Source organism: Treponema pectinovorum, assembly GCF_900497595.1.
Taxonomy (GTDB): Bacteria; Spirochaetota; Spirochaetia; order Treponematales; family Treponemataceae; genus Treponema_D; species Treponema_D pectinovorum.
Genome location: NZ_UFQO01000002.1, coordinates 346029 through 512612, shown reverse-complemented (window position 1 = coordinate 512612; position 166584 = coordinate 346029). Strand labels below are relative to the sequence as shown.

Genomic DNA, 166584 nt, shown 5'->3' with positions numbered 1-166584 from the left:
GCGTTAATGGAGAGTAGTGAGTGATATTAGTCGGTGTGAAATCAGATGTGAAAAGGCTATTATACATAGCTGAGGTGTTAGGTGTGAGAGTACTTTCAAGTGTTTTTTTTGTCAAGCCGAAGAAAGCATACGAGATCTATTACGGTCGCGGGTGCGCGGAGATGTGGATAAGAGAAAGTTGTAATTTTATGCGTCATACTCCACCAAATGTCACCATTTTCGTTATAAAACACAAAAATCACATAAAATAGAACGCCTAAATAGCATCAACAAAACTCAAAAATCGCACAAAATCGCATACTTTAAAATAAGCCCACGCAAAAGCCAACCTATTACACAAAAATGCAAATGATTGACTATCTCTAAACTTCCTTAATATAAAACAACCTCATCGTTACAGGCAGTTTTCGAAAAATAAACGTAATGCGGGTGTTTCTCTGAAATTTTGTCAAAAAAATCTTTTAAAACATCCACATCGCAGGCAATCTGTTCTGGAAGTGCAAAGCCGATAACCGATTTGCAATCTTTAATCCGCCTGCTTGCATGCTTTATCGCATTGTTGTATTGACCAGGAATCGCTTTTTTGTCGTACGCACATTCAACAAAAACAAATTCGCCTTTTTCTTCGAGCGTTTTAAGTTCATCGCGCAACTTTGCCAAAAATTCTTCGTTGTAAACTTCTTCCGCGCCTTCAATTTCACTCCATTTTATTCGCTTAACCATTTTTTCCGTAATGGGAACCTGAGTGCCATCCATTTTAAAAAGCAAATGATTTTTAGAAGTAAAAAGTTTTTCAAATTTCATATAATCTCCAAAAAAATTGGCAAAAAAATCAAATAATGCAATTTACTTTGGGCGTTCCCCGCCATAAATGGCGGGTCGAGCCATCCGTGGTTCCGCTATCGCTCCATTGCTTCGCAACTTGCGCCACTACTGTCTCTAACGCATTCAAATAAAAAAAGCCTCCGACCAACAGGCCAAGAGGCTATTACATACATCGTTGATATTCTATTCTGTAAGAATCTTTATAACTTCAGCCTTGTCCTGAGTGTTAAGAATTTGCTGTCTTTTTTCTGCACTTTTGAACAACAAACTCACCTCAGCCAAAAATTGAAGGTGCGGTCCTGTCTTGTTAACTGGAGAAAGTGTCATAATAAAAATACGACAAGGTTCCTGATCAAGAGAATCAAAATCAACAGGATTGTCAGAAATTCCAATGCAAGCTACCAAATCAGAAACAGTGTCTGTTTTTCCATGCGGAATCGCAATTCCGTGCTTCATTCCAGTAGACATCTTGCGTTCACGATCAAGCACGCACTCTCTCGCAGCAGCTTTATCGGTTACTTTTCCAGCCTTGATTAAAATTTCTAGCATCTCATCTATGATGTCTTCTTTAGTTTTTCCCTGTAGATGAAGCTCTACAGTTTCGGGTGTTAATACAGTTCTTAAGTCCATATTCTCAATATACCTTTCATTATAAGCAAAGTCAAGAAAATTTATTACATTTTAAGCTTTTAGAGATACAAAAGCCTGCAAAATTAAAGATATTTTAATTTGTTATAAAATAAAGATTTAATATTTTTTTTATTGTAAAAAGTCGTTAAAAAATTACCTGTATTTTTACAAAACTGTCGACATCAATTGTAGGTACACATCCGTGTGCGACAAGCGGCAGGGATTGGCATTTCAAGAAAACTTCCGTGTTTTCTTGAAACAGACAGTTTTTTACAAAACTATCAAGATTTATTGTAGGTACACATCCGTGTGTACAGCCGTCGACCGCAGGAGCATAGCGACGAGGACGATGTAGCGTTAGCGAAACCCCGAAAAGCCTGTTTTTTGACTGCCGATAGGCTGGCAAAAAGCCGCCCAAATTTATAAAACACAAAATCTTACATTTTGAACTTATTGCTGTTTTTACTTTACTTGCGATTTTCAATTTTAATTGAAGATTTATCACGGTTTTTCTATAATGGGCTTATGTCAGACGTATCAAAATTTTTATCGGATATTCAGAGAATAAAAAAACATGTTCGCGCAGACAATGCAAATCGCTACGACGGCAAAAAAGTCTGCGAGCAAATTGCTTCACTTTTTGTTACAAATAATCGCAATGTAGAAGATTTAGCGCGTTCAATCAGCGACTACTGGTTCAACACTTATATTTTATCTTCTGAAGATTTAGAAAATGAGCCTTCACAGAATAATTTAGACCGTATTATCGCGTTTCAAAATTTTATCGACGGCAGCGAAGACGAAGATTATGAAATTCTCTGTGCAGACGACTGGGAAACTCTAAAAGATTTTGTGAACGACGAAGCGGCTTCCATGGATTTGGACCTTTTGCAGTCGATGATGAGCGTTCTTCTAAAAAGCAATTCAATCTAAATCTGCAATTTATTTTTTATGAACGATTTTCCATCTCTCGATTCACTTTACTCAAATTGCACTCAGTGTCCGCGAAACTGTAGCGTTGACAGAACCAAGGGACGTGCAGGTTTTTGTCTGGAAGATTCTTCGCTTAGAATTTCTGTTGCTTGTCTTCATTTTGGAGAAGAGCCGCTTGTCGTTGCTTTTGGCGGCAGCGGAACGATTTTTTTTACAGGTTGCAATCTGCGCTGTGCTTTTTGCCAGAATTATCAGATAAGCCAGCAGGGAATGGGCAAAGTCGTTTCAAAAGAAGAATTTGCTGAGATTTGCTTGAGATTGCAGGACAACGGTGCAGAAAACATAAATCTTGTAACACCGAGCCATCATATTCCAAAAATTGCAGAAGGACTTGAAGAAGCTTTAAAGCGCGGCTTAAAAATTCCTGTCTGCTGGAACAGTTCCGGATACGAAAGCCCAGAAATGTTAGAGCGGCTTGACGGGCTTGTAAAAATCTGGCTTCCAGATTTTAAAACTTTAAATTCTTCCCTTGCAAAAAAACTTTTTGCCGCAGAAGATTATCCGCAAGTCGCAAAACAGGCGCTTTTATGGATGATAGAACACAATCCTCTAAAAATAAAAACTGTAAAAAAAGGCGAAGAAGAAAAAGGTAAAATATTGCAGGGAGTGATAATACGCCACCTGTTTTTGCCTGGAAAATTTGAAGAAACGGCAGAAGTTTTGCTCTGGTTAAAAGAAAATGCGGATAGAAAAGCGATTATCTCGTTGATGAGCCAATATACTCCTGTTCCTTTTAAGTGCGAAGAAAAAGATTTGGAAAAACGAAAACTCGCACTCTCTTCTATAGAAAACAGGCTTGTAAGCAAAACCGAAGATCAGGATTTAAGAGATTTAATAGACGCTTACGATTTTGACTACCTTTTTTATCAAGATTTATCTTCTGACACGGACTGGCTGCCAGATTTTAACAGAAAGCAACCCTTTTCAAATGCGCTTGCAAAACCAATCTGGCAGTGGAAATACGGCTGGTGCTAAAAGCTCTCTTTTGGGCAACTGTGTTTGGGGAAAATCAAAAGTCAATTTTTATTAAAAAGATTAGCCTTTCGTGGTATAATAAAGAAATTTTATAACAGAGGCACAAAATGGACTTTTCCTACAACGAATTTCACATATCAAAAAAAATCCGAGATATATGCGGTTTTTCAGAAACCATTTTTTCATCCTCTGGCAACGTAATTTTTTCGAATATCGCACAGGCAAGAATTTTCCAGGCACAATTCAACAAAAATTACAAAGATTCAACAAAACAGTTGAGTGCTGCTGAATTAAACGCGATGGGTCTCTTAGACGAGATTTTTCATCTTGCTTGCTATGCATACAGAAGAAAAAAATATCCAAATGCCTTTAAAGAGCTTTTAGATGAACTCGATAAAAATTTTGGAAGGAAAAAAGTCGATTCTCTTTTAACAGATTTTTGCACGGAATTTCCGCCTGTTGCCGTTTACAAAGGCGAATGTTCAATTCAAGATTTTTTGGCGACTCAAATGGTTGAGCGTAAGACAAAACGAATTCGCTCCAACCGCGAGCAAGTTTTGGAAGAACTTATGATTTTAAGGCTGGACAGGGAAAATCCTGCGTTCAAAAATTTTTATGTTCTTTTTGATGACTCCAGTTTAAAACAAAACCCGATTTACGATTCTTTCTATTCACTTTTAAAAGCGTTTTTCAAAAAACTTCCATACTGGGGCAATTATGGTCACGATTTAATGACATTTTTAAAAGAGCCAATAAATTTTGCTCCAAATGACCTACGCGAACAGTTAAACTATGTGCGACTACATTGGGCAGATCTTTTTCTTGCTGGCGACGGAGATGAAGAAGACTTTTTTATACAAAAACTTTTGAGCGCAACGGATTTTTTATCAGAAGAATGGAAAGCAAAATGGCAACCAACAAATGCCGGTTCAGCAGATTATTCTCCACCAAATTACGACTATCTTTTGCGAGAATACGAAGGTTTTAGCACAGATAAAGAATGGATGCCTCGCGTGGTTTTAATGGCAAAGACTGTTTTGGTTTGGCTTTTTCAGCTTTCAAAAAAATATAACAGGCAGATTACGCGTTTGGATCAAATTCCAGATGAAGAACTCGATTTATTAAGGGAGCGCGGATTTACAGGTTTGTGGCTCATAGGTCTTTGGGAGCGCTCAAATGCAAGCCGCACCATAAAGCAACTTTGCGGAAACCCAGAAGCTGCTGCGAGTGCATATTCACTTTACGACTACGAAATTGCAGGGGAATTAGGCGGATGGTCTGCACTTGAAAACCTTAGACACAGGCTTTCAAAACGCGGAATAAGGCTTGCAAGCGACATGGTTCCAAACCACACAGGAATCGACGCAAAATGGGTTGTAGAACGCCCTTCTCTTTTTATTCAGCGAAACGACAATCCATTTCCACAATATACATTCAATGGTCCAAATTTAAGCAGAGATGGCAGGGTCGCAGTTTATCTTGAAGATCACTATTATTCAAAAACCGACTGCGCGGTCTGCTTTAAGCGAGTCGATTGTTCAACAGGCAGAGAAACCTACATCTACCACGGAAACGACGGAACAGGAATGCCTTGGAACGACACCGCTCAATTAGATTTTTTAAATCCAGAAACCAGGCAGGCTGTAATTCAAGAGATAGTAAAAGTTGCGAAAAATTTTCCTATAATAAGGTTTGACGCTGCAATGGTTCTGGCAAAAAAGCACATAAAACGGCTTTGGTATCCAGAAACTGGAAAAGGTGGAGATATTGCAACACGAAGCGAATTTGCCCTTTCGGCAAAGGAATTTGATGAGCGCATTCCAGAAGAATTTTGGCGAGAAGTTGTAAACACAATAGCAAAAGAAGTGCCAGATACTTTGCTTTTAGCAGAAGCATTTTGGATGATGGAAGGCTATTTTACAAGAACGCTTGGGATGCACAGAGTTTACAACAGCGCATTCATGAATATGCTCAAAAAAGAAGAAAACTACAAATACAGACAAACTGTAAAAAATACGATTTCGTTCGATCCGCAAATCCTAAAACGCTACGTAAATTTTATGAATAATCCGGACGAAGAAACAGCAGTAGCTCAATTTGGAAAAGGCGACAAATACTTTGGGGTTTGCACTTTGATGTCTACAATGCCAGGCTTACCGATGTTTGGACACGGGCAAATTGAAGGATTTGAAGAAAAATACGGAATGGAATACACGCGCTCGTACAGAGATGAAAATCCAGATGAATATCTGATTGAGCGTCACAAAAGAGAAATTTTCCCACTTTTAAAAAACAGAAGGCTTTTTGCAGGTGTGGAAGACTTCCTTTTTTACGATTTAAGAAATGAGCAAGGCGTAAACGAAAATGTGTTTGCATATTCAAATCGCTTGCAAGGGGAAGCTTCCCTCGTCTTTTACAACAATCGCTACGAAAGGGCTAGCGGTTGGATAAAAGTTTCCTGTCCTTATTCGATAAAAACAGGAAGCGGCGAGCAAGACAAAAAACTTGTAACAAAAACGCTTGGAGAATCGTTTTGCTTATCTTACGAAGACGATTTTTACCTTATAATGCAGGAGCAGCGTTCTAACTTTTGGTATATAAGAAAGTCCTGCGAGATTTTAAATGACGGACTTTTCGTCTTTCTCGATGGATTTCAAAGTCAAGTGTTTTTAAACATAAGTCAAAAAAAAGATGAAGATGGTCATTTAAAAGAAGTGTATGAATTTTTAAACGGCAGTGGAACTCCAGACCTGGAAATAACATGGCAGGAAATTCACTATAAAGCCGCTTATGACGAATTCAACAAATTTCTAGACTTGTACTTTGCACTTTTTGAAAATTTAAAGACTGGCGGAAAAATTTCTTCAAAAGAAAAAACAGAAATTCAAACAACATTAGAAAATTTCTACAAAGAAGCGAACAAATTTGCACAGGAAATCGAAGGAAAAAAGTTAAGCGAAAAAACAAAAAATCGCTCGTCAAAATCCGCAGATAAAAAAAAGGCAAAACCTCGTCTTGCAATAAAAATGATAGCGACACCAAAATTCAACCTCGGAACGCAAAAAAAGTTCTTAGATTCAAAAATGTACGAAACCCTTTTTGTGCAAAAATTGTACAAACTGCTTGAGCCTCTGGCAAAAAAAGATTTTGCACAAAAACTTGGCTTAGAACGTAAAATCGCAGAAAAAATAGAAAAATCGGGCTTTGCAAAAGATTTTACAGAATATTCTGCACAAAAAATATCGGAGTTCATAAAAAAGGCTTTTATATTTGCACAAGTTCGTTGCGATTCCTTAAAACTTGCAGAACTTTTGATGGATTCTCCAGAAAGTTCTTATCTGGCAGGAACAAACTTTTTTGACGGAATAAAGTGGTTCAATAAAGAGTGCACAGAAGATTCAATAAAAATGGCACAAGAAATTTTTATGCTTTCTTCAACAAAAAAATCTGAACCAAAGATAAAGTCTGTTTTCAAAAAACTCGACAACGCTCAAAAAAACTCCAATTACAAATGCCAGGAATTTTTAAAGCTTGCTGGAAAGAAAACGACAAAAAGTGAAAAGTAGCATTCGAAAAAAAATTGCAGATAACGCTCGCCGCACATGCAAGTTGCTATGCTGCGTTATCATTTCCATTATCATTGTCGTTATCTCCACCGTTTCCGAGTTGTATTATCCAAAAAAGTCTTCGCACCGCTTGAGGAAGAACTTCGCGTAACAGAGCGGTTCGTTTATTTTCAACAGAAATATTTACGCCTTGTTCCATTAAATCACTCATCGCTGGTGGCAAAGTTCCAAATATTTTTTCAATTTCATCTTGAGAATATTGCCTGTGTTCAAGAGTAGGATTGTGTTCTTTCAGTTTTTCGCTCGGATAAAATTTGCATGGTCGCCAGACAAGGCTCCCATCTTTTGCCCTGCTCCCAGACGCACCAAAAATTCTACAGATAAACGCTCTGCCTTTGTAAACCGAACAATGATACGGATTTTCAAAATTATGAAACGGACAAGTTTTTCCGTTATCGAAAGGGAAAATCCCCTGACAAAGTTTTAAAGCAACATCTCGCTGATTTTCGATAAGCCATGCCGCCATGTAAAGTGCTTCGGCTTCAAGAACATCGGGTTCAAACCCATGACAGCAAGTTCCACAACCTTCCGGGCAGGTAAAATTCGACTTTTTGTACCAAGCGTTCTGCTTTTCACCTATTTTTTCGTAGCAGGATTCAACTTGCATAAGAATTTCTGCTTCTCTGGTGTCTTTAAGTTTGTTTAAAATCCAAGAAATTTCTGACATTTTTTCTTTTTAAAAAGGGAAAAAGCAACCTTTACAAAAGGTTTCTCTTTCCCTTTCAAACCCTTTCTCTTCCAAAATAAAATCTAATACGCAAAACTCCTTTTATAATTTTTGCGTATTTTTTGCAGAAAAAGTTTTACAGAAATTTTTGCATAAGTTCAATAACTTCCTGCGGATTTTTTATAAAAGCATGTTTTAGCTCTGTCTTTTTAAGAGCATTCGCAACATTTTCTTTTACTTCTGGACAAATGCCTGTAGCGTGGCGAACATATTCAAGGCTCAACGCCGGGTCATCCCTTTCAATTAAAACCGCCTGCGATTCATCTTCACAAAGCATTTCGTTGCGTTTTTTTATCGCCGCATACGCGCTGGAAGTACTCTTATCCGCAAATATTGAATATTTCATATAGAGTTCCCGACAAGCGTCTTCCGCTTCGACTTCGCTTACATTTGCAGGAAAAATAAAATTCTTTAACATCAACGAATTTCTGTTAAATATGTATTCAAGGCGCTCAAGGTTGGATGGACTTGCAGGATCTGCTGCGTAGCGTTTTTCAAACGGAACAATATCGTCTGGGATTGTACAAATATCCATTGGATCTACACCAAGGCTCGCAGTTGCAGGACAGATAAAACCACTAACAGGAAGGCTCAACTTCCAAGTGTAAAGTCCCGCCACAAGATTGCTGTAATTTCCACACGGCATTGCATAATATATATCCGAATGAACTTCCTTTTTTAAACGCGTAAATGCATAAGGATAAAAAAACATCTGCGGCATCAACCTGCCAATATTTGCAGTATTTGCAACTGTTAATCTGTATTTTTCGACAAGATTTCTGTCATCAAAAATTTTACGCACAATCGCATGGCAATCCGCTTCTGTTCCATCCACTTCTATCGGAAGAATATTGCCGCCGTTCCAGATGCAGTCCTGCTCTTCAATTCCACGCACAAATCCTTTCGGATACACGAGAACCGCTTTTACGTATTTTTTGCCAACCAAACTTCTTGCAAGGCTAACTCCCAATTCACCAATGCTCGCATCCAAAAAAGTAGAAAATCCGCCTTCCAGCGAATGTATGGTTTCTATGCAGTTTACAAGATACGAAATTCCAAAATCTTTGTGGCTTCCTGTTGGCGTATTGTAAAGTTTTAAAGAATAAAGCCTTTCATCAATTTTTTTTAGTTCAGGCACAAAAGTAAAGGCCTTAGACGCTATTGTTTCGCAGATAATCGGAGAAAATTCATCATTTATACAGGCAGAAGTCAGTGTTCCTGCAATATTTGCAAAAGATGTGTTGCTGTCGCAATACAAAATCCATCTTCTTAAATCCGCCTCTACAAAAGGCACATAAAGTCCACCGTCTGACGGAAGACAGTCCAAAATCGCTTTTTTAAAATCAACAGGTTGTTTTTGACCTCTAGTGCTTACAAATTTCATACAAAATAACTCCCCTCGATAGCTTTTATTTGTAATCGAATGTCTTACGAAAAACTATTTTAACTCAAACTTACAAAAAAATCTTCCCGTGTTTACAAGCTGCTTTACATCGTCAATTTTTTTATAGGAGGTAACCTTGCCGTAAAGTTCATCTTTTAAACCGATTCTTACAGTTTTAGAAAGCGGAATTTGAACAGAAGCCGTCAAAAGCCCTATAAATTCAAACCCTGTGTCCGCACCGTCCTGCAACTGATCATAAAAATCGTACATTGCGTATCCACGAAAATCCAAGCCTGCATCAAAACCATTTTCTTTTTTATAATGGAATTTTAAAATCGTTTCGCCCCCAATCGTATTGTTGTAATTGCAACTAACATCAAAGACAGGCGTTAATTTTCTGTGAAAATAATAATAGTCTGTATTTCCCAATAAAATTCCTGCAAGCATCGCTTGCCATTCCAATTTAGCATCAGGAAGATTAACTCTCTGTTTAAATGCAAAACCAGGTGCCAAAGATGAAAGCATATAATACGAATGCCATTCAAAATCATAAATCATTACGGCACCCAAAGAGCTTTCTGTATTTTCCGAAAGATTTAAATTGCGAGCAAAAAGCATTCCGTCAGAAAAAATTCTTATATCGTAAAAAAGTTTTTCATCAATATTTTCATAAGCACAATAGCCAGCTTTTCCGGACCCCTTCCCAATTCCGCCATGAACGTAAAGGTCAAATTGGCTGTACGGAGAATTTGAATCGTGCGTAAAAGGATCGTTATAGACAACATTAAATTCAAACATAGAAAAAACAGGATAAATTTCTCTTTCAGGATAGAGCGAAGAATCCATATTGTTTACTTTTGTGTTTGCAACGATATTTCCAATATCAAAACCTAAAGAAAGCGAATGAATGTTGTTTCCGCCTCTCTTTTGTTTTATTTTCCAAACGGACTGCGTCCAAATACGCTGCGGATTTATCGCATACGAAAGAAATTTGCTTATTTCATCCGCTTCTGCGCTAAGCCTGAAAAACATTTCTCCAACGCAAAAAGAACCTATCGTTGTAAAAACCATGTCATTTTTTGACGGTGCATTTGATTCGCAAAGATATTCCCAAGTATACGAACCCAAAAAAGTTACCGCTAAAGATTCAAGTTTATTTAGATTTGAACCGCGGGCTGCCATATAATATAGCGAACCTTGATAAGGATGTAAAAAAAAGTTAGTCCAGTACCAGTCTCTGTCCCAGGTTAATTTTCTCTCCCAAAAATGATTCCACTCGTCCCAGCCCACTTTTGCCCAGTCGGAACCAATCATATAACGATTCCAGGTTGAAATTAAAACATTAACCCCCAAAGCGCCTGAAAGTGCAACAAAAGGATGTTTTTTTTCGCTCCAAGAATCTGCTTTTTCAAAAGGAAGATTTTGATTTTCTGTTGCAGCTAAAGATGAAAAATTGAATTTTATTTCCTGAGAAAAATTTTCAGCAAAAATATATTGAGCCGATAAAAAGATGGACAAAAAAAACAAGTAAGAAATTTTTTTATTGAATTTCATAAAATCTCCCATAAAAAAGGCGTCCTTTAATCTGGACGCCATTCATTTTCTAAAAAAAATTGCCCGATAAATCGGGCAATTTTGGGCCATCCAAGACTTGAACTTGGGTAAGACCCGGCTTATAAGGCCGGCGCTACAACCAGCTTAGCTAATGGCCCTGGTTGTAGAGGCTTATGACCTGATACGTTTAGGAGTATAACAAAATCGATTGTTAGGGTCAATCGGACAAAGAAGTTTTGTAAGCAGTTTTTTAAAGTAATATAAATAATAAATTCATTTACAAAATTTTGATTAAGATTAAGAAAAAAGTCATGCCGCCCTATTTCCACATCAATTTTTCATCATCAATTTCTCTGTCGCAGTAGATTCCCCTTAAACAAATTTTTTCGCTGAGAATTTTGAAGTCTGAAAATTTATCTTTGTTTTTTAGAACATCGCTTACAAAAAGTTTACATATTGCGTATGCGCCGTCCGAACGAAGATGGCTGTCATCATTTTTGCCTTCTGGATAGTTTTGATACAAACCTGCGTCAAAGTTCATAAACAAATTGCGAGATTTTGTTTTTCCAAGAGATTCAAAAAAAGCCATGGACAAACCTGTAAGGTCAACGAACGGTAAATTCAATTCGTTTGCAGTTTCGATTATCGCAGTTTGATACGAAGAATGAGTATTTTCAATCGTATGCTCATCCAAAAAAGAGCGACGAGTTACAGGTGTCAAAAAAATCGGAATACAACCTTTTTTCTGCAATTCTTCTGCAAAGAAAATCAGATTTTTTCGGAATTCACCTCCACGCTCGGCAGATGTATACCTTGTTGAATCTTTTATTTTTTCGTCGTTATGCGCAAACTGAATGAGGGCAAAATCGCCTTTTACAGCCACTTTTAGAACTTCATCAAATCGACCTTCGGCTATAAAACTTTTTGAACTTCGTCCATTTCGCGCAAAATTTAAGATTTTTACATCACGCTCAAAAAATCTATCGAGAAGCTGCACCCATCCAGTTTGAGGATAAGATGTCCAGTCGTTGTATTGCATTATGCTGTCGCCAAGGCATAAAATATTCATAAATATCTCATTCAACGGTAACGCTTTTTGCGAGATTGCGTGGCTTGTCTGGATCCAGACCTTTTTGAATAGCACAGTAATATGCAAAAAGTTGCGCAGGAATTATAGAAAGCATAGACGCAAGTCCCTCGTCAACTTCAGGGATTTTTATAATCGTATCTGCACAATCTCTAAAGGCATTTGTGTTGTCCTGTGTTATTACCATAGTTGCAGCACCTCTAGCTTTTACTTCCAATATATTAGAAGCGAGCTTTTCGTAGAGTTTTGGAGAAGTTGCAATCGCTATAACTAAGGTATCGCTGTCGACAAGAGCAATAGGGCCATGTTTTAATTCTCCAGCGGCAAACGCTTCACAATGCATATAACTTACTTCCTTTAGTTTTAAAGCACTTTCTAGGGAAGTTGCACTGTCAAAAAGGCGTCCTATATAGAAGATTTTTGTTTTATTAAATTGAAGCGCAGAGAATTTCTGAATTTCAGTTTGATTTTTTAATATCACGCTAACTTTTTCAGGAATTTCTAATAATTGCTTTAAAATAGAATGATAAGATTTTTTGTCGATATTGCCTCTAAGCTCAGCCATTTTTATTGCAAGCAAATACAAGCACATAAGTTGGGTTGTATACGCTTTTGTTGAAGCAACGGCAATTTCGTTTCCTGCCCAAGTATAAATTACGCAGTCCGCTTCTCTGCTAACGGAAGAACCTACAGTATTTGTTATAGCGATAACTTTTGCTCCAGCTTCTTTTGCAAGTCTCAACGCTGCAAGTGTATCCGCAGTTTCGCCTGACTGGCTTATGACTATGAATATATCGTCTTTTTTAAGAATCGGATTTCTGTATCTAAACTCAGACGCAACATCCACTGTAACGGGAACACGAGCGTATTTTTCAAAGGCGTATTTTCCAACAATGCCTGCATGGTACGCAGTTCCACAAGCAGTTATCACGATATTTTGTGCATTTTTCCATACATCTCCAAATTCAACTTCGTCAAATTTTATATCCACAGGAATTTTATCTTTCATCACGAGGCGAGGTCTCAAAGTATCTGTAAGAGCTTTTGCCTGCTCGTGAATTTCTTTCAACATAAAGTGTGCATAACCATCTTTTTCTGCGGATGACAAATCCCAGTCAACATAAGAAGGTTCTCGTATAATCTTTTCGCCAGAATCGTTGAATAAATCCACATGGTCGCAATACAAAACTGCAAGTTCCCGCTGATTTAAAAAATGAACTTTACGCGTGTATTCAAGGACCGCAGGAACATCGCTTGCAATAAAATTTTCGCCTTCGCCAACTCCTACTATAAGAGGGCTGTCCTTTCTTGCTGCAATAACTCTATCTGGAAAATCTTTACAGATAACACCCAAGGCATAACTTCCTTCCAATTTTTCCAAAGAACGCAAAACTGAATCGAATATATCACCAGAATTTTCGTAAAAATAGTTGATAAGGTGAGCGACAACTTCCGTATCCGTCTGACTGGTAAAAACAACGCCTTGACTCTGCAACCAGGCTTTGAGTTTTAAATAATTTTCGATTATTCCATTATGAACAACAGCGATTGTTCCGCTTACATTTGTGTGAGGATGTGCGTTTATGTCGCTAGGTTCGCCGTGAGTTGCCCAACGAGTATGACCAATTCCGATATTACCCTTTATCGTTTCGTCTGCAATCTTTTTTTCTAGAAATTTTAAAGCACCTTTTGCCTTGCGAACGATTATTTCATCACCGCCCAAAACCGCAATTCCCGCAGAATCATAACCTCTATATTCAAGCTTTTTTAATGCGTTTATAAGAACAGGTGTAGCATCTTTTACACCAATATAGCCAACAATTCCACACATATATAAATCCTGCCAAATAAAAGATTTTAGATATTAAAAATGAACCAATATCCAGAAACGTATTTTATAGAAATTTTATTCCTTTAACAACGACAAAAAGTTTTGCAAAATCGAAAATTAAACGATTGAATCCAAAGCCTCAACAACAGCCCTATCGTATTTGTCAGATTGTCCTAGGAGTTCTTGGATTGCAGATTCTTTATCGCGAATTTGCTTGTAATTTCTACGGCTTATCAAAGAATTGTAACTTTCCGCAACGTGAATAATCTTTGCAATCTGAGGAATAATATCGCCCTTTATTCCATTTGGATATCCAGAACCGTCTTCGTTTTCGTGATGATATCGAGCGGCATCGTCAAAAATCTTTCTATACAATTCCGGAACAAAGTCAAAATAATCTTCGCTTTTTGTAACATGGTCTTTTATCAATTTTTTTTGCTCTTCGTTCAAATTCTCGCAGTCTAAAACATCTTCTGGAATCGCTAAAAAACCTGCGTCATAAACCATTGCCGCACAAAAATAAGCCATCGCCGTATTTTGATTGCAACCCAATTTTATAGCAAGCTTATACACCAATTCGCTTATATTTTTTGAATTATTTTTCCGCTTAGAAACAGCGTCTATCTTAACTCCCAAATCTTCACATTTGATGGCTAATTGCTTTAATTCTTCTTTTTCTTTTTCATTCATCTCTGGAGCAGGAAGTGCATCAACTCCCCATCTACTGCTTCCAGCCGAACGCAATCCAACTCCGTTCAAGGCTTTTAAATCTGTAATGTTTCCAAGTAAAAGTTTGCTGTTGGATTGTTGCATTCCGTGAACAAGTTTAAGAGTTGCTTCAAATTGAGCAGCTTGCCGTGAACTTGCTTTTGCAGCCACTCTTATCGCAAGCACAACGATTATAAATACGAAAATCAAAATAACACAGATTACCAGAACGGCAACTAAAACCATGTGATTTGATTTTGCACTTTCTTCTGCCGCACCAGCCATCTTGTCACCCAAATCTACTATTGAAGACATAACATTTTCTTGGCTTGCCTGCATTGCTTGTATAAACGAAGCCTGATTTTTTTGTTGCTCTTCTAACTGCTGTTGGTATATCAAGCGCTGTTCTTCTAGTTCCGCCCTTTGAGCTTCATCTTTTTTTGCCTGAAGTTCCGTCTCCTGCTGAGCATAGATGTCTTTTACAAGACGTTGAATATTTGAGTCCGCGATAACTGTGTATTTTTCAAGGTTTGAAGTGATTTCACCGAATTTTGAATAATCTCTTGTCGTCTTTATCTTTTGAAGCAATTTTGTATAAACTTGAGTTGCAAACAAAGTTACATTTGCAGGAATTCCAGAAGATTCATTCAAACGCAAAACCACATTCATAGCTTTGTACGATTCTTCTATATTGCCACTTTCATATTCAGAATTCGCTCTTTCAAGATAGCGTTTTGTCAAATCCAAAGTTCCAAAAGATTGTGCTATAGCAAAAACGCTAGCAACAAAAAAAATTATGGGGAAAATTATACTTTTTTTAGTCTTTAACATTGCCTACTCCAATCGCAAAAATTGCTTTACAACGATTATCAATTCCTTGTTCTTTTACAAAAAGCAAATCATCAATTCCAAGTTTTAATCCGATTGTTGCATTTCCAGTTTGATTAAATGGAATTAAAACCGAACAACCAAATCCCATTGCAGATTTTAAGTCGCCATAGAAAAAATGACCCAAATAATAGTCGTAATGAAGGCTTCCAACTGCTTTTCCTATAAAAAAGTTTTCAAATCCAATTCCCACAGCAGGCGTTATAAAATTCCCAACAGAATCTGTTTTTTCTGTTTTTTCAGAACTCAAGGCCGAAACCGCAATTCCTCCACGGAAAAACATTTTTTTGCTTAAAGACCGAAGAGCTATCATCGGCATAAATCTGAGACTACTCATAGTTTCTGGTTCACCTTGTCCAAGAGTAAGCATATGAAAATCCGCAAAAGACTCCGCGCCAATTACGTACTGGTCGGTTTTATAAAATAGATTCATTCCAACGGCAAGTCCATATTTTAAACTCGTATATGCTTGGGGAGCGGTAATATTTTGAAACATAACATCGGCAATCCCAAGCTGAACATCCCAATTTACAGTAGAAAAAGATTGCTGGTCTTGATTCATATAAACTTGAGAACCAGATGCGGTACTCACACTGGAATATGAATTTGATTTTTCAATTTTGCTTTTTGCCCTTGCAGTCATGGCAGAAAGACGCTCTTCTTCCAATTTAAGCCTGTTTTCTTCTGCCTTTCGAGCCATCTCTTCGCCCAAAATTGCCCTGTCAATGTAAGAATAAAGGTCAACAGCATCAAAATTTTCCAAATTATTGTCTATAACAACGAGCGAAACTTGCCTTGCAAATGCTAAATCGTTTTCGATTATCAACTGGCGGGTTTTCTTTAACGTATAGGATTCATAAAGATTATAATCGCTTGATTTATTGTACTTTCCTAAAACTTTAGAAAGGTTTTCTGAGGAGTGTTCAGAAAAAACTTTGTCAATTTCCGCATAAACCTGTTCCAAAGATTCCTGCGTAAAAGCAAAATCCGCACCAAATGCTAAAAAAATCAAGGTTAAAAAGGCTTTTAAAAATCTGCCACTGTAATTACGCATTTATGACCCCTTTTAATATTCTGCAATTTTAACATCGCCTTTGCAGAATCGTCAAACTGACTTATTATAACGATTTTTCAATCAAAATCTATTTTTTTGCCTAAAAATCCGAAATATGCACAGCCTAAAAATAAAGATTTCTATTTTAGATTTCGCTTTGGGCGACTTTTTGCGATAAATCGCAAAAAACAGGCTATACGCACTTCGCGGACTAGCCGCCGCTCATCCCTCGCTACGCTCGGGACTTCGGTACTCCTATCCTTGTCGCACACGGAAGTGCGACTTACAACAATTGCTGACAGTTTTGCAAAAACTGTCCGTTTAAGAAAAACAAGGAGGTTTTTCTTAAACAACTATCCTTGTCGCACACGGAGGTGCGACTTACAACAGATGCAATCAATTTACTTGCCAACACAGAAATGGCTAAAAATTGAACCCAAAACATCGTCTGGCGTAACTTCTCCAGTAACTTCGCCAAGGTTTTCTAAAGCATCTTCCAAATCCTGCACAACCGCATCCAACGCATAAGAACCTTCATCAGCAATTTTTAAAGCATGAGTAACGCTTTCGTAAGCATTTAGAACGCAATCGCGTTGTCGTGTTGAACCAAGTCCTGCCGAGTCACTTTTTTGCGTTGAATCTCCTAAGAGGACATTTTTTACAAGTTCTGTAAGTTCGAAAATTCCATTGCCTTTTTTTGCAGAAACTCGAACAAAATATGTTTTTTCGCCACTGTTTTCTGCTTTTAACTTATTTTTTATACTTTCAATATTGCAACGCTTTTCATCTTGTGCTAAATCTGCCTTGTTAAAAACAACAATCAACGGAATTCCGTAATTTTCTTTTATAAAAATCCAATCTTCATCAAGCAAGCCTTTTGTAGAGTCAACCAGATACAAAATAAGATCCGCATCCTTAACCAAATCCTTTGTAAGTTCAACACCTTTTGCTTCTATTAAATCATCTGTTTTTCTAAGACCCGCAGTATCAAAAAGCCTTGCAGGAATTCCATCAAAACTTACCCAGCTTTCAATCCAGTCTCGAGTTGTGCCTTCAATATCGCTAACGATTGAGCGGTCTTCTTTTAACAAAACATTAAATAGCGAAGATTTTCCTGCGTTTGTCTTTCCTGCAAGAACAACTTTTGCGCCGTCTTGGTAAAGTTTTTCGCTCTTCCACGAAGATGCCAATTCAAAAAGATTGGATTTTGCTTTTTCTAAGTCTGCTTTATCAAAACTGTCTGCAATCGTTTCTTCATCTTCTGGATATTCAATATCAACTTCTATTGCGGCAAGAGTATCCGTTAAAAGTGTTTTTACAAAATCAATTTCTTTAAAAAGCGAACCTGTAAGTCTTCCTGCCGCATGGCTTCTGCTAGCATTTGTCTTTGAATCTATAATTTCCCTTACCGCTTCTGCTTTTGTTAGATCGGATTTTCCGTTTATGTATGCGCGAAAAGTGAACTCTCCACTCTCAGCAGGTCTAAATCCGTTTTTTAGCAAGGTTTCGTATACAGCTTTTACAACAGCAACTCCGCCGTGACAGTTTATTTCGCACATTTCTTCGCCAGTAAAACTTTTGGGCGCACGGAACACGCTTATCAAAACTTCATCAATTTTTTCATTCCCATCGCAAATCCAACCGTAAACAATAGTATTGCCTTCTGCTTTTAATAATTGATTTGGTCTCGAAAATATTGCGGAAATCAATTTTACACAATCTTTACCACTCACCCTTACAATACCAAGCGCACTTGGTGCAAGAGCTGTCGCAATAGCCACAATAGGCTCATCTGGATTATATTTCGTGTTTGTCACTTTCGTATGCCTGCCATAGTTTTCTTATATCAGAAATTGAAGGAAAAATAGAATTCGATGAATCCTTTTTTTCATCTTTACGCACCGAATCTAAAAGCGTCATATCAGAAAGATTTTCACTCAAAGCATTCTCATTTTGAACTTTTTTTGGATACATAAGATTTGAACTACCCAATGCAGGTTTTCTGTATTCCTTTAATGCCTCGTAAGCGCTTCCTGTATACTGGGTTGTTCCTACATCTGGAGAAATATCATCGTAGCGACCAATATTGTTCCAGTACATATAGCCCTTGTCTACGCTGTCGCGCACTCCGTAAACCTGCTGCTTAACATATTCTTTTCCGTACCATTGCCTGTCGTAACGAACATTTAGATAAAAAGATTGAACCCACGGTCTTACGATAATTCTGTTTCGTCCTATAACAGTGTTGCGATACGACCCGTAATAGTAAATTCTGTATGGGCGTTCGGAAACCGGCGCATAGTTCAAAAAATCCTGCTCAAAATGGCTCGGATAAAACATTGGACAAATCACATCTACATATTCAGAAAGCTGTTCAACATCTTGTCCTGTCCTTGCCCCAGAGCGATACCAACCATTCGCCCCGTAAATGTCTATTCCAATAGGAGCATCTATATTTTTGCGTGCATAAGAAAGAAACGAAAGAAGTGCGCTTTCCTTATCCATGCCTGTATCCTTCCATCTAAAAACTGCATTTGCCATATTTTTGCCGTCGGTAGGAAAGCGAATATAATCAAACTGAATTTCATCAAAACCGCCTGCTATGAGTTCTTTTGCAACGCGAACATTGTATTCCCAAACTTCAGGCGAATACGGATCTACCCAATTTTCGTCGTAGTATGCCATCTTCTGCGAAGTTACGACTCCGTTTTCGTCGGTAACATCTTCCATACCTTTGGTTCCAATCCACGCTCGGTTTAAAGTTTTATCCCAAACCGCGTATTTGCCGCCAGCATACTGACTTAAATTTTTATCTTTAAATACGACAATTCTTGCAATCAGATATATTCCATCTTTTTTCATTTCAGAAACAAAATGATTCAGATTTATGTGATATTTTGAAACATACCCCTTTTCTACAACCAGCGGGTCTTTTGCATCGTATCGTAAAAGTCCATAATCATCTTTCATATCGATAACGAGGCTATTGAGTTTGTTTTCCAATATGATTTTTTTGTATCTATCTATTCCAGATTGAGTTGTTACGTGATTTGCTGGGCAATATATGCTTTTTTTGTTCAAAACTTTTTCGGAATAAGCATTTGTGCAAAGTTCAGGTTTTAATAGCCAAAGCTCAGATAGAGAAAGGCCAGATGTCAGATTCCTATCTTCTGGAATCCAAGCACAATAAAGGGTGTCAGAAGTTGAAAGGGCAGAAAAGGAATCCTTCCAAGCGTAATAACTTTGCGAAACCGTGCCCAAATTCTGCGATTGAACATCCAACGACGCAATTTCGCCAGGTCGAGTGTACAAAAGATTTTTGCCGTTCCAAAAAAGTCCATCAATCGTGTCTGCAGGTTCTTTGCCGCTGTACAAAAGAACGCCTCTTTTTAAAGCCCAGTCAAAACGGTAAAGGCGTGGAAGAAAAGTCTGGCTCACATAAATTTCTGTCGTGGAAGAACCGTCTTCTCTTTTAAAAACAACAGGGCAAATATCAGAAATTTCATCTGGGTAAGTCTGACCCTTCATATTTTCAAAACCGCCGTTGCAATCTTTCCAAACAGGCTTATCGGCAAGTGGCATTATATACGAAAAACCAAAAATTGGATGCGCCATAAAGACAACCAGAGAATTTTCAATATTGCAGACAGCAACTGCTTTTATACCAGAAGTTCCAGCACTCATGGAACCGAGATTTTTCCAATTCAGGCCACCATCATACGTTATAAAAACATTATCTTTTGTCGCAGTAACCAAAATATCAGGATTTTCTGGATGAATTTCTAAATCTTTTAATTGCGCAGGTTTTTGGGAAAAAGAAACGGAATCGCCTTCAAAACTTTTCATTTTTAAAAACGGAAGTCCAGAATTTCTGTATTCAAATGATTTAAGGTCAGTAGAAGTTAAAATTCCATTGCCAGTTAAAAAATACCATCTTCCGTCTGTAGAAGAAGTTTTTATTATTTTTAAAACTTTAGATTCTGTCCAAAGTGGAATAGCGGTTTTTGTAGAAGTAAGCCTGTAGAGTCCGCTTGAAGCACCAGCAACAACTCCTCCCGTAGAAACCGAAGGAGAATCGGGAACAGCCGTTTCTGGCAATACATATATAGGATTTGGCGAGTGAGCAGAAGCCACACACGAAGAAAAAAACATCAATGAGCCGATTAGTAAAGAATAAATGCGCATATCTGAATTATCGGCAAAAAATGCCGTTTTTTTAAGTCAAACTCTCTTTAAAACAAAGCCTTAACGCAAAAACTCGTCTTTAATGCGCGAGGCAATTTTTATATAACATCTTCTGTATGCTTGCTCCAAAGAAATGTGTCCCTCTCTTCCTGTTATGCTGAAAGGTTTAACAACGGTGGAATTTTCCATTGTCAACGGTGCAAAAAAAGAATAGCGAGCGTAAAAATTTTTTGAATCCAAAGAATCCTGCTCTTCCAATTTTACAACAGCGTTTATTTCATATTGTGCATTTGAATTTACAACAGAAACGCCTTTTTCCTTTAATTTTTCAACCAACGCAGAATAAATAAGACCTTCGCTATCGTCTTCGACATTTACACTAACACTTATTCCAGCTGCTTTTTCGCGATATAAGAGATTAAGTTTTTGTACAGAACCATAAGACATTCTCGTCATAGCATGCTTAGTGCGATTTAACACAAGCAAAAGGTCTAAATTGTATTGATTATCCTGAGCTTTCAAAAGAGCATCGCTTAAAAGCGATAAGGAATCAAACGAAGGATATATTTCTTCCGCACGCAAAACCAAAGAAGAAATTTCACTGTTTTTTTGCATCGCAAGTTTTGAATAATAATCGGCGGCTTCTTTTTTATCCAAAACGGCAAGAGCAATCCAGTCGCCATTGCCTTTATCTGTTCGCCAAGTTTCTTTTATTACGATACCGGTTATGTGTTCAAAAAGAACCGCTTCGTCAACAGAAGTGCTTAAAGAACTTTCTTCCTTTCCTTTGGAATCAGAAAACGAAGTTGTTTTTTGCTCACCACGGAGGCTCTCGCCCAAAGTCTGACATACAGAAAGTTTTGCAGAACTGGCAGCATTTTCTAGCGACGCACCCTGACCAAGCGCCCAAATATAAGACGATGACGGATATTTTTTTTCAATTTTTTCAAACGAAAAATCATCGCCTTTTCCGCTAGCAAAAAGCGCAAAATTAAAAAAAACAAAACAGAATGAAAGAAAAATTTTCTTCATCGCAGGCAACCGCTCAAAACTAATATCTATAACTGTTATTAGTTATCAATTTTTTGATAGAACTGTCTTCTCCAGCCCAAAGTTTTCTGTTTGTTTCTATATCTATAAGTTCCGCAGTTACATAATAAGTTCTAGTTCTCTGTTTGGTAGAAGAATCTACGATTGTCTTTACAGAACCAATCAACATAAAGTCTGCACCAGTTTCGTTTGCAAGGCTTTTTGCAGTCGCCTCAGAAGCAAAAGTCTGCTGCTCATTGCGTTCGTTTCTAACTTCGCCTCGTTCAGAAGAAGAAGCGACAAAATCAACCTTGCCGCTGTTTATAAGTGCAATTTCAAATTTTTTAGAAAGAATAGAAGTGTCGATATGCTCATCGCTTTGATTTTTAAAAGTTCCAAGAATTACAACAGGCTCACGATTTTTGCCATAAGAAAAAGCCGCAATCGCTCTGGCGTTCACGCACTGATTTATAAGGTTTTCGGCAACAATGCGCACGTCGGTGTCGTTCCAATAACCGCTCAGATCCGTCTGCGTAGAAGAAGAAATTCTTTCCACATTACTAGAAGTCGAAGCGCAACCAAAAAAAGCAAAAACAAGGGCAAAAGCCGCAAAAAAAGATTTTTTCATCAAACACTCCTTAAAATTGCAAAACCTGTCAGGCTCAAAATCTGCAATCAGCATTTATAATCAAAAAGCAAATAACAAGTCGGCAATACACCCATTCTATCGTTAAAAAAAAGATTTGTCAGCGAAAAAACTATAAGGAGCACATCGCCCACATCACCAGCTTTCCGCGGTTCCGCTACCGCTGCATTGCTTCGTTCGCACAGGAGTGCTCACTATGCAACTTGCCTTAGGCAAGCCGCTACAATCTGGGCTAAGAATACAGCAAAGTGCCAGAGCCAAATTCTTAAACAAAGATTTACACAAAAAAGGCGTGCTTGCGCACGCCCTTGTAAGTTTTAAGCTCCCATACCGCCATCAACGCCAATAACTTGAGCCGTAACATAAGAACTCAAATCGCTGGCAAGATACAAAGCAGCATTAGCAACATCTTTTGGAACGCCTGGCCTTTTTAAAGGGATTCTTTCAACCATAGCATTTTTTAATTCTTCTTTTAAAACATTTGTCATATCGGTTTCTATGAAACCTGGAGCAATGCAGTTTACTCTAACACCGCGGCTGCCAACTTCGCTTGCCAAAGATTTTGAAAAAGCGATTAAGCCACCTTTAGAAGCCGCATAATTTACTTGTCCGCCGTTACCGTGAATTCCTACAATGCTTGTCATATTGATTATTGAACCTGCACGTTTTCTTATCATATCGTTAGAAACAATCTGGCAGATTAAAAAAGCAGCGGTCAAATTTACCCGTAAAACATCGTCCCAATCTTCTTTTTTCATTCTAAAAGAAAGTCCGTCGCGAGTTATACCTGCGTTGTTTACAAGCACATCAAATCCACCAGAAGATGCGAGCGCTTCTTTTACAACAGCTGTAACTTTTTCATAGTCGCCAACATCAGCATAAATCTCATGAAAAACAACGCCATTTTCTTTTGCAAGAGTTTCAAGTTCAGATTTTCCAGCGCTTTCTTTTGAGCACAAGCCCCAAACTTCACAGCCATTTTTTATAAATTCTTCAACAATAGAGCGGCCAATTCCGCGTGAAGAGCCAGTTACAAGTGCTTTTTTATTTTGTAACAACATACAATTCTCCGTTTATATTTAGGATCATAAAATTACAAAGAGGCAAGAGCTTCTTCTGTATTAACAGGAATTGCCACATTTGCTTCGCCAAATTCAGTCTGTCCCCAAAGACCAGAAAGAACTTTTCCAGGGCCAACTTCCAAAATAACCCATTCGCCGCCATCTTCTTTTATAAGGTCAGCAAGAACTTTTTCTTCGTCAGTCCAGCGAACAGGATGAGTTAAGTGGTCAACAGCGCTGAGTTTTGCACTCGCTCCTTCTGTAACTTTTTTACCAGTAACATTAGAAAACAAAGCGATTTTTGGATTTCCAAATGAATAAGGCTCTAGTGCTACTTTAAAATCGTCAGCTGCACGCTGCATCAAAGGGCTGTGGAATGGACCTGCAACTGCGAGCCTGATTGTCCTTTTTGCACCGAGTTCTTTTGCCTTTTCTTCTGCCTTAGCAAGACCTTCGGCAGTTCCTGCAATTACAGTCTGTTTAACAGAATTCAAGTTTGCAGCATAAGCGCCTTCTATTCCAGAAGCAAGTTCTTCAACCTTTTCTGGTGGAAGTCCCAAAATTGCACTCATTCCAGGTGCATTGCCTTCGTTTTCTGCAGCAATTTTTTCGCAAACGCCCTGCATTATAGCACCACGCTTGCTAACAACATTTATAACATCTTCAAAAGATAAAATTCCTGCAGCGTACAAAGCAGGAAATTCACCAAGCGAAAATCCCATTGCAGCGGAAGGTTCAATCCCTTTTGTCTTTAATGCTGCCATTATTGCAAGACTTGCAGTTGTAATAGCAAGCTGGCTGTTGTCTGAGCGGCTCAATTCTTCCTGAGGAGTGTCCCAAAGAAGTTTTTTCATATCCTTTCCTGTAATTTTAGAAACTTCTTCAACAACTTTAAGCGCTTCTGGATGATTTTCACAGATGTCTTTTATCATTCCTGGAGCCTGAGCACCCTGTCCTGGAAATAAAAATGCGTATTTTTTAGCCATAGATTTTCTCCTATAAAAAGTTTGCAAAGCAAACCATAAAATTGACTTTGACAAAAATTAGAAAAATGTCATTTTAGTTTATAAGAATGTCATCGCTTATGCAAGGGAAAAATTATCGCTTTAAAATGTCAACAGTATGGCTCGAAGCACCCAAAAGCTCTGCTCGTTCTGCGGTTGCCAGCTGATAGTCAATAAAAATTTTAAAAGTTTCTTCATCCATCGCATTTAATTCGCGACGCATATAATCGCTTGGACCATCCGCAGCAATTATTTTTACCCGCTTTAAATTTGCCACCTCGTTCAATTCGTTTATATCTTCCAAACGCAGATAACTGTAAAGGTCTTTTTCTGAACTTACTGTATGAAAATCTTTTGTTACGCGTTTTTCTTTTAACAGCGAAGCGATTTGTGCCTTTTTAAAACAATATTCGATTATACTGTACTCATTCATCACATAGGCAACAAGTATAAAGCCATCTTTTTTTGTAACCCGTTTTACCTGTTCAAAAACTTTAAGGCGTTCTTCTTTAGAATGAAGATGATACATAGGTCCAAAAACCAAAGCGATGTCAAAAGATTCTTCATCCAAAAAACTTAAATCCAGCGCATTGCCTGGCCAAATGTGAACTCCACTTTGATGTTTCGCTTCGATTCGTTTTCGATTTTTTTCTACAAGTTCAACGGCTGTAACTGTATGCCCTTCCTGCGCCAAAGAAACGGAATATCTGCCAGTTCCTGCTCCCAAATCTAAAATAGAAAGCGACTTTCGCTCTCCAATGCATTCGTGTATGTATTTTAGTGTAACTGTAAATTCTACAATTCCATGTCGGGTAGAAAGTCTGTGCTCTTCATCAAATCTATTGTAGTAATCTTCTAAAATGCTCATAAAACCATTGTAGCGAAAATGGATTTATATAGCGACCGTAAATTCTGGAACAGACTCGGCTTTCATCGGTTTGCTGAAAAAGTATCCTTGAATATAGTCGCAGTTCATCCTGTTTAATTTTTCAAACTGCCATTTATTTTCAACCCCTTCCACAGTCAACTTCATTCCAAGTCCGTGTACAAGTTGAACTATGTTTTTTATAAACTGTTCTTTGCCGTCAATTAAATAATTATCCACCATCGATTTATCGATTTTAACTTTTTTTGCAGGAACAAAAGTGAGATAGCTCAACGAGGAATAACCTGTTCCAAAATCGTCCAGTGCAAGACTTACACCAATTTCCGCCAAATCAAGAAAGAGTTGATTCGAGCGTTCTCTTTTACCGATAAACAAACTTTCTGTAATTTCGATTTCGATCATCTCTGGTGGAATTTCGTATTTTTCGAGCAATTTTTTCAAAAACGGCACGTATTCATAATCCACAAGCTGCCCATTTGAATAATTGATGGCGATTTTTTTAAGATTCATTCCCTTTTTACGCCATTCATGCATTTGTGCAAGAACTTTCTCCGTCACTATTCTGCCAATCTGAATTATAAAACCGCTATCTTCTGCAACAGGAATAAAATCATCTGGTCCTACAGCATAATCTTGAAGGCGAACGAGTGCCTCAAATCCGTAGATTTCACCAGTTTTTGCGATAACTTGTGGTTGATAGCGAATGTCAAATCCTCCTCTAGCACATTCATCTTTTAAAATCTCTACAATTCTGTTGCGCTTTAAAGTGTATTCCCTCATCTCTGGAACAAAGGCGATTGTTGTTCCCTTGCCCGCTTTTTTTGCTTCATACATCGCTATATCTGCATTTGCAATCAGAACATCGTAAGGTAATTCTGAAGAGGAATCCGTAAAACCCATCGTCACAGTTATATCCAATACGATTCCGTTATAGATAAGCGGTTCTTTTAAAATTTTATGCAATTTTTCAATTTCTTTGCCTGTTTTTTCGATGTGCCCATATTTGTGAACAATTATAAATTCATCGCCACCATAACGAGTTACAAAGTATTCATTGTTCAGAGCGAGTTTTGCAAGCCGTTTGCCAAATTCTTTTAAAATAAAATCTCCACAATCATGCGTATAAGAATCGTTAAAATTTTTTAATTCATCTATATCCATCAAAAAAAGAGAAAAAGGAATTCCAGACTTTAAAATCTTTTTTATTTCTTCTTCACCATGAGTGCGATTTGGAAGTTCTGTAAGAGGGTCGTTATTTGCAGCATAACTAAGCTTGCTTTTTGAATAAATCAATTCTATGTTCGTCTGACGCATACGCTTATTCATCAACATCATAATTCCGTTGATTTTTTTTGAGCGCGCATAACTTGCAATAGAAAATAAAAGAGAAATTATCAGCGATATGAATATTATTGAAAAAGGCAGAAGTTCTTTGCCGTAAAGTTCTAAAAAAGATTTTGGTTTATTTATAAAAACTGTATCTTTTGGAAGTGTATTCATAGCAAGCTTTTTCTTTTTTAAAACAGCATAATCAAATATGTAAGAAGAAGTATTGTCTATTTTTACTTGTTGAGGCATAGAAATATCGCCTGCTAAAATTCCTTTTAAAAGGTAGCAAGCCATAAAAGCTGCATTGTAGTAATTGTAAATTCTTCCACCAACAAACCCAGCTCCCATTCCTGTGGGATTCGTTCTGTAGATTGGTATGGAACGGACGCTTTTTGCCATCAATTCTGAAAATTTATGAACAGGAATTCCGTTTTCGCGTGCATACGCTTGCAACGACGAGAGGCAAATTATCGCAGAATCTTGAGGAATTTTTGAAAGGATTTCTAAAAATTCCTCAACTCGAAAATTATCTATCGAAATGATTTTATGATTTAGATTTGGATATTGATCTAAGGCTGAAAAAAGTTGAAAAGTATCGCCTCGTCCAGTTAGTGAATTATCGATGATAAAAACAACTTCGCTTATGTGCGGGTTTTGTTCAATCATTATTTCTTGAGTTCCAGAAAAAGAGATTTCTTCTGCAAAACCTGTTATAAGCGGATTTTTGCCAGCATTGATTGCACGCTCAATATCGTTTACTCCAAAAAAAATTATTGGAAGCCCTAAAAAAAATTCATCTTGATATTTTTGTGCAAAGTCCAAAGCTGCATCGTCGCTTACAAGAATTGCGTCGAATTTTGCAGAAATTGAAAGTTTGTGTTTTACAGATTGGCAAAAAAGTTCGTAGCGTTCTGTGCTATAAGAATCGAGAATATCCATGTACATAACTTCGTAGAGGATATTTTCTTTGGTCAGAATTTCATCAACTCCGTGCAACTGTATTTTTGTTACAATATAACTCGGATCGTACGAGTTGATGTAAAGAACTCTACCGATTGGCGATTGTGTAAAAAAAGGATTTTTTTCTACTTTTGGCGCTCTAAAAATAAATTGAAAAAGGAGCATCAAAATTCCAGCGAGTATGCCAAAACCTGCAAAAATTATAAGACCAATATTAAAAACAGAACTCTTGCCTCTTTCCATAAAATAAACTCTCTTGCATTCTGATTGTAACACAAAAAATTAGTAAATTTTATTAAAAAGCAAATTTATTTTATTCGTTTATAAACCATAAAAAAAAAGAGACTGCAAAAACTCTAAAAATCCGCATGCAAACGATGAACATAAAACTTTTCTTGATTTTATTTTGTCATACGAAAATCATTGCATTCTATAATAAACGCCTATTTTTTAATTTTAATTCTGACTTGCTCATTCGTTTTTATTAAGGCATAATTTTTGCAAGATGAATATCCTTGTAAGCGCCTGCCTATTAGGTTTTGACGTAAGGTACGATGGAACCAACAATGCACATCTAATACCAAAAGAAAAAATAGAACGGCTCAAAAAAATGGTGGGAATAATTCCAATCTGCCCAGAATGCTTTGGAGGACTTGAATGCCCAAGGATTCCTTGCGAGATAAAAGACAAAAAAGTGGTGGACCAGGAGGGAAACGACAAAACAGATTTTTTTGTGCGAGGTGCAATGCAAGCGTTAAAAGCCGCAAAGATGTTTAATTGCCCTTATGCGCTTTTTAAAGAAAAAAGTCCATCCTGCGGATTTGGGAAAATATACGATGGAAGTTTTAGCCACAGTTTAAAAGATGGTTCTGGAATTACGGCAGCACTTCTTGCAGAAAATGGATTGAAAATTTTTGGAGAAAGTCAAATCGACTTTTTGATTGAAAAAATCCGTCTTGCAAAATCGCCAAATCAGTTGAGTTTTGATTTTTAAATCAGTTCACTCGGCGAAGCGATTATGTAGTCCGCTCCATTTTGCTCAAATTCCTGTTTAGAACCGTAGCCCCAAAGAACAGCGCAGGTTTTTATTCCGTTTTCCCTTGCACCAATTATGTCGTGTTTTCTGTCGCCAATCATGAGGATTTTCCCTTCGTCGCGAATCGCATCAAGATTTTCGTGCTGCAAAAGATGATTTATCACTTTGGTTTTATCGTTTCGAGTTTCTTCTAAATCCGAACCACAAGCAAAATCAAAATATTTTTCAAGGTCAAAATTCTTTATGATTTTAAACATATAAATTTCTGGCTTAGAAGTCGCTATGTAAAGTTTTTTGCCTTTCGTTTTTAACGCTTCAAGAGTTTGAGCGACACCTTCATAAACAGAATTCTCAAGAATTCCGCTTTGTGCATAGCGTTCACGGTATTTTTTTATTGCCAATTTTGTCTTTTCATCATCAAAACCGTAGAAAGTTTTAAAAGAATAGACCAGAGGAGGACCAATAAACCGTTTGATATTTTCATCGTTTGGCTCTTTTATACCCAAACTTTCAAGCGCATAGCGCACGCAGTTTATTATTCCAGGTCCAGATTCGGTTAAAGTTCCGTCTAAATCCCAAAATAAATGTGTAAAATCAGAAAAATCGTTAATTTTTTGCATTTAGTGATGGAAGAGCCTTATGCCGTTAAAGCACATGACCATGTTGTATTTGTCGGCAGTTTGTATAACCTGATCGTCGCGAACAGAACCACCCGGCTCGGCAATAACTGTTACTCCAGATTTTCGTGCTCGCTCAATATTGTCTCCAAATGGAAAGAATGCATCCGAGCCCAGTGCAACACCAGAATTTTTTGCAAGCCAAGCCTTTTTTTCTTCGCGTGTAAAGACAGCAGGTTTTACTTTAAAAAGATTTTGCCATACGCCATCTGCAAGCACATCTTCGTATTCTTCTCCAATATAAACATCGATTGCATTGTCGCGATCTGCACGTTTTATGCCGTCAACAAACTGCAAATTCAAAACTCTCGGAGAGTGACGCAGCCACCAGTTATCCGCTTTTTGCCCTGCCAGACGAGTACAGTGAACTCTACTCTGCTGACCGGCTCCAATCCCTATAGCTTGCCCATCTTTTACATAGCAAACAGAATTTGACTGAGTATATTTTAAAGTTATAAGGGCAATTATAAGATTCTGTTTATCGTCTTCACTAAGATTTTTATTTTTTGTAACTATGTTAGAAAGACAGGTTTCGTCAATCTTTAAAAAATTGTGTCCTTGTTCAAATTTTACTCCAAAAACCTGTTTTACTTCTGTAGCAAGCGGAACATAAGCCGAATCAATTTGGATAACGCAGTAAGAACCGTTCTTTTTTTCCTTTAGAATTTCCAGAGCTTTTGGAGAATATGACGGAGCGATTACTCCATCCGAAACTTCTTTTTTTATTAAAAGTGCGGTTGCTTCATCGCATTCGTCGCTCAACGAAATAAAATCGCCAAAAGATGACATTCTATCAGCACCTCTGGCACGCGCATAAGCACAGGCAAGAGCAGAAAGTTCAACAGAATCTGTAAAATAAATCTGTTTTAAAGTGTCGCTCAAAGGTTTTCCGACAGCTGCTCCTGCAGGAGAAACATGTTTGAAAGAAGTTGCAGCAGGAAGTCCGGTTGCTTCTTTTAACTCTTTTACAAGTTGCCAGCCGTTTAAAGCATCCAGCAAATTTATATAACCAGGTCTACCGTTCAAAACAGTGATTGGAAGATCGCCTTCATCAACAAAAACCCTTGCTGGCTTTTGATTTGGATTGCATCCGTATTTTAATTCAAGTTCTTTCATAACAAAAAAAAGAATACCGAATTTGCTCATAAATCTCAACACGGCGAGTGTGAGCGTTGCAATCTGTTTGTGTTTAAGGCTACAAAAAAATACTCGTCTAATTTTCCATGTGCAAGGTAATAAGAAGTTTGCATCGCAGATTAAAAAATATGCATACAAGACTTGCTGCTGGCTTGATTATCCACTTGCTTTCCGTAATTAAAAAAAATCTCCGTCATTGTAAAAAAACATTCAGATTACTATAATTTGTTCTTCTTTTATAAGAAAAACTTTTAAAGAATGGGAGTTAAGCTATGGGCGGAATTTTTGGGGTTGCATCAAAAGATGATTGTTCTATGGATTTATTCTTTGGCACGGATTATCACTCGCACTTGGGAACACGCCGCGGAGGACTTGCAGTTTATTTAAACGACAACAAGTTTAAAAGAGCAATCCACAATATCCAAAACTCCCCTTTTAGAACAAAATTTGAAACCGACATAGAAGAGATGAAAGGCAAAATTGGAATAGGTTGCATTTCCGACTATGAGCCACAGCCACTTTTGGCACGCTCGCACCTTGGGCTTTTTGCCTTGACCACAGTTGGAGTTGTAAACAACAAAGACGAACTCGTAAAAGAACTTTTAGATGGCGGGAACGCTTTTCTTGAGATGTCTGGTGGCGAAATAAATCAGACAGAATTGATACTTTCGCTCATCAACACACAAAAATCGATTCTAAAAGGAATTCAATACGTACAATCAAAAATAAAAGGTTCAATAACGCTCTTAATTGCAACTCCAGAAGGAATTTACGGAGCAAGGGACAAATGGGGAAGAACTCCTTTGCAAATCGGCATAAAAAAAGATGCAAAAGGTTCTATACTTTCGCATTGCCTTTCATTTGAAAATTTTGCTTATATGAATTTGGGCTACACCGATGAACACGAATTAGGACCTGCCGAAATAGTATTTGTAACTTCTGACAGATACGAAATTCTTCAAAATCCGCAAAAAGATATGAAAATCTGTACGTTCTTGTGGATTTATTACGGATATCCAACTGCGTGCTACGAAGGCGTAAACGTGGAAGCGATGAGATACAACTGCGGACGGTATCTTGCAAAGCGCGATAAAGCGGACAATATTCATCCAGATTGTGCCGCAGGTGTTCCAGATTCAGGAACCGCACACGCTGTAGGATATGCAAACGAAGCAGGAATTCCGTTCACTCGTCCATTCATAAAATATACGCCGACCTGGCCACGCTCTTTTATGCCTACAAGTCAGGAACAGCGGAATCTGATTGCACACATGAAGTTAATTCCAGTTCCTCAGCTCATAAAAGATAAAAGCATTTTGCTAATTGACGATTCCATAGTGCGCGGAACACAACTGCGCGAAACTACGGATTTTTTATATCAAAGTGGAGCTAAAGAAGTTCACGTCAGGCCAGCCTGCCCGCCAATAATGTTTGGCTGCAAATACCTGAATTTTAGTCGTTCAAAGACCGAGATGGATTTGATAGCAAGGCGAGTTGTAAAGCAGTTTGAAGGTGAGAATGTGAGCAACAAAATCCTCGCAAAATACTGCAATCCAGACACAGAAGAATACAAAAAAATGCAGGAAGAAATCCGTAAGCAGCTGCACTTTACAAGCCTTAGATTCCACAGATTAGACGATATGCTCGACTCAACCGGAATTCCTCACGAAAGATTGTGCACATACTGCTGGAACGGCGTAGAGTAAAATTGAATAAAATGAACATATACATAATTCGACACGGCGAAACCTCGTGGAACAAAGAATTCAGAGTTCAGGGCAGGTCGGATATCCCTCTCACAAAAACGGGCATAGAACAGGCACAAAAAACTGCAGAGGCTTTCAAAAATCAAGGGATTTTTTTTGACCATGTGTACACGAGTCCTTTGAGTCGCGCAAAACAGACAGCAAAAATTATAAGCGGATTAAGCGAAAGCAATATAACAAGCGATGAAAGGCTGATAGAATTTGCTTTTGGAGAGATAGAAGGTGCAACTCAACAAGAACGTGAAACAAATCCAAAATTTGCAGGATTTAAGAATTTTTTTATTTCGCCAAAAGATTATAGGCCTTTAACTGGTGGCGAAACTTTTGTAGAAGTGCTAGAAAGAACAAAGAATTTTTGGGAAAACGAGATAAAGCCTCTTGGAACAAGTGAGTATGCAGATAACAAGGCTGAAAAAAATATTTTGATTACAACTCACGGTGGAACATTGCAATCGCTTTTGATGTATGTGGATAAACGTCCGCTTGAGCGCTATTGGGAAATAAGTTTTCCAAATTGTGCTGTGAACCTTGTAACTCAAATAAACGGAAAACTCAATTTGGAATGGACGAGCAAAATTTTCTATTAAAAATAGCTTTGCAAAATCACACCAGCCGTTACAAAACAAAAAAAGTGTTAAAATCGTCTGCAAAAATTGCTGAACAAAACTCTAGCGATTTATCAAATCGAAAAGCCGGTCAAAATCGTCTTTGCTGAAATATGAAATTTCGATTGAACCTTTTTCGTAATCGCCTTTTATCTGAACCTTTGTGCCGAGTTTTTCAATCAATTTTGTTTCCACATCGATTAAATCAGGATCGCGCTTTTGTGCAGCTGGATTTTTTGCTTTTTGTTCTTTTACAGGCGGATTATTTATTTCGCCAGCCATAACTTCCGCCTGATGAACTGAAAGAGATTGCCCTACGATTTTTCCAAACAGGATTTGCATGTTCATCTTGTCTTTTACCATGAGCAAAGCCCTTGCATGCCCTGCTGTAATTTGAGAAGTTACCAATGCGTTTTGAATATCCTCTGGAAGTTTTAAAAGCCTGATTGCGTTTGCAACGGTAGCCCGATTTTTGCCAACTTTTTGAGCAACTTCTTCCTGCTTTAAACCACCCAATTCCATCAATTTATAATATGCTTTTGCTTCTTCAATTGGATTTAAATCTGCACGCTGAATATTTTCAATCAACGCAACTTCGAGTTTTTTTTGTTCACTAAATGCAGAAAGTTGGACTGGAACTTTTTTAAGGCCTGCAATTTTAGAAGCACGGGTACGCCTCTCGCCTGCAATTATATAGAAGAATCCATCCTTTGCATCTTCAACAGTTATAGGCTGAATTATGCCATTTTCTTTAATCGACTCCGCAAGTTCTTTTAGTTTATCTTCGTCAAACTCCTGTCTAGGCTGATGAGGGTTCGGCTTTAAAAGTTCAGTTTCAACCCAGAGCCTTCCGAATTCATCTTGTTCTATACCTACAGGAAGATTTGATTTTTTTTGAGAAAAAGAATTTTCATTTTGAGCAACATCAGTTTTTAAATCCGCTCCATCGCTTTTAGAAGAGCCCAAAAGAGAATCAAGCCCATTTCCCAATCCAAATTTTTTAGCCACGGCGAATTACCTCTTGAGAAAGTTTTTCATAACTCTTTGCACCAACGCATTCTGGATCATAAAGGCAAATTGGCTCTCCATGAGAAGGCGCTTCTGAAAGGCGGACATTGCGAGGAATTATCGTATTGAATACGACATCTTTAAAATACGCTTGAACTTGGCGAACAACATCTTGTGCAAGGCGAGTTCTGCTGTCATACATCGTAAAGAAAATCCCACCTATAACTAAATCGGGATTTATAGATTTTTGAACCTTTTTAACGGTTTGCAAAAGCAAAGTGATTCCTTCAAGAGCAAAATATTCGCACTGCATAGGAACCATAACAGAATCCGCAGCCGCAAGCCCGTTCAATGTTAAAATTCCAAGTGAAGGCGGGCAGTCAATTAAGATGTAATCATATTTTTCTTTAAGAGGAGTTAATGCATTTTTTAAAAAGAACTCTCGGTTTTCCTGATCGACAAGCTCAATCGCAGCACCAGAAAGGTCAATCGATGCGCTTATTGCATCGAGATTTTGCACAGCGGTGTGTTTTATCGCTTCATCGGCAGTGCACTGTTCTGCCAAAAGTTCATAAATAGTAGGTTTATCTTTTGAAACTCCAACTCCACTGGACATATTTCCCTGCGAGTCAAAATCGACCAAAAGCACTTTTTTACCAGTAAGAGCGATGTACGCCCCAATGTTTATAGCGGAAGTTGTTTTGCCAACGCCACCCTTCTGATTAACAAAAACAATTATTTTTCCCATACATCTAATATAGCGGAATTTGCGGATAAAAATATAGTAGTTTGAGAAACATTTTTGTTTCACGCATTTTGCACCAGCCACTTTAAATGTATACAAAAGCAAGTACTGCAAAAAATCATTTATAAAACATCTAATCGATTGTCGTAGTGGAGACTATCAAAAAAGCACGTACAATTCGCCATGCGCGACGCTGCCTCTACCAGTGCATCTGATATTTCTGTAAAATGAATTATGCTTTTATCCGCAACGCTTTCAAAGCCTATAAAAAATATAAAACAAATACTCGGCCAGGATTTCCTTAGAGTAAAGATAAAAATCGCAACTTCGGCAAATGCTGATACAAAAACTTACATTGCGGAGTTCTACACAAAAACTCAGGTGTTTCACAAAAAAATGACGGAGCAGGAAGTTGAAATCTTTTTACAAGAGAACATCTCCGTAACTTTTAAAAATTGTGTTGAATATACGGAAACTGAAGAAATAACTTTTTTAACAAACAAAAAAGGAGAATTGAAAAAACTCGTAAAAAAAATCGATGCAAAATCCAAAGATGAAAATTCATCTTTGCCAATGCAAAACCTTTTAAACGGAAATTTTGTGAATAACAAAAAAAATTACCTCCTGCCAGAAGGAATTCCAGTTCCTTTTTTGGTAAGGCTTGGAATAATGACTGCGGAAGGAAAAATCATTTCTTCAAAATACGACAAATTCCGCCAGATAAACAGATTTTTAGAAATTTTGAACGATATTCTTCCGCAAGTTCAAAAAGCACATCAAAAAGAAAAACCGCTTAGCATTGTGGACTTTGGTTCTGGAAAAAGTTACCTGACCTTTGCTGTTCAGCATTATCTTACAAATATATTAAATGTCGATTGCCAAATTTTTGGACTGGATTTAAAAAAAGACGTCATAGATTACTGCTCAAAACTTGCAAATGAACTTTCGCTTAAAAATTTAAATTTTGCGGTAGGCGATATAGAATCTTTTGAACAAGACAAACACCCGGACATAATAATAACCTTGCATGCCTGCGATACTGCTACAGACTTTGCTTTGGCGTACGCTGTAAAAAGAGGAGCAACAGCGATATTGAGCGTCCCCTGTTGCCAGCACGAAATAAACCTGCAATTAAAAAAAACAAATTTAAAAGAAGATTTCTCGCTTCAACCGCTTTTAAAATACGGTTTGATAAAAGAAAGATTTTCTGCGCTCGTAACGGATGCTGTCCGTGCAGAATTCTTAGAAAAATCTGGATATAACGTGCAGATATTGGAATTTATAGACGAAAGTTCGACGCCAAAAAATCTTATGATAAGAGCGATAAAAAATTTTGCAGACAACAGTTCTAACTCACTTGCGAACTGCAAGAATCTGCAAAGCCAAAATCTGCTGAACACTTTAGGTGTAAAGCAGACTCTGTGGCAAATGGACGATTAAAACTATTTTTTAATAGAACTTAAAACTCCAGTTTCAAAAATCATATTTGCAGCAGAAAGATATTTTTGTGGAATCGTAATTCCGCAGTTTTTTGCAGCGTCTAAATCAAAAAGAAGATCAGAATCGCTTGGTTCTGTCATAAATCTAACTGGAATTTCTGAAGGTTTTGCACCATTCAAGATTTTCAATACTATTTCTCCAGTTGCTCTTCCTGCTTTGTAATAGTTAAAACCAAAGGCAATCAAACAACCACCTTCCTTTGCTCCTGTAACATCAGCGGAAAAAATAGGCTTTTTTGCTCCTTCAAAAACCTGCACAAGACTGGAAAGTGCACTAAAAACGGTGTTGTCAGTGGTGAGATAAATTCCATCTACGCGAGAAACAATGGTTTCGGCAGCCTGTTTTACTTCGCTAGAATTGGTAATAGATTGAGTTACGAGGTTTAGGCCAAGTTTGTCGCAGGCAGATTTTACAAGTTTAAGTGAAGAAACGGAATTCGCTTCGCTTGAAGTGTAGATATAACCCAAAGTTTTTATTCCTGCAATTTCTTTAAACATTGCAAGGTGCTGTTCAACAGGAATTGCGTCGCTCATGCCAGTAACGTTTCCTTCGCCATGCTCAAGAGTTGTAACAAGACCTGCCCCAAGAGGATCCGTTATAGTTCCAAAAACAACTGGAATGTCTTTGATTGTATTTGCAAGCGCTAAAGCAACTGGAGTTGCAATGCCAACAGCAACATCTACACCTTCGTCTTTGTACTTTAAAGCGATTTGAGAAGCAGTGTTTGCGTCTCCATTAGCATTTTGCAAATCGTATTGAGCATTAACGCCATTTTCGTTCAGGTAGTCAATTATTCCCTGTTCTATGGAATCCAAAGCGACATGCTGCACGATTTTTGCGATTCCAATCTTTACTTTTTTTTCTGAAGCGTTCTTTTTAGAACAAGAAACAAAACCAAAAAGTGCAATCAAAGCCGCACCTGTAATAAAAATTTTAGATAATTTCATATTAAGTCCTCCGAGCAAAAATTGCTGACGGTTGTATGTCACTATTTATAGTAACATATCGTCAATAGTTTTTTAAAATTTTAAATAAAAAAATAAATTATAAATCTGCTTGATTAAAATTGAATGATGATGCGCATTAAAAAAGTCGGCATTGTTTGCAGGTCGCACATTCTTGGCAACAGACATCAGTTTGCGGCAGGGTCTACTTGTAGCCCCGCATCTTACCTGCGAGCTTCCAACGGCAAGGGATTGGCGTTTCAAGAAAACTTCCGTGTTTTCTTGAAACAGACAGTTTTCTTGCAAAAACTGTCGACATTTATTGTAGGTACACATCCGTGTGTACAATCCGTCGACCGCAGGAGCAAAGCGACGAGGACGATGAGCGTTAGCGAACCACGCAAAGCCCGATTTTTGCGAAATGCAATGGAGCAAAAAGCCGCCCAAATCTTATAAAAAAGGAAATCTCAATTATTGCAAAATTAAATTGTCGTTTGAAATGCGAATCTGCTTAAACTTTTCGATTAGAGAATCCATCGTCAAGTTTTTCTTTTCGTCTCCGCTTATATCAAAAATAATATTTCCCTTGTGCATCATTATCAGGCGATTTCCATAATCCATAGCGTGCTGCATGTTGTGAGTTACCATCATGGTTGTAAGAGCCAATTCCTGAGTAAACTTTCGGGTCAACTGCATTACGATTTCGGCATTTGCAGGGTCAAGCGCTGCGGTGTGTTCGTCGAGCAAAAGGATGTCTGGGTGGCTCATAACTGCCATCAACAAAGTTAAAGCCTGCCTTTGCCCACCAGAAAACTGGTCAACATTGTCGTTCAAGCGGTTTTCCAGCCCCATATTCAATTCTTTTAACTGAGTTTTGAATATCTGCCGTAGATTATTGTTTAGCGAAATTTGAAGTTTTTTTGAACCTTTTTTGCTGCAAATTACCATATTATCTTCGAGTTTCATTTTGCCAGCAGTTCCCAAAAGCGGATTTTGAAAAATTCGCCCGATATAGCGAGCGCGTTTAAATTCAGGTTCAAAAGTTATGTCTTTAAAAGAAGAATCTTCTTGCCCTTGTAAAAGAATTTTACCCGAAGTTGGCTTTAGAGTTCCTGCGATTATATTATAAAGGGTTGATTTTCCCGCCCCGTTAGAGCCAATAACAGTTATAAAATCACCCTTGTTAATTTTTAAGTTTATGTCCGACAAAGCTTTATTTTCGTCAGGCGAGTGAGCATTAAAAGTTATACCGATATTTTTTAGTTCAAGCATTTTTCCTATGATAAAAACTTTTTTAGGAAGTTTCAACTTTGTTTTTTATGTATTGGAAAGGAGAAATAAGAAAATCTAGATGGCGTTACGGCACTCGCTGCGCTCGCACCGTCGCTATGTCCGCCCTTCGCTTACGCTCATTGTGGCTTCGCCACAACTTCGGGGCTACCAGCGCTAACGCGAAAAACTCAATACAAACGAAAATCTATTTTTTAAATATATCGCTGTGAGTTCCTGTGTTGACTAAAGTTAAAACTAAAACCTCACTATCTTTTAAATACAAAAGCAACCAGTCTGGCTGTATGTGGCATTCCCAAATTCCTTTAAATGTTCCTTTTAGTTCATGGTTATGGTATTTTTCTTCAAGAGGCTGGTCTGTTCTTAATTTTTCTACAACCTCTTCCAAAAGCAAAATATCAAGCCCTCGTTTTTTAGCCAATTTGAGACTTGCCTTAAACTGCGAAGTTTTCTTTAACGCGTAAACCATTTTCAGCAATCTTCAAGGAGTTCTTTTGCACTTGAATAAGCTTTTATATTTGGGTCGCGACTGATTTTTCTCGCTTCTTCTATTGCCGAAAGAGTTTCATCTGTAAAATTTGACTGAGGCGGAACTATTTCAAATGGGATTTTCTGCTGATTTATTGACTGTTTTAAAAACAATCTTATTGCAGTAGTAACATCGAGTCCAAGCGAATTAAAAAGCTTTTCCGCTTCCTGCTTCATTTTTGAATCCACCCTTGTTTGTAATACTGCTGTAGCCATATAGCACCTCTTTTTACCTTTTTACGATTAAAATATATTACATTTAAGATGCAAACGCAATGTTTTAAACAGTATTAACCAGCAGGCGTTAAGGCGCTAACGCGTTAGTGATTGGAGGTGTGAGCGCTAGCGAAAACAAACGCATTTGCGTTTGGTCGCAGGCTTTAAGCCGGAGCACCGCAAAGCACGGCGACACAACACAAGTTGTGCCGCAACGCCCTTATAATGAAGTTTGAACTTTTAAATCTCGCATAAAAACTTCTGTGAATATCTTTGGCGAGTCCTTATTTTGATAGTAAATTCCAGCCTTAAAATAGTTTTTTTGAGTGGCACTTACGCCGGCCGCAAAGATGTGTTCAACTTTTTTTTCGTTGTCGCGGTAAATTTGCAAAGTTTTTCCGTCTAGGTCGATTTTTATTTGGATTTCTTCGCCCTGCTCGATTTTGCCCAAATCGTATTTCCAAGTTTTGCTGTCTGCTTTCGTTTTTCCGTCGCTCAAATAATTTACGACTACAGCTTTTAATTCTCCGCAATCTGCTTCTATCCTGCAAAGTGGAGAATCTTTTTGTGTGCATTGTTGCAAAAATTGCCCGACTGTAAATCTTGCTGTTTTGAGGTTTGTGCTCTTTACAAAAAATTTGTATTGAAGACTTGCTTTGCCAACTAATTTCCATTCGCGCATATTTCTAAGTTCTGCACGCACGGAAGAGCCGTTTTTTGATTTTCCTTTGTCGCTTGCGTCGAGAGAAAAACGCATATATTCAATCGTGTTTCCTTGTGCATCTTTTGGGCTTGTAAATAGTGAAAGATATTTCGATTTATAATTATGCTCTTTGGCTAAGTGAGCAGAAAGCATTCCTCTGTTTTCCGTTCCACTTGGATATTGAAAAAACCACTCGTCTGCATTTTCTAAAAGTTTAACCGCACTTTGCCTTGCAGCAAGTTCTTCTTTTGAACAATAAGCGGTTTCTACATTTTGTCCACTTTTTCCAGCGGCAGAATTTTCCGTTGAATTCGTTGCGCAGGAAAATAGCAATGTTCCAAAAACAAGTGCAAATATAAAAATCGCTTTTTTCATCGCTGTGTCGTAAGATGCTCTTTTAACCATGCAACCACATTTTTTTTGGAAATTATCAAACACAATATTATCAATAAACCTGTTATAAGTTTTAAATCGTTTGGACCAAGTCCAATCGCACTTCCGTATCGCCTTGCAAAATACATCAGCGCTCTGTACAAAATTGAACCCAAAATTACACGGAATGTCTGCCATCCTATTTTATTTGAACGGATTAGAAACTCGCCAAGCATCAAAGACGCCAATCCAGAAACTACAACTCCAGTTCCACTGCTAACATCCGCAAATCCCTGATACATAGCAAACATCGCTCCGCTCAAAGCTGCAAGACCATCTCCAAAACAGATTCCAACTGCGCGCACGCTGCGAGGGTCTACACCTTGGCTTATTACCATCTGCGGATTTGAACCCAAAGCTCCCATCGTAAGACCAAAATCCGTTATAAAAAAAAGATTTAAAAGAACGGTGATTATTGCGGTGAATATCGCCATAAAAATTACTGCCGACCATTCACCGGCAAACGGAAATAAAGTTGCAAGGCTTTTAAAAATTGTCGAAGAACGCAGGAGCGAAATATTTGCGTGATTAGACATTATGCGAAGATTTATTGAATAGAGCATTGTCATAACAAGAATTCCTGCAAGCAAATCTGGCACTTTTAATTTTGTATAGACCAAAGTTGTAACCGCTCCAGCACAAATCCCGCCAAAAAAAGCCAATACCAGTGCTACAGCAGGATGAATGCTGCTTGTTACACAGGCTGCCAAAATACAAGCGCCCATTGGAAAAGAGCCATCCACCGTCATATCGCAGAAATTTAAAATTCTGAATGTCATAAAAACACCCAAAACCATTATTCCGTATATAAGGCCTTCTATTAAAATTCCTGATACCATATTTCCCACTACCTCAAAACAGAACCGCGGATTCGCTTAACGTTTCGTGCTTGTCCTAACGAAAATGATTTTTCTTCGTGTTCTGGCTCGACAATCATTTTTACGGTGCTATCTATTTGATTTTTATCTACGCTGAGCGGAGTTCCAACTATTACCGTTACGCCACCCTTTGCAGTTTTTTCTTCGTATTCAATTTCCAGCATCATATTTTGAGTTATTGCACTTTCTGCAACATGAACCTTGCCCTGATAGTCCATGCCATTCGCTTCTATCTGTTCAAGTTTTACGCTGTCCGCATTTAATTGTTGCGCAGTCAATATTATCTTGCGGTTTATGCGTAGCAAAAGTCCCTCGCGCTGCTCTGGAGTTATAGCCATCTTCTCTAAAAGTCCGCGAAGCATGTCAAAATGTTGTTTTCGCTGTTCATCCGTTGTAGGAATTCCATAGGATTCTTCGCCATCAGTTTCCAAGGCAGAACTTGAAAGTTGCGCTGTGCCGCCGCCCAAAAGCGCGCTTCCAACCGACTTACTAACTTCAAAACTTGGAAAAACAGAACCAGTAACTTGTTTTTTTGCTGTCTGAATGCTGCCTATAAAATCCAGTCCGCTTTCTTTTATAAGAGAATCTGCTTCTTCATCAGTTTGAATATCTAAGAGAAAAGTTCCCGGAGAAATCGTTTTAAAAATTCGCGGCGCAATCGTTGGATTATTCTGCACAATTACGGAAGCTTTTTCATCAACTTGTAAAATATATCCTTTGTACAAATTTGCTGAAGAATATGAATTGCTCCAATCTTCGAGGCTTATCTTTAAATTTTCGGGAATAGAATACGCACAATATTTTTGCAACAGCGAATAAATTTCTTCGACCTTTGTGCCTAAGTCAAACGCCCTCATCACCGATTTTCTTGTTATTTCAAAAACGGCTGCAGTATCAAACTGTTTTAAATCCATAAAATTCATCAATGGAACGAGTTCTTCAAAACAAAGCCCCGGAAAAACCGTTACGTTAAAACCAGCGTCTATATTCAGAACTTTTTGTGCTTCGTTTGATTTTTGCTTTTTATATAAGAGTGCTGAACCTTTTACATAGACTTTTTCGCCATTTTCGTCCGTTCCATATTCTTCCAAAAGTCCAAATTCAACCGCACAGTTAAGCAGGCTTTCCATAATGGCACAGGGATTTTCTTCCTTTGAAGAATTTTGAGAATCTATTTCTTGCGTGTTTTCGAAAGTATTTTTTGCAAAAGACAAATCTTGCGAACGAGCAAGTATTGCAGAAAATCTTCCACCAGAAATTGAAGGATAAGAATCGCTTAGTGTTGAATTTTGATACAAGAGAAACGCTGTTCTTAAAACGCTCATTTTTGTAAAGCCTGTCGCAGGAATCGATGCAATGGTTTCCAACAAAAGTTTTGCTCTAGCTACAAGAAGTGAGCGACTCAATATACCAACTGAAGATACGCAAAGATACGCGTATTGAATGTCGCTTTCTAGGGTCGAAAATCCTAAAAGTCTCAAAAAGTCTACTTTTAATGAATTTGAATTTTCTTTTACAAGCGAAAGATTTATAAACGAACGCAAAAGAGTTTGAAAGAACGTTACAGCATTTGTACCAAAAATTTCTTCAATTTTTTCCGCATCTTTCTTTTTTAAATTTCCATCCGACTTGCTCAAAGTGGGATTTATTGCGACAAAATTTACAAAGGCTGCAAGTTTTTCTGGCGTAAGAGAAAAAGATTTAATCTCATTTCTGCTTTCTAATACTGGAAGCGGAAGCAAAATCTTCTTGCTCAAAAGTGGCAAAACTTCATCTTCCAGCATTGGATTTAAACTGATTATTGTTTTTCGCATATTTTTGTCGCCGTGGCGATAAATTAAGAGGCGCTCTTCGAGATTTAAAAGCCTTTCGTAAAGTTTTGCAAAGTTTATTGTTCCAGAAAAAAACTGAGCGAGTTTTTCTGCATTTGCTTCTTTAATATAATGAACAGCCGCCAAAATAAGTATGTCGCTTTCGCTTAAAAGATTTACAATCGTTTTTCGATTTTCTTCTTTTCGCAAAAACGCTCCGAGTTGTTCAACCAATTTTTGTTTATTAAAAGGAGAATGAATTTCTCCAAGATACATTCTTATAAGCTCAAAAAAATGATTATCTGGCAAAGTTATAAAACTTTCGCGCCAATCGATTATCCTTTGAACTTTAGGATCTACATTTATCATAACAATCTCCAATATAAATTCGTTTCATGCTGAGTTTGCAACGCAAACTTTTACATTTCATCGTTTAGTTTAATGCAAGTTCATTTGAATCGCTGTTTCTAACAACTCTATACGCATAACCCTGTTCTGCCAAAAATTTTTGACGATTAGAGCCAAAATCTTCTTCGACGGTGTTGCGCGTTATCAGTGTAAAAAATCTGCTTTTTCTTTCTTTTGGACGCAAAATCCTACCCAATCGCTGAGCTTCTTCCTGCCTGCTTCCAAAAGTGCCACTCACCTGAATCGCCATGCTCGCATCTGGCAAATCGATTGCAAAATTTGCAACCTTTGAAACAACCAAAATCCTTATCGTTCCATTTCTAAAATCAGAATATATCTTATCGCGTTCTTCTGTTGGCGTTTTTCCTGTAATTATAGGACAAGCTAGCATCTTCGAAATTTCGTTGAGCTGCTCAAGGTATTGCCCGATTATCAGGATTTTATCTTCCGGATTTTCTTTCACCAGAGTTTCGACAATTTTTAATTTTTTAGGATTTTCGCTTGCAATTCGGTGCTTTTTTCTAGGCTCGCAAACCGCATATTCAAGTTCTTTTTCTTCGCTCAAATCAAGGCGAATTTCTATGCATTCGGCACTTGCAATCCAGCCAGAAGATTCTAAATCCTTCCACGGAACATCATAGCGTTTAGGTCCCACCAAACTGAATACGCTGCCTTCCAAACCGTCTTCTCTAACCAAAGTTGCAGTAAGTCCAACACGGCGTATTGCCTGAATTTCCGCAGTTACTCTGAATACGGGCGCTGGAAGCATGTGGACTTCGTCATAAATTATGAGTCCCCAATTTCTTTCTCTAAAAATAGAAAAATGAGGATAAGGACCTTCTTTGTATGGTCGCCAAGTGAGTATTTGATAAGTTGCCACAGTTACAGGTTTTATAGTTTTGTTTTCGCCAGAGTATTCGGCAATTAAATCTTGAGTTAAATCCGTCTTATCCAAAAGTTCGCTAATCCACTGGTGAACCGCAGATATATTTGTCGTGATGATGAGCGTACTCGTCTTAAGCAAATCCATAACGCACATACCAACAATCGTTTTTCCAGCTCCACAAGGCAGAACAATCGTTCCAAAACCTGTGCCAGCTCCTTTATCGCCAACCAAAGCCTGCGCAGCTTCTTTTTGATATGTGCGGACATTGAAAGGTTTGCCAGATTTTGTATTCTCTCTCAAATTTACTTGTAAAAATTCGCCTTCCCTAAGCGGAATATCATCTTTTACAGGCCAGCCCAAACGCAAAAGTTCCTGCTTTACAGTTCCTCTGTCGGTAAGATTTAGCATAAAACAGTTTTTCTTTTCTGCTTCGCTCACTTTTACGCAATTTTCAGCAAGGTTTTGCGCGCTTTCGTCATAAATGCACGGAGTTAAGAATTTTTTGCCAACGTAACTCGCTCCTATTTCGCGATAGACGAGAGAGTTTTCTGTAACAAGATATAAGTATTCTTCGTAAAGATTTTTTTCATCGTTCGTTTTTTTTGATTTTAATTCTTCGCTTTCGATTTTACATTTTCCATCAGATTTTTCATCAGCATCCTCGGCTACATTCAATTCAGACTGAATTTTAACTTTTGGCCCTTGAACAAGACGCAACTTTCCAAACTTGCCTGCCGTTTCTTTAATCCAAACTTCAACCGATTGAGGAACATCGTAGCGTGCAAATTCCTTCAAAATGCTAATCGCTTTTTCAGGAGTAAAACCTGCGCCAGAAGCATTCCAAAGAGAAAGAGCCGTCAATCTATATGTGTGCAAATGTTCAGGCGAACGCTCAAGTTCTGCAAATGGAATTAGCGCATTGCGACATTCCTGGGCACGCGGAGCATGCACATCAAGCAAAAGAGTGCGGTCGCTTTGAACAATTAACGGGTTATCAAATTGCATAACGGAATATTTTAGCCGATTAAACTAAAATGCTCAATTATGCACATGGGGAAATTGCACATTGCGGAATTGAAGAATGAGCTCATTAGGAAATTGAAAGATGTGCTCATTGAGAAATTGCAGTGTGTAAATTTTATAAGGATGAGAAATTCGATGAAACAAGATTTTAATCAGTGATTTTAAATTCACTCAATTCGGCAACGCTATTAAGCGAACAAAGAAAATCTGTATAATCGCTCATTTCTGGAGCTTTTACGGAATAGTGAACAACAGTCAAATTCTGCTCTTTTATCTGGTTCATATTCACATCTGTAACTAAAAATCCCTTATCTTGAATCAGTTTTTTAAGGCTCGTCATATCCAGAGAGTCGGTTTTAAAAGTTAAGTGCAAGGATTTAGTCCGCCTTGCAGGAAACCATCGCTCTTCTATTTTTTCAAGGCTTATCAAAGAAATTATCGAAACAACTAAAACTGCAAACGAAGGCAAATAAAGCCCTTCCCCAATGCACAAACCTATTGTCGCATCTGTCCAAATTATTGCAGCCGAAGTGAGCCCTTTGATATTAAGGCCGGTCTTCATTATCACGCCAGCACCTAAAAAACCGATTCCGCTTATGACGCCTGCCGCAATTCTGGCAGTATCGGCACTTCCCATTTGAATCGAAATCCAGTCCGAAAGGATAGAAAGCAAAGTTGTAGATTCGCATATCAATATTAGGGTTCTCATTCCGACGGCTTGCTGTCGAAATTTTCTTTCAACGCCAAGAACAAAGCCAACTATAAATGCAAAAAATATTTTTATAAGACAGGAAATGTAAAAATCTCTCATAATTCACCCGCTTTGCTTTATCTAAAAATTGAAAATCCACCAGGAGATTTTGTACCTGCTTTTATCCAAGAAACTTTTTGCTTAGATGTCAAACCTTTTTTTAGAACGTCAATCTGGCTCGCATATTCAAAAAGCCAGGACATAAGTGCTCCATCTTTTTTTGCAAATTCATCATTTTCTGAGCATTCTATCAAAATGGGAATAATCTCCTCTGTCTGAGCTAAAGAAGCCGCGGTATTTTCTGCAAAGGTTTTAAAAAATGCAGCACAAGAGGCAACCAGCGATTTAGAAAGACCGCTTTGCCTTATTGAAGGATTTTTTATTGCATCGCATTCGCTTGGATTTTTTTTATAGATAAAGATGATTTTGCTTTTAGTTTTTTCTGTATTTGAATCGTCGCTGGAAAATTTCTTTTGAGAAAATCTGGAAATTATCTCGCTTGTCAAAAATTGATGCGACAGCATAAGTTCATCATTTGCACGGCTACTCTCGCTCGGAGAAAGATTTGCAAATTTTGGTGCATAATGAGGTTCATCAAATATGAGCATTGCCGTATCAAAAAGTCCAGTTTGATTTACTGCGGAAAGGACAAAAGAGCGAGCAGAAAGCGCAGAACCTCTATTCCATTCAAAAAGAACAGTGCCGTCTTGCGATTTTTGTTCATTGTTTGGAGCACAGGAGATGACAACATTTTCTCCATGTAGAATTGCAGCAGAAGATAAATCTCTGCCATCGGGAAAGTCCTTACCAGCAATCAAAATTGTTTTTTCCATAAGGGCGATTATATCATCCACCATTATATATGGCAAAGGGAAGCCAATTGAGATATACTTAGTTCGTTATGAAACTTTGGATAAAATACGTTCTTGGAATATTCTTAGGAATACTCAGCGCTTTTGTGTTACCTGTAAATAATCCCACTGTATCTTCGATAATTGCAGTTCTAAGTGAATTTTCAATCAGATTTGGACGTTATACGCTTTTGCCTTTACTTTTTTTTAGCGTAACTTGTGCAATCTTTAAACTTCGTAGTTCAAAACTTTTAAAAAAGACTGCAATTTGGACTGGCGGAATAATAATAGCAGGGACTTTGGGACTTGCATTTTTAGGTTTAATTTCAATTCTTTTGGTAAGGCTCCCAAGGATTCCAATCACTGGCGAAAAAATTACAGAACTGCCTTCAATAGGGTTACGCGCATTTTTAATGCAGATTTTTCCATATTCTAGCTTTGAAGCCCTCAAAAACGGCGCATTTTTACTGCCAGCTTTTGTTTTTGCAGGATTTGCTGGAGCAGGAGCGGCAAGCGACCAGACTTCTTCAAAACCAGTTATAACTTTTTTTGAATCCGCAGCAAAACTCTGCTACACCGTGATGTCGTTTTTTATAGAATGGTTATGCGTTGGAATGATTGCAATTTCATCTTATTGGATGATAACAGCAAGAGCGATATTTAGTGCAGGAATTTACACCCCACTTTTTATAATGCTGTTTGTAGATTTTATTTTAGTCTTTGTTGTGATTTATCCACTTACCGTAAGATTTTTGTGCAACGATTTACATCCAATGCATCTGGTATACGCAAGCATAACACCGATTTTAACTGCATTTTTTTCTGCCGACTCAAACCTTGCACTGCTTGTAAATTTAAGGCATTCAAGAGAAAGTCTTGGAATTCATTCACAATCGGCAGACACGACTATTCCGCTTTTTTCAATTTTTGCACGCGGAGGAACCGCTCTCGTTACTTCAATCTGTTTTGTAATGATTTTGCGTTCTTACTCAAGTTTAGGATTTACAGCGTTTGACGTGCTTTGGATATTCTTTATGACTTTTTCGTTGAGCTTTGTTCTGGGTGCTCTTCCTACAGGAGGCACTTTTATAGCGCTCACAGTATTGTGCACGATGTACAGCCGTGGTTTTGAAGCAGGGTACCTTTTATTAAGACCAGCAGCTCCTGTTTTTGCAAGTTTTGCAGCCGCCTTTGACGCAATTTCTGCAATATTTGGAAGTTACGTTGTTGCAGTAAAGACAAAGCAAATTGAGCATGTTGATTTAAAACACTATATCTAAAATTCAGATAGATTTACAAAAACCAAAAATATCAAAGGCTATAAGAATCTTTTTTGGAATCTTCTCTAAGGTGATGTTCCCTGAACACAACTGGATTGCAAGGTCTACCAAAGAAGTAGCCTTGGAATTTATCTGGTTCAAAGCCGTTAAGTTTTTCAAGATCTTCTTCGGATTCAACACCTTCCATGCAGACTTTCATATTGAGTTCGTGTGCCATGTGGGTTATGTGCTTTATTACAGTTTTATCGCCTTTATCTCCACCTGTAGCTTTATGAACAAAAGAATAGTCAAGCTTTAAAGTGTTTGCATTTAAATACTGCAAATAACGAAGATTTGAATATCCTGTTCCAAAATCGTCTATATCAATGTTTAAGCCCAATGCTCTAAAACTTTCTACCAAATTTTGCAATTCGGCTGCACTGTCCATGTAACCGCTTTCTGTAAGTTCAAGGGTTATATTTTGAGGTTTTACTCCAGAAGCATCTAAGGCCATTTGAACATCGGAAAGGATGTCGCTCTTTTTTACCTGCACATAAGAAAGATTTATGCTTAAATGGAAATCTTTTTGAACTTTATTCCATTCTTTGCATTGTTTAAAGCCAGTCATCAAAATCCATCTACCAACAGGAATTATCAAACCGCTATTTTCCAAAACAGGAATAAACTCGTCTGGAGTAATCATTCCAAATTCTGGGCAACTAAAACGCAACAAGGCTTCTGCCCCAATGACATTTGTAACAGAGTTTGCAGAATCCAAATACATATTTTTGGCATCAACGACAGGCTGATAAAAAAGTTGGAAACCTTCAAAATTGTTTTTTATAGAATTACGGAATTTTTCTTGAAAATTTAAATCCCTCAAATGCTTTGAATATTCGCCAGCATTAAACATTGTAAGGTTGTTGCGTCCCTTATGTTTTGCCTCTTTTACAGTGTGATTTACTTTTTTTAAAAGCTCATCTAGTGGAGAAGGGTCATTAAAAAATGTAACCGCACCAGCGCTTACTGTAAAAACAACCTCATAGTCGATTTTTTGTTCTGTTGCTGCGATTCCCATTTTTAAATTTTGATATATTTTTTGTGCATCCAAAGCCGAATAGTGAGAAAGATTAACACACAAAAATTCATCGCCATTTAATTTATAAACATCTGCAATGCCTCTTGCAGCACGTTTTACACAGTCTGCAATTAAGGTGACAACAAAATCTCCTGCAAGCATGCCGTATTGCTCGTTTAGAGAGCCCATATTGTCAATATCAATTTTTAATAAGAATCCACTTGTTTTTTGGGCACGATTCCATTGCTCCTCGAAATTTTTTCTAAAATTAGTTTCGGTCGGGAGATTTGTAAGAGGGTCGTTTTCTTCTGGACATTCAACGAGATTTGTAACCCCAACAAGAAATTTTCTTGCTTCTTTTGTACAAAATATTACAGAACCTTTAATATTTAACCAAACTGGATAACTTGTTCTGTTAAGTGCACGGAAGCGCACATTGATTGCAGTTCTTTTTCCAGAAAAAATATCGTTTAATGAAGTAGCAAACATATTAAAGTCATCGCGATAAACAAAATGACTTAAAATTTCCTTTGCATTTGAAAATTTATTTGAAGGAAAATCGAAAATCTTAAGGGCAGCGTCGCTTACGAAAAGAGAATCAGCGTCTAAATCTAACGCATAACTAAAAGAATCTGAACTTTCATTAAAAACCCCAATCAACGCTTCTAGTTGTTCAACGGTAATAGTTTTTAAAATTTCGTTCACAACAGACCTCCTCGATTAAGATTGCAAATTAAAATCACAAAAAAATTCGTAGAGACTGCTTTTTAGTTTAAAAACGTAATAAAAAAAGTACAAACATTTTTAAATAAAGCACTGCTACACTTGATGTTTATATCATATAACATTTGTTAAGTTTATTTTTAGAATTTTAATAAAAATAACTTTAAGTTATTTACTTTTTAATTTGTGTACATATAATTGGTTATCTAGGTTAATTATAAATCGCTTGCGATTGGTACGATAAGGCCTATTTGTAGCCTCGCTACCCGCCTGCGAGCTTCCAGCGGCAGGGATAAGGTTCAAGAAAATCGTCCGTGATTTTCTTGAACAGACAGTTTTTTACAAAACTGTCGGCAATGATTGTGTCCGCACATCCGTGTGCGGCAGGGTCTACTTGTAGCCCCGCATCTCGCCTGCGAGCCCACAGCGGCAGGGATAGTAGGGGCGCAAAGCGTTGGCGTCGCCAATGGAGCGTTAGCGGAACCCCGAATAGCCCGATTTTTGCGGAACAAAGTGGAGCAAAAAGCCGCCCAGTATAAAAATAAATCAATTTATTTACACTTTTACTCATGGAAAATATATTTTTCTAACTTCGTCAGTATATTCTACTCTGGAATTTTTTTTCTCGTAGACTACGAGCGGCGGAAGTTGAGTTTTCGTGATCTTATAAATTTTTTTGTCGATAAAAGTTGCACATACCAAAACCATAGTTGGCTTGTGTTCTTTAAATGGACAAACGAATTGATATTGCACATCATCAAATCCATTTTTTTTGAGCGAATCAAAAATTTCCTGCAAACGCTGTGGCCGATGAATCATAAAAAATTTGCCGTTTTCTTTTAAAAGATGCGCCGCACCCAAAATAACATCGTCCAGCGTGCAAAAAATTTCTTGGCGTGCAATCATTTTTTCTGTATTGGAACTTTGTCTAGCACAAGAAGATTTTACGTACGGCGGATTTGAAACAACTATATCTGCAAGGCTTTTTTTTAATAGATTTGGAATATTTTTTATATCGCCATGGACGATTTGTATGCATGTTTCTGGCGAAAAATTATTTAATTGAACAGAGCGGTTTGCCATATCCCAAATTTTTTTTTGATACTCAAGACCTGTAATTTTTAGAGGCGCAATACTTTGCGCAGCAATCAAAATTGGAATTATTGCGTTGCCTGTTCCTAAATCAAAAATTTTTGTGGTTGAAAAATTGGATTCCCCCTCGTCAGTACGTTGGAGATTCTCATTGGGCGAAGAAAGATTGAACGACGTATTTTTTAAAACAAAATTGCTGAGCAAAACGGCATCTATTCCGTAGCAAAAAGTTTTATCGTCTTGAATTATCCTGTAATCTGGAAGATGAAGGCTATCTATCCGCTCTGCCATTTTTTAAATCTTCTTGAATCAAAAGCCTTAGCGCTTCTACCGCAACCGCGATTGAAAGTTCTGTGTCGTGAACTTGAGGATTTGGCAAATCTTTTTTTGCCCTTTCCTGATTTGCAACTACCAAAAAACAGGAGCCAACTCTAACTTTTAAAAAACTGCCTGCAATAAAAAGAGCCGCACTTTCCATTTCTGAAGCGAGGCAACCCATTCTAAGCCAAGCCTGCCATTTATTTTGGAGTTCGTAGCTGACTGGCATAACTTCTGGTTCATGCTGACCAAAAAACGAATCCTTGCACTGAACTACGCCAACATGATGTGCAATTTTTTTTGATTGTGCCGCTTTTACAAGTGCATTCACGCAGTCCAGCGAAGGAACAGCAGGATATTCGATGGGTGCGTATTCGCGGCTTGTGCCTTCCATGCGAACTGCGCCTGTTGCAATCACAATATCGCCACTCAAAACATTTTCCTGCATTCCACCACAGGTTCCTGTCCGTATAAAAGTGTGCGCCCCGGATTTTGCAAGTTCTTCAATCGCAATGGCAGCAGAAGGACCTCCAATACCTGTCGAAGTTACGCTCACTTTTACACCTTCCAAAGTGCCTGTGTAGGTTGTGTATTCGCGCACGTCACTAACGAGTTTTGCTTCATCAAAATATTCGGCAATTTTTTTGCACCGTTTTGGGTCGCCAGGCAAAATAACATATTTTCCAATCTCGCTGGGAGAAACACCTGTGTGGTATTGTTTTCCACTTCCTTCTGCATAATCAATCATCGCTATCCTCGTAAAAAAAATGTAAGACAGATTATAGCACAGATTAAAGGCAAGGATTTAAATTTGTATAACAAGCATTTTTTCTGTATGATTTTAGAATGAACAGCATTTACACACTTACAGCAACCTGTCCTGACAAAAGCGGACTCATATCTTCAATAACTTCTTGCATCGCTCGCAACGGAGGAAACATCTTAAATTTGGCACAGCACACCTCGGTCGATTTGGGAGCATTTTTTTGTAGAATTCAATTTGAAGCACCAAATACATCTGAGCAAGGCAATATTTTTAGTCCTGCTTCTTTTACGGCAGACTTTGCAGAAGTTGCAGGGCAATTCGATATAAAATGGAATATTTACGATAAAAGCGTAAAACAGAGAATGGCAATTATGGTCAGCAAGACAAGCCATTGCCTTTACGAAATTCTTTTAAAGCATGAAGATGGCCAGCTCGACTGCGAAATTCCAGTTATAATCTCAAACCATCCAGACCTCTGCGCCGTTGCAACGGAGTTTCATATTCCTTACTTTCAGATTGACACAAAAAAAGGAAAAGAAGAATGCGAAAAAGATTTGCAGTCGATTCTTGAAGATTACAAGATTGATGTTGTATGCATGGCTCGCTATATGCAGATTTTGACTGCCGAATTTACAAAAAAATGGGAAAACAAAGTGATAAACATCCATCACGGATTTTTGCCAGCGTTTAAAGGTGCACGCCCTTATGAGCAGGCGTGGAAAAAAGGCGTAAAATTGATAGGAGCAACCGCTCACTTTGCAAACGAAGATTTGGATCAAGGTCCAATAATTTTTCAGGATGTTGTGCGAGTAAAAGACACAAACTCCATAAAAGAATTTGTTGAAATAGGAAAAGATGTTGAACGCAAGGTTTTGGTAGAAGGTTTAAAGCACTATTTTAATCACAATGTATTTATCGTAGAAGGAAGAACTTTCGTAATTGAATAGAGCTTGAATTCTCTCCTGCCACACACTCAAAAAAAATCTTTCATCCTAAAAATACAACGCAAAAATGATTGAACATTTTTTTACATCGTTCAATTTTTGTGTCGCTCAAGGATGAAAGAAATTTCTGCAAACAGCATAAATCGCATCAAAAATAAAAATGCAATTCATGCTCAAAATCAAATTTAGTTTTTATTCTTCAACATCGTAACAGTTTATGTGCAAGTCTTTTAACTGCTGCTCGTCGACTGCACTCGGGCTGTCGTCCATTGGAGAAGCAGCCATATTGTTCTTTGGAAAGGCTATAACTTCGTGGATAGACTCTTCATGGCACATGAGCATTATAAGACGGTCGAGTCCTGGAGCAATGCCGCCGTGTGGTGGCGCTCCAAATTTAAACGCCTGAACCAAAAATCCAAACGCTTTTTGCGCCCTTTCTTCAGAATAGCCTACGATTTTGAAAATCCTCTGTTGCAAAGCCGGATCGTTGATACGCATCGAACCAGAAGCCAATTCATAACCGTTTAAAACCAGGTCGTACAAATCGCCTTTTACGCTACCAGGGTCGCTTTCGAGTGTATCCCAGTATTTTTTTTGCGGAAGAGTAAACATGTGGTGCTCTGTTTCCCATTTGTTTTCTTCTTCGTTCCACGCAAAATACGGAAAGTCGATTATCCAGGCAAAGTGGAATTCATCTTTAGGATTATAGAGATTTAAATCTTTTCCAAGCTGTTTTCTAACCGCACCCAGAGCAACGCACGCGGTCTGCCATTTTTCATCGCTCACAAAAAGCAACAAATCATTTTTTTGCGCAGAAAGTTTTAAACAGATTTCTTCTTCCTTTCCTGCAAAAAATTTAGAAATCCCGCCTTCAAATTTACCGTCTTGAGTGATTTTCATCCAGGCAAGACCCTTTGCGTGGTTAATTTTTGCGATTGCTTCCAGCTGTTCAATGTGCTTTCTGCTGTATTTGTCTGCAACATCTTTTACAACAAGAGCTTTTAAACCGCTCCTCTTGTGCCTTTCGATATTTTTATCAGAAGCAGCGGCTCCAGCTTTAAAAGCGTTAAAATCGGAAAGTTCTGCCATAAAAGCAGCATCCTGCAACTTCATATCAAAACGCAAATCTGGCTTATCAGAACCGTAAAAATCAAAAGCATCATCCCACGAAATTCTGTCAAACTTTGTCGGCAAATCGTAATTCAAAGTCTTTTTAAAGATATAACCCATCATTCCTTCTGTCGTTGAAAGAACTTCGTCGCGGTTCGTAAAACTCATTTCCATATCAATTTGAGTAAACTCTGGCTGGCGGTCTCCACGAGCATCTTCATCGCGATAGCAGCGAGCAATTTGAAAATACTTATCAAAACCAGAAACCATCAAAATCTGCTTATACAACTGCGGACTCTGTGGCAAAGAATAAAATTTTCCAGGATGAACGCGGCTAGGAACCAAATAATCGCGCGCACCCTCTGGAGTTGATTTTATAAAGGTTGGCGTTTCAATTTCTAGAAAACCTTTTGAAGTTAAATATTCACGGGTTGCAAACGAAACTTTGCTTCTTAAAATTATATTGTGCTGCATAGGTTCACGGCGCAAATCAAGATAGCGGTATTTTAAACGCAAATCCTCGTTGGCAACGACCAGAGTTCCATCCTTTTGGCGCACTTCTTCAATTGAAAACGGCAATTCCTGACTCGCAGTAAAAATTTCAATATCGTTCGCTTCAACTTCAATCTCGCCAGTTGGCATATCGGAATTTATATCTTTTTCAGCGCGAGGAGAAACAATCCCTTCAACCGCAATACAAAATTCACTTTTTAGCGAAGAAGCAATCTTTTTAACTTGTTCGCTTGCCTTATCGCCAACCGTAACCTGCGTAATTCCATAGCGGTCTCTAAGCCTTATAAAAACAAGAGCACCCAAATCTCTCGTACGGCTAACCCAACCGTTCAATACAACTTTTCTACCTACATCGGCTTTGGTAAGCTCACCACAAGTTACAGTTCTTTTTGAATTTTCCATTTTAATACCTTTAAAAAAGCGACCCCGAAGCCGCAAAATTTTCAAACATAATAATAATGAGATTGAGCCTTTTATACAATTAAAGATTTAGGAGGGAGAAGTCTCTCCCTGCGCTCCCAAGTCCTCAGCTTGCGCTTGCGGTCTTGTCCGCTACCCACTCTAGCGGGGACACCCCGCAGCGCCCCGTAATCACAAGCAAAGTGCAGTCCGTAAGACAAAATGCTACATAAATTAAGGGACTATCAAAATGCATCTCCCAAAATATCACATTTTAAACAAAATAAAATTTTTCAATTTTCTGCTTTTCATAAAACAAAACTCCACGCTATCCCACAAATAAAAAATATCTGTTAAAGTTAAGAAAAAATTCTGGAGGAAAAAAAATGCGTATTGCATTGATAAACGAAAATTCGCAGGCTGCAAAGAACAGCCTTATTCTAAACGCTTTAAAAAAAGTTGTAGAACCTAAAGGTTTTACTGTCGTAAACTACGGAATGTACGCTCAAGAAGATAAAGTTCAGTTGACCTATGTTCAAAACGGAATTCTTGCGGCAACTCTTTTAAATTCAAAAGCAGCAGATTATGTAATAACAGGCTGTGGAACTGGCGAAGGCGCAATGCTCGCTTTAAACAGTTTTCCTGGCGTAATTTGCGGACATGTTGCAAATCCACTGGACGCTTACACTTTTGCACAGATAAACGACGGAAACGCGATTTCAATTCCTTTTGCACTCGGTTTTGGTTGGGGCGGAGATTTAAACCTCGAATACATCTTTGAAAAACTTTTTTCAGAACCAAGCGGAGGCGGTTATCCAAAAGAGCGAGCCATTCCAGAGCAGCGCAACAAAAAGATTTTAGATTCTGTGCGCGAAGTTGCGTTTAAGTCTTTTACAGAAATTCTTAAAAATTTAGACAGAGATTTGGTAAAAGGCTCTTTTGCAGGCGAACACTTTACAGAATACTTTTTCCGCGACTGCAAGGATGAAAAAATTGCAGAAGCCGTAAAAGAAATTTTAAAATAAATCCAAAGAATTTTTGGCGAAAGAAAAACCAACTTTAAAAAACGACAAAATTCTTTCGTCAAAAGTTAAATTGCAAATTTTCTATCTTGGTAAAGCATGCCAATAATCTTTGCGGCAGTTATGTATATGTCCATTTCGCCATGCTGCCATATCCTTTCTGAAGTTGATTCAACTCTCAAGACAAAAACCTCTCCATCATCATCTTCAAAAATCTTACAGCAAAAAGCCGCCTTTATGTTTTGTACAACATATTGCGAACAAAGTTCCATTTGATTTGAAGAAATTAAAGATTCAAGATGATTTACATAAAAGAATTCTGTAGAAGCACTCAAATTGTCTTCAACTAATCTTAAATTCAAAGGCAAAAATTGATTGCTTAACGCAAGATAGTGAATTTTCTGGCAAATTATCTTATCTCCTTTTTGCAAGCAAAGATGGTCAATCGCATAATAAAAACTTAAAAAATTAAAAAGTGATAAAATTCCATCATAAATATCAGAACTTTTTGTTAAAAATCTAAAAACCATCGCATGCAAATACATCGAACTTAAAGTTTTATCCTTTTTGCTACGTAATTGAATACCTGCATGTTTTTCTAAACGATAGATTATAAAACAATTACGTCCTTTGTTTTTACCAAAATACAATGCTTTATCCGCAATTTCTAAAAGTCCTTCGTAATTTTTATCATCTTCTGGAAATCGGCTCACACCAACGGTTACTGTTATAAACAATCCTTGAAATTCTCTTATTTCAAAATTGTTCATTACCGCCATTATATTTCTGTATTTTTTCCAAATATCCTCGTACGAACTTATTTCAGGATAAACGATAAGAAATTCATCCCCACCAAAACGCCCAACAGTTCCGCTATCGCCAACAATTTCCTTTAATCTGGAAGAAACTTCAATTAGGATTTTATCGCCAGAAGGATGACCATAAGTGTCATTTACATATTTAAAATTATCGATATCCACAATCGCAAGCGAAAAAGGCACATCGTTTGCCACAAGAAAATTAATATATTCAACTAAAACAGTCCTGTTATAAACACCTGTTAGACTATCTATAGAGTTTTTATCTTCAAACAAAAAATTTGAAATCATAATTTGAAATTATACAGCAATTTTTACATGAACATCAAAAATCAAGCCAATATCAGCACGAAAAAATTACAGCGATTGCCTGTATCTTTCGTATAAGAGAACCCCAGTTGCCACAGAAACATTTAAACTGTCGATTTTGCCACAAGTTGGAATGCTCAAAATTGAATCGCACTCTTCTTTTAGGAGACGAGAAATTCCACTGCCTTCGCTGCCCATTACGATTGCAGTTTTTTGCGGAAATTTGAGCTTTTGAACGCTCTCTCCTCCAGCATCCGCCCCATAAACCCAAAAATCTGCATCCTTTAAACTTTTTACAGTACGCACCAAATTTTTTACGATGGCAATAGGAACATAGACATTTGCGCCCGCCGATGAACGTGCAATTATTTCGTTTTCAGAAAAATTATTTGAACTGTGCCGCTCTGGCATTACAACAAGGCTTACACCAAACTGATCGCACGACCGAATTATTGCACCTACATTGTGAGGGTCTGTTATGCTGTCTAAGATTAAAACAGTTTGTAGCGAATCTTCTTTTTTTGACTGCAAAATCCACTGGTCAAAATCTATTGCATTTTCCGCTTTTGTATTTGCCTCATTTGTAAGCAAAACGATTCCGCGATGTTCCCTTGCAACTTCTGGCAAAACCTTTACAAGTGAATCGAGAGTTTTTGAGTCCGTATTTTCAATTGGAATTTCTGCTTTTTTTGCAACTTCCAATATTTTTTTTATTCTAGGGCCTGTCTTTGAAAGTTTGATAGAAAAGCCTTCGTTTGTGCCATTTTCCAGCGCATAATTTAGTTTTTCTTCTATCGCATGAAATCCTGTTATTATCTGAGCCATTCTATCGTCCTAAAATCCATCGCGAATCTAAATTTTAATATTCAGAAAAAATTGTAAACTTAATCAGTTTTTTTTGAGTACAACAAAGATGAAGTCTTATTTACCGCAGCATTTTTTATATTTTTTTCCACTGCCACAAGGACAAGGGTCGTTGCGTCCAACTTTTTTGCCTTCGCGCACAACTGTCATAGGTTTTACATCGCCAACTTCGTACATCCAGTTTCCATCAATCTTTTTAAAGTAAGCATTTTCGTGATGAATTTCTTTTAATTTATTTTTATCTGTATAAGAGGCTTCAAATTCGACAAAACCTTCATCATCATTTTCGCCACCTTTATTTACATTCAAAATTTTTAATCCGTGCCAAGTAGACTGTTTGGACCATTCTTCAGTTGCCTTTCGATCTATTTCTGCAATCTTTTCGCCTTCCTCGCAGGAAGAGATGATAAAGTCAATTTCGTGTTTTACATAAGCGGTATAGCGGGCGCGCATAAGACTTTCGGCAGTTAGCGCTTTTGATTTGCCTTTTATTATGAGTTCGCAGCACTCTTCGTATTTTTTACCAGATCCACAAGGACACAAATCTTTTTCTGACATTTTTTTACGCTCCATAAAAAATTTGTTCAAAGTATATCAAAAAGCAAATCCACTCGCAAATGACAAATTGCAACGCTAAAAATCATAGTGTTTGACACTGTCAAAACTGGAAGTTAAACTGTGCTTGTATGAATGTTTTTTTAGGCACATCGGCTTCTTCTGGAATAGGCATAGGAAAAGCCTTTGTTGTTCCAAAACAAGAAAAGCGAATAATTCCCCGCAGAAAAATATTAGAAAACGAAAGACAAATTCAATGGGAAAATTTTGAAAAATCGCTCGCAAATGTTGTGGTAGATATTTCTCAAAAACTTGCAGCATCAAAAAACGACAAGATTCAAAGTCAACTTTACGAAACCTATTTTTTGATGCTCAATGACCCAGAATTCTTAAAAGAACTAAAAAATGCATTTTACAGCCACAGTTTGAATATTGAATTTGTATTGGACCGCCAGACAGAAAAATATGCAAATAAATTGCGTTCAAGCGGAAACGAATACCTTGCAGAACGTGCGCAGGACATCTGCGACATTTTTGGCAAAGTTTTAGACGATCTGCTGGATTTTCATCCGTTCAATATGGATTCAATTCCAGACAGTTGCGTAATAGTTGCAACTCAAATAAATCCAAGCGACACTCTAATCCTTTCCAAAAGAAAAATTGCAGGGCTTGCGCTTACAGAAGGCGGAGTTTCAAGCCACGTTGGAATTCTTGCGCGAAATTACGGAATTCCAGCGGTTTTTGCATTGGAAGAAATCACTTCGCAGATAAAAACTGGCGAAACAGTTGTTGTTGACGGCGACTCTGGAGAAGTTATCTCAAATCCGAATGACGAGGCTCTTGCTCAATTCAATAAAAAAATTGAAGAAGAAAAAATAAATCGACTCCTGCTAGAAAAATTCCGCAACGTAAAAGCGGCAACCAAAGACGGCGAAAACTTTAATATCTTTGCAAATATTGGAACTGTAGAAGAAGCGCAACAAGCATTACAAGAAGGTGCAGACGGAATCGGACTATTTAGAACAGAATTTCTTTTTATGAGCGAGTCCAATGCTGGCCGTTCAAACCTTTTTGATGAAGAATCGCAGTTTATGGCATATAAAAAGGTTTTAGAGACTATGGGCAAAAAGCCTGTAACGATAAGAACTTTGGATGCAGGTGGCGACAAATTTATAAATTCTTCAGAAATACAATTTAAAGAAGAAAAAAATCCACTTATGGGTTTAAGGGCAATTCGTTTAAGCCTTGCAAATCCGCTCCAGCTAAAAATTCAATTTAGGGCGCTTTACCGAGCGAGCGTTTTTGGAAATTTAAAAATAATGCTGCCTCTAATAACAAATGTTACACAAGTTGAACAGACTTTAGAGATTGCAAAAACTGCAAGGGAAGAATTAAAAACCGAAGGAATAGAATTTAAAAACGATGTTCCAATCGGCATCATGATAGAAACTGCGGCGGCGGCTTTAACAGCGGATTGTCTTGCAAAAGTGAGCGATTTTTTTTCTATCGGAACGAACGATCTTACTCAATACACGATTGGAGTTGATAGAGAAAATGCGTCTGTTGCTCCGCTGTATGATGAATTTCATCTTGCGGTTTTAAGAATGATAGAAAACACGATAAGCGAAGGCGAAAAAGCAAAAATCGATGTTTCTGTCTGTGGCGAAATGGCAAGCCGAAAATCCAGCGTCTTAGTTCTCGCAGGAATGGGCGTTAGAAATTTTAGCATGAGTCCAAAGATGATTTGCCCTATAAAAGAACTGCTTTCTCGCTACTCTGTTAAAGAACTTCAAAACATCTCGTCAAAACAACTTAATTCGTTGTAAAATACAACGATATGAAAAAACAAAAACCAAATTTCTCGTTACCAAAGCCTCAAAAAAATCAGGCCGCAAAGGAAATTTTACAAGAAGAAATCCCAGAACTTTATGATATACAAAATGGCGATGAATACGGCGAAGAAGATTTTTCTAGCACAGAGCCTTTAAAGTTTTTTCCAGAAAAAAGTTATAAGAATCTTCCCACAGTTGCAATCGCAGGCCGTCCAAATGTCGGAAAATCAACCTTGTTCAATCGATTTATGCACAAAAGGCTTGCAATAGTAGATCCAACTCCTGGCGTTACAAGAGACCCTGTTGAATCAACTGCCTTTATAGACGGTAAACCAGTGCGCCTTATAGACACGGGCGGATTTAAATTGGACAGAATAGAAGGTAGCCGCGAAGCCGAAATGGACGCTTTGGTTGTAGAAAAATCGCTTTCAATCATAAAAAATGCCGATGCTATAATTTTACTTTTGGAAGCAGGAAAAATCACTGGCGAAGACGAAGAATTCATCCATATTTTGCGTCCATATTGGGATAAAGTTACAGTTGCAATAAACAAATGCGAAGGTGGCAATGGCGAAAGCGTAAGCTGGAATTATTTAAAATATGGTTTTTCGGACATTCTTTTTATTTCTGCCGATCACGGAGACCGCATTAGCGAATTGGCAAAACAGGTAACTTCAAAACTCGACTTTTCTAAAGTGGAAGAAGGCGAAGAAGAAAAAGTCATAAAAATTTCTATAGTAGGAAAACCAAATACAGGAAAGTCGACTCTCTCAAATAGGCTTACAGGAACAACAAAATCGATAGTTTCAGACTACGCAGGAACTACGAGAGATGTTGTTGAAGGTAAATTTTCGTTTGGAAAATACAATTTTCAAGTTTTGGACACGGCAGGCATAAGGCGCAAAGCAAAGGTCAAAGAAAATGTCGAATACTATTCTGTAAACAGAGCGATAAAAACCTTAGACGAATGCGACATTGTATTTTTAATGATTGATGCTGAACAGGGACTTGCAGAGCAGGATAAAAAAATATGCTCGCTCGCTTACGAAAAAGGCAGAGGAATAATTTTTGTATTAAACAAGTGGGATTTAAAAGAGCAGACAAAAAAAGTCTACAAAGAAACTGTAGATTACATTCAATTTATGTTTGGACAGATGAAATTTGCTCCGATTCTTCGCCTTAGCGCGTTAAACGGAGATGGCGTAAAAGAACTTATGGAAGCAACCGTAAAAATGTACAAGCAGCTTACGACAAAAATAGAAACTTCCGCCTTGAACAAGGCTCTCGACGACTGGCTTTTTCGCTATCCGCCACCTGCATCCAAGGCAATTCATTTTAAAATTCGCTATATGACGCAGACGAGCGTAAATCCAATCGCCTTTAGAATTTTTGCGACAAGCCCCGACAATGTTCCAGAAAGCTATGTAACATATTTAAAAAATCGCATAAGGGAAGATTTGGGATTCGACTTTATTCCTATAATGCTGGAGATGAAAAAAAGCCGCAAAAAATGGGAAAATCGATTTGACGAGCGATAAATTTCAACTTAAAAAATTAAATTTCAAGGGGAATTTGTGACTTATTCGATTGGAGAAGCAGAAGAAATTACAGGAATAAAATCTCACATATTGCGATACTGGGAAGAAGTTATTCCAGGTTTTGCGCCTCGTAAAGATTTGGGCGGAAGGCGAATATACTCTGAGCGCGATATAGATTTGATTCTCCGCTTAAAATATCTAATCAACGAAAAAAAATTTACGATAGAAGGTGCCAGGGACGAAATTTTAAGGGAAACAGCAAATTACGATTCAAAGGCAGAACTTTTTGACTCAATCAGGCAAATAAGAAGCGAACTTTCAAACCTCTATATGATAATTCGCAAATACAGAAAATAACAATCCAGTTAAGGTACACAAAATATGGAACAAAACACAACAAAATGGTACGAAAAAGCTTCTGGCAAAAAAAGTCAAAATCCCAAAAATAAAAAATTAAAACTCGAAAAGACGAAATCCGAAAAATCAAAAGCGAGTATTTTTGAAAAAAACGCTGACAAAAAATCGCAAAAAAATAAATCTGAGAAAAGCACGAATTTAAAATCGAAAAGGGATGATTTTTCAAAAGATATAAAACCGTCCACAAAAACACTTTCCAATGCAATTTCGATGTTCGACGAAAAAAATATTCCGCAAGACGCACTGCAAATATTGAACGACTTTTCTTCCATCGTTAATTCGACGATAAGACTTTCTAAAAAACAGCAAATTTTGTTGGAGTCCAAAATAAAAGATTTGAGCCATCAACTTACAGACGAACGGAACTCTCGCAGGCTTGGATATATGAACGATTCTGCTCACATAGCCGCATACATAAATTATTTTATGTGGTGGAATCTGGTGCGGCTGACTCGACTTTTTGCAAACTTGCCAAAAAATTCGTTCAACCTAAATGATGGAGATGTTTGCCTTGATATTGGAAGCGGTCCTTTAACGGTTCCTGTTGCATTGTGGCTTTCTTGCCCAGAGTTGCGAGCAAAAAAATTGACTTTTTACGTTTTAGACCTTTCGCAAAATGCGCTTGCTTTAGGAGAAGAAATCTACCTTGCGATCGCTGCAAAAACTTTGAAACAAAACGAAGAGCCTTGGAAAATTGTGCGTGTAAAAGGTACGATTGGAACTAGCATAAAAGAAAAACCAAATCTTATAACCTGTGCAAACGTCTTTAACGAAATTGCGCAAAATAGCGAAATGCCAAGCGATTTTCTTGCAAAAAAATATACGAAAGAAATTGAATCTTATTTTGAAAAAGATTGTGAAAAAGAACAGACCGTTTTTGTTGTAGAGCCTGGTGTTCCGTATGCAGCAAGGCTTGTAAGTTTGATGCGTGATTCTTTTATAAGGCTGAATTTTATGCCTGTAAGTCCGTGTCCACATATCCACTCGTGCCCAATGGAAGGAAGAACGACTGCAAACCCATCTGGAAAATGGTGCAATTTTGCCTTTAACACAGAAACTGCTCCAGAAGAGCTTTTAAAATTTTCTAAAAAAGCGAATTTGCCTAAAGAACGAGCAGTTTTAAGCTATGTGCTTTCTAAAAGAAGTAAGCAAGAATATAAAACTCCGAATGATAAAAACCTTGTGCTTAGAGTTGCCTCTGATTTTATACGCTTGCCTGAATTAAAAAAGAATGGATATTACTGTTGCAGCGAAATTGGACTTGTTATGGCAGTTGATATTTCTAACTCAAGACCAGAAAATGGCGACCTTTTAAAAGTTAAGATGCCAAAAAACATAGAAAATCTGGGGCGAGACAAAAAATCTGGTGCACTTTTTGTAAATATTTAGCCCAGATTGTAGCCCCGAAGTTGTGGCAAAGCCACAATGAGCGTTAGCGAAGGGCGGAAAGCTGGTCGAGACTAAAAATTGTGCTCTGTCTTAATTTTTATGTTCAAGAGATTCGGCCCATTTTTGCATTAAAATTCCGTAGGCAACGCCGACGTTGAGACTTGCCTTTAGGCCTTTCATTGGAATTGTTACGCAGCCATAAGTCGCTTTTTCTAGCGATTGTGGACTTACGCCCAATTCTTCTGAGCCGATTATGCAGATTCCTTTTTGTGGAAATTCAAACTTGTCGATTGGTGTTCCGCCTGTTTCCAAAACGAAAATCGGGATTTCTTTTTGTTTTGCAAATTCGCCCAATTCTTGCAAATTCATTTTTTGGTAACCCAAAGTTTCTATGCAACCCATTGCACTGCGTTCTGCTTTTGGATGATTTGGAGGCACGCAAAGCGGACTTATTAAAACCTGTTCAACGCCCAACGCTTCTGCGCTGCGAAAAATTGAGCCCAAATTAAACGGCGAACGTATATCTTCTGCATAGACGTAAACCTCGGGGAAAAAATCTCGCACCTTTACAAGTCCTTTTTCATCTTTGAGCAAAGGATGCGGAGCGATTATTAAATCCCACTCCGCAGGAAAAGTTCCTATGATTGCAAACATTGCATTGCGCGCAAGATTACAAGCCCGTTTTTCGTCGAAAGGCTCTTCATTTAAAACATTTTTTAACAATACGGAAGCGTCCGCCGATAAAAGCGGGTCCTTTAAGGTTATTTCTATGAGCTTTTTTATATATTGAGCGCGAGAAATATTTTTGTAATTGTATTCGTTACCTTTTTCGGAAATTCCTAAAATATCGCGTTCCAGTGCGCCAAATGTAAGAGCTATTTTTCGTCTTTTTTGACCACCTTCGAGTTGGCTCAATTTTCCAGGGTCTATCATAAGTTAAAAAGCCGCTTTTACGAGCTCAAAAAGATCGTCACCAGTCATTGAGCGCGGGAGAGAGTTTGCATATTCCAGACTCGAAGCGTCTTGTGCTGCAAGAGCAAGTTGATCCATCGTGATAGACAAATCCTTTAAACGTGTTGGAAGATTTGCCATTGCAATCCTCTGGCGGATATTTTCTGCAAGAGATTTTGCAAGGATTTCTGATTCTGTCGCTCCTGTAGATGTAAGGGATGGTTTTATAGCCAAAAGTTTTGCAAAAGCAGCGACTTTTTCTGTTTTAAATTTTGCACAGTCTTCAATTACATACGGAAATAAAATTGAACTTACAAGCGAGCGGCTTATTTTAAAACGACCGTTTATGACAATAGCAAAAATTCCTGCCGGTCCAAACGATGAAATACTTGCGGCAAGGCTTGCCATGCAACCACCTTGAACCAACAATTCTTCTTTTGGAGTTGTGATAGAAAGAGAGTCCGCACCGTCCATAGCATAATGCAAAAGAATTGCGGATTTTTCTGCAAGCATCTCACTAAAAAAATTCGATTTTTGCGAAAAATAACTTTCTGCACAAAGGCAAAGGCTTTCTAGCGAAAGTGAATTTATTTGATGTTCGGTGAGAGTTACAGTCATATTTGGATCAAAAATTGCAGCCTTGCAAAGTCCATAAGAAACTTTTAAGAGTTTAACTTGATGTGTTCTTGAATCTGTAATAGGAATCTTGTCTGTAAATAAAGTTGGTGCTCTACAAGTTGTCGGAAGAGCAATCAGCGGAATTGGTGCTTTTTTAGGGAAAGAAGGTTGGTCAATAAAATCATACAAATCTTCGCTTTCATAGCAAAAAGCTGCAACTGCTCTAGCAATTCCCAAGGCTTTTGCACCACCAGCGGCTATTACGCCTTGTACATGCGAATTTTTAGCAAGATTTATAGCAAGCCTAGCGGTCTTTGAATCTGCAACTTGGGCAAGTTCATCAAAGATAAAATAATCAACATTGCTGTCTTTTAAAGATTGGGTTATTTTATCAGCAATACCTACCGCTTTTAAAATTGGATCCAAAATCAAAATGAATCTTTTTCCGTATTCCAAGGCAAACTCGCCAAGCCTGCTCGCAGAATATGATGAAATTATGATATTCGGGGAAACTCTAAATATAAAATCTGACATGCCAATTCTCCAAGGACAAAAAAAGCAGAACACCCTCGTTCTGCTTCCTCTTTTATTCTATAAACAAGTAATTTATAAACCCCAAGAGTCCAAAATCTTATCGGCAGTAGAACCAAGCACTGCTGAATTTATGTAATTTGGATCTTTGATTTTTTCTTTTACAGCCATAACGAGTTCTGAGCGCACATCTGGAGTTTCTTCGGCAACCTGACTCAAAAAATATGCCTTTGCAGCTTCTTTTGCTTCATCAGAAACGCTAATTGAATCAGGAGCAGATAAAGATGAGGTTTTGCCCGTGTCATTTGAACGACGAGTGTTCTGTACGCTGTTAAGAGGATTTATTCCGTTAATATTCTGTACCATCATTTATAACCTGCCTTACCGTCTAATTATCGGCATTTTCTTGGGAAAGTTGAGAATTTTTATTCCCAGAAATAAAAACTGCGAATTCTCCAAGAACTTTCTGTCTTGAAGAAAACTCATCTCTCACTTCCGCTGCCGTGCCTTCAATTATTTCTTCGTGTAACTTGGTCAGTTCCCTGCCAACAACAACACGACGAACACTATCTATATCGGCAATGTCCGTCAAAAGTTTAACAATTCTAAATGGAGATTCGTACAAAACTACAGCATCTCCAGTAGAAAGCAATTCCACAAGTCTTGAATGCCTCCGCCCTGGTTTAGGAGAAAGGAAGCCTTCAAATATAAGAGTTTTTCCACCAGCACCAGCCACGCTTACAAGGGTTGCAAATGCGCTAGGACCTGGAACAGGAACTACAGTATGACCTGCCTTTCTGGCAATGCCTGCAAGAATCGCCCCTGGATCGCTTATTCCCGGAGTTCCTGCATCGCTTGCATAGGCAACCGACTGACCTTCGTCCAACAAGTTTACTATCTTTTGACTTGCAAATTCTTCATTCTGCGAGCGGCAAGAAATCAGAGGTTTTCGAATTCCAAAATGCGTCAAAAGGTGCAAGGTATGCCTAGTATCTTCGGCAGCAATCACATCGACAGTTTTTAAGATTTCTACCGCTCGAAACGTGATGTCGCCCAAATTACCGATTGGCGTACCAACTATATAAAGAGTGGACACACATTAATAATAATGTTTATGAGAGTAAAAAGCAATTACAAAAACTAACACGCTCCCCAACAGCACTACAAAAGACAACAGAATTCTTCTATAAGATTATCCGTCTTTTTTAAATCTGGCTCTAAAGGAAGTGAATTAAATAACTCTCCTTCCCCAGAACGAGGGTTTGACCTTATATCATCTTTTTTTTCTACGATGTATTCGTCTAAAATACTGTAAAGGATAGAAACAAAAAGTTCTGCATGCAAAGCAATTTTTTCTTCATCCTTAAATTTTATCTTGTCTGCATTTGCAAGACTCGTTAAAGCGATTTTTGCCTGCTCCACGAGTTTTCGTTTTGAATCGCCTGCAATTTTTAAAACCACCGATGAAAAATATTTTTCGCTTTCTAAAAAAGAATAAATTTGAATCAACGGTTCTTTTTCGTTCACCTTAAACCAACGATGAACAATTCCCTTTAAAACTTCGCCTGCTGTGTATTTTTGTGCCGTATAATCCATTTCTAGCGGAATTAGCGGAATTTTTTTTATATATTCATTGCAATAATTTATTGTGTCTTCAATCATCGCTTCCCGAGAGTCATAATGATTGTAAAGGCTCGCTTTTTTTATGCCGAGTTTGCCTGCAATGTCTGCAAGCGAAGTTCCACCGACGCTCTTTACAAAAGCACAGTCCAAAACCGCATTGATTATTTTTTCTCTCGTAATTTTTTCCGCAGGCATTTTTTAGAACTCCGATTTAAGAAAAACTAACAAGTGTTAGTTTATTGAGAGTAAGCTTATTTGTCAACGAATTAAAAAGGGAGTAGAATATTTGCGTGCAAAGTTGTAAACTTTGTAAACGACATTTTAACATATTTTGTCATTTTGTAAAAAACAGGAGACATGCTCTGTATGAAAAAGACACTGCCTAAAATATTTATAGAGGTAGCAAAAACCTATCCTGAAGTAGCATTCCAAATGTCAAAAATCGCAGAAGACGTTTGGGAAAGCGTATCCTACAAAGAAGCGCTTGAAATAACAAAAACTCTTGCAGGGGGCTTGCTTTCGATAGGTGTAAAACGGGGAGAGCATATTGGTCTTATTTCTGATAACAGAAAAGAATGGCTACAACTTGACCTTGCTCTTTTGAGTTTGGGGGCAATCGATATACCTCGTGGTTGCGATGCTACAATCGGCGACCTTGAATACATACTTTCGTTTGCAGAAGCACAGTTTGTTATTGCAGAAAATAAAGCACAAATAGAAAAACTTCTTGGAATTCGCGAAAAATTGCCGCTCGTAAAAACTTTTATCGTTTTGGAAGAGCAGGAAGATAAGATTTTTGAACTTTGCAAAAAATCTGATATAACACTTTTGACCTTTAATCAGCTTTTAAAAAAGGGCGAACAGTTCAATAAAGAAAATCCAGATAAAGTTGATGAAGAAATAGAAAAAGGTAAGAGCGATGAACTTGCATCTATAATCTTTACCTCTGGGACAACTGGCCAGCCAAAAGGTGTAATGCTCACTCATGGAAATTTTCTTGCTCAACTTGAAGACATCGATGAAAGGATTTGGTTAAATCCTGGCGACCGAGGACTTTTGGTTTTGCCAGTATGGCACGCTTTTGAGCGCTCTGTTGAATATGTTGTTTTCTCGCAGGGAGCAACGCTTTGCTATTCTAAACCGCTAGGTTCAGTTCTTTTGGCAGATTTAAAATATCTTAATCCACAAGTTTTGCCTGCAGTTCCTAGAGTTTTTGAAGCCGTTTATGAAGGCATAAACAAAAAAATGCGAAAAACTGGTGGTGCGGTTTTAAAACTATTCAACTTTTTCCTTGCAATCGCTTTGTTCCATTCAAAATTGGATAGAGTTCTTTTTGATAAGACAACTCGTTACGGAATGGACAAAAGATGGTTGCAATGGCCAGCCTTTGTTATTCCTTGGCTCGTTTGCTACCCTATAAAACTTTTGGGCGGAGCGATGATTTTTAGAAAAATTCGTGCAATGCTTGGAAATAACTTTAGAGGAGCTGTTGCTGGCGGTGGAGCTCTTCCTCCTGCAATCGACAAATTCTTTTGGGCAATCGGCGTAAATCTTGTAGAAGGTTACGGACTCACAGAAACCGCACCAATAATTTCTGTAAGACCTTTTAACCGACCAGTTTTGGGCAATGTTGGAAAACCGATACGCGAACTTGCAGCAAAAGTTGTAGACCCTGTTACAGGCAAAGAAGTTAAACGCGGAAAAAAAGGCGCTCTTCTTATAAAAGGTCCTACAGTAATGCAAGGTTATTACAAAAGGCCAGAACTTACAGAAAAAGTTATCGATGAAAACGGCTGGTTCAACACAGGAGACCTTGCACGGCTTACTGCAAACGGCGAGATTGTGCTGTGTGGCCGCATAAAAGATACTATTGTTCAGCTTGGCGGCGAAAACGTTGAACCTGCACCTATCGAAATGAAAATTCAAGAATCGCGTTATATAAAAACCGCCGTAGTTGTAGGACAAGACCAAAGATACTTGGCCGCTCTCGTAGTTCCAGAAAAATCCGAAATAGAACAGTTTGCTCAAGATGCAAAACTTTCATACAAAAAATACGAAGACCTTGCACGCAGTCCAGAAATAAAAAGACTCTTGGAAGGAGAAATTGCACACAGAATAAACTCAAAAAACGGATTTAAGATGTTTGAACGCATAAATAAGATTGCAGTTCTTCCAAAAGAATTTGAAGTAGGAGCGGAGCTTTCTGCAAAGCAAGAAATAAGCCGCTACAAGATAAACGATATTTACGCTTCCGAAATAAAAAAACTTTTTAAAGATTAAAACAAAAACGGAGAAACGTTCAAAATATTTTATAAGGAGAGTTGCCTAAAAAGGCGCGCCCAAAATCAGATTAAAAATTTTGGGTATACTAGATTTTTTTTACAAGTTAAGCCAACTTTATTTTATAAAAAGTTTCACGGCTGATAAAAGATTGATTCCAAAATCATAATGGAATCAGTCTTTTTTTATTTTATATAAAAGATTATATGCTTTCTGTAACAAACGCTTTTTCTAAACGGTCAAGGATTTTCTGTAATTGCTGTTCGCTTGTTATGTTGAACATCGCTAAAACTTCTGGTTCAAATTGATAGTAGTCAACTTCTTTTGAGTGATAATGAACGAGCATATCAGAAAGGTATACCAAACTTGTAAGCTTTTTTGTATTCTCTGGAGCAAGATCTGGAGAATGATGATACCTTATTACAGAAACTATCACCTCTGGGAAATTCCATTTTTCTGCAATCAAAGCGCCAACTTCGCCGTGGTTTACGCCTGCAAGCAATTTTTCAAATATATCTGCAGGAATTCCTTTTTTTGCACAAATTCCTTTAATTTTATCTATAAAATCTGGATGCGCATTTTCAAAAACGAGTTTTCCCATATCGTGCAGCAAACCGCATACATAGGAATCTTCTACAACATTCCGCTCTGAAGAACAAAAATTTCGTGCAAGGTTGTAAGCGTAGAACGCAACTTTGTATGAGTGAGTCCACAATTCTTTTTTTTCGCCGCTCAATTCTTTTAAACTGTTGAGAGAACCAACAGAAATGAGCATATTTTTTATTCCACGAAGCCCAACAAGCTTTACAGCATCCGCAATGCTCCTGCATGGAGACGCCAAAGCGAAGGTTGCCGAGTTTACGAGTTTTAGCAAATCCGTAGTCAAAGAAACATCGCTGGAAATAAGCATGGCGATTTCGCTCATCTTTGAATCCGGATCATTTAAAAGCGCATTTACCCTTACGATTGTATCTGGGAATTGAGGGAGTTCGTCGATTATTTTTACAAATTCCTGACTTACAACGCTCAAATCTTTTTGAGTTTTTTCATTTAAAGGAAGAATTATCCTAGTTATAGTTTCTCCATTTTCGCAAAGGATTTGGAAATTTTCTTCTGTAAGCCCAATTTTTTCGAGCATCAAAATCATTATTATAAGACCAAGACCTGCACCTTCTGTTTCATCAAGAATTTGAGCAAGCACCTGGTCTACAGAAGTATACTGCTGTGCACGACTTAATTTATCATGCATTCGTTTATATTCTTCTACTGTAAGTTCTGAATTATTTCTGACTTCGATTTTTATTTTATTATTGCGGGTTTGAAGAATTAACTTTACATAAAGTCCAGCAGTTTTTTGAAGTTTTAAATAGTATTTTATATTGTTTAAGGTTTCTGCTTTAAAACTTTTCATTCCTTCTTCGTATTCAACTGGATTAGAAATATCTAAATGCTTTTCTTTAAAATATATGCGTTTTGTATTAGCCTTTTTGCTATTTGTAACCAATTCATTAAGGCAATAAGTCAAATATTCAACCATTTGATTTTGATTTAATTCGTCCAAAAAAGCTTTTAAAACAGAACCCATGTACACTTCCATTTCGTGAGGAAGCGTATAAGTAGTAATTGACAGAGGGATTCCTGCACGGATAGCCATTTTTACTTTTGACAAATCAAGTTTAACTTTAGTTTGTGCCGCCATACTAGTATGGATTGTAACACAATATTCCGCTATTATACAGATATGTTTGACTGTTTTGTTGCAGAACTGCTCGTAATGGCTTTGCTTTTTATTTGCTGTGCAAGAATTTTTTTTATGAAAAAATCAAAGATTGATTCTTTCGTGATTTTTTCACCAATAGCACTGCTTCTTTCAATCATAAATATCTTTCTCTGGAATCTTTCGCCTTTAACTTTTTTCCCGACGCTCTTGGCTTTTTTCGTTTTTTTTACAAATATTCGCTCACTTTTAAGATTCTGTTCGGCTCTTTATATAGACAGATATTCAAATCCTTTTGTGATAGTCTGCATTATCGAACTTTTTGCGATAGTGCTGTGCGCATTTTTTTTGATAAATTTTCGACCTATAAAAATCGACGCAAAGGATTTTGAATCTTCAAAAAATGTTCAAATTATGTCTGGCAATTTTTCCAGAGGATTTTATCCTGCAAAAAAGTCCGAGATTTTTAGAATTTCGAACAGTTTTCTGTATACTTACGAGCCTTTACAAAAAAGCGAAAGCGAACTTCCACTCATAATATTCTGCACAGGAAATTTGAGCTCTGTAAGCGATTATGAGCCTTACCTGCTTTTTCTTTCTAAAAAAGGATTTACAGTTTTTGCAGCAGATTTTTTTGCTGATGATTTGACTTATTTTGACGGAATTTTTAACACTCGTTTTTTTAGAAAATTTTATTCAAGATATTTATTCTTAAATGATAAAAAAATTGATTCTAAAAAAAGCAATTTTAACCAGGAACTTTCGTATTTGGCTTTGATAAAAATCGCGAAACAAAAATATGGTGAAAAAAAGATTTTTTTTGTAAGCGATTCCTTAGATTATCAAACTGCAATAAAATTGACACAAACAGTAAACACAGGGGCTTTTGAATTTTACGACATTGCAGAAATTGCAGAATACCGTTCAAAAATGCTCGGTTTTGTTGAACAGACCGATATTTTTATCGCAAAAAGATTGAAATTAGAACGCGACAAGACGCTTTTTATTCCTCGTTATGTTGCAGGCAAAACTGTTGCAAAAATAAAGGACTTTAATTTTCTTGAATACCCAAAAATTGAATAAATTTTCGGAAAATTTACAATCTTTTTATAAGTTTCGTATTACTAGACTATAATTTTTTAATAATCTATAATTTTTTTTCTATGGACACAGAAAATATCACGGTTGAATTTAAAAGCAAACCTACTGCCTCAAAAAAATTACTGCCTTTAATTTTAATGGCTGTTGTTATAATTTTAGATCAAGTTACAAAGCAATTAGTTGTAAAAAATATTCCTTTAACGTATCCAGTTACGATTGGCGCACAATTTTTTGGTGATTTTTTAAGGATAATCCATGTTTGTAACCCTGGAATTGCGTTTAGCATTGGCGAAAGCTGGTCATTAGTTGCAAGAGCAATTCTTTTTCGATTTGTTCCTATTTTTGTAATCATAATGGTTTTAATCGTTTACTTTAGAAATGAAGATTTTAACCAATTACAACGCTGGGCAATAATGGGAATCGCTGGGGGCGGAACCGGAAACCTGATTGACCGCTTTTTTAGAAAAGAAGGCGTTGTCGATTTTATAGATGTGAAGTTTTACAACATATTGGGAATGGAACGATGGCCAACATTCAATGTTGCAGATGCGACGGTTGTTGTTTGTGGAATAATTTTAGTGATTTCGTTCCTTTTTACAGTAAAAAATTCCAGTCAAAAAAAAGGTATAAAATGACTTGTAGCGAACGAACTACGATTTTTAACATTGCAGTTGGACTTTACAACATAATTCTTGGGCTTTTGATTGAATTTTTGCTCGTGGGAACTTCTTTTTTGCTGCTTTCCAGTTTTCCTGCGATGGCGAACAGTATTCCGGTTAATGTTGCTCTGCCTTTTATACTTTTTGCAGGCATAATAATTGCGATGATTCTTAGCATGAAGACGATAACCTGGGCAATAAAAAAATTTAACCTAAAAGATAAAGTTGATTACAAAGCGATAAAAAGATATTTAAAAGACGAGATTTAGTATTTTTACAAAAAAACTTAGCCCGTCGTGTAAGGGCGGCAAAGCCGTCCGTGGCTTGCCACGGATGGAGCGAAGAGCAACCCTGAAAGGACGGTTTGACAAGTGATGCGCTCCATAAAAGAAAAAGGCACGATACTTTTCGTGCCTCATTTTTTTTGATTTTTTAAATTTTTTGCTTATGCCTGCAAAGCGGTTACTGCAACTGTGTCGACAATCTCTTCAACATTGCAGCCACGGCTTAAATCGTTAAGAGGTTTTGCAAAGCCCTGACAAACAGGTCCGATTGCCTTCCAGCCACCCATGCGAGCGGCAATTTTGTAGCCGATGTTTCCTGCATTTATATTTGGGAAGATAAAAGTATTTGCGTGTCCTGCAACTTGAGAACCAGGGGCTTTTAATTCGCCAACTTCTGGAGCGATTGCAGCATCAAATTGGAATTCGCCGTCCAAAGCGAGTTCTGGAGCTTTTGATTTTGCAAGATTTGTCGCTTCCACAACTTTGCCAACAGTGTTGAGTCCTTTTGAGTCGTTTCCAGAGCCTTTTGTTGAAAATGAAAGCATTGCAATTTTTGGATTGATACCTGCAATTTTTTTTGCTGTTTCTGCAGTTGCAATCGCTATATCAGAAAGTTCTTCTGCACTTGGGTCTATGTTGATTGCACAGTCTCCAAAAACACAGATTCCGTCTGGGATATATTTGTTTGAGCCTTCTGGAGCTACCATTATAAAGCAAGAAGAAACAGTTTTTACTCCAGCAGAAGTTTTTATAACTTGAAGTCCTGGACGAAGTGTATTTGCTGTTGAGTGGCAAGCACCAGAAACGAAGCCGTCTGCATCGCCCGCTTTTAAAATAAGCGCACCGTACATTGTGTAATCTTTGAGCGCTGCTTTTTTTGCAGCAGGAATGTCTGCATATTCTGGTTCGCCTGTTTTTTTATTGATTTTTCCTTCTCGTGCTTTGTAAAGAATTTCTGCGTATTTGTCTGCATTTGAATCTGTTGTAGGATCAACAATCTGTACACCAGACATATCAAATCCAAATTTTAAAATTTCGTCTTTATTTCCAAGAAGGATGATTTTTGCGATTCCTTCTTTTACCGCAACGCTAGCCGCTTCAACAACTCTCTTGTCTTCGCCTTCGCAAAGAACAATTGTTTTACCTGCTTTTTTGGCTTTTTCACGCAAAGATTTTACAAAGTCCATAGATTTCCTCGTTTTAAATATTGATTTAAATTGGTTCAAAAAAATGAATCAATTAACTTTACCACTTTGTAAAAAAATTGCAAACCCAAGAGTTTAAAGCAAAGGGGCGCACTTGTCTTTTCCTCGTCTGAAGAGAAAAAAATCTATTTATAAAAAATCAATAACCGTCGCTCATGCTGCGGTTTATATCGCGCTGATACAATTCCTGATAAACAAGCGAGCGTTTCTTTAATTCATCTTTGCGTTCCTGGCTAAACGGTATAAATCGCCAGAAAATTGCACGCAAATCTTTTTCCATTCGCTGCACGCCTTCAACTTCTTTTGTCATCCAAAGAACGTAATCGCTTATAAAGTATGATTTTAAATCGCCTTTTAATTTTTGACTTTCAATCCACTGGTAGTACTGACCTGTTAGACCTTCTTCCATCCAATAGTAACTGGCTTTTTCTTTTGCAACCTGCCAGCGCAAATCTGCGACTGCCATCAAAATGCTTATTTTTAAATCACGTGGATACATTGGAACAACGATTCGTCCCCGGCTTGTGATTCTGTTGTAGCGATCAAAAGGTTCCCAGCAAAAACCAAAATCGCCATAAGTTGGAACTAAAAGAACATACGGAACAATGCGATGAGGCGTATTTTTGTGAATTCGGCAAAATGCTCCAGGATCCATCTCTTCTATCCAAGACATTATGCTGATTACGTTTTCCCTAAATCCGGTTCCTTTTGGAATACAGTGATAAAATTCCCTCGTAAAAACAGGAAATTGATTTCCCTGTCGTCCAATCGTCATTTTTGCCATCTGGCGAACTGTGTTATATTCTGTGTCTATATCGCCTTTGCTTACTTCCACCGCTTCTGGCGAAGATTGCATTTTTGCTTGCAAAGATTCGCTTATCGATTTTGCTTCTTCCAATTCTTTTAAATAAGACGAAAGTTCTTTATCGTTTTTTTGAAGTGAACGCAATCGCTCCTGAATTTCCACGAAAAGTTTTTTTTGCATTTCTGAATATGGCATTCGATGTGGCGCCATACCAATCATCGCTGGATGTTCGCAGAGTGCCTGAACTCGATTCAACAATTCCGTTTCCATCATCTGTCGTTCGCTTTCTTTTGCATTTACAAAACTTTCTGAACTTTGAATCTTTCCATCATTTTTGCTCTTTAATTGCATCAAATGTTGCTGCTCGGCTGCCCCGCCTGCATTAGATTTTTTTACTCGAACTTCATCGGTTGCAGAAAGAGAAAGCCTGCCACTTGCAATCTCTTTAAACCACTCGTCCATGTAATAAACGGGTTCACCGGTATTATTTTCCAAAATCGCCTTTGAAAAAGTTTCCTTTTGCTCTGGCGTAAAAAGCGATGGCAACAGAACGCCGTAGCGCATCATCATCCGTTTTGATTTTGGAATGGAAAAATCTGCCATTTTTGGAGCCATCGTATGCACTAATTCCCAGTAAGCCATTACCAGTTGCTGACGGTAAACAGTGCGGTCCTTTGGATCGGTACAAGTTAAATATTTTGAAAGAACTTGATGAACTCGCTGTGCCGGAGCGGCTTCGCCTGTGAGGCAGGATTTATAATACGAGGCATCGTCAAAATATTTATGTCCTTCATCTTCAAAAAATTTTGTAATCGGTTTGAATTTCGTAACGCTTAAATCGACTTTATTTGGTTCAGGCTCGTCCTCAGTATCTTCTTCTTTTTTTCGAAAACTGGAATCTGTAAAATCCGTTACAGGAACATCGCCAAAAAAATCTGTGGAATTTTCATTATCTTCAGATGCATTGTTAGCAGTTTCTGCGAGTAACGCTGCGATTGTAGGGTCTAAATCCTGATCACTCATCTATAATCATGCTCCGTATCTAAAAATCTGTGTCCGATTATAACACAGGAAAAGCGATTTTAGTAATAAGCAGCAAATTAAAATTCTATTTTTATTATTTTGCAAATGAAGAGCTTTTTAACGATACTTCTCCAGAAAAAAGTTTTTTTATGCTTTTATCTTCGCATTCGACTATCAATTCTGCTTCTTCGCTTATATCCAGAACTTTTGCAACATAACTTTCTGCTTGCCCACCTGCAATCGGATTTACCGTAACGGTTAGCCCTTTTAAAAGCGAACGAGAGCGATATTCATCGATTACATTTTTAAAAAAGATTTTTTCGCCATTGTAATAAGAATCGTAAATCTTTAAGAGATTAAAAATGATTTTTGCACAGAGCAGATTTCGCGGAACTTTTGGGATTTTTTTCCCTTCGCTTTGCATAATATCTTCTATGCTGCCGGCAATCTTTGAAAGTTCTCCTGTAAAATTTGAATTGCGAACATTTATGCCGATTCCTACTATCGCAAAATCTATAGTTGCTGTTTCAAAATTTGCGATTCCTTCGGTTAAAATGCCACAGATTTTTTTACCATTCAGAAAAACATCGTTGACCCATTTTATTTTGCATTCTTCGCCATAAAGCTCTTTGACTGCCCTACAAACCGAAACCGCAGCTCCTGCCGTCAACAATGCTGGATTTTTAACTCCGCCTAAAGGTCTGTAGACCAAAGAAAAATACAATCCAGAATCCGCTGGAGAATAAAAAACTCTGCCGAGCCTGCCATGCCCCGCAGTTTGCTTTCCAGACACAAAGGCAACTCTATTCAAAACTTTGTCTAAAGTCTGCCGCTTTGCTTCAAAATTTGTGGAGTCCACGGTTTTAAATGATTGCACAGCACAATTAATTCCGTATTCTTCTATAAGAGATTCAATTTTTTTGCCGTCGATTTCATCGGGTTCATCTTTAAATTTATAGCCTTTACGAGTTTGTGCCTCAATTAAAAAACCGTCTCTTCTAAGAGATTTTATCGCTTTATTAACCGCTGCTCTGCTTATGCTTAAATTTAATGCCAGTTCTTCGCCAGAAATAAAACCTTCGTTTTTTTCTTCCAATGCAAAGTCTTTTAAAATTAAGAGTATTTTTTCTTTATTTGATAAATCTTTATGAATATGAACAGGCATGATTTTCCTATTTTTATATGGCGTTTTTATAAATTTTTACAATTTGTTTAAACAGCAACAGAATAATTTTTTCAAAACTCATTCTTCCATAAAAATAAAAGCGTTTAATTATTAAAAAGTCTCGCAGTTTTTTAATTTTTTCCAAGAAGAGAAAAATCCTCTACCGTTGCAGAGTATGCGATTCCCATCCCCGGGTTCTTAAGACAATTTACTTCTTTTATTGCCTGCATAACTGCATCTTTTTTTTCTGAAGGTACAATCATCAAAAGCATTTCTTTTTCTGGAACTATATGCATACCAAAAAATCTTTCATCGTTTTCTCTTGCAGTTCCGTGAGCATTTACAACAGTTCCGCCGCCAGCACCAGCTCTTCTTGCAGCAACCATTATGTCTTCTGCATAACCTTTATTGACTATAACAGTTATCAATTCATTTTCTGAATGCATTGTCTTTTCCTCCAAAAAAACTTTATCTTCAAAAGAGGTTGCGTTTCCGGCTTTTAAAAGAAAATTCACATCTGTCGCAAAAAAAATCCCAAAATTCTTTTTTTCATGAAGACAAGAATTTATTATCGCATCCCTTACAGGGTTTGCAACATCACTTTCAACAAGCATTAGGATTAAATCTACAGATGTTTCACCAAGTCCTAAGATTGCCTGAAAATTTGATTTTGCAAGAGAGCGACCAAAAACAACAGTTCCGCCACCACAACCGCTTTCCACAGCCGCTCTGGTCAATTTTTCGCCTTTTCCATGAGGCACTACGCTAAAAAAAAGTTTGTACGGACTCATCGCACTGCCTCCTCAATTAAATTTTCAGTTTTATTTTTTGATGCCGATTTTTCTGTCTTTATCTTAAAGACTATTCCCAAAATTTGAATCGCAATCAATGGCGTCATTGCAACCAAGGCTATAACTCCAAAAGCATCTACAGCAGGATTTCCGCCACAGGCTTTACTTGCTCCCAATGTAAACGAAAGGATAAAAGTGCTTGTCATAGGTCCACTTGCAACGCCACCAGAGTCAAAAGCAATTCCTGTAAAAAGCGGTGGGCAAAAAAACGTAAGCAAAAGCGAAACCGCATAGCCGGGAATCAATATTGCCCACAAACTAAAGCCGAATAAAACTCTAGCCATAGAAAGTCCTATAGAAATTGCAACACCACTACTCAGGGCAACAAGCATTACATGGCGGCTTATCGCTCCACCAGAAACTTCTTCAACCTGATCTGTTAAAACCCATACAGCAGGTTCTGCACAAACAACAACTGCTCCAAAAACGCAACCTACAAGGATAAGGATTATGACTTCTGTTAAGCCTGGAATGCGCATAATTTTTTCGACAGTGCCTAAAGCGTCATACAAAACGAGTTGTTTGTCGCCAGAAATCGCAAGGGCTCCCAGCGATTCGCCTAATTTTTGCCCAACTGGCATAAATCCGCCATGCGCTCCGCTCAAAAAAATAACCAGCCCTACAAAACTCAAGAGAAAACCCCGAATCATTCTGATTACTTGCATAGGAGGCATTTTTAAAAGAGTGATTTGAAAAATTATCGCCATAGCAACAAGAGGAAGCAAAGCGAGCAAAACCTCTTTTGTAACTTCTGGAACTTTTTGAAACAAGGTAGGAATTTCAACCAAAGCCTGTTCTGCACCGCTCGCCGCAACTGTAGAATCCAAATTCGAAGATGAAGCTCCATTCAATTTTGCAGAGATTATCGCGTACACAACAACCGCAAGAATTGGACCAATCGAAGCGATTCCTGTAAGACCAAAACTATCGTCGTTCGATGAAGAAAGTTTCGCTTTTTCTGAAGTTTTTGCACGAACAGCAGCAACACCAACGCCTAACGCCATTATAAACGGAACCGTCATAGGTCCAGTTGTCGCTCCTCCAGAATCAAAGGCAACGCCCTGGAATTCTTCTGGCGCAAAAAAAGCAAACAAAAACACCAAAACATAAGAAATTATCAAAATAAGGCGAAGAGGTATAGAAAGTATCGTGCGGAAAATTCCGATTGCGACAAAAAGACCAACACCAACTGCAATCGCAATTATGAGTCCCCATTTTGAAACACTAGAATCAATGCCTCTAACCTGGTCTGCCAAAACCTGAACATCTGGTTCTGCAAATGTAACTATAAAACCAATAAAAAATGCAGTAAAAATCAAAAGGGAAAGATTTTTTTTCGAAGTGAGCGCAGCACCGCTCCGCTCTCCAATTGGCAATATACCAATATCAACCCCAATCAAAAAAATTGTAAGACCAATTATGACAAGACATCCGCTAAAGAAAAATTGAATTAAAAGATTCTTTCCAAGCGGAGCAATCGTAAAGCCCAACAAAAATACCAAAATCATTATTGGGGCAACGGAAGAAATTGTTTCTTTTAGTTTTAAGTAAAAATTCATCGATTGTTATTTGTATTAAAATATATAAATTCTATCAAAAAGGTTTCCAGCCTTTTTTTGAAATTCCTTCAATCCACTGTCGAGCAAATTTTCTTGCACCATCCAAATCCATGTCGCGATAGTTTCCACATTGGATTTCGTTTGCAGCAGGAATTTCTGACTGCCAGTTGGCAACTTTTTCAAAAACTTTTAACAAAGGAGCAACAATATCTTCTTCTTTTACATCGCCCCAAACTGTAAGATAAAATCCTGTTCTGCAACCCATCGGGCTAAAATCTATAACAGTTTCAATTTCATCTCTCAGATATTCTGCAATTATGTGCTCCATGGCATGAATTGCACCAGTCCCCATAAATTCTTTGTTTGGCTGGCATACTCTAACATCAAATTTCGTAACCCAATCGCCTTTTGCACCCTGCTTTTTTGCAGCAATGCGAATATAAGGTGCTTTTACAAGCCTGTGGTCAAGATTAAAACTGTCTACATTGTATTTTTTTAGTTCCGGCAAGATAAATTTCTCCAAAGATTTAAGAGATTTTATATTTCTTTGATAACTTTTTCAACAAGACGCGAACTCAAGTCTGCGGCAATGCTCTCGTTAAATTCGTAACCATTTGAACTCAAATCATCTGCCATATCGCTCATGCAGCGTATTATGACAAACGGAATTTTATTCAAAAAACAAGCATGCGCTATAGCACAGCCTTCCATTTCAACGCAAGCAGGTTCAACATCACGCACAATTTTTTCTTTTTTCTGCTTATCTGATATAAATTGATCGCCTGTTGCAATACGACCTTCTATAAGATGATGATTAGCAAATTCGTCCATTCCATCAAAGGATTTTTTTACAGTTTGAATCATTTTTTCATCTGCCAAAAATGAATAAACATCCATCTGCGGAATTTGACCAATTTTGTATCCAAAACCAGTTGCGTCCATATCGTGATAAACTGCATCGCTTGAAACTACAAAATCCAAAATTCCAAGCCCACTTTTTATTGCACCAGCAATTCCTGTATTTATTATGTGAGTACAACCAAATCCCAAAATCAATCTTTGTGCGCACAAAGCTGCATTTACTTTTCCAACTCCACATCTAACTACGACGCATTCATTTTTTCCTATATGCCCAGAATAAAACTCGAGTCCGCCTTCAACTGTTTTTTTTGCCTCGCCACCAGAAAGCATCAAATCTTTTAAATGATTTATTTCTATCTGCATTGCCCCGATTATTCCAATTTTTTTCATATCAAACCTCACATCTATACAATAACAAATTTTATGCAAATAACCGCAGAATATTCAATCGTTTTCATAAAAAAATATGTTATCGCAAATATTTTCGCAATTTTTCGCACAATTTTTATTGATAAAAAAACTGCAATAGTATATCTTATTGCCAAGTTAAACAAAGTAATAAAGTTTTACAAAAGGGTCACTTTTTCTCCTCCTTCAAGTGATCCTTTTTCTTTTTTAAACAATCTGTATAATCTTAATATGTTGCATGAAAAAATAGAATTCTCGTCGCTTTCAAAGGCAGATTTAGTTCCATTCATACTTGAAAAAAAATCAACAGAAAAAAATCCATTCATATTGGTAGTTCCCGGCGGTGGCTATAATCATTACGGGAAAAAAGAGCAGGACATAATTGCAGAGCACTGGAATAGTTTGGGTTTTTCATCTGCGGTTTTGCATTATACTTTGGAAGATTTTTCATTTATAAAAGCGTTAACGGATCTGGCATTGGCGGTCGCTTTTATACGGAAGAATGCTCAAAAATGGAACATTGCAGACGATAAAATATTTTTGTGCGGTTTTAGCGCCGGAGGTCATCTTTGTGCCTCGCTTGGTGCATATTGGAAAACTCCACTTTTTAAAAACCTCTTTTTAAACGGCGAGACAATTGAACAAAACGATATTTATCCAAATGCGCTCTGCCTTTGCTATCCAGTTATTTCCACAAATTCTCGAATTTGCCACAAGGGTTCTGTTCTTAAACTTACAGAAAATCTTAGCGAAGCTGAAGCAGAAAAAATCCTGAATCTCATAGAAAAAACAAAATCGCAAAAGCAGAAAATCAACGACGAGCCTTATTTAAAAAGGATAAAATCAGCATTCTCGTTAGAAAAAAATGTAAATTCAAATTTTCCAAAAACTTTTATGTGGCACACACTTCAGGACAAATCTGTTCCTGCGGAAAATACGCTGCGTTTTGCAAATGCACTTGCAAAAGCAAAAATCACTTTTGAATATCATCTTTTTACGCAAGGTGAACACGGACTTTCGCTTGCACAAGGAACACCAGCAGAATGTTGGAGTCAAATGTTCGTCAACTGGATTCAATCAATAGAAAAACAAAATTCAAATAACGCAAACTAGGAGAAATAAATGTCAATTTTACAGTCAATTTTTTTAGGAATTCTTCAAGGAATAGCGGAATTTCTTCCAATAAGTTCAAGCGGACATTTAAAACTTGCACAAACGCTTTTTAATTTGCAGGATGTTCCGCTTTTGTACGATATAATCCTTCACCTTGCAACTTTGCTCGCAGTTATTCTCTATTTTAGAGTAAAAATTGCAAAACTTTTTGTGTGCCTGTTCCGCTGGATTTTAAAAAGGAATGAAAATCGCATAACCGACGGAACCGACCTGCTTTCCGGCTCAGATTATTTAGGCAGAAAATCAATCGTAGCGATAATATGCACAACTTTTGTAACAGGAATAATCGGCATTTTTACAAGCAAATTGATTCCAGATATGCCAATTTCTTATTCCTGCATAGGATTCTTAATAACCGCATTGCTTTTAATTTTTAGCGGAATAAAACAGAAAAAATCTTCATCAAACGAAATCTCAAAAAATGGAATTTCAATTCCGCAATCGCTTTTTATAGGTCTAATGCAGGGAATCGGAACTTTGCCAGGAATAAGCCGCTCTGGTTCAACGATTGCAGGCGCACAATTTGCAGGAGTAGACAGGGCGACCGCAGGCGAATTTTCATTTATCGTGAGCATTCCGGCAATTTTAGGCGCCTTTGTCTTAGAAGCAAAAGATTTAGGGCAAGTAGGCAGTTCGATTGGTATATTGCCAGTCGCAGCGGGATTTGTTTCGGCCTTTGTTTTTGGATATTTTTCGCTTTCTGTTTTGATGAAATTGATAAAACGCGGAAAGCTTGAATGGTTTGCCGCATATTTGATTCCGCTCGGAATTTTAGGACTAATTTTTTTCTAAAAAATTTCAGAATTTAAAATTAAAAAATTCGTTTTTAATAGGCTCTAAATTTTTCATTTTTAGATTCGATAATTGGGCGACTTTTGCTGCACTTGCGTTTCGCAAAAACACGCTTTGCAGGGCTACGCCTTACGGCTTCGAACAAACGCACGGCAAAAAATAAAAAGCCGTGCCTTTGTTTTCGCTTGCGCTCACCCTTCCAATCGTTGTCGCACACGGAGGTGCTACATACAATAAAATGCCGACAGTTTTGCAAAAAACTGTCCGTTTAATAAAAACACGGACGTTTTTATTAAACTCCAATAGTTGTCGCACACACACGGATGTTCACTAGTAAATCGCTATATCAAAAATCCTGTTTTTACCCGTTTTTTTATGCTAAAATTAAACTGTTATGAATGAACTGAATTCTCCAAGATGGAATCTCGATTCTATTTTTCCTTCAATCGAAAGCCCAGAATACAAGCAAGCACTCAACGATTACACAACTGGAATGGAACGCTTAGAAAATCTTTTGCATACCTCGCACGGTTTTAACTTTAGTTTCTGGTTAAAAGGCTATCTTGAACAAGAAGAAAAAGTTTTGATTCTCGCAAAAACTTTACATGCTTATTCTTACATAATTTATTCTGTAGATACTACAAATACCGCATTTTTAAACAACATCGCTTTTATTGACGAACTATCTTTGCGTTTAAAAAAAATCGATTTTGAATTTAAATCTCGCCTCGTAAAAAATTCAAAAAAGTTGGAAGATTTTTTTACGCGATTTCCTCAATTTAAAGAACACAAATTCATTCTGGAAGAAAAAATTGCAGAAACAAAACACAGAATGTCCTTAAAAGAAGAAGAACTTGCCTCAAAACTACAGCGAACTGGCGGAGATGCCTGGGACCGCCTGCATGAACAGTTAATTTCAAACTTAAAAGATGAAAGCGGCAAAACTTTTAACACTTTAAGAAACGATGCCTATTCATCAGACCCGATTTTAAGAAAATCATCATACGAAAAAGAACTTGCGCTTTTAAAACAACACAAAATCGCATTCGCTGCCTGTTTAAACAATTTAAAAGGCGAAACAATAGCTTTAAATTCAAAAAGAAAATGGAAAACAGCCCTCAATCGCTCCCTTTTTGCAAGTCGGCTAGATAAAAAAACTTTGACCGCACTTATAAAATCGATAGAAAAAAGTCTGCCACTTTGGCGCAAATATTTTTTGACAAAGGCAACTTTTCTAAAAAAGAATGCGCTCACGGCAAGCACTGCAACAGATTCAAATGGCAAAACCGCAAAGGGATTGGCATTTTACGACTTGTTTGCACCGCTAGACTTTTCTGCAAATAAATCAAACAAATCGCAATTAATAGATGAAAAAATCAATGCGGCAGAAATCCAAGAAAATAATCTAAATCAATCAACCAGCGAGGAAGAAACTAAAAACGCATCTCCTCTTTCAAAAACATGGACTTTTAAAGAGGCTCGCACTTATATCATTTCTCGTTACGAAAGTTTTAGTCAGGAAATGGGAAATTTTGCACGGCGAGTTTTTGCTGAAAACTGGATAGATGCCGAAGTTCGACAGGGTAAAGTCGGCGGAGCATACGACGAAGATTTTGCACTCGGTCATCAAAGCAGAATAATGACAAACTTTACTGGCGCATTTAGCGATGTTATAACTCTCGCTCATGAAATTGGGCATGCGTTTCATTTTTATTGCCTTCGCGGAAAACCAGCAAGTTTCTTCAATTATCCAATGACGCTCGCAGAAACTGCTTCGACCTTTGCAGAAACAATCGTAAAGCAGAGCATGCTAAAAGAATGTTCCCAAATCGAAAAATTGCAACTTTTAGACATGGACTTGCAGGATGCAGGACAGGTTTTGGTGGATATTTTATGCAGATTTTATTTTGAAAAGAGCGTTTTTGAACAGCGTACAAAAGGCGAATTAAGTGCAGAAGATTTTTGCACTTTAATGAAAGATGCACAACAAAAATCCTACGGCAAAGGTTTAAATTCTGAACGCCACGAATACATGTGGGCTGTAAAAAGCCATTATTATTCAACCGATTTGGATTTTTATAATTTTCCTTACGCTTTTGGTCAACTTTTTGCAGCAGGACTCTATCAAAAATATTTAAAAGAGGGCGAATCTTTTGCCAAGACTTACAAAAACCTTTTGAGCAATACTGGAAGCATGAAAAGCGAAGCACTGTGTGCTTTGGCAGGCTTTGATATTTCTACAACAGATTTTTGGAATTTGGGAATAGAAATGTATCAGAAAGAAATTGAAGAATTTTGTGATTTAGTAAAAAAGGCGACAGACTAAATATTTGCAAGTCCATCGCCTCTTATCACTTATGTGAAATTTTTCCGCTCATAACAAAAGAGCGGATTTTCATTTTTTTAATCCTTTATTTCGTTGTGCTGTTTTTCAAGATATTCCATAACGTGATCAATCATAGCCTGCTTTGGATCCGGGCAGTCGGCAGGGAGAGTTTCTAAAAATTCCTTTCGATAAGGCTTACATTCAATAACAGGACTCGCTTTGTATATGCACACCGCAGGAGCACATTCATCTGCAAGCATGTCGCTCATATTGTCTGGATTAAATTTTAAAATCATTCCGTTTATCGAAACCAAAATCATAACATCGAACATTCTAAGATAACTGTCTATCTCTTTTAAGCCACGCTTTGTTTCTGGTTTTCCTGGTCTATAGCGAGTTCCTGACGGAAAAACCAAAATCGCTTCGCCGTTGCGCTTACATTTATCCATTGCATGCATCGCCGCAAGATTTATAGCGCGTGCTTTTTTTGTTTCGGCTTCTATATCTTCCTTAGATTTTGCTTTTTCGGAAGCGGAATCCAACGAGCGTGTCGGGTAAATTACAACACGAGTAAAGCTTTCTGCAAAGGCGCGCACCATTGGATCAGCTTCGTTCAACTTCATTCCGGCAATCGCAACAACTCTTTTGCCAAGTTCGCGACAATCTTCATCATCAGAATTTTCCAAAAGCCAAATAAGCCCAGGCAAATCTGTATTTGCATAATGCTCCATTAGTATGAGCCCGCTTTTGCCAGACTTTATTGCAGCTAAAAATTGCTTGTAATTTTCAATTCCTTCAAGACGGCTCCCTTCTGCCATATTTTCTGAAATAAGGGTATCCATTATTTTTTTTGTCTGTGGATTTGCTTTTTGATAAACATTTGTTGCATCAATTTTTGCAGCAGCATGCGACATTGTTGCCATCTGCTTAAAATACTCTCCGTAGCGTTCACGAATTGAAGCCATTTTTTCCTCTCAAAAACAACGGGCAGGTATAAACCTCATCCCTGATGATTATCTTTTTTTAAGTTTAATTTTTACATAAGGATTTTGCAAGCACACAAAGCCAAAGCAAAATTTTTAAGGATTTAAAAGTTCCAAAGATTCTATCGAATACGAAAGTGGCGAAATTCCAAGCATTGCATTGTTGACGAGTTCGCCATAAGAATAAAAAAGTTTTACAGGAAGATTTTCTTCGCCAAAGCTTATCGCATTTTTTCCAGAATCATCTAGCGTATAGCCCAGACGAAATTTCCGCCCTCTGTATAAAAATTCCATCTCTTTTTTTAATTCAACATTTTTTCTAAAAACAAGTTCTTGCATTCTGTTATGATTATAACGCAATGAAAAAATTATTGATATTGTGCGCATGTTTTTTAGTTATTAAACCAATCTTTTGTCAAAATTTAGAAAAGATTAATGATGATGAATTGAATATCGAAAAAGAATTTTATACGAGTGAGATAAGCGATTCTCTGTTTTTTAAAATGCTCGGAAAATCCTACAAAAAAGATTGTACCCTACCGCGCAAAGAATTGGTGCACGTGCACATTCTGCACAAAAATTTTAGTGGCGAAACGCAACGCGGAGAATTGGTTGCCAACAAAAAAATTGCAGATAAACTTTTGAACATTTTTAAGGAACTGTATCTTGCTTCCTATCAAATAGAAAAAGTTCACTTGATTGACGAATACGGCGCAGATGATGAAAAAAGTATGCAGGACAACAATAGTTCCTGCTTTAACTTTAGGTTTATATCTTTTACAAAAATAATTTCTTCACACGGCAAAGGGCTCGCTATCGATATAAATCCTCTTTACAATCCATACGTAAAAAAACTGAACGGTCGAGTAAATGTCGAGCCAAAAACCGCTCAAGAATACACAGACCGTTCAAAAGATTTTCCTCACAAAATTACTCGCAAGGATTTAGCCTATAAAATTTTTACAAAGTATGGTTTTGTTTGGGGCGGCGACTGGCAGGGCGTAAAAGACTACCAGCATTTTGAATTCGAAGAGAATTTAAAATAGCAAGAAAGCAAACTCCAACATCGCCAAACACTGCAAACCAAAGATTTGTAATGCCAAATGCTCCAAGCCCCATTATCAAACCCTTTATCAAAAGGCTAAAGACAATATTTTCTTTTACTATAAGCATCGCTTTTTTGCTCAACTTTATGGCAAGAGGCAGCCGGCTTGGCTTGTCGTCCATTATTACAACGTCGGCCGCTTCTATTGCAGCATCGCTTCCTAAAGCACCCATTGCAACGCCAACATCTGCTGTAGCAAGAACAGGGCTGTCATTTATTCCATCGCCAACAAAGATTACACTTCCAAAAGATTTTTTTGCCTTACCCTCGTCGATGATACCTTTTACGATATGTGCTTTGTCTTCTGGCAAGAGTGATGAAAAAACTTTTTTTATTCCAAGATTTGAAGCAATCGCATTTGCCGCTTTAGCTCCATCTCCAGTTAGCATGACAATTTCTTTTACGCCGATTTTTTTAAGACCCAAAATTGCATCTTTTGAATCGTCTTTTATTTCATCGCTTATTACAATGCTTCCCAAATATTTTTTATCTTGGGCAATGTGTACAATAGTTCCAAGAATTTCGTTCTTTAACCTTTCTGTTACATCTTTAGGAATTTCTACACCTTCGTTCAAAAATAATTTTTCGTTTCCGACCATAACCGCCTTTCCGTCGAGGTTAATCTTTATTCCCTGTCCGCTTTTTTCAAAAGGATCTTCTTTTACGCAATTCTCGCAGCAAGAGTTGTCCAGACCCAATGCGGAATTTCGCAAAAAGTGAGAATTCTTTAGGGATTTAGAAATTGGATGCGTAGAAAAATATTCTGAATGTGCAGCCAGAGCGAGAAGTTCATCTTCGCTAACACCTGCCTGAGTAAAAATTTTTGTAACGCAGAAAGTTCCCTTTGTTAGAGTTCCAGTTTTATCAAAAACCGCAGTTCGTGCTTTTGAAAGTGCTTCGATAAAAGTGCTTCCTTTTACCAAAATTCCGCCTGCACTTGCACAGCCTATCGCAGAAAAAAATGAAAGTGGCACAGAAATTACGAGCGCACATGGGCAGCTCACAACCAAAAACATCAAAGCGCGATATATCCAGCCATTCCAGCCAATTTCAAAAAAGTATTCTGAAGAAATCATTTTTAGTGCAAACGGAATTATAAGCCCAACAAAAACTGCTCCAATGCAGACGATTGGTGTGTATACTTTTGCAAACTTAGTAATGAATTTTTCGCTCTTGGCTTTTACTTCTGTCGCCTTTTGCGTTAATTCCAAAATTCTGCTTATTGCACTTTGCGAATAAGGTTTTGTAACCTTTAGCCTTACAACGCCTTCCTGATTTACAAAGCCTGCCAAAACTTCACACTGTGCTTCCGCCATTCTCGGAACGCTCTCGCCTGTCAAAGCAGATGTATCCATAAATGAAGAACCTTCCACAACTACGCAATCCAAACTGACTCTTTCGCCGGGCTTTACTTCGATTATTTCACCAACTTTTACATCTTCCGCCCTTACCTCAACAAGTTTTCCCGCTCTAAAAACAAATGCTTTATCGGGTCTTATATCCAAAAGTGCAGAAATTGAATCGCGACTTTTATCCACCGCATAATCTTGAAAAAACTCTCCAATGTTGTAGAAAAGCATTATTCCAACCGCTTCGCCAAGTTGCCCGATAAAAATTGCACCAATCGACGCCAGAGCCATCAAAAACTTTTCATCAAAAATTTCGCCTTTAAAAATATTTTTTATGGCAGATTTTATGACTTCCTTTCCAGAAATTATAAAAGCTACAAAATACAAAGCAAGATAAATCGCCTTGTGCAAATCAAAAGAAGTCAAAATTGGCGTAGCAGTGAGCATCCCCTTTATAAAGGCAACATGCTCAACTAGTAGCCCCAAAACAAAAAGAAAAAGAGAAATTAAAATCTTTTTTAGAGTGATTTCTTCACCTTCTTCGTCTTCTTCCACTTCTAAAAAAATTCCTTCATCACTCATAATTACCTCCGATAACAGATTGAATAAACGTTCGCTCCAAAAATGTTTTTTTTGCGAACTTCCAACTATCAAAAAACTTAGTTTTCAGAAATGTGTTCTATTCCCTGGCTCAAAATAGAAAGGACATGGGAATCGTCCAAAGCGTAATAAATCTGTTTGCCCTCGCGTCTACCACGCACAAGTTTATTATCTTTTAAAATTTTTAATTGATGACTTATTGCACTGTCCGTCATTCCAAGATTTAAAGCCAATTCGCCAACTGCTTTTTCGCCATTATAAAGGGCAAACAAAATCCTTATCCGCGTAGAATCACCAAAGATTTTAAATAGTTCTCCTAAATCGATAAGGGTATTTTCGTCTATATCCTCTATCATCTCTTGTGAAACCTCCTTTTAACATCTGCGTTCCATTGACTACAAAATAAACTTCCAATTTTAGAGATTTTACACTTGAACATTTGAACAATCATTCAAATATATTTTATCTTACCGCCCCTTTTTTGCCATGTCAACAAAAATCATAGAATTTGCTACACTAAAATTCGTAACTCGCAAAACGCATAAAGGAAAACCAATGAACATCTTGTCAATAAACAATCTTGCAAAAATGGGAAGAGAAAGCCCGCTTTTTTCCGGAATAAGTTTTGGAATGGAAGAAGGCGACAAGGCGGCAATAATCGGTCGCAACGGCAGCGGCAAATCAACCCTACTTGCTACAATCGCAGGAATTTTGCAGGCGGACGAAGGAAATGTAGTTATAAATAAAGATTGTGGCGTGAGTTTTTTAAGTCAAAATCCAGTTTTTAAAAACGAAGACACAATTCAAGAACACATATTTCAATCGCAAAGCCCAAAATTAAAAAAAATCCGCGAATACGAAGAACTTTGCGTCGCAATGGAAAACGGCTTTACAAAATCGCATCAGGAAAATTTTGAAAAATTAACGCTCGAAATGGAAAAAAGCGATCTTTGGAATTACGAAGCTCAAGTACGTTCTGTTTTAAGCACGCTCGGAATAAAAGATATGAGTCGAAAGATGAAAACTCTTTCTGGCGGAATGCTAAAAAAAGTAGCACTTGCACAGGTTTTGGTAGAAGACACAAAACTTCTTTTACTAGACGAGCCCACAAACCATTTAGACATACAGACAATAACATATCTGCAAAAATATTTGCACGAAACAAAGCGTGCAGTTTTAATGGTAACCCACGACCGCTATTTTTTGGACGCGGTATGCAAAAACATCTACGAATTAAACAGAAAAACTCTAAAACTTTATGAAGGAAATTATTCCTCATTTTTGCAAAAAAAAGAGTTAGAAGCGCAGATAGAAGAAAACACAGAGCGCCGCATTGAATCCGTTTTGCGAGTAGAACGCGAATGGCTTATGCGAGGTCCACAAGCACGGGGAACAAAAGCAAAAGCACGCATACAAAGAGACAACGCACTTATAAACCGCGAAAAATTTAGTCAAGATAAAGGCTTTACTTTTGAAGTAGAAGGCAGAAGGCTTGGTGGCAAAATCCTAGAACTGCATTCAATTTCCAAAAATTATCCAAAAGGCTACACTGGCGAAAAAGAAATTGGAGCGAAAAATTTTACCCCGGTCCTAAAAAATTTTTCATATAAATTTAAAAAAGGCGAAAAAATCGGAATAATCGGAAACAATGGCTCTGGCAAAACAACTTTCCTAAACATAATAACAGGCAAACTTGCAAGCGACAGTGGCAGCGTAGAAAAAGGCGAAAACACCTTCATAGGTTACTACGAGCAAAATCCAACCTTTAGCGATTTAAGCCTTACGGTCCTCGACTATATAAAAGAAGTTGCGGAAGTCGTACACCGCAACAACGGCAAAGATTTAAGCGCATCTCAATTTTTAAAGGAATTTGGCTTTGAAGGAAAAATTCAGCACTCAATGCTTTCTACACTTTCTGGTGGCGAGCGAAAACGGGTATTTTTGGTCAGGCTTTTAATTTCAAATCCAAATTTTTTGGTTTTAGACGAACCCACAAACGACTTCGACATCTTTACAATGAACATCTTAGAGCAATTTTTGCTCGAATATTCTGGTTGCCTCCTAATCGTAAGCCACGACCGCTATTTTATGGACAAAATTGCAGACACGCTTTTTATAATGGAAGACGACGGCAGCGTTTCCGGCTTTGTAGGCAAATGCTCCGAATATTTGGAATTAAAAAAGAAGGAGGGGGAAGCGTTGCAGGCGCAAAAGAAAGAGGTCTCCCCCTGCGCGCCCACTTCGTTGGTCGCTACCCCCTCTGCGGAGGACACCCCCGCAACGCCCCCGTTACAAACAAAACCACGCAAACGCACTTTTAAAGAGCAAAAAGAATTTGAACTTTTAGAAGAGCAAATATTAAACGACGAAGAAAAAAAGAAAGAATTGGAAAATCTAATGGCAAGCCAGAATTATGAAGTATCGCGCAAAGCAGGCGAAGAATACACCACAATAGAAAAAAGACTTCAAACTTCTTATGAGCGCTGGAGTGAACTTGCAGAACTTTCGTAATTCAAAGTTTGCATATAGAACGCGGTTTGTGCTACAATTTTTTTCGCTATGAAAGTAATTACAAATTTAAAGGTTCGCCCATACGAGTGCGATTCCTACAATCATGTGAACAATGCGGTTTATTTAAACTATTTAGAAACAGCAAGAATGGATTTTTTAGAAAAAATCGGCTTCAAATACGATGAACTTTTTAATGCAGGCTACTATCTTTTTGTAACACATGTGGATATTCACTACAAAGTTTCTGCAAAAATGCACGAAGAATTAGAAATTCAAACAAAGCCAGTAAAAATGGGTGCAGTTTCTGGAACAATGCATCAGATAATAAAAAAGCCAGATGGACAGATAAGTGCAGAAGCAGACGTTACCTGGGCTTGCGTAAATAAAGAAGCTAAACCTTCAAAAATACCACAAGAGTTTATGGTCGAGGGGCTCAAACCTGAAAAATGAATAGAACTTGGCTAAAACCGCATTTTAAACCGCAGAATTTTTTAGGTCATATTCCAACTTATAAGCTACAACCATTATTGCCCTCATATTTAATAACAGAAAGATTGAAAAACTTTTAATCGGTAAAGGTTAATCTATTTTTAGTCTTTTAAAATATAAACAACTGTAGTTACAACACGAACATTTTTGCGTTCTTCAAGTCCTTCTGCTGCATTTTCAATCGTGAAAAGCCCTTGAGTTGCAGATTTTATTTTGCCAACTTTGCTGCCAGAATCTTTTGCAAACTGCTCTGCTCCTGCCCTTGCACTTTGGGTTGCAGATGCAATCATTTCTGGTTTTATTTCATTTAAGCGAGTAAATTCATAGGTAACGTGATTATCATAATCTGAAGAAACAGAAATTCCTTTGCCTATGAGTTTTAAAGTATCGCTGGAAGCTTCTTTTACTTCTTTTATCTTTTGAGTTCTTATTAAAAGAGATTGCTTTGCGATGTAGTTGTAAGTTCTTCTCGAAGGGTCTGTATAAAGGCTCATCGAAGCATCGTTTATTTCTGGCGCAAGAACAGAAAAATCGGCATCTTCAAGCCCATGATTTTTTAAATATCCAGTTACAATTTTTGTTTTTTCTGAAATTTCTTTTTCTAGCGAGATTAAATCGTTTGCACCAACGGAAAAAGCGATTTTCCAAACGGCAAAATCTGCATCAACTTCTTTTTCCGAAAAACCACGAACAGAAACAGTGCGTTCTTCGCGAGCGATGTTGCTAAAACCTACGCTCAGAATAAAACACCCAAGCAAAAAAGTGATGCAGGATATAAAAATGACAAATTTTTTATTCATATAATCTCTCCTTTTATTAACAAATTTTACAAGGCTCACAAATCTGTTAACAATTCCATTTTCTGTATAAAGAATAAAACCCTCCAAATTAAGGAAGGTTTCTTGAAACTAGTAATCTTTCTTTTCAGATTTAATCTTTTTGTTAAGAAGTTTACGCTCCAATGTTGTTTTCTTCTGGTGATTTGTGGCAGAAGGCTTTACATAATATTCACGAAGTTTATACTCGCGGATAATTCCTTCTTTTTCAACCATTCTCTTAAAACGTTTTATTGCTTTTTCAAGGTTTTCTGAATCGTCTACTACTATAGTTGCCATTATAAATTCACCTCCTTTCTTCGGCTGTTCCGATAAGTTTTTTAAGGATATAGAATTTTCTAAATGAAATCAAGAGAAAGGAAAATCCGGTACAATTTGTGCGACAACGATTGGAAGGGTGAGCGTAGCGAAAACAAAGGCACGGCTTTTTAATTTTACTTGCCGTGCCTTTGGTCGAAGCCGGAAGGCGTAGCCCTGTAAAGCGTGTTTTTGCAAAACGAAGTGCAGCAAAAGTCGCCCAAATAACAAAAATCAAAAATGTTCTAGAATAAAAACTGGTATTTCAAAATTGCCTGCAAATTATTTGTACAATTCATCTTGATAATTTTCTGGATAGGACGAATCGACGGTTTCGCAAAGGTATGGTGTTATGACAGTTAGCCCGAAGCCGAAAACAGATTTTAAGCAAAAGACGCTGTAGATTCAACCATTTGAAATAAAAACGAATACCTTAAATAAAATTCGTGGAGAAATATCAAAATATCGATTTTTGAAAATTCACCTATAGAGGTTTGGAAATGAAAAACTTAAAAAAAATGCCTGTAACATAAAGGAAACCCCTCATATTACAGACATTTATAGCCTATTTGGTTAATAGGAAATATAAAAACTCTCTCAAACTTTTTTAAATTTCTAGTTTAAAAGCTTTTTAACTTCTTCCAAAGATTCATCGCTTGGAGCAAGCTGAGCCATTACAACTCCTTTTACAGTTGCACCAGCGGCTGTAACTCTGTCAGACCAGTCTCTGAACATCTGTCCGTCGCCCCAGTCGTATGAACCAAAAAGTCCTACAGTTTTACCGCTCAAACTTCCTTCGATTGAAGAAAAGAATGATTCCATGGAATCTTCCAACTGCTCTGCTCCCATAACAGGACTTCCAAGCAGAATTAAATCTGCTGCCAAAACTTCATTTGCATCAGCGCTATCTGCTGTGCTGAAATATGAATCTGGTGCGGACGCTTTTAAAGCATTTGCAAGTTGTTCCGTATTACCAGTTGTTGTTGCATAAACAATCGCTACTTTCATAATTTTCTCCTGATAAAAATATGGTGACAGACGCCTTAAGAGAAACAGTCAGAACTTTCAGCATCTGTCACCAAGAGGTACACTGCGTTAGCACTCGCTAACTTCGGTGTTAGCATAATCTAACTTATCTCTTATGTCAATCACTTTATTAATTTATTTATTTTTATTTATTATTTTTTCTTCAAATTTGCCAGTTTCTATATCTATAAATCTTACAAAAAGGCTTACTTTGTTTTCTTCGTTAAGGCTTTTCCAAATCATATTTGAAAAATCATCTATATCGCCGTTAATTTCAATCAAAACTGGCTCTCCTTCAAAAGAAGGCAGTGGCTCTCCATTCGACATATAAGTGTGAATAAATCTTCCTTCGCCCCTTACAGGATTGTCGTAAGTGTAAGTAAAGCGGAGTGTATTTTCTGGATTGCCGTTATCGCTCTTTAAAATTGAAATTGCGTAATCAAATTTTTTATCTTCGATTTTTAATAGAGAAGAAATCCTTGGCGTAAAGTTAGGTGAGTCGTGTTCGTATTTTCTTGAACGCAAGGATTCTTCAAAGCTTTTTCCGTTTTTTAAGCCTTCATAAATAGTGTCTGTCTGGTCGCCATTTGTTACAATCGTATAATTTTTAAACTGCCGCATCGCAGCATAGATTATGAGGCTTGGGTCTCCAGCAATCAAAGATGGGTCGAAAGCTTTTGTCCTGACAACTTCTTGTCCGTCTTCGTTTTCTACAACAAATATTCTATTGCGACTTCCTTTGCTTCTGCCCATTGTCCAATATGCGCTTACGGCGTGCTTTCCGTCTTTGCTAAGTCCTGCCACTATTCCACGGCCAGGGTAGTCATTTGCTTTTAAAATTTCGTCTAAACGAATAACTTCCATATGAACTCCTTGTTTTTGCAAGTCAAAATGCTTTATCTTCAAATTGTAAAATCATTATCCCTACAACATAAAATTTTTTCAATACAACAAAATTTTTAGTTATCTTATGCTAGCCTTCTTTATACATCTGCGTTTTTAAACGACAATGTTGAAAGTGGAGAGTCCACAAACACTCTGGAGAATTACATGTCATTAAAAGGAAGTAAAGAGAATACCAGTCAGTTAAAACAAAATGAGAAAAGTTTAGAATTTGAAAATTTATTGCCAACAAAAGACAATGCGCCAAACGACGACATAAAAATCGATTCCAAAACGAGCGAGCAAAATCGCTCCTTTAATGCAAATGAATTAAAACGACAGCAAAGCCTTACGAAAATCAATTTAAAAAACCGAAAGAACAAAATGGCATTTAAATTTGCAGTGGTTCTTTTAGTTCTGCTCATTTTTTCATTTTCTGCGCTTTCTTTTATACTCACCCATTCAATTTCAAAAGATAACATAGAAACTTACGCACAATTTACAACTTCGCTAGTTGAACAAACAGCAGACGGCATTACATATTGGCTTGAAGGATTTTTTAAAGATTTTGGAATTTTTACAAATTCGCAAGAATTTAAAAGCGGAGACTTTTATTCTGCCACAGATTATCTTCAAAAAAATAAACAGCTGATTGACCCCAATTTTGAATTTATGGGATTTGCAGATGTAAACGGCTTTATGATTGATTCCAACGGCAACAAGAGCGACATTTCTTCGCAAAAATTTTTTACAGCAATCCAGACTTCCGGAAAATCAAAATACATATCGGATCCGATGCCAGCCTTAGACGGAATAGGATACATATTTTACATAGCCATTCCAGTAACCAATGCAAACAATGCTTTTTGTGGCGTTATGGTAGGAGCACTTCCTTTAAGCAAGATTAACTATCAGGTAACGCAAAATTTTCTTACAAAAACAGGGATTACTTATGCAATCGATTCTAAGGGGAACATAATCGCTCATACAGAAGAATCAAAAATAATGAAAAACTTTTATTCTATGAGCGAAGAAGAATCTGGCTTTATAGGATATAAATCTTTAACCGAAAAAATGCTGCTAAGTCAAACTGGAAGTGCAATCGTAAAAAATACTAATAACGATACGCAAAACTATGTCTTTTATTGTCCGATAAATCACACAGAATGGTCTCTTGCAATTTCTATAACCGAAGAAGAAATAAATGCCACAGCAAAAAAAAGCGGTTTTGAAATTATCACTTTTTGTATAATCATTGCCGTTTTGCTGATGATTTTTACTTCTGTTTATATGACATTTTTAGTTCATCCGCTTACAGATTTAAAAAAATCGATAACAGAGATCGCTTCTAGAGATGCAGACCTTACAAAAAAAATTAAAGTCAGAACAAAGGACGAAGTTGGTGACGTTGTAACAGGATTTAACACTTTTACAGAAAACCTACGAGGGATAATAAGCCAAATAAAAGATTCAAAAGATGAGCTTTCGATGATTGACTCCAAAATGGTTGCCACAGCAAAAAGAACTCGCTCTTCTATAAACGACATAATTTCGAACATTCAAAATGTAAGCGAAAAAATTAAGATGCAGAGTTTGTCTGTAGAAGAAACCGCAGAAAAAGTCGATAAAATCACCTCAACAATAGAAGATCTAAATTTACTTATAGAAAATCAATCTTCTGGAGTTACACAGGCAAGTGCCGCAGTTGAACAGATGCTTGTAAATATCCTTGCAGTAACTCGCAATACCGAAAATATGGTTTCTTCCTTCCGCGAACTTGAGCAAAATACGATAACAGGAATTGAAAAACAAAACATTGTCGATGAGCAGATTCAAAAAATAAAAGACCAGAGCAAAATGCTGATGGAAGCAAACAAAGTCATTTCAAAAATCGCGAACGAAACTAATCTCCTTGCAATGAATGCTTCAATAGAGGCAGCACATGCTGGTTCTGTCGGTAGCGGCTTTTCTGTTGTTGCAGATGAAATTCATAACCTTTCAGAAAATTCCAGCAAACAGTCACGGCGCATACGCGATGAACTTAAAATGATTCAAGAATCTATTGAAAGCGTTGTAGCAACTTCTTCACAAGCAAAAGAATCTTTCCATGCGGTAACTACAAAAATTCAACAGACAGACCAGATTGTTCTGCAAATAAAAAGCGCAATGGAAGAAAGCGAAATTGGAAGTCGCCAAATAACTGAAGCCCTAAAGATGATGAATATTTCGACTTTTGATGTACGAAATGCATCCAGCGATATGTCCGACGAAAATGCAGGAATCTTAAATCAAGTAAAACAGTTGCAAGAGGCGACAGAACATATAAAAGCGAGTGTAAACAGCATGACCGATTCTGCAAACCAGATAAATGACAATGGGCAAACACTGTCTGCTATTTCAGAAAAAATGGAGAAATCAATTTATCAAATAGCCTCGCAGATTGATTTATTTAACGTTTAAACTATAATTGGCTGCATGACTTGTGAAATTTCAATCACCCTCACTCCAGATGAAGAAAATGATGACGCAAAAATAAATGCGGAAATAAAAAAAGCGCTGGTTCAGCAAAAAGTTGAAACCTCTGGGCAAAAAATTACGCCTGTATTCATAAAAAAATCGATTGATGCTCGCCGCTCGCAAATAAAACTTTTAATGCGATACAAAGTTTACATTGGAGAAGAACCCGAAGACGATTTCTCTCCATCTTTAAATTGGAAACACGCAGAAAGCAAACACAAAGTTATAATCGTAGGATCTGGGCCTGCGGGACTTTACGCGGCTTTTCGTCTTTTTGAAGAAGGAATTAAACCTATAATCATTGAGCGCGGAAATCCTACAAAACTTCGAGCAAAAAATATCAAAGAACTTGAAACAGAAGGTTTTTTAGACGAAGATTCAAATTTTTGTTTTGGGTCAGGTGGAGCAGGAACTTTTTCCGATGGAAAATTGTATACGCGCTCAAACAAACGTGGCGACATCTATAAAATCTACAAAATCTTTGTTGAATTTGGCGCACCCCCAAATATTTTAACAGATGCTCATCCTCACATCGGAACGGATAAATTGCCAGAAATCATCGACGCAATGGAAAAAAAGATTGTAGAACTAGGTGGCGAAATCCATTTTAATACTCTGTGCACAGATCTAATTACAGAAAAAAAATATTCTTTAAAAGCGGTAGGTGTAAAAACAAAAAATTTGGAAACGGGCAAAGAAGGAGAGATTTTTGCAGATGCAATAATCCTTGCAACCGGACACTCTGCTGAAGACATATATAAAATGCTTGCAAAAATAGAACCTTCGGCTTTAGAAGCAAAAACTTTTGCCGTAGGAGTAAGAGTTGAGCATCCGCGTAACATAATAGACGACATTCAATTTCATGGACAACAAATGCCACAGGCCGCAGAATACAGGCTTACCGCACAAATTGAAGGCCGCGGAGTTTACAGTTTTTGTATGTGCCCAGGAGGATATGTCGTTCCCTGCGCAACAAAAAAAGATCAGATTGTGGTAAACGGAATGAGTTCTTCTGGCAGAAATAGCAAGTGGTCAAATGCTGCAATAGTTACAGAACGCAGACCAGAAGACATACCGCAAAGTTTTGTTGACGAAGCAACAGCCAACGGCTGCCCTGCACTTGCCGGTTTGTACTGGAGAACTTGGCTTGAAAATTTGACCTTTAAAAACGGAAACGGACAATTTGCACCCGCACAGCGCTTAACGGATTTTTTAAACGAGACAGATTCTAAAACTTTGCCAGAAACAAGTTATAGACCAGGAGTTGTATCTAGCCGTTTGGATAAATGGCTACCAAAGGACATAAAAAATCGATTGCAAGAAGCGTTTAGGGAATTTAATCAAAGTATGAAGGGCTTTATCTGCGACGAAGCGCTTTTAATTGCAAGCGAAACCAGAACAAGCACTCCTGTAAGAATTTTACGAGACAAGCAAACTTTAGAATGCACAAAAATAAAATCCCTGTATCCGTGCGGAGAAGGCAGCGGATATTCAGGTGGAATAGGAAGTTCTGCGATGGACGGCGAAAAAGTTGCAAGTGCTGTAATCAATTCTCTAAAAAAATAATTGACATTCATCTTTTTTCTGCAATACTTAATCCATAAAAATCTGCGACAAAATTTTATTTTTGAAGAGAGGAAAAGATGAAGCACTGCATTCTTGTAAAATTCATTCCAGAAATATCTAAAAAACTCGAAAATTCATTTATAGAACAGATTCAAGACATATTTAACGGAACTACTGATATAGACGGCGTTCACTATGTAAAGATTTTTAAGCGATGTATAAACCGCGACAACCGTGCAGATATTATGATAGAAATCGATATGGATAAAAATTCTTTAGAAGAATTTGACCAAAGCGACGCTCACCTTATATGGAAGCGCGAATACAGCAGATTCATTGTAGAAAAGACAATTTTTGATTTTGAAGAAGGCAAACCTTTCCCTAAGTTTTAGAAAAAGCAAATATTTTGCCTGCAAAACACAAGGCTTATAGCACAGATTTTAAAAACTGTCGAAGGCGTTCAGATTTTGGATTGTTAAAAATTTCTTCTGGAGTTCCAACCTCCGCAACTTTTCCGTCTTCCATAAAAACAACCCTGTCTGCAACTTCACGAGCAAACCCCATTTCATGCGTTACAACAATCATAGTCATTCCATCTTCTGCAAGTTTTTTCATTACAGAAAGGACTTCGCCTACAAGTTCGGGATCCAACGCACTAGTTGGTTCATCAAAAAGCATCATTTTAGGTTCCATAGCAAGAGCTCTGGCAATGGCAACTCTCTGTTGTTGACCACCAGAAAGTCTACTAGGGTATTCCTCCGCTTTAGACTCAAGCCCAACCATTGCAAGAAGTTTTAAGGCTTTTTGTCTTGCTGCCTCTTTATCGGTTTTTGCAACGTGAATAGGCGCAAGCATCACATTTTCCAAAACGGTCTTATGCGGAAAAAGATTAAACCTCTGAAAAACCATTCCCATTTCGAGCAAAACCTTACTTCGTTCTTTTTTGTGCATTTTGAACTTACAAACGCCGTTTTCAAATTCATCTAAAAGCTGGTCGCCAACAAAAAGTTTGCCGTTATCAATGTGTTCAAGATGATTTAGAGTGCGAAGATATGTAGATTTTCCGGCACCAGATGGGCCTATGATGCAAACAACTTCTTTTGGAGCAATTTCAAGACTTACGTTTTTTAGAACTTCTAAACTTCCAAAATTTGTGCATATATTTTCAGTTTTTATCATGCTCATTTTTATGTCCTTTTATCAAAAAGTTTATTCAATTCTTATTATTCGTAAGTGCTGAATTTTTTCTCAGTTTTGTTGAAGACTACAGAGAAAACTGCGGTTATTATGAGATACAAAATCATAGCAGGAAGATAAACAAGCTCGTTTCCAGAACTTGAAGCGATACTTCGCGTTATCTTTGTTATATCTTCCAAAGCAATCAAAGAAACCAAAGATGCGTCTTTTAAAACCATTATAAATTCGTTCCCAATAGAAGGAATAAGCCGCCTTATTGATTGAGGGACTATGACAAGTGCCATTGTCTGAAAATAATTAAATCCCAAAACTTTGCTCGCTTCGTATTGACCTTTGTCAATTGACTGGATTGCAGCGCGAATGTATTCTGCCATGTAGGCTGCACTGTTTAAAGCAAAAGCGATAAAAGCCGCAAGGAATTTATTCCTTAAGGTAAGGGCTGGAAAAAGTTTTGGAAGTCCAAAATATAAAAAATAAAGTTGCATTAAAAGCGGAGTTCCACGAAAGAAAAAAATGTAAGCACTGCAAAACTTATTCAAAATTTTCTTTTTGGAAATTTTTCCCAAAGCCAAGAGCAAGCCACAAACTGTTCCAGCAGAAACCGCTGCCAAAGTTAGCAAAATAGTAATTTTAGCACCGTTCAAAAGTGCAGGAATCCAACCTATAATTTTAGTAAAGGCAGCGTCCATCAAAAAATCTCCAATTATATCTAAAACAATTTTAAAAACACAAAAATGATTTTAAAAGTGCCTTTTCTATTCTAATCCACCACAAAATATGGCAGATTAGAAATATAAGTTAAAAAAGTTACCAAAAACCAAAAACGCAAATCTTTATAATCGAAATTGATTTATTTTACTGCGATAAGATCCGCTCCAAAAATTTTCTTAGAAAGTTCAGAAAGAGTACCGTCAGCTGCAAGTTCTTTTAAAGCCTGATTTACTTTATCAACAAGAACTTTATTTCCTTTTTTTACTGCAACTCCAAAAAAGTCGTCAGCTTCCCCAACCCAAACACATTTAAATTTTGAATCTGGACCAAGATATGCAGCACTTACAAGGGCGTCAGAAATAACAACATCGCATCTGCCAAAAGCCAACTCATCGTATGCATTTAAAACTTTATCAAATTCGCAAGGTTCAAATTTTAAGCCTTTTGCTGCGAGTTTTTCCATAAAAAAGTCAGAAGTTGTTTCTGCCTGATAAGCAACTTTTAAGCCAGTTAAATCTTCTGGTTTTGAAACCGCCAATTTAGAATCTTTCTTTAAAATCAATGCTTGACCGTTTCCAACATAGGGCACAGAAAAATCCATAGAATTCTTGCGCTCGTCTGTTATAGTTGCCCCTGCGATTACAGCATCGTATTTATTGGTCTCTAGCCCCGCAAAAATTCCATCCCAAGCAGTGTCTATAACTTCCGCTTCTAAGCCCATTTTCTTAGCTAAAAGTTTTGAAAGTTCAACATCAAAGCCCATCGGAGTTTTTCCGTCTACATCGTAATATTCAAGAGGCGGGTAACCAATTTCCATACCAACCTTAAATAAACCCTTTTCAATCGTAAATTCGCCTTTTTCTGCCTTTTTAGAACAGCCAATAGTGCAAAGTGCAATCAAAGCCGCTCCTGCAAAAACTAAAACTTTTTTCATAATCCAATCCTCCTATGGAAAAACGAAAAAGGGAGCCGAAAAAAAATACCAGCATCCCCCCGTGAGAGTCAATTTTAATTTATATGCATAAAATGGTCAATAAAATTGCATATTTATACATTTTTTATTTTATTATGGAGCGCAAGGCTGTTCTCGACCTGCTCTTGCTCGCAGGAGCTCGCAACGATCAGGGCTAGGTTTTATTTTTATAACCTAAATTTTATTCTCGAAAGCAAATTTGCATTGGCTTAGGGATTGTAGCGGCGGCAAAGCCGTTGGCGCTTTGCGCCAATGGAGCGTTAGCGCAACCGCGAAAAGCCCGACCCGCTTTAGCGGGTAAGCCCCATTTCTATTTTAATATCGTTTCCCCGCACAAAAATTTTAGAGTCCGCACCAATCACCAGCGGAAAAACCGGATCTATATGTCCAAAGTCCGCATCTAAAACCAAAGGAACTTTTAAATCGCAAAGTGCGCCAGTTACCGCGTTATATTGATTTAAGCCAAAGATTTCCGCGTCAAAAGCCGCATACGGACGCCCAAAGATAAATCCCGCCGCATTTTTAAACCAACCGCTTTCTTTTAAATGCCACAACGCTCTTCTTATATCCATTGGATTTAAATCGCAACTTTCAAGCGCCCATATTATTTTTTTATGCTTTGTAACGAAGTTTTTTACACCGTCAAATCGAGTTCCGCTCAAGCCAACGATGCAGTCGAGGCAGCCGCCCAAAATTGTTCCGCTCATGAGCAAATCTCTATCGTTTTGGAGTGCTTGTAAAATTTTTGACTCGGCATCGCTTGGAACAAAAGTTTTGAGCGTTTTTTGCTCTGTTAAAATGTATGGCGAAAGTGGGTCTTGTATTTGGGCATTGGGATTTTGAAATTTCTCAAAACCAAAAACCGTATTTTTTTTGCCTTCTAAAATTTCAAAAGTGTCTTGCTCGCTTTTTTCCCAAGGTTTTCCAAATCCTGTTGCATTTTGTGCGTATATTGCACAAGTTTCGCAAAGGGTTACCAAAGGAAAAATAAAATTTGTATTGTCGCTATAGCCTACGAACCATTTGGGCTCGGCTTGTTTTAATGCGTAAAAATCTATGAGGCTCACAGTTTCGCACATCAATTCGCCGCCACCGCAACTGATTATCGCTTTTATTTTTGGGTCAAGATAGAAATCTGTTAATTCCTGTGCGGCTGTTTTTGGATTTGTAGAAATTCCAACACCATCAGAAAGGTAGCAGGTTTTCCCGACAATAACTTCATAACCACGCTCTTTGAAAATTTTTATAGCCTCGTTAAAACGTGTTATATAGGGTTCGATTGTTGCACCAAAACTTGGAGCAGTTATTGCGATTGTATCGCCTGGCTTTATGAATTTTGGAATTTTCATCTTATTCTTTTTTCAAAATTTTATTTACTTAGATTGACTATAAGTTTTACACAGTCATCAATTGAAATTTTAGATGTATTAAGACAAACATCATAATAACGACTGTCGCCAAATTCTGTATTTGTATAATAGGAACAATATTTGTGACGCATTTTATCTACCTTTTCTAATTCCTGCATTATTTTTGATTCTGCAACATCTTGCATTTTTTCTGCTTTAAGGCGATTTACCCTCCAATATACATCTGCATGAACAAAAATATGAAGAGCAGAGTCAAATTGGCTTAAAATTCTGTTAGCATTGCGTCCGACTATTACGCATTTTCCATGTTCTGCAATCTTTCGGATAACAGACTTTTGCGCTTCGAAAATCTGTTCGTTTACTGGAGTACTGTAAAAATCAAAAAGAGTTTGCGTAAAAGTGGAAAGAAAAGGTGCTTTTTCATCATTTTTAAGAACCTTTGCTATATCCATATTTATTTCGCTCGCAGCTTTTAGGATTATCCCTTTATCGTAGTATTCAAACCCGAGAATTTGAGCAACTCTTTTGCCGATTTCGCCACCGCCAGCGCCAAATTCGCGACTTATAGTTATTATCTTGTTCATAAGATTCTCCTGTACAAAAATTGCAACACAACTTTTTATGGAAAAGAGCAAAGCAATTTTGTGTTCTTCTTCATACTTTTATAAAAAGCGACACGAGTGACTTTTATAAAACTTTTTCCAAAAAACTCTTTGTACGTTCTTCTTTTGGATTTTTTAAAACCTGCTCTGCCGTTCCCTGCTCTACTATGTAACCACCGTCCATAAATAAAACCCTGTCGGCAACCTCGCGGGCGAACCCCATTTCATGAGTTACGACAATCATTGTCATTCCTCCATTTGCCAATTCTTTCATTACAGCAAGAACTTCCCCAACCATCTCTGGATCAAGAGCACTGGTCGGTTCATCAAAAAGCAAAACAGAAGGATTCATAGCAAGAGAACGTGCGATTGCAACTCTTTGTTTTTGTCCGCCAGAAAGTTGTTGAGGATGTGCATCTGCTTTTGTCTCAAGTCCAACTCTCTGTAAAAGTTTCATTCCATTGATTTTGGCTTCTTGCTTTGTCATTTTTTTTAATTCAACAGGAGCAAGCATAAGATTCTGGATTACAGTCTTGTTTGCAAAAAGATTGAAATGCTGAAAAACCATTCCAATATTTTCTCGAACTTTATTTAGGTTTATCTTTTTATCTGTTATGTCTTTGCCATCTACAATTATCTTTCCAGAAGTTGGTACTTCCAAATGATTTAAGCAACGCAAAAAAGTTGATTTTCCTGAACCACTGGGACCTATTATGCATACAACCTCGCCTTCGGTTATATCCAAAGAAATATCTTTTAAAACTTCTAGGTTCCCAAAAGTTTTACGCAAATTTTCAACATGAATTTTAATCTTATCGCTCGGCATTTCTTTTTAATCTCCTCTCTAAAGCTTTTGCAACTTTGCTCAAGGTTATTATGACAATCATATACATAACGCCAACAATTGCCCAAGTTTCCAAAGATTTAAAAGTGTTGCCGCTTATCGTTTTACCCATATTGGTAAGTTCGGGATATCCAATTACAGAAAGAATTGATGTATCTTTTAAGGTTATTATAAATTGATTTATTATTGAAGGAATCATCACTTTAAATGCCTGCGGTAATATGATTTTTCGCATCGTGCTAGAGTAAGAAAGCCCCAGACTTCGCCCTGCTTCCATTTGGCCAACATCAATTGATTCAATTCCTGCCCTAAAAATTTCTGCCATGTAAGCGCCGCAATTCATCGCCAAAGCGATTGTTCCGGCCTGCAAAGCTGGAAGTCTAAAATTATTTATACCTGCAAACCTAAACGCCTGTGGAACTCCAAAATAAATAAAATAAGCTAAAACTATTAAAGGAACTCCTCTAACAGCATCCACATAGACGGTACCCAAAGCATTAAGAAAACGATTATTGCTAACATTGCAAAGAGCAAAAATAAGCCCGATAACCATAGCAAAAACGAGCGCCCACAAACACAAGATAAGGGTGTATCCGAGTGAACGTAAAAGCATAAATGAATATACCTGAATAATAGACAGCATTCACCACTCCAAAAAAAAAATTCCAATAGGATTATAAACAAGAATTTTTCATTCCTCAATGTGCTTTTTAGAAAAACGATTGATATAAAAGTAGATTATATTGTGATTTCGCCTTACATTTTTGTGATTTTATCATGGCAAAAAAAATCCCACGGCGCATAAACCGTGGGAAACAAGTTAGTTAGAATACAAGGATAATTTTATTTTAAATATTTATCTAAAATTTCTTGATATTTGCCGTTTGCCTTTATGTTTTTAAGACCTGCGTTAAAAAGGTCAATCAATTCTTTGTTTACAGGATTCATAATTGCAAATCCGTAAGGAGCGCCTGCACTTTCCATTCCTGCTGGAATCTTTAATGCGAGATTTCCAGTTTTTATGTTGTCTGCCATTATAGGAGTGTCTTCGACGCAAGCAACGCTGTTGCCCAAAAGTACATCCTGATACATTGTTGGTGAATCCTCAAAAACGCTAACTTTAAATCCGTATTTGTCTTTTATGGAATTTGCAAAATCTGCTCCAGCAGTTCCATTTTTTACAGCAACATTTTTTCCTGCAAGGTCTTCAAATTTTGAAATTGAGCTGTCTTTTGCAACTACAAAAGTTTGGGTTGCATCATAATATCCGTCAGAAAAAATCCAACCGCTATCAATTCGCTCCTGTTTTATTGTAGCACCAGCAATTAAAGCATCTGCTTGACCAACCTGCACCGCTGCAACGCCAGCGTCCCATCCCAAAGAGTGAAGTTCATAAGAAAAACCTTGATCTTCAGAAATCGCTTTTAAAAGGTCAACATCGATTCCCACAAATTCATTTTTTGCATTTGTGTATTCAAATGGTCTAAAAACGGTGTCTGTAGCGACAATCCAAACTTTCCCACCTTCCACCTTTTTCGATTCTTTTTTGTTGCAACCCACAAAAAGTCCTGCCGCAACAAATGCAAAGAGTGCAACTGTAAAAATTTTCTTCATAAATTTTTCCTCCATTTTTAGAAAAACTGTATCGCACACGAGTATAGATTATAATATTTCGTTTTTCAATCTATTAACGCGATATACAAATACAAATGAATTGAGCATTTACAAATTAACTAGCAAAAAACTTTCCTTTGTAAGCTCACAGAGTTTTGTAAAATCTGTAACCGCGGTTAAGAGGATTGTAAGCCAATATTTTTTGTTCATGTGGTAGGCTGGAAAAATCGATTTATTATCTACTAAACTTGCAATTTTTTCTGGCTGAGCTTTTATGTTTACGACCCAAGCGCGCTCATCGCTTTTTATTCCAAGACTCGAAAATTTTATGTTCATTACGAGGGCAAACCACTTTTTATTTTGACAGCGATAAACCGAATAGTCTGGAGTATCTGTCCAAGGAAAATCTGGCTCTGTGCGAAAAAAAAATTTTAAGAATTCCTCATATTTTTGTTTTATGTCCACAGTTAAAAAACATTTTTCTTTTATTTCGTTTATCAAATCTAAAATTTCTGTTCGAATTTTATTTACAAAACTTCCATTTGCACTTACAACGTCAAAAAGTGCATATCGTTCATCTGTTGAACTTTCATACACTTCTGCGGATAAATTTTCTTTTGTAAGCGTGATAAGCGAATAGAACTCGCCATCGGCAATTAGCTTTTTAAAAGTGAAAGTTTCGTCAGCTTGAACAAAACCGTATTCCAAAAGTTTTTGATTTTGTGGAATTGCGGTTTTTAACACATAACTGTAATCCATAATTTACAATTTTATTATATCGATATTTGAAAAATTTGGATAATTGAAAGTAAAAAATGAATTATAATCTTTAGAAAAAGGAAGGAAAGAAAATGAAAGCAGCGGTTATCTATTATTCAAAATCTGGAAAAACAAAAAAAATTGCAGAAAAAATCGCGCAGGGAAAAGGTGCAGATTTATTTTTTATTGAACCTGAAAATCCATACGGAACTTACATCTCGTCTGTCATACGTGCAGGAAAGGAACTAAAATCAAAACAAGCGGTAGGAACGAAGACCAAAATATTTGATTTTTCCAAATACGAAGTTATTTTTATCGGTTTTCCGATTTGGCATGGAACACTGCCATTTTTCTTTCAAGAATACATAAAAAAATGTGCAATAGACGGCAAGCGCATAATTCCTTTTGCAACAGCAACAGCCAGCGGAAAAGAGTCTGCTCTTTTGACTTTACAAAATATTCTTCCAAACTCAAAAATTACCGAATACTTTTATACGAGCGCCATAAAAAAAGCTGATGTGGATAAATGGCTGTCTGAATTAAATTTGTAGAATGATAGAGATGAATTGAAGATAAAACGAGTTCTATATCTGATTCCAAAATTTGCGGTTCTAAAATCGATAGATTGCTTCCGTGATATAACTTCATTTCTCCCCTTATTCTTCTATCTGAGGAACTTCAACTTTGTGTATGTGCCAAATATCGCGAACATAATCTTCTATCGTTCTGTCGGAAGAAAATTTTCCTGAATGCGCAATGTTGTGCAAGGTCTTTTTAGCCCAATTTTTTTTGTCCAGATACGCTTTTGCAACTTTTTCCTGAGCCTTTACATACAGTTCAAAATCTGCAAGCACATAATAAGGGTCTGGTCGCTGACCTTCTACGCCGTAAATCAAAGAGTCGTGTATTTCTTTAAAAAGCTGATGGGTTGGGTCGTAAGTTCCGTCTATAAGCTGATTTACAACTTTTGCAAGCGCTGGATTTCGCTCGAGATATGTTTGTGGATTGTATGAATGCTCGCTTTCCATCTTAAAGATATCTTCGGAAGTAAGTCCAAATGGGAATCCGTTTTCTTTGCCTGCTTCTTCAAATATTTCGATATTTGCGCCATCCATTGTTCCAAGGGTTAACGCTCCGTTTACCATGAACTTCATATTTGAAGTTCCAGACGCTTCTTTTCCTGCGGTAGAAATTTGCTCTGAAACATCTGCTGCCGGGAAAATCTTTTCTGCAACGCTAACCCTGTAATTTTCCACAAAGACAACGCGCAATTTTCCGCCTACGCGCCTGTCGTTGTTTACTCGCTCCGCAACTGTGTTTATCAACTTGATTATGATTTTAGCACGCCTGTAACCAGAAGCAGATTTTGCACCAAAGATGAATGTTCTGTTTGGAATGTCAAAAGTTGGATTTTGCGTTATACGATTGTACAGATACATTATATGGAAAATATTCAAAAGCTGTCTTTTATATTCGTGCAAGCGTTTAACCTGAACGTCAAAAATGCTGTCCGGGTCAAGAAAATCGTTTTGAGTATGCTTTAAATAATCGACTAAAACTTCCTTATTGTGCTGTTTTATCTCAATCAATTCGCGCAAACTTTCATCGTCATCGCAAAATTTTTCAAGCTCAATCAGTTTTGTCAAATCTTTTTCCCAACCGTGCCCAATCCTCTTCGTTATGAATTTTGAAAGTTCAGGGTTTGAATCGCAAAGCCATCTTCGCTGAGTTATTCCGTTGGTTTTGTTGTTGAACTTTTGAGGATACAGCTCGTACCAATCTTTTAATTCTTTTTCTTTTAAAAGTTGAGTGTGAAGACTTGCAACTCCGTTTACGCTAAAACAAGAATGAATTGCAAGCCATGCCATGTAAATTTTTCCATCGTGGATTATGGACATGTGATTTTGCTTTTTGTAATCTTCTGGATATCTTGAGCGCAATTCAATCAAAAAGCGGCGATTTATTTCTTCTACAATCTGATAAATTCTTGGCAGCAAATTTTGGAATATGCTTATATCCCACTTTTCAAGAGCTTCTGCAAGAATCGTGTGATTTGTGTAAGCAAAGGTTTTTGAAACTATGTTCCAAGCTTCGTCCCAACCAATGCTGTATTCATCCATTAAGATTCGCATGAGTTCTGGGATTGCAACAACCGGATGAGTATCGTTTAGTTGAATTGCATGCAAATCTGGAAACTTAGAAAAGTCGGTGCCGTAATTTATAACATAGTGATGAACTAAATCCTGTAAAGATGCCGAACAGAAAAAGTATTGCTGTTTAAGGCGAAGTGTCTTTCCCTGAGGTCCGTTGTCATTTGGATAGAGAACACGAGTTATGTTTTCTGCATTATTCTGATTAAAAACCGCTTCGTTGTAGCGCATCTCATTAAAAAGCTGAAGGTCAAAACCGTTGGGACTTGAAGCCTGCCAAAGTCTGAGCGTGTTGACTGTGTTTGTCTGGAAGCCAACTACTGGCATATCGTAAGGAGTTGCTATAACTTCTTCTGCATTTTCTATATAGAATCTGTCCTGCCCATCTGGAGTTTTGCCGTATTTTATTTCTCCACCAAATTTTACACGAACTTCCAAATCTGATCTTTTTACTTCCCATGGGTCGCGATGTTTTAACCAGTTATCTGGATATTCTACCTGATAGCCCTTTTCTATGCGCTGCTCAAACATTCCATATTCGTAGCGAATTCCATAACCGTGTCCTGGATAGTCGAGGGTTGCAAGAGAATCCAAAAAACACGCTGCAAGTCGCCCCAAACCACCGTTACCCAGCCCTGCATCGGGTTCTTCGTCTTCAATTACGTCATAATTTATGTCCATATCTTTTAAGACTTTTTTTACTTCGTCTTTTATGCCCAAATTCAAAAGGTTGTTGCTCAATGCTCTTCCCATCAAAAATTCAGCAGAAAGATAATAAACCTGCTTTACTGGCTTTTTTTCGTATTGACGGCGAGTTGCCATCCATGCAGGAATTATGAGTTCTTGAACAGACGCGCTCACCGCATCAAAAAGGTTGTGATTTGTCGCCTGAGAAATATCTTTTCCGTATTGACGGCGAAGGCGGGCTGCCAAGTTTTTTCTGAATAATTCTGCATCAAATCTCATAAATTTCTCCAATAATAATTTTTAAGTACGTTTATAAAAATTCCCTTTGATTTTATCACGCAAATTTTATTTACTTACCAATACAACAACACTGTTGGATAGAATAACATATTTTTCCTGATTTAGAATTTCTTCCTCGCTACCTGCACTCACTATGCAACCTTTTCCTTCGATTGAAGTGTCCAAAACTCTAAACCATTTTCGGCCAACAGTTGCCAGAGGAAGCCTTACAGTTATATCGTGAATATTCGTGTTAAAAGCAACATAAAAATCACAATCCTCTTCCAGTTTACCGTTACCTGCTCCTCCGCCCAGCCTAAACGCCAAAAACTTATTCATTTTTGACCAATCTGGAGTAAGCCCGTCGTAATTAAACCAAGTTATATCGGCAGGGCTTATGTCGCTTGCAGACTTTTGACCTTCAAAAAAATCTGTTCGAGTAAAAACTCTATGTCTCATTCTAAGGCTTATAAGCGCTTTTACAAAAGAAAAAAGTTCTGCATTTTTTATCCTGTTATTCCAGTTAAAATAAGCGCTTTCGCTGTCGTGGCAGTAAAGGTTGTTGTTTCCGCCTTGACTTCTGCGCACTTCATCGCCCATTAAAAACATTGGAACGCCTTGACTTAAAAGCAGAGCGACAAAAAAGTTTTTTATCTGAATAAGCCTTGTGCTTTCTATTTTTGGATTAGAAGTTTCGCCTTCAAAACCGTTGTTAAAACTAAAATTTGAATTTGTTCCGTCGCGGTTTTCTTCTCCGTTTTGCTCGTTGTGTTTATAGTTGAACGAAACAAGGTCGTTCATCGTAAAACCGTCGTGACTGCAAACGTAATTTATTGAATGAATCGGCTTTCTGTGGCTCGGCTGGTACAAATCGCTGGAACCAGAAATTCTAGTTGCTGCCTGTGTCGAAAAATTTTCATCACCTCGTATAAACTGTCTTATCGAATCCCTGAATTTATCGTTCCATTCGCACCATCTGCCACCAGGAAACGAACCCACTTGATACGCTCCAGCGGCATCCCACGATTCTGCAATAATTTTTATATCGCGCAACACGGGGTCTTCGCTGATCCTGCGCGGCAAAGGGGCTTCTGAAGTTAAAAAACCTTTTTCGTCGCGGCTCATAACACTTGCAAGGTCAAATCTAAAGCCATCAATATGCATTTCTCGCACCCAATAGCGCAAGCAGTCGATTATATAATCTTGAACAACAGGATGATTACAATTTAAACTATTTCCGCAACCAGAAAAATTCAAGTAATAATTTTTGTGATTTGCAACAAGTTGATAATAAATTGAATTATCAAAACCTCGAAAATTTAGCGAAACTCCATTTTCGTTGCCTTCCGCAGTGTGATTAAAAACCACATCCAAAATCACTTCGATTCCTGCTTTGTGAAACGCTTTTACCATATCTTTAAATTCGTTTACGCACTGCCCATTTTTTTTATTTGATGAATACGAAGCCTTTGGTGCAAAAAAACAAACTGTGCTGTATCCCCAATAGTTGACAAGTCGTTTACCATTTTGAGGATTTACATTTGTGTTTTCGTATTCATCAAATTCTTGAATTGGCATAAGTTCTACTGCGGTTATTCCCAACTCTTTTAGATAAGGAATTTTTTCGATTACTCCGCGGTAAGTTCCAGGATGGCGAGTATTTGAAGTTTTAGACGCTGTAAAGCCTTTTAAATGAAGTTCATAAATTATAGTTTGGTTTAAAGGATGCGATAGAGGTTTGTCGCCGTTCCATTCATAAGAAGAGTGGTCTACAACCACACATTTTGGCATTTTTTCTAGGGGGCAAGGTGAACAAGGAGTTTCGTTTTTAAAAAGCGAACCTTCTGTTAAAGCATAAGCCTTTGGGTCGTATAGATAACGTTTTGAATCAAATCGATGCCCTTGACTTGGTTCAAATGGACCAAAAACTCTGTATAGATAAAGTGCGCCAGGTTTTAAGCCTGCAACAAAAACGTGCCACAAATCTCCAGTTCTGTTTATTTTTGAATCCAGTAGTATGGTTTTATAGGGTTTTGAATCGTCACTCTTCTTAAAAAGATTTAATTCTATAGCAGTAGCATTGCGACTAAATACACAAAAATTAACTCCTCCGTCGGCATAAACTGCACCCTTATTCCATGGATGTCCTGGAAGAATTCTAATCTGTTCCATAATTGGCACATTTTACCACAAGAAATTATTTTTTGGCGAGTAAAAACAGAGCACAAAATTCAACGCCTTGCATAAATCTTACGCTGGGCAGTAGCAGCGCGCAAGCGTCCACCGCAGGCAGCACGCTTGAGTGGTGCCGAGGAGGATGAGCGCCTAGCGAACTGCGAATGACCAGACGAGAACACAAGTTGTCGTCTAAAATAAAAAAAATCACTATAATAAAATTCATGGAAGATTCTATTTCTAACAAAAATCAAAGCGATGTTGGCGAAAAAACCGCCCTCGTAACGATAATCGGCCGACCGTCTGCCGGCAAATCCACTTTTTTAAACACTGCCTCTGGCGAAATGATTAGCATTGTAAGTGCAATTCCGCAGACAACTCGCAACGCAATCAAAGGAATTGTAAATACTTCGCTCGGTCAACTCGTTTTTGTTGATACACCAGGCTACCACCAGTCAGACAAAAAAATGAACTTAAAAATGCGAAACATCGTTGCAGATGGACTTTCTAATGCGGATGCAATTTTATACATGATTGATTCGACGCGTGCCTGTGGCGAAGAAGAAAAATTGATAACTTCTTTATTAAAAGGGCACGAAAACAAGATTGTCGTTGCTATAAATAAGATAGATGAAAAAAATTCTTTGCCAAAAAAGTCAGCAGATTTTGTTAAAGCGGAACTTCCAGATTTGCTAGAACAAAATATCTTTGAAACTTCTGCAAAAGAAGACAAAGGCATTAACGAAGTTTTAAAAGCTTTATATGCACTTGCACCTGTTGCTCCACACCTTTACCCAGAAGAATATTATACAGACCAGGAAGTTGACTTTAGGATTGCAGAAGTTATTAGACAAGAAGCTATAAACAGACTTGAGCAGGAAATTCCACATTGCCTGTATGTGCAGATTGCAGATATGGAAATGCGCTCACCTAACAAAATGTGGTGCCGCGCTTTTTTGTGCGTAGAAAAAGAAAGCCAAAAAGGAATTGTAATTGGTAAAGGCGCAAACATGATTAAGGCAATACGTTTGGAGTCTATTAAGCAGTTGAATAAACTTTTTGACTACAGGATTGACCTTGATTTACAGGTTAAAGTTGTAAAGAATTGGCGTCAAAATGATATTGTTTTAAATAAGCTGCTTAAATAAATCAAACTGGGCTTCGCCCTGATAGCGCAACATGCTCAAGCCGTTGCACACTTTACAGCCAAAGGATGCTGCCCTTGCCATAACAGGCGTAATTTCTGGCGAATAAACTATATCGTAGACGAATTCTTTGCCACTAAAATCGTAGAACCAGATTGCATCGTTTTCTATGTTAGAAGGCTCTGTGGAAGCCATTCCCTTAGATGTTGTCTGCACTATTATCTGCGAATATTTTTTTAGTTTTTCAAGGTTTTCCGGTCCTAAAGTTGCAAATTCAAATCCGTATTTTTCTGCTACAATCCTCGCCTTTGAAAGTGTTCTGTTAAAAACGCAAGCTTTTGCACCACACTCTTTTACGACATAGGCAATCGCACGGCTTGCACCGCCAGCACCGATTATTGCAACGCGCTTACCTTTAAGATTTTTTAAGCCTGTAAATTCGAGCAAAGCTTTTTTAAATCCCAAAGCATCTGTATTGTAGCCTTTCCAAAAATCTCCATCGCGCACAACTGTATTGCAAGCACCAATATCCTGTGCTTTTTTATCTGTGGACTTTAAAAAAGGAATTACGGTTTCTTTATGAGGAATCGTTACAGAAAATCCTTTTATATCCAAAACTTCTGCAAAGTTCATCGCATTTTCTATGCTTTCTGATTTAAAGGGGATATAAACCGCATCCAAATTATTTTTCTTAAACAAAGCGTTGTGCATTTCTGGACTTGAAGTTACCGTAAGCGGATAACCTGTTATGCCAAAGAGTTTTGTATTTTTGTTTATATTTCTAAATCTATAAACGTTATTCAAAGTAATGGGATCTATATGTCCAATTGCAAGAAGGTTTCCAAGCAATTCTGAAGGACTTGTATATGTTAGATATGAATGCAGTTTTTCAGAAAGTATTCTGGTGGGAAGTCCCAAATGACCCATAGCACAAAAAATCTGTTCGCTACCGCTCCAACTTTCTGCAACTTCAAAAACCTTTGTAATATCTTTTAGAGTGTGTGGCATAAAGGCGATTTTTGGAATTTCGTAATTGTTCTGTCTTAAAGTTTCAAATTTTTTTACGATGTCTTCGACAGGTGAACTCATATTGTGGTAGGAGCGGATTATTTTTATTCCAAATGCTTGGGCTGCATCTTCCAAACTGGGAACATGGTAGTCTTCTTCAAAATCCACATAAGCGAAATTCTTTTTTGGATTTTCGTCTGCAAACGCAAGAGCGCGTGCAAAAAGCATAGTCCTGCTTGACTCGCCTTCCTCATAAAGACCACCGTCAATTTTTTGCCTTATCGTTAAAATCGCAGGAACGTCAATCATCGAAGGAAAATCCCTTATCTGCAAGCGTTCATCAGTTTCAAGAAAATCCACTCTGAGTTCTACTAAGTCTATAAAATCCTTGTAGCTTTCCACAATTTTTACGTTTTCTGCCAAAGTTTTTGCAGTCAAACAAAGACAAACCAAAGGTCGTGCCATATTATTCCCTCAAAATTATTTCTATATTTTATTTAGAAACGCTGATTCTCTTGACTTCCCTTCCTGCAATGCGAAGAATCAATTCGCTGTCTTCAGCTACCGCATAAGGAATCGTAAAATCGCCCCCAGTATGCTGTAAAGTTACAAGCGGGAATCTTTGCCCTGTTTTTTCCACACATTCAACAGTCATAGAAACAGGATATGGAAATTTTGCAACTTTCGCCTCAAAAATTCCGTAGATTTTACCATCATCGCTATTTTCGGGAAATGCCATTTCTACAGAAACTCTGCTGAAATTCGGCACATATTCGCTTTCAAATTTTTGTTGATCAATTACAGAATTTTCTTTTTCGCCAGCGAGCGCCCTGTGTCCCGTAAAATCTATTACGAGTTTTGAATCTGGTAACAAGGCAAGCATATCTTGAACAGATTTTCCAATGTAAGAAGGAACGCGCGTATTTTCAAAATTTGGACCGCGGCTTACTATCAGATGAACAGTTACTGGTTCAGAGATTTTTGTTCCCTGTGCTGGAACCTGTTCCAATATAGTTCCTGCTTCTGAAACATCTGCCTTATAACTAGGCTCTGCAAGAACGATGAGAGGTCTTGTTGCTCCTGTAAACATAGCGCTCAAATCAATTTTGACTTCGTCGTATTTTAATCCAACGTAATTTCCAACTTCAGAAACAACAGCGCCTCTGCTTACCGTTAAAGTTACTCGAGTTCCAGCTTTTACTATTGCACCAGATGATGGAGATTGATTTAATACAGTTCCAAAAGGTTTTTCATCATAGCGCAACTGGATTTTAGGATAGAGTTCTTTTACCTGCATTTCTAAAAGTGCTTGAGTTAATTCTTTATTTTTTACTTCTGGAACAAGAACTTTTTCTGGGCCTTTAACAGCGATAAAAAATACAGCGAGGCAAGTTACAAGCATTAAAACTACGGCAAGGATAATCGCAATAAAAAGCGAACGTCCATTAGCTTCAAGATTTTTCATTCCATCGTTAAAACTTACACGACAATCCTGAATGTTAAAATTTTTAATCTTGTTGATTATTTTTTTTGATATTTCTTTAAAATTTATCTTCATAAAAGATTTCCTCTATAATCATTTAATGCATTTTAAAATCGGTATTCTCGCTTAAAGTTTTGTACACGATTTTTACTGCTTGCAGTCTTTGTTGCGTTGGACGAAAAATCGTCATATTTTATCAACTAGAACACAGTCTATAAAGTCCCTTGCCCCATTCATAAAGGATTTATAGTCCATCGCTTTTTTGCCCTGCCACTGCAATTCTTTTACAAGCAAAACAGTTTTATCGCCACAAGCAATTTTTATTCCGCTTTCTTTTTTGTAGCCAAGCACAGTTCCTGCCCCAACATCGCTTTCCAAAGCACAATCCAAAGGAACGGCTTTTAAAATAAGGAGTTTTTGTCCCTTGCAAAAAGTATAGCAAAGTGGCCACGGAGTATAGGCTCTGATTTTTCTTTCGATTGAATGAGCATTCATATTCCAGTCGATTAAACCATCCTCTTTTTTTATAAAAGGCGTATAAGAGCTTTCTCCTTGCTGAGCGATGCCATCCAATTTTTTTTGAATGCAAGCATTTTTTATAACATCTATTAAAAGTTCTGCACCTTTCAAAGTTACAGGGCTTTCGATTCCGTTTCCGTCCATAAGGCTCAAAGTTGTTTCCGTTCCGTCGAGTTCTACAAAATCCTGAGCTAGAATGTCGCCTTCGTCCGTCTTGAGCGCAATTTTTTGAACTGTTATTCCCAAGCGATTGTCGCCATTTAGTATTGCAGCAGGGACAGGAGTGCAACCTCTGTAAAGCGGAAGAGCCGAAGGATGAAGATTTATTCCACCCATTGCAAAAAGAGAAAGAAACTTTGGTCCAAAAATTCTTCCGTAATCAAAACTCACGAGAAGATCTGCTCCCAAAGGTTCAATCGCAAGCCTGGAATCCGCAAACAGATGCTCAAATTCAAAAAGCGGAATCTTAAATTCTTTTGCAACGCGCGAAACTTCTGTGGGAATCAACTCTTTGTGTCTGCCACGTGCAGCAGGCGGATTTGTAAGCACTCCTGCAATTTTAAAATCTAAAGAGCGAGCCTCATCGGAGTTAGAAAATTCGATAAGTTTTTTTAAGACAAGTGCAGAAGCGAGCGGAGAACCAGCGTATAAAATTTTCATAGAACCGTCTTTGCCTTTTTATGAATTTTTGTTCGCATTTTTAGCAGCAATTTTTGCCGCAATCGAAGCCGCTTTTTTTGCTTTTTCTGCTTCTTTTTTTGCAGAGCGTTCAAGGCGCTTTTTCATTTGAGCGGTAACCTTAGCCGCAAATTCAGGATCGCCTCGGTCTATATACATAATTCCGTCTAAGTGGTCATTTTCATGTTGAATGCAGCGAGCCAAAAGCCCATCCGCTTCCAAAGTAAAAGCCTTACCATTTTCGTCCAGAGCAGAAACCGTAACTTTTGCCGGCCGAGTGATTTTTTCATCAAACCCTGGCAAAGAAAGGCAACCTTCATCGTAATCGCAAAGCTCATTGCTCGTGTAGATTATCTGAGGATTTATAAAAACACGGCGAACATCATCGTCGGCAGTTATAACAAAAAATCGTTTGGAAACGCCAACCTGAGGTGCTGCAAGCCCAACGCCTTCGGCTTCGTCCATAGTATCAAACATTTCGTTTATAAATTTACGTAAATCATCGTTAATTTCGGCCTGCTCAACAGGAACAGCTTTTTTACGGAGGACATCTTCTCCCAATTTATAAATTTTCATAGCGATAACCTACCATAAAAATCGACTTGTTTCCATATTATGCCAAGAACTGTGGAAATTTGGGCGCCTTTTTGCTCCACTTTGTTCCGCAAAAACCGGGCTATGCGGGGCTGCGCCTTTCGGCTACGACCACGCCGCTGGCGTGTTTTCGCTGCGCTCACCCCTACTATCCCTGTCGCACACGGATGTGCGGACACAAGCATTGTCGACAGTTTTGCAAAAAACTGTCTGTTCAAGAAAATCACGGACGATTTTCTTGAAACTTATCCCTGGCGCTGTGGGCTCGCAGGCGAGATGCGGGGCTACAAGTAGCCCCTGCCGCTATTGCCACGAGTGAATAATTTATTCATAAAAAAATAAATCTTAGCCCAGATGGGAGCGGCGCAAAGCGTTGGCGGAACGCCAATGGAGCGAAAGCGTAACCGCGGACAGCTGGTCGAGTAAAGATTTGTGCTTCTTATTCTTAATTGTAAATACAGCAGAAATTTTATAAAATGCGTGCCGTTCATTGCAATGCAAATTTTTACAGGGGAAGCAAAATGATTAAAATTAAAAATTATTCGGATTTGGACGAAAGTTTTTTTGAAGGCAGAGATTTTGGAACTTCGCTAGACGTGGTAAAAGATGTTCTCTTGGATGTAAAATCTCGCGGAGATGCCGCTCTTTTTGAATACGGTGCAAAATTTGATTTGAGCGCGCCTAAAACTTTGCAGATTCCTGTTGAGGAACTTAAAAACGCTGCTGAAAAATTAAAATCAGAAAATCCAAACCTGTACGATTCGCTTTGCTACAGCCGCGACCTTGTGCTTAAATTTGCAAAAAAACAAAAAGAATGTTTTAACGATTTTGAAGTTGAACTTGAAAAAGGAATTTTCACTGGGCAAAAAAATATTCCTGTAGAAAAAGTTGGAGTTTACATTCCTGCCGGAAGATTTCCACTTATAAGCACTGTTGTTATGACTGTAACGCCTGCCCTAGCCGCTGGGGTTGACGATATAATTCTATGCACTCCGCCAAGGATTCATCCACAAGAAAGGGCGCTCGCAGAAAAACAGGGCTTGGGAATTTCTGGCAAACCGTTTATCGACGGGAAACCTTACGCAGACGAAAATATTATGGCGGCTGCTTATATATGCGGAGTTCGAAAAGCATTTGCCTGCGGTGGTGCTCAGGCGATAGGAGCGATGGCATTTGGAACGCAGTCAATCCCAAAAGTTGATGTAATAGTTGGACCTGGAAACAAATTTGTTGCAGAAGCAAAAAAAATGGTCTACGGCAATGTGGGAATAGATATGATTGCAGGCCCGACAGAAGTTTTTATAATTGCGGACGAAAGTGCAAATCCACAATGGGTTGCAGCAGACCTTTTGGCTCAAGCGGAACACGATATTGTTGCTCAGCCAGTTTTGGCGACAAATTCAAAAAAGCTTGCTCAAAGTGTTGCACAAGAAATAGAAAAACAGCTTGAAGAACTTCCAACAAAGGCAACTGCAGAACAGTCAATAGAAAACTGTGGTCTTATAATCTTGTGCGAAACTCTTGAACAGGCTGTGGAAGTTGCAAATAAAAAAGCCCCAGAACATCTTGAACTTGCGATGGAAGCTGGCAACGAGCGAGATAAAATAGACTCGCTTTGCAGAAACTACGGCTCACTTTTTATTGGACACGAAAGTGCGGAAGTTTTTGGCGACTATGCAGCAGGCCTTAATCATACCTTGCCAACTTCTGGTAGTGCGCGTTTTACTGGCGGGCTTAGCGTAAGGGTTTTCTTAAAAACTGTTACGACTTTGCGTACTGTTTCTGGAACAAAAGGCTTTGTAAAATCTGCAACGGCGGCAGGATATTTAGGAGATGCAGAAGGTCTTGCAGCACATGCAAAAGCCGCAAGGTTAAGGATAGAAAAATAAAAAAAACGCACGACTAAAAATTGAAGTTTTGCAATTTGCTCAAACTTTGCCGTGCGTTTTAAATATCTTATTTTGTTAAATCTGTTCCAAAATATTTTTCTGAAATTTGTTTTAACTCTCCGCTGGAGTTTAATTCTTCTATCGCTTTATTTAAAGCTTCTTTTAGAGTTGCTGTTTCGCTGCCTTTTCGTAAAGGAATTGCGACATGGCTTGGATTTTTTGTTTCGGCTACAACTTTAAAAGGATTTTTTTGCTGAACTTTTTGGTAATAATAAAAAGTTGCATTATCGTTCAAAGTTGCATCGGCACGGTCGTGTTCAACAAGCTGCAAGGTTTCTTCAAATGAATCTATCGTTACAACTTTTGCACCTAATCGTTCTGCCACTTCCGAATATGTGCTTCCAATAGAATTTGCGGTTGTTTTTCCTTTTAAATCGGCAAAATCAGTAATGGTTTTATTATCATTTCTTACGATTAAGGCGGTTCGAGTATAAGCATAAGGTTCTGTAAAATCGTATTTTAAAGAACGCTCATCTGTAACTTCAACTCCATTGCAACTTATGTCGTAACGCTTTGCATCGATTCCTGCAAAAATTCCGTCCCAGTCAACTTCGACAAACTCCGCTTTTACTCCAAGCTTTTCCGCAAGTTTTTTGCCAATCTCTACATCGTAACCTACAAGGGCATTGGTTTCGTCGTGGTAAGTCCATGGAGCCCAGGAACCTTCTGTTGCAATAGTGATTTTTCCTTTTGAGTGTATCGTAGAAAGTAAGTCGCCTTCGTCTTTTTTTGAACAGGAGAAAATTGTAAAAATCATGAGGGCTGAAATTGCCCCAAATATAAGTTTTTTCATATAAACCTCGTATTTTAAAATTTATAAAGCAAATTATTATTTTTCTGCAAGATTTGTCGCCAAGCTTCCCAAAAATTCTTTTGTTCTTTTTTCTTTTGGAGAATTAAAAAATTCCTTAGATTGTGCTTCTTCAACAATATGACCGCCTTCCATAAAGATAACGCGGTTGCTCACATTTTTTGCAAAATTCATCTCGTGCGTTACAACGACCATCGTCATTCCTTCTTCTGCGAGTTTTTTCATTACGAGCAAAACTTCGCCAATCAACTCTGGATCCAAGGCGCTCGTCGGTTCATCAAAATATATTATCTTTGGATTTGCTGCCAGTGCTCTTGCTATTGCAACCCGCTGCTGCTGCCCTCCAGAAAGTTGATGAGGATATGCGTTTGCTTTGTCTGCCATTCCAACCTTTGCAAGCATCTGCATTCCAATCTGCTCTGCATCCTTTTTTTTGAGCTTGCCAACGACTATAAGACCTTCTGTAACATTTTCCAGTGCAGTCTTGTTGCGAAAAAGATTGTAATTTTGAAAGACAAATCCTGTCTGACTTCGGATTTTATTCATATCTTTCTTTTTTATCGTTTTTAAATCGAATTTTTGACCGTCAAAATCTAATTCACCTTCATCCGCCCTTTCCAAAAAGTTGAGGCATCGCAACAAAGTCGTTTTACCAGAACCGCTTGGCCCAATAACCGCGATTACATCACCTTTGTCTATAGAAAGGCTGATTCCATTTAATACTTTCAGGAGTCCAAACGCTTTTTTTAGATTTTTTACTTCTATCATCGTTCGCCTCCTGATTTTTCTGTAAAAAAGTTGATTTTTCTCTCTGCAATCCTCTGAACTTTTGTTAAGACAGTCGAGAAAACCAGATAAATCAACGCGACTTCAATGTAAAGTGCGAGTGGCTCGTAGGTGCGTGCAACGATTCGCTGCGTTGCCATGAACATTTCTGTAACAGTTATGTTTGCCGCAAGCGAGGTTTCTTTTACCATAGCGATGAGCGAATTTGAAAGCGGAGGAAATGCCGTTTTTAGCGCCTGAGGAAGAAGTATTCTCCAGAAAATTTGAAGATAATTCATTCCAACACAATATCCTGCTTCTATTTGCCCCACCGGCACGGATTCAAAAGCAGACCGCATTATTTCCGCTGTGTAAGCTCCTTCGTTTATAGAAAAAACAAGAACCGCAGCCGTAAACGGTGCAATCATAACACCAACTTTTGGAAGTCCGTAAAATACAACATAAAGCTGAACCAGAATTGGTGTCCCGCGTATTACCCATATATAAAAACGAGCGACATGCTTTAAAATTTTTACATTTGCAAATTGAACCAAAGCGGTAAGGCTTCCAAGAACCAATGCCAAACAAAACGAAATTGCCGTCAACGGAATTGTCGTTACAAGCCCCGGAATCAATATCTTAAAAAAAGAAGTTGTAAGTATCTGCCATAGATGGTCGTTCAAATTAAATTTTCTCCACTTTTACAACGCAAAATTCATATTAGATGAACCAAAGCGAGTCTGAATAAATCTAATAAAACTTGTTAGTGCAGGCAAATATTTTCTGTAATATAACAGAATGCTTTTCTATTTTTCTTTGTGTCGTTTATCCAATTCGTCGTAGATGTCCTGCCAAGTAACGCCTTCTTTGTACATCAAAACGCTCATAAAATAGATTAAATCTGTAACTTCCCAAATTATGTCGTTTTTAGATTCCGCTTCATCGGTCAATTCCTCGGCTTCTTCCATAATTTTTTCGCGCACTCGTTTTGCGTCTAAAGTTGCCGTATAACTTCCGGGACGAGGATTTGCAAATCGCTCTGCAACAGTTGCGTAAAGGCGTTCAAGATTTGACTTTGCATCAACTTCCGAGCCAAAACATGTGTACGAACCTGTATGGCAAACTCCGCCGTTTGGAAAAACTGTCGCAAGAACTGTATCTCTATCGCAGTCGGCACGCATTTTTATAAGATCTAAATAGTGCTGACTTTCTTCGCCCTTTGTCCAAAGCCTATTTTTTGCACGGCTAAAAAAGGTCAATCTTCTAGTTTCAAATGATTTTGCAAACGCTTCTTTGTTTGCATATCCCATCATTAAAACTTCGCCAGCAGGGCTCTGTGCTATAACAGGAATAAGTCCGCCAGTCTTTTCGTAATTCAAACAGTTTATGAAGGCATCTTTTAAGTTTACAACCCCAGTGTATAAGGCCATTCCAAGTTGAACATCGCAACCTAATTTTTCTAACTGAACAATCTGTTCTATGCTGTTAACGCCACCTGCAACAACAACTCTGCATTTTACAGCCTTGCGCAATTCTTCTACAAGTTGCATATCTGTGCCTTCCATGCAGCCTTCTTTTTCTACGCAGGTAAACAAAAGCTCAGAGCAATATTTTTCTGCCTGTTTTGCACCTTCCACCAAGGAAACATCAACAGTTTGAGTCCAGCCTTTTACGGCGATTTTTCCGTGAATTGCATCTACAGAAATGATTACGCGCTCTTTTCCGATTGCATCATTTAATTCTTGCAAGAAATTTTCGTTCAAAACTGATTCGCCATCTTTTATTGATGAATTCCATGCTGCCGAACCGATTATGACCTTTTCTGCTCCAAGACTTATCAATTCTCTGGCTTTTTTTACAGTGTTGATTCCCCCACCAACTCGAACATTTCCTTTTCTAAGCAGATGTTGAAAAAGCTGGGTATTTTTGGTTTCGCCTTTTTCGTCTGTGTTTCTAAAAGCCTGATCCAAATCGATTATTGCAACTTCGCCGTATCTGTTAAATTCAGAAATCAAATTTTCCGCATCGTCGCGTTGCAACACCAAATCGCGTCCGTTTTTTAATTGAACGACGTGTCCATCTTTCATATCTATAGAAGCAATTACCATGATGATTTATTTTACTAAAAATATATGCTCTTTACAATTAAGATAGAATGATGGCTTCATCCTTAAAATTTTCTTAAAATAAAAATGTCTTTGCAATCGTAAAATAAACAATCAGCGAAACAGCATCGACTATCGTAGTTATAAAAGGGCTTGCCATAACCGCAGGATCTAAAGTCAATTTTTTTGCAAGAAGCGGAAGCGTACATCCTATCAGTTTTGCAATAACAACGGTGAATGCAACCGTAAGGCAAACAACAAGATTTATTGAATAAGTTACATCTTCGTTTCCCAGCAGCAAATAATCAATCAGGAAGATTTTTAAAAAACAAGCGGCAAAAAGGCACAATGCACACAAAAACGCAGTGCAAAATTCTTTTAGAAGGACTTTTGGCAAATCTCTAAATTCAATTTCGCCAAGAGAAAGCGCTCGGATTATCGTAACAGAAGATTGAGAGCCTGTATTTCCGCCAGTGTCCATGAGCATTGGAATAAAAGCGGTAAGAATAACTTGAGCTGCAAGTGCGTGTTCAAAATTTGTTATTATCATTCCTGTAAAAGTTGCAGAAACCATAAGCAGCAAAAGCCAAACAATTCTATGCTTGAATAAATCAAATGGAGAAGAGCGCAAATAAGTTTTTTGAGAAGGAGTCATCGCAGCCATAATTTCAATATCTTCTGTTGCCTCGTCTTCCATTACCTCCAAAGCATCATCAAAAGAAATGATTCCAACCATACGATTTTCGCCATCTACAACAGGAATCGCATAAAAATTGTATTTTGAAAGCAGTTTTGCAACCTCTTCTTTATCTTCGTTCGTCTTTACGCTTATAACATTGGTTTTTATGATTTCATCAATTTTAATTGAATCGTCTTTTGCGAGAACTAAATCTTTTAAAGAAATTCGCCCTATCAATTTTTTGTTTTTGGTAACATAACAACTGTAAAACGACTTTTGATTTAGACCATATTCGCGAATTTTGCTTATCGCCTCGCCCACCGTAGTTCCTAATCTTAGAGCGATATATTCGGTTGTCATTATTGAGCCAGCAGAATTCTCTGGATATTGAAGAAGTTGATTTACATCATTTCTCATAGAAGGATCTATTTGATTTAAGATTCGCTTTACAACATTTGCAGGCATTTCTTCAACCAAATCCGCGGTGTCGTTTGCATATAATTCGTCAAGAATCGCTTTTAATTCATTATCTGAAAAGTTTTTTATCAAAAGTTCCTGAAAATCGCTATCCATTTCTATAAAAACTTCTGCGGCTAAATCTTTTGGCAAAAGTCTGAAAATCACAGGAACCTGCTTTTCATCAATTCGTTCAAAAAGCGCAATAATTTCTGCACTTGGCATTGAAGAAACGATTTCCTTTATTGAGGAAAAGTTTTTTTCGTCAAGAAGTTCACAAACTCGCTCATCAGTAGAAATAAGTTCTGTCATTTTTCCTCCTAAATAAAAAAGAACTAAGATTTAAAATCATTTTGAATAAATCTTCAAAATATCGCTTTGTTTTATAAATTTTTAAGACTTTTATATTAGCCGACATCGTTTTTTTGTAAATACTCTCCTTAAATTTTTTATAATTTTTATCTATAATGCAAGCGATGAGTTAAATTCAATTTAATTGAAATCTCGTATCTAAAAACTAACTAGAATGTTCTAAAAGTGAACTGAAAAACCTTAGGAGGCTTTTAAAATGAAAAAATCAGTTATCTTATTGCTTTCCTGCATGATGATGCTTGGAACTTTTGCTTTTGCAGAAGGCTATTTTAGCGCAGAAGACATGGAAAAGGGAACAATCACCGAAGAGACAAAGTGCGAAGACGGATTTGTTCTCCATGCGAATGCAGAAAAGTATATGAATATCTCAAAAAAACCTATGCACAAAGCAAAAAATGGTGATGAATTCAATATGGCTCTTCAACTTCAAGGTGCTGGAAAACCTGACTATCGCTGTGTTTCTTTCCCTGCAAAAGCTGGAGAAACAATAACTGTTTGGGGAAATTCAACTTCTAAAACAGAGATGAGACAGTTAGTTGTTGTAGGTCCAGATGGAAAAATAATAAAAGAACTTCCAATGGATGTTGATGCAGAAGCTGGAACTATTGCATCTGAAAGCTCTGTAAAAGCACCAGCAGACGGAACTTACATCTTGTATTCAAAAAAATCTGGAATAAATATCTATAAAATAAGCGTAAGCAAATAAAAAACATAAGTAGTAGATGAAACGCAGGCTTTCTTTGTGGAGGTCTGCGTTTTTTAGTTTAGGTTTGCATTGCAAATTTTGTATTTTAGGAGAAATGAATGAAAAAACTATTTTCATTTGGGCTGTGCATTTTTGTTGCTTCAACACTTTTTGCACAATCTGCACGCCCAGACTGGAGTTCTGTTGCAGAACCAGAAATAAAATCCGTAAGCCTTACAGAAGGAAATCCAAACGAAATTTCCGTAACCTTTACGGCAGCAACAGATAACAAAACGGCAGACAAAGGCTATGTAGAAATGCAAGGACCTTACGGAAAACCTGTAAAAAACACATTTGGAAAAACACGCCGTGCAGAAAAACACGCAGAATTTTCCCCTGAATTTTCGGGCAGGTATTCTTTTACTGTATACACACAGCGCAACGGAGAATCTAAAGAAAAATCTTCAAAAACCGTAAGCTTTGATTTTACACTTCCACTAATAAAGCCAACAGTTTCAACATTAAATATTGGCGGTGGCGATGTTGAAGTAAAATGGGATGCAATAACAGAGGCCGATGGATACATCGTTTCATACACGGACTCTACGGGAAAAACCTTAGAGCTTGCTAAAACAACTTCGCTTAATGCAACAATCAAGGCATTAAAACCGCAGACATATTCCGACATTACAGTTTTTGCAGTTCGTGGGAATGAACGCGTTGGTTCAAATCCAATTCATAAATTGATTAGAGCAGAAAAAGAGCGTGTCTGGACATTTACAGAATTTGGAACTTCCACAAATGCAGAACGAAATCGCTATGAATTGTTAGATCCAAATGACCTAAAAGTAACTTTGTATTCTTGCACGTTTAATCCCGAAAATGGAAACATAATGGAAAAAGGCGGAAAATTTGAAAGTTATTTTGATGGAATCTCTTTTTACTACACTGTAATTGATCCTAAAAAAGAAAATTTTGAATTAACTGCAACCGTAAATGTAGATTATCACAACTCAATGGCAGACGGACAAGAAGGATTTGGTCTTTTGGCACTCGACAAGCTGGGGGTTGAAGGTCAACCATTGATGATTGCATACAATAATTCCGCTGGAGTAATAACACGCAAATTTACAACACATGTAAACGGCGTTAAAAAAGAAATAAAAAATGGAATAGGTGCTCGTTTTGTAAGTGGGCTTACAGACGAAGTTATCGCGCTCGGCGACGAAGGAATTAAGGCTCGTGCAACAAGCAAATCGTTTGCATTCTCTTACGACCAGGGCTCCGATGCAATAAAAACAGGCGACACTTATAGAGTAACACTCAAAAAAGACAATACTGGCTATCACGCAATCTACAAACGTGCAATTCCTTCAGAAGACACAAAAGAAGAATTCATAATGTACGACAACGAAAATGTAAAACTTCTTCAGCTGGATAAAGAACACATCTATGTTGGTTTTGCAGTAGCAAGAGGTTGTAACGCAACTTTCTCTGACGTTGTATTAAAAATAACAGACCCAAAAAATGATCCTCCTGCACAGGAAGAACCGCCAGAGCTTGTTCCACTTGCAACAACAATCGACTGTCCTACAACTTGGTACAATCAAAAATATCCATTTGCATTTACAGCAAATGCAAACGGAACTTTGCGCGTAGAAACAACAGATGGCAAAGTTTTAATTAAGGATGAAAAAATCACCGTTCCAGCAGGAAAGAAATTTGTAGATTTTAAAAAGACAATCAAAATCAACAAAGATTTAACAGACCTTTTGGTAACTTTTGATCCAGAAGATAACTGGAAGCCAGAGCCAGGAGCGGTAATTGCACAGTTTAACAGAGAAATCAACGATTACGAAAAAAACTACAAATCGGTAACCTATTCTCATTCAATCATCTCTAAAACTTACAAAGGGGCAAGTCTCTATGTTTCTCCTAACGCAAACGCATTTGGAAAAGGAACAAAAGACGAACCTTTGGACTTGCTTTCTGCGGTTGCATATTGCCAGCCGGGGCAGACTATCATAATGCTCGGTGGAACTTACTATCCAGGAAAAAGCATAGAAATTGAACGCGGAAACGACGGTACTGCAAAAGCTGGAAAATCGCTGATTGCAGAAGCTGGAACTCGCCCTGTACTTGATTTTTCAAAATCAAAAGCAAAGGTAACAGCATTAAATCTCTACGGAAATTACTGGACGCTCAGAGGCTTTGACATAACAGGAACTCCAGGCGATGTAAAGGCTCTTCAAGTTGCAGGAAGCTACAACAAGATAATCGAAGTAGACACCTACCTTAACGGCGATACAGGAATTCAGATTTCTGGACGTTCTTCTGAAAGTTACGAAAAATGGCCACACGACAACCTTATTTTAGGCTGCGAATCTTTTGGAAACAGCGACCCTGCACAAAACAATGCAGACGGATTTGCTTCAAAACTTACATCTGGCGACAACAACGTTTTCCGTAACTGCGTAGCACACCACAATGTTGACGACGGATGGGATCTCTATTCAAAAGTAGAAACTGGCGCAATCGGTGCTGTCCTTATTGAAAACTGTATCGCTTATGGCAACGGAACAAAACTCGACGGAACAGGTAAAGGCGACGGTAACGGATTTAAACTCGGCGGTGATGGAATCGGAATAAAACATATCTTGCGCAACTCAGTTGCTTGGGGTAATGGACTAAACGGAGTAACATCTAACTCAAATCCTGCATTGATTTTAGACCGCGTAACTTCTTTTGGCAGCGTAAACTACAACATATCTCTCTACGGCAAAGGAAAAGCAGCAGCAAGCCCTAGAACATTCCAGGCGACAGGTGTGCTTTCTGTAAACGGTGGCTCTGGAGATAATTTTGATTCTTCGAACGATCCAGACCTTGCATCCAAACTTGCAGCAGAAAATAACTACTTCTTTAACGGAGCAAAGTCATTAAATTCCGCTGGGCAAGAAGTTACCAAAGAAGAAATTTTTGTAGACAGCAATATTGCAAAATATGCTAACGGTTACAATGCGGACGGTTCTTTTAACAGAATTCCTCGCAACGCAGCAGGGCAGTTTGAATTGGGAGATTTATTCAAGCTAACGGATAAAACTCCAAAAAATACAGGGGCTGACTACAACTATATCTATTCAAATTCAAACGCAAAATAATTAACTAAAATTTAATTCAGTTTTGCTTGCCGGGAAAATCTCCCGGCATTTTTTTCGTTTTTTTCGCCGTTCAATTTTTATTATTCGATTCCAAGCGAACGTTTTTTTCTCTATAATTGCTTTCATCATGCGAGAAATCTGTTACAAATGCTTTCGCCCAAAAGAAAATTGTTTTTGCAAATATCTAAAGCCTTTTGACTCTGAAATAAAATTCGTTTTTTTAATGCACCCAAAAGAAGCAAAACGGCAGAGAACTGGAACAGGAAGGCTTGCCCACGCTGGACTTTTAGACTCCGAAATAATAATGGGAATCGACTTTACAAAAAACGAAAGGCTTTGCAATCTGCTTTCAGACGAAAGATACTTTCCAGTTTTGCTATATCCTGATAAAGACGCATGGTCATCACAAAAAGAAGGATTTAAAGAAGAGTTAAATGGAAAAAAACTTTTGGCGATAATAATCGATTCAACCTGGTTTTGCTCAAAAAAGATGATAAAACTTTCAACAAATATAATGAAATTGCCAAAATTGAGTTTTTCGCAAACTTATTCTTCAATCTTCACATTTAAAAAAGAGCCGCATCCGCATTGCGTTTCTACAATAGAAACCTGCTATTATCTCATAAAAGAAATGCAGCAAGCAAACATCATAAAAAAAAATGATTCTTGCGAATGCCTTATGACTTCTTTTAAAGAGATGATAAAATTTCAACTGCAAAAAGAAAACGACAGAATAAACGGACTTCTGCCAAACATCCATCCAAAAGACAGCAAATTTACAAAGATAAAAGCGATTCCAAAATTTTAAATTTACAGAGGGAGTTTTCCAGTTGGCTCAAATTCGCCATTCAAAGCGGCAAATAAAGCTTTAAAAGTATAAGGCGAATAACTGTAACCAAGAAGAATAGAATCTGCCCAGTTAAATCCCAAAACTCCAACTGGCGAAAGAACAGACATGATAATCACCTTTTTGCCCGTTCGCTCAAGGCTCGAGGCAATCATTGCGCTTCTTTCGTTTGCAACACAGATTATGATGATGTCAAAGTTTCTTGCCGTGGATTCAATATTTTTTTTCATCCATTCCGCTTGATTTGGTCCCATCTCATAATCATATTTAAATTCTGCACAATTCGGATAGCGTTTTTTTGCCTGTTCAAAAAATTCTGGAAATTGGTTTTGCCCTGCCAAAAGGATTTTTTCCCCTTGGCTTGCTTTTAATGGAAAATTTTCACCTTTTTTTTGTAAAGTTATTGAACGACATGCTTGATTCAAAAAAAATTTTTGACCTTCCCTATCAGGAACTCGCTCTTTTACTTTTTTGGGGTCTGGATAAAGCGGAGCGGCATTTTTGCTTTTAAAGTAATTCAACTTATAAAGCAAAACTCTCCTAGCTGCTTTTTTAACAGTGTTTCTAAATTCCGTATTGTGATTCATCAGTTCAAGATTAGAAGTCCAAAGGTTTTCCTGCCAGAGTGCAGTAGTAGAAGAAATTACAATGTCATTGCCAGCTTCAATAGCAAGTCTAAAAGCACGACTCAAACTGCCAGCATACATAGTCGCTCCGTTCATCATCATATCGTCGGTAATTATAAGTCCTTCGTAACCTAACCTATTTCGCAAAATATCCGTCAAGAAAATTTTAGAAAGGCTTGCGGGAACTCCATTGGGAACAATCTTTGGAAAACTCAAATGTCCGCTCATTATTGCAGGAATTTTTTCGGCAATAAGATATTTAAAAGGAATCAATTCTCGATTTTCAAGAGTTTGATAGTCTATGTTGATTTCTGGCAAATTTCCATGACTGTCTAAACTCGTGTCTCCATGCCCCGGAAAATGTTTAGCGGTGGGAATAACACCAGCATCGATAGAGCCTGCAACAAAACTAGCACCCAACTGCCCCACATGTTCAGGATTTGAAGAAAACGAACGCGGCCCAATCACCGTGGATTTTAAGTTGGTATAATTGTCCACAGTTGGAGCAAAGTTCATATTTATGCCCAAGGCGTTTATCTCGCGACTTATATAAAAAGCAGAATAATAAGAATCCATAGGATATGAAGAAGCGCCAATCGCCATGTTTCCAGGAGTGTCAGAAGTGTCGCCTTTTACGTGGCGAATCCAGCCACCTTCCTGGTCTGTTGCAACAAAAAGCGGTATCTTTAAAGGCCGCAGCTGCGATTTTTCCTGCAATTTTGAAACCGAACGAGCAACAAGTTCTGTGTTGTCTGTATTCCAGCCAAAAACTTTTACGCTACCAAGCCCCCGTTCATGCACCCAACGAATCAAAAGTTCACTTGGTTCTGCTCCTGCCCAACCAAACATCAATATCTGGCTCAAAAGCTCTTCATCGCTCATCTTTAAAATCAAAAAATCAGCAAGCTCTTCAGAAGGGTAATCGCTCCAAAAATCAGCATCATCTTTTATATTCGATTGTGCCGATAAAAAATTTGCAGACAAAAAAGCAAAACACAAAAAAGCGAATATTTTATTTTTTAAAGCAGTATTCATATAAGGAATGCCCAAGGCGAATGTTTTTACGAAAATTTTATCGACTTGCTTAAAACAATTTACAAAGACTTAGACTTTATAGTAGAAACGTATTCGCTAGCCATGTGAGCAGCAATCGCGCCATCGCTCGCAGCCGTTACCAACTGTCTAAAAGGTTTTGCCCTAACATCTCCAGCCACATAAAGACCTGGAATCTCTGTTTCCATCTTATAATTGGTTATCAAATATCCAACTTCATCCTTTTTAAGCGTATCAACAAGCGAAGTTAAGGGCTTCATTCCAACAGAAACAAACACGCCATCGCATTCAATTTTTTGCGTAGAAGAATCCAAGCGATTTTTTAATACAACAGACGAAACTTTTTCTTCGCCTTCAATCGATTCAATTTCGGAATTAAACTTAACAGTTATTTTTTTATTTTTAAAAACCTTGTCCTGAATCGCTTTTTGTGCTCTAAACTCATCGCGTCTATGCACCAAAGTAACATCATCAGAAAAAGAAGTAAGATGTATTGCCTCTTCCAAAGCGCTGTCGCCACCGCCAACAACAACAATCTTTTTTCTCTTAAAAAACGGACCGTCACAGGTAGCACAATAACTAACGCCCTTGCCAAAAAATTTTTCTTCGCCAGGAACGCCAAGTTTTCTGTGCTCAGCCCCCGTTGCAATTAAAACCGCATAAGCAAAAATTTTACCAGCATCGCTTTCAATCACAAAGCGATTTTCACTCTTGTCGATCGAATTCACTTTGCCTTGTAAAATCTTAGCACCAAAATTTTCCGCCTGCAAACGCATATTTTCAATAAAATCTCCACCGTTAATCGACGGAAAAAATCCCGGAAAATTTTCCAAATTAAAAATATTCAAGGCCTGCCCACCCGGATACCAGGTGTCCAGTAAAAGCGTATCAAGCCCACCACGCGCACCATATTGAGCAGCCGTTAAACCAGCAACCCCAGCGCCAATAACCACAAAGTCATAAATTTTTTCTTTAATATCTTCCATATATTTATTATAGTAATTTTTTTTTTGATAGACTACAAAAAAATAAGGAGCGCAATTATTTGTCACGACCAGCTGTTCGCGGTTGCGCTATCGCTCCATTGGCGTTCCGCCAACGCGTTGCGCCGCTGCCATCTGGGCTAAGTCTTTTCTACAAAAATCAACTTTCCGTCAGCAGAACAAAAAACGCACTTTAGAATCGAAATAAAAAATGGCTATCTTTTTGCAAAATAAAAATCTCGCTAAAGATAGCCACATATATATTTACGGGTACCGGCTTTGCCAAGACATACCCAAAAAAACAAAAAACGATGCTAAAAAGCATCGTCCTTTGATACAGGCGTCTAGCAGAATCGAACTGCTCAATCACGGTTTTGCAGACCGTTCCCTTACCACTTGGGTAAGACGCCGTGTTCGTCTAATATATAAAAAAAAAATCCTTATGTCTAGTCTAACAAGCAGATTGGAACAAATAGAAAAGTACTTACAATCCTCGTATTCAATGCAAAATAATCCTAACATTGTGCAAGACTTGGGCATTCTTTTAGAATAGCGTCCAAAGCCTTGTTTCTAGTTTCTTCATTAGGAAAGACCAGCGTTATCTTTGAACCTTTTTTGGGTAAAATTTCTAAAAGTCTAAAATCAACTTGAGAAGTGTCTTCGTCTTTTTCGTAAGCAAGCGTAGGCAAACAAAGAATCTGCTCGTATTTTATTGCTGTCGTATCGCTTATTATCATATTTTCAAAAATTCCGTTCATCTTAGAATTAGCCACCTGCCTAGACGCTAAAGCAGTTGCAATAAGCGCTGTACAAATAAAAACAACCGAAATATACAAAGCAAAATTTCTAAACGGAATAATGCCGATTAACGCTGCGCATACAGCAAAAATCGCATAAGAGCGAATTGGAAAATCGGATTTCAATTCCATTTTGATTTTTCCACATTCTTTTTTTAATCTTTTAATTTCAAAAGGAATTCTTAAAATCAAAAAAGCAAAAATGCAATACGCCACTACAGTGATAAAAATTTTAAGATTCTCCATTTTTTGTTCTCCCTAAAAAAAATTTTAAAGTTCTTTTTGCACTTTCAAATGCAAGCGGAATTTCGTCTATGCTTTTTTCATCTTTTACACTAAACCATTCCAGCCCTGCAACTTCTGTTTCCTGCAAGTTGAATTTTACTCCATCTGGAAGTTGTGCCGTAAAAAACAAATCGCAGGTTTTATAATCAAATTTTTTATATTCATAATCATTTGGAAAACTGCAAAGATATTTTAGGTCAAAAGGGGTTACTCCCAATTCTTCCTGACATTCTCTAACACATGCCTGTTCTGCACTTTCGTCAAAATCGACAAAGCCCCCAGGAAAAGCATAAAAATTTTTTCGAGGCTCTTTCGCGCGTTTTTCTAATAAGAGTTTTCCGTCTTTATTAAAAATTAAAAGTCCAACCGCAGTTGCAACATTGTTGTAAAGTTCAAACCCACAGTTTGAACATTCCCATCGCCTGTTTTTTATGTTTGCGATAGTTTTTTTAGCACAAATTGGGCAAACAAAAAAATCATTCATCGCTTAAATTCCTTATTAAAATAGATTATACAAAAGTTGCAGATTTTTCTAAAACCGCATTCGTCGTAAACTTTTAAAGCTGGCAAATTATTCACTTTTGCAAATAAAATACACTTTTTTTGTTGCGTATGGAATTTTTGGCATACGCAATCGACCAGAGTTTTTGCAAGCCCATGATTTCTGTATTTTTCTAGAGTGTAAATTCCTGCCAAGAGCGCATAATTTTTTCCGACTGCGTTTACAGTCAATTTGCAAAGTGGAACATTTTTTATTTTTCCTGCGTAAACCGCACCTGCATCCAAAAAAAGCTCAAAACGTTCACGGCAAGCATCTTCGTCAAATTTAAAACCGTCAATCACGACTTCTTCTTTTTCAAACGCAACTTGCATTTCAAAAATTTTATCAAAATCGTTTTCAGCGCATTTTTCAACAACAAGTTGACGATTTGCTTTTTGAAGCGATTTTTTTGAATCAAATCTGCCTTCTTCCATTAAAAAATAGTTGATTTGCGATTTTACACTTTTAAAAAAATTTTTAGTGATGAATTCTTTTAAAAATTTTGTTCCAGTTTCTTCTCCTACAATGCTAAAAAGAAACTTTGGCGTATGCTCATTAAAAAAAAGTAAAAACGCATTTTGAATTTCAATAATATTTTTGCCATAAATATTTGGCAGACAGTGATGTATCGTTATTCCTTGTATAAAACTAAAAACTCCGTGAATTTCGTTAAAATGACCGCGCAAAACAAAAATCGATTTTGCATCGTGAAGAATTTCGGCATAGAGTGTCAGTGAAAATTTTTCGTAAGGAAGCATATATTCAAGAATTTTTTGCTTTTCATCTTCCTTCATCATTTCTATACGCATAAGCTGCCTTAAAGACTAAAGTGCTGCCATAGGGGCTGGGCGACCAAGGAGATTTCCTTGAATAATATCGCAATTATTTTTTGTAAGATAATCCAACTGAATTTGGTTTTCAATTCCCTCTGCAATAACTTTTAATTGAAGTTTATGAGCCATTTCGATTATGCATTGAATTATATTTTTCTCGCTTGGAACGATTCCAATTATGTCGATAAAAGATTTATCGATTTTTACAACATCCAAAGGAAGCAAACGCAGATAACTCAACGATGAATATCCAGTACCAAAATCGTCCAGTGCAATCGTTATTCCAAGCTCTTTTAACTGCGTAATTACAAATTTTGCAACTTCAAACGAACGAATCAAAACGCTTTCTGTTATTTCAAATTCCAAATAAGCCGGATTTATACCAGTCTCGTTTATTATTTTTCTTACAGTCGAAATAAAATCTGGATCTCTAAATTGAGCAACCGATATATTTATTGCAAGCATTGGTTTTTCTTCATAATCGTTTATCAATTTCATAAAGCAAACGCAGGCTTCTTTCATAACCCACTTGCCAATTTCTACTATTAATCCATTTTCTTCTGCAACAGGAATAAAATCTTGTGGCAAAATATGCCCCATTGCAGGCGATGCCCACCTTGTTAACGCTTCAAACCCCCGCAATTTTTGTTCAGGAATATTGTATTGCGGTTGAAATTCCATATATAGTTCGTTGTTTATTATTGCAGCAGAAAGCCTTTGTTCTATATCAACTTTATTCTCAAGAGTAATCTGCATATTTGGCTCAAAAAATTCAATTTGGTTTTTGCCATGAGATTTTGCTTTAAAAAGAGCGATGTCCACCTGTTGTAAAAGCGTTGCAGGATTTTCTGTGTCTTTTGGATAACTTGCAATTCCAAAACTCGCAGTCATCCTATAATCTTTGTCTTTGTAATGAAACGGTTTGCTCACAATTTTGTTTAATTCGTTTGCATAGGATTTTATTTCCGCCTCTGCAAATGAACCTGGCAAAATTATCAAAAACTCATCGCCGTCAATTCTTCCAATCGATGCAGGATATTTTATGAATTTTTGCAAATTCTTTACAATTTTTTGAATCAGAACATCGCCAATCTGATGTCCCAAAGTTTCATTTAAAAATTTAAAATTATCAAAATCCATCATCAAAAGCGAAAAAGCAGGAATTTTTGAATAGCCGGTCATAAAATCTGTTATAGTAGCAATCCGCTCTTTTCTGTTTGGAAGTCCAGTCAATTCATCAATATAAGAAAATCGCTGAATGTATGAAACGCTCCTTTTTATCTTACAATACTGACTAAAAATCACAGTGCAGAGAATTATGGAAACAATGGAAAACGGCACACCTAAAAATGCGGGAATTTCTTTTTTTATTATAAAAGCGTGCAAAACAAAAACTATGTTAAAAAAATTTACGATGAGGGCAAGCCAATACCCAATTTTTCCTCCAATTATTACAAATTGAGTTGAAAGGAGCAATTCGATAAGTCCAATCAAAACTCCAAAAAAAACAACTTCCTGCATTTGAATATAAAACGACTGCATTTCTGGCGGAAGAATTGAATATTTTGCAAAAGAATGTAGCGATGCCTGAAAAAACATCAATGCGACGTAGACAAAAAAAAGCAAAACAAGAAAAAACTTTTCCAACTTGTGTTTTAAAGCAAAACCACGTATTTCTTTCATTATAAGATAAACTCCTTGGAAACAACTTTAGCTTTGACTAATGTGTAACCCTATGTAGCCATTTTCCGCTTTTAAGACGCCAAGCACCTGCTAAAACTTTAAACACTTGTTCAGTTTCTAAAAATAACATTATTGCAAACGGTGGCAAATTCCACCAAAACGCTGCAACAAAGGCGAGTGGAATAGAAATAAACCACATAAAACCGTTATCTATAATCATGCTAAAAATTGTATCGCCCCCAGCCCTGCATACGCCAACTATCAAAAGCATATTAAAGGCTCTCAAAGGATAAACACACATCAAAACATAAATCATGGACTGTGCGAGCAAGATTATATATGGGTCAACTTTAAATATAAATTTTAACGAAAAACTTAGTGGAATCAAAAGCAAGCCTATAATAGCACCCATCAGCGGCATAAACCATGACGAACGCTGAACATAGGCTTTTGCGCCTTCTATATCTTCTGCCCCAATTTTTTTACCTAAAATAACAGCAGAGGCATTTCCCATTCCTATAAAAAATACCCAAGTCAACTGGTTTATAGTGTTTGTAATATTAAAAGCCGCAATTGCAAAAGTCCCAGCCCTTGCAAATATTGCATTTTGAGTTGTTATTCCAAGCCCCCAAACTGTTTCGCTTACTAAAACAGGAAAAGCAATTTTAAAAACTTTTTTTATAAACGAAAAATCAAAATCAAAAAATTCTGCGATTTTTCCGCAAACTTCATAATGCCTTGAATATGAATAAATTATGACTATAAAAAATTCTATAATGCGGCAAATCATGGTGGCAAGAGCCGCTCCACTTACTCCCATCGGTTGAATTGAAAATTCCTGCCCAAATAAGAAAAAATTTGTTCCAAATATAAAGATATAATTAAAAATACCATTTAAAACTAAACTTATTGAGGTACAAACCATTGGAAGATAAACGCGCTCTGTGTTTCTAAATGCCATTTGAAAAGCAAAACTTATTGCAGTAAAAGGATAGCTAAAAGCAACAATTTTTAGATACGAAACTCCCTGTGCAATAACTTTTAAATCTTTTGTGTATAAAGAAAAAAGTTTATCTGGTAAAAAAAATCCAGCGATAAAAAACAAAATAGAGAAAAAAGTGCAAACAAAAAGCATTATTCCTACAGTGCGCCTGATTCCTTTTATGTTCTGTTGCCCCCAATATTGACTTACAAAAACCCCACAACCAGAACTTACTCCAAAAAGTATGATGCTGAGCATAAAATAAATTTGATTTCCAAGCCCGACTGCAGCAATTTCTACAGCACCAAGTCTTCCGACCATAATTGTATCGAGCATGTTTACAAAGGTCTGCATAAGATTTTGTAAAATTATGGGAATTGCAAGGGAAAAAAGCGTCTTATAAAAACCTTTAAGCAAATTTTTGCGTTCTAAAATCTCTAGCATAAACTAGTTATATCACAATAAACTATAAATGTCGTGCGACCATAGAAAATAGCCCCGGGCGTTGCGGTAACACCACAGGCAAAGCCGAGGAGTTTGAGCAAGCACGGGATTTTCATGAGGCAGTAGCACCTTTTAACTTTTGTATTTTGATAAATATTTATGCTACAAAAATTATAGATTTTTTTATTGTTAAGTTTTTTGCTTGTTTATATACTTGCCAGAAGTTTGATTGGGGAATTTCTATGAAGTATTTTGATGAAGATTTACCAAAGTCTGGAGACACTGTTGTAGTGGGAATGTCTGGAGGTGTGGATTCCACTTTGACCGCTTTGCTTTTACAAAAGGCAGGGTGCAATGTTATAGGAGTTACAATGTCCATTTGGGACGGCAGAATTCCAGAAATTAAGAGCGAAAAATCGATAAGAGAAGCTTGCTATGGACCCAACGAAGAAAAAAATATTGCAGATTGCAAAAAATTCTGTAACGAAAATCAAATTGAATATCACGTAATTGACGTTAAAGAAAGTTACCGTAAATTTGTACTTGAATATTTTAAAAGCGAATATCGCTCTGGAAGAACGCCAAACCCGTGCATAAGATGCAACAGATTTATAAAATTTGATGCGCTTTTAGAAGGAATTCGCTCGCTAGACATTCAATTTGACTATTTTTGCACAGGTCATTATGCGAGAATCGTGCGACCAGAAACACCCCTTTTTGACAGCCATAAAAGACCATGTATGATTGCAAATGCAAATGATGTTACAAAAGACCAGACATATTTTCTGTATCGAATTCCGTCGAGCGTGCTTGAAAAAGTGAGATTTCCACTTGCTAACAAGACCAAAAAAGAAGTTTTTGAACTTGCAAAATCTTTTAACCTTGAAGCTGCAAACAGAGAAGAGAGCCAGGATTTTATTGGCCCTGAATATTTTGACATGATTTTTAACGACAAGCCGAGCGTGCCTGGCGATATAATAGATTTAGATGGGCACGTTTTGGGCAAGCACCGCGGAATTGAACACTACACTATAGGGCAGCGAAAGGGGCTTGGCGTTGCATTGAATTATCCTGCATACGTCCAGCATATAGACGCAAAACAAAATATTGTTGTTCTTGCGCCCAACGACGCTTTAAATTCAGATGCTCTTATTGCCGATGATTTTGTTTGGCCTGAAAATGTTGAACCAAACAAAAAATTTGAAGCGATGGTTAAAATCCGCCTTGCAAGCAAACCCTCGCCAGCAATTATAGAAAAATATATTCCAAATGATGAAGATAAAAACGAATATTGCGGAACTCCTTGGAAGATAACATTTAAAGAAAGTCAAAGAGCGGTTGCGCCTGGACAATCTGCGGTTTTATATGTAGATGGAGTTATACGCGGTGGCGGAATAATAAAACAGACTGTTTAGTCAAAAAAATGCACCTTAAAAAGTAGCGGTTTTGCCAAAATTTAAGGTGCTTTCATCGATAGATATGCGCGCGTTTATATATGTGTGCGCACTTATAAAATTTTATATTTTATTTTGCATTGGCAGTTGAACTTGGAGCACTTGCATATACATAGACGAATTCATTTATTGCAACAAGCTCGTTTACAGTCCCACCAAATTTTTCAGAAACGGCATAGGTTGTTGTTCTTGTAACATTACCCTTGTCGTCGTATTTGTAAATTACCCGGCGAATCAATTTATTTTCGTTGTTATAAGACTGCTCTTCTGTAATGGCGTATTTTTCGTCAAAGCGATAGACAACTTTCTGTACAATAATTCCAGATGAATTTGTATATACGGTTTCTGAAAGTTTGCCTGCGTCGTTATATGCAAAGTTGCGTTTTACTTCTAGAGTGCCGTCGGCATTGTAAGCACAATTTTCGATTTCTCTGCCTTGGTCATCAAATTTTATTATAGTTTTTCCGAGCAAAACTCCGTCTGCATTGTAATATGCTTCTTCGCTCTGCTTTGCTGTAAATTTCCAGATTGACTTATTTATGAGCATATCGCTTGCATTGTATTCTGACTCTTCGACTTTGTTGCCTTTTTCGTCATAGGAAGTTGCTATTCGCCAGCTCACTTTGCCGTCAGAATCGTAAGCAGTTGTAGAAGTCAACCTGCCGTCTACATCATACGCATAGTTAAGTCTGTCTACCAATGCATCTTTTGCAGTAAGCTCTGTTGACTGAGTTCTGCGTCCTTGAGAATCGAACGAGTGAACATACTTTGATTTTTGCGAGCGATAGTAGTCGCCAAATTTTTCTGTGATTGTATAGTCGATTTTTGTGTATTCTTTTACATCTCCAACAGGCTTTATAGTCGCTGCTGGGTCAAAAGCGTAAAGATTAAAAGCAACTGCTGCTGAAGTCAAAACAACTAAAATCTTTTTCATCTATTCCTCCGAATATATTTAAAACTATTTCTCGAATTATATCCCAATGTATAAATTTTCTCAAATATTTCCTAAAATGCCTTTATGGATTTTTTTGAATTGGAAGCTTTTTTAACTCTTTCTAAAACTCTGCACTTTGCAAAAACTGCGCAGCGGGTAAATCTAAGCCCTTCCGCCTTGAGCCGACTCATAAGCCGCCTTGAAGATGAAACCGAGCAAACTCTGCTTGAGCGCAATAATCGGGAAGTAAAATTGACTTTTGAAGGCGAAATATTTGCCCAATTTGCAAAAAAATGCATGGAAGAAAAAGAAGATGTTTTTTCAAGGTTCAAATCAAAATCAAATGCGATTGCAGGAATTTTACGCGTATACGCTTCTGTAACTGCCTGCTACTCTATAATGCCACCATTTTTAAGCCGACTTGCAGAACAATATCCAGATATTCAATTAAATGTAGAAACTGGAGACCCTGCTGGTGCAATTTTAGCCATAAAAGAAGGACGAGCCGATATTGCAGTTGCAGCGATTCCAGATTCACCCCTGGCAGAAATAGACTGCATTCCCGTTCGAAGAACTCCATTGGTTTTTGCTGCGAGCACAGGAGGTCCTTTTGAAAAAGTCAGCGGAAGTCCACAGGATATTGTTTCTTCAGTTCCGCTTATCCTGCCAAAAGCAGGAATCGCAAGAGAACGATTTGATATTTGGACAGAATCGAGAAATGTAAAACCAATAATAGCCGCAGAAACAGAAGGCAACGAAGCGATAATGGCAATGGTACAACTTGGACTTGGCATTGGACTTGTGCCTCATATCGTTTTAACAAATGGACCGTACGAAACTGGTTTTACCTGTCATTCAGCAGGAAATTCACTCGGATATTACGAAGTTGGATTTATTCAAAAAAGAATTTTTTCGGGAAGCGAATCCTATAAAAAAATGCGGCAGGCTGTAGATAAAATTCTACATTCACCAGACCGCAGTTCTAATCATAAAAATTAAAGATGCACGCAATCATAAAATAATCATCGCGTGCATTTTGTCGTTAAATTTTTAAGGTGAGTTTACTTTCCAAATTGAGCATCGAGCCAATCGAATGCTGACTTTTGCTTATCAACAGGGAAAGAATGGTCATGTCCTGCGAAAATTTCAGTCTTTAACTTATCTTGAGCATTGTTTGCAGCCCAAATTTTTTGAATCTTCTCGTAACCTTCTTTTATGCCAGCTACAGGATTTACAGGGTCAACATCGCCATTTATAAAATACATTGGTTTAGGAGCGGCAAGACCTGCAACATCCGGATAATCCAAGAATTTTGCGATTGTTGGATGAAGCATTGAATATGCAGAGTTGCCTTTGAGCTGTCCGTCTTTTTCTACGATGTGCCCCTTCATAGTTCCAAACCAGCAAACGCTTATTCCAGCAGTTATGTCGTCGCTGATTGCAGCAAGTTGCCAAGATCGGAATCCACCCATGCTAAAGCCTAAAGCTGCAACACGTTTTTTATCTACTTGAGGAAGGCTTGCAAGGAATTTTGCAGCACGGCAATCTTCTTGTGCAATTATTCCTGCAAAACTTGTTCCCATGTTAAATAAGTTGCTTGCCAAAGATTGCTGACTGTCTGTTGCAAAGCCTTTTACTGAGCGGTCGCCCCAACCAAGTGCGTCAAAACTCAAAACAACATAACCTCTTTTTGCAAGTTCATCGCCAGGATATAATTTTGAAAAATATGAATAACTCCACGCATCAGAATTCTTTAATTTTTCTTTATCCTCTTCTGTATTGCCAAAAGGTTTTACCATTTTTTCCTTACCAATTACAAATTTTGAACCGTGGTCGTGCAACATCAACGCAGCAGGATAAGTCTGATTTTTCTTCCCATTAGGAACTAAAAGATATGCGAGAACGCGGCTGTCTTTAGAAATATTGAATACAACTTTTTGAGCGGTGTAACCATCTCGTTTTTCACTAGCGATAACAACCATATCAAAAGGAGTATTATCTTCTTCTTGAATAATAAGTTCACGAGCCTTAGCAAGTCCGTCTTTTTTCCACTGGGCAACATCTACCCCATCTTTATATCCCATCTTAAATGTCCAACGACTTTTTATGTTTTCATAAAATGTTGGAAGACAGCGACTGCTTGCATTGATTTCCTGAGTAACATATTCCTTACTTCCCTCTGCAAACGATGAAAAAGCAAAAAAAACAGCAAATACGGCAAAAGCCGCTCTTTTTAATAATTTCTTCATATTTTCCTCCAAAAAATTTTACCAGAGAAGTTTAATCTGGCAAAGTAAAGATTATCTTATGTTACGTCTATTTTTTAGAGAAAAATATATAAAATATGCTAAAAAAATATACAAAAAAGAAGGAATTCGCTAAAATAACAAAAAAAATCAGATTTTATAGTTTTTTCCCAATCCTAGAACCGTATAAAACTCTATATTCTTTTCCATCTAAAGTCGAATTTTTTATTTTTTCGTCCAAAACGATTTTATCTTTTTCAAAAAGGAGAACTATTGTAGAGCCGTGCAAATCAAAATACCCTTTTTCTTCGCCTTTTTTAAAACAATAATCTTCGTGATGATTCACTATTCCGCCAACGCTGAATGCACCGACTTCTATTTGCGCAACATCTCCAAAATTTTGTGTTTTTAAGATAGTCCAAGAGCGCCTGTTTTTTGTGTAAACCTTAAACGTTCGGCAGCACACTGGTTGAACAGAATACAAAGTCCCTTTTATAAAGTGATTTTTTTCAAGAGAACCGCAATCTATATAACAATAGCGATGATAATCGTTTGCACAAAGCCTAAAAACAAGACAGTCGCCTCCAGAATACTTTGAAGAAAATTCATCTGTTCCAAAAAAGTCTTTTAGAGAATAATCAAATCCTTTTATACAAAAAGTTGAATTATCTTCTATCTTATAAACGCTTAAAAAACTGTCACTCGGAGAAATTAACAAATCTTCTTCTCCTTCAACTTTTCTTGAAAAATCCTTGCGAGTAAAAAAATCATTAAAAGATTTAAATTTTCGCCCAGCAAATGCAGACATATCTATGTTATTCTTTTTTACAAAACCGCCTATCAAAGTTTTGCTAAACGGAGTACGCAGATAAAATCCCATAAGCTTTGGAATCTGCAAAAAAAGCGTCAAATTATATAAAAATCTTCCAAAAGGAGTCCTACACAAAAAAAGAACAGACTTGTCGTTACCTGGCTCATTGCCATAAGCGTTGATGATATTCATATTTTGATTTTATCAAACAAATTCTCTCTAATCAAAGGCCGTTTGCAACAATTTTGCGATTGACTATAATTTTTTACATGAACAATTCGCTTATCTTTTTAAATGATGTTCGCATCCAAGACCTTTCAAAAATAAAAATCGCTTCGCTAAGTTGGCAAATGAAAAAACAACAAGCATGGCTTATTATAGGAGCAAACGGAAGCGGAAAATCTGATTTTTTCGACGCACTTTCTGGAGCAAAAAATTTTGTGCAGAATGCAGATGGAAAAATTATTCATTCCCCATTTGAAACTTCCACAGAAGTTGTCTCTTTAGAAAGGGCGGCAAATTTAATAGAAGAAGAGCGAAAATTAGACGAAAGTGAATACTTGGACGGAATCGACATAGGAAGAACTGGGCGACGTTTTATTGCAGAAATTTTAGGTGGACCTGATGCAAAACACCGCAACCTTCCATTGCCACCGATTGCACAACGCCTGGAAACTTTGCCAGAAGTTAAACTCTGCGGAATCGAAAAAATACTGGACCGCGGACTTAAATTTATGTCGACAGGCGAAATAAGGCGCACTTTGCTATGCAGAGCGTTGCTTTCGCAAAAAAAACTCTTAATATTAAGCGACCCATTCGCAGGACTAGACGCACAAAGCCGAACAATCCTAATGGAATTTTTTGAAACAATGGTTTTGCGACAAAAAAAATCAAAATCCGCATTTGCCCAAACATCAATAATAATCGCAATGGACAGATATACGGAAATTCCAAGCGCAATCACAAATGTTTTAGAATTTACAGATAAAGCGGTAAGTTTTTGTGGCACAAAGGAAGAATACGAAAAATTGATTTTGCAAAGAGCGCGAAAAAATTCATTCGAAAAAGAAGAACAAAAAAAAGCTTTTGCAAAAGAATTTACATCGATTCAAAACGAAACTCAAAAAATCGCGGAAGAAAAATATGGCGAAGAAAATTCATCAGAAAAAATTCCTCTAGTCCAAATGCAAAATGTAAACGTTGGCTGGGATGGAAGACTTGTTCTAAAAGATTTTAACTGGAACGTCTATAAAGGCGAACATTGGCTTGTGCGCGGTCCAAACGGTTCTGGAAAAACAACGCTTTTAGAGCTCATAACAGGCGACAACAAACAAGTTTACAGCAACGACATTCACCTTTTTGGCAAAAAACGCGGCACGGGCGAAAGCATTTGGGATATAAAAGCAAAACTCGGTATCGTAAGTTACAGAATGCATGTTGAATACAGAATGATAGGCAGCACAGATTTAGAAAGCGTAATAATTTCTGGATTTCACGATTCCATAGGTCTTTACACAAAAAAAACAGATTTAGAAATTCAAGCGGCAAGAAAATGGCTAAAACTTGCAGGTTTTGAAAGCAGAGAATCAGAAAATTTTAGCGATTTAAGTTACGGCGAGCAAAGGGCAATCCTCATAATAAGAGCAACCGTAAAAAATCCAGAAATTTTGATTTTGGACGAACCCTGCCACGCCCTAGACGAAAACTACAGGCAAAAAATATTACACCTTTTACAGATGATTGCACAAACAGGAAGTACGACACTCCTGCATGTAACCCACGACCCAACAGAAGTTCTAAAAGCAGAAAAACATATTCTCGAACTCCTGCCAGATAAAACGCCTATGTACAAAATCCACACACAAGATTAGGCAAATGCAAAATCTCGTGTGCAAAAATCAAACACTCGCGTGCAAAAAAACGGAAAGCAAATTCTTTTAAAGCCTTATTCTGCAAGCGGATACAATTCCTTTTCTTCGCGTGCAATTCGAGTATTTAAAGCGGCTTCCACAGCCTTAAACGATTCAACAAATTTTTGCGAATTTTCTTCAATTTTAGACGGAGTTCTGAATTCTTCTGCAAAATTTCCGTACGCTTTATAAAGGTCGCCCATCTCGTCCATATATTGCTTGGTAATTTTCTTTACATTTTCACTTTTACTTGCAAGCAGTTCTGGATACAAAAGCTTATCTTCAGAAGCAAGATGCATTTTTATTATTCCAGTCATCTTATTTATATTAAGAGCAATCTCTGTGGCATTTTCCTTAACGCCTTGTTTTGCAAGTTTATCTATGGTCTGCAAATATTCTTGCACAATTCTATGTTTAGAAATATATAAATCGGTATTCATAAAAACCTCCAATATCGCACGAATTATACCACAACAAAACAAAAAAAATGACATCCAAAAAGGATGCCACTTCCATCAAAATTATTTAATTTTATAAGCCAACGCTCTAATTAAAACTAGAAAATTGCCTCAAAAAGAGTTCCAATCGGGTCAAAATCCAAAAGGAGAATATCAAAAGCAAAAAATACTAAAAAACCAACAGCCGTTATTGCAACAAACGAAGCAAGCCCTATAAGAGCCTGAATTGGTGCGGGAAGTTTATCAAATTTTGAATTGTTTTCAACTGTAGACATATTTTCTCCTGTCAACTAAAAAGTTTTGCAAAGCAAAGCGGTAATCAATTTTCATAATAATAAACTTTGCACAACCTATAAGTCAATAGAACAAGACGTTTAAATTCAATAAAAGAATAATTTAGGAGCATATTGCTCGCTCGCGACCCGCTTTTGCTCGAACTCCTCGCTGCGCTGTGGTGTACTCGCGGCAATCGGGGCTAAGAGTCTTGTATACAACTAGTTTTATCGTTCGCGTCCCTAATCAAATTGAACGAACTTTTCAAAATCAGTAAAATAAAAAAAAATATAAGTCGCTTTGGAGGAAATATGCTCTACACGCCAAAAGAAATAGAAGAAACAGTAAATATGTTTATGCGACAAAAACTGGATGTTCGCTGCATAACAATGGGCATAAGCCTCTTAGACTGCGCAGATTCCGACGCAAAAAAAGCAAATTCAAAAATCTACGACAAAATAATGAACAAAGCAGGCAACCTCGTAAAAGTTGGTCAGGAAATAGAAAAAGAATTAGGTGTTCCAATAATAAACAAAAGGGTTTCTGTAACGCCAATATCGCTTGTTGCTGCAGCAAGCAAAGCAGACTCTTATGTAGAATATTGCAAAACTTTAGACAGGTGTGCAAAAGAATTAGGAATAAACTTTATCGGTGGATTTTCGGCCTTGGTTCAAAAAGGAATAACGCCAAGCGATTTAATTCTCATAAAATCGATTCCAGAAGCGCTTGCTTGCACGGACTTTGTCTGCTCGTCTGTAAATGTGGGTTCAACAAAATCCGGAATCAACATGGATGCTGTAAAACTGATGGGTGAAACTATAAAAGAAACTGCAATAAAGAGCAAAGACTGTGCAGTAAACGGATGTTCAAAGTTGGTAGTTTTTTGCAACGCTCCAGAAGATAATCCTTTCATGGCAGGAGCATTCCACGGGCCTGGCGAAGCAGATGCAGTTATAAATGTTGGAGTTTCAGGCCCTGGAGTAATTTTGGCGGCTGCAAAGGAATACAAGGGGCAACCTATAAACGTCCTTGCAGAAGGCATAAAAAAGATGGCCTTCAAAATCACTAGACTTGGGCAACTCGTTGGAACAGAAGCAGCGTCGCGGCTCGGCGTAAATTTTGGTATCTTAGACCTTTCGCTTGCACCAACGCCAGAAGTTGGAGATTCTGTTGCAAGAATTTTAGAAGAAATTGGGCTTGAAGGAGCCGGCGCACCAGGAACAACAGCAGCGCTCGCCATGCTAACAGACATGGTAAAAAAAGGCGGTGTAATGGCAAGCACAAATGTCGGCGGTTTAAGCGGTGCCTTTATTCCAGTTTCAGAAGACGAAGGAATGATAAACGCCGTAAAACAAGGCTCAATCAATTTGGAAAAACTAGAAGCCATGACAACCGTTTGCTCTGTCGGGCTCGATATGATTGCAATTCCAGGCGATACAAGCGCAACAACGATAAGCGGAATAATGGCAGATGAATTTGCGATTGGAATGGTAAACAATAAAACCACGGCAGTTCGTTTGATTCCTGCCCCAGACAAAAAAGCTGGCGACTGGGTTGAATTTGGCGGACTTTTGGGTGGCTGCCCAGTTATGAACGTAAGCAAATTTGGCTGTGCAGATTTTATAAATCGTGGCGGGAGAATTCCAGCTCCTATTCACTCATTCAGAAATTAGCAGATAAAACCGTGTATCCTTTTTTAGCCATAGCAATATTTTTCAATGTTTACTACATAGTTTTGCAGATTTTTTATTACAATTCATTTTTGGATTTTTTAATAGGATTAAAATCTTTTTCAAGCATCTGGATTCTGCTGGCGATTCTTTTTTATTTTCTATTTTTTTTATGCAAACGAGGAAAATTAAAACGGTTCGGCAAAAAAACTAAAATTGTACTTTTTTCCCTTTTATCTTCCTTCTCAATTCTGTTTTTTGTGTTATTCATAAAAATCGCAATCCCCAATACGACAAATCAAATTCCTACTGTAAAATATGTAATCCTTTTTGGAGGCGGCGTAAACAGAGATGGGAGTCTTAATCCTTCCGTAAAAAAACGTGTAGAAAAGTGCGCATTCGTCATGCAAGAAAACAAAGATTTATTGTGCATAACGAGCGGTGGCAAATCATTATGGAATGTTTATCCAGAAGGATATGCACTAAAAAAAGAACTCTGTAAGCTTGGAATAAAAGAAAGCAGAATAATAGAAGAAAATTATGCAAAAGACACGATACAAAATTTAAAATTGAGTGCAAATATCATAGCAAAAAAAGAAGGAAAAACTTTAACACAGGTTTTAGACTATCCTATTGTTCTCGTTTCTAGCGGTTACCATCTTGCGCGCATTGAGCGAATTGCAAAAAAGCTCGGCTTTACAAAAATTTATTGTATAAGTGCAAAAACTCCCAAGATCTGCATTTTAGATTCTTATCTTAGAGAAGCCTTTGCTCATATAAAATTGCAGCTCAGAATAATCCTTACAAGGCAACCTTCAAAACTAACCTAATCTTATCTGGTTTATGCGAATTATCCAAAGATATTGGATATTTTGTTGAATAAGCTTTTTTCCATAGTTATAATCAAGACGATTTTAATTTTACGGAGCGTGTTTATGTGGCTCGTTGCGTTGTTTGCAGTTGGAATATTTCTTACTTCAGTTTTTCTGGTAAAACAAATAATAAAATTCTGTAACAGATTTGCACTTTATGATTCTGTTAATGCCAGAAAAATTCACTCTGGAAACATTCCGCGCTTAGGCGGAATTGCAATTTTTCTCGCTTTTATACTCGGATGCATCGCTTTTTTTGGAATAACCGAACCACATAAGATTATTCAAAAACTTCCATTTTTCATAAGCTGTTTAATTATTTTTGCAGTCGGAATTTTAGATGATTTAGTCGAATTGAGAGCGCGCACAAAACTTCTTGCGCAACTTGTAGCAACAGGAATTGCTGTATTTTTTGGTTACAGATTCCAATCAATCTTAGGAATACCTTTAAACACAACTGTGTTTGGAAGAATTTTTTCCTGCATTTTTACATACTGCTGGGTTATTGGCATAATAAACTCATACAATTTAATAGATGGATTAGATGCTTTATGTGGCTCTTTAGCACTTTTTGTTTTAGTATCCGTTGCAGTTATATATGCCGAAATAAATGCGGAAAAAGCGATTACCTGCATTTTTCTTGCCAGTGCAATTTTGGGTTTTCTTGTTTTTAATCGTCCTCCAGCAAAAATTTTTATGGGAGACAACGGAAGCCAATTTCTTGGATTTATGGTTGCAATTCTTCCGCTTTATGTAAGCCAAAATGCAAATTCAACTTTTGAATTTAACAAAATCCTCTTCGTTATAGTTTTTGCCGCAATTCCAATGACAGATACGATTGCTGCAATATGGCGAAGGCTTAGAGAAAGACGGCCTATTATGAGTCCAGATAAAAGACATCTTCACCATAAGCTTTTAAATTTGGGTTTTTCAAAAACACAGGTTTTGATTTTGTTAGATTTAATTCAAGTTTCTATATGCGCAATCGCCATTTTAAATGCAAAGCTAGACAAATCCATTGCAACAATCGTTTTAAGTTTTACATACGCATTAGTTCTCGTGTTTTTCTCTGTTATTCACTTTAAAAATTTAAAAATCGACTTTATAGACAAGACAAGACAAGACAAGACAAGACAAGACAAGACAAGACAAGACAAGACAAGACAAGGATTTTTCAAAAATTTCCTTGTATTGCAACAACTCCATTGCAAACAATAACCCATTAACGAATAAAAACTCGCTATAAAAAAAACGGATGCCCTCTTTAAAAAGGCATCCAGTTTATCGCATTGTTTTAATATTTATTCAATGCAAATCAACTATAAATCTGCATATGATCCAAAATCACAATTTATAGCTCAAAACAAAAGTTACGATTTCTTAAAAGCATCAAATTCAGCAAGCATCTGTTCATCTTTATTTTTATCCAAAAGAGAAACAACAATGGAACACAAAAGACAGGTCAAAAATCCAGGAACAATCTCGTAAATGTCAAATATTCCGCCAGAAAGCTGATGCCAACCTACAACAACAACTCCGCCACCAATTATACCTGCAATCGCACCTTTTGCCGTCATTCCTCGCCAATAAAGCGCAAGCAAAACCAAAGGACCAAAAGTCGCGCCAAAACCTGCCCAAGCATAAGAAACCAAACTAAAGATTGAAGAATTTGGATTTAACGAAATGAACAGAGCAATCAAAGCGATTAAAAACACTGTAAAGCGTCCAACATTCAAAACCGTTTTTTCATCCGCATTTTTATTTATTATGCCCTTATACAAATCCTGTCCCACCGCAGAAGAAGCTGCCAAAAGTTGAGAGTCCGCAGTAGACATAGAAGCCGCCAAAATTGCACATAAAAAAATACCAGCAATAAACGATGGATACATATTTTGCATCGTCACAGAAAAAACCGTTTCCGCATCGCCAAATTTTGAAATTCCTTCGATAACCGCGCCCGGCTCCGCACCTAAAATTGTGCCATTGTTAAAAAGATATGCAGTTCCAAGTGTTCCAATCAAAAAAGTACCAACATAAGAAATGACCATCCAAACAGTTCCAATTCGGCGAGCCTTAGTAACAGATTCCGCAGAATCAATTCCCATAAAGCGCACGATTATATGCGGCATTCCAAAATATCCAAGTCCCCACGCCAACGCAGAAATTATTCTCATTCCTGTAAAGCTGGAATTGTTTGCAAATGCATTTTTTATCGTTTCGCCAAATTTCCCAGCAACAGCAGCTGCATCAAAATTTTGAACAGCATTAAATGCTTGCGCAGGTCCGCCCAAAGAGAAAACAAGAATTAAACTAGAAACAACAAAGGCAACAAAAATCAAAGCCCCTTGGACAAAATCCGTAGTACAAACAGCGGTATATCCACCAATTATCGTATAACACAAAATAACAACAAGACCAATCGCAAGACCAGCATGATACGGAAGTCCAAATACAGAATTAAAAAGTTTTGCACAAGCGACAAAACCAGACGCCGTGTAAATGGTAAAAAAGAATACAATAAAAATTACAGATAAAACAGAAATCAAGTGGCTCTTATCTTTAAACCTATTAGTAAAAAATTCAGGAATCGTAATTGCATCACCAAAAGCAACAGAGCACTTTCTAAGCGGTTTAGCAACAAAAAACCAATTAAGATACGTCCCCAAAATAAGCCCAAGTGCAGTCCAAAAAGTTTCCTTCACGCCACCCAAATAGCAAAGACCAGGAAGCCCCATCAAAAGCCACGCAGAAGAGTCCGAAGCCTCTGCCGAAAGCGCTGTAACCCAAGGCCCCACTTTTCTTCCACCCAAAAAAAAGTCAGAAGAACTGTTGTTTTTGTTCGCAGTTAAAAGACCAATATAAATCATCAATCCAAGATAAATAACGAACGCCACAATTTTTGCAATCATCGAAATGTCCATAATCCCTCTATAAAATTAAAAAATGCAAAAGTAAAATATAATATCAGTAATTTATAGGATATAAGATGAATTTTCAATCTTTAGCCTAATCCAAAAAAAAACTGAATAAAAATAAGGAGCATATCGATTTACCGCGACCCGCTTTTACTGCAAGTCCTCGCGGGCATTGCTCGCTGCGGTCTTTCCGTGGCAATCGGGGCTAAGAATATACAAAAATAAAATGAGACTGTGGCCGCGCTATAAAATTTTAGAAGCCTTGTTAAAATCAATATTCTCATTCATCAACTAAACACAAGATTCGCACTATATAAAAAAAATATTTTTTTTTGTAAAATCGCCTCATGGATTTTTTAGAATTTAACGATGTTACATTTACATATCCAATAATCGAAGGCGATTTAGACTCTCAAGAAAATCAAATAATTCCAAAACCTGTGTTTGAACATTTTTCTGGAAAATTACCAGGTGGCAGTTTTGTAAGTTTAGTCGGGCAAAATGGTTGCGGCAAAACAACTTTTTTAATGCTTGCTTCTGGGCGATTGATTCCAAACAGTGGCGAAGTAAAACTCTTGGGGCAGACCCCTGCAAAACTAGACCAAGAAAGTAAAAACCTTTTGGCAAGTGTCATATATCAAAATATGGAATTCGAAAGCGAACAAAAAGTAGGAGAACTTCTGGCAACTGTTTATTCAAGGGGCTCATTAAAAGGCAATGCAAAAGCGTTGCAATCCAACACAGATTTTCTTTCGGAACTCATAGATGTTTTTGAACTTTCTAAACTTTTAGAACGTCCTCTAACGCATTTGAGCAAAGGAGAAATTCAGCGCCTAATACTTTCGTTCAGTTTATTATATGGCAGCGCAAGTATTTTTATGGACGAACCAATGTTTGCAATGGAAGAGCGTCAAAAAGAAAAATCGCTTTCTTATTTAAAAGAATTTACAAAAAAAACAGGCACAACAATCTATTGTTCAATGCACGAGTTGGAACTTTCAAAAAAATATGCCGACAACGTACTTCTGTTTTATCCAAACAGAGATATGTCGTTCGGCACACCAAAAGAAATTCTCACTCCCACAGAACTAGAAAAAGCTTACCAAATTCCTGCTCAGATGCTCAAAAATAAAGAATCATTAACGCGTGAACAATTAAGAGCAATATCTGAGCAGTATAAAAGGCAATAACTTTCTACTAAAGTTCTTCTGGTTCTTCGGTTTCAGATTTTTCTGTTTTAAATTTGCTAACTTCAATTACAAGGCCTTCGATGCTCTCGTGATTTTTGGTTGCAATTTCCAGAGATTTTCTTGTTGCAGAATTGATTCCTTCAACCTGTATTTCTATATCGTCCATCGCTTTGCGCAAAGTTTTAGTAATTCCATCGAGATGCGAAGCAGAACTAGAAATTTGGTCTCCACTAGAAAGCATTTCTCCAGAATTCAACCTTACTTCTTCTGTCATTCGGTTTACGTTCTTAATCGTATCCCAAATTTTTCCGCTTGTAGCTTCTTGCTCTGCAGTCGCTCGAACAACAGTTTGAACAGAGTTACCAACTTCTTCTGAATAATTTTCTATATGGTTAAACTTTTCTACAGCACTAGCAGCAGATTGAGCAAGCACGCTAATTTCAGAAGAAATTTTCTTTAAAGCTGCTGTAATTTTTTTGTTTTGAATGCTAGAACCTTCAGCAAGTTTTCTAATTTCTGTTGCAACAACTGCAAATCCTTCGCCTGCTTCACCAGCATGAGCGGCTTCAATAGCAGCGTTCATTGCTAGCAAATTTGTCTGTTGAGCAATGTTTTGAATAACAGCACTCGCCTCGAGCAAACTTCCAGAAGCATCTGCAATGCTTTGAGAAATGTCATTTGCAGTTACAAGCGACTGTCTTCCTGCAATAGTTGCAGAAGAAAGTTTGACTATAGATTCTTGTGTTTCCTTTACAAAAACAGAAACGCTCGAAATATTCTTACTCATATTGTCAAATGAAGAATAAGACTCTTGCACGGCAGAAACCTGTTGCATGATATTTTCGTTTAAATCTCGAATTGTATTTCTTATCTGTTCTGCAGCTACCGCAGTAGAAGAAACACTTTGCTCCTGCTCGTTAAATTTGGCCCTAAGTTCATTTATTTTTTCGGTTATGCTGACAACATCATCTGTTACAGAAGTCATATTGGTTTCAAGTTGAGAGCCAATGCTTTGCATGCTAGAAGAGTCGGTAGCTATTTTCTTTATCGAATTGCGAATTTTAAAAATTGTCTTATTAAAGAATGATGAAAGTTGTCCAATTTCATCTTCGCTTCTTATAGGCAATTCAATAGTAAGATCGCCTTCACCTTGGGAAATATCTTCCAATACATTTATCATTAGATTCATAGGTTTAACAATTCTCTTTGTTACAAAGAATCCAATCATAATTGCTATTAAAAGTTGAATAAATCCTAATGCAGCAAAGGTACTTACAAAAGAATTCATATTGTCCGAAACAAATTCTCTCGCAGGTGCGGTAATTAAAAGATTCCAATTTGTATATCGCATAGGAGCCATCGCATAAATAAGAGATTCACCTTTTACCTTTGAATAATTAACTTTTAATTTGCGAGATTTTGAAGCGCTGTATATATAATTTTCAAAATCTTTATCACAATCTTTAAAAACTGTAGAAAAAATATTTTGATATAAGAGTTCAGGTTGACGATTTCCCAAAACAATGCCATCTGGACTCAATATATATGCGGTTCCAGTTTCACCGACAAGACAGTCGCTTATAAGGTTAGAAAGAGAATCTCCTAAAAGAGAGGCCGCAAAAACACCTGTGATTTTACCTTGCAGATTATGAATTGGAATTGCTGCAATAAACACATAGGTTCTTTCGGTATTGCTCATAGCAGGATCGGTAAGGGTTGACTTGCCAGAAAGCGTTCTTTTAAACCAGTCTTTAGAAGAAACATTTTCTACAGTTCCGTCTGTTTTATAAATTAGCCCATCTGCTCCAGAAATTCCAAAATTTATCCAACCACGCTGTTTTTGCATTTGAATTTCATTTGAAAATATATTTATTTTTTCTCTATAGCTTACAGTTTCATCCTGAACTTTAGGGATATTGGCAAACGCTTCCAGTTTTTCAAAAATTGAACGCGAACGTTCATCTAAAATTTTAGAAGTATTAGTCGCCATTTCTCCTATAAAGTACCTTGTATTCGCTAACAACGCTTTAAATGCAAGATACATTGAAAAAACACCCAAGATGCAGAGAAAAGAAAGAGAAAAAACAGCAAATATCGCTGCCATCTTATTTTTTATCGAAAAAAGTTTACCGTTCATCATAAGATGCTCCTTTTACTTTTTCAAAGAATTGTTGGAATCACGAACAAAAACATCCAGCACACTCTGAATATCTTTTCCACTGGCAGCATTTTTTAAAGCAGTATTCCAATATCCTCGCATATCGCCAAAACCATTTATGTTATTATAATACTGACCGTAAAATCTCTGCAAAACTGAATTATATAAAATCTCCGGGTCCTTAGTTTCAACAGAAACTTTAGAACTTGCAGGAAAGCCTCCAGTTGCATTTATAACTTTTTGAGCCCAAACTTCATCTGTTGCCATAAAATGAAGGAATTTTTTAGCGGCTTTTGTGCGATTCTTGTTAGATGTTTTAAAAATACACGCTCCTCCAGCAAGAAATTCGAGGACAGGTGCCGAAGAACTGTTAGGGAAAGGCATATAAATAGGTGTAAAATCCTTTCCTTTGTAGTTGCGTTTTCCATCGTACATTTTATTTAACTGAGGTGAATACAAAATTGTATGTGCCGCATTCGATTCAACAAACATCTGAATGGCATCGTTAGAAGTCATATCCTTTCCATCAAACAAAAGACCAGTTTTCATAGCCTTTACAGTCCAGTCAAGATTTTTTACAGCGTTGGGAGTGTTAAATACATACTGCGAGTAATCTCCATTTAAAAGCCTTGCGTTTCCATAGAGATTCACCAAAAAAGCACGCGTTCCCTGATCTCCACCTTGAGTTTTATAAAAGAAAACACCAGGAGTTTTTTCGCTTGGAAGTTTTGACCGCAAAGCAGAAAGAAGCTTTTCGTATTCGCCAAGCGTCCATTGTCTATCCCTCCTAGTATATGGAAGAAGATCTATAAGCCCTAAATCTTCAAGCATTTCTTTGTTAAATGCCATAGAGAATGGACCACAGTGAATTGGATACATATAAGAGCGTCTGTCTTTGCCCGCAGAAACCGCTAAAAGTCCTACTGTTATATAAGGTTTTTCTGTTGCAAGAACGTCGTCCAAAGGTTCAAGCAAACCGCTATTTGCCCACAACAAAATTCGCCCAGGAGCATCATAAATTATATCAGGTGGATTTCCCTTATCGATTGCATCTTGAATTTCTTTACCACCATCAGCAAAAGATAAGAGTTTAAAATTGATTTTAATAGATGGATTTTCTTTTCTAAACGCGTCAATAAGGCTTTGTTCAAAATCGCCAGCTTTTCCAGACTCTGAAGTAAAATTAGGAAAAGTCCAAAAATCGATTGTAGCAGAAACAGACTTTTCATCTTTTGTCATACAACTGGTAATAAAAAAAACACTAAATATGATTAGTATCATATAACGAAGATTATTTTTCATTATCCCTCCAAATTAAAAATAAAAATCACCTCAATAAATTTGGTGATTTAAATTTTCCAAAACTTAGCAATGTTCTTTGATGTGTTATAAACTCTCTACAATTATATTATATCTTAAAAAATAAACTTATAAAAAACAATAAATTTAAAGAGAGTTTTTAGTTCAAGTATGAGTCAAAAATGTATTAAAAAAATTAAAACGGCGCTTCATCAGGATTTCGCGCTAATTGGGTTTCCAATCCTGAAAGATTTGCGATTTTTTGTATATCTTCTTGTTCAAGTTCAAAATCAAAAATCTGCGAATTTTCAATTAGTCTTTCTTCTTTTGTGCTTTTTGGAATAGGAAGATTGCCACACTGCAAATTCCACCTCAGGCAAACCTGAGCAACAGTGCGCGAATATTTTTTTGCAAGCAGAGCCATCTCGTCGTTTTTAAAAATTTCGCCTCTACCAAGCGGACTGTAACTTTCAATCAACATACCAAGATTCCTGCTGTAATTAGAAAGCTCTTGTTGAATTTGACCTGGACAAACCTTTATCTGATTCACCATCGGTTTTATGGAAGCCATTTTTAGAAGCGGTTTGATATGGCGTTCGCAGAAATTGCTAAGCCCAATCGCACGGATTTTTCCTTCTTTGTAAAGTTCTTCCATAGCCTGCCAACTTTCAGCATTTTTTTCTGCCCAGCAGTCGCGAAATTTTAAAGGATTAGGCCAGTGGATAAGATATAAATCGATGTAATCCGTTTTTAGTTTTTTTAGAGAAAGTTCCAATGCGGATTTTGTAGTTTGATAGCCGTGGTCATCGTTCCAAAGTTTTGTAGTTATAAAGATATCCTGACGAGGAGTGCCTGTATTTTTTATAAAATCGCAAACTGCATTACCAATGCTTTCTTCATTTCCATAGGCAGTGGCAGTATCTATATGACGATACCCGTTTTTTAAAGCAGCATAAACAGAATCGTAAGATTCTTTACCGTTTGCACTTTGCCAAGTTCCAAGCCCTAAACACGGAATTTTTACGCCATTAGAAAGTTCGTAGCAATCCGTAAGTTTTTTAAAATTCATCAAATACCTCTATACCGATTGATAAAAATCATCCAACGATAATTTTCTTTAGAATAGCATTGTTTTTAAAGCCGAGATAGTTTGACTCTTATTATCTGCATTAAAAGTTTTGTTAGAAATCAATCTATTGGTAAGTCGATTCCGAAATATGAGGGATTTTCGTGGAGAACTGGGATTTTTTCGAACGGATTGTTTGGGAAAGTAAAAAGTTTACTGTAATATTGCGCGTGTATTTTTATATCGTCAATTTCTTCTCTGCGTTTTTTCGAGATTTCTAGGAAGTTTTCTTTTCTATCCAATCCTAAAAATCTACGATTCAAAAGGTTTGCGGCAATTCCTGTCGTGCTTGAACCTGTAAACGGATCTAAAATCCAGTCATTTTCTTTAGTTGATGCAAGAATTATTCGGGCGAGCAACGGCAGTGGTTTTTGAGTCGGATGCTTGCCGCAGGATTTTTCCCATTTTGCGATTGCAGGTAAACTCCATAAATCTCGCATCTGAGTTCCGCCGTTTATTTTTTTCATCAATTCATAGTTGTAATAATGAGTTATATCTTTATTTTTTCTTGCCCATAAAATAAACTCCGTTGAATGCGTAAAAAATTTGCAGGAAAGATTTGGCGGCGGATTTGTCTTTGCCCATGTTATGCAATTTAGAATACGAAAATCAAGTTCATTGAGCATTTGTGCAACCGAAAATATATTGTGATAAGTTCCGCTAATCCAAATTGTCCCATTGTCTTTTAATTTTTCTCGACATAAACTGAGCCACTGGCGGTTAAACTCATTGTCTTTTTCAAAACCGTTTGACTTATCCCATTCTCCTTTATTGACGCTGACTTGTTTTCCCGACTGGACGGAAATACCGCCGTTAGAAAGAAAATAAGGTGGGTCGGCAAAAATCATATCGAATTGAAAATCAAATTGCGGCAAGATTTTTGTGCAGTCGCCTTGGACAAGAGTAAAGTCGTGATTGTGAGATTTGTAATAAGAATGGAGCATTGTTTATTATTGTGTGACATTTGAACATATGCTTACCCTGCATTGCCGTAAAGGCAATGTCAGGTTGAAGCGGGTGTTAGGTGATTTTCATATCACTAATTTCTCGTAATTTACTTACATCATTTGAGGTAAGTATCTCGAGATTTGTCGTTATTTTTTCTATTGGCCAATCCCACCATTTTATACTTTCTAAAAGATCAATAATTTCATTATCAAATCTTTTTCGTATTAATTTTGCAGGATTTCCTCCAACGATTGAATATGGTTCTACATCTTTTATTACAACAGAATTTGATGCAATTATTGAACCATTACCTATCTTTATTCCGGGCATTATTAAAGAATTATAACCAATCCACACATCATTCTGAATTACCGTATCACCTTTAATTGGTAACTCTTCCATTTCCGGTGTTACTTTTTCCCATCCATTTCTAAATATTGAAAATGGATATGTTGTGAAACAATTCATTTTATGATTTGCACCATTCATTATAAACTTAACATCTCGGGCAATGGCACAAAACTTTCCAATAATTAATTTATCTCCAATGAATGGATAATGATACAGAACATTATTTTCAAAGTTTTCTGAATTTACCGGATCATCGTAATACGAATAATCACCAGCGATTATATTTGGATTAGTAATTATATTCTTAATAAAACATACTTGATCAAACCCCTTCATGGGGTGTATTTCATTGGGTTGAGGACCGTACATATAAAACTCCTATAATTATTATGGTGAAGATAATTTATATAAATCTTATATGTTCATTTCCGGCCTTTTCTCCTCTCGATTATTACAGATATATATTTACCACATTTATCTTTAATGTGTAAATAATCTTCTTTCTTGTCCGCCGAGAGCGTGCTCCTAACATGTTTTATTATACAATAATTCTGAAAGATATTTAGTACGCGTATTTACGTCTTCTTCAGTCCAATCCTTTTTATCACTATATTGCATATAATCAGTACAAAATTTTTTTACAGTATTTAAGTTTGAGTCTTTATTTTATTTTTTCTTTTAGGGGTTTACTTCCTATACCTGAATTCCAGGTTGCATCTAAGGGTAACAGATTCCCTATTTTCCCAGAAAATTTCTTATTATTCCACCTGAGGATTAATATGTTCAATAGAAACAATACGAATATCCAATTCATTATTCTTCAATAAAAATCTTTCTATTTTTTAAATATATGGAATATCCATTAAGTTCCATTCGGAATGAGTTTTGTTCTTGATTTTTTATGCTCAGCGGAACCAGTTTTACATTATAATTGAATAGATTCTTTGCCATATTTATGCCTTTTTATATTTCCGATTTTACTTTCAAAATAAACTCATCAATATCTGCAAGATTGTAAATGCTTGGAATCAAAGAATACGCTTCGCCCAATTTATTTTTTGCAGAAAGCCAGCCTTGACCGTCTGTAATCCAGACAAATTCAAACTTTTCATAGCGGTTGATTTTTGGAGCAATGTCGGTATAAGCACGCGCAACTTCGTTTAACTTTGAGCCGCCGCCGTTATAAAAATTAGTTTCAATAAGATAAGTTTTCTTTTTTGTTTGAACCACAAAATCAAAGCGTTTCAAATCTTGACCGAGCGATTTTATTTCTTCAAATTCCGTACTGTTCACTTCCTTTCTGAATGGAATATTTGCCCTTTTGAATTTCAATGCGACCGCCTTTGCCATATTATCACCGCCCCGATTTTTACGTGCATTCGTATCAAGTCCGACTTCCACTCCAAACACATAATCTACAAGATTTGTGATATTTTTATTTTTAAAAACTTCTGCAAGTCCTGTCTGCTCAACATAATCGATTACGCCTTGCAACGATGAAAAATAAGTCTCAAGCGGAACAAATTCTCCGTTTGCATTGAGAGTTTTTTTCTTATCCTTTGTTCTTACGGCAATCAGAATATCAAGTACTTCAAAAACTTTCGGATTTTCATCATAGAGTTCTTTGATTGCTTTTCGTAAATCATTTTTTCCAATCAAATAATTCAACTGATTGAGTTTTATCGCAATCTTGTTTGTATTGAGGATTACTTTTTCAAAATCCGTAAAATAATCTAAAGTCGCATTTGTTTCGCTAAGTTGAGATATAAATAAATCAAAGTCTTTTTTCATTGTTTTAGTCTTCGTTCGGAATAACATTCCAAGTCATATTTCTGCCAGAATAATTCCAGTATCTAATATCTTGCTCAATAAACAGCCATTTTATAACTTTTACAATATGATCAACAGGAAAACCTCTAGAGAAGGAAATATTTTTTATCTCTTCATCTGAAACATCGTGACACTCAAAAACTTTCTTCAACAGAGAATATAATTTAGAATATTCTTCTTTATTTTCTTTTTTCTTACACTGCAAGTCTTCGCCTATGTCTTCATGCTTTGGGTAGTTCCGTCGGCGTTCTCCTTTTTTAGCATAATTAATATTCTCAACACATACTAAAAAATCAAATCCATTATGAAGATTCGCTGGACGTTGAAGATAAACTCTATTGCCGTCTTTTAAGTTTTCCACATAATAAATATATCTTGCAGCCTCCTCTCCAGTTCCTTTACCAGCATCTTCCTTCGAAAAAAAATTCACAACACGCATTCTAACATCATTCCGAGAACCTTCATTCGAGAAAAAATTAGTTATTTCTTTTTTTGACATAATACCTCCACTAAAATACGTTCGCAGCATTGCTAATCAAAATCTCGTTTATTTCTCCGCGTTTTTTTGCGTTTGAATTTATCATTCGCGAAGCAGAGACCCGCTCTATTTCAAAATGTGAATATAAATTGTCGAAGAAATTGTCATTTTTATCTGTATTTTTAGGATCAGAATTGCTCGCCAAAACTTCTGCACCTTTATTTGAGATTTCAGTTAAAAAATTTCCTAACTCAACCTGATCTTTATCCGAAAATCCGTTTTCTGAATATGATGTAAATGCCGATGTTTTTGTAATTGGACGATACGGCGGGTCGATATAGACAAAAGTTTTATCGTCGATAAAGTTTTTACATTCCTTATAATCGCCGGCTGTCATTTCTACATTTTGCAAAAGTTTTGAACAGGCAAACAAATTTTCTTCATCACATAAAAGCGGATTTTTTGCATTATTGAAAGGGACATTAAAAGCACCTTTTGAGTTCACGCGGTAAAGTCCGTTAAAGCAAGTTTTATTCAAAAATATAAACAAAACCGCTTTTTCAAGATTCTCGGCTTTGTTTCCGTTTATTTTTATTTCGTTATATCGACTGCGCTTTTCATAAAAAAAATCTTTATTTTCTTCTAAACTCTGATTTTTATAACGATTTTGTATTTCAAAAAGTTGCGATATTAAACACTCACAATTATTCTTGATTTGAAAATAAGTGTTTATGAGTTCTTTATTTATATCGTTGATCAATACGTCTTGCGGCTGAAATTTATTTAAAATGTCAAAAAGTACCGCTCCGCCGCCGACAAAAGGTTCGCAATACTTTTCGATTTTTGAAGGATATTTTTCGCTGATTTTATCGAGTAATTGGCTTTTCCCACCAACCCATTTTATAAACGGCTTTGCAGAAGTCATTTTATGAATATATCTTATTTCCTTTAAAAAATCTAATTTCAGTTTCAACAATGCTTTTTCTCTACGCGTTAGGCTATGGAGCACCTGCGTAGCAGTCCACCGCAGGCGGCACTTTTGTGACGCCGAGGAGGATGAGCGGAAGCGAAGTGCGTAACAGCCGACGGCGCGAGCGAAAGCGAGCGACGGAACGCCCTGCTTCGTTGTAAAATTCACAAAAAAAAAATAGAATTAGGCGATTTACTTCCTTAAAATAAAAATCGAGTGAAGAATGAATATCTGCCTTTTTACTAAAGAAGAAATTTTAAAGCCTCTGTGCAAAAACGATGAACGCGCTTTGCATATTATAAAAGTTTTGCACAAAAAAACTGGCGACTCTTTTGAAGCTGGCCTTATTGGCAGCTCAGCTGGAACTGCAACAATAACAAATATTTCTGATAAAGGCGAAATTTATTTTTCGTTTGCGCCAAAATCCGCAGGAAAACCACTCTATCCTTTAACGCTCATAATTGGATTTCCGCGCCCGATTCAGCTTAGAAGGCTTTTGCGGGATGTTGCAGGTCTTGGCTGCAAAAAAATCATCTTAACTGGCACTGAACTTACCGAAAAATCCTATCTGTCTTCTTCCGTAGTGAGCGACGGCTCTGCTTATAAAATGCTTTTGGAAGGAACTGCACAAGCGGCAAGCACTCATATTCCTGAACTTTTGTTTGTAGATTCACTTTCAAAAGCGGTAGCAAAGATAAACGAAAATCAAAATACTCTGTCTTCGCTGATTGCGTTGGACAACAGAAGAGCAAAAACAAGTCTGCACGATTTTTTGCAATCTGAAAAATCTTTTGAAGTCGTTGCTGCCATTGGCAGCGAACGCGGCTGGACGGAAGACGAGAGAAATTTTCTTGAACAATCTGGTTTTTGTCTTTGCTCAATGGGAAACCGGGTTCTACGAACGGAAACTGCGGCAACGGTTGCGGCAAGTATAATTTTGGATTCGATGGGATTTTTAAACTAAATTCAAAATACGCAGAAACTTGCCTTTATCAATATTATTTCTTTTACCTTTTCTAATTAAAACTGATTGTGTGCCTTGAAATAAATCCCATTTCTTCTAAAGATTTTACTGTGCGGTAAATGGTTGCTCTTCCAATCCTTCTGTCAAAAATATTTGCAAGATAAAAATCTTTTAGCAGGTGCAATTTGGATTGTTGAGAATAAGCCTTATGATATTTTTTCTATGCTCAATAATTCTTTTTCCGCGGATTTTAAATGCGTGAATTATCGAATCAAATTTTTCTTCAAGACGGTCGCGGGTTTCTTCAATTTGATTTTCTTTTGTTATCATAGTCTAACAAAAATTCCTCACCACATTTTACAAAAAACTAAAATCTACAAAAAAATCCAAACCTTTTCAAAAGCTCTAAATAATTTTTCTAAAATGCCGTTGTAAATCCTAAATATTTTTAATTATAATTAACAAATGTTAATTAAGACTAACAAAAAAAATAACAAATTTATTTACTAACTTTTTTAAAGGAATTTTTCTATATGATGATTGATAAACGCCTTTTAAAAGCTGTTCCAGAAAGCCTAAAATATGTGCTTTCGACAGTTCTTTTTAGATGGCTTTCGCTTATTTCTAACGCCGTTCTTGTCTTTTGTGTTGCTCACCTTATACGCACAAAAGGCGAGAATTTTTTAATTCCAACAATTCTCATAGCAGCGAGCATTGTTGTAACGTTTTTATGTTCTTTTTTTAGTTCCATTACAAGTTTTAAATCTTCGTGCAATGTTAAAAAAAATCTTCGTTCCATGATTTACAAAAAACTTCTCCAACTGGGGCCTGAATATCAAGAAAAAACAGAAACAGCAAAAATCGTTCAATTAGCGGTTGAAGGAGTTGAACAACTTGAAGTTTGGTTTGGCTCGTATTTGCCGCAGTTTTTTTATTCAATGATTGCAGCCGTAACTCTATTTTTAATTCTTGCATTTTTAAATCTAAAAATGGCTCTAATTTTATTGATTTGCGTCCCTCTAATACCACTTTCGATTGTGCTCGTACAAAAAATTGCAAAGCGAATTCTTGCAAAATATTGGGGGCAATACGCAAACCTTGCCGACAATTTTTTGGAAAATCTTCAGGGGCTTACAACTTTGCAGATTTACCGTGCAGACGAATATAAACAACAAAAAATGGCGCAAGAAGCAGAACATTTTAGAAAAGTAACGATGAAAGTCCTTTCAATGCAGTTAAATTCCATAATAGTGATGGATATTGTAGCGTACGCTGGAGCAGGACTTGCAATTACAGCAGCACTTGGAGCGTATTTTGCAGGCAGCCTTACTCTAGAAAATTGTTTTATCTGCATACTTTTAAGTGCAGATTTTTTTATACCGCTTCGTAGGCTTGGAAGTTATTTTCATACGGCAATGAATGGAACTACTGCAGCAAACAAAATTTTTGATTTATTGGGCGTTACTCCACATTCTGTGGAGCCGGGCTCTTGCTCAAACTCCTCGCCACTTTCGCAAAACTCAAGTGGCTGTGGTGTTACCGCGACGATCCCTAACGCAGTCTACAAACTAAAAGATGTAAATTACAAATTTAATCAAAGACAAGTTCTTTCAAACATAAATCTTTCTATAAATAAAGGCGAATACATAGCATTTGTCGGAAAATCTGGCTCTGGAAAATCCACAACTGCAAAAATCTTGTGCGGAATAAACCGCGACTATCAGGGGCAGGTTCTTCTCTATGGAAAAGAATTAAATTCGTATGAACGAGAAACTCTCTATTCAAAATGCATGTATATAAGCCACAGAGATTGGATTTTTAAAGGAAGCATTCAAGATTGCCTTTTGGAAGGAAATCCAAACGCAACTAAAGAACAAATGTGGCAGGCTTTAGAAAAAGTACAGCTTGCAGACTTTGTAAAGGAAGAAGGCGGTCTTGAAATGCAAATCAAAGAAAACGCTTCAAACCTTTCTGGTGGGCAAAAACAGAGGCTTTCAATCGCAAGGGCTCTCATACACGACAGCGAAATTTTAATCTTTGACGAAGCAACTTCAAATATAGATGTGGAAAGCGAATTGGCAATTTTAAATCTGTTGCATAAATTAAAGTCAGAAAAAACTATAATCATGATTTCGCACCGTAAAGAAAATGCAGTTGGGGCAGATAGAGTTTATTCTTTTGAAGACGGAAAAATCACTTCAATTTTAGAGAATAAAGACGGAGGCTCAAAATGAAAACCTTGCTTAGACTTTCAAAACTAGTTGCTCCACTTTTTCCCATTATGATTCTTGCAATAATTTTTGGAACGCTCGGATTCTTCTGTGCGATTGGAATTCCTGTTTTTGGTACAATGGCACTTGTGCAGTCTTTTCCTGTTAAAGCACTTGTGTTTTTAGGCATAGCGCGTGGCGTTCTGCACTACATTGAGCAATATTGCAACCATTTTATTGCATTCACTTTACTCGCAAGGATAAGAAATATCGTTTTTTCTAAACTGCGCTCACTTGGGCCTTCAAAATTGGAAGGCAAAGAAAAAGGAAATCTCATTGCACTTTTAACTTCCGACATTGAACTTCTAGAAGTTTTTTATGCGCACACAATTTCTCCAGTTTGTATTGCTTTTTTGGTCTGTGGCGCAATGGTTTGTTTTATTGGTCATTACAGCGTTATTCTGGGAATTTTGGCACTACTGTTTTATTGCATTGTTGGAATTTTGGTTCCAGCTTTGGTAAGCAAACCTGCTGTAAAGCACGGAACTGTGCACAGAAAGCAATTTGCAGATATGAATTCTTTTCTTTTGGACTGCTTGCGCGGGCTTTCTATGAGCATAATGTATGCAACTGGTGCAAAAAAACTTTTTGAAATAGAAACAAAAAGTGATAACCTTGCAAAAAGCCAGAACAAAATGGCAAAGATTGAAGGTTTAACGGCAGCGCTTTCTGGTTTGTTTGTAACGCTCGGTTCAATTTGCATGCTTTTTGTCTCTCTGGCTGTTTATAAAAAAGGTTTGATTGGTTTTGATGCGGTTATAATCTGTACAACTGCAATGTTTTCCTCATTTGGACCTGTAATTGCAGTGGCAAATCTTGGAAGCGGCTTGAGCCAGACAATCGCAAGTGGAGAGCGTGTGCTTGCACTTTTAGATGAAAAGCCAATCGTTAAAGAAGTAAAAGAAGGAAAGAAAATTGTTTTTGAAGGCGCAAATGCTCAAAATGTGAGTTTTAAATATCCATCTAAGCAAAATGCGTTAGGGATTGTCGCGGAAAGAC

General features: G+C 37.2%; 146 protein-coding genes and 2 tRNA genes (1 of these 148 cut by a window edge). 43 read left to right on the top strand and 105 right to left on the bottom strand.

Translation table 11 applies throughout. The annotated features are described in order from the left end of the window. Positions 1 to 372 precede the first annotated feature (372 nt). Together FXX65_RS04660 and FXX65_RS04655 are read right to left on the bottom strand one after the other, a co-directional pair. Positions 373 to 804 carry a hypothetical protein gene (locus FXX65_RS04660; protein ID WP_147613643.1) on the bottom strand — a complete coding sequence of 144 codons (432 nt, stop codon included), beginning with the start codon at positions 802 to 804 and terminating at the stop codon, positions 373 to 375. Positions 805 to 1008: 204 nt separating this feature from the next. After that, complete coding sequence (locus FXX65_RS04655; protein ID WP_078930530.1) at positions 1009 to 1455, bottom strand: PTS sugar transporter subunit IIA; 447 nt, start codon at positions 1453 to 1455, stop codon at positions 1009 to 1011. 525 nt (positions 1456 to 1980) lie between these two features. On the opposite strand from FXX65_RS04655, the gene FXX65_RS04650 reads away from it, so the two are divergent. The 3 genes from FXX65_RS04650 to FXX65_RS04640 all read left to right on the top strand — a co-directional run bounded on the left by FXX65_RS04650 (position 1981) and on the right by FXX65_RS04640 (position 6989). Next, positions 1981 to 2388 carry a hypothetical protein gene (locus FXX65_RS04650; protein WP_147613642.1) on the top strand — a complete coding sequence of 136 codons (408 nt, stop codon included), beginning with the start codon at positions 1981 to 1983 and terminating at the stop codon, positions 2386 to 2388. An 18-nt stretch (positions 2389 to 2406) separates the two neighbouring features. Continuing rightward, positions 2407 to 3423, top strand: coding sequence for a radical SAM protein (locus tag FXX65_RS04645; protein WP_147615298.1), 1017 nt, complete (start codon positions 2407 to 2409; stop codon positions 3421 to 3423). 107 nt (positions 3424 to 3530) lie between these two features. After that, the gene (locus tag FXX65_RS04640; RefSeq protein WP_147615297.1) at positions 3531 to 6989 is read left to right on the top strand and encodes an alpha-amylase family glycosyl hydrolase; all 3459 of its coding nucleotides are present in this window, start codon (positions 3531 to 3533) and stop codon (positions 6987 to 6989) included. A gap of 46 nt (positions 6990 to 7035) precedes the next feature. Here FXX65_RS04640 and FXX65_RS04635 read toward each other — a convergent pair whose 3' ends face one another. The 16 genes from FXX65_RS04635 to FXX65_RS04560 form a co-directional block, all read right to left on the bottom strand. Then, complete coding sequence (locus tag FXX65_RS04635; RefSeq protein WP_147613639.1) at positions 7036 to 7716, bottom strand: YkgJ family cysteine cluster protein; 681 nt, start codon at positions 7714 to 7716, stop codon at positions 7036 to 7038. A gap of 136 nt (positions 7717 to 7852) precedes the next feature. Beyond that, positions 7853 to 9160 (bottom strand): pyridoxal-phosphate dependent enzyme, encoded by a 1308-nt coding sequence (locus FXX65_RS04630; RefSeq protein WP_147615296.1) that lies wholly within the window; start codon positions 9158 to 9160, stop codon positions 7853 to 7855. A gap of 54 nt (positions 9161 to 9214) precedes the next feature. Then, a complete protein-coding gene (locus FXX65_RS04625) occupies positions 9215 to 10714 on the bottom strand; it encodes a DUF3943 domain-containing protein (RefSeq protein WP_187116216.1) in 1500 nt (499 codons plus the stop codon). A gap of 82 nt (positions 10715 to 10796) precedes the next feature. After that, positions 10797 to 10872, bottom strand: a tRNA-Ile gene (locus tag FXX65_RS04620). A gap of 161 nt (positions 10873 to 11033) precedes the next feature. After that, the gene (locus FXX65_RS04615; protein ID WP_147615294.1) at positions 11034 to 11783 is read right to left on the bottom strand and encodes a rhamnogalacturonan acetylesterase; all 750 of its coding nucleotides are present in this window, start codon (positions 11781 to 11783) and stop codon (positions 11034 to 11036) included. Between the two features lie 7 nt (positions 11784 to 11790). Then, positions 11791 to 13632, bottom strand: a complete 1842-nt coding sequence (gene glmS, locus FXX65_RS04610) for a glutamine--fructose-6-phosphate transaminase (isomerizing) (RefSeq protein ID WP_147615293.1) — start codon at positions 13630 to 13632, stop codon at positions 11791 to 11793. Between the two features lie 117 nt (positions 13633 to 13749). After that, the gene (locus tag FXX65_RS04605) at positions 13750 to 15171 is read right to left on the bottom strand and encodes an HD-GYP domain-containing protein (protein ID WP_147615292.1); all 1422 of its coding nucleotides are present in this window, start codon (positions 15169 to 15171) and stop codon (positions 13750 to 13752) included. After that, a complete protein-coding gene (locus tag FXX65_RS04600; RefSeq protein ID WP_147615291.1) occupies positions 15158 to 16282 on the bottom strand; it encodes a hypothetical protein in 1125 nt (374 codons plus the stop codon). The genes FXX65_RS04605 and FXX65_RS04600 overlap by 14 nt, the downstream gene beginning before the upstream one ends. A gap of 401 nt (positions 16283 to 16683) precedes the next feature. Beyond that, positions 16684 to 18099, bottom strand: a complete 1416-nt coding sequence (gene mnmE, locus FXX65_RS04595; RefSeq protein ID WP_147615290.1) for a tRNA uridine-5-carboxymethylaminomethyl(34) synthesis GTPase MnmE — start codon at positions 18097 to 18099, stop codon at positions 16684 to 16686. Then, positions 18080 to 20467, bottom strand: coding sequence for a putative glycoside hydrolase (locus FXX65_RS04590; RefSeq protein ID WP_246104342.1), 2388 nt, complete (start codon positions 20465 to 20467; stop codon positions 18080 to 18082). The genes mnmE and FXX65_RS04590 overlap by 20 nt, the downstream gene beginning before the upstream one ends. A gap of 60 nt (positions 20468 to 20527) precedes the next feature. Next, on the bottom strand, positions 20528 to 21499 hold the full coding sequence (locus tag FXX65_RS04585; protein ID WP_147615289.1) for a hypothetical protein: 972 nt from the start codon (positions 21497 to 21499) through the stop codon (positions 20528 to 20530). Positions 21500 to 21518: 19 nt separating this feature from the next. Next, positions 21519 to 22124 carry a penicillin-binding protein activator LpoB gene (locus FXX65_RS04580; protein ID WP_147615288.1) on the bottom strand — a complete coding sequence of 202 codons (606 nt, stop codon included), beginning with the start codon at positions 22122 to 22124 and terminating at the stop codon, positions 21519 to 21521. Positions 22125 to 22459: 335 nt separating this feature from the next. Next, positions 22460 to 23203 carry a 3-oxoacyl-[acyl-carrier-protein] reductase gene (gene fabG, locus FXX65_RS04575; RefSeq protein WP_147615287.1) on the bottom strand — a complete coding sequence of 248 codons (744 nt, stop codon included), beginning with the start codon at positions 23201 to 23203 and terminating at the stop codon, positions 22460 to 22462. 32 nt (positions 23204 to 23235) lie between these two features. Beyond that, complete coding sequence (locus FXX65_RS04570; protein WP_147615286.1) at positions 23236 to 24189, bottom strand: ACP S-malonyltransferase; 954 nt, start codon at positions 24187 to 24189, stop codon at positions 23236 to 23238. A 112-nt stretch (positions 24190 to 24301) separates the two neighbouring features. Beyond that, entirely contained in the window at positions 24302 to 25075 is a 774-nt protein-coding gene (locus tag FXX65_RS04565; protein ID WP_147615285.1) for a class I SAM-dependent methyltransferase, read from the bottom strand. A 24-nt stretch (positions 25076 to 25099) separates the two neighbouring features. Then, positions 25100 to 27625: a bifunctional diguanylate cyclase/phosphodiesterase gene (locus tag FXX65_RS04560; protein WP_147615284.1), complete on the bottom strand. Its 2526-nt coding sequence runs from the start codon at positions 27623 to 27625 to the stop codon at positions 25100 to 25102. Positions 27626 to 27887: 262 nt separating this feature from the next. Here FXX65_RS04560 and FXX65_RS04555 point away from each other — a divergent pair, with 262 nt between their 5' ends. Continuing rightward, on the top strand, positions 27888 to 28376 hold the full coding sequence (locus tag FXX65_RS04555; protein WP_147613625.1) for a DUF523 domain-containing protein: 489 nt from the start codon (positions 27888 to 27890) through the stop codon (positions 28374 to 28376). Here FXX65_RS04555 and FXX65_RS04550 read toward each other — a convergent pair. Then, positions 28373 to 29038, bottom strand: coding sequence for an HAD hydrolase-like protein (locus FXX65_RS04550; RefSeq protein WP_147613624.1), 666 nt, complete (start codon positions 29036 to 29038; stop codon positions 28373 to 28375). The two genes, FXX65_RS04555 and FXX65_RS04550, sit on opposite strands and share 4 nt — an antisense overlap. Next, positions 29039 to 30211, bottom strand: coding sequence for a phosphoribosylaminoimidazolecarboxamide formyltransferase (locus FXX65_RS04545; RefSeq protein ID WP_147615283.1), 1173 nt, complete (start codon positions 30209 to 30211; stop codon positions 29039 to 29041). It abuts the gene before it with no gap. Between the two features lie 293 nt (positions 30212 to 30504). Here FXX65_RS04545 and FXX65_RS04540 point away from each other — a divergent pair, with 293 nt between their 5' ends. Together FXX65_RS04540 and FXX65_RS04535 are read left to right on the top strand one after the other, a co-directional pair. After that, on the top strand, positions 30505 to 31938 hold the full coding sequence (locus FXX65_RS04540; protein ID WP_147615282.1) for a phosphoribosyltransferase family protein: 1434 nt from the start codon (positions 30505 to 30507) through the stop codon (positions 31936 to 31938). Between the two features lie 11 nt (positions 31939 to 31949). Continuing rightward, on the top strand, positions 31950 to 32585 hold the full coding sequence (locus FXX65_RS04535; protein WP_147615281.1) for a histidine phosphatase family protein: 636 nt from the start codon (positions 31950 to 31952) through the stop codon (positions 32583 to 32585). A gap of 81 nt (positions 32586 to 32666) precedes the next feature. Here the strand turns inward: FXX65_RS04535 and FXX65_RS04530 are convergent, their stop codons facing one another. Together FXX65_RS04530 and FXX65_RS04525 are read right to left on the bottom strand one after the other, a co-directional pair. Then, positions 32667 to 33611 (bottom strand): ParB/RepB/Spo0J family partition protein, encoded by a 945-nt coding sequence (locus FXX65_RS04530; protein WP_147613621.1) that lies wholly within the window; start codon positions 33609 to 33611, stop codon positions 32667 to 32669. Continuing rightward, positions 33604 to 34359, bottom strand: a complete 756-nt coding sequence (locus tag FXX65_RS04525; protein WP_147613620.1) for a ParA family protein — start codon at positions 34357 to 34359, stop codon at positions 33604 to 33606. Before FXX65_RS04525 ends, FXX65_RS04530 begins: the two co-directional genes overlap by 8 nt. A gap of 231 nt (positions 34360 to 34590) precedes the next feature. On the opposite strand from FXX65_RS04525, the gene FXX65_RS04520 reads away from it, so the two are divergent. Beyond that, complete coding sequence (locus FXX65_RS04520; RefSeq protein WP_147615280.1) at positions 34591 to 35796, top strand: class I SAM-dependent methyltransferase; 1206 nt, start codon at positions 34591 to 34593, stop codon at positions 35794 to 35796. A gap of 2 nt (positions 35797 to 35798) precedes the next feature. Here FXX65_RS04520 and FXX65_RS04515 read toward each other — a convergent pair whose 3' ends face one another. The 10 genes from FXX65_RS04515 to FXX65_RS04470 form a co-directional block, all read right to left on the bottom strand. Further along, positions 35799 to 36803: an ABC transporter substrate-binding protein gene (locus FXX65_RS04515; protein WP_147615279.1), complete on the bottom strand. Its 1005-nt coding sequence runs from the start codon at positions 36801 to 36803 to the stop codon at positions 35799 to 35801. A 468-nt stretch (positions 36804 to 37271) separates the two neighbouring features. Continuing rightward, complete coding sequence (locus tag FXX65_RS04510) at positions 37272 to 38072, bottom strand: ABC transporter ATP-binding protein (RefSeq protein WP_147615311.1); 801 nt, start codon at positions 38070 to 38072, stop codon at positions 37272 to 37274. 205 nt (positions 38073 to 38277) lie between these two features. Continuing rightward, positions 38278 to 38559, bottom strand: coding sequence for a type II toxin-antitoxin system YafQ family toxin (locus FXX65_RS04505; RefSeq protein ID WP_147615278.1), 282 nt, complete (start codon positions 38557 to 38559; stop codon positions 38278 to 38280). A gap of 2 nt (positions 38560 to 38561) precedes the next feature. Beyond that, positions 38562 to 38834 carry a type II toxin-antitoxin system RelB/DinJ family antitoxin gene (locus FXX65_RS04500; RefSeq protein WP_147613616.1) on the bottom strand — a complete coding sequence of 91 codons (273 nt, stop codon included), beginning with the start codon at positions 38832 to 38834 and terminating at the stop codon, positions 38562 to 38564. A 220-nt stretch (positions 38835 to 39054) separates the two neighbouring features. Then, complete coding sequence (locus FXX65_RS04495) at positions 39055 to 39942, bottom strand: polysaccharide lyase family 7 protein (RefSeq protein WP_147615277.1); 888 nt, start codon at positions 39940 to 39942, stop codon at positions 39055 to 39057. Continuing rightward, the gene (locus tag FXX65_RS04490; RefSeq protein ID WP_147615276.1) at positions 39909 to 40808 is read right to left on the bottom strand and encodes an ABC transporter permease; all 900 of its coding nucleotides are present in this window, start codon (positions 40806 to 40808) and stop codon (positions 39909 to 39911) included. Before FXX65_RS04490 ends, FXX65_RS04495 begins: the two co-directional genes overlap by 34 nt. A gap of 8 nt (positions 40809 to 40816) precedes the next feature. After that, positions 40817 to 43027 carry a helicase-associated domain-containing protein gene (locus FXX65_RS04485; RefSeq protein WP_147615275.1) on the bottom strand — a complete coding sequence of 737 codons (2211 nt, stop codon included), beginning with the start codon at positions 43025 to 43027 and terminating at the stop codon, positions 40817 to 40819. A 64-nt stretch (positions 43028 to 43091) separates the two neighbouring features. Further along, a complete protein-coding gene (locus tag FXX65_RS04480; protein ID WP_147615274.1) occupies positions 43092 to 44957 on the bottom strand; it encodes a DNA repair helicase XPB in 1866 nt (621 codons plus the stop codon). A gap of 166 nt (positions 44958 to 45123) precedes the next feature. Then, the gene (locus FXX65_RS04475) at positions 45124 to 45786 is read right to left on the bottom strand and encodes an MgtC/SapB family protein (RefSeq protein ID WP_147615273.1); all 663 of its coding nucleotides are present in this window, start codon (positions 45784 to 45786) and stop codon (positions 45124 to 45126) included. A 17-nt stretch (positions 45787 to 45803) separates the two neighbouring features. Beyond that, positions 45804 to 46559: a hypothetical protein gene (locus FXX65_RS04470; protein WP_147615272.1), complete on the bottom strand. Its 756-nt coding sequence runs from the start codon at positions 46557 to 46559 to the stop codon at positions 45804 to 45806. A gap of 68 nt (positions 46560 to 46627) precedes the next feature. Between FXX65_RS04470 and FXX65_RS04465 the strand changes: the two genes are divergently transcribed. Next, the gene (locus tag FXX65_RS04465) at positions 46628 to 47857 is read left to right on the top strand and encodes a dicarboxylate/amino acid:cation symporter (RefSeq protein WP_147615271.1); all 1230 of its coding nucleotides are present in this window, start codon (positions 46628 to 46630) and stop codon (positions 47855 to 47857) included. 31 nt (positions 47858 to 47888) lie between these two features. On the opposite strand, the gene FXX65_RS04460 is transcribed toward FXX65_RS04465, so the two are convergent. The 3 genes from FXX65_RS04460 to udp all read right to left on the bottom strand — a co-directional run bounded on the left by FXX65_RS04460 (position 47889) and on the right by udp (position 51795). Continuing rightward, complete coding sequence (locus FXX65_RS04460; protein ID WP_147615270.1) at positions 47889 to 49619, bottom strand: putative bifunctional diguanylate cyclase/phosphodiesterase; 1731 nt, start codon at positions 49617 to 49619, stop codon at positions 47889 to 47891. A gap of 585 nt (positions 49620 to 50204) precedes the next feature. Further along, complete coding sequence (locus FXX65_RS04455; RefSeq protein WP_147615269.1) at positions 50205 to 51020, bottom strand: tRNA1(Val) (adenine(37)-N6)-methyltransferase; 816 nt, start codon at positions 51018 to 51020, stop codon at positions 50205 to 50207. Beyond that, positions 51001 to 51795, bottom strand: coding sequence for a uridine phosphorylase (gene udp / locus FXX65_RS04450; RefSeq protein ID WP_187116215.1), 795 nt, complete (start codon positions 51793 to 51795; stop codon positions 51001 to 51003). Before udp ends, FXX65_RS04455 begins: the two co-directional genes overlap by 20 nt. Positions 51796 to 51893: 98 nt before the next feature. Between udp and purU the strand changes: the two genes are divergently transcribed. Next, on the top strand, positions 51894 to 52760 hold the full coding sequence (purU, locus tag FXX65_RS04445) for a formyltetrahydrofolate deformylase (protein WP_147613606.1): 867 nt from the start codon (positions 51894 to 51896) through the stop codon (positions 52758 to 52760). Between the two features lie 189 nt (positions 52761 to 52949). Here the strand turns inward: purU and aspS are convergent, their stop codons facing one another. After that, on the bottom strand, positions 52950 to 54782 hold the full coding sequence (gene aspS, locus FXX65_RS04440; RefSeq protein WP_147615268.1) for an aspartate--tRNA ligase: 1833 nt from the start codon (positions 54780 to 54782) through the stop codon (positions 52950 to 52952). A gap of 383 nt (positions 54783 to 55165) precedes the next feature. Here aspS and FXX65_RS04435 point away from each other — a divergent pair, with 383 nt between their 5' ends. Continuing rightward, on the top strand, positions 55166 to 55804 hold the full coding sequence (locus tag FXX65_RS04435; RefSeq protein WP_147615267.1) for an RpiB/LacA/LacB family sugar-phosphate isomerase: 639 nt from the start codon (positions 55166 to 55168) through the stop codon (positions 55802 to 55804). Positions 55805 to 55869: 65 nt separating this feature from the next. On the opposite strand, the gene FXX65_RS04430 is transcribed toward FXX65_RS04435, so the two are convergent. From FXX65_RS04430 to FXX65_RS04420, 3 genes are all read right to left on the bottom strand, one after another. Next, on the bottom strand, positions 55870 to 56910 hold the full coding sequence (locus FXX65_RS04430; RefSeq protein WP_147615266.1) for a GGDEF domain-containing protein: 1041 nt from the start codon (positions 56908 to 56910) through the stop codon (positions 55870 to 55872). 66 nt (positions 56911 to 56976) lie between these two features. Beyond that, positions 56977 to 57753, bottom strand: coding sequence for a 23S rRNA (guanosine(2251)-2'-O)-methyltransferase RlmB (gene rlmB / locus FXX65_RS04425; RefSeq protein WP_147613602.1), 777 nt, complete (start codon positions 57751 to 57753; stop codon positions 56977 to 56979). A 96-nt stretch (positions 57754 to 57849) separates the two neighbouring features. Further along, on the bottom strand, positions 57850 to 58350 hold the full coding sequence (locus tag FXX65_RS04420; protein WP_147615265.1) for a YchJ family protein: 501 nt from the start codon (positions 58348 to 58350) through the stop codon (positions 57850 to 57852). Between the two features lie 128 nt (positions 58351 to 58478). Here FXX65_RS04420 and ptsP point away from each other — a divergent pair, with 128 nt between their 5' ends. From ptsP to FXX65_RS04400, 4 genes are read left to right on the top strand one after another with little or no spacing between them, the layout of a single operon-like run. Further along, positions 58479 to 60173: a phosphoenolpyruvate--protein phosphotransferase gene (ptsP, locus tag FXX65_RS04415; protein WP_147615264.1), complete on the top strand. Its 1695-nt coding sequence runs from the start codon at positions 58479 to 58481 to the stop codon at positions 60171 to 60173. Positions 60174 to 60184: 11 nt separating this feature from the next. Then, complete coding sequence (gene der, locus FXX65_RS04410) at positions 60185 to 61717, top strand: ribosome biogenesis GTPase Der (RefSeq protein WP_147615263.1); 1533 nt, start codon at positions 60185 to 60187, stop codon at positions 61715 to 61717. A gap of 36 nt (positions 61718 to 61753) precedes the next feature. Further along, positions 61754 to 62074 (top strand): MerR family transcriptional regulator, encoded by a 321-nt coding sequence (locus FXX65_RS04405; protein WP_147615262.1) that lies wholly within the window; start codon positions 61754 to 61756, stop codon positions 62072 to 62074. 24 nt (positions 62075 to 62098) lie between these two features. After that, a complete protein-coding gene (locus FXX65_RS04400; RefSeq protein WP_147615261.1) occupies positions 62099 to 63523 on the top strand; it encodes a small ribosomal subunit Rsm22 family protein in 1425 nt (474 codons plus the stop codon). Positions 63524 to 63613: 90 nt separating this feature from the next. On the opposite strand, the gene FXX65_RS04395 is transcribed toward FXX65_RS04400, so the two are convergent. The 5 genes from FXX65_RS04395 to FXX65_RS04375 form a co-directional block, all read right to left on the bottom strand. Then, the gene (locus FXX65_RS04395; protein ID WP_147615260.1) at positions 63614 to 64456 is read right to left on the bottom strand and encodes a TrmH family RNA methyltransferase; all 843 of its coding nucleotides are present in this window, start codon (positions 64454 to 64456) and stop codon (positions 63614 to 63616) included. 3 nt (positions 64457 to 64459) lie between these two features. Beyond that, a complete protein-coding gene (locus tag FXX65_RS04390) occupies positions 64460 to 65626 on the bottom strand; it encodes an iron-containing alcohol dehydrogenase (RefSeq protein WP_147615259.1) in 1167 nt (388 codons plus the stop codon). A 72-nt stretch (positions 65627 to 65698) separates the two neighbouring features. After that, positions 65699 to 65992: a flagellar biosynthesis anti-sigma factor FlgM gene (locus tag FXX65_RS04385; protein WP_147613594.1), complete on the bottom strand. Its 294-nt coding sequence runs from the start codon at positions 65990 to 65992 to the stop codon at positions 65699 to 65701. A 19-nt stretch (positions 65993 to 66011) separates the two neighbouring features. Next, positions 66012 to 66719, bottom strand: coding sequence for a 16S rRNA (cytidine(1402)-2'-O)-methyltransferase (rsmI, locus tag FXX65_RS04380; RefSeq protein ID WP_147615258.1), 708 nt, complete (start codon positions 66717 to 66719; stop codon positions 66012 to 66014). A gap of 65 nt (positions 66720 to 66784) precedes the next feature. Further along, positions 66785 to 67441, bottom strand: coding sequence for a TetR/AcrR family transcriptional regulator (locus FXX65_RS04375; RefSeq protein WP_147615257.1), 657 nt, complete (start codon positions 67439 to 67441; stop codon positions 66785 to 66787). Positions 67442 to 67612: 171 nt separating this feature from the next. Here FXX65_RS04375 and FXX65_RS04370 point away from each other — a divergent pair, with 171 nt between their 5' ends. Beyond that, complete coding sequence (locus FXX65_RS04370; protein ID WP_147615256.1) at positions 67613 to 69526, top strand: AMP-dependent synthetase/ligase; 1914 nt, start codon at positions 67613 to 67615, stop codon at positions 69524 to 69526. A gap of 202 nt (positions 69527 to 69728) precedes the next feature. Here the strand turns inward: FXX65_RS04370 and FXX65_RS04365 are convergent, their stop codons facing one another. Beyond that, the gene (locus FXX65_RS04365; RefSeq protein ID WP_147613590.1) at positions 69729 to 71225 is read right to left on the bottom strand and encodes an HDOD domain-containing protein; all 1497 of its coding nucleotides are present in this window, start codon (positions 71223 to 71225) and stop codon (positions 69729 to 69731) included. Between the two features lie 42 nt (positions 71226 to 71267). On the opposite strand from FXX65_RS04365, the gene FXX65_RS04360 reads away from it, so the two are divergent. The 3 genes from FXX65_RS04360 (at position 71268) to FXX65_RS04350 (ending at position 73272) form a co-directional block, all read left to right on the top strand. After that, positions 71268 to 72326, top strand: a complete 1059-nt coding sequence (locus FXX65_RS04360; protein WP_147615255.1) for a hypothetical protein — start codon at positions 71268 to 71270, stop codon at positions 72324 to 72326. Positions 72327 to 72406: 80 nt separating this feature from the next. Further along, entirely contained in the window at positions 72407 to 72979 is a 573-nt protein-coding gene (lspA, locus tag FXX65_RS04355; RefSeq protein ID WP_147615254.1) for a signal peptidase II, read from the top strand. Next, positions 72976 to 73272: a hypothetical protein gene (locus FXX65_RS04350; protein ID WP_147615253.1), complete on the top strand. Its 297-nt coding sequence runs from the start codon at positions 72976 to 72978 to the stop codon at positions 73270 to 73272. The genes lspA and FXX65_RS04350 overlap by 4 nt, the downstream gene beginning before the upstream one ends. A gap of 176 nt (positions 73273 to 73448) precedes the next feature. Here FXX65_RS04350 and pta read toward each other — a convergent pair whose 3' ends face one another. The 7 genes from pta to FXX65_RS04315 all read right to left on the bottom strand — a co-directional run bounded on the left by pta (position 73449) and on the right by FXX65_RS04315 (position 81146). Beyond that, the gene (gene pta / locus FXX65_RS04345) at positions 73449 to 74474 is read right to left on the bottom strand and encodes a phosphate acetyltransferase (protein WP_147615252.1); all 1026 of its coding nucleotides are present in this window, start codon (positions 74472 to 74474) and stop codon (positions 73449 to 73451) included. A gap of 157 nt (positions 74475 to 74631) precedes the next feature. Further along, positions 74632 to 76320 (bottom strand): hypothetical protein, encoded by a 1689-nt coding sequence (locus FXX65_RS04340; RefSeq protein WP_147615251.1) that lies wholly within the window; start codon positions 76318 to 76320, stop codon positions 74632 to 74634. A 94-nt stretch (positions 76321 to 76414) separates the two neighbouring features. Next, positions 76415 to 77485, bottom strand: coding sequence for a biotin--[acetyl-CoA-carboxylase] ligase (locus FXX65_RS04335; protein WP_147615250.1), 1071 nt, complete (start codon positions 77483 to 77485; stop codon positions 76415 to 76417). A gap of 131 nt (positions 77486 to 77616) precedes the next feature. Further along, positions 77617 to 78276 carry a P-II family nitrogen regulator gene (locus FXX65_RS04330; protein WP_147613583.1) on the bottom strand — a complete coding sequence of 220 codons (660 nt, stop codon included), beginning with the start codon at positions 78274 to 78276 and terminating at the stop codon, positions 77617 to 77619. Continuing rightward, positions 78273 to 79895 carry a DUF1538 domain-containing protein gene (locus FXX65_RS04325; RefSeq protein WP_147615249.1) on the bottom strand — a complete coding sequence of 541 codons (1623 nt, stop codon included), beginning with the start codon at positions 79893 to 79895 and terminating at the stop codon, positions 78273 to 78275. Before FXX65_RS04325 ends, FXX65_RS04330 begins: the two co-directional genes overlap by 4 nt. 34 nt (positions 79896 to 79929) lie before the next feature. After that, positions 79930 to 80403 (bottom strand): S-ribosylhomocysteine lyase, encoded by a 474-nt coding sequence (locus tag FXX65_RS04320; protein ID WP_147615248.1) that lies wholly within the window; start codon positions 80401 to 80403, stop codon positions 79930 to 79932. Positions 80404 to 80432: 29 nt separating this feature from the next. Continuing rightward, positions 80433 to 81146, bottom strand: coding sequence for a 5'-methylthioadenosine/adenosylhomocysteine nucleosidase (locus FXX65_RS04315; protein ID WP_147615247.1), 714 nt, complete (start codon positions 81144 to 81146; stop codon positions 80433 to 80435). Between the two features lie 249 nt (positions 81147 to 81395). Between FXX65_RS04315 and FXX65_RS04310 the strand changes: the two genes are divergently transcribed. The 3 genes from FXX65_RS04310 to FXX65_RS04300 all read left to right on the top strand — a co-directional run bounded on the left by FXX65_RS04310 (position 81396) and on the right by FXX65_RS04300 (position 85455). Further along, the gene (locus FXX65_RS04310; protein WP_187116214.1) at positions 81396 to 82277 is read left to right on the top strand and encodes an alpha/beta hydrolase; all 882 of its coding nucleotides are present in this window, start codon (positions 81396 to 81398) and stop codon (positions 82275 to 82277) included. A 9-nt stretch (positions 82278 to 82286) separates the two neighbouring features. Next, positions 82287 to 83129 (top strand): undecaprenyl-diphosphate phosphatase, encoded by an 843-nt coding sequence (locus tag FXX65_RS04305; RefSeq protein WP_147615245.1) that lies wholly within the window; start codon positions 82287 to 82289, stop codon positions 83127 to 83129. Between the two features lie 394 nt (positions 83130 to 83523). Next, on the top strand, positions 83524 to 85455 hold the full coding sequence (locus FXX65_RS04300) for a M3 family oligoendopeptidase (RefSeq protein ID WP_147615244.1): 1932 nt from the start codon (positions 83524 to 83526) through the stop codon (positions 85453 to 85455). Positions 85456 to 85532: 77 nt separating this feature from the next. On the opposite strand, the gene FXX65_RS04295 is transcribed toward FXX65_RS04300, so the two are convergent. Both FXX65_RS04295 and FXX65_RS04290 read right to left on the bottom strand, forming a co-directional pair. After that, positions 85533 to 86420, bottom strand: a complete 888-nt coding sequence (locus tag FXX65_RS04295) for a 1-acyl-sn-glycerol-3-phosphate acyltransferase (protein ID WP_147615243.1) — start codon at positions 86418 to 86420, stop codon at positions 85533 to 85535. A 114-nt stretch (positions 86421 to 86534) separates the two neighbouring features. After that, entirely contained in the window at positions 86535 to 86777 is a 243-nt protein-coding gene (locus FXX65_RS04290; protein ID WP_147615242.1) for a hypothetical protein, read from the bottom strand. A 20-nt stretch (positions 86778 to 86797) separates the two neighbouring features. Here FXX65_RS04290 and FXX65_RS04285 point away from each other — a divergent pair, with 20 nt between their 5' ends. Then, the gene (locus FXX65_RS04285) at positions 86798 to 87484 is read left to right on the top strand and encodes a M15 family metallopeptidase (RefSeq protein WP_147615241.1); all 687 of its coding nucleotides are present in this window, start codon (positions 86798 to 86800) and stop codon (positions 87482 to 87484) included. Here the strand turns inward: FXX65_RS04285 and FXX65_RS04280 are convergent. Continuing rightward, a complete protein-coding gene (locus FXX65_RS04280) occupies positions 87399 to 89474 on the bottom strand; it encodes a heavy metal translocating P-type ATPase (protein ID WP_147615240.1) in 2076 nt (691 codons plus the stop codon). The genes FXX65_RS04285 and FXX65_RS04280 overlap by 86 nt on opposite strands. Positions 89475 to 89551: 77 nt before the next feature. Next, entirely contained in the window at positions 89552 to 89848 is a 297-nt protein-coding gene (locus FXX65_RS04275) for an ArsR/SmtB family transcription factor (RefSeq protein WP_147613572.1), read from the bottom strand. 199 nt (positions 89849 to 90047) lie between these two features. Between FXX65_RS04275 and FXX65_RS04270 the strand changes: the two genes are divergently transcribed. Both FXX65_RS04270 and FXX65_RS04265 read left to right on the top strand, forming a co-directional pair. Next, a complete protein-coding gene (locus FXX65_RS04270; protein ID WP_147615239.1) occupies positions 90048 to 92003 on the top strand; it encodes an ABC-F family ATP-binding cassette domain-containing protein in 1956 nt (651 codons plus the stop codon). Between the two features lie 48 nt (positions 92004 to 92051). Continuing rightward, complete coding sequence (locus FXX65_RS04265; protein WP_147615238.1) at positions 92052 to 92453, top strand: acyl-CoA thioesterase; 402 nt, start codon at positions 92052 to 92054, stop codon at positions 92451 to 92453. A gap of 140 nt (positions 92454 to 92593) precedes the next feature. Here FXX65_RS04265 and FXX65_RS04260 read toward each other — a convergent pair whose 3' ends face one another. The 4 genes from FXX65_RS04260 to FXX65_RS04245 form a co-directional block, all read right to left on the bottom strand. After that, complete coding sequence (locus tag FXX65_RS04260; protein ID WP_147613568.1) at positions 92594 to 93292, bottom strand: SIMPL domain-containing protein; 699 nt, start codon at positions 93290 to 93292, stop codon at positions 92594 to 92596. Positions 93293 to 93400: 108 nt separating this feature from the next. Beyond that, a complete protein-coding gene (gene rpsU / locus FXX65_RS04255; RefSeq protein ID WP_147613567.1) occupies positions 93401 to 93607 on the bottom strand; it encodes a 30S ribosomal protein S21 in 207 nt (68 codons plus the stop codon). A 633-nt stretch (positions 93608 to 94240) separates the two neighbouring features. Further along, the gene (locus FXX65_RS04250; RefSeq protein ID WP_187107420.1) at positions 94241 to 94633 is read right to left on the bottom strand and encodes a flavodoxin domain-containing protein; all 393 of its coding nucleotides are present in this window, start codon (positions 94631 to 94633) and stop codon (positions 94241 to 94243) included. Positions 94634 to 94786: 153 nt separating this feature from the next. Next, positions 94787 to 95515: an IMP cyclohydrolase gene (locus FXX65_RS04245; RefSeq protein WP_147615237.1), complete on the bottom strand. Its 729-nt coding sequence runs from the start codon at positions 95513 to 95515 to the stop codon at positions 94787 to 94789. A gap of 186 nt (positions 95516 to 95701) precedes the next feature. On the opposite strand from FXX65_RS04245, the gene FXX65_RS04240 reads away from it, so the two are divergent. The 3 genes from FXX65_RS04240 to FXX65_RS04230 all read left to right on the top strand — a co-directional run bounded on the left by FXX65_RS04240 (position 95702) and on the right by FXX65_RS04230 (position 100008). Next, positions 95702 to 97993 (top strand): methyl-accepting chemotaxis protein, encoded by a 2292-nt coding sequence (locus FXX65_RS04240; RefSeq protein WP_147615236.1) that lies wholly within the window; start codon positions 95702 to 95704, stop codon positions 97991 to 97993. 15 nt (positions 97994 to 98008) lie between these two features. Next, positions 98009 to 99616 (top strand): NAD(P)/FAD-dependent oxidoreductase, encoded by a 1608-nt coding sequence (locus tag FXX65_RS04235; protein WP_147615235.1) that lies wholly within the window; start codon positions 98009 to 98011, stop codon positions 99614 to 99616. Positions 99617 to 99693: 77 nt separating this feature from the next. After that, positions 99694 to 100008, top strand: coding sequence for a hypothetical protein (locus FXX65_RS04230; protein WP_147615234.1), 315 nt, complete (start codon positions 99694 to 99696; stop codon positions 100006 to 100008). A 34-nt stretch (positions 100009 to 100042) separates the two neighbouring features. On the opposite strand, the gene FXX65_RS04225 is transcribed toward FXX65_RS04230, so the two are convergent. From FXX65_RS04225 to FXX65_RS04185, 9 genes are all read right to left on the bottom strand, one after another. After that, complete coding sequence (locus tag FXX65_RS04225) at positions 100043 to 100795, bottom strand: amino acid ABC transporter ATP-binding protein (protein ID WP_147615309.1); 753 nt, start codon at positions 100793 to 100795, stop codon at positions 100043 to 100045. A gap of 44 nt (positions 100796 to 100839) precedes the next feature. Continuing rightward, the gene (locus tag FXX65_RS04220) at positions 100840 to 101502 is read right to left on the bottom strand and encodes an amino acid ABC transporter permease (RefSeq protein WP_147613561.1); all 663 of its coding nucleotides are present in this window, start codon (positions 101500 to 101502) and stop codon (positions 100840 to 100842) included. Positions 101503 to 101663: 161 nt separating this feature from the next. Next, on the bottom strand, positions 101664 to 102458 hold the full coding sequence (locus FXX65_RS04215) for a transporter substrate-binding domain-containing protein (RefSeq protein WP_147615233.1): 795 nt from the start codon (positions 102456 to 102458) through the stop codon (positions 101664 to 101666). Between the two features lie 329 nt (positions 102459 to 102787). Then, a complete protein-coding gene (locus tag FXX65_RS04210; protein ID WP_147615232.1) occupies positions 102788 to 103846 on the bottom strand; it encodes a S66 family peptidase in 1059 nt (352 codons plus the stop codon). Between the two features lie 20 nt (positions 103847 to 103866). Continuing rightward, positions 103867 to 104451: a cytidylate kinase-like family protein gene (locus FXX65_RS04205; RefSeq protein ID WP_147615231.1), complete on the bottom strand. Its 585-nt coding sequence runs from the start codon at positions 104449 to 104451 to the stop codon at positions 103867 to 103869. Between the two features lie 103 nt (positions 104452 to 104554). Next, positions 104555 to 105295, bottom strand: coding sequence for an amino acid ABC transporter ATP-binding protein (locus FXX65_RS04200; RefSeq protein WP_147613557.1), 741 nt, complete (start codon positions 105293 to 105295; stop codon positions 104555 to 104557). Next, positions 105282 to 105956: an amino acid ABC transporter permease gene (locus FXX65_RS04195; RefSeq protein WP_147613556.1), complete on the bottom strand. Its 675-nt coding sequence runs from the start codon at positions 105954 to 105956 to the stop codon at positions 105282 to 105284. Before FXX65_RS04195 ends, FXX65_RS04200 begins: the two co-directional genes overlap by 14 nt. Before the next feature lie 200 nt (positions 105957 to 106156). After that, positions 106157 to 106927, bottom strand: a complete 771-nt coding sequence (locus FXX65_RS04190) for a transporter substrate-binding domain-containing protein (RefSeq protein ID WP_147615230.1) — start codon at positions 106925 to 106927, stop codon at positions 106157 to 106159. A gap of 108 nt (positions 106928 to 107035) precedes the next feature. After that, positions 107036 to 107686 carry an MmcQ/YjbR family DNA-binding protein gene (locus tag FXX65_RS04185; protein WP_147615229.1) on the bottom strand — a complete coding sequence of 217 codons (651 nt, stop codon included), beginning with the start codon at positions 107684 to 107686 and terminating at the stop codon, positions 107036 to 107038. 92 nt (positions 107687 to 107778) lie between these two features. Between FXX65_RS04185 and FXX65_RS04180 the strand changes: the two genes are divergently transcribed. Next, the gene (locus FXX65_RS04180) at positions 107779 to 108237 is read left to right on the top strand and encodes a flavodoxin (RefSeq protein WP_147615228.1); all 459 of its coding nucleotides are present in this window, start codon (positions 107779 to 107781) and stop codon (positions 108235 to 108237) included. A gap of 105 nt (positions 108238 to 108342) precedes the next feature. On the opposite strand, the gene FXX65_RS04175 is transcribed toward FXX65_RS04180, so the two are convergent. Both FXX65_RS04175 and glgX read right to left on the bottom strand, forming a co-directional pair. After that, positions 108343 to 110802 (bottom strand): glycogen/starch/alpha-glucan phosphorylase, encoded by a 2460-nt coding sequence (locus FXX65_RS04175; RefSeq protein WP_147615227.1) that lies wholly within the window; start codon positions 110800 to 110802, stop codon positions 108343 to 108345. Between the two features lie 66 nt (positions 110803 to 110868). Continuing rightward, positions 110869 to 112974, bottom strand: coding sequence for a glycogen debranching protein GlgX (glgX, locus tag FXX65_RS04170; protein ID WP_147615226.1), 2106 nt, complete (start codon positions 112972 to 112974; stop codon positions 110869 to 110871). A gap of 227 nt (positions 112975 to 113201) precedes the next feature. On the opposite strand from glgX, the gene era reads away from it, so the two are divergent. Continuing rightward, positions 113202 to 114125 carry a GTPase Era gene (era, locus tag FXX65_RS04165; RefSeq protein WP_147615225.1) on the top strand — a complete coding sequence of 308 codons (924 nt, stop codon included), beginning with the start codon at positions 113202 to 113204 and terminating at the stop codon, positions 114123 to 114125. Here era and FXX65_RS04160 read toward each other — a convergent pair. The 4 genes from FXX65_RS04160 to def form a co-directional block, all read right to left on the bottom strand. Next, on the bottom strand, positions 114105 to 115595 hold the full coding sequence (locus FXX65_RS04160; RefSeq protein WP_147615224.1) for a type I 3-dehydroquinate dehydratase: 1491 nt from the start codon (positions 115593 to 115595) through the stop codon (positions 114105 to 114107). The two genes, era and FXX65_RS04160, sit on opposite strands and share 21 nt — an antisense overlap. A 28-nt stretch (positions 115596 to 115623) precedes the next feature. Beyond that, entirely contained in the window at positions 115624 to 116688 is a 1065-nt protein-coding gene (locus FXX65_RS04155; protein ID WP_147615223.1) for a PASTA domain-containing protein, read from the bottom strand. Between the two features lie 111 nt (positions 116689 to 116799). Then, on the bottom strand, positions 116800 to 117792 hold the full coding sequence (gene fmt / locus FXX65_RS04150; protein ID WP_147615222.1) for a methionyl-tRNA formyltransferase: 993 nt from the start codon (positions 117790 to 117792) through the stop codon (positions 116800 to 116802). Between the two features lie 18 nt (positions 117793 to 117810). Further along, the gene (def, locus tag FXX65_RS04145) at positions 117811 to 118386 is read right to left on the bottom strand and encodes a peptide deformylase (protein WP_147615221.1); all 576 of its coding nucleotides are present in this window, start codon (positions 118384 to 118386) and stop codon (positions 117811 to 117813) included. Positions 118387 to 118925: 539 nt separating this feature from the next. Here def and hisD point away from each other — a divergent pair. Continuing rightward, complete coding sequence (gene hisD / locus FXX65_RS04140) at positions 118926 to 120293, top strand: histidinol dehydrogenase (RefSeq protein ID WP_147615220.1); 1368 nt, start codon at positions 118926 to 118928, stop codon at positions 120291 to 120293. A 67-nt stretch (positions 120294 to 120360) separates the two neighbouring features. Here hisD and FXX65_RS04135 read toward each other — a convergent pair whose 3' ends face one another. The 5 genes from FXX65_RS04135 to mgtE all read right to left on the bottom strand — a co-directional run bounded on the left by FXX65_RS04135 (position 120361) and on the right by mgtE (position 125481). Then, positions 120361 to 121146, bottom strand: a complete 786-nt coding sequence (locus tag FXX65_RS04135) for a transporter substrate-binding domain-containing protein (RefSeq protein ID WP_147615219.1) — start codon at positions 121144 to 121146, stop codon at positions 120361 to 120363. A 36-nt stretch (positions 121147 to 121182) separates the two neighbouring features. Then, positions 121183 to 121932, bottom strand: coding sequence for an amino acid ABC transporter ATP-binding protein (locus tag FXX65_RS04130; protein WP_147615218.1), 750 nt, complete (start codon positions 121930 to 121932; stop codon positions 121183 to 121185). Further along, the gene (locus tag FXX65_RS04125; RefSeq protein ID WP_147615217.1) at positions 121929 to 122612 is read right to left on the bottom strand and encodes an amino acid ABC transporter permease; all 684 of its coding nucleotides are present in this window, start codon (positions 122610 to 122612) and stop codon (positions 121929 to 121931) included. The genes FXX65_RS04130 and FXX65_RS04125 overlap by 4 nt, the downstream gene beginning before the upstream one ends. 123 nt (positions 122613 to 122735) lie before the next feature. Next, a complete protein-coding gene (hisIE, locus tag FXX65_RS04120) occupies positions 122736 to 124037 on the bottom strand; it encodes a bifunctional phosphoribosyl-AMP cyclohydrolase/phosphoribosyl-ATP diphosphatase HisIE (RefSeq protein WP_147615216.1) in 1302 nt (433 codons plus the stop codon). 73 nt (positions 124038 to 124110) lie between these two features. After that, positions 124111 to 125481, bottom strand: coding sequence for a magnesium transporter (gene mgtE / locus FXX65_RS04115; RefSeq protein ID WP_187107419.1), 1371 nt, complete (start codon positions 125479 to 125481; stop codon positions 124111 to 124113). 256 nt (positions 125482 to 125737) lie between these two features. Here mgtE and FXX65_RS04110 point away from each other — a divergent pair, with 256 nt between their 5' ends. The 3 genes from FXX65_RS04110 to FXX65_RS04100 all read left to right on the top strand — a co-directional run bounded on the left by FXX65_RS04110 (position 125738) and on the right by FXX65_RS04100 (position 130192). Further along, positions 125738 to 126247, top strand: a complete 510-nt coding sequence (locus FXX65_RS04110) for a hypothetical protein (RefSeq protein ID WP_147615215.1) — start codon at positions 125738 to 125740, stop codon at positions 126245 to 126247. Between the two features lie 98 nt (positions 126248 to 126345). Beyond that, complete coding sequence (locus FXX65_RS04105) at positions 126346 to 129384, top strand: pectate lyase (RefSeq protein ID WP_147615214.1); 3039 nt, start codon at positions 126346 to 126348, stop codon at positions 129382 to 129384. A gap of 127 nt (positions 129385 to 129511) precedes the next feature. Beyond that, the gene (locus FXX65_RS04100; protein WP_147615213.1) at positions 129512 to 130192 is read left to right on the top strand and encodes a tRNA-uridine aminocarboxypropyltransferase; all 681 of its coding nucleotides are present in this window, start codon (positions 129512 to 129514) and stop codon (positions 130190 to 130192) included. A gap of 2 nt (positions 130193 to 130194) precedes the next feature. Here FXX65_RS04100 and FXX65_RS04095 read toward each other — a convergent pair whose 3' ends face one another. The 8 genes from FXX65_RS04095 to FXX65_RS04060 form a co-directional block, all read right to left on the bottom strand. After that, the gene (locus FXX65_RS04095; RefSeq protein ID WP_147615212.1) at positions 130195 to 131892 is read right to left on the bottom strand and encodes a glycoside hydrolase family 3 protein; all 1698 of its coding nucleotides are present in this window, start codon (positions 131890 to 131892) and stop codon (positions 130195 to 130197) included. Between the two features lie 59 nt (positions 131893 to 131951). After that, entirely contained in the window at positions 131952 to 132896 is a 945-nt protein-coding gene (gene trxB, locus FXX65_RS04090) for a thioredoxin-disulfide reductase (protein WP_147613536.1), read from the bottom strand. A gap of 335 nt (positions 132897 to 133231) precedes the next feature. After that, positions 133232 to 133303, bottom strand: a tRNA-Cys gene (locus FXX65_RS04085). A gap of 105 nt (positions 133304 to 133408) precedes the next feature. After that, positions 133409 to 133936, bottom strand: a complete 528-nt coding sequence (locus FXX65_RS04080; protein ID WP_147615211.1) for a hypothetical protein — start codon at positions 133934 to 133936, stop codon at positions 133409 to 133411. Continuing rightward, on the bottom strand, positions 133923 to 134459 hold the full coding sequence (locus FXX65_RS04075; RefSeq protein ID WP_147613534.1) for an NUDIX hydrolase: 537 nt from the start codon (positions 134457 to 134459) through the stop codon (positions 133923 to 133925). Before FXX65_RS04075 ends, FXX65_RS04080 begins: the two co-directional genes overlap by 14 nt. After that, entirely contained in the window at positions 134456 to 135325 is an 870-nt protein-coding gene (locus FXX65_RS04070) for a GNAT family N-acetyltransferase (protein WP_147615210.1), read from the bottom strand. The genes FXX65_RS04075 and FXX65_RS04070 overlap by 4 nt, the downstream gene beginning before the upstream one ends. A gap of 15 nt (positions 135326 to 135340) precedes the next feature. Further along, a complete protein-coding gene (locus FXX65_RS04065) occupies positions 135341 to 137032 on the bottom strand; it encodes a putative bifunctional diguanylate cyclase/phosphodiesterase (RefSeq protein ID WP_147615209.1) in 1692 nt (563 codons plus the stop codon). Between the two features lie 37 nt (positions 137033 to 137069). After that, a complete protein-coding gene (locus tag FXX65_RS04060; protein ID WP_147615208.1) occupies positions 137070 to 138458 on the bottom strand; it encodes an MATE family efflux transporter in 1389 nt (462 codons plus the stop codon). A 242-nt stretch (positions 138459 to 138700) separates the two neighbouring features. Between FXX65_RS04060 and mnmA the strand changes: the two genes are divergently transcribed. Further along, the gene (gene mnmA / locus FXX65_RS04055) at positions 138701 to 139873 is read left to right on the top strand and encodes a tRNA 2-thiouridine(34) synthase MnmA (RefSeq protein ID WP_147615207.1); all 1173 of its coding nucleotides are present in this window, start codon (positions 138701 to 138703) and stop codon (positions 139871 to 139873) included. A 109-nt stretch (positions 139874 to 139982) separates the two neighbouring features. Here mnmA and FXX65_RS04050 read toward each other — a convergent pair whose 3' ends face one another. Then, entirely contained in the window at positions 139983 to 140846 is an 864-nt protein-coding gene (locus FXX65_RS04050; protein WP_147615206.1) for a hypothetical protein, read from the bottom strand. Positions 140847 to 140930: 84 nt separating this feature from the next. Between FXX65_RS04050 and ilvY the strand changes: the two genes are divergently transcribed. Continuing rightward, positions 140931 to 141845 (top strand): HTH-type transcriptional activator IlvY, encoded by a 915-nt coding sequence (gene ilvY / locus FXX65_RS04045; protein ID WP_147615205.1) that lies wholly within the window; start codon positions 140931 to 140933, stop codon positions 141843 to 141845. A gap of 62 nt (positions 141846 to 141907) precedes the next feature. Here the strand turns inward: ilvY and FXX65_RS04040 are convergent, their stop codons facing one another. Both FXX65_RS04040 and FXX65_RS04035 read right to left on the bottom strand, forming a co-directional pair. Beyond that, complete coding sequence (locus tag FXX65_RS04040; RefSeq protein ID WP_147615204.1) at positions 141908 to 143095, bottom strand: dienelactone hydrolase family protein; 1188 nt, start codon at positions 143093 to 143095, stop codon at positions 141908 to 141910. A gap of 154 nt (positions 143096 to 143249) precedes the next feature. Further along, entirely contained in the window at positions 143250 to 144095 is an 846-nt protein-coding gene (locus tag FXX65_RS04035) for a phosphatidylserine decarboxylase (protein WP_147615203.1), read from the bottom strand. Positions 144096 to 144172: 77 nt separating this feature from the next. Between FXX65_RS04035 and FXX65_RS04030 the strand changes: the two genes are divergently transcribed. Beyond that, positions 144173 to 145774 carry an ATP-binding cassette domain-containing protein gene (locus FXX65_RS04030; RefSeq protein ID WP_147615202.1) on the top strand — a complete coding sequence of 534 codons (1602 nt, stop codon included), beginning with the start codon at positions 144173 to 144175 and terminating at the stop codon, positions 145772 to 145774. A gap of 74 nt (positions 145775 to 145848) precedes the next feature. Here the strand turns inward: FXX65_RS04030 and FXX65_RS04025 are convergent, their stop codons facing one another. Both FXX65_RS04025 and FXX65_RS09635 read right to left on the bottom strand, forming a co-directional pair. Further along, positions 145849 to 146253, bottom strand: a complete 405-nt coding sequence (locus FXX65_RS04025; protein WP_187116213.1) for a hemerythrin domain-containing protein — start codon at positions 146251 to 146253, stop codon at positions 145849 to 145851. Between the two features lie 116 nt (positions 146254 to 146369). Beyond that, entirely contained in the window at positions 146370 to 146546 is a 177-nt protein-coding gene (locus FXX65_RS09635; protein ID WP_187116212.1) for a hypothetical protein, read from the bottom strand. 309 nt (positions 146547 to 146855) lie between these two features. Between FXX65_RS09635 and FXX65_RS04020 the strand changes: the two genes are divergently transcribed. From FXX65_RS04020 to FXX65_RS04010, 3 genes are all read left to right on the top strand, one after another. After that, on the top strand, positions 146856 to 148217 hold the full coding sequence (locus FXX65_RS04020) for a PFL family protein (RefSeq protein ID WP_147615200.1): 1362 nt from the start codon (positions 146856 to 146858) through the stop codon (positions 148215 to 148217). Positions 148218 to 148474: 257 nt separating this feature from the next. Then, positions 148475 to 149044: a YdcF family protein gene (locus FXX65_RS09630; protein WP_187116211.1), complete on the top strand. Its 570-nt coding sequence runs from the start codon at positions 148475 to 148477 to the stop codon at positions 149042 to 149044. A 105-nt stretch (positions 149045 to 149149) separates the two neighbouring features. Next, a complete protein-coding gene (locus tag FXX65_RS04010; RefSeq protein ID WP_147615198.1) occupies positions 149150 to 150304 on the top strand; it encodes an MraY family glycosyltransferase in 1155 nt (384 codons plus the stop codon). Between the two features lie 152 nt (positions 150305 to 150456). Here the strand turns inward: FXX65_RS04010 and putP are convergent, their stop codons facing one another. Further along, positions 150457 to 152007, bottom strand: coding sequence for a sodium/proline symporter PutP (putP, locus tag FXX65_RS04005; protein WP_147615197.1), 1551 nt, complete (start codon positions 152005 to 152007; stop codon positions 150457 to 150459). A gap of 341 nt (positions 152008 to 152348) precedes the next feature. Here putP and FXX65_RS04000 point away from each other — a divergent pair, with 341 nt between their 5' ends. After that, positions 152349 to 153191 carry an ATP-binding cassette domain-containing protein gene (locus FXX65_RS04000; RefSeq protein ID WP_147615196.1) on the top strand — a complete coding sequence of 281 codons (843 nt, stop codon included), beginning with the start codon at positions 152349 to 152351 and terminating at the stop codon, positions 153189 to 153191. A gap of 7 nt (positions 153192 to 153198) precedes the next feature. On the opposite strand, the gene FXX65_RS03995 is transcribed toward FXX65_RS04000, so the two are convergent. The 9 genes from FXX65_RS03995 to FXX65_RS03955 all read right to left on the bottom strand — a co-directional run bounded on the left by FXX65_RS03995 (position 153199) and on the right by FXX65_RS03955 (position 162306). Continuing rightward, positions 153199 to 155331 (bottom strand): methyl-accepting chemotaxis protein, encoded by a 2133-nt coding sequence (locus FXX65_RS03995; RefSeq protein WP_187116210.1) that lies wholly within the window; start codon positions 155329 to 155331, stop codon positions 153199 to 153201. Positions 155332 to 155343: 12 nt separating this feature from the next. Next, the gene (locus FXX65_RS03990) at positions 155344 to 156630 is read right to left on the bottom strand and encodes an ABC transporter substrate-binding protein (RefSeq protein WP_342781521.1); all 1287 of its coding nucleotides are present in this window, start codon (positions 156628 to 156630) and stop codon (positions 155344 to 155346) included. Positions 156631 to 156844: 214 nt separating this feature from the next. After that, positions 156845 to 157717: an aldo/keto reductase gene (locus tag FXX65_RS03985; RefSeq protein WP_147615194.1), complete on the bottom strand. Its 873-nt coding sequence runs from the start codon at positions 157715 to 157717 to the stop codon at positions 156845 to 156847. Positions 157718 to 157836: 119 nt separating this feature from the next. Further along, a complete protein-coding gene (locus FXX65_RS03980; protein WP_147615193.1) occupies positions 157837 to 158718 on the bottom strand; it encodes a DNA-methyltransferase in 882 nt (293 codons plus the stop codon). Positions 158719 to 158794: 76 nt separating this feature from the next. Further along, the gene (locus tag FXX65_RS03975; RefSeq protein ID WP_147615192.1) at positions 158795 to 159442 is read right to left on the bottom strand and encodes a Vat family streptogramin A O-acetyltransferase; all 648 of its coding nucleotides are present in this window, start codon (positions 159440 to 159442) and stop codon (positions 158795 to 158797) included. Positions 159443 to 159886: 444 nt separating this feature from the next. Next, positions 159887 to 160024 carry a hypothetical protein gene (locus FXX65_RS03970; protein ID WP_187116209.1) on the bottom strand — a complete coding sequence of 46 codons (138 nt, stop codon included), beginning with the start codon at positions 160022 to 160024 and terminating at the stop codon, positions 159887 to 159889. Positions 160025 to 160036: 12 nt separating this feature from the next. After that, entirely contained in the window at positions 160037 to 160864 is an 828-nt protein-coding gene (locus FXX65_RS03965; protein WP_147615191.1) for a type II restriction endonuclease, read from the bottom strand. A gap of 4 nt (positions 160865 to 160868) precedes the next feature. Continuing rightward, entirely contained in the window at positions 160869 to 161402 is a 534-nt protein-coding gene (locus FXX65_RS03960) for a DNA adenine methylase (RefSeq protein WP_147615190.1), read from the bottom strand. 10 nt (positions 161403 to 161412) lie between these two features. Continuing rightward, complete coding sequence (locus FXX65_RS03955) at positions 161413 to 162306, bottom strand: DNA adenine methylase (RefSeq protein WP_147615189.1); 894 nt, start codon at positions 162304 to 162306, stop codon at positions 161413 to 161415. A 268-nt stretch (positions 162307 to 162574) separates the two neighbouring features. Here FXX65_RS03955 and FXX65_RS03950 point away from each other — a divergent pair, with 268 nt between their 5' ends. Continuing rightward, the gene (locus FXX65_RS03950; protein ID WP_147615188.1) at positions 162575 to 163315 is read left to right on the top strand and encodes a 16S rRNA (uracil(1498)-N(3))-methyltransferase; all 741 of its coding nucleotides are present in this window, start codon (positions 162575 to 162577) and stop codon (positions 163313 to 163315) included. A 52-nt stretch (positions 163316 to 163367) separates the two neighbouring features. Here FXX65_RS03950 and FXX65_RS09830 read toward each other — a convergent pair whose 3' ends face one another. Further along, positions 163368 to 163499 (bottom strand): transcriptional repressor, encoded by a 132-nt coding sequence (locus tag FXX65_RS09830; RefSeq protein WP_147615187.1) that lies wholly within the window; start codon positions 163497 to 163499, stop codon positions 163368 to 163370. Next, positions 163487 to 163645: a hypothetical protein gene (locus tag FXX65_RS09625; RefSeq protein WP_187116208.1), complete on the bottom strand. Its 159-nt coding sequence runs from the start codon at positions 163643 to 163645 to the stop codon at positions 163487 to 163489. The genes FXX65_RS09830 and FXX65_RS09625 overlap by 13 nt, the downstream gene beginning before the upstream one ends. Positions 163646 to 163848: 203 nt before the next feature. Between FXX65_RS09625 and FXX65_RS03940 the strand changes: the two genes are divergently transcribed. After that, a complete protein-coding gene (locus tag FXX65_RS03940; protein ID WP_147615186.1) occupies positions 163849 to 165549 on the top strand; it encodes an ABC transporter ATP-binding protein/permease in 1701 nt (566 codons plus the stop codon). Further along, positions 165546 to 166584: the 5' portion of an amino acid ABC transporter ATP-binding/permease protein gene (locus tag FXX65_RS09750; RefSeq protein WP_246104341.1), read on the top strand. Its footprint extends 683 nt past the window's final position; 1039 of the gene's 1722 nt are visible here — the first part of the coding sequence; the start codon lies at positions 165546 to 165548; its stop codon lies off the right edge, out of view. Before FXX65_RS03940 ends, FXX65_RS09750 begins: the two co-directional genes overlap by 4 nt.

Coding starts and splice junctions, on each gene's coding strand:
- FXX65_RS04660 (WP_147613643.1), bottom strand. CDS start 804: ATGAAATTTGAAAAACTTTTTACTTCTAAAAATCATTTGCTTTTTAAA.
- FXX65_RS04655 (WP_078930530.1), bottom strand. CDS start 1,455: ATGGACTTAAGAACTGTATTAACACCCGAAACTGTAGAGCTTCATCTA.
- FXX65_RS04650 (WP_147613642.1), top strand. CDS start 1,981: ATGTCAGACGTATCAAAATTTTTATCGGATATTCAGAGAATAAAAAAA.
- FXX65_RS04645 (WP_147615298.1), top strand. CDS start 2,407: ATGAACGATTTTCCATCTCTCGATTCACTTTACTCAAATTGCACTCAG.
- FXX65_RS04640 (WP_147615297.1), top strand. CDS start 3,531: ATGGACTTTTCCTACAACGAATTTCACATATCAAAAAAAATCCGAGAT.
- FXX65_RS04635 (WP_147613639.1), bottom strand. CDS start 7,716: ATGTCAGAAATTTCTTGGATTTTAAACAAACTTAAAGACACCAGAGAA.
- FXX65_RS04630 (WP_147615296.1), bottom strand. CDS start 9,160: ATGAAATTTGTAAGCACTAGAGGTCAAAAACAACCTGTTGATTTTAAA.
- FXX65_RS04625 (WP_187116216.1), bottom strand. CDS start 10,714: ATGAAATTCAATAAAAAAATTTCTTACTTGTTTTTTTTGTCCATCTTT.
- FXX65_RS04615 (WP_147615294.1), bottom strand. CDS start 11,783: ATGAATATTTTATGCCTTGGCGACAGCATAATGCAATACAACGACTGG.
- glmS (WP_147615293.1), bottom strand. CDS start 13,632: ATGTGTGGAATTGTTGGCTATATTGGTGTAAAAGATGCTACACCTGTT.
- FXX65_RS04605 (WP_147615292.1), bottom strand. CDS start 15,171: ATGTTAAAGACTAAAAAAAGTATAATTTTCCCCATAATTTTTTTTGTT.
- FXX65_RS04600 (WP_147615291.1), bottom strand. CDS start 16,282: ATGCGTAATTACAGTGGCAGATTTTTAAAAGCCTTTTTAACCTTGATT.
- FXX65_RS04590 (WP_246104342.1), bottom strand. CDS start 20,467: ATGCGCATTTATTCTTTACTAATCGGCTCATTGATGTTTTTTTCTTCG.
- FXX65_RS04585 (WP_147615289.1), bottom strand. CDS start 21,499: ATGAAGAAAATTTTTCTTTCATTCTGTTTTGTTTTTTTTAATTTTGCG.
- FXX65_RS04580 (WP_147615288.1), bottom strand. CDS start 22,124: ATGAAAAAATCTTTTTTTGCGGCTTTTGCCCTTGTTTTTGCTTTTTTT.
- fabG (WP_147615287.1), bottom strand. CDS start 23,203: ATGTTGTTACAAAATAAAAAAGCACTTGTAACTGGCTCTTCACGCGGA.
- FXX65_RS04570 (WP_147615286.1), bottom strand. CDS start 24,189: ATGGCTAAAAAATACGCATTTTTATTTCCAGGACAGGGTGCTCAGGCT.
- FXX65_RS04565 (WP_147615285.1), bottom strand. CDS start 25,075: ATGAGCATTTTAGAAGATTACTACAATAGATTTGATGAAGAGCACAGA.
- FXX65_RS04560 (WP_147615284.1), bottom strand. CDS start 27,625: ATGGAAAGAGGCAAGAGTTCTGTTTTTAATATTGGTCTTATAATTTTT.
- FXX65_RS04555 (WP_147613625.1), top strand. CDS start 27,888: ATGAATATCCTTGTAAGCGCCTGCCTATTAGGTTTTGACGTAAGGTAC.
- FXX65_RS04550 (WP_147613624.1), bottom strand. CDS start 29,038: ATGCAAAAAATTAACGATTTTTCTGATTTTACACATTTATTTTGGGAT.
- FXX65_RS04545 (WP_147615283.1), bottom strand. CDS start 30,211: ATGAAAGAACTTGAATTAAAATACGGATGCAATCCAAATCAAAAGCCA.
- FXX65_RS04540 (WP_147615282.1), top strand. CDS start 30,505: ATGGGCGGAATTTTTGGGGTTGCATCAAAAGATGATTGTTCTATGGAT.
- FXX65_RS04535 (WP_147615281.1), top strand. CDS start 31,950: ATGAACATATACATAATTCGACACGGCGAAACCTCGTGGAACAAAGAA.
- FXX65_RS04525 (WP_147613620.1), bottom strand. CDS start 34,359: ATGGGAAAAATAATTGTTTTTGTTAATCAGAAGGGTGGCGTTGGCAAA.
- FXX65_RS04520 (WP_147615280.1), top strand. CDS start 34,591: ATGCTTTTATCCGCAACGCTTTCAAAGCCTATAAAAAATATAAAACAA.
- FXX65_RS04515 (WP_147615279.1), bottom strand. CDS start 36,803: ATGAAATTATCTAAAATTTTTATTACAGGTGCGGCTTTGATTGCACTT.
- FXX65_RS04510 (WP_147615311.1), bottom strand. CDS start 38,072: ATGCTTGAACTAAAAAATATCGGTATAACTTTTAATGCTCACTCGCCT.
- FXX65_RS04505 (WP_147615278.1), bottom strand. CDS start 38,559: ATGGTTTACGCGTTAAAGAAAACTTCGCAGTTTAAGGCAAGTCTCAAA.
- FXX65_RS04500 (WP_147613616.1), bottom strand. CDS start 38,834: ATGGCTACAGCAGTATTACAAACAAGGGTGGATTCAAAAATGAAGCAG.
- FXX65_RS04495 (WP_147615277.1), bottom strand. CDS start 39,942: ATGGTTAAAAGAGCATCTTACGACACAGCGATGAAAAAAGCGATTTTT.
- FXX65_RS04490 (WP_147615276.1), bottom strand. CDS start 40,808: ATGGTATCAGGAATTTTAATAGAAGGCCTTATATACGGAATAATGGTT.
- FXX65_RS04485 (WP_147615275.1), bottom strand. CDS start 43,027: ATGATAAATGTAGATCCTAAAGTTCAAAGGATAATCGATTGGCGCGAA.
- FXX65_RS04480 (WP_147615274.1), bottom strand. CDS start 44,957: ATGCAATTTGATAACCCGTTAATTGTTCAAAGCGACCGCACTCTTTTG.
- FXX65_RS04475 (WP_147615273.1), bottom strand. CDS start 45,786: ATGAGAGATTTTTACATTTCCTGTCTTATAAAAATATTTTTTGCATTT.
- FXX65_RS04470 (WP_147615272.1), bottom strand. CDS start 46,559: ATGGAAAAAACAATTTTGATTGCTGGTAAGGACTTTCCCGATGGCAGA.
- FXX65_RS04465 (WP_147615271.1), top strand. CDS start 46,628: ATGAAACTTTGGATAAAATACGTTCTTGGAATATTCTTAGGAATACTC.
- FXX65_RS04455 (WP_147615269.1), bottom strand. CDS start 51,020: ATGGCAGAGCGGATAGATAGCCTTCATCTTCCAGATTACAGGATAATT.
- udp (WP_187116215.1), bottom strand. CDS start 51,795: ATGATTGATTATGCAGAAGGAAGTGGAAAACAATACCACACAGGTGTT.
- purU (WP_147613606.1), top strand. CDS start 51,894: ATGAACAGCATTTACACACTTACAGCAACCTGTCCTGACAAAAGCGGA.
- aspS (WP_147615268.1), bottom strand. CDS start 54,782: ATGGAAAATTCAAAAAGAACTGTAACTTGTGGTGAGCTTACCAAAGCC.
- FXX65_RS04435 (WP_147615267.1), top strand. CDS start 55,166: ATGCGTATTGCATTGATAAACGAAAATTCGCAGGCTGCAAAGAACAGC.
- FXX65_RS04430 (WP_147615266.1), bottom strand. CDS start 56,910: ATGATTTCAAATTTTTTGTTTGAAGATAAAAACTCTATAGATAGTCTA.
- rlmB (WP_147613602.1), bottom strand. CDS start 57,753: ATGGCTCAGATAATAACAGGATTTCATGCGATAGAAGAAAAACTAAAT.
- FXX65_RS04420 (WP_147615265.1), bottom strand. CDS start 58,350: ATGTCAGAAAAAGATTTGTGTCCTTGTGGATCTGGTAAAAAATACGAA.
- ptsP (WP_147615264.1), top strand. CDS start 58,479: ATGAATGTTTTTTTAGGCACATCGGCTTCTTCTGGAATAGGCATAGGA.
- der (WP_147615263.1), top strand. CDS start 60,185: ATGAAAAAACAAAAACCAAATTTCTCGTTACCAAAGCCTCAAAAAAAT.
- FXX65_RS04400 (WP_147615261.1), top strand. CDS start 62,099: ATGGAACAAAACACAACAAAATGGTACGAAAAAGCTTCTGGCAAAAAA.
- FXX65_RS04395 (WP_147615260.1), bottom strand. CDS start 64,456: ATGATAGACCCTGGAAAATTGAGCCAACTCGAAGGTGGTCAAAAAAGA.
- FXX65_RS04390 (WP_147615259.1), bottom strand. CDS start 65,626: ATGTCAGATTTTATATTTAGAGTTTCCCCGAATATCATAATTTCATCA.
- FXX65_RS04385 (WP_147613594.1), bottom strand. CDS start 65,992: ATGATGGTACAGAATATTAACGGAATAAATCCTCTTAACAGCGTACAG.
- FXX65_RS04375 (WP_147615257.1), bottom strand. CDS start 67,441: ATGCCTGCGGAAAAAATTACGAGAGAAAAAATAATCAATGCGGTTTTG.
- FXX65_RS04370 (WP_147615256.1), top strand. CDS start 67,613: ATGAAAAAGACACTGCCTAAAATATTTATAGAGGTAGCAAAAACCTAT.
- FXX65_RS04365 (WP_147613590.1), bottom strand. CDS start 71,225: ATGGCGGCACAAACTAAAGTTAAACTTGATTTGTCAAAAGTAAAAATG.
- FXX65_RS04360 (WP_147615255.1), top strand. CDS start 71,268: ATGTTTGACTGTTTTGTTGCAGAACTGCTCGTAATGGCTTTGCTTTTT.
- lspA (WP_147615254.1), top strand. CDS start 72,407: ATGGACACAGAAAATATCACGGTTGAATTTAAAAGCAAACCTACTGCC.
- FXX65_RS04350 (WP_147615253.1), top strand. CDS start 72,976: ATGACTTGTAGCGAACGAACTACGATTTTTAACATTGCAGTTGGACTT.
- pta (WP_147615252.1), bottom strand. CDS start 74,474: ATGGACTTTGTAAAATCTTTGCGTGAAAAAGCCAAAAAAGCAGGTAAA.
- FXX65_RS04340 (WP_147615251.1), bottom strand. CDS start 76,320: ATGAGTGATCAGGATTTAGACCCTACAATCGCAGCGTTACTCGCAGAA.
- FXX65_RS04335 (WP_147615250.1), bottom strand. CDS start 77,485: ATGCCTGTTCATATTCATAAAGATTTATCAAATAAAGAAAAAATACTC.
- FXX65_RS04330 (WP_147613583.1), bottom strand. CDS start 78,276: ATGAGTCCGTACAAACTTTTTTTTAGCGTAGTGCCTCATGGAAAAGGC.
- FXX65_RS04325 (WP_147615249.1), bottom strand. CDS start 79,895: ATGAATTTTTACTTAAAACTAAAAGAAACAATTTCTTCCGTTGCCCCA.
- FXX65_RS04315 (WP_147615247.1), bottom strand. CDS start 81,146: ATGAAAAAAATTGGAATAATCGGGGCAATGCAGATAGAAATAAATCAT.
- FXX65_RS04310 (WP_187116214.1), top strand. CDS start 81,396: ATGTTGCATGAAAAAATAGAATTCTCGTCGCTTTCAAAGGCAGATTTA.
- FXX65_RS04305 (WP_147615245.1), top strand. CDS start 82,287: ATGTCAATTTTACAGTCAATTTTTTTAGGAATTCTTCAAGGAATAGCG.
- FXX65_RS04300 (WP_147615244.1), top strand. CDS start 83,524: ATGAATGAACTGAATTCTCCAAGATGGAATCTCGATTCTATTTTTCCT.
- FXX65_RS04295 (WP_147615243.1), bottom strand. CDS start 86,420: ATGGCTTCAATTCGTGAACGCTACGGAGAGTATTTTAAGCAGATGGCA.
- FXX65_RS04290 (WP_147615242.1), bottom strand. CDS start 86,777: ATGCAAGAACTTGTTTTTAGAAAAAATGTTGAATTAAAAAAAGAGATG.
- FXX65_RS04285 (WP_147615241.1), top strand. CDS start 86,798: ATGAAAAAATTATTGATATTGTGCGCATGTTTTTTAGTTATTAAACCA.
- FXX65_RS04280 (WP_147615240.1), bottom strand. CDS start 89,474: ATGAGTGATGAAGGAATTTTTTTAGAAGTGGAAGAAGACGAAGAAGGT.
- FXX65_RS04275 (WP_147613572.1), bottom strand. CDS start 89,848: ATGATAGAGGATATAGACGAAAATACCCTTATCGATTTAGGAGAACTA.
- FXX65_RS04270 (WP_147615239.1), top strand. CDS start 90,048: ATGAACATCTTGTCAATAAACAATCTTGCAAAAATGGGAAGAGAAAGC.
- FXX65_RS04265 (WP_147615238.1), top strand. CDS start 92,052: ATGAAAGTAATTACAAATTTAAAGGTTCGCCCATACGAGTGCGATTCC.
- FXX65_RS04260 (WP_147613568.1), bottom strand. CDS start 93,292: ATGAATAAAAAATTTGTCATTTTTATATCCTGCATCACTTTTTTGCTT.
- rpsU (WP_147613567.1), bottom strand. CDS start 93,607: ATGGCAACTATAGTAGTAGACGATTCAGAAAACCTTGAAAAAGCAATA.
- FXX65_RS04250 (WP_187107420.1), bottom strand. CDS start 94,633: ATGAAAGTAGCGATTGTTTATGCAACAACAACTGGTAATACGGAACAA.
- FXX65_RS04245 (WP_147615237.1), bottom strand. CDS start 95,515: ATGGAAGTTATTCGTTTAGACGAAATTTTAAAAGCAAATGACTACCCT.
- FXX65_RS04240 (WP_147615236.1), top strand. CDS start 95,702: ATGTCATTAAAAGGAAGTAAAGAGAATACCAGTCAGTTAAAACAAAAT.
- FXX65_RS04235 (WP_147615235.1), top strand. CDS start 98,009: ATGACTTGTGAAATTTCAATCACCCTCACTCCAGATGAAGAAAATGAT.
- FXX65_RS04230 (WP_147615234.1), top strand. CDS start 99,694: ATGAAGCACTGCATTCTTGTAAAATTCATTCCAGAAATATCTAAAAAA.
- FXX65_RS04225 (WP_147615309.1), bottom strand. CDS start 100,795: ATGATAAAAACTGAAAATATATGCACAAATTTTGGAAGTTTAGAAGTT.
- FXX65_RS04220 (WP_147613561.1), bottom strand. CDS start 101,502: ATGGACGCTGCCTTTACTAAAATTATAGGTTGGATTCCTGCACTTTTG.
- FXX65_RS04215 (WP_147615233.1), bottom strand. CDS start 102,458: ATGAAAAAAGTTTTAGTTTTTGCAGGAGCGGCTTTGATTGCACTTTGC.
- FXX65_RS04210 (WP_147615232.1), bottom strand. CDS start 103,846: ATGAAAATTCCAAAATTCATAAAGCCAGGCGATACAATCGCAATAACT.
- FXX65_RS04205 (WP_147615231.1), bottom strand. CDS start 104,451: ATGAACAAGATAATAACTATAAGTCGCGAATTTGGCGCTGGCGGTGGC.
- FXX65_RS04200 (WP_147613557.1), bottom strand. CDS start 105,295: ATGCCGAGCGATAAGATTAAAATTCATGTTGAAAATTTGCGTAAAACT.
- FXX65_RS04195 (WP_147613556.1), bottom strand. CDS start 105,956: ATGCTGTCTATTATTCAGGTATATTCATTTATGCTTTTACGTTCACTC.
- FXX65_RS04190 (WP_147615230.1), bottom strand. CDS start 106,927: ATGAAGAAAATTTTTACAGTTGCACTCTTTGCATTTGTTGCGGCAGGA.
- FXX65_RS04185 (WP_147615229.1), bottom strand. CDS start 107,686: ATGGATTACAGTTATGTGTTAAAAACCGCAATTCCACAAAATCAAAAA.
- FXX65_RS04180 (WP_147615228.1), top strand. CDS start 107,779: ATGAAAGCAGCGGTTATCTATTATTCAAAATCTGGAAAAACAAAAAAA.
- FXX65_RS04175 (WP_147615227.1), bottom strand. CDS start 110,802: ATGAGATTTGATGCAGAATTATTCAGAAAAAACTTGGCAGCCCGCCTT.
- glgX (WP_147615226.1), bottom strand. CDS start 112,974: ATGGAACAGATTAGAATTCTTCCAGGACATCCATGGAATAAGGGTGCA.
- era (WP_147615225.1), top strand. CDS start 113,202: ATGGAAGATTCTATTTCTAACAAAAATCAAAGCGATGTTGGCGAAAAA.
- FXX65_RS04160 (WP_147615224.1), bottom strand. CDS start 115,595: ATGGCACGACCTTTGGTTTGTCTTTGTTTGACTGCAAAAACTTTGGCA.
- FXX65_RS04155 (WP_147615223.1), bottom strand. CDS start 116,688: ATGAAGATAAATTTTAAAGAAATATCAAAAAAAATAATCAACAAGATT.
- fmt (WP_147615222.1), bottom strand. CDS start 117,792: ATGAAAATTTTATACGCTGGTTCTCCGCTCGCTTCTGCACTTGTCTTA.
- def (WP_147615221.1), bottom strand. CDS start 118,386: ATGAAAATTTATAAATTGGGAGAAGATGTCCTCCGTAAAAAAGCTGTT.
- hisD (WP_147615220.1), top strand. CDS start 118,926: ATGATTAAAATTAAAAATTATTCGGATTTGGACGAAAGTTTTTTTGAA.
- FXX65_RS04135 (WP_147615219.1), bottom strand. CDS start 121,146: ATGAAAAAACTTATATTTGGGGCAATTTCAGCCCTCATGATTTTTACA.
- FXX65_RS04130 (WP_147615218.1), bottom strand. CDS start 121,932: ATGATAGAAGTAAAAAATCTAAAAAAAGCGTTTGGACTCCTGAAAGTA.
- hisIE (WP_147615216.1), bottom strand. CDS start 124,037: ATGGTAATTGCTTCTATAGATATGAAAGATGGACACGTCGTTCAATTA.
- mgtE (WP_187107419.1), bottom strand. CDS start 125,481: ATGACAGAACTTATTTCTACTGATGAGCGAGTTTGTGAACTTCTTGAC.
- FXX65_RS04110 (WP_147615215.1), top strand. CDS start 125,738: ATGAAAAAATCAGTTATCTTATTGCTTTCCTGCATGATGATGCTTGGA.
- FXX65_RS04105 (WP_147615214.1), top strand. CDS start 126,346: ATGAAAAAACTATTTTCATTTGGGCTGTGCATTTTTGTTGCTTCAACA.
- FXX65_RS04100 (WP_147615213.1), top strand. CDS start 129,512: ATGCGAGAAATCTGTTACAAATGCTTTCGCCCAAAAGAAAATTGTTTT.
- FXX65_RS04095 (WP_147615212.1), bottom strand. CDS start 131,892: ATGAATACTGCTTTAAAAAATAAAATATTCGCTTTTTTGTGTTTTGCT.
- trxB (WP_147613536.1), bottom strand. CDS start 132,896: ATGGAAGATATTAAAGAAAAAATTTATGACTTTGTGGTTATTGGCGCT.
- FXX65_RS04080 (WP_147615211.1), bottom strand. CDS start 133,936: ATGGAGAATCTTAAAATTTTTATCACTGTAGTGGCGTATTGCATTTTT.
- FXX65_RS04075 (WP_147613534.1), bottom strand. CDS start 134,459: ATGAATGATTTTTTTGTTTGCCCAATTTGTGCTAAAAAAACTATCGCA.
- FXX65_RS04070 (WP_147615210.1), bottom strand. CDS start 135,325: ATGCGTATAGAAATGATGAAGGAAGATGAAAAGCAAAAAATTCTTGAA.
- FXX65_RS04065 (WP_147615209.1), bottom strand. CDS start 137,032: ATGAAAGAAATACGTGGTTTTGCTTTAAAACACAAGTTGGAAAAGTTT.
- FXX65_RS04060 (WP_147615208.1), bottom strand. CDS start 138,458: ATGCTAGAGATTTTAGAACGCAAAAATTTGCTTAAAGGTTTTTATAAG.
- mnmA (WP_147615207.1), top strand. CDS start 138,701: ATGAAGTATTTTGATGAAGATTTACCAAAGTCTGGAGACACTGTTGTA.
- FXX65_RS04050 (WP_147615206.1), bottom strand. CDS start 140,846: ATGAAAAAGATTTTAGTTGTTTTGACTTCAGCAGCAGTTGCTTTTAAT.
- ilvY (WP_147615205.1), top strand. CDS start 140,931: ATGGATTTTTTTGAATTGGAAGCTTTTTTAACTCTTTCTAAAACTCTG.
- FXX65_RS04040 (WP_147615204.1), bottom strand. CDS start 143,095: ATGAAGAAATTATTAAAAAGAGCGGCTTTTGCCGTATTTGCTGTTTTT.
- FXX65_RS04035 (WP_147615203.1), bottom strand. CDS start 144,095: ATGAATATCATCAACGCTTATGGCAATGAGCCAGGTAACGACAAGTCT.
- FXX65_RS04030 (WP_147615202.1), top strand. CDS start 144,173: ATGAACAATTCGCTTATCTTTTTAAATGATGTTCGCATCCAAGACCTT.
- FXX65_RS04025 (WP_187116213.1), bottom strand. CDS start 146,253: ATGAATACCGATTTATATATTTCTAAACATAGAATTGTGCAAGAATAT.
- FXX65_RS09635 (WP_187116212.1), bottom strand. CDS start 146,546: ATGTCTACAGTTGAAAACAATTCAAAATTTGATAAACTTCCCGCACCA.
- FXX65_RS04020 (WP_147615200.1), top strand. CDS start 146,856: ATGCTCTACACGCCAAAAGAAATAGAAGAAACAGTAAATATGTTTATG.
- FXX65_RS04010 (WP_147615198.1), top strand. CDS start 149,150: ATGTGGCTCGTTGCGTTGTTTGCAGTTGGAATATTTCTTACTTCAGTT.
- putP (WP_147615197.1), bottom strand. CDS start 152,007: ATGGACATTTCGATGATTGCAAAAATTGTGGCGTTCGTTATTTATCTT.
- FXX65_RS04000 (WP_147615196.1), top strand. CDS start 152,349: ATGGATTTTTTAGAATTTAACGATGTTACATTTACATATCCAATAATC.
- FXX65_RS03995 (WP_187116210.1), bottom strand. CDS start 155,331: ATGATGAACGGTAAACTTTTTTCGATAAAAAATAAGATGGCAGCGATA.
- FXX65_RS03990 (WP_342781521.1), bottom strand. CDS start 156,630: ATGATACTAATCATATTTAGTGTTTTTTTTATTACCAGTTGTATGACA.
- FXX65_RS03985 (WP_147615194.1), bottom strand. CDS start 157,717: ATGAATTTTAAAAAACTTACGGATTGCTACGAACTTTCTAATGGCGTA.
- FXX65_RS03980 (WP_147615193.1), bottom strand. CDS start 158,718: ATGCTCCATTCTTATTACAAATCTCACAATCACGACTTTACTCTTGTC.
- FXX65_RS03975 (WP_147615192.1), bottom strand. CDS start 159,442: ATGTACGGTCCTCAACCCAATGAAATACACCCCATGAAGGGGTTTGAT.
- FXX65_RS03970 (WP_187116209.1), bottom strand. CDS start 160,024: ATGGCAAAGAATCTATTCAATTATAATGTAAAACTGGTTCCGCTGAGC.
- FXX65_RS03965 (WP_147615191.1), bottom strand. CDS start 160,864: ATGAAAAAAGACTTTGATTTATTTATATCTCAACTTAGCGAAACAAAT.
- FXX65_RS03960 (WP_147615190.1), bottom strand. CDS start 161,402: ATGTCAAAAAAAGAAATAACTAATTTTTTCTCGAATGAAGGTTCTCGG.
- FXX65_RS03955 (WP_147615189.1), bottom strand. CDS start 162,306: ATGACTTCTGCAAAGCCGTTTATAAAATGGGTTGGTGGGAAAAGCCAA.
- FXX65_RS03950 (WP_147615188.1), top strand. CDS start 162,575: ATGAATATCTGCCTTTTTACTAAAGAAGAAATTTTAAAGCCTCTGTGC.
- FXX65_RS09625 (WP_187116208.1), bottom strand. CDS start 163,645: ATGATAACAAAAGAAAATCAAATTGAAGAAACCCGCGACCGTCTTGAA.
- FXX65_RS03940 (WP_147615186.1), top strand. CDS start 163,849: ATGATGATTGATAAACGCCTTTTAAAAGCTGTTCCAGAAAGCCTAAAA.